Source organism: Candidatus Poriferisodalis sp. (assembly GCF_965208925.1).
GTDB lineage: Bacteria > Actinomycetota > Acidimicrobiia > Acidimicrobiales > Poriferisodalaceae > Poriferisodalis.
This window is the reverse complement of sequence record NZ_OZ242364.1, coordinates 402,454-633,139: the sequence shown is the minus strand read 5'-3', so window position 1 is coordinate 633,139 and position 230,686 is coordinate 402,454. Positions and strand designations below refer to the sequence as shown.

At 67.1% G+C, this 230,686-nt stretch carries 202 protein-coding genes and 1 pseudogene (2 of these 203 running past the window's edge); 100 read left to right on the top strand and 103 right to left on the bottom strand.

Going from position 1 to position 230,686, the window contains the following annotated elements; translation table 11 throughout:
- Positions 1-47, bottom strand: partial view of a hypothetical protein gene (locus ACOGI5_RS02645; protein ID WP_419862926.1) — the beginning only. 307 nt of this gene lie to the left of the window's left edge; the window shows 47 of its 354 coding nt (coding positions 1-47); it begins with the start codon at positions 45-47; its stop codon lies off the left edge, out of view.
- A gap of 48 nt (positions 48-95) precedes the next feature.
- Complete coding sequence (locus tag ACOGI5_RS02640; RefSeq protein ID WP_419862925.1) at positions 96-821, bottom strand: alkylhydroperoxidase-related (seleno)protein; 726 nt, start codon at positions 819-821, stop codon at positions 96-98.
- Positions 822-1,043: 222 nt separating this feature from the next.
- On the opposite strand from ACOGI5_RS02640, the gene ACOGI5_RS02635 reads away from it, so the two are divergent.
- Complete coding sequence (locus tag ACOGI5_RS02635; RefSeq protein WP_419862924.1) at positions 1,044-1,973, top strand: Dyp-type peroxidase; 930 nt, start codon at positions 1,044-1,046, stop codon at positions 1,971-1,973.
- A gap of 132 nt (positions 1,974-2,105) precedes the next feature.
- Here ACOGI5_RS02635 and ACOGI5_RS02630 read toward each other — a convergent pair whose 3' ends face one another.
- Positions 2,106-2,894, bottom strand: a complete 789-nt coding sequence (locus ACOGI5_RS02630; protein ID WP_419862923.1) for an enoyl-CoA hydratase/isomerase family protein — start codon at positions 2,892-2,894, stop codon at positions 2,106-2,108.
- Between the two features lie 91 nt (positions 2,895-2,985).
- Here ACOGI5_RS02630 and ACOGI5_RS02625 point away from each other — a divergent pair, with 91 nt between their 5' ends.
- Positions 2,986-4,173: a phytanoyl-CoA dioxygenase family protein gene (locus tag ACOGI5_RS02625; RefSeq protein WP_419862922.1), complete on the top strand. Its 1,188-nt coding sequence runs from the start codon at positions 2,986-2,988 to the stop codon at positions 4,171-4,173.
- A 21-nt stretch (positions 4,174-4,194) separates the two neighbouring features.
- On the opposite strand, the gene ACOGI5_RS02620 is transcribed toward ACOGI5_RS02625, so the two are convergent.
- Complete coding sequence (locus tag ACOGI5_RS02620; protein ID WP_419862921.1) at positions 4,195-5,091, bottom strand: LysR family transcriptional regulator; 897 nt, start codon at positions 5,089-5,091, stop codon at positions 4,195-4,197.
- A 95-nt stretch (positions 5,092-5,186) separates the two neighbouring features.
- On the opposite strand from ACOGI5_RS02620, the gene ACOGI5_RS02615 reads away from it, so the two are divergent.
- From ACOGI5_RS02615 to ACOGI5_RS02600, 4 genes are all read left to right on the top strand, one after another.
- Positions 5,187-6,497 (top strand): FAD-dependent oxidoreductase, encoded by a 1,311-nt coding sequence (locus ACOGI5_RS02615; protein ID WP_419862920.1) that lies wholly within the window; start codon positions 5,187-5,189, stop codon positions 6,495-6,497.
- Positions 6,498-6,510: 13 nt separating this feature from the next.
- On the top strand, positions 6,511-6,783 hold the full coding sequence (locus tag ACOGI5_RS02610) for a sarcosine oxidase subunit delta (protein ID WP_419862919.1): 273 nt from the start codon (positions 6,511-6,513) through the stop codon (positions 6,781-6,783).
- A 61-nt stretch (positions 6,784-6,844) separates the two neighbouring features.
- A complete protein-coding gene (locus ACOGI5_RS02605) occupies positions 6,845-9,694 on the top strand; it encodes a 2Fe-2S iron-sulfur cluster-binding protein (RefSeq protein WP_419862918.1) in 2,850 nt (949 codons plus the stop codon).
- Positions 9,687-10,277 (top strand): hypothetical protein, encoded by a 591-nt coding sequence (locus ACOGI5_RS02600; RefSeq protein ID WP_419862917.1) that lies wholly within the window; start codon positions 9,687-9,689, stop codon positions 10,275-10,277. Before ACOGI5_RS02605 ends, ACOGI5_RS02600 begins: the two co-directional genes overlap by 8 nt.
- A 54-nt stretch (positions 10,278-10,331) precedes the next feature.
- Here the strand turns inward: ACOGI5_RS02600 and ACOGI5_RS02595 are convergent, their stop codons facing one another.
- On the bottom strand, positions 10,332-11,342 hold the full coding sequence (locus tag ACOGI5_RS02595) for a L,D-transpeptidase family protein (protein WP_419862916.1): 1,011 nt from the start codon (positions 11,340-11,342) through the stop codon (positions 10,332-10,334).
- Positions 11,343-11,624: 282 nt separating this feature from the next.
- Here ACOGI5_RS02595 and ACOGI5_RS02590 point away from each other — a divergent pair, with 282 nt between their 5' ends.
- From ACOGI5_RS02590 to ACOGI5_RS02555, 8 genes are all read left to right on the top strand, one after another.
- Complete coding sequence (locus tag ACOGI5_RS02590; protein WP_419862915.1) at positions 11,625-13,025, top strand: glutamine synthetase family protein; 1,401 nt, start codon at positions 11,625-11,627, stop codon at positions 13,023-13,025.
- Between the two features lie 83 nt (positions 13,026-13,108).
- The gene (locus ACOGI5_RS02585) at positions 13,109-14,038 is read left to right on the top strand and encodes a glutamine amidotransferase (RefSeq protein ID WP_419862914.1); all 930 of its coding nucleotides are present in this window, start codon (positions 13,109-13,111) and stop codon (positions 14,036-14,038) included.
- Positions 14,026-14,820 carry a GXGXG motif-containing protein gene (locus tag ACOGI5_RS02580; RefSeq protein WP_419862913.1) on the top strand — a complete coding sequence of 265 codons (795 nt, stop codon included), beginning with the start codon at positions 14,026-14,028 and terminating at the stop codon, positions 14,818-14,820. The genes ACOGI5_RS02585 and ACOGI5_RS02580 overlap by 13 nt, the downstream gene beginning before the upstream one ends.
- A gap of 20 nt (positions 14,821-14,840) precedes the next feature.
- Positions 14,841-16,244: an FMN-binding glutamate synthase family protein gene (locus ACOGI5_RS02575; RefSeq protein WP_419862912.1), complete on the top strand. Its 1,404-nt coding sequence runs from the start codon at positions 14,841-14,843 to the stop codon at positions 16,242-16,244.
- Position 16,245: 1 nt separating this feature from the next.
- Entirely contained in the window at positions 16,246-16,701 is a 456-nt protein-coding gene (locus ACOGI5_RS02570) for a hypothetical protein (RefSeq protein ID WP_419862911.1), read from the top strand.
- A 54-nt stretch (positions 16,702-16,755) separates the two neighbouring features.
- Positions 16,756-18,087, top strand: a complete 1,332-nt coding sequence (locus ACOGI5_RS02565) for an NAD(P)/FAD-dependent oxidoreductase (protein ID WP_419862910.1) — start codon at positions 16,756-16,758, stop codon at positions 18,085-18,087.
- A 103-nt stretch (positions 18,088-18,190) separates the two neighbouring features.
- Entirely contained in the window at positions 18,191-18,463 is a 273-nt protein-coding gene (locus tag ACOGI5_RS02560; RefSeq protein WP_419862909.1) for a type II toxin-antitoxin system Phd/YefM family antitoxin, read from the top strand.
- 18 nt (positions 18,464-18,481) lie between these two features.
- Positions 18,482-18,724, top strand: a complete 243-nt coding sequence (locus ACOGI5_RS02555) for a type II toxin-antitoxin system RelE family toxin (RefSeq protein ID WP_419862908.1) — start codon at positions 18,482-18,484, stop codon at positions 18,722-18,724.
- A gap of 105 nt (positions 18,725-18,829) precedes the next feature.
- Here the strand turns inward: ACOGI5_RS02555 and ACOGI5_RS02550 are convergent, their stop codons facing one another.
- From ACOGI5_RS02550 to ACOGI5_RS02500, 11 genes are all read right to left on the bottom strand, one after another.
- Positions 18,830-20,032 carry an NAD(P)/FAD-dependent oxidoreductase gene (locus tag ACOGI5_RS02550; RefSeq protein WP_419862907.1) on the bottom strand — a complete coding sequence of 401 codons (1,203 nt, stop codon included), beginning with the start codon at positions 20,030-20,032 and terminating at the stop codon, positions 18,830-18,832.
- Between the two features lie 93 nt (positions 20,033-20,125).
- Positions 20,126-21,466, bottom strand: a complete 1,341-nt coding sequence (locus ACOGI5_RS02545; RefSeq protein ID WP_419862906.1) for a flavin-containing monooxygenase — start codon at positions 21,464-21,466, stop codon at positions 20,126-20,128.
- A 91-nt stretch (positions 21,467-21,557) separates the two neighbouring features.
- Positions 21,558-23,948 carry a DUF1989 domain-containing protein gene (locus ACOGI5_RS02540; protein ID WP_419862905.1) on the bottom strand — a complete coding sequence of 797 codons (2,391 nt, stop codon included), beginning with the start codon at positions 23,946-23,948 and terminating at the stop codon, positions 21,558-21,560.
- Positions 23,945-24,370, bottom strand: a complete 426-nt coding sequence (locus tag ACOGI5_RS02535) for a hypothetical protein (RefSeq protein ID WP_419862904.1) — start codon at positions 24,368-24,370, stop codon at positions 23,945-23,947. Before ACOGI5_RS02535 ends, ACOGI5_RS02540 begins: the two co-directional genes overlap by 4 nt.
- 99 nt (positions 24,371-24,469) lie before the next feature.
- Positions 24,470-24,598 (bottom strand): hypothetical protein, encoded by a 129-nt coding sequence (locus tag ACOGI5_RS02530; RefSeq protein ID WP_419862903.1) that lies wholly within the window; start codon positions 24,596-24,598, stop codon positions 24,470-24,472.
- Positions 24,599-24,613: 15 nt separating this feature from the next.
- Complete coding sequence (locus ACOGI5_RS02525; RefSeq protein ID WP_419862902.1) at positions 24,614-24,829, bottom strand: hypothetical protein; 216 nt, start codon at positions 24,827-24,829, stop codon at positions 24,614-24,616.
- 164 nt (positions 24,830-24,993) lie between these two features.
- Positions 24,994-26,382, bottom strand: a complete 1,389-nt coding sequence (locus ACOGI5_RS02520) for an ammonium transporter (RefSeq protein WP_419862901.1) — start codon at positions 26,380-26,382, stop codon at positions 24,994-24,996.
- Between the two features lie 224 nt (positions 26,383-26,606).
- On the bottom strand, positions 26,607-27,002 hold the full coding sequence (locus ACOGI5_RS02515; RefSeq protein WP_419862900.1) for a hypothetical protein: 396 nt from the start codon (positions 27,000-27,002) through the stop codon (positions 26,607-26,609).
- 23 nt (positions 27,003-27,025) lie between these two features.
- Positions 27,026-27,253 carry a hypothetical protein gene (locus tag ACOGI5_RS02510; protein ID WP_419862899.1) on the bottom strand — a complete coding sequence of 76 codons (228 nt, stop codon included), beginning with the start codon at positions 27,251-27,253 and terminating at the stop codon, positions 27,026-27,028.
- A 4-nt stretch (positions 27,254-27,257) separates the two neighbouring features.
- On the bottom strand, positions 27,258-27,950 hold the full coding sequence (locus ACOGI5_RS02505; protein WP_419862898.1) for a helix-turn-helix domain-containing protein: 693 nt from the start codon (positions 27,948-27,950) through the stop codon (positions 27,258-27,260).
- 50 nt (positions 27,951-28,000) lie between these two features.
- Positions 28,001-28,987, bottom strand: coding sequence for an LLM class flavin-dependent oxidoreductase (locus tag ACOGI5_RS02500; RefSeq protein ID WP_419862897.1), 987 nt, complete (start codon positions 28,985-28,987; stop codon positions 28,001-28,003).
- 81 nt (positions 28,988-29,068) lie between these two features.
- Here ACOGI5_RS02500 and ACOGI5_RS02495 point away from each other — a divergent pair, with 81 nt between their 5' ends.
- Positions 29,069-29,476 carry a PPOX class F420-dependent oxidoreductase gene (locus ACOGI5_RS02495; protein ID WP_419862896.1) on the top strand — a complete coding sequence of 136 codons (408 nt, stop codon included), beginning with the start codon at positions 29,069-29,071 and terminating at the stop codon, positions 29,474-29,476.
- A gap of 66 nt (positions 29,477-29,542) precedes the next feature.
- Here the strand turns inward: ACOGI5_RS02495 and ACOGI5_RS02490 are convergent, their stop codons facing one another.
- A complete protein-coding gene (locus ACOGI5_RS02490; protein WP_419862895.1) occupies positions 29,543-30,454 on the bottom strand; it encodes an MBL fold metallo-hydrolase in 912 nt (303 codons plus the stop codon).
- Between the two features lie 140 nt (positions 30,455-30,594).
- A complete protein-coding gene (locus ACOGI5_RS02485) occupies positions 30,595-31,419 on the bottom strand; it encodes a TIGR02391 family protein (RefSeq protein WP_419862894.1) in 825 nt (274 codons plus the stop codon).
- A 133-nt stretch (positions 31,420-31,552) separates the two neighbouring features.
- Between ACOGI5_RS02485 and ACOGI5_RS02480 the strand changes: the two genes are divergently transcribed.
- Entirely contained in the window at positions 31,553-32,551 is a 999-nt protein-coding gene (locus tag ACOGI5_RS02480; protein WP_419862893.1) for a hypothetical protein, read from the top strand.
- Between the two features lie 22 nt (positions 32,552-32,573).
- Here the strand turns inward: ACOGI5_RS02480 and ACOGI5_RS02475 are convergent, their stop codons facing one another.
- The 3 genes from ACOGI5_RS02475 to ACOGI5_RS02465 are packed head-to-tail and all read right to left on the bottom strand — an operon-like array spanning position 32,574 to position 38,499.
- A complete protein-coding gene (locus tag ACOGI5_RS02475; RefSeq protein WP_419862892.1) occupies positions 32,574-35,675 on the bottom strand; it encodes a type I restriction endonuclease subunit R in 3,102 nt (1,033 codons plus the stop codon).
- Entirely contained in the window at positions 35,672-36,415 is a 744-nt protein-coding gene (locus ACOGI5_RS02470) for a restriction endonuclease subunit S (RefSeq protein WP_419862891.1), read from the bottom strand. The genes ACOGI5_RS02475 and ACOGI5_RS02470 overlap by 4 nt, the downstream gene beginning before the upstream one ends.
- On the bottom strand, positions 36,412-38,499 hold the full coding sequence (locus tag ACOGI5_RS02465; protein ID WP_419862890.1) for a type I restriction-modification system subunit M: 2,088 nt from the start codon (positions 38,497-38,499) through the stop codon (positions 36,412-36,414). The genes ACOGI5_RS02470 and ACOGI5_RS02465 overlap by 4 nt, the downstream gene beginning before the upstream one ends.
- 179 nt (positions 38,500-38,678) lie before the next feature.
- On the opposite strand from ACOGI5_RS02465, the gene ACOGI5_RS02460 reads away from it, so the two are divergent.
- Together ACOGI5_RS02460 and ACOGI5_RS02455 are read left to right on the top strand one after the other, a co-directional pair.
- Positions 38,679-39,413, top strand: coding sequence for a DUF6338 family protein (locus tag ACOGI5_RS02460; protein WP_419862889.1), 735 nt, complete (start codon positions 38,679-38,681; stop codon positions 39,411-39,413).
- A gap of 1 nt (position 39,414) precedes the next feature.
- Entirely contained in the window at positions 39,415-39,579 is a 165-nt protein-coding gene (locus ACOGI5_RS02455; RefSeq protein WP_419862888.1) for a hypothetical protein, read from the top strand.
- A gap of 65 nt (positions 39,580-39,644) precedes the next feature.
- Here ACOGI5_RS02455 and ACOGI5_RS02450 read toward each other — a convergent pair whose 3' ends face one another.
- From ACOGI5_RS02450 to ACOGI5_RS02435, 4 genes are all read right to left on the bottom strand, one after another.
- Positions 39,645-40,265, bottom strand: coding sequence for a hypothetical protein (locus tag ACOGI5_RS02450; protein WP_419862887.1), 621 nt, complete (start codon positions 40,263-40,265; stop codon positions 39,645-39,647).
- A 695-nt stretch (positions 40,266-40,960) separates the two neighbouring features.
- The gene (locus ACOGI5_RS02445) at positions 40,961-42,436 is read right to left on the bottom strand and encodes a ThiF family adenylyltransferase (RefSeq protein ID WP_419862886.1); all 1,476 of its coding nucleotides are present in this window, start codon (positions 42,434-42,436) and stop codon (positions 40,961-40,963) included.
- A gap of 20 nt (positions 42,437-42,456) precedes the next feature.
- Positions 42,457-42,804, bottom strand: coding sequence for a hypothetical protein (locus tag ACOGI5_RS02440; RefSeq protein WP_419862885.1), 348 nt, complete (start codon positions 42,802-42,804; stop codon positions 42,457-42,459).
- Positions 42,804-43,064: a hypothetical protein gene (locus tag ACOGI5_RS02435; RefSeq protein ID WP_419862884.1), complete on the bottom strand. Its 261-nt coding sequence runs from the start codon at positions 43,062-43,064 to the stop codon at positions 42,804-42,806. The genes ACOGI5_RS02440 and ACOGI5_RS02435 overlap by 1 nt, the downstream gene beginning before the upstream one ends.
- Before the next feature lie 114 nt (positions 43,065-43,178).
- On the opposite strand from ACOGI5_RS02435, the gene ACOGI5_RS02430 reads away from it, so the two are divergent.
- Together ACOGI5_RS02430 and ACOGI5_RS02425 are read left to right on the top strand one after the other, a co-directional pair.
- Positions 43,179-43,844, top strand: coding sequence for a hypothetical protein (locus ACOGI5_RS02430; RefSeq protein WP_419862883.1), 666 nt, complete (start codon positions 43,179-43,181; stop codon positions 43,842-43,844).
- 34 nt (positions 43,845-43,878) lie between these two features.
- Complete coding sequence (locus ACOGI5_RS02425; RefSeq protein WP_419862882.1) at positions 43,879-44,970, top strand: hypothetical protein; 1,092 nt, start codon at positions 43,879-43,881, stop codon at positions 44,968-44,970.
- 32 nt (positions 44,971-45,002) lie between these two features.
- Here the strand turns inward: ACOGI5_RS02425 and ACOGI5_RS02420 are convergent, their stop codons facing one another.
- Complete coding sequence (locus tag ACOGI5_RS02420) at positions 45,003-45,461, bottom strand: Zn-ribbon domain-containing OB-fold protein (RefSeq protein ID WP_419862881.1); 459 nt, start codon at positions 45,459-45,461, stop codon at positions 45,003-45,005.
- Complete coding sequence (locus tag ACOGI5_RS02415; RefSeq protein WP_419862880.1) at positions 45,458-46,654, bottom strand: thiolase C-terminal domain-containing protein; 1,197 nt, start codon at positions 46,652-46,654, stop codon at positions 45,458-45,460. Before ACOGI5_RS02415 ends, ACOGI5_RS02420 begins: the two co-directional genes overlap by 4 nt.
- Positions 46,655-46,773: 119 nt before the next feature.
- On the opposite strand from ACOGI5_RS02415, the gene ACOGI5_RS02410 reads away from it, so the two are divergent.
- The gene (locus ACOGI5_RS02410) at positions 46,774-47,088 is read left to right on the top strand and encodes a chorismate mutase (RefSeq protein ID WP_419862879.1); all 315 of its coding nucleotides are present in this window, start codon (positions 46,774-46,776) and stop codon (positions 47,086-47,088) included.
- Positions 47,089-47,122: 34 nt separating this feature from the next.
- Here the strand turns inward: ACOGI5_RS02410 and ACOGI5_RS02405 are convergent, their stop codons facing one another.
- The 5 genes from ACOGI5_RS02405 to ACOGI5_RS02385 form a co-directional block, all read right to left on the bottom strand.
- On the bottom strand, positions 47,123-47,731 hold the full coding sequence (locus ACOGI5_RS02405) for an isochorismatase family protein (protein WP_419862878.1): 609 nt from the start codon (positions 47,729-47,731) through the stop codon (positions 47,123-47,125).
- A 96-nt stretch (positions 47,732-47,827) separates the two neighbouring features.
- On the bottom strand, positions 47,828-48,988 hold the full coding sequence (locus ACOGI5_RS02400; protein ID WP_419862877.1) for an amidohydrolase family protein: 1,161 nt from the start codon (positions 48,986-48,988) through the stop codon (positions 47,828-47,830).
- Between the two features lie 32 nt (positions 48,989-49,020).
- Positions 49,021-50,718 carry an N-acyl-D-amino-acid deacylase family protein gene (locus ACOGI5_RS02395; RefSeq protein ID WP_419862876.1) on the bottom strand — a complete coding sequence of 566 codons (1,698 nt, stop codon included), beginning with the start codon at positions 50,716-50,718 and terminating at the stop codon, positions 49,021-49,023.
- A complete protein-coding gene (locus tag ACOGI5_RS02390; RefSeq protein ID WP_419862875.1) occupies positions 50,715-51,143 on the bottom strand; it encodes a nuclear transport factor 2 family protein in 429 nt (142 codons plus the stop codon). Before ACOGI5_RS02390 ends, ACOGI5_RS02395 begins: the two co-directional genes overlap by 4 nt.
- A 30-nt stretch (positions 51,144-51,173) precedes the next feature.
- Entirely contained in the window at positions 51,174-52,394 is a 1,221-nt protein-coding gene (locus ACOGI5_RS02385; protein WP_419862874.1) for an aspartate aminotransferase family protein, read from the bottom strand.
- Between the two features lie 145 nt (positions 52,395-52,539).
- On the opposite strand from ACOGI5_RS02385, the gene ACOGI5_RS02380 reads away from it, so the two are divergent.
- The 4 genes from ACOGI5_RS02380 to ACOGI5_RS02365 all read left to right on the top strand — a co-directional run bounded on the left by ACOGI5_RS02380 (position 52,540) and on the right by ACOGI5_RS02365 (position 62,983).
- On the top strand, positions 52,540-53,766 hold the full coding sequence (locus ACOGI5_RS02380) for a pyridoxal-phosphate-dependent aminotransferase family protein (RefSeq protein ID WP_419862873.1): 1,227 nt from the start codon (positions 52,540-52,542) through the stop codon (positions 53,764-53,766).
- Positions 53,767-53,877: 111 nt separating this feature from the next.
- The gene (locus tag ACOGI5_RS02375; protein WP_419862872.1) at positions 53,878-57,303 is read left to right on the top strand and encodes a helicase-related protein; all 3,426 of its coding nucleotides are present in this window, start codon (positions 53,878-53,880) and stop codon (positions 57,301-57,303) included.
- Complete coding sequence (locus tag ACOGI5_RS02370) at positions 57,300-60,074, top strand: DUF1156 domain-containing protein (RefSeq protein ID WP_419862871.1); 2,775 nt, start codon at positions 57,300-57,302, stop codon at positions 60,072-60,074. The genes ACOGI5_RS02375 and ACOGI5_RS02370 overlap by 4 nt, the downstream gene beginning before the upstream one ends.
- Positions 60,071-62,983 carry a DUF499 domain-containing protein gene (locus ACOGI5_RS02365; protein ID WP_419862870.1) on the top strand — a complete coding sequence of 971 codons (2,913 nt, stop codon included), beginning with the start codon at positions 60,071-60,073 and terminating at the stop codon, positions 62,981-62,983. Before ACOGI5_RS02370 ends, ACOGI5_RS02365 begins: the two co-directional genes overlap by 4 nt.
- Positions 62,984-62,997: 14 nt before the next feature.
- Here ACOGI5_RS02365 and ACOGI5_RS02360 read toward each other — a convergent pair whose 3' ends face one another.
- The 4 genes from ACOGI5_RS02360 to ACOGI5_RS02345 form a co-directional block, all read right to left on the bottom strand.
- Positions 62,998-63,612: a hypothetical protein gene (locus tag ACOGI5_RS02360; protein WP_419862869.1), complete on the bottom strand. Its 615-nt coding sequence runs from the start codon at positions 63,610-63,612 to the stop codon at positions 62,998-63,000.
- 320 nt (positions 63,613-63,932) lie between these two features.
- Positions 63,933-64,655, bottom strand: coding sequence for a TSUP family transporter (locus ACOGI5_RS02355; protein WP_419862868.1), 723 nt, complete (start codon positions 64,653-64,655; stop codon positions 63,933-63,935).
- A gap of 73 nt (positions 64,656-64,728) precedes the next feature.
- Entirely contained in the window at positions 64,729-65,979 is a 1,251-nt protein-coding gene (locus ACOGI5_RS02350; RefSeq protein WP_419862867.1) for an acyl-CoA dehydrogenase family protein, read from the bottom strand.
- Between the two features lie 33 nt (positions 65,980-66,012).
- Positions 66,013-66,687 carry a nitroreductase family protein gene (locus ACOGI5_RS02345; RefSeq protein WP_419862866.1) on the bottom strand — a complete coding sequence of 225 codons (675 nt, stop codon included), beginning with the start codon at positions 66,685-66,687 and terminating at the stop codon, positions 66,013-66,015.
- 152 nt (positions 66,688-66,839) lie between these two features.
- Between ACOGI5_RS02345 and ACOGI5_RS02340 the strand changes: the two genes are divergently transcribed.
- Positions 66,840-70,307 carry a carboxyl transferase domain-containing protein gene (locus tag ACOGI5_RS02340; protein WP_419862865.1) on the top strand — a complete coding sequence of 1,156 codons (3,468 nt, stop codon included), beginning with the start codon at positions 66,840-66,842 and terminating at the stop codon, positions 70,305-70,307.
- Here ACOGI5_RS02340 and ACOGI5_RS02335 read toward each other — a convergent pair.
- From ACOGI5_RS02335 to ACOGI5_RS02325, 3 genes are all read right to left on the bottom strand, one after another.
- Positions 70,276-71,835, bottom strand: a complete 1,560-nt coding sequence (locus ACOGI5_RS02335) for an SDR family oxidoreductase (RefSeq protein WP_419862864.1) — start codon at positions 71,833-71,835, stop codon at positions 70,276-70,278. The genes ACOGI5_RS02340 and ACOGI5_RS02335 overlap by 32 nt on opposite strands.
- A complete protein-coding gene (locus ACOGI5_RS02330) occupies positions 71,817-72,800 on the bottom strand; it encodes a substrate-binding periplasmic protein (RefSeq protein ID WP_419862863.1) in 984 nt (327 codons plus the stop codon). Before ACOGI5_RS02330 ends, ACOGI5_RS02335 begins: the two co-directional genes overlap by 19 nt.
- 113 nt (positions 72,801-72,913) lie before the next feature.
- Positions 72,914-74,398, bottom strand: coding sequence for an MFS transporter (locus tag ACOGI5_RS02325; protein WP_419862862.1), 1,485 nt, complete (start codon positions 74,396-74,398; stop codon positions 72,914-72,916).
- A 237-nt stretch (positions 74,399-74,635) separates the two neighbouring features.
- Between ACOGI5_RS02325 and ACOGI5_RS02320 the strand changes: the two genes are divergently transcribed.
- A complete protein-coding gene (locus ACOGI5_RS02320; protein WP_419862861.1) occupies positions 74,636-75,454 on the top strand; it encodes an alpha/beta hydrolase family esterase in 819 nt (272 codons plus the stop codon).
- A gap of 43 nt (positions 75,455-75,497) precedes the next feature.
- Positions 75,498-76,562: a zinc-dependent alcohol dehydrogenase gene (locus ACOGI5_RS02315; RefSeq protein WP_419862860.1), complete on the top strand. Its 1,065-nt coding sequence runs from the start codon at positions 75,498-75,500 to the stop codon at positions 76,560-76,562.
- A gap of 36 nt (positions 76,563-76,598) precedes the next feature.
- Here the strand turns inward: ACOGI5_RS02315 and ACOGI5_RS02310 are convergent, their stop codons facing one another.
- Positions 76,599-77,888 (bottom strand): aspartate aminotransferase family protein, encoded by a 1,290-nt coding sequence (locus tag ACOGI5_RS02310; RefSeq protein WP_419862859.1) that lies wholly within the window; start codon positions 77,886-77,888, stop codon positions 76,599-76,601.
- A 24-nt stretch (positions 77,889-77,912) separates the two neighbouring features.
- On the opposite strand from ACOGI5_RS02310, the gene ACOGI5_RS02305 reads away from it, so the two are divergent.
- The 5 genes from ACOGI5_RS02305 (at position 77,913) to ACOGI5_RS02285 (ending at position 86,658) form a co-directional block, all read left to right on the top strand.
- Positions 77,913-79,151 carry an alpha-hydroxy acid oxidase gene (locus tag ACOGI5_RS02305; RefSeq protein WP_419862858.1) on the top strand — a complete coding sequence of 413 codons (1,239 nt, stop codon included), beginning with the start codon at positions 77,913-77,915 and terminating at the stop codon, positions 79,149-79,151.
- A 10-nt stretch (positions 79,152-79,161) separates the two neighbouring features.
- Positions 79,162-81,756, top strand: coding sequence for a GcvT family protein (locus tag ACOGI5_RS02300; protein WP_419862857.1), 2,595 nt, complete (start codon positions 79,162-79,164; stop codon positions 81,754-81,756).
- Positions 81,757-81,963: 207 nt separating this feature from the next.
- Complete coding sequence (locus ACOGI5_RS02295; protein ID WP_419862856.1) at positions 81,964-84,474, top strand: GcvT family protein; 2,511 nt, start codon at positions 81,964-81,966, stop codon at positions 84,472-84,474.
- A gap of 1 nt (position 84,475) precedes the next feature.
- A complete protein-coding gene (locus ACOGI5_RS02290; RefSeq protein WP_419862855.1) occupies positions 84,476-86,080 on the top strand; it encodes a trimethylamine methyltransferase family protein in 1,605 nt (534 codons plus the stop codon).
- Between the two features lie 56 nt (positions 86,081-86,136).
- Positions 86,137-86,658, top strand: a complete 522-nt coding sequence (locus ACOGI5_RS02285) for a shikimate kinase (RefSeq protein ID WP_419862854.1) — start codon at positions 86,137-86,139, stop codon at positions 86,656-86,658.
- A gap of 56 nt (positions 86,659-86,714) precedes the next feature.
- Here the strand turns inward: ACOGI5_RS02285 and ACOGI5_RS02280 are convergent, their stop codons facing one another.
- Both ACOGI5_RS02280 and ACOGI5_RS02275 read right to left on the bottom strand, forming a co-directional pair.
- Positions 86,715-87,938: a CaiB/BaiF CoA transferase family protein gene (locus tag ACOGI5_RS02280; RefSeq protein ID WP_419862853.1), complete on the bottom strand. Its 1,224-nt coding sequence runs from the start codon at positions 87,936-87,938 to the stop codon at positions 86,715-86,717.
- Positions 87,935-89,029 (bottom strand): sucrase ferredoxin, encoded by a 1,095-nt coding sequence (locus ACOGI5_RS02275; RefSeq protein WP_419862852.1) that lies wholly within the window; start codon positions 89,027-89,029, stop codon positions 87,935-87,937. Before ACOGI5_RS02275 ends, ACOGI5_RS02280 begins: the two co-directional genes overlap by 4 nt.
- Before the next feature lie 124 nt (positions 89,030-89,153).
- On the opposite strand from ACOGI5_RS02275, the gene ACOGI5_RS02270 reads away from it, so the two are divergent.
- The 5 genes from ACOGI5_RS02270 (at position 89,154) to ACOGI5_RS02250 (ending at position 94,720) form a co-directional block, all read left to right on the top strand.
- Complete coding sequence (locus ACOGI5_RS02270) at positions 89,154-90,737, top strand: FMN-binding glutamate synthase family protein (protein WP_419862851.1); 1,584 nt, start codon at positions 89,154-89,156, stop codon at positions 90,735-90,737.
- Between the two features lie 37 nt (positions 90,738-90,774).
- Positions 90,775-91,626 (top strand): phytanoyl-CoA dioxygenase family protein, encoded by an 852-nt coding sequence (locus ACOGI5_RS02265; RefSeq protein ID WP_419862850.1) that lies wholly within the window; start codon positions 90,775-90,777, stop codon positions 91,624-91,626.
- A 60-nt stretch (positions 91,627-91,686) separates the two neighbouring features.
- Complete coding sequence (locus ACOGI5_RS02260) at positions 91,687-92,271, top strand: DUF4389 domain-containing protein (RefSeq protein WP_419862849.1); 585 nt, start codon at positions 91,687-91,689, stop codon at positions 92,269-92,271.
- A 66-nt stretch (positions 92,272-92,337) separates the two neighbouring features.
- Positions 92,338-92,922: a DUF4389 domain-containing protein gene (locus ACOGI5_RS02255; protein ID WP_419862848.1), complete on the top strand. Its 585-nt coding sequence runs from the start codon at positions 92,338-92,340 to the stop codon at positions 92,920-92,922.
- A gap of 124 nt (positions 92,923-93,046) precedes the next feature.
- A complete protein-coding gene (locus ACOGI5_RS02250) occupies positions 93,047-94,720 on the top strand; it encodes a thiamine pyrophosphate-binding protein (RefSeq protein WP_419862847.1) in 1,674 nt (557 codons plus the stop codon).
- A 58-nt stretch (positions 94,721-94,778) separates the two neighbouring features.
- Here ACOGI5_RS02250 and ACOGI5_RS02245 read toward each other — a convergent pair whose 3' ends face one another.
- The 4 genes from ACOGI5_RS02245 to ACOGI5_RS02230 all read right to left on the bottom strand — a co-directional run bounded on the left by ACOGI5_RS02245 (position 94,779) and on the right by ACOGI5_RS02230 (position 98,761).
- A complete protein-coding gene (locus ACOGI5_RS02245; protein ID WP_419862846.1) occupies positions 94,779-95,945 on the bottom strand; it encodes an acyl-CoA dehydrogenase family protein in 1,167 nt (388 codons plus the stop codon).
- The gene (locus ACOGI5_RS02240) at positions 95,942-97,072 is read right to left on the bottom strand and encodes an Ldh family oxidoreductase (protein ID WP_419862845.1); all 1,131 of its coding nucleotides are present in this window, start codon (positions 97,070-97,072) and stop codon (positions 95,942-95,944) included. Before ACOGI5_RS02240 ends, ACOGI5_RS02245 begins: the two co-directional genes overlap by 4 nt.
- Positions 97,073-97,136: 64 nt before the next feature.
- The gene (locus tag ACOGI5_RS02235) at positions 97,137-98,192 is read right to left on the bottom strand and encodes an isocitrate/isopropylmalate dehydrogenase family protein (RefSeq protein WP_419862844.1); all 1,056 of its coding nucleotides are present in this window, start codon (positions 98,190-98,192) and stop codon (positions 97,137-97,139) included.
- 50 nt (positions 98,193-98,242) lie between these two features.
- Positions 98,243-98,761 carry a DUF2269 family protein gene (locus tag ACOGI5_RS02230; RefSeq protein WP_419862843.1) on the bottom strand — a complete coding sequence of 173 codons (519 nt, stop codon included), beginning with the start codon at positions 98,759-98,761 and terminating at the stop codon, positions 98,243-98,245.
- Between the two features lie 126 nt (positions 98,762-98,887).
- Between ACOGI5_RS02230 and ACOGI5_RS02225 the strand changes: the two genes are divergently transcribed.
- The 11 genes from ACOGI5_RS02225 to ACOGI5_RS02175 are packed head-to-tail and all read left to right on the top strand — an operon-like array spanning position 98,888 to position 105,940.
- The gene (locus ACOGI5_RS02225) at positions 98,888-99,130 is read left to right on the top strand and encodes a hypothetical protein (RefSeq protein ID WP_419862842.1); all 243 of its coding nucleotides are present in this window, start codon (positions 98,888-98,890) and stop codon (positions 99,128-99,130) included.
- Between the two features lie 15 nt (positions 99,131-99,145).
- The gene (locus tag ACOGI5_RS02220) at positions 99,146-100,018 is read left to right on the top strand and encodes an FAD binding domain-containing protein (RefSeq protein ID WP_419862841.1); all 873 of its coding nucleotides are present in this window, start codon (positions 99,146-99,148) and stop codon (positions 100,016-100,018) included.
- Position 100,019: 1 nt separating this feature from the next.
- The gene (locus tag ACOGI5_RS02215; RefSeq protein WP_419862840.1) at positions 100,020-100,574 is read left to right on the top strand and encodes a (2Fe-2S)-binding protein; all 555 of its coding nucleotides are present in this window, start codon (positions 100,020-100,022) and stop codon (positions 100,572-100,574) included.
- A 1-nt stretch (position 100,575) separates the two neighbouring features.
- Complete coding sequence (locus ACOGI5_RS02210) at positions 100,576-102,954, top strand: aerobic carbon-monoxide dehydrogenase large subunit (RefSeq protein WP_419862839.1); 2,379 nt, start codon at positions 100,576-100,578, stop codon at positions 102,952-102,954.
- Positions 102,954-103,913, top strand: a complete 960-nt coding sequence (locus ACOGI5_RS02205) for an XdhC family protein (protein ID WP_419862838.1) — start codon at positions 102,954-102,956, stop codon at positions 103,911-103,913. The genes ACOGI5_RS02210 and ACOGI5_RS02205 overlap by 1 nt, the downstream gene beginning before the upstream one ends.
- Positions 103,913-104,497 carry an SRPBCC family protein gene (locus tag ACOGI5_RS02200; RefSeq protein WP_419862837.1) on the top strand — a complete coding sequence of 195 codons (585 nt, stop codon included), beginning with the start codon at positions 103,913-103,915 and terminating at the stop codon, positions 104,495-104,497. Before ACOGI5_RS02205 ends, ACOGI5_RS02200 begins: the two co-directional genes overlap by 1 nt.
- Positions 104,498-104,507: 10 nt before the next feature.
- Positions 104,508-104,759: a hypothetical protein gene (locus ACOGI5_RS02195; RefSeq protein WP_419862836.1), complete on the top strand. Its 252-nt coding sequence runs from the start codon at positions 104,508-104,510 to the stop codon at positions 104,757-104,759.
- 11 nt (positions 104,760-104,770) lie between these two features.
- Complete coding sequence (locus ACOGI5_RS02190; protein WP_419862835.1) at positions 104,771-104,998, top strand: hypothetical protein; 228 nt, start codon at positions 104,771-104,773, stop codon at positions 104,996-104,998.
- A gap of 12 nt (positions 104,999-105,010) precedes the next feature.
- On the top strand, positions 105,011-105,289 hold the full coding sequence (locus ACOGI5_RS02185) for a hypothetical protein (RefSeq protein WP_419862834.1): 279 nt from the start codon (positions 105,011-105,013) through the stop codon (positions 105,287-105,289).
- Between the two features lies 1 nt (position 105,290).
- Positions 105,291-105,581: a hypothetical protein gene (locus tag ACOGI5_RS02180; protein WP_419862833.1), complete on the top strand. Its 291-nt coding sequence runs from the start codon at positions 105,291-105,293 to the stop codon at positions 105,579-105,581.
- Positions 105,578-105,940 (top strand): hypothetical protein, encoded by a 363-nt coding sequence (locus ACOGI5_RS02175; protein ID WP_419862832.1) that lies wholly within the window; start codon positions 105,578-105,580, stop codon positions 105,938-105,940. Before ACOGI5_RS02180 ends, ACOGI5_RS02175 begins: the two co-directional genes overlap by 4 nt.
- A gap of 90 nt (positions 105,941-106,030) precedes the next feature.
- Here ACOGI5_RS02175 and ACOGI5_RS02170 read toward each other — a convergent pair whose 3' ends face one another.
- Genes ACOGI5_RS02170 through ACOGI5_RS02145 form a run of 6 tightly spaced genes read right to left on the bottom strand, consistent with a single transcriptional unit; the run spans position 106,031 to position 109,988 of the window.
- Complete coding sequence (locus ACOGI5_RS02170; protein WP_419862831.1) at positions 106,031-106,501, bottom strand: hypothetical protein; 471 nt, start codon at positions 106,499-106,501, stop codon at positions 106,031-106,033.
- Positions 106,491-106,775, bottom strand: coding sequence for a hypothetical protein (locus tag ACOGI5_RS02165; RefSeq protein WP_419862830.1), 285 nt, complete (start codon positions 106,773-106,775; stop codon positions 106,491-106,493). Before ACOGI5_RS02165 ends, ACOGI5_RS02170 begins: the two co-directional genes overlap by 11 nt.
- A gap of 34 nt (positions 106,776-106,809) precedes the next feature.
- Entirely contained in the window at positions 106,810-107,976 is a 1,167-nt protein-coding gene (locus ACOGI5_RS02160) for a vWA domain-containing protein (protein WP_419862829.1), read from the bottom strand.
- Positions 107,969-108,862 carry an AAA family ATPase gene (locus ACOGI5_RS02155; protein WP_419862828.1) on the bottom strand — a complete coding sequence of 298 codons (894 nt, stop codon included), beginning with the start codon at positions 108,860-108,862 and terminating at the stop codon, positions 107,969-107,971. The genes ACOGI5_RS02160 and ACOGI5_RS02155 overlap by 8 nt, the downstream gene beginning before the upstream one ends.
- Before the next feature lie 26 nt (positions 108,863-108,888).
- Complete coding sequence (locus ACOGI5_RS02150; RefSeq protein ID WP_419862827.1) at positions 108,889-109,170, bottom strand: hypothetical protein; 282 nt, start codon at positions 109,168-109,170, stop codon at positions 108,889-108,891.
- A 44-nt stretch (positions 109,171-109,214) separates the two neighbouring features.
- Complete coding sequence (locus ACOGI5_RS02145; RefSeq protein ID WP_419862826.1) at positions 109,215-109,988, bottom strand: DUF429 domain-containing protein; 774 nt, start codon at positions 109,986-109,988, stop codon at positions 109,215-109,217.
- A gap of 158 nt (positions 109,989-110,146) precedes the next feature.
- Between ACOGI5_RS02145 and ACOGI5_RS02140 the strand changes: the two genes are divergently transcribed.
- The 5 genes from ACOGI5_RS02140 (at position 110,147) to ACOGI5_RS02120 (ending at position 117,342) form a co-directional block, all read left to right on the top strand.
- Positions 110,147-112,357, top strand: a complete 2,211-nt coding sequence (locus ACOGI5_RS02140) for a molybdopterin-dependent oxidoreductase (protein ID WP_419862825.1) — start codon at positions 110,147-110,149, stop codon at positions 112,355-112,357.
- On the top strand, positions 112,354-113,568 hold the full coding sequence (locus ACOGI5_RS02135; RefSeq protein ID WP_419862824.1) for an MFS transporter: 1,215 nt from the start codon (positions 112,354-112,356) through the stop codon (positions 113,566-113,568). The genes ACOGI5_RS02140 and ACOGI5_RS02135 overlap by 4 nt, the downstream gene beginning before the upstream one ends.
- Positions 113,569-113,662: 94 nt before the next feature.
- On the top strand, positions 113,663-114,754 hold the full coding sequence (locus ACOGI5_RS02130) for a Zn-dependent alcohol dehydrogenase (protein WP_419862823.1): 1,092 nt from the start codon (positions 113,663-113,665) through the stop codon (positions 114,752-114,754).
- A gap of 59 nt (positions 114,755-114,813) precedes the next feature.
- Positions 114,814-115,638 (top strand): SDR family NAD(P)-dependent oxidoreductase, encoded by an 825-nt coding sequence (locus ACOGI5_RS02125; RefSeq protein ID WP_419862822.1) that lies wholly within the window; start codon positions 114,814-114,816, stop codon positions 115,636-115,638.
- A 159-nt stretch (positions 115,639-115,797) separates the two neighbouring features.
- Positions 115,798-117,342, top strand: a complete 1,545-nt coding sequence (locus ACOGI5_RS02120) for an MFS transporter (RefSeq protein ID WP_419862821.1) — start codon at positions 115,798-115,800, stop codon at positions 117,340-117,342.
- Positions 117,343-117,431: 89 nt separating this feature from the next.
- On the opposite strand, the gene ACOGI5_RS02115 is transcribed toward ACOGI5_RS02120, so the two are convergent.
- Positions 117,432-118,451: an alpha/beta fold hydrolase gene (locus tag ACOGI5_RS02115; protein ID WP_419862820.1), complete on the bottom strand. Its 1,020-nt coding sequence runs from the start codon at positions 118,449-118,451 to the stop codon at positions 117,432-117,434.
- A gap of 85 nt (positions 118,452-118,536) precedes the next feature.
- Between ACOGI5_RS02115 and ACOGI5_RS02110 the strand changes: the two genes are divergently transcribed.
- Positions 118,537-119,319, top strand: a complete 783-nt coding sequence (locus ACOGI5_RS02110) for an enoyl-CoA hydratase/isomerase family protein (RefSeq protein ID WP_419862819.1) — start codon at positions 118,537-118,539, stop codon at positions 119,317-119,319.
- A gap of 38 nt (positions 119,320-119,357) precedes the next feature.
- Here the strand turns inward: ACOGI5_RS02110 and ACOGI5_RS02105 are convergent, their stop codons facing one another.
- Together ACOGI5_RS02105 and ACOGI5_RS02100 are read right to left on the bottom strand one after the other, a co-directional pair.
- The gene (locus ACOGI5_RS02105) at positions 119,358-120,188 is read right to left on the bottom strand and encodes a carboxymuconolactone decarboxylase family protein (RefSeq protein WP_419862818.1); all 831 of its coding nucleotides are present in this window, start codon (positions 120,186-120,188) and stop codon (positions 119,358-119,360) included.
- A gap of 21 nt (positions 120,189-120,209) precedes the next feature.
- Positions 120,210-120,974, bottom strand: coding sequence for a dodecin family protein (locus tag ACOGI5_RS02100; protein ID WP_419862817.1), 765 nt, complete (start codon positions 120,972-120,974; stop codon positions 120,210-120,212).
- Positions 120,975-121,142: 168 nt separating this feature from the next.
- On the opposite strand from ACOGI5_RS02100, the gene ACOGI5_RS02095 reads away from it, so the two are divergent.
- Together ACOGI5_RS02095 and ACOGI5_RS02090 are read left to right on the top strand one after the other, a co-directional pair.
- Positions 121,143-121,352 (top strand): dodecin family protein, encoded by a 210-nt coding sequence (locus ACOGI5_RS02095; protein ID WP_323672325.1) that lies wholly within the window; start codon positions 121,143-121,145, stop codon positions 121,350-121,352.
- 100 nt (positions 121,353-121,452) lie between these two features.
- Positions 121,453-123,888, top strand: coding sequence for a CaiB/BaiF CoA transferase family protein (locus ACOGI5_RS02090; protein WP_419862816.1), 2,436 nt, complete (start codon positions 121,453-121,455; stop codon positions 123,886-123,888).
- A 240-nt stretch (positions 123,889-124,128) separates the two neighbouring features.
- Here ACOGI5_RS02090 and ACOGI5_RS02085 read toward each other — a convergent pair whose 3' ends face one another.
- The 3 genes from ACOGI5_RS02085 to ACOGI5_RS02075 form a co-directional block, all read right to left on the bottom strand.
- Positions 124,129-127,719, bottom strand: a complete 3,591-nt coding sequence (locus ACOGI5_RS02085) for a fibronectin type III domain-containing protein (protein ID WP_419862815.1) — start codon at positions 127,717-127,719, stop codon at positions 124,129-124,131.
- A 487-nt stretch (positions 127,720-128,206) separates the two neighbouring features.
- The gene (locus ACOGI5_RS02080; protein WP_419862814.1) at positions 128,207-129,004 is read right to left on the bottom strand and encodes a VOC family protein; all 798 of its coding nucleotides are present in this window, start codon (positions 129,002-129,004) and stop codon (positions 128,207-128,209) included.
- A gap of 37 nt (positions 129,005-129,041) precedes the next feature.
- Positions 129,042-130,013: an alpha/beta hydrolase gene (locus ACOGI5_RS02075; protein ID WP_419862813.1), complete on the bottom strand. Its 972-nt coding sequence runs from the start codon at positions 130,011-130,013 to the stop codon at positions 129,042-129,044.
- Between the two features lie 137 nt (positions 130,014-130,150).
- On the opposite strand from ACOGI5_RS02075, the gene ACOGI5_RS02070 reads away from it, so the two are divergent.
- Both ACOGI5_RS02070 and ACOGI5_RS02065 read left to right on the top strand, forming a co-directional pair.
- Positions 130,151-131,869, top strand: coding sequence for an N-acyl-D-amino-acid deacylase family protein (locus ACOGI5_RS02070; RefSeq protein WP_419862812.1), 1,719 nt, complete (start codon positions 130,151-130,153; stop codon positions 131,867-131,869).
- Positions 131,870-132,123: 254 nt separating this feature from the next.
- Positions 132,124-133,815 carry a uracil-xanthine permease family protein gene (locus ACOGI5_RS02065; RefSeq protein ID WP_419862811.1) on the top strand — a complete coding sequence of 564 codons (1,692 nt, stop codon included), beginning with the start codon at positions 132,124-132,126 and terminating at the stop codon, positions 133,813-133,815.
- Here the strand turns inward: ACOGI5_RS02065 and ACOGI5_RS02060 are convergent.
- Positions 133,812-134,957 carry a hypothetical protein gene (locus ACOGI5_RS02060; RefSeq protein ID WP_419862810.1) on the bottom strand — a complete coding sequence of 382 codons (1,146 nt, stop codon included), beginning with the start codon at positions 134,955-134,957 and terminating at the stop codon, positions 133,812-133,814. The genes ACOGI5_RS02065 and ACOGI5_RS02060 overlap by 4 nt on opposite strands.
- A 112-nt stretch (positions 134,958-135,069) precedes the next feature.
- Between ACOGI5_RS02060 and ACOGI5_RS02055 the strand changes: the two genes are divergently transcribed.
- From ACOGI5_RS02055 to ACOGI5_RS02040, 4 genes are all read left to right on the top strand, one after another.
- Entirely contained in the window at positions 135,070-135,312 is a 243-nt protein-coding gene (locus ACOGI5_RS02055) for a hypothetical protein (protein WP_419862809.1), read from the top strand.
- Between the two features lie 170 nt (positions 135,313-135,482).
- Entirely contained in the window at positions 135,483-136,142 is a 660-nt protein-coding gene (locus tag ACOGI5_RS02050; protein WP_419862808.1) for an enoyl-CoA hydratase/isomerase family protein, read from the top strand.
- Between the two features lie 106 nt (positions 136,143-136,248).
- Positions 136,249-137,274: a CoA transferase gene (locus tag ACOGI5_RS02045; RefSeq protein WP_419862807.1), complete on the top strand. Its 1,026-nt coding sequence runs from the start codon at positions 136,249-136,251 to the stop codon at positions 137,272-137,274.
- Positions 137,267-137,989 (top strand): enoyl-CoA hydratase/isomerase family protein, encoded by a 723-nt coding sequence (locus tag ACOGI5_RS02040; RefSeq protein ID WP_419862806.1) that lies wholly within the window; start codon positions 137,267-137,269, stop codon positions 137,987-137,989. Before ACOGI5_RS02045 ends, ACOGI5_RS02040 begins: the two co-directional genes overlap by 8 nt.
- Here the strand turns inward: ACOGI5_RS02040 and ACOGI5_RS02035 are convergent.
- The 7 genes from ACOGI5_RS02035 to ACOGI5_RS02005 all read right to left on the bottom strand — a co-directional run bounded on the left by ACOGI5_RS02035 (position 137,986) and on the right by ACOGI5_RS02005 (position 146,441).
- Positions 137,986-138,396: a VOC family protein gene (locus ACOGI5_RS02035; RefSeq protein WP_419862805.1), complete on the bottom strand. Its 411-nt coding sequence runs from the start codon at positions 138,394-138,396 to the stop codon at positions 137,986-137,988. The two genes, ACOGI5_RS02040 and ACOGI5_RS02035, sit on opposite strands and share 4 nt — an antisense overlap.
- 11 nt (positions 138,397-138,407) lie before the next feature.
- Complete coding sequence (locus ACOGI5_RS02030; RefSeq protein ID WP_419862804.1) at positions 138,408-139,181, bottom strand: hypothetical protein; 774 nt, start codon at positions 139,179-139,181, stop codon at positions 138,408-138,410.
- Positions 139,178-140,383, bottom strand: coding sequence for an LLM class flavin-dependent oxidoreductase (locus ACOGI5_RS02025; protein WP_419862803.1), 1,206 nt, complete (start codon positions 140,381-140,383; stop codon positions 139,178-139,180). Before ACOGI5_RS02025 ends, ACOGI5_RS02030 begins: the two co-directional genes overlap by 4 nt.
- 67 nt (positions 140,384-140,450) lie before the next feature.
- Positions 140,451-141,623, bottom strand: a complete 1,173-nt coding sequence (locus tag ACOGI5_RS02020) for an amidohydrolase family protein (protein ID WP_419862802.1) — start codon at positions 141,621-141,623, stop codon at positions 140,451-140,453.
- A 25-nt stretch (positions 141,624-141,648) separates the two neighbouring features.
- Positions 141,649-142,239: a disulfide bond formation protein DsbA gene (locus ACOGI5_RS02015; RefSeq protein WP_419862801.1), complete on the bottom strand. Its 591-nt coding sequence runs from the start codon at positions 142,237-142,239 to the stop codon at positions 141,649-141,651.
- Between the two features lie 138 nt (positions 142,240-142,377).
- The gene (locus tag ACOGI5_RS02010) at positions 142,378-145,056 is read right to left on the bottom strand and encodes a CaiB/BaiF CoA transferase family protein (protein WP_419862800.1); all 2,679 of its coding nucleotides are present in this window, start codon (positions 145,054-145,056) and stop codon (positions 142,378-142,380) included.
- The gene (locus tag ACOGI5_RS02005; RefSeq protein WP_419862799.1) at positions 145,053-146,441 is read right to left on the bottom strand and encodes a serine hydrolase domain-containing protein; all 1,389 of its coding nucleotides are present in this window, start codon (positions 146,439-146,441) and stop codon (positions 145,053-145,055) included. Before ACOGI5_RS02005 ends, ACOGI5_RS02010 begins: the two co-directional genes overlap by 4 nt.
- Positions 146,442-146,511: 70 nt before the next feature.
- Between ACOGI5_RS02005 and ACOGI5_RS02000 the strand changes: the two genes are divergently transcribed.
- The 13 genes from ACOGI5_RS02000 (at position 146,512) to ACOGI5_RS01940 (ending at position 163,020) form a co-directional block, all read left to right on the top strand.
- On the top strand, positions 146,512-148,086 hold the full coding sequence (locus tag ACOGI5_RS02000; protein ID WP_419862798.1) for a class I adenylate-forming enzyme family protein: 1,575 nt from the start codon (positions 146,512-146,514) through the stop codon (positions 148,084-148,086).
- A gap of 58 nt (positions 148,087-148,144) precedes the next feature.
- Positions 148,145-149,377, top strand: coding sequence for an amidohydrolase family protein (locus ACOGI5_RS01995; RefSeq protein ID WP_419862797.1), 1,233 nt, complete (start codon positions 148,145-148,147; stop codon positions 149,375-149,377).
- A gap of 40 nt (positions 149,378-149,417) precedes the next feature.
- Complete coding sequence (locus ACOGI5_RS01990; RefSeq protein ID WP_419862796.1) at positions 149,418-150,614, top strand: CaiB/BaiF CoA transferase family protein; 1,197 nt, start codon at positions 149,418-149,420, stop codon at positions 150,612-150,614.
- A 132-nt stretch (positions 150,615-150,746) separates the two neighbouring features.
- A complete protein-coding gene (locus tag ACOGI5_RS01985) occupies positions 150,747-151,922 on the top strand; it encodes a DUF1015 family protein (RefSeq protein ID WP_419862795.1) in 1,176 nt (391 codons plus the stop codon).
- Positions 151,923-151,946: 24 nt separating this feature from the next.
- Positions 151,947-152,501: a bifunctional adenosylcobinamide kinase/adenosylcobinamide-phosphate guanylyltransferase gene (cobU, locus tag ACOGI5_RS01980; RefSeq protein WP_419862794.1), complete on the top strand. Its 555-nt coding sequence runs from the start codon at positions 151,947-151,949 to the stop codon at positions 152,499-152,501.
- A 73-nt stretch (positions 152,502-152,574) separates the two neighbouring features.
- A complete protein-coding gene (locus tag ACOGI5_RS01975; RefSeq protein ID WP_419862793.1) occupies positions 152,575-153,576 on the top strand; it encodes a nicotinate-nucleotide--dimethylbenzimidazole phosphoribosyltransferase in 1,002 nt (333 codons plus the stop codon).
- 25 nt (positions 153,577-153,601) lie between these two features.
- Positions 153,602-154,348 (top strand): adenosylcobinamide-GDP ribazoletransferase, encoded by a 747-nt coding sequence (gene cobS, locus ACOGI5_RS01970; protein WP_419862792.1) that lies wholly within the window; start codon positions 153,602-153,604, stop codon positions 154,346-154,348.
- Positions 154,349-154,397: 49 nt separating this feature from the next.
- Positions 154,398-154,520, top strand: a complete 123-nt coding sequence (locus tag ACOGI5_RS01965; RefSeq protein WP_419862791.1) for a hypothetical protein — start codon at positions 154,398-154,400, stop codon at positions 154,518-154,520.
- A 187-nt stretch (positions 154,521-154,707) separates the two neighbouring features.
- On the top strand, positions 154,708-155,976 hold the full coding sequence (locus ACOGI5_RS01960; protein WP_419862790.1) for an ABC transporter substrate-binding protein: 1,269 nt from the start codon (positions 154,708-154,710) through the stop codon (positions 155,974-155,976).
- A 121-nt stretch (positions 155,977-156,097) separates the two neighbouring features.
- Positions 156,098-158,839, top strand: coding sequence for an ABC transporter permease subunit (locus ACOGI5_RS01955; RefSeq protein WP_419862789.1), 2,742 nt, complete (start codon positions 156,098-156,100; stop codon positions 158,837-158,839).
- Positions 158,836-159,726 (top strand): ABC transporter ATP-binding protein, encoded by an 891-nt coding sequence (locus ACOGI5_RS01950; protein ID WP_419862788.1) that lies wholly within the window; start codon positions 158,836-158,838, stop codon positions 159,724-159,726. Before ACOGI5_RS01955 ends, ACOGI5_RS01950 begins: the two co-directional genes overlap by 4 nt.
- Before the next feature lie 5 nt (positions 159,727-159,731).
- A complete protein-coding gene (locus tag ACOGI5_RS01945) occupies positions 159,732-161,606 on the top strand; it encodes a DUF3556 domain-containing protein (protein WP_419862787.1) in 1,875 nt (624 codons plus the stop codon).
- A gap of 4 nt (positions 161,607-161,610) precedes the next feature.
- The gene (locus ACOGI5_RS01940) at positions 161,611-163,020 is read left to right on the top strand and encodes a phytoene desaturase family protein (RefSeq protein ID WP_419862786.1); all 1,410 of its coding nucleotides are present in this window, start codon (positions 161,611-161,613) and stop codon (positions 163,018-163,020) included.
- Between the two features lie 51 nt (positions 163,021-163,071).
- Here ACOGI5_RS01940 and ACOGI5_RS01935 read toward each other — a convergent pair whose 3' ends face one another.
- On the bottom strand, positions 163,072-164,286 hold the full coding sequence (locus tag ACOGI5_RS01935; RefSeq protein WP_419862785.1) for an amidohydrolase family protein: 1,215 nt from the start codon (positions 164,284-164,286) through the stop codon (positions 163,072-163,074).
- Between the two features lie 166 nt (positions 164,287-164,452).
- On the opposite strand from ACOGI5_RS01935, the gene ACOGI5_RS01930 reads away from it, so the two are divergent.
- Positions 164,453-165,340, top strand: a complete 888-nt coding sequence (locus ACOGI5_RS01930) for an SDR family NAD(P)-dependent oxidoreductase (RefSeq protein WP_419862784.1) — start codon at positions 164,453-164,455, stop codon at positions 165,338-165,340.
- Here the strand turns inward: ACOGI5_RS01930 and ACOGI5_RS01925 are convergent.
- Positions 165,337-166,635, bottom strand: coding sequence for an acetyl-CoA hydrolase/transferase family protein (locus ACOGI5_RS01925; RefSeq protein WP_419862783.1), 1,299 nt, complete (start codon positions 166,633-166,635; stop codon positions 165,337-165,339). The genes ACOGI5_RS01930 and ACOGI5_RS01925 overlap by 4 nt on opposite strands.
- Before the next feature lie 155 nt (positions 166,636-166,790).
- Here ACOGI5_RS01925 and ACOGI5_RS01920 point away from each other — a divergent pair, with 155 nt between their 5' ends.
- Positions 166,791-167,999, top strand: a complete 1,209-nt coding sequence (locus tag ACOGI5_RS01920; RefSeq protein WP_419862782.1) for an acyl-CoA dehydrogenase family protein — start codon at positions 166,791-166,793, stop codon at positions 167,997-167,999.
- A gap of 28 nt (positions 168,000-168,027) precedes the next feature.
- Here ACOGI5_RS01920 and ACOGI5_RS01915 read toward each other — a convergent pair whose 3' ends face one another.
- The 4 genes from ACOGI5_RS01915 to ACOGI5_RS01900 all read right to left on the bottom strand — a co-directional run bounded on the left by ACOGI5_RS01915 (position 168,028) and on the right by ACOGI5_RS01900 (position 176,760).
- Entirely contained in the window at positions 168,028-168,918 is an 891-nt protein-coding gene (locus ACOGI5_RS01915) for a LysR family transcriptional regulator (protein ID WP_419862781.1), read from the bottom strand.
- Between the two features lie 280 nt (positions 168,919-169,198).
- Positions 169,199-171,919, bottom strand: a complete 2,721-nt coding sequence (locus tag ACOGI5_RS01910) for a GcvT family protein (RefSeq protein WP_419862780.1) — start codon at positions 171,917-171,919, stop codon at positions 169,199-169,201.
- Between the two features lie 38 nt (positions 171,920-171,957).
- Positions 171,958-173,256, bottom strand: a complete 1,299-nt coding sequence (locus tag ACOGI5_RS01905; RefSeq protein WP_419862779.1) for an aromatic ring-hydroxylating oxygenase subunit alpha — start codon at positions 173,254-173,256, stop codon at positions 171,958-171,960.
- A gap of 78 nt (positions 173,257-173,334) precedes the next feature.
- Entirely contained in the window at positions 173,335-176,760 is a 3,426-nt protein-coding gene (locus tag ACOGI5_RS01900) for a pyruvate carboxylase (protein WP_419862778.1), read from the bottom strand.
- 388 nt (positions 176,761-177,148) lie between these two features.
- Here ACOGI5_RS01900 and ACOGI5_RS01895 point away from each other — a divergent pair, with 388 nt between their 5' ends.
- The 4 genes from ACOGI5_RS01895 (at position 177,149) to ACOGI5_RS01880 (ending at position 179,772) form a co-directional block, all read left to right on the top strand.
- A complete protein-coding gene (locus tag ACOGI5_RS01895; RefSeq protein WP_419862777.1) occupies positions 177,149-177,427 on the top strand; it encodes a DUF3467 domain-containing protein in 279 nt (92 codons plus the stop codon).
- On the top strand, positions 177,424-177,669 hold the full coding sequence (locus ACOGI5_RS01890; RefSeq protein WP_419862776.1) for a hypothetical protein: 246 nt from the start codon (positions 177,424-177,426) through the stop codon (positions 177,667-177,669). The genes ACOGI5_RS01895 and ACOGI5_RS01890 overlap by 4 nt, the downstream gene beginning before the upstream one ends.
- Positions 177,670-177,743: 74 nt before the next feature.
- Positions 177,744-178,919, top strand: a complete 1,176-nt coding sequence (locus ACOGI5_RS01885) for an aminotransferase class V-fold PLP-dependent enzyme (RefSeq protein WP_419862775.1) — start codon at positions 177,744-177,746, stop codon at positions 178,917-178,919.
- Positions 178,920-179,037: 118 nt separating this feature from the next.
- A complete protein-coding gene (locus ACOGI5_RS01880) occupies positions 179,038-179,772 on the top strand; it encodes an EthD domain-containing protein (protein ID WP_419862774.1) in 735 nt (244 codons plus the stop codon).
- Positions 179,773-179,794: 22 nt separating this feature from the next.
- On the opposite strand, the gene ACOGI5_RS01875 is transcribed toward ACOGI5_RS01880, so the two are convergent.
- From ACOGI5_RS01875 to ACOGI5_RS01865, 3 genes are read right to left on the bottom strand one after another with little or no spacing between them, the layout of a single operon-like run.
- The gene (locus ACOGI5_RS01875; RefSeq protein WP_419862773.1) at positions 179,795-180,295 is read right to left on the bottom strand and encodes an SRPBCC family protein; all 501 of its coding nucleotides are present in this window, start codon (positions 180,293-180,295) and stop codon (positions 179,795-179,797) included.
- A gap of 23 nt (positions 180,296-180,318) precedes the next feature.
- Positions 180,319-181,182, bottom strand: a complete 864-nt coding sequence (locus tag ACOGI5_RS01870; RefSeq protein WP_419862772.1) for an SCO6745 family protein — start codon at positions 181,180-181,182, stop codon at positions 180,319-180,321.
- Between the two features lie 28 nt (positions 181,183-181,210).
- A complete protein-coding gene (locus tag ACOGI5_RS01865; protein WP_419862771.1) occupies positions 181,211-181,720 on the bottom strand; it encodes a globin in 510 nt (169 codons plus the stop codon).
- 125 nt (positions 181,721-181,845) lie between these two features.
- Here ACOGI5_RS01865 and ACOGI5_RS01860 point away from each other — a divergent pair, with 125 nt between their 5' ends.
- From ACOGI5_RS01860 to ACOGI5_RS01840, 5 genes are all read left to right on the top strand, one after another.
- Positions 181,846-182,397, top strand: a complete 552-nt coding sequence (locus ACOGI5_RS01860; protein WP_419862770.1) for a hypothetical protein — start codon at positions 181,846-181,848, stop codon at positions 182,395-182,397.
- 63 nt (positions 182,398-182,460) lie between these two features.
- A complete protein-coding gene (locus ACOGI5_RS01855) occupies positions 182,461-182,796 on the top strand; it encodes a hypothetical protein (RefSeq protein ID WP_419862769.1) in 336 nt (111 codons plus the stop codon).
- A 57-nt stretch (positions 182,797-182,853) separates the two neighbouring features.
- The gene (locus ACOGI5_RS01850; RefSeq protein WP_419862768.1) at positions 182,854-183,837 is read left to right on the top strand and encodes an alpha/beta fold hydrolase; all 984 of its coding nucleotides are present in this window, start codon (positions 182,854-182,856) and stop codon (positions 183,835-183,837) included.
- 65 nt (positions 183,838-183,902) lie between these two features.
- Positions 183,903-184,100: a cold shock domain-containing protein gene (locus tag ACOGI5_RS01845; RefSeq protein WP_419862767.1), complete on the top strand. Its 198-nt coding sequence runs from the start codon at positions 183,903-183,905 to the stop codon at positions 184,098-184,100.
- A 108-nt stretch (positions 184,101-184,208) separates the two neighbouring features.
- The gene (locus ACOGI5_RS01840) at positions 184,209-185,453 is read left to right on the top strand and encodes a DEAD/DEAH box helicase (RefSeq protein ID WP_419862766.1); all 1,245 of its coding nucleotides are present in this window, start codon (positions 184,209-184,211) and stop codon (positions 185,451-185,453) included.
- Between the two features lie 6 nt (positions 185,454-185,459).
- Here ACOGI5_RS01840 and ACOGI5_RS01835 read toward each other — a convergent pair whose 3' ends face one another.
- The 7 genes from ACOGI5_RS01835 to ACOGI5_RS01805 all read right to left on the bottom strand — a co-directional run bounded on the left by ACOGI5_RS01835 (position 185,460) and on the right by ACOGI5_RS01805 (position 193,996).
- On the bottom strand, positions 185,460-185,786 hold the full coding sequence (locus ACOGI5_RS01835) for a DUF3467 domain-containing protein (RefSeq protein WP_419862765.1): 327 nt from the start codon (positions 185,784-185,786) through the stop codon (positions 185,460-185,462).
- Between the two features lie 2 nt (positions 185,787-185,788).
- On the bottom strand, positions 185,789-186,745 hold the full coding sequence (locus tag ACOGI5_RS01830; RefSeq protein ID WP_419862764.1) for an ABC transporter permease: 957 nt from the start codon (positions 186,743-186,745) through the stop codon (positions 185,789-185,791).
- A complete protein-coding gene (locus ACOGI5_RS01825; RefSeq protein WP_419862763.1) occupies positions 186,738-187,901 on the bottom strand; it encodes an ABC transporter permease in 1,164 nt (387 codons plus the stop codon). The genes ACOGI5_RS01830 and ACOGI5_RS01825 overlap by 8 nt, the downstream gene beginning before the upstream one ends.
- A gap of 64 nt (positions 187,902-187,965) precedes the next feature.
- A complete protein-coding gene (locus ACOGI5_RS01820) occupies positions 187,966-189,510 on the bottom strand; it encodes an ABC transporter ATP-binding protein (protein WP_419862762.1) in 1,545 nt (514 codons plus the stop codon).
- A gap of 28 nt (positions 189,511-189,538) precedes the next feature.
- Positions 189,539-190,633 carry a BMP family ABC transporter substrate-binding protein gene (locus tag ACOGI5_RS01815; RefSeq protein WP_419862761.1) on the bottom strand — a complete coding sequence of 365 codons (1,095 nt, stop codon included), beginning with the start codon at positions 190,631-190,633 and terminating at the stop codon, positions 189,539-189,541.
- 110 nt (positions 190,634-190,743) lie between these two features.
- The gene (locus ACOGI5_RS01810; protein ID WP_419862760.1) at positions 190,744-192,027 is read right to left on the bottom strand and encodes an acyl-CoA dehydrogenase family protein; all 1,284 of its coding nucleotides are present in this window, start codon (positions 192,025-192,027) and stop codon (positions 190,744-190,746) included.
- A gap of 25 nt (positions 192,028-192,052) precedes the next feature.
- The gene (locus tag ACOGI5_RS01805; protein ID WP_419862759.1) at positions 192,053-193,996 is read right to left on the bottom strand and encodes a primary-amine oxidase; all 1,944 of its coding nucleotides are present in this window, start codon (positions 193,994-193,996) and stop codon (positions 192,053-192,055) included.
- A 43-nt stretch (positions 193,997-194,039) separates the two neighbouring features.
- Between ACOGI5_RS01805 and ACOGI5_RS01800 the strand changes: the two genes are divergently transcribed.
- Both ACOGI5_RS01800 and ACOGI5_RS01795 read left to right on the top strand, forming a co-directional pair.
- Positions 194,040-195,932: an alpha-amylase family glycosyl hydrolase gene (locus ACOGI5_RS01800; RefSeq protein ID WP_419862758.1), complete on the top strand. Its 1,893-nt coding sequence runs from the start codon at positions 194,040-194,042 to the stop codon at positions 195,930-195,932.
- A 181-nt stretch (positions 195,933-196,113) separates the two neighbouring features.
- Positions 196,114-197,085, top strand: a complete 972-nt coding sequence (locus ACOGI5_RS01795) for a tyrosine-type recombinase/integrase (RefSeq protein ID WP_419862757.1) — start codon at positions 196,114-196,116, stop codon at positions 197,083-197,085.
- 740 nt (positions 197,086-197,825) lie between these two features.
- Here the strand turns inward: ACOGI5_RS01795 and ACOGI5_RS01790 are convergent.
- From ACOGI5_RS01790 to ACOGI5_RS01770, 5 genes are all read right to left on the bottom strand, one after another.
- On the bottom strand, positions 197,826-198,302 hold the full coding sequence (locus ACOGI5_RS01790; protein ID WP_419862756.1) for a hypothetical protein: 477 nt from the start codon (positions 198,300-198,302) through the stop codon (positions 197,826-197,828).
- 272 nt (positions 198,303-198,574) lie between these two features.
- Positions 198,575-198,706, bottom strand: coding sequence for a hypothetical protein (locus tag ACOGI5_RS01785; RefSeq protein ID WP_419862755.1), 132 nt, complete (start codon positions 198,704-198,706; stop codon positions 198,575-198,577).
- A gap of 43 nt (positions 198,707-198,749) precedes the next feature.
- The gene (locus tag ACOGI5_RS01780; protein ID WP_419862754.1) at positions 198,750-199,193 is read right to left on the bottom strand and encodes a TA system VapC family ribonuclease toxin; all 444 of its coding nucleotides are present in this window, start codon (positions 199,191-199,193) and stop codon (positions 198,750-198,752) included.
- A complete protein-coding gene (locus ACOGI5_RS01775; RefSeq protein ID WP_419862753.1) occupies positions 199,190-199,429 on the bottom strand; it encodes a CopG family transcriptional regulator in 240 nt (79 codons plus the stop codon). Before ACOGI5_RS01775 ends, ACOGI5_RS01780 begins: the two co-directional genes overlap by 4 nt.
- 78 nt (positions 199,430-199,507) lie before the next feature.
- A complete protein-coding gene (locus tag ACOGI5_RS01770) occupies positions 199,508-200,728 on the bottom strand; it encodes a glycosyl transferase (RefSeq protein WP_419862752.1) in 1,221 nt (406 codons plus the stop codon).
- 84 nt (positions 200,729-200,812) lie between these two features.
- Between ACOGI5_RS01770 and guaB the strand changes: the two genes are divergently transcribed.
- Positions 200,813-202,324, top strand: coding sequence for an IMP dehydrogenase (guaB, locus tag ACOGI5_RS01765; protein ID WP_419862751.1), 1,512 nt, complete (start codon positions 200,813-200,815; stop codon positions 202,322-202,324).
- A 2-nt stretch (positions 202,325-202,326) separates the two neighbouring features.
- Here the strand turns inward: guaB and ACOGI5_RS01760 are convergent.
- Together ACOGI5_RS01760 and ACOGI5_RS01755 are read right to left on the bottom strand one after the other, a co-directional pair.
- Positions 202,327-204,414 (bottom strand): annotated as a pseudogene (locus ACOGI5_RS01760) (DEAD/DEAH box helicase); the annotation flags it as partial.
- A gap of 48 nt (positions 204,415-204,462) precedes the next feature.
- Positions 204,463-205,479, bottom strand: a complete 1,017-nt coding sequence (locus tag ACOGI5_RS01755; protein ID WP_419862750.1) for an NAD(P)-dependent oxidoreductase — start codon at positions 205,477-205,479, stop codon at positions 204,463-204,465.
- Positions 205,480-205,571: 92 nt separating this feature from the next.
- Between ACOGI5_RS01755 and ACOGI5_RS01750 the strand changes: the two genes are divergently transcribed.
- Positions 205,572-206,864 carry a cytochrome P450 gene (locus tag ACOGI5_RS01750; RefSeq protein WP_419862749.1) on the top strand — a complete coding sequence of 431 codons (1,293 nt, stop codon included), beginning with the start codon at positions 205,572-205,574 and terminating at the stop codon, positions 206,862-206,864.
- 39 nt (positions 206,865-206,903) lie between these two features.
- On the opposite strand, the gene ACOGI5_RS01745 is transcribed toward ACOGI5_RS01750, so the two are convergent.
- The 4 genes from ACOGI5_RS01745 to ACOGI5_RS01730 form a co-directional block, all read right to left on the bottom strand.
- Positions 206,904-207,533, bottom strand: a complete 630-nt coding sequence (locus tag ACOGI5_RS01745; RefSeq protein ID WP_419865418.1) for a response regulator transcription factor — start codon at positions 207,531-207,533, stop codon at positions 206,904-206,906.
- Positions 207,534-207,545: 12 nt separating this feature from the next.
- Positions 207,546-208,664: an ATP-binding protein gene (locus ACOGI5_RS01740; protein WP_419862748.1), complete on the bottom strand. Its 1,119-nt coding sequence runs from the start codon at positions 208,662-208,664 to the stop codon at positions 207,546-207,548.
- On the bottom strand, positions 208,610-209,257 hold the full coding sequence (locus ACOGI5_RS01735) for a GAF domain-containing protein (RefSeq protein WP_419862747.1): 648 nt from the start codon (positions 209,255-209,257) through the stop codon (positions 208,610-208,612). The genes ACOGI5_RS01740 and ACOGI5_RS01735 overlap by 55 nt, the downstream gene beginning before the upstream one ends.
- A gap of 152 nt (positions 209,258-209,409) precedes the next feature.
- Positions 209,410-214,701 carry a SwmB domain-containing protein gene (locus tag ACOGI5_RS01730; RefSeq protein WP_419862746.1) on the bottom strand — a complete coding sequence of 1,764 codons (5,292 nt, stop codon included), beginning with the start codon at positions 214,699-214,701 and terminating at the stop codon, positions 209,410-209,412.
- Between the two features lie 447 nt (positions 214,702-215,148).
- Here ACOGI5_RS01730 and ACOGI5_RS01725 point away from each other — a divergent pair, with 447 nt between their 5' ends.
- Complete coding sequence (locus tag ACOGI5_RS01725) at positions 215,149-215,991, top strand: SMP-30/gluconolactonase/LRE family protein (protein WP_419862745.1); 843 nt, start codon at positions 215,149-215,151, stop codon at positions 215,989-215,991.
- Here the strand turns inward: ACOGI5_RS01725 and ACOGI5_RS01720 are convergent.
- From ACOGI5_RS01720 to nthB, 7 genes are all read right to left on the bottom strand, one after another.
- On the bottom strand, positions 215,988-216,992 hold the full coding sequence (locus ACOGI5_RS01720) for an acyl-CoA dehydrogenase family protein (protein ID WP_419862744.1): 1,005 nt from the start codon (positions 216,990-216,992) through the stop codon (positions 215,988-215,990). The genes ACOGI5_RS01725 and ACOGI5_RS01720 overlap by 4 nt on opposite strands.
- On the bottom strand, positions 216,974-217,453 hold the full coding sequence (locus ACOGI5_RS01715) for a MaoC family dehydratase (RefSeq protein WP_419862743.1): 480 nt from the start codon (positions 217,451-217,453) through the stop codon (positions 216,974-216,976). Before ACOGI5_RS01715 ends, ACOGI5_RS01720 begins: the two co-directional genes overlap by 19 nt.
- Positions 217,453-218,577, bottom strand: a complete 1,125-nt coding sequence (locus ACOGI5_RS01710) for a hypothetical protein (protein WP_419862742.1) — start codon at positions 218,575-218,577, stop codon at positions 217,453-217,455. The genes ACOGI5_RS01715 and ACOGI5_RS01710 overlap by 1 nt, the downstream gene beginning before the upstream one ends.
- A 22-nt stretch (positions 218,578-218,599) precedes the next feature.
- Entirely contained in the window at positions 218,600-219,139 is a 540-nt protein-coding gene (locus tag ACOGI5_RS01705; RefSeq protein WP_419862741.1) for a UGSC family (seleno)protein, read from the bottom strand.
- A 117-nt stretch (positions 219,140-219,256) separates the two neighbouring features.
- Positions 219,257-219,598 carry a nitrile hydratase accessory protein gene (locus ACOGI5_RS01700; RefSeq protein ID WP_419862740.1) on the bottom strand — a complete coding sequence of 114 codons (342 nt, stop codon included), beginning with the start codon at positions 219,596-219,598 and terminating at the stop codon, positions 219,257-219,259.
- 10 nt (positions 219,599-219,608) lie between these two features.
- Positions 219,609-220,241, bottom strand: a complete 633-nt coding sequence (gene nthA, locus ACOGI5_RS01695) for a nitrile hydratase subunit alpha (RefSeq protein WP_419862739.1) — start codon at positions 220,239-220,241, stop codon at positions 219,609-219,611.
- Positions 220,242-220,263: 22 nt separating this feature from the next.
- Entirely contained in the window at positions 220,264-221,031 is a 768-nt protein-coding gene (nthB, locus tag ACOGI5_RS01690) for a nitrile hydratase subunit beta (protein WP_419862738.1), read from the bottom strand.
- A 134-nt stretch (positions 221,032-221,165) separates the two neighbouring features.
- Here nthB and ACOGI5_RS01685 point away from each other — a divergent pair, with 134 nt between their 5' ends.
- Together ACOGI5_RS01685 and ACOGI5_RS01680 are read left to right on the top strand one after the other, a co-directional pair.
- Positions 221,166-221,816, top strand: a complete 651-nt coding sequence (locus ACOGI5_RS01685; RefSeq protein ID WP_419862737.1) for a 5' nucleotidase, NT5C type — start codon at positions 221,166-221,168, stop codon at positions 221,814-221,816.
- Between the two features lie 9 nt (positions 221,817-221,825).
- Positions 221,826-222,641 carry an NUDIX hydrolase gene (locus ACOGI5_RS01680; RefSeq protein WP_419862736.1) on the top strand — a complete coding sequence of 272 codons (816 nt, stop codon included), beginning with the start codon at positions 221,826-221,828 and terminating at the stop codon, positions 222,639-222,641.
- 6 nt (positions 222,642-222,647) lie between these two features.
- On the opposite strand, the gene ACOGI5_RS01675 is transcribed toward ACOGI5_RS01680, so the two are convergent.
- From ACOGI5_RS01675 to ACOGI5_RS01665, 3 genes are all read right to left on the bottom strand, one after another.
- Positions 222,648-223,169: a hypothetical protein gene (locus ACOGI5_RS01675; RefSeq protein WP_419862735.1), complete on the bottom strand. Its 522-nt coding sequence runs from the start codon at positions 223,167-223,169 to the stop codon at positions 222,648-222,650.
- Between the two features lie 115 nt (positions 223,170-223,284).
- The gene (locus tag ACOGI5_RS01670; protein WP_419862734.1) at positions 223,285-224,442 is read right to left on the bottom strand and encodes a hypothetical protein; all 1,158 of its coding nucleotides are present in this window, start codon (positions 224,440-224,442) and stop codon (positions 223,285-223,287) included.
- A 48-nt stretch (positions 224,443-224,490) separates the two neighbouring features.
- Complete coding sequence (locus ACOGI5_RS01665; RefSeq protein ID WP_419862733.1) at positions 224,491-225,669, bottom strand: hypothetical protein; 1,179 nt, start codon at positions 225,667-225,669, stop codon at positions 224,491-224,493.
- 32 nt (positions 225,670-225,701) lie between these two features.
- Here ACOGI5_RS01665 and cysS point away from each other — a divergent pair, with 32 nt between their 5' ends.
- The 6 genes from cysS to mutM all read left to right on the top strand — a co-directional run.
- Positions 225,702-226,904 carry a cysteine--tRNA ligase gene (cysS, locus tag ACOGI5_RS01660; RefSeq protein ID WP_419865417.1) on the top strand — a complete coding sequence of 401 codons (1,203 nt, stop codon included), beginning with the start codon at positions 225,702-225,704 and terminating at the stop codon, positions 226,902-226,904.
- A 36-nt stretch (positions 226,905-226,940) separates the two neighbouring features.
- Entirely contained in the window at positions 226,941-227,711 is a 771-nt protein-coding gene (locus ACOGI5_RS01655) for a ParA family protein (RefSeq protein ID WP_419862732.1), read from the top strand.
- A gap of 46 nt (positions 227,712-227,757) precedes the next feature.
- Positions 227,758-228,054, top strand: a complete 297-nt coding sequence (locus tag ACOGI5_RS01650) for a hypothetical protein (protein ID WP_419862731.1) — start codon at positions 227,758-227,760, stop codon at positions 228,052-228,054.
- A gap of 45 nt (positions 228,055-228,099) precedes the next feature.
- The gene (locus ACOGI5_RS01645; protein ID WP_419862730.1) at positions 228,100-228,957 is read left to right on the top strand and encodes a RecB family exonuclease; all 858 of its coding nucleotides are present in this window, start codon (positions 228,100-228,102) and stop codon (positions 228,955-228,957) included.
- 173 nt (positions 228,958-229,130) lie between these two features.
- On the top strand, positions 229,131-229,943 hold the full coding sequence (locus ACOGI5_RS01640; protein ID WP_419862729.1) for an enoyl-CoA hydratase/isomerase family protein: 813 nt from the start codon (positions 229,131-229,133) through the stop codon (positions 229,941-229,943).
- Between the two features lie 58 nt (positions 229,944-230,001).
- Positions 230,002-230,686 carry the 5' portion of a bifunctional DNA-formamidopyrimidine glycosylase/DNA-(apurinic or apyrimidinic site) lyase gene (gene mutM, locus ACOGI5_RS01635; RefSeq protein WP_419862728.1) on the top strand. It continues 185 nt past the right edge of the window, so the window shows 685 of its 870 coding nt (coding positions 1-685); the start codon lies at positions 230,002-230,004; its stop codon lies beyond the right edge, outside the window.

The window sequence follows — 230,686 nt, the reverse complement described above, 5'->3', positions numbered from 1 at the left end:
CCGTCACCGTCGCTGGATCCGTTGACGGTCTCGTAGCTGACGTCCATGTCCTTTTGCTGGCCGCTCAGACCGAGCAGCAACGCATGTGCAGACGTTCAGTAGAAGCACTCGTTGAGCTTGGACGTGCGCGCCGCGAGCACTTCGATCTGCGGGCGAGTCAGCGAGTTGCGGTCGGCCACCACATCGCCGCGCACCCGCTCCATCGGCACGTACTGGGCATCGGACAGGATGAACAGTGCCTCGTTCTCCGCCGGCACGGCGCTGAGCGCCTTGATGACATTGGGCATCTTGAGATCGGCCGTGGGAACCCAGTGGTACTTGACCGCCGCGGGTGCTCCTTCCCTGCCAGGCGGGCCGTCGGCAGGCTCGTTGAGTTCGATCCGGGGCAGCTCCAATGCGTCGGCGAAGCGGTCGACGCAGTTGGACTGCGCCACGAGGCCCACCAGCTCCACGTAGGCCAGCGGATCGACGCCGCGGTCGATGATCGACTGGTACCAGTCCTCGGTGAGCGTGCCGGGGTGATTGGTGATGCGCCAAATGGCGTCGACGGCTGCGGCGGGCAGCGGGCCATCGGGATCGACGAGGCCGTCGATGCTGCTGGGCTGCACCCAGGGCGGCAGCGCGCCGCCGTCGTCGGTGCGATGGTCGCGTGCTGCACGCACCTGGCGGACGATCTCGGCACGCTGGGCCCCAGTCCACCAGGTCCCCGGCCGCGACCAGCGCGCGGCGATCTCGCCGTGGGCTGCCGCCAGATCGTCCCTGATGGGCAGCGCGGCGTCATACGGGCGGGCCGGTGTGGCCGCTGCAGTTGCGATGCTCATGGGCGCTTCTCCGCTGGTCGTGGCCGTCGGGTGCGACGGCCGATTGCATCATGCTGGCACAGCGTGAGCAACCATTCAGCAGTCGGGCAGCAGCGGCAGAAGCGAGGGTGCGCGTGGCGCGTCGGTTGGCCTACGATCAGCCACGGCAGTCACGCCTTGGCGCCCCGCGGCGTCCGGCGCGGCCGCTTCACGTCGCACCAATCACACCCTCAAGGAGCAACGATGCCGACGCCGCAGAAGGCCATCTTCAACGAGATGGGCGCCAACCAGTGGTATGTCCACCTGAGTCGCGTCGAGGGCGCTGACCTCGGTGTCATCAAGTCCGTCATCGCGGCCACCAGGGCTGCCGCAGACGAACAGGGCATCAACCTGACCGTCGGCATCGGTCCCGGCCTGCTGCCGGATCTGACCGACGACGTGCCCGAGGACTTCCAGGAGTACGTGACCGTCAAGTCCGAGGATGGCTCCGGGCGCGAGGCCAAGGGCACGCAGGAAGAGCTGCTGCTGTGGCTGAACCACGACGACAAGGACAAGGTGTGGAAGGTGCAGTACGACGCCCGCACCGCGCTGGCCGGCCACATGGCCGTGGCTCGTGAGACGCCGACGTTCATCTACGGCGATTCGCTCGACATGACCGGCTTCAAGGACGGCACCGGCAACCCCGCCGACGAAGACCAGCCCGCCGTGGCCATCGTGCCCGACGGCGATCCGGGTGCGGGCGGCAGCCACATCATCGCCCAGCGCTGGGTGCACGACCTCGACGGCTGGAACGCCCTGTCGGACGATCAGCAGGAGAAGAACTTCGGGCGCAAGAAGTACCCCGAAACCGACAAGACCGACAGCCAGGAGCCTTACAGCCACCTCAGTCACGTCGAGCTGCGTGCCGACGGCAACCACGGCAACGAGGGCAGCGACAAGATCAACGAGATCGCCCGCCGCTCCACGCCGTACGCGTTCCACGACGGCACCGTGGGGCTGTACTTCATGGCCTTCTGCAAGGATCAGGCTCCGCTGCGGCGTCGTCTGCGGCGGATGTACGGGCTCGATGACGCGAATGGCGTGCGCGACGCGATCACCGACTTCTCGAACCCGGCGTCGGGCTCGTTCTACTTCGCTCCCAGCGAAGAGACGCTCGACGCCATCACCGGCTGACAGGCCAAACGCATAGGTACGCCCGCTGCGAAGGCGGCAGCGCCCTCTGCTCCGGGAATCCGGCAGGTTCCAACCTCGCAGAGTCCACTGCCGCCTCCGCAGCTATGGCATCTGTTCCATCCGCCAGTGCACTCAGGACTCTTCGGGCGTTTGGTCGCGGAACCACTCGCGGGCTGACATCGAGGCGATTGCTTCTAGGGCGAGGCCGGTGTGCAGGTCGTCGGCCATGGCGCGCCGCAGCGGGCGCACCAAGGCGTGCCGTGTGTTGCGCAGCAGGATCGGGTTGAGCTGGGCTAGGTCCGCAGCAATCTCTTGGGCGCGGGCCATCAGGCCGCCGACGGGCAGCACTTCGCCGACTATGCCCAGCTCGTGGGCTTCGGTCGCGCCGATCTGCTGGCCGGTCAGCAGGAAGTAGCGGCCCCTGTTGGGTCCGAGCAGCAGCGGCCAGACGATCTGCATGCTGTCGCCGGGCACGAGCCCGCCGGGGAAGTGCGGCGCATCCTGGAAGTAGGCGCCCTCGGCGGCCAGCACGATGTCGCAGAGGACCGCCAGCTCGGAGTGCACGGTCACCGGGCCGTTCACCGCCGCGATCATCGGCACCTCGATGTCGAGCATCTGGTCGACCAGCCGGTTGCCTTCCCAGATGATGCGGTCCCACACGGTTGCGTTGGCGCGCCCTTCGGCGAGCGCATTGACCTCATCGGGCAGCTCGATGAACGACTCGCCGGTGCCGGTGAGGATGACCACCTTGATGTCACGGTCGGAGGCGAGCGCCATGAACAGTTCGGGCAGCTCGCGGTGGGGGCGGCCGCCCCACTGCAGCGGGCCGTCGCGGGTGTGCATGCGCACGGTCACCACGCCGGCGTCGTCGCGGGTCACCTCGGCGGTGCGGTATCGGTCTGCGTACTCGTGAAACTCCATGGGCTCATGCTCGCAGAGCCGAGCCGTGCACGAGAGAGCCTGCGAGTTGCCCGATTACCATCGTCGCGACAGGCACTGTTGGGGGAATGCGATGACAGACGTTGCGGATCCGGTACGGACGGCTGACACGCCGACGAGAGCCGAGCATCTCGCTGAGATGGCCGACTACCTCGCCGAGGGAGTGCAGCGCGCGCACGACACCGGCAACCGGGGGCCGGTCCGGTTCGGCCCCGACGGCAAGCTGCACCCCGACATCCTGGACGACTTCTGGAAGCACGGCTTCTATGTGTTCACCGGCGTGGTCGATGCCGACGAGATCGCCGAGCTGCGAGCCGACGTGGCCGAGGTGATCGAGCGCGCGCCGGTGCGCAAGGGCGCCGACGTGGACAAGCACGGCCGCCCTGCGCTGGGGCGGGACTGCGCCGTCGAGCCCTACATCCACGTCGCGCCGCTGTCGGACCCGTGGGGCGGCACCAGCGCGCTGGCGGGCCGCCACCAGGTGCAGATGGACCAGCCCATGCCCGATGCCGATGCCCCGCCCGACGTGGTGTACCTGATCTTCGGCATGTGCCAGTCGATGCCCTCGGCGCTGCGCCTGTACGGGCACCCGGACCTGATGTCGATCGCCGAGAGCATCAACGGCCCCGACTTCGTCCCCTACAACGACGCGATCTTCGTGAAGGAGCCCGGGCTCGGCGGCTCGGTGTCGTGGCATCAGGACGGTGTGACCCACTGGGACAACCCCGACTGGGACATGGGCATCCACGGCTTCAACTTCCAAGTGCAGCTGTATGAGACCACGGCGGCGAATGCCCTGTGGGTCGTGCCGGGCTCGCACACTGCGGGGCGCATCGACCTGCGAGCCAAGGTGGCTGACAACGGCGGCAGCGTGATGCTGCCCGATGCCATCCCGCTGCTGTGCGAGCCGGGCGATGCGACGGTGGTGAACCGTCACATGATCCACGGCTCGTACGCCAACACGTCGGCAGATCCGCGGATCTCGATCACGTTCGGCTTCCACCGGCGCAGCTCGGTGCTGGGCGTGGCCGGCCAGCTTCGGGTGCACGAGCGCGACGCAGCGATCGTCTACGACGAGGAGCGGGTGTTCAAGCGGTCATCGGTGATTGCCGTGGCTATCGACGCCCGGGCCCAGCACCGTCCCGACGAGCGCCGCTATACCTATGCGCCCTTCGTCGGCCTCGAGGACGACTTCCGTTTCAACGACGAGACCTTCGAGCGCGTCATCCGCGACTACAACCTCAACGACCTCGCCATCTGAACCGCAGTCGAGATTGACGACTCAGGCCGCCGACGCCGGACCGTAGAGCTCGGCCACGACGTCGAGGGCTTGGGCCACGAGCGGCAGCGGCTCGCCTGAGCGGGTGAGCAGCAGCAGGGGGACCGAGGCCGCGGCGTCGCTGATGGGTGCGTAGTAGAGGCCAGGCGGTCGGAACGTCTGCACGCTTGCGGGCACGATGGCGACGCCCTCGCCCGCCGCCACGAATCCGAGGATGGTGGTGTATTCCGTCGCTTCGATCGTCGGGTCATAGGCGACGCCTTGGGCGCTGAGCATCCCGGCGAGCACAGCGTGCAGGCTGGGGGACACATTGCGGTCGAATCCGATGATCGGCTCACCGGCAAGCTCGCCCAGGTACGCGGCACCGGATGCGGCGAGGCGGTGGGACGCGCTGGCTGCCAGCAGCAGCCGCTCGTGCATCACGAGTGTTGCCTCCACGCCGTCGGCATCGGCAGCGGCCCTGCCGATGCCCAGATCGATCCCTCCGGCCCGCAGGGCCTTGACCTGCTCGTCGGAGCTCAGCGTGTGCAGCTCGAAGTCGACCTTGGGCCGGCGCCGGCGGTACTCGGCCAGCACGCGCGGCATTACCTCATACGCCGCGGAGTCGACGAATCCCACCCGCAGCGTGCCCGCCTGGCCGTGCCTGCGCTGTTCCATGAGGCGCTCGACGCCGTCTGCGGCAGCCAGCAGGCGGACAGCTTCGGGGTACAGGAACGTTCCGGCGTCAGTGAGGGTGACCCGTCGCGTGCTGCGGTCGAACAGGGTGGTGTCCAGCTCGTGCTCGAGCAGGCGGATCTGCTGGCTGAGCGGAGGCTGGGACATGTGCAGGCGATCGGCGGCCCGTCCGAAGTGGAGTTCTTCGGCCACGGCGGCGAAGTAGCGCAGACGTTGGAGGTTCACGGTGTTGCACCTGCTGCAAATAATATGGGTTAGCTCTTAATCAATCCTAGATTGATACTTTTCGTCACCGAGAACCCTGCCTAACCTGCACGGTGATGAGGGGGAACGGCCGGCTCGGACGGAAGCGTCCGCCCAAGTATTCGGCTGCAGCGCTGGCCTGGAAGGGCTTCCGGGGCGAATCGTGGCCTCGCGTGTGGCGCGATTGCGACCTGAAGCAGTCCTACGACGCCGTGGTGATCGGCGGCGGCGTGCACGGCCTGGCAACCGCCTACTACCTGGCCCGCAACCACGGCATGACCGATGTAGCGGTGCTGGACAAGGCCTACTTGGGCAGCGGCGGCTCGGGACGCAATACCGCCATCGTGCGCTCCAACTACCTCACCCCTGAAGGGGTGGCCTTCTACGACCGATCGGTGCACCTCTATGAGCAGATGGCCGTCGAGCTGAACATCAACGTGATGTTCAGCCAGCGCGGCCACCTCACGCTGGCCCACTCCGACGCCTCGCTGCGCACCATGCACTGGCGTGCCGAGGTCAACAAGCTGGGCGGCGTCAACTCCAGCGTGATCGGCCCTGACGAGATCTCCAAGGAGTGTCCGAGCCTCGACACCTCCGACCATCCGCGCTACCCGATCCTGGGCGCCCTGTATCACCCTCCCGGCGGCGTCGTCCGCCACGACGCGGTGGTGTGGGGCTACGCCCGGGCGGCGGACCACATGGGCGTCGAGATGCACCAGAAGACGGAGGTCACCGACATTCTCTGCGAAGGCGGTGACGGTCGCGACGGCAAGGGCGCCGGGGGCCGGGTCACCGGCGTGCGCACGAACCGGGGCGATATCTCCACGCCGATCGTGATCAACTGCACCGCTGGCTGGGCGTCGCTCATCTCGACCATGGCCGGCGTGCGTTTGCCCATCACCACCCACCCGCTGCAGGCCGCCGTCACCGAGCCGGTGAAGATGTTCCTGCCGACAGTGGTGGTGTCGGGCTCGCTGCATGTGTACGTGAGCCAGACCGACCGGGGCGAGCTGGTGTTCGGCGCTTCAGTCGACCCCTACGCCAACTACTCGGTGCGCGGCTCGCTGGAGTTCACCGAGGGACTCGCCGGCCACGTGCTCGAGCTGATGCCCGGCGTCTCCCGCATGCGCATCCTGCGCCAGTGGTCCGGGCTGTGCGACATGACGCCCGACTACTCGCCGGTGATGGGCTTCACACCTGTCGACGGCTTTCTGGTGGATGTGGGCTGGGGCACGTATGGCTTCAAGGCGGCCCCGGTCTCGGGAGAGCAGATGGCCGAAGCCGCAGCCACGGGCCGCACGCCCAAGCTGATCGAGGCCTTCGCCCTCAGCCGTTTCGACAATGGCGAGCTGGTGGGCGAAAAGGGCGCAGCGTCGGTGGGCCACTGATGGGAAGTCACTGATGCTGCTCGTCCCGTGCCCCAACTGCGGCCCACGCAACTCGACCGACCTCCGGTACGGCGGCGAGTCGCACGCCCGTCCCGACCCCAACATCGCCTCGCCTGCGGAGTGGCGGGCGTACCTGTACCTGCGCGACAACCCAGCGGGCTGGCTGCGCGAAAACTGGTACTGCGCGTCGGGCTGCCGCCGCTGGTTCTCGATCGAACGCAACACCGCCACCAACGAATTCCGCGACCCGCCCCTGCCCGGCGACAAGAGAGGCGGTGCGGCATGAGTGCGTGTGTGCCCGGTGCTGTCCGGGGACTCCAGCCCGACGGCAGGAAGGGCAGCGCGGCATGACGATGAGCCGGCAGGGCGTGCAGCCCAACGAGGTCATCGACCGCTCCACCAAGCTGCGCTTCCGCTGGAACGGCAAGCGGTTCAGCGGATTCGAGGGCGACACGATTGCCTCTGCTCTGGCCGCGTCAGGGGAGCAGGTCTTCTCCCGTTCCATGAAGTACCACCGGCCCCGGGGGATCCTCACGGCCGACTACTGGGATCCCAACCTGATGGTCCAGGTGGGCGACGACCCCAATGTGCGAGCGGGCCACCGTTTGCTGGAGAGCGGCATGGACGTCCGCGCGCAGAACGCGTGGCCGTCGCTGAACCGTGACATCAAGGCGGCGAACCGCCTCCTGGGGCGCTTCCTGACAGCCGGCTTCTACTACAAGACCTTCATGCGGCCGCAGTGGCTGTGGCCCACCTACGAGCGGGTGCTCGCCACGTTCGCCCCGGGCGGCAAGATCGATCTCGACACCCCGCACGCTTACCACGACAAGCGCTACACCCACCCTGATGTGGTGGTGGCCGGCGCAGGGCCGGCTGGCATCGAAGCTGCGCTGGCGGCGAGCAACGCAGGCGCCAGCGTGCTGCTCGTTGAACACGAGCACGCAGTGGGCGGCCACCTGCGCTACTCGAGCGACGCAGCCGATCAGGCGGCCCTCGCAGAACTGCGTGCGGCGCTGGAGGCTTCCGACATCGAGGTGCTCACCAACTCCACCGTGACGGGTCGCTATGAGGACAACTGGCTCGGCATCGTCCAGCGCGATCATCCAGTTGCGGTCGAGCGGCTCATCAAGGCGCGCGCCAAGACGCTGGTGGTGGCGCCGGGCCTGATCGAGCGTCCCTACGTGTTCGAGGGCAACGACCGGCCGGGCGTCATCACCCCGGGAGCTGCCCGGCGCTTGATCAACCTGTGGGGCATCAAGCCGGGCGAGCGGGCGGTGGTGTTCAGCGCCAACGCCGAGGGCGATGCGGCCGTCGCCGACCTGGAGCGGGTCGGCACCGAGATCGCCGCCGTCATCGACGGCCGCACCGGCGGCCGGATCAGTTCGACAGCGGGCTCGTCCCGGGCCGTTGAGGCCGTCATTGCCGACGGCGAGCGCATCGACGCCGACGTGTTGGTCGTGGCCGCTGGCTGGACGGCCCCGACCTCATTGCTCAACATGGCAGGCGACCGTCCGGTCTATGACCTGGCCGCTGCCAGGTTTTTTCCGTCAGACCCCCCCAGCAATGTGCTGGCGACGGGCGGGCTTGCCGGCGACGGCGATCTTGATCGGTTGCGTCAGCACGGCGCCGAGACAGGTCGCCTCGCTGCAGCCCGTGCCGCAGCTGTTCGCCATCGCCTGCGGGCCCGGACCGCCCGGGCGCTGCCGGTCGATGGCGACGAGCCTGCTTGGGCACCCGACGAGCGAGCAGCGCTGGGCCGCGATCCCCATCCCGAGCTCTACCGCGCTGACACTCACGGCATGGTCGACATGTCCGAAGACATCAGCTCCAAGGACTTGGTGGCCGCCGCGCACGAGGGGTACGACTCGGTGGAGCTGGCCAAGCGCTACACCACCGCCACCATGGGACCGTCGCAGGGCAAGCTCGAGACGGTCAACACGGTGGCCGCCATCGCAGAGGCGCGGGGCGAGACGATCAGCCAGGTCGGCACGACCGTCTGGCGCCCGCCCTATGCGCCGATCACGCTGGGCGCGCTCGCCGGCCGGATGTTCGAGCCAGTGCGGGTGTCGTCGATTCACCCGTGGCATGAGGCCAACAACGTCTCGGTGATCCAGGCGGGCCAGTGGCTGCGTCCCGACCACTACGGCGACCCCCAAGCCGAGGTGCGCAACGTCCGCGAGAACGTCGGGCTCATCGACGTCACCCCGCTGGGCAAGCTCGACCTGCGCGGCCCCGACGTGCCCAAGCTGCTCAGCCTGCTGTACGTCAACAAGTGGATGAAGCTGGGCATCGGCCGCGTTCGTTACGGGATGATGTGCGCCGAGGACGGGGTGGTGCTCGACGACGGCGTCACCGGCCGGCTGGGCGAAGACCACTACATGATGTCCACCACCAGCTCGGGTGCCGGCGGCGTGTGGGAATGGGTGGAGAACTGGCTGCAGACTGAGCGCCCGGACTGGCAGGTGCACGTCACCCCCGTCACCACCGCATACGCCAGCATCAACGTGGCCGGGCCCAAATCGCGGGAGCTCATGAGCAGGGTCTGCGAGGGCGTCGACCTCGACGCCGAGGCATTCCCCTACATGACGGTCCGAGAAGCCATGGTGGCCGGCGTGGAGGGTTGCTTCATGTGGCGCATCGGCTTCACCGGCGAGCTGTCGTTCGAGCTGCACGTGCCCGCAGGCCACGGTTGCCATGTCTGGGAGACGCTCATGGACGCCGGCAGCGATCTCGGTGTCGGCCCCTTCGGTCTCGAAGGCCAGCGCATCATGCGTCTCGAGAAGGGCCACTTCATCGTGGGCCAGGACACCGACGGCCTGACGCTGGGCCCCAGCACTGGCTTGGGATCGCTGATCAAGCTCGACAAGGACGACTTCGCCGGCAAGCCCGAGCTGGCATGGGCCGCGGACCGGCCGCTGCCGCTGGTCGTGGCCATCCAGCCCGACGATCCCGACGTGGTTCCCGAAGAGGCTGCGCAGATCGTGAGGGGTGACACCAACGAGATCCTGGGCAGGATCACCTCGTCGCGGTACTCGCCGACGCTGAACCGCTCGATCTGCCTCGGGCAGGTGGAACCCGACTTGGCGGCCGGCGGCACCAAGCTGACGGTGCTGCTCGAATCGGGCGAGCGCATCAGCGCCACCGTCATCGACCATCACGCCCACTTCGACCCGGCCGGGGAGCGTCTCCGTGGCTGACACTGCTTCCCCTCGAGGCCTGGCATTCGAGAGCCCGGTCGTGCGGGACTACCCGACTTCGGAAGGCGGCGACCTCACGCTGACCGACGCGAGCGCCACCACCAAGTGGCTCGTGCGAGCCGGCGCCGATGGGCCCACCGCAGACCGGCTCGGTGCTCGCTTCGGGTCGTCGCAGGTCGCACCCGGTGGCGCACTCGTGCTGGGCTCCCGGCCCGGCGAGTGGATCATCGTGGGCACGCCCGACGAGGTGGCTGCTGCGGTCGCCGACCTCGACGGGCTCGAAGCGCAGGAGTTCATGACGGCGCTGGACTGGACCCACAGCCGGGCGATGTTCCGGGTGACCGGCGCTGATGCGACAAGCATGCTGGAGAAGGTGTGCGGCATCGACTGGGGCGACCACATGACGCCCGACGGAGCGGTGCTCTCGGCATCGGTGGCCCTGACCACCTGCGACCTTGCCCGAAACGACCGCAACGGCACGCCGTCATACCTGGTCTTCTGCGACCGGTCCTTCGGCCAATACCTCTTCGACGCCCTGATCGACGCCGGCAACGAATTCGGCCTCGCCGTCTCGGCGGGCTGAGCTCGGTAGGCCGCCCGCTCTGGGCCGCCTAAGCCAACGCAGCGGCGGCAGCGCTCAGGCGAGCACGACCACCGGGGTGCCGATGGACGCCCAGTTGAACAGGCGCTCCGCCTTGTCGTCTCGCTGACGGATGCAGCCCAGCGACAGGGAGTCGCCGAGTTGGGCTTCGGTCTGCACGGGCGTGTCCCGCCAGCCTCGAGGGATGGAATGGAAGCCGATCGAGTCTCCCTCGACGTCGGTCGTGAACCGCACCATGTGCTCCATGGTGAGCAGCCAGTTGTAGGAAATGGCTTCTTCGGACTTCGAGGTGACCTTGTAGCGGCCCGGCACGGGCGACTCGGCATTCCCGCTGACCGGATAGTTGTCGACGACGCTCCCGTCAGTGTCGACCAGCCAGACCCACTGCTTGCCCCGGTCGTAGATGATGTGGCGGGAGCCGGTCAGGCCGACATCGGGCACCGTGTGCCCGCCACGCCACAACACCTGTCCCTCCGGCGCGGTCACGGTCAAGGCACCGCTGTCGTCGAGTTGCAGCACGGCGCCGGAACGACTGCGGGTACCGGTGCTCCATAGCTCTGCCGCCTTGCGACCCGATGTTGCAGCCCCGAAGTCGGGATGCGAGGCGTCATAGAGGGCCAGGTCGCCGTCGGCGTGCATCAGCAGCAGCGGCATCGCCGACACGGCAGGCCCGCTCGACCACAGGGTGGCGTCAACACCCGGCGCTGCGTCGTTGACGCGCAACTCGAGCTGACCCTGTGGTTGGAGCGTCAGCCGGTACCAGCCGTTCGGCGAGGTGACCGACTGGCCTACGGACAGGTACTCGCCGGGCTTGAGGACGACGGCCGATGGCAGCTCTGGCGGCGTTGCGTCGGCAAGGTCGACGACACCGATGAGGCGGTCGAGCGGCCAAGACGCGTCGAACTCGGAGTGCCACAGCTGGCTCGGCTCGGCGCCCAGATCTGAGATCGGGAAGGCGGCCGACGCTGGACCGACAGGCAGCACAGCGAGCATCGCGGCCACGCCGAGTGCAACGGCCATCCGCAGCGGCGTCCTCGAAACGAGCACGCATGACGAGAGTACGGCAGAGGTCGCGAATTCTGCAATGCCTGCCGGCCGGCAGCGCTGCTGAGGTGCCGAAGCGGATGGCGGGGCTGCACGCGGGCCATCACGCCCGAAATGGTTGCTCTACTGTGAGGAAAGAGCCGCTACTCACGTTAGACATCGCTTCGGATTCTGTGCTACGTTTCGGCGTGGCTTGGACACGTCCGGAAGCGGGGGTGCTGAGGCGCGAAGCTCAGGGCGTTACGGTTCGCATGAACTTGCCAGCCATGCCGATTAGGGGGAGCAATGGCCACAGATCTTGAGATGTTCGTCGAAGCCGACGGACGCGAGGAACAGATTGCAGAAGTCGAGCGCCGCATCGAGGCCGACGGCATCCAGTACCTGTACTGCCAGTTCGTGTCGGTGACCGGCCGCATCATGGGCAAGGGCATCCCGGCCAAGCACTTCGGGATGATCGCACGCAAGGGCTTCCAGCTGGTCTACGGCTCCACCGCCAACCTGTTCATCGACCGCCACGGCAACTACATCGGCTACGGCCCCGAGGCCCGTGAGCTGGTGGGCATCGGCGAACCCGAGACGTTCATGCCGCTGCCGTGGGATCCCAAGACCGCACGAGTCTGGTGCACCCTGTTCCGGGGCCGTGAAGAAGAAGTGGAGGGCGGTGCCTTCCTCACCTCGGACTGCCGGGGCAACCTGAAGCGGCTCCACGCCGAGTTCGAGGCCAAGCACGGGCTGCACCTGCGGGCCGGCTGCGAGCCCGAGATGATGTGGCTCAAGGCCGATGCCGACGGCAAGCCCACCGTCGAGGGCATGACCAAGCCGAACTGCTACCACATCGACCAGTTCGCCGAGCTGCAGCCGCTCATCCACAAGGTGGTGGAGTACTGCGAGGCCATGGGCCTCGAGATGATCCAGGGCGACCACGAGGACGCTCCCGGCCAGCTCGAGCTGAACTTCCAATTCGACCGGGCCGAGCTCACCGCCGACCGGCTCACCACCTACCGGCAGGTATGCAAGCAGGTGGGGCGCGAGCTGGGTGCCTTCCCGTGCTTCATGCCCAAGCCGTTCATGGGCGTCTCGGCCAACGGCTGCCACCACAACATCTCGCTGTGGGATGCCGACGGCAACAACAAGTTCCTGCCCGAGGGCGACAACCCGCAGCTTCCCGGCCCTGTCGGCATGAAGGCCATCGGCGGAATCCTCGAGCACGTGCGGGCGCTGACGTGTCTGTCGTCGCCGACGGTCAACTCCTACCGCCGGCTGTGGGACACCGGCTTCTGGGCGCCGGTCTTCGCGGACTGGGGCTTCCAGAACCGCACCACCGCCCTGCGGGTGAGCGCGCCGGGCCGGTTCGAGTACCGCTCGGCTGACAGCTCGGTCAACCCGCACCTGTCGTTCGCCGGGCTGCTCATGGCCATGGACGACGGCCTCGACCGCAATCTCGACCCGGGCGAGCCCGAGGAGCGCAACATCTACGAGGCCATGGAGGCGGGCAAGAGCGTGGAGAAGATCCCGCTCACGCTTGGCGAGGCTCTCGAGGCGCTCCGCAACGACGAGTGCGTCATGCGGTCGCTGCCCGGCGAGATGGAGAAGGTGTTCTTCCACTACAAGACCGACGAGTGGGAGCGCTTCCTGCACACCGTTTCCGACTGGGACGTGGAGGAGTACCTCGACGTCCTGCCATGACCGCCCGCCGCCGGGCCCTGCGCACGGTCGGCACCTGACACACACCGAGACAGAAATCACGCACCCACGAAGGGGGGAGCACCATGTGCGGCATAGCCGGAGTGATCCACCGCGACGGAACCGCCGACATCGGAGCAGAGCTCACCGCAATGCTCCAATCGATGAAGCACCGGGGGCCGGACTCCACCGGCTACGCGGTGTACGGACCGGCCGACGACTTGGTCGTGATCCGGTTCGTGCTGGCCGAGCCCAACAAGAGCACCGGCATCGGCATGGCCGAACGCCTCGAACGCAACCGGGCCGAGGTCGAGAGCCGCTTGGCCAAGATCGGCGCCGAGGTGGCCACGGTCACCAGCGAGACGGGCTACGCCTTCCGGGCCACCATCCGCTACGGCGGCGATCTCAAGGCCCTGGCCGACTACCTCGAAGACGTGCCGGGCTGCGAGGTGCTGTCGCTGGGCAGCTCGCTGGAGATCATCAAGGACCTCGGCGATGCCGCGACGGTGAGCGATCAGTACAACTTGGGATCGTTCCAGGGCACCCATGGCATCGGCCATGTGCGCATGGCCACCGAGTCCGAGGTGGACCTCGCCAGCGCACACCCCTACTGGGCCTACCCGTTCGCCGACGTGGCCGTAGTGCACAACGGCCAGCTCACCAACTATCACCAGTGGCGTCGCCGGCTCGAGCAGCACGGCCACCGGTTCCAGAGCGAGTGCGACTCCGAGATCATCGCTGTGTACCTCGCCGAATACATGTCCCGGGGGTTGACGCTCGAGACGTCTATGAAGCACAGCCTCGATGATCTCGACGGCGTGTTCACCTACGTCTGCGTCACCGGCAACCAGTTGGGCGTTGCCAAGGACGAGATGGCGGCCAAGCCGCTGGTGCTTTTCGAGTCGGACCCGCTGGTGGCAGTTGCCACCGAGGAAGTGGCCATTCGGTCATTGGTGAAGCGCGAAGTGGTGACTCGGGATCCCTACGAGCGGGAGGTGCTGGTGTGGCAGGTGTAGGTTCCCGCAGCGGCGTCTCCTACGACGCCCGGGGGTTGGTCGAGCCCACTGCCGACATGCCCGACAACATCGAAGTCGAGGGCGGCCGGGCCCGCTTCGATGCGGCCGATCTGACGATCCGCCAGATCAATATGGCGATGCGCAAGCTCATCTACGACGACGGCATCACCGACGTGACCATTCTGAACCCGGCGTCGAAGCACTCGCTGGCAGTTGGCATCCTGAAGCGCTGCCGCATTCACTTCGAGGGCAGCCCCGGCTGGTTCGCCTGCGGGCTCATCGACGGTCCCGAGGTGACGATCAACGGTCGTGTGGGCTGGTCGGTGGCCGAGAACATGATGTCGGGCGTCGTCACCATCGAGCGCAGTGCCGGGTCGCTGACCGGCGCCGCCATCCGGGGCGGCGACCTGATCGTGAAGGGCGACGTGGGTGCCCGCACCGGCATCGACCAGAAGGGCGGCACGATCATCGTGCTCGGCGACGTCGGCATCAACACCGGCTTCATGATGCAGCGCGGCCGGCAGATCATCTGCGGCAACGCGGGCATGAACCTGGGCGACTCGATGTACGACGGCGAGATCTACGTGGCCGGCACAGTGGCCTCGCTCGGGGTCGACTGCGTGCCCGGCGAGTGGAACGACGCCGACACCGAGCTGATCGAGCGCAAGTTCCGCATCCACGGGCTCGGCAACCCACCCGAGTTCCAGAAGTTCGTCTGCGGCAAGGTGCTGCACAACTACGACCAGCTTGAGCCGTCCGAGCGCAAGCTCGTCATTCACTAGAGGCAGGGGGAAGAACAGTCATGGCTGACGAAAACGAGGTGAATGCGAGCACCGACGTGCTCGGCAAGAGCCGGATCTTCACCCGCGAGGTCATCAACGACATCCACGTGAAGGCCGAGCTGGGCCGCTACCGCATGCGGGGCTTCTCGATCTTCAAGAAGATCCCGCACTGGGACGAGCTGGTGTTCCTGCCGGGCACGCTCACCCGGTTCGTGATCGAGGGCTACCGCGAGAAATGCGAGACCAAAACGGTCATCGGCTCACGCTTCGCCGAGAAACCGCTGGAGCTGGACATCCCGGTGTACATCACCGGCATGAGCTTCGGCGCGCTGTCGCTGGAAGCCAAGATGGCGCTCGCCAAGGGCGCCTCGATGGCCGGCACCGCCACCTGCTCGGGCGAGGGCGGCATGATCCCGCCCGAACGGGACCTGTCGACCAAGTGGTACTACCAGATCATCCAAAGCCGCTACGGCTTCAACCCTCACCACCTGATGCTGGCCGATGCGGTCGAGTTCTTCATCGGCCAAGGCTGCAAGGTGGGCCTGGGCGGGCATCTGATGGGCCAGAAGGTCACCGAGCAGGTGGCCGAGATGCGCTCGCTGCCGGCAGGCATCGACCAGCGCTCCCCGGCGCGTCATCCGGACTGGCTGGGTCCCGACGATCTGTCGCTGAAGATCCAGGAAATCCGCGAGGCCACCGACTACCAGATCCCCATCCAGCTCAAGCTGGGATCAGCCCGGGTGTACGACGACGTACGCATGGCCGCCAAGTGCGGCCCCGACGTCATCTACCTCGACGGCGCCGAGGGCGGCACCGGTGCTGGGCCCCACCTGGCCACCGAGGAGACCGGCATCCCGCTGATGGCGGCCATTCCCGAGGCCCGCCGAGCGCTGGAAGATGTCGGTCTCGCCGACGACATCGATCTTGTCGTGGCGGGCGGCATCCGCAATGGCGGCGACGTGGCCAAGTGCCTGGCGTTGGGCGCCGATGCAATTGCGCTCGGCACGGCGGCGCTGATGGCGCTCAACTGCAACAAGGAGATTCCCGGCGTCACCGACTATGAGGGCACGATCGGCGTTCCCGCCGGCGAGTGCTACCACTGCCACACCGGCCGGTGTCCCGTCGGCGTGGCCACCCAGGACGTGGAGCTGCGCAAGCGCCTCGACGTCGACGAGGCGGCCCTGCGGGTATACAACTTCCTGATCACCCTGACCATGGAAGTGCAGATGCTGGCCCGGGCGTGCGGCAAGACCGACATCCACTCACTGGAGCCCGAGGACCTCGCAGCGCTGACGCACGAGGCGGCCGCCATGGCCAAGGTGCCAATCGCCGGCACCAACTACATCCCGGGCGTCACCGAGGAGCGGACTCTGGCCGAGATCCGTGATCTCTTCGACAAGCACGTGATCGACGGAGGACTCTGAGATGAGCAATGCAGCGAGCACGGGCGAGAGCACCCGCGAGACCCGCACGGTGGCCATCGACGCGGAGGTGCTGGCGGGCAAGCGATTCCCGTACCAGGAGGACATGTCGTTGGTGGAAGACATCGACCTGTTGGAGCTCACGCCGGGGCCCGACATCAACTGGCTCGAGGACATCACGCTGCTCGAGGAGGACGGCATCCCCGCGGTGTTCGATCGGTACTCCAATTCGTTCCTGAAGATCTACTTCGACATCCCCGAGGGCCGCGAGGACGAGATCGCCCGCAAGGTGCTGATGAAGCACCTCACCGAGGGCAACAGCTACGGCATCACGCTGAAAGACATCCACTGCAAGTTCCCGCAGGTGGAGCTGGGGCCGTGGGTGGAGGATTCCAGAATTGTCGGCACCGACTGGCGTGCGCCGGTGCTGGAGGGCTGGGAGGCCCCGGCTGGCCACTGAGCCCGCACGCTCGACACGTCACACAAGAGGACCATTCTCAAGAAGGCATCGGCAATGGCACTACCGACCAGCGCTCGCTACGTCATCATCGGCAGCGGCATTCACGGCTTGTCCACGGCGTGGAACCTCGCCCGTGACCTGAGGTCGTCGGGTCGGGGCTCTGGAGCCGACATCGTCGTCATCGACAAGTCCGGCGTCGGCGCGGGGGCCTCGGGCATTGCCTGCGGTGTGATCCGCAACAACTACTTCCAGCCGGCCATGCGCGAACTGATGGCGCACTCGGTGAGCGTGTGGGACAGCGACCCTGAAGCGTTCTCCTACCACCCCGTGGGCTACATGCAGATCAGCCACGAGGCGATGCGCGACGACGTGGCCTCCATCGCAGCCCAGCAGGCGGCCATCGGATATTCCTCGACGTTCGTCGAGGGCGCTGCGGCCTCGGATAGCTACATGAAGGGCATCTTCGACGACTGGCAGGCCCAGGGCATCACCAGCGTCCTGCACGAGCATCGCGGCGGTTACGCCAACAACATGGCTTCGCTGAAGGGGCTGCTGGGCAAGGTCGAGGCCGAAGACGTCAACGTGGTCGGCGGCGTGACCGTCACCGGGTTCGACCAGGACACGTCCGGGGCAGTCACCGCCGTGCTCACCGATCAGGGCTCGGTCCGGTGCGACCACGTCATCGTGGCGGTGGGGCCGTGGGTTCAGAAGATCTGGGCGATGCTTGACCTGCCGACGACTACCGACATCCTCGGCGGCGACGGCGAGCTGCACAACGTGCCTACGTGGACCTACATGTGCCTGCAGGAAGGCACGCTCACGGTCGACCCCGGATATCTCACCGACAACGACGGCAACATGCCGCCGGTCGTGCACATCGACACCGACGCCCCGCTCTACGACGCAGACGGCTTGGTGACCGAGGGCCCGTGGGGCATCTACTACAAACCTGACTTCAACTTCGGCGGCGTGCAGGGCGGCTACATGCCCTACGTGGTCGACAAGCCCTCCGACGAGGTGGCTGTGGACCCCTACGGGCCAGACTCGCCCGATTTCGTGGTGGGGGGCGACTTCTACCGCACCTGGACCGCCGCTCTCGCGCACTGCCACAAGCGCTTCGAGGGCAAGAACCACCTGATCAGCGACGAGCCCTCAGGCGGCATCGGCAGCTTCTCGCCCGACAACTTTCCGGTATTCGACACCTTCTGCGACAACGCCTACTTCATCGCCGACTCCAACCACGGCTACAAGATGATCGGCGTGGGCGCCCTGGTGGCCAAGGAACTGCTCGGCGAGCCGCAGGCCCTGCTCGAGCCGTTCCGCTACTCGCGTTACGCCCAAGGCAAGCTGCACCCCGTCAGCAACTCGCCCTACCCCTGGAGCTAAGCGCGGGCGCTTAGGCCGCAGAAAAGGCGCATCAAGCTGCCCTCGGCGAGGTGCGAGGGATGCAGCGCGCTGATCTCTGTACGGAATTCTGTACAGTGTCGTCGTGTCATCACAGCTCGAACAGGTCCCATCGACCGCACCGCTGACCGAGGTCCGCAACAATCTCAGCGAGATCGTCGACGAGATCGACCGCACCGGCAGTCAGTGCGTCATCACCAAGCACGGACGACCGGTGGCCGTCATCCTGTCGAGCGACGAGTACGAGTCGCTGGTGGAGACCATGAACATCTTGGGCGACCAAGACACCATGGCGGCCATCGCGCAGGGCGAAGCCGAGTTCGCCGCCGGCGAATTCGTTCGACTCGACGAGATCTGACGGCGCATGATCTGAGCCGTGCCCGAACTTTCTCGTAGCGCCGCCAAGTCGCTGAGAGGACTGTCTGAGGGGCAACGCAGACGGGCAATGGAGATCATCAGGCGCCTCGACCACAACCCGGCGCTCGGCAAGAAGCTGCAAGGCCGCCTGAACGGCTACCGATCGGTTCGACTCGGCAGAAGCCACCGCATCATCTACCGAGTCTCATCGGACGTGATCCGCGTCACCGCGATCACCCCCCGCAAAGATGCCTACCGCTGAAGCGCGCGTCAGCGATAGCCGTGCTGCGCCTCGCGTAGTGCCGAAGGCATGCTGCACCCCGTCAGCAACCCGCCTTGCCCTTGGAGCTGAGGTTCCCGGCGCCGGCTAGGCGCGGGCGCTGGGACCGTACGACAGGTGCATCACGTCGCCGTCGGCGAAGCGTGAGGGACGCAGCGCGCTGATGTCGATGGGGGGTGCGTCGCCCACCTGGTCGACGCCCAGCACACGTGCAGCAACGATCTCGCCGAGGGCTGGTGACAGCTTGAGCCCGTGGCCGGAGAGCCCAACCGCCAGGTACAGGCCGCCCACCGGAGCAATCTCCGAGGCCCAGCCCAGGATGGGGTGGTAGTCGGGTGCAACGTCGTAGGCCCCGGCGGTGGTGCTCACGGTCGCTGCCACCGTGAGGCTCGGAAGCCGCTCCGAAATGGCCACCCGCAGACGCACGTCGTGGGCTGCGTGGTCGGCGTCGGACGCGTCGGCGAGCGGGTCGTCGACTTCTGGCATCTCCGGGGGGTAGGCCACCGCCACGATGTGACGGCCCATGTCGGGACGGATCACCAGGTTGGAGTTGCCGTCGGTGATGCAGGTTCCCAACGCCCGGGCGCCGGCGTGCTGTTCCAGCACTGCCATTTCCAACCGTCGCCGCTCGATGGGCACCTCCACGCCCAACGGATCCAGCAGATCGCGGGCCCATGCGCCGGTGGCGGCGATCACCACTGGGGCAGCGATCTCGCCGATCGCGGTGTTCACGCCGGTCACAGCACCGCCTGCGGTCACGATCTCCTCTACGGCGACAGGCGCGAGCACATCGGCGCCAGCAGCGCTCGCCGCGGTGAGCCAGCTCAGCACCATCTTGGTGACGTCGATATAGCCGCCCTCGGGCTCGTAGGCGCCGCCGGCCAGTCCCTCGGCGTTCACCAACGGCTCGATCTCGCTGATCTCGTTGCCGACCACGAAGCGGGTGTCCACGCCGAGCCCCTGGCCGAGCTCGATGTTGTACCGGAGGCCGTCGAGCTGGTCGGCGACCACGAGCAGCATGTAGCCGAAGCGGGCATAGCCGGGGTCGCCGAAGCCCACCACTGAATCCCAGTTCTGGATGCAGTGGAAGCCTCGCTGCGCAATGCGCACCATCAGCTCGTTCGAGTAGTGCTGGCGGATCTGGCCGAACGTGCGGCCCGAGATGCCCCCGACCGGTGCCCTGGCATCGATGATGACCACGCGCAGATCCGAGTGCCGGGCGAGCTGGTAGCCGATGCTGGCGCCGGTCACCCCGGCGCCGATCACGACGACGTCTGCTTCGCTAGGCACGCCGGCGACGCTTACCGGGCCAGCTGCACCCCCGACAGCTGCCTCGGTGGGCGATGCGGCCATGACGTGAGCGGGGGCCCGGACCGGGGTCGATCAGCCGTCGGCCAGGTACGACTCCAGCGAGTCGTCGAGGGCGTCCTCCCACGACGTGTGGTGTACCGGTGCCAGCGTGCCCGTCACCGGCGAGGTGTGGCCGTGGTCGCGGTAGCCGATGATCGACTGCTTCTTGTGGCCCTTCCAGTCCTTGAACATCTTGTTGATGAGCTGCGTGTTGGGGTCGGGGCAATCGGTCTGGTCCAGCAAGTCCTGGGTGTAGTCGCCCTGGAAGTCGATGGACCCGTAGTCGTCGGCCACGGCGTCCTCAGCCGCTTGGAAGTCGTCGATCCAGCGGGCCTGCTCGTCAGCACTGGGCAGCTCGATTCGACCCAGGATCACGTCACGGGCGTACCAGGCCTGGGCGTCGAACATGTTGAACGTGTACCACTGGTCCTGCATGCCCAGGTAGAGGATTCGGTTCTCGGGCTGGAACACGACGCCCCGGTACAGCATGGACGAGGCCAGACGGTTGGCAGTCACCAGCCGCAGCTCGTCGTCCATGAACGGGAAGTGGTGCAGGTAGCCGGTGCACGACACGATGGCGTCCACGTCTGCGGTGGTGCCGTCTTCGAAGTGCACGGTGCGCCCGTCGACGTGGGTGAGAATCGGCTTCTCGCTGATGCCTGCCGGCCAGTCGAACCCCATGGGTCCGCTGCGCGATGAGCAGATCACCTCCGAAGCCCCGTACTTCCAGAGCTGCGACGCGATGTCCTCGGCCGAGTAGCTCGAACCGATCACCATTACCGTCTGGCCCTCGAACTGCACGGCGTCGCGGAAGTCGTGCGCGTGCAGCAGCGTGCCGCCGAACGTCTCGTAGCCGGGGTAGTGGGGCATGTTGGGCGTCGAGAAGTGCCCCGTCGACACGACCACCCAGTCGAAGTCCTCGCTGAGGCTGGCGTCGGCGGCGTGATCGTGCGACGTCACTGTGAAGCCGTCGCCGGAGGCGGACCGGCTCACCCGCCGCACGGCGTGGTTGAAGCGAATGTGGTCACGGATGCCGCTGCGCTCGGCCCGGCCGATGATGTAGTCGTAGAGCACCTCCCGGGGCGGGAACGACGCCACCGGCTTGCCGAAATGCTCCTCGAAGCCGTAGTCGGCGAATTCCAGGCACTCCTTGGGGCCGTTGGACCACAGGTAGCGGTACATGGAGCCGTGGCAGGGCTCGCCGTGCTCATCGAGGCCCGTGCGCCATGTGTAGTTCCACAGGCCGCCCCAGTCCTCCTGCTTCTCGAAGCAGACAAGTTCGACGCCAGCGGCCTCTGCCGAGCCGTCGCTGGCGAACGAGTGCAGCTGCGAAAGCCCGCACGGTCCCGCACCGATGATGGCTACCCGTGTCATGTCCGGATCCCCCCTGTGAGTAGATGTTTATGCAATCAGAGTAGAACGTCGCCCAGTCTTGCACCCGCGTGCAAGCGCCCGGGACACGGGGCTAGGCGCGGACTCGGGACTTGTCGGGGTCGTAGAAGGGGTAGCGCACCACCTCGGCGGCGATCCGCTTCTCGTGGCCGTCCAGCTTGCCCACCTCGACGGCCGTGCCGATCTCGTTGTAGGGCAGCGTCATGCGGCACAGGGCGATGTTCTTGCGCAGGATGGGGGAGACGGTACCGCTGGTGATCTCGCCGACGTGGTTGCGCCCCACGTACACGCCGTCGCCGAGCGTCGCCGCCTCGCCCCCTTCGAGCTCCAGGCCCACCAGGCGCCGCTGGGGGTTGTCGCGCCGGTCGAACAGGGCGTCGCGCCCGATGAAGTCGTCTTCCTTGGTCTTGAGCGGGACCGTGAAGCCGATGCCCGCCTCGTAGGGATCGGTCTGGTCGCAGAATTCGTGGCCGGCGAAGACCAGCCCGGCCTCGATGCGAAGCATGTCGAGCGCCGACAGTCCCATGGGCACGAGGCCGTGAGCGGCACCCGCCTCGAAGATCGCATCCCACACCGCCGGGGCGTCGGAAGGGTGGCAGAACACCTCGTAGCCGAGCTCGCCGGTGTAGCCGGTGCGAGAGAGCACCAGCGGGATGCCGTCGTAATCGCCGATGCGGGCGATCGCGAACCGGAACCAGCCCAGTTCTTCGACCGTGGGCTGGTCGGGCCGGGTCCAGATGACCTCGGAGAGCAGCTGGCGGCTGTTGGGGCCCTGCACCTGCAGGTTGTGGAGCTGTTCGGTGGAGTTGCGCACCCACACGTTCAATCCCAGCCGCTCAGCCTGCTCGCGCAGCCAGATGCCGCTGTAGCCGAGCTGGCCGCCGATCCAGCGGAAGTTCTCGCGCGCGATGCGGAACACGGTGCCGTCGTCGATCATGCCGCCGGTGGGATGGCACATGGCGGTGTACACCACCTGCCCGTCGGCGAGCTTGCGCACGTTGCGGGTGACGCAGGTCTGCATCAGCAGTTCGGCGTCGGGGCCGGTCACCTCGTACTTGCGCAGCGGTGACAGGTCGATGGCTGCTGCGGCCTGCCGGCACGCCCAGTACTCCTCGACGGCGCCGTGCGCCGTGTAGTGGTCGGCCAGCCAGTAGCCGCAGTACTCGCTGAAGCTGCGCGTCAGCGCCGAGGTGCGCGGGTGGAATCCGGTCTCTTTGGTGAGCTGAGCTTCGGAGTCCGCAGTCATTCTGATCGCCGTCGCTTTCTTGAACATGTTGGCTGCGGGGTACACCCTGACCGCAATGTCGGTGGGGTTCCAGCCGTTGGCCGCGTCGACGTCGCACGGGCATGCAGTGCTGACGCACACCAAGTCCTCCAGCGCCCGCAGCAGCACGTAGTCGCCGGGGCGCGACCACGGCTCGTCGAAGTAGATCTGGTTCGCGTCGTCCACCTGGGTGTTGTAGAAGAAATTGATCGCCTCCCAGCCGCGCCGCGGCGTGACGTCGAAGGGATCGAGCACTCCGTTGATGTTGTCGGTGCAGTTGACGTGGCCGGGGTAGCCCATCTCCTCGTAGTAACGGGCGGTGCAGGCCGTGTTGAAGGTGTCGTGGCGGCCCACCGTGTCCTGCACCACCTCCACGAGCGGCTGCATTCTGGCGTTGAAGAACTTCGAGTACAGGCCGGGGGCGGGGCAGCTCGCGCCCATGAGCGAGCGGGTGATGGTGGCGTCGAGGCAGAGCTCGGCGCCGGCTTCGAGGTCGGCCACGGCGAAGCATTGGAAATCCGAGCACTGCCGTCCCTCGGCGTCCACTACCTGGAACCAGTCGCCCTTGGACACCTGGTAGGCGCGAGCGGTGCTGGCGAGGATGATGAAGTCCTGGCTGGGGTCGGCCAGCGGCGTCGGCAGCAGAGGCTCGGCATCGGTGCTGGCCGGATCGTGGCGGTGGACATACGCGATGAGGTCGGTCGGCGGGGTGCCCCCATGCGCCGACATGGCGGGCCCTGGCGCCGTGATCACACAAGCGAGATCGTCGAGCGCGGTCACCCGGGCGGAGCTGTTCGCCGCCGTGTCGCCGTCGAGGAGCCGGAGCGGCGTCGCTGCTTGGATGTCGGACATGCCGATGCCGGCGCGCTCGAGGCCGGCCCGCACGCGGCGGGCGTCGTGCAGCGGCGCTGAGAGGATGCCGACTGCGGCCGGATCGGACCCGGCGGCTGTTCGGGTGCTTCCGCCGGAGCCCTCGAGCCCCGCGACTTCGAGCAGCGCTGGGTCCGACTGCCCGCTGGTGTCGAACGCCACCAGCTCGCACGGCTGGCGGCCCTCCGGATCGACGATCTCCAGCTCGTCGCCGGCATCGAGGGCCAGCACCGTTGCGCCGCCGCCGGTGACCCGGTAGCGCTCCACCCCGGGTCCGAGCATCATCAGTCCGGGTACCACCACCGATTCGTCGGGCAGCAGCAGAGTCATCGCCGTCGGCCGAGCGGGCCAGAGAAGAACCAGCGCGGCGGTTCGCCGGGGTCGCGACCCTCACCCGCGGCAACACCGGCGAACATGTTCCACCCCAGCAGCACGACAGCCGCTGCACATGCAATGAAGGCGATCTGGGGGCCCAAGCCCGGGTCGGGATTGCCGACGCCCGAAGGGCTGACGAGTTCGCGGATCGCAATGGCGCCTGCGAACCCGGCGCCGATCCAAGCAGGGCGCCAGCGGAGCTGCACCAGCACCACGGTCACGATGCAGATCACCAGGAGAATCCGACCGATGCCCGTGGAGACCCCACGCACGGTCTGGTTGCCGCCCAGTCCGGCATTGACGTGCCAAGGCAGGAACATCGCCGCGCCTGCCACCGCCACGCACACCTGGGCGATCCACTTGCGGGCGGCGCTCACAGCTTGAGGCTAAGTCTTTCGCGCGAGGGCAGACGCCACGCCGTCCCGGGGGACGGCGCAGCGCCTGCCACGTTGAACAATGTCAAACCGCGTTCAGCGTCAGCCGACGACCTGAACTGCGATGATGGCAAAGACGATGCAGGCGATGGTGAACAGCACCACGCCCATCTCGACCGCCTTGTTGTGCCCATGCAGGCCCTGGAACTGGATCTGCTTTCTGCGTGCCATGTCAGTCCTCCTGGGCTAGCTGTACTTGTCGGTCAGCCGGTCGGCCGCGTGGTTCAGCAGACGGTCCTCCCGGATCGTCACTAGGAATCCCGAGACCACCGAAACGGCGATCCCGATGATGGCTAGGACGATCGAGGCGGTGTTGCCACCGGGACCCCAGGTGAAGTACCCGGTGGTGCCGTCGGCTGCTTCGAGAGCGGCTTCCCAACTGTCGTATGGGAAGGTGTTCATTCAGTCCTCCTTAGTCCTGAACGAGGTCAGTGTTCCTGTCGACCGTGTCCTGCCTGCTCTTGCTGCGCCCGCTTCCGCTTGCCCCAGAACCCGGCGGCCATCACCAGCAGGTACATAAAGGCAAGAGCGAAAACGAGTTGCAGCCATGAGCCGGACACGATGCGCTAGCGATTGGCGGCGAGGTCGGCCCGCAGAGTCTCCTCTGCAGACCCCTCTGACCCGTCGGCGTGGATGATGGGCTCGGCAGCCCGGCCGAACTCCGGATAGAAGTCCGTCTCGAACTCGGCCATGTCGAGGCCCTCGACCTCCACTTCGGGTGGCACCCGCAGCAGGTTGAACTGCTTGAGTATCCAAGATCCGACGTAACCCGTGACGAACGACAGTGCGAAGATCGCCGCTGCACCCACGAGCTGGCCCAGGAAGGTGGTGGTCACCCCGGCGGGCCCTGTCGGGTAGCCGCCGGCGAAGATGCCTATGAGCATCACACCCCAGAATCCCATGACGCCGTGCACTGACACCGCACCGACGGCATCGTCGATGCGAGCCTTCTGCTCGATCCAGTTGCCCACGTGGTAGGCGAGACCAGCCGAGAAGAACGCCAGGATCAGCACCAGGTTCGGGCTGTAGATGTCGGCGCCTGCCGACACTGCCACGACACCGGCCAGACCACCGGAGATGGTCCAGAACGGATCGCCCTTGGCGAAGATGTAGCCGCCTGCGAAGCCGCCTGCGAAGCCCATCGTGATGGTGTACGTGATCGCCGACAGCGTCGCCGGGTTGAAGTAGATGTTCGCCCAGCCTGGCGTGGTGTCTGCCGTGATGGCGAGGCACGCCGCGTAGAACGCATAGAACGCCGTGAAGATGATCATCAGGCCCATCAACGTGAGATGGAGGTTGTGGGGCTTGAAGGCCCGTGTCCCGCCATTCGCGTCGTAGCGCCCGATTCTCGGCCCGAGGTTGAAGAGCACCCCGAGGGCGAAGATGCCGGCGACGCCGTGCACCACGCCCGATGCGGCGAAGTCGTGGTAACCGAAGTGGGTCACCAGCCAGCCGCCGTAGCTCCAGCCCCAGGCGGCCGCGACCACCCAGACGATGCCGCCCATGAGAGCGGTGAGCCAGAGGTACGCCGAGATTCGGATTCGCTCCAGTACCGAACCGGACATGATCGAGCCGGTCGTCCAGGAGAACAGCACGAAGGCTGCCCAGAAGACGCCGGTGATGTTGTCACCTAGGTTCGGTCCTGCGGAGCCGTCCCACGGCAAGCCGTATTGGTCGCCGCAGAAGTACAGTCCGTCGAGTCCTGCCGGGCTGTTGCCATTGGCACTCCCGGTGAACTTCAGGCCTTCCTGCATGCAGAAGTACACGTACCAACCGACGTAATAGAACGTCGGCGTCACGACGGCAATCGTCATGATGTTCTTCATCGCCGTCGACATGATGTTCTTGCGACGACTGACGCCGGCCTCATAGGTCATGAAGCCGACGTGCAATAGCCACATGATGGCGACGGTGAAGAAGTAGTACGCCTCTGTGAACACTATGGAAGTGTCCATCGCGCCTCCCCCCGTTGTTGTTTTGCGCTTGGATCCCCAGCAACCCAGGGCCAGACCAAGTTGGGGGAGACCGTAACACGTTTGCAATGAACGGCGGAACATCATCCGCCCGATGGGTTGATATTGAACGTCGTGGGCGATTTGCGGGCGAGACCGGCTGGTCACGCGCGCGCGATGCTCGGCCGATCGGTGTGTCCCGGGCGCGGCCGATCACGCCGCGCCGGTCAGCCGTCGTCTGGTTGGCCGACGTTGATCTGGCGCAGCTCCCCGGTTCCGGCGTGCACCCAAACCGCAGCATGCTGCAGGAACTGCTCCGAGTCTCCTTCGGGGTCCGGAACCGTGAACACGACGACCCACATGGGTGTGGGCGGGAAACCCTGGCGGAGCAGTTTGGCTTCGGTGTTCTCCGGGACGAAAGCCTCGGGATGCTCGTCGAGGGCTGCTCGAGCCGTGACGATGGCCTGATTCTGCTCGATCTCGACGCCCGAGCAGCCTCCCCGCAGGAACAGGACCACCAGGATCAGCCCGACTGCCACGAGCAAGAGGGGGCGTCCCGGCGCCACCCTGAGCCGCTCGAAGAATCCCCTGGGGTAGTCCGGCGTCGCGGAGTCGTCTGACATATCGGCGTCCAAACTTGTCGAGATCAGGCGTCGCGCGGCGGGCGCACGACGAAGCGCAGGATGACGTAGCCCACCACATGCGTGATGGCCACGAATGACACCCACCACAGCAGGACGGTCTGCCGGTAGCCGCGCTCGCGGCATTCCCAGTAGGCGAGGCCGACCGCTGCGGCCAGCAGGATCCACAGCAGCAGGCTGCGACGCGCGAAGCCGGTGTCGCTGATCCAGTCGGCTACGAACATCAAGCCCATCGGCTCATCCCCCTGCCGCTCCGCGCGATTCACTGGCGGGGTACACCTTGATGGAGATGAACCGGACTGGCAACTCGACTAGCTCCACCGGGCCGTGGGCCACCTCGCCGTGGATCTGCATGGTGTCGCCCGTGTTGAGCAGATAGGACTTGCCGCCGTAGCCGTAGTTGAGCGACCCCTCGAGCACGTGGAGGAATTCCACGCCGGGGTGCTGGTAGAGCGGGAAGACGCCGCCCGGCTCGGTGATGGTGGTGATCATCGGCTCGATGACCCGATTCGGTCCTCGCAGGGTGCCGAGATCCTGGTACAGCCGGTCGGGTCCGCCGCGATCGTGGTGGATCTCGTGGCCTTCGCCCGCGCGCACGATGACCAGGTCGTGCTCCTCGTCGAGGCCTCGGAACAGCGCGGTCACGGGCACTCTCGCCGTTCCGGCCAGACGCGCGAGCGTGGAGAGGCTGGGTGCGCTCTGGCCGTGCTCGATCTTGGAGAGCATCCCCAGCGAGATGCCGGCGTCGTTGGCGAACGCTGACATGGTCATGTTCAACGCTTGGCGCAGTTCGCGGACCCGGCTGCCGACGACGCGGCAGAGCTCGGCGGTGGTCAACGGTGAGTCAATCGCCGAACCCGCAAGGCTCAGCAAGTCAGGGTCGTCGACATCTGCGCGCTCGATGGCGTCATCCCGCTGGGCCGGGTTCATCGCCCTGATGTTGCCAGATGGCGGTTGCCGGCCGGTGCGCCCGCGGCGGTTCAGCTGCAGAGGCCAGCGGCTGCGGCGAAGGTTCGGAGCTCGCGTTCTATGTCACCCATGGGCTGGAAGGCGACCTCGGTGATGCCGGCGGCGGCGAGTCGTTCCATGCGTTCGGGGACCTCGGCGGCGTGGCATACGAAGGGGGCGATGCGCAGCGACTCGGGTGTGAGCACTTGGCGGTCGATGGCGTTGAGCTGGGTGAGGTGGCCTTCGTGGAGCGAGAGGTGGAGGGTGTCGGGATCCATGTCGCCGGTGATCTGGGCGAAGCGATCGGCGTTGGGGAACGAGTCCAGCCGGGCGTCGCGCTGCTCGAGGAATGCGTGGTACGCGACGCTGACGCCTGGTCCGGCGGTGTCGAGCACCCGCGGCGAGTCGATCGTCTCGTGGTCGTCGAGGATCGTGCCGAAGCCGAGCAGGATGACGTCGTCGATGCCGGCGTAGTCGGCGTCGGGGCGGGGCCGAGAGGTGAACACGCCGCAGCCCATCTCCGCCGCTGCAGCGAGGCCTCGTGGGCCGTTCACGGCGACGATCCACGGCACCTCGATGGGCCGCTCGACGGCTTGGCCCGGCCAATGCAGCATGCGCGCCGCCCTGCCGTCGACTTCGACGATCTCGCCTCGCAGCAGCGCTTGGGTGTCGGCGATCATCTGCGGGAAGTCGGCCCAGCGCAGCGGCTTCTGGCCCATCGCTCGGCGGCCGGTGAAGCCGGTGCCTGCGCCGATGATGACTCGTTCGGGCCCGACGAGCCCGACCAGCGTGGCGATGGCTGAAGCCGTCGTCATCGGGTGGCGCAGCGAGGGGATCAGCACGCCCGGACCCAGCCGGATGCGATCCGTGCGGACGCCGGCCAGCGCGAGCGTCATCCAGACGTCGAGCTGCAGCGCCGGGGTGTCGTACACCCAGGCGGTCTCGTAGCCCAGCTCCTCGGCCAGCACGATGTGGTCTGGCGTCTCGGGTACGGGCGGGAAAGCGGCAGAGATCTTCATGGCGGCAGTCTCGCGAAACTCGCCGAGCTGCACCCGAGTGCCGCTCCGGCTTCACGGGGCCGTGTATGCGAGGCTGCCGTAATGGAGATTTCCCAGGGCCTCGACTATGTCCGCAACAACGACCAGGCTGTGCTGGCCACCAAAGCTCCCGATGGCAGCCCGCAGCTGTCGCCCGTGACGCTGGCCGTTGTGGACGACGCGGTGGTCATGAGCACCCGGGAGACGGCATTCAAGACCAAGAACCTGCGCCGTGATCCGCAGTCGTGGCTCTGTGTGTTTCCCCGGAAGTGGCTGGGCCGCTGGGTCCAGCTCGAGTGCCAGGCCGAGATCATCTCCGGCGAGTCGGCGCTCGATCCGCTGGTCGAGTACTACCGGACTCTGCAGGGCGAGCACCCCGACTGGGACGACTACCGCCGCGCAATGGTGGAGGACCAGCGCTGCCTCGTCCGTTTCCACATCACCAAGGCCGGCCCCGACCAGCACGGCTGAGCCGGCGGGCGCGGCGAGGTGCTGCGCTGACGCAGAGCGTTGGCTGGCAATCCTGAGCTGCGGTGCTCACTCCCAGTTGAAGGCGGCGTCGGGCCGTCGCGCCCACCCGGCTTGGCCGACTTGGCGCATGTCGGCGCCCAGGCGAGCCATCTGTGCGGCGTAGAGCTCGGCGCCGACTTGGTGCCACATGCCATGACCCGGGAACACCCACTCGGCGCGCAACGCGGACAAACGGTCCATCGAGTCGGCGAGGGCGGCCCATGAGTAGAAGGTCTGCTCAGGCGTGACATCGAGTTCGCCCCGGCGGTGGTTCCAGTGCAGCGTGTCGCCGGTGAACAGCCACCGGTTGTCGATGTGGAAGACGACCGAGCCTTCGGTGTGGCCAGGCACCTGTATGGCGGCGGCGCCCGGCGACACCTGGGTGGGACCCGTGCCCTCCAAAACGACTGTGGCGTAGGGCGCCGCGTCGGCATCGGCTGCGTGGATCCACACCTGCGCGCCATAGCGCTCGGCCCACTTGTCGGCATCGGCCACATCGTCTCGATGGCTGAGCAGCACATGCCCGATGCCGCCGAAGTCGTCGATCCGCTCGGCGAGGCTGCGCAGGTAGCGGGGCGAGTCCACCATGAGGTTCCCGTCGGGTCGTTCGACAAGGTACGAGTGCGCCCCGAACGAGGACCGGGCGTTGTGGCCCAGCGCCCAGACGCCTGGTGTCATCTGGTGGGGGAACGATGGCTCACGCGGTCGGCGGATCTCCATGTTGCCGATCGACTGAGTAGGGCACGCCTCGGCAGCCCGCCACAGCGCAGCAGATTCCTCAGGGCCGTTCGGCTGGCGGGCCAGGTATGAGCGCCCGTCGCTGTCCATCTCGATGAGCCCCGGCGCCCAGTGCCGGGCCACGTCGCAGCCAATGCAGCGGGTGTCGACGAACCACGGGCCTTCGACGTTGTCGGGATGCGCGGAATCGAGACGTGCCATCGCATCCACTCCCTGGTGCCGCTCGACCGAATGCTAGGTCCCGCCAGCGACGTGTCACGCTCTCGACAGGCGCGGCCGCCTTGAGTCTCAGCGGATGGGCCCGAAGTCGGCTCTTCGCCTGCAGTAGCGCCAGGGTGGTGTCAGGAGGCTTGCGCGACCGTCGCGTCGTCGAGCCTTCGATGCACCATGGAGATCGCCGTTAGTGCCTCGAGCAGTTCGTCGTCGTCTACCTTGCGGCGCAGCCTTGTCTCGTGAGATGTCGGGTTGCGGTAGAGGCTCAACAGCCCGATCGCGTAGTTCGCGAGGCCTGATTGCTCGCTGCGATCCGACGGCGTGCGCCCCGCATTGATGGCGACCACGGGACCGCTGGATGGAGTGAGCGTTGCATTGATCAAGTCCGCGCCATCGTCTACGCGACCCGTGAGCACCCGAAGACGGTCTGGGATGCTCTTCGCCGCCTCGTGCACTGCGTGGAAGTTGTCCCGTTGCAGGAGTTCATCAGTGCAGTAGCGCAGGACATCGGGATGGGTGCCGCGTCGACGCAGCTCGGTACGTAGCTTGCCCGCTCGCCGAGCCGCCTCGTCGAGCGTCGTCGCAGCGCCTTCTCGTAGGCGCGCCACTTGGCCATCGTCCTTGACCCGCAACCCCGTGTGTATGAGTACCTCGTTGAGGTCGTCTTGCCTACGGCTACGTAGAGCGGGGTCATTCCGGTACTTGACCGGCGACATCGCTTCCCGAATGAATGCCACGACGCAGTTGCCAGCGCCGTCTTGAGCCTGTCTGGCCGCAAGGGCCTCCCGTAGCCGATGGCGCTTGGTGATGGTGGGGCTCACGTCGGGAATGCGTACCGCAGCGAGAGTGCGGGCAATCTCGCTTCCAGTCAGTCCGTACTGCGTCTCGCCCAAGACGTCGGCGATGCCTTCGACGATTGCTGGCTCGAAGGGCGGGATGAGGTTGGTGGCCATGCTCGGAGGGTAGGGACCGATTCGAAGTGCCCACTTGGCTCTAGTGGCCGGCTGACCTGCTGCGTTCGAGCGGCCCCAGCGCTGCAGCCCGGTTGTAGGTTCGGCGTTGGAGTTCGAGAACACGGGTAGACCGATGGCACAACTTGATCGCCGTGCCGAGGAGATCGCCGCGCTCGACGCGATTTGTCAGGTCGAGGAAATCTCTCGCCACGAGTGGTTGCCTGAAACGAATGGGCGAACTCCGGACCTCCGGTTGGAACTGGCGGATGGCCGAACGGTGTTCGCAGAGGTGACGCTGGCCACCAGACGAGCGGACCGGGAATTGCGTGGAGCCGCCAAGAAGATGCAGCCCTACCGAGACGCGAGGTTGAGGTTCGAGTGGCAGGTGGCCATCGCTGACGAGCATTCGGATGAGCGGGCGCGCCGCGGTCGCCGGCTCAAGGCCCTGGTCGCTGCACTTTCAATGGCGCTCGCTCGCGTCGAGAGTCAGGGCGGATCACCTGAGATGATGATGCGCCGCGCGTTCGCAGTCCTCGATCCCGCGCCGTATCACCCCCATTTGAGCTCGTCTGGCGGCCCGATGCGCCAGTGGGCGTTGGAGTGTCCGAGGGACAAGTCCTTGGAGGAGTGGCTTCGGCACGACTACATGCCGGTTTGTGACTATTGGTACCCGCCCGACATCGAAGATCTTCTGCTGCATGACCTGGAACCGCGCGAGGCACGAGTGCTGAGCCCGCCAGCGACTCCCCGGGAGGGCACCATCGGCGGGATCTACGTGCACACAATGACGACCGAGTCAGGCTTCATGGCTGGTGGGGCGGATCACTTGGTGCCTGTCATTCGGAACGCAATCGAGAAGAAGCAAGATTGGGGACAGCTCAGGAACGTCGACGGAGATCGGTGGCTTGTTGTCGTTCTGGATGTTCTCAACGCTCTCGGACAGTTGGAAGAGGCATGCGAACCCGATATGCCCAGCTCGGCACCGGAACTGGGTGGGGTTGAGTTCTCAGAGGTCGACGAGGTCTGGGCACTCGGCAAGACGTTTCACGGTGAACGCCTCACTATCGCTCGCTTCGCGAACTCGGGCTCTCAACCCGAGCTGCTGACTGTGCCGAATCTTCGCCGTCGATGAGTGCTCTGGAGAACAGCGAGAATCAGTCGCCACCACTCGATGTGGACGACGTGGCCTGCACGGCGTCGAAGATGCTCTGCAGGATGCCGGTGATGACGAATTCGCCGAATTCCTCGTCGCTGAGACACTTGTCGACGATGGAGTCGTTCCCGGCGAGACGAGCAATCAGCAGTTGCTTGACGCGATCGAACGCTCCGAGGCGGAACTTGTCGAAGTCGTTTGCGCGAGCCGTTTCTCGGATGGCCTCCTCGCAGAGTCCATCTTCCTGAATCTGCTGCAGGAACAACCGGTCGCTCTCGGTGAAATCGGTGCTGAAGCGGTCGTTGAGCAGTTCGATGATCTCCGACAGCGGCGCCGTGTCGTCTTCGGCCAGTTCCGTGCCGACGTCCGTCGGGCTGGCGACCGATGCGTCAACCTCGTCGTTCAGGCTGATCGCACCCGAGGACATGCGCTGGAGCCGGTAGTACTCGAGGTCAACGTCGCCATCTAGATGGATTGGCGTGAAGTCTCCGCCTACGTGTAAGTGCGGCAGCAGCTTTCGGCCGTACGAATAGAGCCGCTCAAGCTCGCAGTCGGCGTAGGGGATGATCTGGCTCAAGAAGGCGTAGAGGCTCACGTATGCGTTGAGCCGGTCTCTGAAGACGACCTGTGATTCCGCGTCGAGGTCAGCGAAGCGATCAACTGCAGGCTGCAACGCGGTCTCGATCCGGGCGTGATCGCTCGGCCGCTGCTTGTTCAGTGGCAGGTAGAACACCTGAGCGAACTCGGCAATCTCGGTCTCGTAGTACACCTGCATTTCGTTGAGGTCGTGCTTCAGCTTCTCCAGGTGGTACGGGTCCGAGGCTTCCCGCAGCTGAGTCACATCGAAGTACGGAGCGAATGCAGCCGCAATGTCGGCGTGGCTGTTGACGAAATCGAGCACGAACGGCGCCTGCTTGCCGGAGGCGACTCGGTTGAGCCGCGACAGGGTTTGCACCGCGTGGACGCCGCTCAGACGCTTATCGACGTACATGGCCTGCAACAGAGGCTGGTCGAAACCCGTCTGGTACTTCTCAGCGACGATGAGAATCTGGTAGTCCGGCGAGGCGAATCTCTCAGGCAACGCAGACTCGCTGATTGGCTTGCCGGTGATGACATCGATGTTCATCTTGGGTTCGGTGTATTCGGCGTCGAGCCCGGGAACCGAGACAGCGCCACTGAAGGCCACGAGCGGTCTCACATCCTCGTAGCCCTGCTCATCGATGTACTTCGTGAACGTCTCCATGTACCGCACGGCATGCAGGCGGGACGATGCGACCACCATCGCTTTCCCCCTGCCGCCCATGCATGGCCGTACATGTTCTCGAAAATGCTCGATGATGACTGACGTCTGTTGCTCCAGCCGATGGGCATGTAGCTGCGAGAACCTCGCGAGCTTCTTCGCCGCTTCACGCCGAGGGAACTGGGGATCCTCCTCGGCGGTCTTGACCAGCCGGTAGAAGGTGTCGTAGTCGGTGTAGTTCCCCAGAACGTCGAGGATGAAGCCTTCCTCTATGGCCTGGCGCATGCTGTAGCTGTGGAAAGGCTCCGGCTTGCCGTCTGACCCAGGCCGACCAAAGAGCTCGATCGTCTTTCCCTTCGGCGTGGCGGTGAACGCGAAGAAGCTCAGGTTCGGCTGCCGGCCGCGTGAAGCCACGACAGCGTTGAGGCCGTCCTCCCAGTCTTCCGGAGCTTCGTCGCCGGTCGCGCCTGCGGCACCGAGCAGCGACTTCATGTCGTGGGCGCTCTCACCGGTCTGGCTCGAATGTGCTTCGTCGACGATGATCGCGTACTTCCGTGAGGCCAGCTTCTTGGCCCACTCGGCCGCTTGGGCATGCTCGCTCGCATCGGGCGTCTCGCCTGAATCCGCACCGGCGAGCCGGAGCAGCTGGCGCATGACAAACGGAAACTTCTGCAATGTGGTGATGACGATTTTCGTGTTATCCACCAGGGCCTGGGCGAGCTGCTGGGAATCCTGGTCAATCGCCTGCACGACGCCTTGTGCGTGCTCTATCTGATAGATCGCCTGCTGCAGTTGCGCGTCAAGCACACGTCGATCAGTGATGACCAAGACGCAGTTGAAGACCTTTTCGTCCTTGGTGCTGTGCAGGCTGGACAGGTGATGGGCGAGCCATGAGATCGAGTTGGTCTTGCCGCTGCCTGCGGAGTGCTGAATGAGGTAGTTGTGACCGGGTCCCTCTGCCCGTGCAGTCTCGACGAGCGCTTCGACGGCATGCAACTGGTGGAAGCGAGGAAAGACCAGCGTCTCGCGTGGGGCGGTGCGCGTGCCCGTGTGGTCCGAGACCGCTTCGTCGCGACGCTCGAGGAACATGTAGGAGCCGATGACCTCCAAGAAGCGTTCGCGCTCGAGCACTTCCTGCCAGAGGTAGCCGGTCCGATACCCGGATGGGTGCTGGGGGTTGCCGGCTCCGCATGTCACTTCACCCGGATGGCTGCCGCGATTGAACGGCAAGAAACGCGTCGAGGCCTTCGCAAGGCGCGTCGTCATGTGGACCTGCTCGGTATCAGCAGCGAAGTGCACGAGGGCCCGCTTGCGGAACCTGAACAGCGGTGCATTGGGGTCGCGGTCCTCGCGGTACTGCCGCACGGCGTCGCGCCAATGCTGATTCGATGACGGATTCTTCAGTTCGCAGGTGGCCACTGGCACTCCATTGAGCGCCATGACCAGATCCACTGTGTCGGCTTCACCCGGGTGGCACCGCACTTGGCGGGTGACGGACAACTCGTTGCTGGCAAATTGCTGCACCGCTTCAGGGTTGAGGCTGTGCGCTGGCTTGAACCACGCGAGTCGATGTGTCTTGCCGTAGAACTTGAATCCGTGGCGAAGGACATCGAGCGTGCCCTTCTTGTCGAGTTCGCGTGCCAACGTCGCGATAATCCTGTCCTCTAGGTCGCCGCCATGTAGCGCAGCCATCTCTGCCCAGAGTTCCGGCTGGGCAGATTGCAGGAATGCCACGACGCGGGCTGGGAACAGTGCCAAATCGACGTCCCACTCAGCGCGGTCGCCCTCGGCCCACCCCACGTCAGTCAGCATCGACACGATTGTCGATTCGAGTGCCGCCTCATCGGCTTGTTCTGACTTCACGCTGCGTCCTCGGACCCTTCCGCCACTACATCCCGAACATCGATCTTCCCAGTCACCGCAGCTGCGATGATGGCGGTTCGGTACTCCTGAAGCCGCTCTATCAGCGCACCTACCGCGCCCGTTGCTTGGTCGCCTCGATCCTTGAAGCCGGTTCGCTGAACAAGCTCATCGATGCGAGCGGACACATAGTCGAGGTGCGCGCCGATCTGCTTCTGTTCTTCCAAGGGCGGTACAGGGATGGCGAGATACTTGAGTTCCTTGCTGTAGATGTGCATCACAGTGACACCGCGACCCATGCACGACTTCTGGTGGCGAGATGGGGCGCAGTCTGCGGCGTAGCCCAAGTAGGTGGCGTCGATGTCAACCTCGGGACGAAAGATGACGACGTCGCCGCCACAGAAGGCTGGCTCACGAAGGAGATTCACGGCGGACTTGCCGATTTCTTCCAGCGTCTCGCCCGATCCGGCAAGCAGTAGGTCTCCGTGCTGCAGCTTCGTGTATGCAGCGGCGCGCTCTGGGCTGATGCGCGAGCGACTTTCCCTGATGTGAAAGTCGTGACGGGTGTAGAGGTCGCCGTACCGGACGCAGGGGTATCCCTCCTCCGCCTCGTCTTCCTTCGTCCCGCCGCCGCCCTTGAAGAACGAACCGACGCGGCAGAGGTCCGTGATGCTCCAGTGCGTCGGGATCTCTCCGATCCAGCTGTTACCTGAGTTGCGGTAGTTTGGATAAGGCTGCTTCACGTAGTGACCTCAGTGAGCAACTGGGCGATCTCGGCCTCGAGCATCTTGAGATCGGCTTCGATTGCTTGGAGCGGTCGAGGCGGTTCGTAGACGGAGAAGTGACGGTTGAACGGGATCTCGTACCCGATCTTGGTCTTGCTGTGATCCACCCACGCGTCGGGCACGTGTGGCAGCACCTCCCGCCGCATGTACTCGTCGGCGTCCTCTGTGAGCGGGACCGTCTCGGTATCGCGTAGCCGGGGGTCAGGCACGTGCCCGTGCTTGTCATGGCAGGGTTCAGCACTCGGATCGCGTTCGCCCAATGCCGCAACCACAGCTCGCCGCTCAGCTGCTGTCAAACGCATCTGCTGGCTCTCCTCGACAAGCCGCAACCGTGCGAGGAACTCATCGCGATCAGCAATGAGTTGTCCAGCAGTTCTGTCAGCGAGCGCGTCGAGAAGGTCGCGCAGCTGCTGCTGGCGCAGTTCGCCCTTGACAATCTCGGCATCGTGCGCTGGACCCGGGTTCTTCTTGCTCGTTGCGAGCTTCATAAACGCGGGCTCAGTTTCGATGCGCCCGATGCGCTCAGCGGTCGCCAGGAAACTCAGGCGCAGCGGACGCTCGACAGTGATCTTGCGGTACCCGAAGTCTTCGTTGGCGAACACCTTGCTGACAACACGGGGCTGGGTCCGAGGCTGATGATTGACTGGGTCTTCGTCGGTGATGTCGCATGTCTCGCCATCGGCGAAGTTGCCGAGAATGCTCGTGAGATCGTCGATTTGGACTGGCGACAGCTCATTGCGCTTGTTGCCGAGGCTGCGGCGCATCTTTTCGAAGAACTGCCGACCATCGATGAGCTGCACCTTGCCGCGTCGCCGATCTTCCTTGCGGTTCGTGAGCACCCAGACATACGTAGAGATACCGGTGTTGTAAAACAGTTGGTCGGGCAGCGCAACGATTGCCTCGAGCCAATCGTTCTCGATGATCCAGCGCCGAATGTTGCTCTCGCCGCTTCCGGCATCGCCGGTGAACAATGGAGATCCACTGAACACGATGGCGATTCGGCTGCCGCCGGAGCCGTCCGGTTCCACCGGCTGCCGTTTCCGCAGCATGTGCTGCAGGAACAGCAGCGCGCCGTCGTTGACGCGCGGCAGGCCGGCTTCAAATCGTCCGTTGGCGCCTTGCGTGTCGCGTTCGTTCTCGATGAACCACCGCTGTTGCTTCCACTCGACGCCGAACGGCGGATTGGCGAGCATGTAGTCGAAGGTCCAGCCTGAGTAGCCATCCGCAGTGAACGAATCGCCCAAGATGATGCGGTCGGCGTCGTGGTTCTTGATCAGCATGTCCGAGCGGCACACGGACCAAGCGTCGTCGTTCCAGTCTTGGCCGAATAGCCGCGGATTGGCGTCCTCGTTGTGCCCGCGAAGGAACGATTCGGCCTCCGAGAGCATCCCGCCGCTGCCGCAGGCGGGGTCGTAGACCGTCTTGACGACGTAAGGCTTGGCGAGATCTGATTCCGACGTCAGCAAGAGGCTGACCATTAGGCGGATCACTTCGCGGGGCGTGAAATGCTCCCCGGCTTCCTCGTTGGCTTGCTCCGCACCGAGTCTGATCAGCTCCTCAAACACGTACCCCATCTGCGAGCTGTCCATACGCGCTGGAGAGAGGTCGAGGCTTGAGAAGCTGCGGACGACTTGGAACAGCAGGTTCTTCTCGTCCATACGGGCGATCTGGGCACCGAAATCGAAGCGTTCCATGATCTCGCGGACGTTGGGCGAGAAGCCTGCGATGTAGGCGTTGAGATTCTGGGCGATCAGATTCGGGTCATCGAGTAGGAGCTGAAAGTCCAGGCGTGACGTGTTATAGAAGGTCTGCTCGGCGGCTCGCTTGAGCATCTCGTGGCGAAGGCTCTCGCTCTGCTTGGCGTACTTTCCGTAGGCATCGAGCACGGCCTGTTTGGTAGGGGCGAGCACGCAGTCGAAGCGACGCAGAACCGTCAGTGGGAGAATCACCTTGCGGTACTCGTTGCGCTTGTACGGACCGCGCAGCAGGTTGCAGATGCTCCAGATGAAGTCGACCATCTCGCCGTGAGTCCGCGCGTTCACTCAACCCTCCGACCCGTCGTGGGTGCCATCTTGCAGCTATCACGCTGCTCCGCGCGCGGCCTCTGGAAAATGTGGAGGCCGCGTTCGCTGCGAGATGGTATTCGTATCGGCTTCACGCGGTGCCCGTCGTCTGACGGCGACATGTCGTGGTGGGCAGAGAGGTTGAGGAGAGTGAAACTGTGAGTACCGGCTACGACGCTGCCCTGTTGCTCTTGGTTGTGCTCCTGCCAGGCGCCTTCGCAGCTTGGGGCTTCGAGCGTCACGTCCAGAGATACGGGCGGCGGCTCAAGGACTGGCTGCTGCGTCTCGCCGGGCTCTCCGCCGTCTGTCTCGCTGTTGGCGCATGGCCGTTGCACTGGGTGGTCTCGTCCTACTGGGACGACTTCACCGATGGGAATGCGCTTCCGTGGTTTGTCTACCTCGCACCCGTCGCGTACCTCGCCGTGCCGGCTGCAGTTGGTTGGTGGCTCGGGTTACTAATGCGATCCCGCAACTCGATGGAGCATGTACGTCGAAAGCCATTCCGCGTCCGGCTCAGGTCAGCGCTTCGCCGACCGATCCTGCAGCGGGTTGTGTCCAAGCTGCCCGGGCCCAACCGCGCCCCGACAGCGTGGGATGCGCTGTTCGAAGCACGCGAGCCGGGATTCATCCGGTGCAGGCTTCGATCCGGGCGCTGGGTCGGCGGTCTCTATGCCAGAGCATCGCCTGTTTCCTCCTACGTGGGCCCAGAAGGACCCGATCAAGACATCTACATCGCTTACGCGGTCGAGTTCGACCAAGACACGGGCGAGCCCGCGTTCGGAGAAGATGAAGACGAATTCGTTTGGCTCAACGGCGGCATCCTCCTCAAATGGGCCGACATTGAGTCACTAGAATTCATGCCGCTAGCGGCTTCGGGCCGGAAGGGTGCATGAGATGTCCAAGGATGAGCAGAAGGGCGATCCGCCAGCCGAAGTGGCGCAACGCCTCCCCTTGGGCGTCTATACCCCCAAAGCCGGTGTCGGCCCTGCGGATGTGCCCACGAACGCGTTCCGGCCGCGTCCCAAGCCCAACAAACCGCAGGACGCCAGCGAGGAGTAGGGCTCGCCGGCGTAGCTGGCGCTCGCGTCAGGAGGTGACACTCGCCGTCGCGGAGCCCGACAGAGCTACTCTGCGGCGAACTGCGATCCGGGGTCGTTGCCCGTCTCCTTCTCGAGCCATCGTCGGCGCTCGTCAGGACTCATTCCCTTGGACTCTGCGACAGCCCGAACGAGGCGGCAAAGCTCTTCGCGCTCATCGTGATCGTAGAACCACTCCACGAACTGGCGATGCGGTGGCAGCGCCCGGAAGATGCCTCCGCCGCATGTTGCGTCGGGCGAATTGAAATCAGTCGGTAGCACGATTACGCCGTCGAAGAACGCGGCAGTCATGATCTCGTTTCCGTCTTCAAGGTCGAGCATGAGTTCTTGCGCAACGTCCTTGTCGATTCGAATGCAAACGGAGAGGTCGGGATCGCTCGTGTGGACACCTGCCATCGAGGGCCCGACGATCACTTGGTCGCCGCTGTACTTTCCGTCGCCTCGTATCAACTCCAATTGTTGTACGCCATACGGAAGAGGCTCCACGGGAACGTGCCGCGCAAGAAGCGTGGATACCCCTCGCTGTCGAGCTTCATCGATCTCGCGGAGCAACTCGTTGTGCATGCGTGAGACCGCAAACGACTGGTGCCTTTGGAAATAGCGGTTGTACAAGTCGGCAATGTACGGATTTGCGTCTTCATCGTCCATGTCTCGGGTCCCCTCGCTGACGAGCGGGGGCAGAAGCTAGCGAATAGCGCGGCATGAGTGACGGAAACCTGCCTATGGACGAGCGTCCGGAACTGGTGGCGACGAGCGCAGCGTGCCAAGTCGGCTCAACCACCAGCTTTGATGCACTGGAGCGCTGTACCAGGCACAAGAGATCGGATGGTGCCGACCGCGCGTCGCGTGTCAGTATCGATACCGACTGGGACGGCGGCGCCGTCTCCTTCGGCGCCTCGGCGCTCGAGCTCGATGGGCGCTGTTCTCGTCGTCGTCTCCCGCGAACAGGCACCACATCAGCCAGATGAGTGCCAACACAGCGCAAACGATGAGGAACAGGCTCACGGCGGCCGAGAGTGCCGAAGCTGTCAGCGTGACCCCTCTCCACACTCCCTCGACACGATCGCGCCAGGACCAAGCGACGAGTGCGGTCGCAATCCCGATGGCTGTGGTGAGCAGATTGAGCCATCCGGGATAGGGCCAATCGAGCCACGTCAAGACCAACGACCACCAGCCGCCGATCGCGAGACGAGCACCGGTTAGCAAGGCAAGAACCGTGGCGCATGCCAACCACACGAGAGTCAGTCGTTGGCTGGGCGTCAGCCCCGCTCGGCCCCCTTCTTCGCTTTCTGCCGCAGGGCATTGTGTCGTAGCTGTCGGCAGGTATCCCATCTTGTTGCTCCCTATCGTCGGTCAATCCAGTTGGTAAGTGCTTGCAGCCGGTTGTCGGCCCACCGCAGCACCCGTGTACGTCGGTCGACAGCGGCCGCCATCTGACGCTGCTCCTCAGCCATCGGATGTTCACCCGAGAGATCGGGACGGAGGTCGCCGACGGCTTCGCTGGGCTCCACGGGGCAGTGCGGCCGAATGGCGTCATCTCGATGATCGAGGAAGTGACTGCTGAGGCTGTACTGGATGGGGCCGGGGTCTCCGATGCCCCCTGGTGCGACGCTGAAGCTGACGTATTGGGCGAGAAGACCCGCAGAAACGCTTGCTGACAATGCCGACACGTTCTGACCATCGTCTTCAGGGGCGATGCCGGCGCCTTCGATATAGCTCGGGTCGTCAAGGTTTCCCTGCCGATCCGGCGTCACCAAGCCCAGATCGAGCTGTCGATTGCAAGCGAGACAGGGTCGCCCTGGGCGGACTACGTGGCTGCGCCATGTGGCGTTGAGCATCTGGCCGCGGCTGTTTGTGTCGATGGCGATGCCACCGTCGATCACCGGGATCAGGTCGCTGTACGCCAGACCGTTGAGCACGGCACGTGGCCAAGGCCGATCGACGCATGAGAAGATCAGGTCGTGATCGAGGGCCAAGCTCAACCCCTCTGGCTCACAGATTGAGCGGCTCGAGAACTCGAACTGTCGACGCTCAGCAGTTGAAGAAGCGAGCGCGAGACGGTTCGCTACGTGGATCTTTGGCCTGCGCAGCCTTACATCACGCTGCGCGGCGCCGATGAGGCGATCCAGGTTCTTCTCCTCGACGACGTCAAAATCCATGACGGTGAGTCGTTGAACGCCCGAAGCAGCCAGTCGGACAATGACATCCATTCCGACGCTTCCAGCCCCCACCACGAGAATGCGGCGACGAACGAGGTCAGACTGGCACTTGTCGCCCCATGCGCTGACCGTGCGCTCTTGTTTTGTTGACGCGAACGGAGAAGGGCGCATTTGTTCGTTCCACGACACACGCAGCTGCTCGCCGATGACACGTACGTTCTCGGCGTGAGTGCAGTCGACTCCCGTGCCAGCACCGATGTCCCAACGCCTCGCGGACCAGGCTTCATCGCTTGTCGCCAGTGTCATGCCCACCAGTGGCAGACCCGTGATCTCGCGAACGAGGTTGGCATAGCTGGCCTCAGCCTCTCGGTCGGGGCCGCTCATCGGCTGCCAATCCGAGGCCCCGGGATGGCTGTGAGCGAACATCAGGCCGCAGCCGTCGTCGCGGGCTCGCTCTGCCCCGCGCAGCATGTATTCGCCGAACACCGTCGCATTGCCGTGGACGGCCCGATCAGTGTCAGCAGGCGGCACGACCGAAGCCAGCAGTGCCGTGGTGCGCTGCTCGCCGGTTGACGGATGATATAGCGCAAGGCAGACATCTTCTTGGCGGTCATCTCGAGCGAGCACGGCACGAAGCGCGTGATGGGTACCGGCTGTCATGGCGACAGAGAACGACCTGCTCATCCGACTGCCTCACCAAGCACGGCCTGAAGGTGGGCATGCCAGCACACGGCCGCTGGCGCGTCACCCCAGCCAGCGTGATTGCGGCTGTGGCGCAGCCAGCCCGGCTTCGAAGATGCCTCGCTGTTGGTGGCGCGAAATTGGACTTGTGCTGGCAGGTGGATCCAGTGCGGGGGTGCAGTAGGCCAGTTGTTGACTTCGTCGACCGCAACGCCGAGCGACAGCGAGTTGCCGGCGCGGGCGCCTGCCACCGGGACAACATCACACACGACGAGCTCGGCCTCTACCCGAGGGCAGAGGCCGAGCCCGTCCATGTCATCGAGGAAGGCTTGTAGGGGACCCGCCATCAGGCAACCGGAGCGGACTGCCGAATCGAGACGAATCGAGCGTCCTTGCGGATCTCGACGATCTCGTCATCGCGGAACTTCTTGGTCCGGGGCCGATCCTTGCCCTCGATCTCTCCGAGGTCGAACGCAGCCGGATCACGGCCGGCGAGTTTCAGCAGGTCAGCGGCTCGCTGGCTCAGATCAGCCGTTTGGTATTCTTCGCCGTCAATGGTGAACGGGATGAGCCGCCCCAGATCTACGACGTTGGGTTGGTCAGACATCGGCATGCTCCTTCGGGTCACCGAGTGCTTCTGACCACTTGTCGGGGGCGTGACCCGAGTCGAAAGTGGATCCCGCGCTTTCGATGTCGCATCCGTTTCCGACAATAGAGAGACATGTCGTCGAGTAGCCAAGCCAGGGACACCGAGCATCCCCTCCTGCGCGATCGCGCTCGTCTTGACAATGTGCTGGACGTCATGTACGCCGCGATACAGAAGGTCTTCTTCAAGAACCGCAGGCCGGTGCCCCGCAACTCAGCCTCCGAGCGGGTGATCATCGGCGGCGCGAGTGCAGATGATGTCCTGCAGGAGGCAACGTTGGCGCTGCTGACCCATCCTGATGCCGAGGCTGTGGAGGACTGGTGCGCGCTCGGCACAGTCGTTGCCAAGAACAAAGCGATGGATGCTTTGGACGCGGCGCGGAAGCACCTGTCGCCGACTGACCACCGGGTCGAGCTCTACGTCGTATCAGGGGATGCTGAATCACCGTCGCCGGATGGAGCGGTCACCACGAGCGTGCTTCAGACCTTCCCTGATCGAAACCTCAACCCCGAAGAAGAAGTGCTCGCGATCCAGAGTGCGCTCAGCCTGCGTGATCTCGCACGCGAGATCCTCGGCGGCCGAGAGAAGAAGATCTTCTTGGAGATCAAGTTCTTGCAGCGTTCCCGCAAGCAACTCGGCGACGAACTAGGCCTGACCCCGCAGCGCGTAGGCCAGCTGTACGAAGAGGCGTCGCGACGTCTCGAAGCCCATCCCCGATACCCCTACAGAATCACGGAATGAGACAATTCCCTAGAGAGCGAGAGAAGGTGCAACGATGAGTTCGCAGCACGACGGTCTCTCGATGTTCCGAGCTGCGTATCTCGATTTCCTCGAGGGCGAACGCGACCAAGCGCCGTCGCTCGAGGGCCTGAACGACACGGATCGGAAGACCGCCGAAGCATTCATCGAATCCACACAGGACGCTGCAGGTATCGACCCGTACGCTTCCCGGCCATCCATCGAGCAATTGCTCGGTCACATCTACAGCGAGAGCTCCCCGACAAGCGGCGAGCGTCGAACCCCGTCGGCGACGCCAGTAGCCCGCCTGGATGAACTTCGCGAGAAGCGACTTCAAGAGGCATTTCCGCTGAAAGAAGCCATCGAGAGGGGTTGGCTTCCGCATGCTGGCGCTGAGACCCCCGAAGCTGCCATACGTGAGTTCTTCGGCATCACGAGCAAGGATGTGCCGCCGCCAATTTCCTATGCAGCCCGGCGACTCAGCGGGCCAGCCGACCCAGAGCTAAAGCAGCAGGCGTGGCTGATGCGAATCCGACATATCGCGAGTCGCCAAGAGGTCGAAGAGTTTGACCTTGAGAAGCTCGCGGATATCGCTCAGCGCTTGCCCAGGGTGTTGCGGCACGGCCCGCGATCCATCCCTCGGGCGGTGGAGCTCTTGGCGACATGCGGCGTGCGAGTCGTCTTCTGCCGCGAACTTCGCAACACGCGGCTGGCAGGCGCCACGACGTTCCTGCCAGATGGCCGTCCTGTGATCGGCTTGACCGTATGCAGAGACCGCTTCGACAGTGTCGTCTTCACTCTGTTGCATGAATGTGCCCACTTGACCAAGGGCCACATCACCGTTGAGTCGGCATCATCGATCCTGGATGACATTCAGGACACGTCGCGGACGCTTGATCCGACTGAAGTGGAAGCCAATGAGCAGGTCTCACAGTGGTTGTTCCCGGATGGATTCAACAAGGAGAAGGCGCTCCGGCACATCGAGGCAACTGCCGAGAAGTTCTCGGTGCATCCGAGCTGCGTGGCAGGCCGCATTCAGCATGACTCCAAGAAGACTTGGACGATCCTGACGGAACACATCTGCAAGACCAGGGATGAAATATCGGAGGCAGGCCTCTTCGTGGAGTGAAGCTGGCCACCTCTCGCTCCCGGAGCGCTAGCTCAGGCGGTAGCGACTTGCCATTGGACGAGCGTGAACGGCGGGCTGCCGTCGTCGTGGTCTTCGAAGACTGCCTCGACGCTGCTGCCGATGGCAATGTCTTGCATCGGATCGCCGAGCAGGTTGCCGAGCATGCGCAGATTGTCGGCGTGGGGCAGTTCGACGAGCACAACGATGTAGGGACCATGGTCGGCCAGTGCCGGATGCACCGGGTGGTGCACGCGCTGCCAGGAATAGATGCGGGCCGTGGGCTCGACGGTCACCCACTCGACATTGAGCGACTGGCAGGCGTGGCACATCCAGTCCGGCCCCCACTGGTGGGTGCCGCAGTCGGCGCATCGCTGCACCCGCAGCTCGTGGTTGCGCGTGCCCTCCCAATAGGGCGCATCCAGCCCGTCACGCAGCGGTGCGGGTTGCGTCAGGCCCTTCGGCAGGTAGGTGCCCTCGGCGAGCGCGCTCATCCCAGCGCCTCGGCGGTGCCGTAGATCGCTGTTGACGCAATCTCCACCATCGGGCCGGCATTCGACAGCGACACGTTGACGTTCGGCACCTGGTTGGTCGAGTCGCCCCGCACCTGTCGGACTGCTTCGATCTGCATGCCGAGCCCGTGCATATAGCACTCGGCCAGGTTGCCGCCGCTGGTGTTCAGCGGGATCGAGCCGCCGTCGGCCCGCAGGTTCTCGAACGTGAGCACCTCGTTGGCGTTCTCGTAGGTGCACAGGCCGTGCTCGATCAGGCTCATCACCACGGCGCCAGTGAAGTTCTCGTAGCTCTGCACCACGTCGACGTCGTCGGGTGTCACGCCGGCCTGCTCATACAGGTGCTGCGCCCCGAGCTTGAAGCTGGAGGTCGCGTAGTCGGTCGGGTTGTGCACCCACGCCCCGGAGCGGTGGCCGCCGCTCTGCTGGGCCGCCAGCACCAGCACCGGTGTGTCGCTGAGATCGGCGGCTCGCTCGGCTGAGGTGACGACCATGGCGGCGCCGCCGTCGTTCTCCAGGCAGCAGTCGTACAGCCGGAACGGCTCAGTGATCCAGCGGGACGTGTCGTAGGTCTCGGCGTCCAGCGGGCGGCCGTACATCACTGCTCGGGGATTGTTCTGCGCGTGGTGGTAGGCGGCCAGAGCGACCGCCCGCATGGTGGACCGGTCGATGTCGTGCTCGTGCATCAACCGGGTGGTGCGCATGGCGTACATCTGGGCCGGGCTCATCACGCCGTAGGGAAGCGTGTAGGCGAACTCGCCCCGTACGGCCGGGCGGCGCCCGCCCTGGCCGAAGCGGCCGAACTGGCCTTGGGCCAGCCCCCGGTAGGCCACCACGACGTTGGCCGATCCGGCGTGCACTGCACTGGCGGCGTTCTGCACGACGGCTGCAGCGCCGCCGCCCCCGCCGCCCCACTGCATGTTCGAGTAGCGCAGCTCTTCGAGGCCGAGGGCGTTGGCCAGCCGGGCCGGCGTGTTGCGGTCGTTGCTGTACGAGCAGAACCCGTCGATCTCTCGTGGGTTGATGCCGGCGTCCTCGCACGCCGTCATGATCGCCCTGAGCACGAGCACGAACTCCGGGTCCGGCGACTGGCCGCGCTTGTAGTACGTCGTCTCGCCGACGCCGGCGACAGCCGTGCGGCCGCGCAGGCCGTCGTTCGCACCCGATTGGCTCACGGCCGCAAACCGTAGCCAAGGCGTGGCCGGTGCCGCCCACGCCCGCTGGACCCCGCCGCGCAACTTCACGACTGCCTTGCCGGTGCCTGCGGCGACTCAACGGGCTAGAAACAGGACCGATGACCGACGACGAGCTCGCCGCCCATCGCAGCAGCATCGACGAAGTCGACGCAGCGCTCGTGCGGTTGCTGGCCGAGCGCTTCCGCATCACCCACGACATCGGCGTCTACAAAGCCAACAACGACCTGCCGCCGGTGGACCTGGTTCGTCAGCACCAGCAGGTGGACGGACTGCGCCAGATCGCTCTGGCCGAGGGCCTGGACCCCGACTTCTGCGAGCGGTTCCTGCACTTCGTAATGGACGAGGTCATCCGCAACCACCGGCGGATCGCCGAGGCCGCCAGCGAGTTCATGATCGAGCAGGAGACCCTCTAAAGCGTCGAGACCGCTGGCCGGCTGAACGCGCAGTTCAGCGAGAGGCGATGACGTCGATGCCAGCGCCGGCGAGCTGGGAACGTGCTGCAGCCTCGGTCTCGGGCGCCACTGAGGCGGAGAGTCCGTCGATCACTGTGGTCGCGTAGCCGTTCGCGGCAGCGTCCATCGCGGTAGCGCGCACGCAATGGTCGAACGCGATCCCGACCACGTCGACTTCGTGCACACCTGCAGCGCTCAGGACGTCGTTGAGGGTGCGGCCGTCGTTGTCGACGCCTTCGAAGCCCGAATAGGCGGCAGCGTGCATGCCCTTGCGCACGCCCGCGTCGATGCGGTCGGCGACAGCGCCGAGTGCGGGATGCAGCTCGGCCTCGGCCGTGCCGGCCACGCCGTGGGGCGGCCAGGTGTCGACGAAGTCGGGCTGATCGCTGAAATGGTCGCCCGGGTCGATGTGCCAGTCCTGGGTGGTCACCACTAGGTCGTAGCCGTGCTCGCCGGCAAGCAGGTCCGCCACTCGCGACGCCACGGCGTTGCCGCCCTCGACCGGCAGAGCCCCGCCTTCGCAGAAGGTGGGCTGCACGTCCACGACGAGCAGGGCCGTGCGGGGCTGCCGGCCTTCGGATTGCTGATCGGGGTTCTCAGCCATGTCTGCTCTCCTGCGCCGCGACACGGGCCGCCGGGCGCGGCCATCGCAGCGCTGCGACGCCAAATCTACCGTCGGCCCAAGCGGGCCCCAGCAGCGCTAGACGCCGAGCAGGAACGAGGCGTTGCCGGCCCAGAACGGCGCGGTCGCGCCCTCGCTCAGGCCAGCCGCAGTGAACGACGCCTGGAACTCCGCTATGGGGTCACGGCCGCCTTCGGGGTGCGGCCAGTCCGACGAGAACAGGAACAGCTCGGGCCCGCTGTTCGACACCAGCCAGCCCACGTCCTCGAAGTGCCAGGGCGTGAAACGCACCTGGCGGCGGATGTAGTCCGAGGGGGCCATGGTCAGCTTCGCCAGCTCAGGCTCGTGACGTCCGAATGCCTTGACGCTGTTGTCCAGCGAGCGCAGCAGGTTCGGCACCCAGCCCGCGCCCAGCTCGATCAGCCCGCACCGCAGTTCGGGGAACTTCTCGAAGATGCCGTCGAGCACCATGCACGCGAGCAGGTTCTCCGCGTCGTGGTACAGGTTCAGGAAGTCCTTCGAGCGCATGTTCTCGCCGCCGCCAACGAAGTCCTTGCCAGGGATGCGCCCGTTGTTGTGGTACGTCTTCGGCAGCTGGTTGCCACCGTTGGGCCCGAGATGCATGAGCACCGGCACGCCGGCTTCGGACAGCAGCGCCCACAGCGGGTCGAAGTCGGGATGCGTGGGGCTCAGCTCGGTCGGTACGCCGTGGGGGATCCATGCGGCCTTGCATCCCACCTCGATGGCCTCGCGTGCGCACTCGACGGTGCGCTGCGGGTCTTCCAGCGGCACAAACGCCACGCCCAGCAACCGCGGATCCACCGAGCAGAAGTCGGCGATGCCGCGGTTGTGGGCCGCTGCGCCCCCATAGGCCAGGTCGACATCGCCTCGGGCATGGAACTGCGTGTGAGCGAACGTCGTGAACACCAGTTGGCTGGCGAAACCCAGCTGGTCGAGCGCACCGACGCGCTCGTTGGCATCCATGGAGCCGTAGGCGAAGTACCCCTTCGGCCCGCCCACCACGTCGGCGGCCAGCTTGGCCGTCTCTTCGGGGTCGTCGCGGCGTGCCCAGCACTGCTCCACCAGCTCGAACGTGGCCGCATCGCCGCCCCCGGCCAGGCTCAGGTTCCGGAGCTTGACGGCTACCGAACTGTCGGCATAGCTCGCCAGCCAGTCCACCGGCTCCATCAGGTGGCTGTCGGTGTCGTGAATCAGCCGCTCACCCGCATACGTGGTCATGATGTCCCCCAGGTTGTCGATGAGGTGTGCGGCTAGCCGCCGTGGCGGAGGAGCTGGCCGCTGTAGGTCTCGGTCTGGGTGTCCTCGGAGATGGTCTCCTGGCCGTTCACGATGACGCTGCGGTAGCCGCTGGCCTTCTGAATGCGGCGCCATTCGCCGCCCGGCAGGTCGTGCACCACTTCGTTCGGCCCGACCGCCAGGTTCTCGGGGTCGTACACCACCACATCGGCAGGGCCGTCATGGCGGATCAGACCGCGATCGCGGAATCCGGCGAGCTGTGCCGGCAGCGCTGACAGGCGCCGGTGAGCTTCCTCGTAGGTGACCCACTGGTTCTCGCGGACCTGCTCGGAGAGCGTCTCGGTGGGGTACCGGCCGGCCGTGAGGAACTTGGTGTGCGCCCCGCCGTCGGACACGCCGAACAGCATGTGCGGGTACTGCACCACGTCGCGCAGCAGCTCTGAGTTGCCCTGCGGCGGCGCCACAAAGAACAAGGTGTCCAGCCCGTCTGTCACGGCAACGTCGAGCATCAGGTCGACCGGATGCTTACCGGCGAGCTCGGCTGCCTGGCCCACGGACATCTCCCGGTACTGCTCGGTCGACTCGCTGCGAGGGGACAGGATGGTCACGGTCTCGATCCCCGCAGTGGCGGTGCGCGGCATGGTGTCCTTGAGCGCTTGGCGCCGGCCGGGATCGGCCATCTTGGCCAAGCGCTCCTCCTTGTCGCCCATACAGGCTTCCATCCAGGCCTCTGAGTCGTCGTAGAGATTCCAGTCTTCGAGGGTGAAGGTGAAACCGGCATCGCTGGTCACGCCCTGGCCGTACACCGGGACGCCCTGCTCGCGGCAGCGCTCCAGCCACTCGATCTGACGGCGGTGGATGTTGGGCTTGTCCTCGAACGCCTGCACCACGTTGTGCAGCAGCGGCCGGCCGCTGATCGATGCGATCTCTTCGAGGTGGGCCATGTCGTGCGCGACGTTGCCGCTGGTGAGCGTCATCTGCACGACGCCCTCGTTGCGCTCGGCCAGCACGCGGGCCAGTACCCGGGCGGTCTCGTCGTTCATCATGTCGGTCGGCATCGGGGTGCCGTCCCAGTCGCGCTGCACTGCAGCGGGGCCCGTCGGTGGCAGCCGCTGGGCAGACCAGCCGCAGCCGCCCGCATCCATGGCCTCATGCACCAGCTTGGCCAGCATCTCGTGCTCGCCTTCGGTGGGCAGCCGCCCAGACTTCGCGTCATCGAGGCCGAGCACCATCACCAGCATCGGGCCGATCGGCACATACGGCAGGATGTTCAGCGCCTTGGGCGTGCGTTCGAGACTGTCCAGATACTCCGGGAAGGTCACCCAGTCCCAGGGCATGCCCTGGCGCATCGACTCGTAGGGAATGGCCTCGACGCGGGTCATCGAGCGCATCGCGTACTCGCGCATGTCGGGATCCACGGGGGCGAAGCCGAAGCCGCAGTTGCCGATGGCGACGGAGGTGATGCCGTGCCAGCCCGACAGCGTGCAGTAGGGGTCCCAGAAGACCTGCGCGTCGTAGTGGGTGTGCAGGTCGACGAATCCGGGAGCGATGTGCATGCCGGAGGCGTCGATGACCTTGCCGCCCTCCCGGGCATCGACCCGGCCGACAGCGGCGATGCGTCCGCCGGCGATGCCGATGTCGCCGCGCACCCTCGGTGCCCCGGTGCCGTCGAAGATCATCCCGTCCTTGATGACGATGTCGTAGGTGCTCATGTGACGTCCCATCCCATCCGCTGAGCTGCGTAGAGCGTGTCGGTGTATTCCTCCATGTGGGCGATCAGGCCGTCGCGGCAGTCGTACACCCAGCAGTACTGGTTGTCGTAGTCGCGGCCGGTGGCCTTGGCAGTGGCTGTCAGCCGCTGCTGCACCACGGCGGTACTGCCGTCAACAATCATCCTGCGGACCTCGAGGCTGATCGGCTGGGAGATGTCGAAGGTTTGCCGCACGACACGGCCCCCCAGAGCCTCCACCACCTCTCTTGCGCCCGTCATCGTGTCGACTGCGTTGCCTTGGGCGGCCGTTTCGGGCAGCACCCAAGTGACCTCCGGGTCGAGACACGCCAGCATGGTGTCTCGGTCTGCGGTGGTCAGCGCTGCGTAGTAGCGCTCCATCAACGCCCGCGTCTCGGCACTCTCCATGGTCGTCATTCCTTTCCGTCGCGAAGCGACCTAGGGCGCCGTGGCGCGCAGCGCGTCGTCGAGCCGGTCGAACATCTGCCCGATCTCGTCATCGGTGATGATGAGCGGCGGGCAGAAACCGAGTGCGTTGCCGATGGGACGCGAGATCACGCCCCGCTTCATGAACGCCTCACGAGCCTCGGTGGCATCGCGGCCCAGATCGCACGCCCAGATGCCGCCGAGGCCCCGGTAGCTGTCGATCATGCCGTCGCCTTGGAGCGCCAGGAAGCCCTCTTCCATCCGGTCGCCGATGTGGTTGGCCCGCTCCACCAGCCCTTCGGATTCGATGACGCCGATGTTGGCGACACCGGCCGCACACGCCGTGGGGTGGCCCGAATAGGTGTAGCCGTGCATGAACTTGTTCTCGTCGGCTTCGAGCGCGTCCGCGATCTCGCGTGACACCACCACGCCCGACAGCGGGATGTAGCCCGACGTCACGCCCTTCGCGAACGTGAACATGTCGGGGACGACCCCGAAGGTCTGGCCGCCGAACCAGCTTCCCGTACGGCCGAAGCCGCAGATCACCTCGTCGAAGATGAGCAGCGCGCCGTGCTCGTCGCACAGCCGGCGCAACCCTTCGAAGTAACCCGGTGGGGGCGGGATCACGCCGCCCGCACCCTGGATCGGCTCGGTGATGACCGCCGCGATGCGCTCGCCGTGCTCTGCGAACAGCTGCGCCGCCGGCTCGACGTCGTCGTTGGGGATCTCGACGACATGGGGCAGCAGGTCACCCCAGCCGTCCCGGATCGGCTCGAGGCCCTGCACGCTGGTGCCGCCGACATTCACGCCGTGATAGCCGCCGGTGCGCCGCACGATGATCTGGCGGTCCTCGTGGCCGCGCAGCCGGTGGACGCGGCGGGCGAACTTCAGGACTGTGTCGACGGCCTCCGAGCCTGAGCAGCCCAGGAACACCCGGCCATCGGGGTGCTGCGAGCGCGCCCGGATCATCTCGGCTACTTCGGTGGCGGGTCCATTGGAGAAGGGCTCGAACGTGTTGTACGTCTGCAGCAGCTCCAGCTGCGCGTTGATCGCATCGATGACGGTGCGATTGCCGTGCCCGATCTGGCACAGCCACAGGCTGGCGAGCGCGTCGATGTACTCGTTGCCGGCGGCGTCGCGCAGCATGACGCCTTCTCCGGAAACGATCTCGATGAACTCGTTCTCATCGCGGCTGAGGACCGAGAACGGATGGATGAGTGCGTTGCTGCTCACCGTGGAATCTCCCTGTGTGGGCTGGCGTATCGAGGACACGAACCTGAGCGCAGCCTACGCGTGCGCTCCGGCCTGGGGCTCAGCCTCCTTAGGCTGATGGCGTTTGGCAGGGCGCTGGCAGGTGCGGCTGCCGGAGGGAGCTGTGATGTCGCTGCGATACGGCCGGCCGCTGGTCATGATTCCCGGCCCGTCGGTCATCCCTGATCGGGTGCTGAACGCGATGCGCCGGCCGATCCCCAATATCTACGAGGGCGAAGTGGTGGACCTCACCTACTCGCTGCTGGAGCGGCTGCCTGCCGTTGCTCGGACTGAGAACCGCGCCTACATCGCCATCTCCAACGGCCACGGTGCCTGGGAGATGGCCATCACCAACACGCTGTCGCGCGGCGACAAGGTGCTCGTGCTGGAAGTGGGCCACTTCGCCACGAACTGGGCCGAGATGGCCGCGATGAGCGGTGTCAAGTTCGAAGTGCTGCACGCTGCCGATCGAGCGGCCATCGCGCCAAAGGCCGTCACCGAGCGGCTGCTGGCCGATGTCGGGCGGGAATTCGCCGCCGTGCTCGTTGCGCAGACCGACACAGCGTCATCGGTGCGAAACGACATCGCTGCGATTCGCCGAGCGATGGACGATGCCGACCACCCCGCGCTGCTGATGGCCGATTGCGTTGCCTCGCTGGGGTGCGAGCCGTTCGAGATGGACGCGTGGGGGGTGGACGTCACCGTGGCCGGCAGCCAGAAGGGTCTGATGGTGCCGCCGGGCCTCGGCATGGTCTGGGTCGGTCCCAAGGCGTGGGAAGCGCATCAGCGAGCTGATCTGCGCACCGCCTATTGGGACTGGACGAGGCGCACCGATCCCGATGCTCACTACTGGATCTTCTGCGGCACGCCGCCCGTCCAGCACCTGTGGGGTCTGGCGGAAGCACTCGACATGATCGACGAGGAAGGCCTCGAGAACGTCTGGGAGCGCCATCGCGTGATGGCGAGCGCCATCCACGCAGCCGTCGACGCCTGGTCGGCTCCCGGCGGGCTCGAGCTGAACGTGGTGGATCCCGCGCATCGGTCGAACTCGGTCACGATGATCCGCACCGGCGGGGTGTCCGCCCAGCAGCTGCGCGCCACATGCGAATCCGAAGCGGGTCTCACGCTCGGGCTCAGCATTACCGGCAACGCCGACGCCGAGTTCCGCATCGGTCACATGGGCCACCTGAATCCGCCGATGCTGCTCGGCACGCTCGGCACCATCGAAGCCACCCTGGCAGCCATCAACGCCCCAGTTGGCGGTTCCGGCGCGGCCGCCGCCGCTCAGGTCATCGCCGAGGCAACGACGCCAGCACCTCGGCCGCCCGCCGGACCCGAGGATCCCTGGTCCTGACCGTCGTATGAGTTAGATCGCGCAGCTTCCTTGGGTGCCCGGGCGGCACCACGTGATGCTGAGGTCAGTCGATCGCCGGATGCCGAAGATCCCTCGTCCTAGTCTGTCGCCGTGACGTTCGAGGTTGGCCAGCACATACGACTGCGGGGCGAGTCTCAGATCGTGACGGTGAGCGGAGCAGTACCGCAACCGGATGGCGCACCAGGCCTACGTCTATTCGTCACTGATTCGGACGGCTCTCTTCGTCAACTAGATCTGACAGCCGAAGATGCTGAGCGAGTGGAGGTGCTCAAAGCCGATGCCTCCGCGTCGCCGGCTGAGGTCTTGGCTGGCATGTGGGCGGCGTGGATGCGTCACACGTGCGGTTCCCCGTATCCCTCCGTGCTGGCGAGCAGCCCCCTGCGGCCGTATGCCCATCAGAGCGAGGCCGTGTACGGGAATATGCTTCGCCAGCCGATGCTGCGGTTCCTGCTGGCTGATGAACCAGGCACCGGAAAGACCATCATGGGCGGGCTGTGGCTGCGGGAGGCGCAGCGCCTCGGCCACGTTCGGCGGGCACTGGTCGTGTGTCCGGCCCACCTCGTTAGCAAGTGGCAGCTTGACTTCGAACGATTCCTGGGTGGCGGCCTGCGCCGCATCACCGCGGCGACAGCGCGTGAGGGTGCGCTCAGCGGCCAACACGATCTTTGGGTGGTGTCGCTGGAGCTGGCGGCGGTCAATCCAGCGGTCTACGAGGCGATCCACCCGAACAACGCAGGTTGGGATGCAGTGGTCATCGACGAGGCGCACCGCATGACACCCACTGCGCAGACACTCTGGAGTGTCGGCCAGATGCTGTGCCACAACACGCTGCGAGCGGTGCTGATGACTGCCACACCGCATCGCGGAAACGAGCTGCTGTTCCGCTCGCTGATGCATCTCGTCGACCCTGCCGTGTACCCCGTCGTCAGCGACGTGAACGACAACCAGCCGGTGAACAAGCTGAAGCCCGGCGCCATGCACTTCCTGCGCCGTATGAAGGAAGAACTCGTCGGTTTCGACGGCGAACAGCTCTTCAAGGCTCGCCGGGCCGACAACGTGAGAGTTCCGCTGAACGCCGCCGAGCGGGCCTACTACGACGAGGCCCTCTCGCTCGTCGATCGCTACTTCCCAGTGGCTGCCCGGTCGCTGGCGCGCATGGTGTATGGCAAGCGGGCGGCGTCATCGCTGTACGCATTGGCGGAGACGCTGCGTCGCCGCGTTGTTCGCATCGGTTACCAGAGTCCGGCCGATGCGGCTCGCGAGGCCGACCCCGAAGGCGAGGACGAAGAGGCGGCATCGGAGGCCCGTGTCGTCAATGAGAATTCCACCGATGCGAAGGCAGAGCGGGGGGACATTGCAAAGCTGCTGAGCCGGCTGGACGACGATCTCGGCCGAGCGGCAGGAGTGCATGATTCAGCAGTGGACGTAGCGGGGACGATGACGAACGGATTGGCCGCGTCGAAGTGGCCGCGCATGATCGACGAGTGCCTGACGCCGAACGGCATCACTGCTGGCTCGGGTGAACAGGTAGTCATCTTCACGGAATACGCCGACACTGCACATTGGCTGCGAGAACGGTTCGTGGCGGCAGGTTTTACGGCGCGGACGTATTCGGGTCGCGACTCACACGCAATTCGCGACGAAACCCGAGCACAGTTCTCCGCTGGTGCATTCGAGGTTCTGGTCTCTACCGACGCCGGCAACGAAGGCATCGACCTACAGAGCGCCCATGTGCTGGTCAACTGGGACATCCCGTGGTCGCTCGTGCGGCTCGAGCAGCGCATGGGTCGCATTCATCGGATCGGCCAAGGCCGTGATGTTCGCCTCTACAACATCGTGGCCACCGACACCCGCGAGGGCGAGGCGATGGCCCGGCTGCTCGACAACTTGGTTGCGGCAGCCAATGAGCTCGACGGCAAGATCTTCGACAGTCTGCGCCTGATAGCGGAGCAAGCCTTCGACGAAGCCAGCGTGACGGATCTGGCCAAGCTGCTTGGCAGGTGCTTCGACGATGGCGACGCCGCCTCGTCTGCGCTGGAAGCCGTCAGCCGGATTACCTCGGAGCGGCTCCGGCAGCTTCATGAGCGCCAGCGCAGCGCCGAGCGGCACTTGGCCAGCGGGGTCGAACTGGGCGCCGCGCATCAGGTGCTGCACGATGACCGGCTGGAGCGGATCAATCCTCACATCGTGGAGCGATTTGCGTCAGTTGCAGCCGAGGCCGACGCGATCACGTTCGAACCATCGGCCGCTGCGGACTCGGGCTTCTGGCTGCTTGGCGGCAGGAACATGGCCTTGCCCGCCTCGCTGCTACCAGCGGGCGACGAGGCAGCACGTCTGGTGGCAACAAGTGCATCCGCGATGCAGCGGGCGGAATCGGCGGGTGTCACTGTGACCACCGACGCAATCGTGCTCGGGCCAGGTGAGGATGCGTTCGTGGAGTTGGCGGAAGCCGTCGGCGAGCACGTGGCGTCGGCGTTGCTGCGAGGTGCTGTGCTGGCTGATCCGAATCAAGCCGACGACTACGAGCTGCATGTGTACGAAGGCCAGATTGCCGAAGGCAGAGCTGCACCACGCCGACGCTGCTATGCCGTCAAGACGACACCTGCGGGGGCTCGTCCAGCGCCGTGGGCCGTGCTGGCGAATCTGACGACCGACGTGCCCGCAGCGTCGTCGGATCCCAGTGAAGTCCCGACGGTGCCTGGTCAGGAGCACCCTTCCGAACGGGGGGGGGGGGGGGGGGGGGTACCCAGAGAGGTACCTGCCGCCCCGCTGCTCCCGCCCGAAGTCGAAGCCAGCGCTGCGGATGCTGCGGCACGCGAACGCAACCGCGAGCTCAGTCGCCGGCAGAGGCGCCTCGATGATTGGCTAGGCGGCGCAGCGCGCCAGCTGCGCGATCTCCCCAACCAGCTCACCGACGAGATCGCTGATCGCGATGAGCGGCGGGCACTGCGCAGCCAGCTTGAAGAGGTCACGAGCGAGCGCATCAAGGCACTGCATGAGGCGAGCCGGGTACGCGTGCCGGGCGAGATGCGGCGACTCGGGTGGACTCGAGTGGTCGGGCGTGGACCGGCCGCATCGCCCGACGCAAGCGACAGCGAGTCGATCGCCATCGCCTACGTCGTCAACCGCCTCAGCAGCGAAGGCTTCGCCGTCACCGATGTCCAGACCGAGGGTCAGGGTTACGACCTGCACGCTCGGCGTGGCAGCGAGCAGCGGATGGTTGAGGTCAAGGGCATCGCAGGCAGCGCCGCGAGCACCGGCATCACGCTGACCGGCGGTGAATGGGTGAAAGCAGCGCTTCAAGGCGATGCCTACTGGCTGTACGTCGTCGACGACTGCGACAACGGCGGCCGGTTGTTCGGTGAGTACCGCGACCCGGCGACTCTCTTTGCTTCCGATGCGGTCGAGATCACGAACGTGCGCATTCGGGGCTCCGACTTGGCTGCCGCTCGTGCGGGGTCCACGCATGCCGGGTCAGCCGAACACACAGAAGGCGACAGCGAGGCGGCCGCATGACCCGCATGATCGAACGCTGGTTCCCGTGCGCGGAGGTCACCGCCAACTCCAAAAAAGGCTGGGGTTCGGGCCGGACCGAGAAGACTCTGTTTCCCTGGTTCGCAGCTCGACCCTCGGCGCAGGCCAAGGCAGCGGTGACCTGCTCGCTGTTGCCGTGGCCTGATGACGAGGACGAACAGGAACGGCTGTGCGACTTGGTGCGCGCTTCGATGACTGGCCACGACGCGATGCACGACGAGATGGTGGCCGAGCTCTCCGAGCACTATCCCGACGGAGCGTCGGTTCTTGACCCGTTCTCGGGCAGGGCGATGATTCCGCTTGAGGCAGCTCGGCTCGGTATCAAGGCTTACGGCACCGACTACTCGCCCGTGGCGACGCTGGCGGGCAAGCTGCTCGCCGACTACCCGCTGCGGGACTGGTCGAACGAACCGCCGCTGCCATTCGACGGCTACCCCGAACACGCGATGCGCTACCCCGAACCGCACCTGCGCCTGCTGTGCGATGTCGAGTTCCTGGTGAAATCGATCGGTGACCGCCACGAAGCAGAGACGGACGACTTCTATCCCAAGGTCAACGGCAAACGCCCTTGGGCGTACCTGTGGGCAGTGACGATCCCTTGCAATGACTGCGGTCGGGAATTCCCGTTGACAGCCGATCTTCAATTGCGAAAGCCCAACTCGCGCAAAGGCGACCCCGGCCAGTCGTATGAACTGATTGCTGACTCAGCAACTGGCTCGATTGAAGTGGTGGTGCACGACGGCGAACCGCGGAGTCCGGCCACTCTCGTCAAGTCCGATGGCAGCGGTCGGGGCAGAGCCGCGGTCTGCCCGTTCTGCGGCTATACCCACTCGCACGCGGAGCACTCTCGAGTTAGAGAAGCTGGCCAGGCGAGCGACGCGATGCTGGTCGTCGCTGACTTGGACTCGAAGTGGAGGCGGCGCTACCGAGAACCGATCATCCGAGAGCACGAGGTATCCCGTGCCGCGAAAGCTGTACTCGCAGTCTGCGAACCGTTTGCTCCTGATCTGCCCGCGGTGCCGGACGAGCGAGCACTGGGTTCGACAGGCCCGCGATGGTACGCCCGATATGGCTACCGGTCATTCGGTGACTTCTGCAACGCACGCCAGACGCTGGCGCTGGTGAACCTCGCCGCCGTCATCGACGATGTCGCCCGAGTGCTGGCAGGTACAGCGCCAAGCACAGCTAGCTGTGTCAGTTCGAGGGGTGCCGTCAGTGCGGAGTACGCCCGCGCGTTGGTCGGCTATTGCGCCTCCGTGTTTGCTCGGTTGCTCAAGTTTCGAACCCGTGGGGCATCTCTTCAACTGCCTGAACAAGCTGTCAAGCACGTGTTTGCAGACGGTGCGATCACCCCCTTCGGCAACGATTACTTGGAGGCTGGTTGCTCTGAAGGCCCGGCGACTTGGCGGTCAATCGCCAAGTGGTCGATATCGGCACTACGTCGCCAAGTCAGCGGCGTGAATGGAACCCCGTCCACCATCGATCGTGGCACCGCCGCTTCTCTCAATCTCGGCTCACAGACGCTGTGGGCGGTCGTGACCGACCCGCCATATGACGCCATGGTCGAGTACTCGGATTCGTCCGACTTCTTCTATGTATGGCTGAAGCGGGCGCTGACGACGTCACATCCTGAATTCCGGATCACGGCCAACCCCGCAGGAACTCAGGAAAAGCTTGAGGAGGCCGTCGTCAAGATGACGCATGAGCGCAGCGGAGATCATCGGACTCCGCAGCACTACGACCGATGCATCACAGCGGCGTTTAGCGAAGCCTGCCGGGTTGTCGAGCACTCCGGTGTCGTAACGATCATGTTTGGGCACGACGACCCTGAGGTCTGGCAGCGGCTCTTGACGGCGATCAATGCTGCTGGGCTGATCCTGACGGGTTCTTGGCCTGCCCGAACCGAACACGGCAGCCAGATGGGTAAGGCGAATATCGAGACGACGCTCACCCTGGCGTGTCGACCCGCGGAGCCTGACCGGCCCGAGGGTCGGCTCGCGGAAGTCGAGGCGGAGATCCGCCGCGAGATCACCGCGCGATTGCCGCTGTGGGAAGGCGCCGGGCTGGCTGCACTGCGCGACCAGCGGATGGCTGCGTACGGGCCAGCGATGGAAGCGGCAGGCAGATACAGCGCGGTCCTGGATCACCGGGGGCGTCCTGTCGAGGCCGATCACTTCCTCACGCTCGCGCGCCGTCTCGTCGGTGAGATCGCCGACCTGCGCATCGGGTCGTTCCCGCTGGAGACGTTCGACAAACGCACCCAGTTCGCGCTGTCGTGGACGCGCCAGTATCAGCGCAACCCCGCAGCAGGGTCGGAGCCCCGGTGGGAACGACTCACCCACGACATGGAGGAATCGGACACTCGCGGTCTGCTCCACAAGGTCAAGTCGACCTACAAGTTCGCGACCGCGGCACAAAGCGGCATCGCCAAGGCAGAACTGGTCCCTGGGCTCGCGGCCATTGACACAGCGTTCGCTGTCGCGGCGGCGGGCAAGTCGGTTAGCGCCGTCGCTGAAGTGTTGGCTGCCACCGACAGCGCCAGCGACGAACTGCTGTGGGCGGTCGTGGCGCAGCTCGCAGCTGACCTCGGCGACACCGACAGCGATGGTGACGTGTGGACCTGGGTGACGCGCAACCGCACGGCGATCCTCACCGGCACGGCGGTGATCGCCGAGGACGAGCGCAAGGCCAAACAACGCCAGCGAGATGAGGGTGAACAACTCACGCTGCACGCAGGAGGAGAACCGTTGTGAACACATCCGCGCCTACGCCGTGGTGGCACACCGTCAAGCTGCGTCCCGAAGTCGAGGCCGCGCACGGGAACATCGACGACGTGCAGGCGTCGCTGCACGATGCCGTGTTCGGGGGCTCGTCGGGGAAATCGCACTACGCCGACCCGGGCTACTACGGGCAGATCACCTATCCGACGGGCAGCCTCGTCGACCTCATGGCCAAGGTCGCCGCCCGGCTCGGAGCCGCCGGCGAGCCTGCCAAACGCGCGAGGGCGTTGTGGCGGCTCGATCAGGCGATGGGTGGTGGCAAATCGCACGGACTCATCGGCTTGTGGCACTTGGCCAGCAACGCTGCTGAATTCGCCATGACTGATGTCGGCGCAGCAGTACTGGTCCAAGCCAAGGAGATTGCCGGAAACGACACCTTGACATCGGACCTCGGCAGCCCCCGGTGCGTCGTGCTCGACTGCGACAACCCCGCACCTCGTGAACCGCACGATGGCCCAGCGCAGTCGCTCGGCGAACGCTTCTTGTGGCGACTGTTCGAGGGGGCCTACAAGAAGTACGAGCAGTACAAAGCGCAGCTTCCCAACAAAGAGGCCATCGACGCGGCGCTCGCCGACGTCGGGAGACCGGTGCTGATCCTGATCGACGAGATCATGGACTACATCCGCTGGGTGTCGAACCAGTCCGAACAACGCGCGCTCGAGGACATGGCGTTCTTGCGGGCGCTGCTCGACGCGGTCAACGATGTCGACAACTGCGCAGCGGTGCTGGTGATGATCGCCTCGGAGAAAGACCGCATCGCCCTGAACGAGACCGGTGCGAAGTGCCGTGCCGAATTGGAGGATCTGCTCATCCGCAACGGCGAGGCGACCACTGTGACGAGCGGCGGGGACTTTGCCGACATCATCCGACGACGCTTGCTGGATGGTGCACCGCCGCGCGAGGTCACCGATCGTTGCGCAGCGTGGATTGCATCAGAGATGCGGGGTGGGTGGGCCGAGCATGTCTTCGACAAACTGCCGTCTGCCTCGCATGCCGGCTCAGGGGCCGACTTCGCAGAGGCGGTCGGGCGCTGCTACCCGTTCCATCCTTCGCTGATCGAATTGGCGGAGAACGAATGGTCAAGCCACGCCGGGTTCCAGCGGGTGCGCTCGACGCTGCAGGTTTTCGCCGCGACCGTCTATGAGCAGCATCGACGCGGTCAAGCGGGCGAGTGGGCACCGGCGCTGATCGGACCCGGCGACCTGCCGATGTCGTCTCGCGCCGTGCGCGACGCCTTGCTGGACTCGGGGCTGGTCAGCGATCAGCGCACGCAGTCGAGCCTGCGCGAAATCTGTGCGGGCGACATCGTCGACCCCGACCACCTCGACCGCGGCACCGCACGACTGACTGACTTGAGGCGATCAGACACCGGCTGGGAGCAGCTCAACCCTCGTGCGGCCGAACGCATGGCCACCGCGCTGTTCACCTACACCCTGAGCCCGCGTCCTCAAGGCCGCCGTGGTGCGACCGAGCCCGAGCTGCTGGCTGCGTCCTTTGTGCCGTCGAATGCGTTCGGGCATGGTGACGCCGAAGTTGTCTGGCAGGAGCTGTGTCATCCGACCGACGGGCTCGCGGCAGTCGACTCCACGGCGGGATCGGGCAAACAGCCGAAGCGGTGGCACATCGAGACGCGCCAGACGCTGAACATGCTCGTGCGCCGAGAGCGCGAGGCGGTCACCGAAGCGGAGCGCGACGAGCGCGTCACCCGGGCAGCGTTCGACGCGGTCAGCAGCGGCCCATTCGACACCGTGGTGCACGTTGAGGGCGACTTCGACGCTGCACCCACACTGGCCGAGCTGGGTGCACTGTTAGGTGGCGCAGGCATCGATCAGGCACGCAAGTGCCGTCTCGTCGTGCTGGACTCGCGCTGGTTCAGCCTGCTCAATGGCGCCGACGCAGGCACGCGAGCGTCGGTTGAAGCGGCGATGGGTATCGGTTCCGACGCGCTGCCGATGACTTGGGCGTCCTCAGCCGCATTTGCTGTCATCAACACCCAGAGCCGCCGCCAAGCACGAAACGCAGCGGCCGAGACGATCGCGTGGGAGCGGACGCAGGCCCTGACGTCGGTTCGCGAGGACGACGAGATGAACAAGCGGGCACGCGCCGAGGGCCGTGAGGTTCGGCGACGCTTCGAGGGTTTGGTGAAGCGCGCCTACGCACATGTGCTGTACCTGGCCGAGGGATCTGACGGGCGTGAGATGCGTGATGTTCGATTCCAGTCTGACAATCAGTCAGCGCTGGACGGTTCGGTCGTGTGGTCGGCATTGCAGGACGCCGGAAAGTCGTTCGCTCCGCATGACCTCGATCGGCAGGCGTTGATGCACAACCTGCGGCCCAATGACTGGAACCGTCCGCTGTGCGAGATACGCGACGATTTCTGGAAGGCGCCCCGCCTGCCTTTGCTGCCCGGTGGCGAAGGAGACCTGCGTCGTGCTCTCTTCGATGCCGTGGCGAGTGGCGAGATCGAGATTGTCGGTGCCGACGACCAGACGCGCCAGGTGGTCAACGAAGGCCACATCAATCTCGGCTCTACCGAACTGCGCATCCGCCGGCCGGAGCTGGACTCGCCAGTAGGCCCGGGGCCCGACGACCCCCCGCTGATCATCGATCCGCCCATCGGACCCGACGAACCGGTAGGGCCGCAGCCGTCCAAGAAGGTTGCCGAGTACCGGGTCAGCGCATCGTCTACGCAGTCGTTGCGCGACGACGACAGTCCTCGGGAGGCGCTCCGGCAGTTCTTTCAGGCCGTGGCCAACGCCGTGGATGACGATGCGGCCCACGTTCAGGTCAGCCTCACCGTCACCTCAGGCGCAGCCACTAAGGACAAGCTGGTCGCCGCCGCGCACGCTGCCGACATCCACTTCGACGCCGCTGAGTTGTAGGCGCGTCTCGACGGTCAGGAGCTTGGCTGACCGCCCGCTGCGCGGCGGTACCGGGTGCGCTCCCCGACATCGTGCGCCTTGCGAAGTTCGGTGACCCGGTAGTCGTCGCCGTCTAGCAGTTCGCCTACGAGCGTTGTCATCTCGGCCAGGTCGATCGAGCGCGCTTCGAACATCTCGCCGATGTCGAACCAGTCCTTTGGCCGGTCGAAGAACACCTTGAATAGGGCGAGGTCTGAGCAGCACAGGAATGGCATCTGCTCGCCTAGGAACGGCCGCCGGACGATTCGCGTCGCCACTTCACTGTGAAACGGATCGTTCGTCAAGAAGACGTCGACCGGAATCGTGTCCCACATCAGACGCGTTTGACCTCGCTCCCTCAGTTCGGACTGTTCGGCATCGGTCGCGACGATGTCGGATGGAAGCGCAGCAAGTGCAACCGCGGCCGATTCGGCCTCGACGAAGATGTTGAGGTCCACATCTCTCGTGGTGCGCGGCTCAGGAATGCACCACGCCAACGCCAGCGCTCCTCCAAACGCATACGGCAGCCCGGATCGCTCAAGCGAATCATGCAGGCGCCTGATGAGACTCAGAATGTCAGGAGCGAGAGCTTCAGACGCCGGGTCGCTCACGCCGACTCCTGAAGACGGGGTACTCCAGTTCGGGAGAACTGTTCCGCGGCAGATGCATCGCGAGCCGAAGCAAACTTGCCAGTTCGTCGCCGCGTTCCACATCGGTCATGGGCCGAGGCGGGTACTCCCTCAGCAGCAGCTTTGGATGCTCAGCCGCCGACATGGGGCCAGTGTGCCCGATCCGAGCGTCGGCAACAGCAATACGGTTCAGCCCCATCAGTACGGAGCCGCTCTCGAGAGCCGGGTACGCCCGGCACCGTTGTTGACGCAGTTGTGCAGATGCGTTCCAGCACTCTCCACGTCACTGAACCGTTCGTACATCAGGCGTTGACGAGTTGGCGGACGAGCACGACCGTCGCGCTGGTGGCGGCAACCGACAGCACGATCATGCGAAATCGGTGTCCGGCCAGGCGCGGCCGCAGCCACCACCCGAGCGGCAGCCCCAGGGCAACCGCAGGCAGCAGGCCCAGCCCGATCCACAGCTGACGCAGGCCGAAGCCGCCGATCAGCGCCTGGACGCCGATGATCACCGGGGCCACCACCAGCATGTAGGTCGCCATCGTGGACCGCATTTGCGATGGTCTCCAGTGGTTAGCGAAGATCGCATACACCGGTCCCGGGATGGCGGCCACCGAAGACGAGAACGCAGTGCCGGCCCCAGCGGCGTAATCGGCCAGGGTTCCCTCGGGCGGCCGGACGCCGGCGGCTTGCACGCCCACGGCGAGCAGCACGAACAGGCTCACGGCGATTGCCAGGGCGCGCTCGTCCATCGCCCACCACAGCGTGATGCCTGCCGCCATACCGATCGGCGCAGTCATCAGCTGCCGACCCAGCGGGCCCGTACGAAGGGCGGGACGGTCGATGACGGCATTTCGCAGGTTGATGCCCGAAGCGATGATCAGCATCGACCCCGGCACGGCCGTCGGTTCGATGGTCACCAGCACCGGCCCTGCAATCAGCCCCATGCCCAGGCCGATGCACGCCTGGATGCTCGCGCCCGCGGCGATGAACAGCGCAGCGACGATGTACTCCCAGACGCTCATCGGGCGACCTTCGCCGAGTTCACGGAGCGACTCCGGGGCCGCTCATCGAGAGATTCGCCGTTCGCGCATCTCCTCACACCGGCAGGTTGCCGGTCGCGGCCGCGGTGCTGCCCGTGTCGGTGTAAGCAGCGATGGTGCGCTGGGCGATGCGCATCTGGTGCACCTCGTCGGCGCCGTCGGCGAAGCGGGCCCAGCGGGCGTGCTGGTACATGTGCGCCAGCGGGGTGTCGGTGGAGTAGCCGAGCGCCCCGTGCACCTGGATGGAGCGATCGATGACCCGGCCGAGCATGTTGGCCACGAAGTGCTTCGCCATCGACACCTCGGCCTTGAAATCCTCGCCGGTGCCGGCTTGGGCCCGGTCGATCTTGTAGGCGGCGTGCAGCACCATCAGCTTCGCCTGATACAGCTCCATGGTGCTGTCGGCGATCATCCATTGGATGCCCTGCTTCTCGGCCAGCAGCGAGCCGTGGGCGAACCGGTTGAGCGACCGGTCGACCATCATGTCGAGTGCCGTCTGGGCCTGGGCGATCCAGCGCATGCAGTGCGCCAGGCGGGCTGGCCCCAGCCGGTACTGGCCCAGCAGGTGCCCCTGGCCCCGGCCGCCCAGCATCTGGCCGGCGCCGACTCGCAGATCCTCGATCAGGATCTCGCTGTGGCCGGTCGAGCCATGCATGGTCTCGATCTGGCGCACCTCGGTCCATCCGTCGGCCGGCAGGTCCACGATGAACGCCGAGTTGCCGGCCTGTGGAATGTCGGGATTGTCCTCGGTGCGGGCGATGAGGATGGCGAACTTGGACCGGTGCGCATTCGAGATGAACCACTTGTGGCCGTTCAGCACCCACTCGTCGCCGTCGGGATAACCCTTGGTCTGGATGAGGGTCGGATCTGAGCCGGCCACTTCGGGTTCGGTCATCGCGAAGCACGACTCGGCCCGGCCCTCGCACAGCGGCGCCAGGTAGCGCTGCTTCTGCTCGTCGGTGCCCCAGTGCAGCAGGGTGTGCATATTGCCTTCGTTGGGCGCTTGGCAGTTGAGCACCCACGGGCCGAACCGGGTCTTGGCCGCCTCGGCCTGCACCATGGCCATCTCGACGTGGCCCAGCCCCATGCCGCCCCACTCGGCAGGCATGTGCGGCAGCCAGAGCTGCTCGTCGCGTGCCCGCTTGCGCATGCCCAGCAGTGCGGTCACGTACGCGTCGCGGTCAGTCTCCTCGAGCCGTTCGTCGTCGATGCGGCCTTCGATCGGTCGCACCTCGACATCGATGAACGCGGCGATCCGCTTGCGCAGCTCCTCGAGTTCCGGGCTCAAGCTGAAGTCGATGGCCATCGGGCGTCCTCCTCCGACGGTGCGGCGCGCTTGCTAGATCGTGAAGGGCTCCCCGTCGCCCCGTTCGCGCACCGCAATCTCCTCCACCGGCTTTCTGCTCAGCTTGGTGAGCTGCTTGGTGGGCTTGCCGATGGGGAGCAGCGCGCAGACGGCCTCCCAGTCCTCGAGACCGAGAAGCTCCTTGGCTGCGGGTTCCTTGGCCGAGAGCAGCGTCGTCATCGCACCGCCCAAGCCCTCGTTGCGGGCGCCGAGCAGGATGTTCCAGGCAAACGGGTAGACCGAGGCACCGCTGACCACGCCGATGCGGTCTTGCTCCTTGTCGATCGAAGCGACCACGCGCAGGTCCACGGTGATCACGAGCACGACCGGCACCTGATCCATCTGCTCGAACATCGGGATCCACACCGGAATCGACTCGTCGACCATGGCTTCTTCGATGTTCACCGATGACGGGCTGTAGCTCTGCCAGTAGACCTCGCCGGCCTTGACCTGCGCGGCGGCGACGCGCATCGCTGGCAGGCACAGATCCCCGAGCTGCTTCTTGCGTGCCGGATCGCGCACCACGATGACCTTGTGGCCCTGGCGGTTGCCGCCGCTCGCGGCGAAGCGGGCATTGTCGAAGATGCGGTACAGCACCTCGTCGGTGACTTCGTCGTCGGTGAAGTCCCGAGCGGCGAACGTGGTGCGCATGACGTCGTAAATCTCCATCGCGACAGTCAACCATCGCCGCCGTATCAACGCTGCGGGCGGGCGGCACGCCTGGGGTGCGGCCCGTGCGCGACCTGTGGCTGTGCGCCACAATCCCGGTGTCGAGAACCAACGGGCAAGAGCCGCTGGGCCGAAACCGACGGGGTAGTGCCGTGCCGCTGAATCGAGTCCTGATCGCCAATCGCGGCGAGATCGCCATCCGGATCGCCAAGGCAGCGCACGCGCTCGGCATCGACTCGGTGGCGGTGCATGCGGCGGTCGACGGCCGTTCCCTGCACCTGACCGCTGCCGACGAAGCCGCAGAGCTGCCCGGAACTGATCCTGTCGCCTCCTATCTCGACATCGACGCACTGATCGACGTCGCGCGCCGGCACGGCTGCGACAGTGTCCATCCGGGCTACGGCTTCCTCGCTGAGAACGCTGCGTTCGCACACGCGTGCGCGGACGCCGGGCTGATCTTCGTGGGTCCGCCGCCTGCTGCGCTGGAGCTGTTCGGCGACAAGGTGCGGGCGCGGGAGCTGGCCACCTCGTTGGAGATCCCGGTCGTCGCCGGTTCGGACTGTTCGGTGGCCGATGCGGCGGCTGCGCTGGCCGCAGCGGAAGCAGTCGGTTTTCCGGTGATGCTGAAGGCTGCCGCGGGAGGCGGCGGTCGGGGGATGCGCGCCGTGGAGAGCGCAGACGGCATGGCCGAGGCGTTCGACCGCTGTCGCAGCGAGGCCGCTGCGGCATTCGGCAACGGTGCTGTGTTCGTCGAGCGGCTCGTCGCTCGACCCCGGCACATCGAGGTGCAGATCCTCGCTGACAGTCAGGGGAACGTCGCCCACCTGTGGGAGCGTGACTGCTCGGTCCAGCAGCGCAACCAGAAGGTGATCGAGATCGCGCCGGCACCGGGACTCGATTCCGCATTGCGAGAGCGCCTCCATGCCGATGCAGTCCGGCTCGCGGCCGAAGCCGGCTTGGTGAACGCTGCCACCGTGGAGTTCCTGGTCTCGCCGGAGACCGGTGAGCACTTCTTCATCGAGACCAACCCCCGGATCCAGGTTGAGCACACGGTCACCGAGCAGGTGATCGGCACCGACTTGGTCGAAGCCCAGTTCCGCATCGCCGACGGGGCGACGCTGGAGTCGATCGGCATCGTTCCCGCCAACGTCGACCGGAGCCAGATCGCAGCTGCGTTCGCAGCTGCGAGCCAGCTCATGGCCGCGCCGCGCGGCTATGCCGTGCAAGCACGTGTCGTGGCGACGGGCCCGGGCACGATCTCGACCTATCAGGAGCCGTCGGGTGCCGGGATCAGGGTCGACGCCGCAGGCTACGCCGGCTATTGTCCGCCGCCGAACTTCGATCCGCTGCTGGCGAAGGTGATCGGCTCGGCGGCCAGCTTGCACGGCGCCGTCAGCCGCACAGCGCGTGCCCTGGCGGACTTCCACGTTGGCGATCTGCCGACCAACATCGGCCAGCTGCGGGCAATCCTCGAGCATCCCGACGTGTCTGGGGGAGACGTCCGAACGACGCTGCTGTCGGAGAACCCGGCGCTGACGGCCGAAGCGTCGGGCGGGACGAACGGGTTCGCCCCTCCGCAGCAGTCGAAGCTCTCAGCACTGCTCGAGCCCGCATCGACGTCCGGCGCCGGCGGCGGCGCAGCCACGACGCAGTGGCCAGACCGGGCGCTGAGCCCGGGGGAAGTGGGCATTGCCAGCCCCGTGGGCGCCAGCATCGTCGAGGTTCGAGTCGCCGAGAGCGACGCGGTCACGGCCGGCCAGACGCTCGTGGTGCTGTCCGCGATGAAGATGGAGACAGAGGTCGTCGCCCCGGCTGCAGGAACCGTCGCAGCGTTACGGCCGATGCAGCCTGGCGACACCGTGGCTGCCGCCGATGTGCTCGCAGTGATCGCAGCAGACGTCGCCGGCGAAGCTGCCGGGGCGACCGGTGTCCCGACGGTCGAGGCGGACCGCGACGAAGGCTGGCTGCCGCAGCTCGACGATGTGCGCACGCTGCAGCAGCTCGCAGAGGATCGCCTCAGTCCCGAAAGCGAAGAACTGGGCGTCGTGCGGCAGCGGAACCGGGGAAAGCTGCACTGCCGCGACCGCATCCGCCTGCTGCTCGACGACGGCAGCTTCCGCGAGGTCGGCAGCCTTGCAGGCTTCGCTTCCTACGACGACGAGGGCGAGATCGCGGCATTCACGCCTGCCAACCACGTGGGCGGCACCGGCAAGATCGACGGCCGGGGCGTGATCCTCTGTGCCGATGACTTCACCTCCCGTGGCGGTCACGCCGACGGCGCCATCGGTGCCAAGAGCTTCCATTTGGACTTGCTGTCGATGGAGCTGGGCGTGCCGTCGATCCGCCTGCTGGACGGCTCGTCGGGCGGCGGCAGCGTCGCCTCCATGGTTCCCGAGCAGAAGCGGGACGGGGAGAGCACCGCCAAGGAGAGCTCGGGCGCGATCCGCTCAGGTCGCCCCCGGGTGTCGGGCGGCGGCGGGTCGTTCCTGCCCTCTCACCTGGGCAGCACCGAGTACGCGGAGCAGCTCGCGACGGTGCCGGTGGTGAACATGCTGCTCGGCAGCGTGGTCGGCATCGGCGCAGCCAAGGCCGTGCTGGGCCATTTCGCGGTCATGGTGCGTGACATCGCACAGCTCTTCGTGGCCGGACCGCCGGTCGTCTCTCACGCCATGGGTTACGACATCTCCAAGGAAGACCTCGGCGACTGGCGCATCCACTGCACCAACGGCTCGGTGGACAACCTGGCAGACACCGAGGAGGAAGCCGCAGCGCTGGTGCGGCGGTTCCTGTCGTACCTGCCGTCGTCGGTGTACGAAGCACCGCCGGTGCTGGCCCCCGATCCCACCGATCCGGCTGACCGCTGCGAGGAGGAGCTGCTCACGCTGATCCCCCGCAAGCGCACCACCACCTTCGACATTCGCCGCGGGATCGAGCTGATCTGCGACCGCGGCTCGTTCTTCGAGATCGGGCCGCTGTGGGGGACCGATCAGGTCGTCGGCTTTGCCCGCATGAACGGGCACCCGGTCGGCGTGCTGGCGTCGGACAGCCGCCATCGGAACGGGGGTGCCCTGACCGCGGACGGCTGCGACAAGCTCAGCCGCCACATCGACCTGTGCGACATGTTCCACGTGCCGATCCTGAACCTGGTCGACAACCCCGGCTTCGCCGTCGGCAAGGAGCACGAGATCACCGGCACCATCCGCAAGGGCGCCACTTGGATGACTGCCTTCGCGCAGGCTTCGGTGCCGATCTACACCGTGCTGATGCGCCGCAGCTTCGGCGTGGCCGGCAACAACTACGCCACGCCGCGGCGCCAGCACAGCGCCAGGGTGGCATGGCCGGCCGCCGATGTGGGCGGCATCCCGCCCGAAGGCGGCATCGAGGCTGCCTACAAGCGACAGCTGGCTGAGGCGGAGGATCCGGTTGCGCTAAGGGCCGAGCTGGAGGCCCGCATCGAGGCCGCCCGTGGCCCCATCGGCCCGCTGAACCGCTTCCAAGTCGAGGAGATGATCGACCCACGCGAGACCAGGCCGCTGATCTGCGAGTGGATCGAGGGCGCGTACGACATCGTCCGTCGCCCCGTGCGGCTCACCCAGCGCCCGATTGCCTACCGCCCCTAGCGGCCCGGGAGCGAGCCTCTTGCGCGAGGCGTGCGACCAACCCGCGAAAGATCACCGTGTGCACGGGAATCAGCGCCCACCAATACAGGCGGCCCAGCAGCCCTTTGGGGCGGAATCGGGCGCGCTGGCGCAGTTTCGCGCCGCCGGGAACCTCGCTGAGCCGCCATTCGAGCCACGCATCGCCGGGCAGGCGCATCTCGGCCCGGAGGCGCAGCAGGTGCGGTGGTTCGCATGCCTCCACGCGGAAGAAGTCGACGGCGTCGCCGACGCGCAGCTCGTCGGGATGCCGGCGGCCGCGTCTCATGCCGACGCCCCCGATGAGATTGTCGAATGCGCCGCGCAGCTCCCACAGCGTCTGGCCCGAGTACCAGCCGCGGTCCCCACCGACGCCTGACACGGCAGCGAAGACGTCTGCGATCGGTGCATCCACCACCTCGACTCGCTCGTCCGAGTACACGGTCCCTCCGGCCCACTGGGGATCCTGGGGCATCGGCGATGCCGGGGTGCGCTGCGGGGCGCTGTCCATCCAGCTCGTGCTGACGTCGAGATCGTCGATGTGGCGCAGCGCATTCGCCAAGGCGTCGTCGAGCGACAGTGGTGCATGATCGATGACGGTGCGGATGTCCCGTGCGGGCGTGACGACCACGTCATTGACGAGGCTGTCCACCAGCGGGCGCGCGAGTCCGTAGGGCAGGGGCGTCACCAGCTTCACCCAGTGCGACGACAGCCGGGGTGTCAGCACGGGTGCTGGCATCACGGCACGTCCGCGCAATCCGGCGCAGCGGGCGTACGCGCTCATCATGTCCCGGTACGAGACCACCTCAGGCCCACCGATCTCGAGGATCCGGTGATCGCCCGCGGGAAGGTCGAGCACGGCGGTGAGCCAGTGCAGCACGTCGGCGATGGCGACCGGCTGGCAGCGAGTCGCGGTGACCCACCGTGGGCAGATCATCACCGGCAGCACCTCGACGAGGTGGCGCAGCATCTCGAATGAGGCGCTGCCCGAGCCGATGATGACCGCAGCCCGCAGTTCGGTGACCGGCACGTCGCCCGAGGCCAGCAGGCGTCCAACCTCGTGGCGGCTGGACAGGTGTGGTGACAGCGTCCTGGCTTCGTTGCCGCCGAGCCCGCCCAGATAGATGATGTGCTTGACCCCGGCGGCGGCTGCGGCTTTGGCGGTGTTGCGTGCGCCGGCACGGTCGGCGTCGGCGAAGTTGTCGCTTGTGCCCATCGCGTGCACGAGGTAGTAGACGGTCTCGCAGCCGTCGAGTGCGGCCGCCAGTCCGCCGGGGTCGAGCACGTCGCCGCGCCTGACCGAGACATCTCCCGACCACGGAAGGCCAGCGACTCGTTCCGGCTGGCGGGAAACGCACACGACGTCGTGCCCGCGTTCGACCAAGTGCGGGACCAGCCGGCCGCCGACGTAGCCGGTAGCTCCGAGCACCGCGAGCTGCACGACCACATCTTCGTTGCTTCCAGCGGCCGAGCGGTATCGCGAGCCGATCTCGATCAGCCGTTCCCGTCCCACTCCGCTGCGCGTGTATGGAACACGTCAGGATCGGCCAGCCAGTCGGCGAAGCCGATCCGGCCGTTGTCGGTCAGCCACGCCACGGCCCGGTTCATGCGATCCAGCAGGTCGGTGTCGTCGATGTCGACCGTGCAGCCGCCGCGCTCCTGCAGCATGTCGGTTGCTGCGACGGCGAACTCTCCTGCCGAAGCGGTCGCGGCTTCGGCATTGCCGACTGAGCCACGTGCGACTGCGTCGACGTGACCCGTGCGCAGTGCATCGGTGAGCGCTGCTTCGCCCAATGGCGAGCCTTCGGTGTCGCCTAGGTAGAGCACCTGCGGATTCCCGAGACCCGCGGGAATGAGCCGACGCCGAGACGCCAGCTGGGGCGAGGCGCTGGCAGCGTCGATCCTGAGCTCGCCGTCGGCGTGTGCCAACACTCGACCGGCATCGGTTTCGACCGTCGTGCCGGCCGCCAAGCCACCGTTGTCATCAGCCACGCCGATGATCTGCAGGAATCGAGCTTCTCCCGTGGTGCCCCGCAGCACGCCCACGACATCACCTGCACCGAGGCCGTCGTAGGTGGCCAGGCGCTCGGCGTCCTCAGATCTCACCAGCAGCGACTGACGGAAATCGATATGGCCGTCAGTGAATGCCACCGCCGGCCGACCGTCGGCACCCGAGGTTCGTGCTTCGAGAATCGTGATGCCGCCGCATGCCAAGTGGGCCTCATCGGATGCAGCCAGCAGCCAGATGTCATCCCAGTGAGCCACACCCCTGCGCTCGAAGTCGAGTCCGATGCCGTCCATGGATTCCACGCCGCTGAGCAGATCGGCTTCGTAGCCGCGATGTTCGTCGAACCCGTCCGATGACACATCGGGATCAGCCGAGTAGCTCACAGGCTCGAAGTACCCGTAGAACGCGACCGCAACGGTGCGTTGCGTCTGACTTTCGGGTGTGCCTGAGCAGCCTGCGCCGACTGCCATCCCGGCGAAAGCAAGAGCTGCGAGCAGACGGCTCGCCGTCTGCCTTGGCCCGCGCGGTTGACAGCCGTCCATTGACATCGGGAGGCGAGCCCTCATGGCGCTCCCTCTGCCGCTCAGGCGGGTTCGACCGACCAGACTTCCGGAGCGGCGCGGCCGCGGGTCTGCTCGGTCTCGCCGAGTTCGGGCATGTCTTCGAGGGCGCCATTGATGCCGTTGCCGGTGAGCACTGGCCGGTCCGCTCCCTTCGGGAGTTCGCGGGAGATGGTCAGCACGGGAGTCGGCGTCGGCCGCGAGGATCGGGGCCGAATCGGAGCCGCCCACTCAGATTCGGGCAGTGGAGCCGTGAGGTAGTCGCGAGTGGGATTGCCGGCGAAGCTGTAGACGATCAGGCCCACCACGGCAATCGCCGCCAAGGTGAAGAACGCCGAGCGGTAGCTGTAGGCATCGTGCAGGACCCCGGCGATGAACGGGCCTCCCGCTAGGCCCGACACCATGAGCAGCGAGCCGAATCCGTAGATGCGCGGGTAGTCCTTCACACCGAACGCGTCGGCCAGGATCAGCGGGTGCAGCATCAGCAGGTTGCCCATGGCGCTTCCCAGCACTAGCACGCCCACCACGATGGTGAGCTCGTCGCCGGCAACGGCCAGCACGCACAGACCGACTACCTGCACCACCATCAACGCCATCGTGAGCCAGCGCAACGACAGCTTCAGCGCTGCGACGCCCCCGCAGATCCTGGCAACCACGCTGGTGCCAGCCAGCAGCTGCACAGCGCCTGCCCCGGCGGCTTCCAGCCCCAGCCGGTCGCCGGTGAGTTTGTAGATGTGGTGGATCGCGCCGACTTGGCTGCTCATCACGAGCACGAATCCGATAGCGGTGAAGATGAAGAACTGTGTCCGAATGGCCTGCCCGTACAACGTTCCGGGTGGCGGGCCGACGGGAGTCCGGCCCGAGTGGTCAGTCGGGCGAGCCCCATCGGGCCCCAGTCCCACATCTGCGGGCCACGCACGGATGAAGCCCCAGGTCGAGATCAGCAGCAGGGCGCAGTACACCACCGCGAATCGGGGCGCCCAATAGACCAACGAAATACTCTCGATTCGTTGGATGAGTTGGGGAAGCAGGATGATGCCGCCGAGCGACAATCCGGTTGACGCGATTGCCATCGCCACCGAGCGACGCCGCTCGAACCAGCGGGTCACCAACGTGGTAGTCGGCACCAGGCCGCAGAGTCCGAAGCCGATACCGAACAAGATCATCACGGCAAACATCTGCCAGCCGTTACGGATCTCGGCCAGCAGAGCCATGCCGGCCGTGCTGACGGCGGTGCCCGCCGTGATCACCCATCGCGCATCGAACCGGTTGACCAGCTTGCCCGTGTAGTACCCGCACACTCCTGAGGCCAGCAAGAAGACACTCACGCCCCCGCTGGCGAGACCGGTGCTGAAGCCCTGCTCGTCGACGAAGGCATCCAGGAAGGCACCGAGGGCATAGAAGACCATGCCCGAGGTGATCATCATCACCCCGAACACGCCCGCGAGCACCACCCAACCCCGAATGAACGGCTGGCTGCGCTCGGCGCTGGCAACCGGCACATTCACGCCGGACAGCCTGCCAGCTAACTTGCCCCGATGCGCCCGCCGCGCCATGGCAGAAGTGGCCGATCGCGGTCGGTCGCCTGTGTGTCGGCACTGTTCGTGCTCGTCGCCGGGGCGTGCACGTCGACGGATCAGGCGGTGGAAACGCCCACAGGTTGCGTGCCCGATGCCGAGCTTGCTGGAACGCAGAGTCGCCATCGCCTGACATCGGGAGGCAATGAGTACAGGTATCTGTTGTACGTGCCTGCAGCAGCCCCTTCCCATGCGCCGCTGGTCTTGAACTTCCATGGCTTGGGCGGCGACGGGGCCTCTCAGGCGGCGTACACGAGGTACACCGACTTGGCCGAGACAGAGGGTTTCGTGACGGTGCATCCCTCGGGGCTGTTGGTCGAGACGAACGAATGGGGCGCCACCCGCAACTGGGAGGGCATCGGGGAAGACAACCCAGGGCGAGACGACGTGCAGTTCGTCAGCGACCTCATCGACCAGGTCGCCGCCCAGGGGTGCATCGACCCGAAGCGCGTGTACGCAACTGGTTTCTCCAACGGCGGGTACTTCAGTGCCCAACTCGTCTGCCGACTGGCGGACCGGATCGCTGCGACATTCTCCGTCGGCGGCATCAGCCGCCCCGACGGCTGCCAACCTTCCCGCCCGGTGGCCATGGGAGCCATCCACGGGACCGCCGACGAGGTTGTGCCCTTCGATGACAGCAGCACCTCAGTGCTGCTCAAAGGTGCAGACATCGATGACGACAAGGCTCAGGAATTGGATGCGTTCTTCGCGGAGATCATTCCCGACGAAGTCGCCGAATTCGCCGCTGGGTTCAACTGCACGACGATGGCCGAGAACATGTTCGACGCTGTGACCACCCTCACGAGCTACACCGACTGCGACGGCGATGTGGCGCTGCGCTTCTATGCGATGGAGGGTGCCGGGCACATCTGGCCGGGCTCGCATTGGGACAAGGGCACTGGCAAGTACCCCGCCGCCGAAGCGTCCGGCCTCGACGCAACCGCGGACGGCTGGGCGTTCATGAGCCAATATTCGCTGGACGAGTGAGCAGATTCAGCCGTCGCTCGGCGCGTGAGGAGTGAGCAGGCAGATGGAACTGATGAAAGCCGGCCGCATGGTCGACGTCGGGCGCATGGAGTGCGAAGAGATTCCCGTGCCGCCGCTCGACGAGGCCTCCTCGGACGCCGCCCCGGCGTCCCGGCCGGACGCCGCGCTGGGTATGACGGCGGTGAACTACGACGTGCTCATCCGGTCGGAGATGGCGTCGATCTGCGGCAGCGACCTGCACATGGTGATGATGGGTGCCGGCCTTGCCCACCGTCCTCCGTGCCCGCATGGGTTCCCGGGTCACGAAGGCATCGGCATGGTGGTGGAGAGCCGGGCGCCGGGCCTGCCCGAGGGCACGCACGTGCTGACGTTCCCGAACCCGCCGGTGGGCGAGTGCTTCAACGCCTTCCAGCGGATCAACTCCGGCTACTGCGTGCCGCTGCCGGCCGGCGATGTGCCGCGCTCGCATCTGCTGATGGGCCAGCAGCTCGGCACTGTCATTTATGCCATGCGCCAGCATCCACGTGACGTTGCCGGCGAGACCGTGATGGTCATGGGCCAGGGCTCGGCGGGGCTGTTCTTCACCTACTTGCTGAAACGAGCCGGCGCCGAGCGGGTCATCGTCTCGGACCTGTCGCCGACCCGCTTGGCGGTGGCTGAGGCCTACGGCGCGGACGAATGCCTGAATGCCGCTGAGCTCGGCAACGCCGGGGTCATCGAGGCAGTCAAGGACATGACCGACGGCCGCGGTGCCGACTACGTCGTGGAGGCAGTGGGGCGTTCGGACACCTTTTTGGACTCGGTCGAGCTGGTGCGCATGGACGGGCAGCTCCTGTGGTTCGGGCTGCCGTCGACCGACGACAACATCCATGTGCGCTTCCAGAAGTTCTTCCGCAAGCGGCTGTCGGCCGCAAGCACCTACGGGGCGCAGGACGAGCCAGGCGCCATGTCATTCCGCCAGGCGCTGCAGCTCATCGCCTCCGGCGACATCGACGTGTCCCCGCTGCTCAGCCACGTGTTCGACGTGAGCGACATTGGCGACGCCTTCCGGCTCGCCCACGAACCCCACGACGCCGGAGCCCTCAAAGTCTCCGTCAGCTTCGATTGACGAATGGCTACCGCAGCATCGACTGAAGTCTGCCGCTCAGTCGAGCGCTTCGAGGATCCCCACCAATACGTCGAGTCCCTCGTTCAGCTCCGCCTCGGTCACGTTGAGCATGGGTGTGATGCGGATGACGTTGCCGTAGAGGCCGCCCTTGCCCACGAGCAGACCGCGGTCCTTGGCGGATTCCAGCACCGCAGCCGTGGTTGCCGCGTCGGGTTCGATGCTGCCTGCGTGGCAGAACTCGATGCCCTGCATCAACCCCTTGCCGCGCAGCTCGGCCACATGCGGCGATGCATCGCACACGGGCGCCAGGCGCTCGTGCATCTGCTCCCCGCGGGCGGCGGCGTTGGCCTGCAGGTCGTTCTCGAGCAGGTAGCGCAGGGTGGCCCTGCCCGCTGCGGTCGACAGCGGGTTCCCGCCGAAGGTAGTGATCGAATTGCGCGTCAGGCAATTCATGAGGTCGGCCCGGGCGACGATGCCGGCCAGGGTGATGCCGTTGCCGACGCCCTTGGCGAAGGTGATCGCATCGGGCGTGATGCCGTGGGCCTCGTAGCCCCAGAAGTGCTCGCCGGTGCGGCCCCAGCCCGACTGCACCTCGTCGGAGATGAACAGGATGCCCTCCGAGTGCAGCACCTTGCCCATCGCCCCGAAAAAGCCGTCGGGCGGCGTGGCAAAGCCGCCCACGCCCTGGATGGGCTCGGCAATCAGCGCCGAGAACCCCCCCGAGTCGGTCATGTCGATGAGCTGGACGAGATCCTCCACGCAGGCATTGGTGAAGGCGTCGTCGTCGAGGTGCCTGAACGGGCTGCGCAGCCGGTAGCCGCCTTGCACGAACTGGACGTCGAGCCCGCTGTAGCTGCTGGTGGACCAGGCTCGGTGGCTGGTGATCGCCTGGGCGGTGAGCGAGCGGCCGTGGTAGCTGTTGCGCATCGCCAGCACCTGGTTGCTGTTGCGGTAGTTGGTCGCCAGCAGGATCGCGGTGTCGTTGGCCTCGCTGCCTGAGGTGGTGAACAGCACTCTCGGATCGGGGATGCCCGAGACGGCGGCCACCTCCTCGGCGAACGAGATCATCTCCTCGTTCAGGTACAGCGTGGAGGTGTGCATCACCTTGGCTGCCTGGGCCTGCACGGCCTCCACTACGACTGGATTGGCGTGCCCGATCATGGTGGTGAGGATCCCGCCGAAGAAGTCGAGGTAGCGGGTGCCTTCGCTGTCGAATACGTAGCTCCCCTCGCCGCGGTCGATGGACACCGGCCGCTCGTACAGCGGGCTGATGAAGCTGGGCAATATTGCGCGGTAACGCTCTGCCAGTTCGGCGTTTGTGGCCATTGCGACATCGTAGAGTTCGCAATCATGGCGGGGTTGACGAGCTGGGTGTCGCAGGCCTACGAAACGGCCCGCAGCGTCATGCAGTTCGGCGAGTTCGAGCACGATGCCGACAAGCGACACCTGATCCGGGCAGCCGACGTCTCCGACTTGCGCCGAATGGCGAAGCGACGCATGCCGGGCGGCTGCTTCGACTACATCGACGGGGCGGCCGAGGACGAGGTCAGCGCTGAGCGCAGCGTGTCGGCCTATCACCGCTGGCAATTCCGGCCGCGTGTGCTGCGCGACGTGAGCGAGGTGGACATCTCGGGCAAGGTGCTGGGCACCGAAGTGCCGATCCCGCTGGTAATCGCTCCGACGGGTTTCGACCGCATCGCCCATTCCCAAGGCGAGCTGGCCGTGGCGCGTGCCGCTGAACGGGCCGGCATCCCGTACTCGCTTTCGACCATGGGCACACGCTCGGTCGAAGAGGTGGCAGAGGCGTGCGCAGGGCGAAAGTTCTTCCAGGTGTATGTCTGGCGCGACCGCGAGCTGATGGCTGACCTGCTCGAGCGCTCGGCCGCATCGGGCTACGAAGCGATCATGATCACGGTGGACACTGCCGTGCTGGGACGCCGTGAGCGCGACGTGCGGCACGGCTTCAGCCTTCCCCCCAAGCTCGGGCCCGACACGATCATCGACGGGCTGCTGCACCCGCGCTGGCTGCTGGACTTCCTCAGCAACGAGCCGATCAAGTTCTCGAATTGCGAGGGGGCGGCCGGCGGCGACGGCGGCGACGCCGTGGCGCTGGCCGACTACATCAACAGCCAGTTCGACCCGTCGCTGTCGTGGGACGACATCGAGTGGTTCCGCGAGCGCTGGGACGGCCCCGTGATGCTCAAGGGTGTGCTGTCGCCGGATGACGCCAAAATCGCGGCGGACATGGAGCTCGACGCCGTGATCGTGTCCAATCACGGCGGCCGCCAGCTCGACGGTGCCCCCGCGCCGGTGGAGTGCGTGCCGGCCATCCGCGAGGCGGTCGGCGATCGCTGCGAGGTGATCTGCGACGGCGGCATCCGGCGCGGCAGCGACATCGTGAAGGCGCTGGCGCTAGGAGCCGACTCGGCCATGATCGGCCGGGCGTACCTGTATGCCCTCGGTGCGGCCGGCGAGACCGGCGTGGACTGGGTGCTCAACTACTTCGTCGAGGGGATGACCCGCACGATGCGCCTCAACGGTGTTCGTTCGACCGCGGATCTGACCCCCGACCTGCTCGAACGCGTCTGAGGCGGCATTGATGGCAGAACAGACCTCACCCGGGCGCGCCCTGCGCGACCGCACCCTTCCCGAGCGCGCGGGGTCTCAGCGCACGATCCCAGATCGTGCCGAAGTGGTCGTGGTGGGGGGCGGCGTCGTGGGCTGCGCCGTTGCGTACCACTTGGTGCGGCGCGGCATCACCGATGTGCTGCTGCTCGAGCAGAACCAGCTCACCTCGGGCACTACCTGGCACGCGGCCGGGCTGGCGGCGCAGCTCAAGGCGACCTACAGCCTGACCAAGCTGGCTACCTACACGGTGCGCCTGTTCGAGGCGTTGGAGGACGAGACGGGTCAAGCGACTGGATTCCGGGCGCCGGGCTCGATCTCGGTGGCCTCCGACGCCGAGCGCTGGGAGGAGATCCTGCGCGGTGCGTCGATGGGCCGATCCGTCGGCGTGGAATCCCGACAGCTCGACATGGACGAGCTGTCGGAGATGTGGCCGCTGATGCGCACCGACGACCTGGTGGGCGCGCTGTACCTGCCCGACGACGGGATGGTGTCACCGGTGGACGTCACGATGGCGCTGGCCAAGGGTGCGCGCTCCCGCGGATGCCGCATTGTCGAGGGCGTTGCCGTCACCGGGCTCGAGACCCGCAACGGCGCCATCAGCGGTGTCCGGACTGAGCTCATGCCCGGCACCGCAAGCGCCGCCGGTGAAGCCGCCGGGGGAGACCACCTGATCGAGACCGACACGGTGGTGCTGGCCACCGGCATGTGGACCCGCCACCTGGCCGCGCAGATCGGGGTGAACGTCCCGCTGCAAGCCTGCGAGCACTTCTACGTGGTCACCGAGCCGCTCGAGGGGCTCGACACCTCCACGCCCATCGTGCGCGACCCCACCAACTTCACGTACTTCAAGGAAGAGACCGGCAAGCTGATGGTCGGCTTCTTCGAGCCGGCCGCCAAGGTGTGGCGGCTGGGCGGCATCCCGCGCGACTTCAAGTTCGGGACGCTGGACGAGGACTGGGACCATGTCGGCCCGGTTTACGAGCGTTCGTGCCACCGCATTCCGGTGCTGGCCGACTGCGGGGTGCAGCTGTTCTTCAACGGCCCCGAGTCGTTCACGCCCGACGGCACCTACTACCTGGGCGAGGCCCCCGAGGTCGACGGCTGCTTCATCGCCGCAGGCTTCAACTCGGTGGGCATCCAGTCAGCGGGCGGAGCGGGCTGGGTGCTGGCCGACTGGATCGCCGACCGGCACCCGCCGATGGACCTGTGCGCAGTGGACATCCGGCGGGCCATGCCGTTCCAGGCCGATGAGACGTACCTCGGCGAGCGCATCAGCGAGAGCCTCGGGCTGCTCTACGCCATGCACTGGCCGTTCTTCCAGTACACGAGCGCACGCGACCAGCGCCGCTCCGCGCTGCACGATGCCATGGACACTGCGGGCGCGGTGTTCGGCGAGACGGCCGGCTGGGAGCGGGCCAACTGGTTCGCCGAGCCGGGCCAGGAGCGCGAGTACCGCTACAGCTACGGCAAGCAGAACTGGTTCGACAACTCCGGCAGCGAGTGCGATGCGGTTCGCAACGGTGTGGCGGTGTTCGACCAGTCGTCGTTCGTCAAGTTCACCGTGCGCGGCCCCGATGCGCTCGAGGTGCTCGACACGCTGAGCGTCGCCGATGTCGACGTGCCGGCCGGCCGGGCCGTCTACACGCAGTGGTGCAATGAGCGGGGAGGCATCGAGGCCGACCTGACGGTCACCCGGCTGGGCGACGACGACTTCTGGGTGGTCACCTCGGCTGCGTGCCAGACCCGGGACTGGGCCTGGCTGCGCCGTCACTGCCGAGGCAAGGATGTCGAGATTGCGGACGTGACCGACGACTGGGCGGTGCTCGGGCTGATGGGGCCGCGTTCACGGGAGCTGCTCGGCTTGGTGACCGGCGCCCCGCTCGACAACGAGTCGTTCGGCTTCGGCAGTGCTTGCCACATTGACATCGCGTCATCGGGGGGCCCGAAGACTGTCCTGGCGATTCGCATGAGCTATGTGGGCGAGCTCGGCTGGGAGCTCTACGTCCCCAATGCGGATGCGGTCGCGGTGTACGAGGCGCTCAGGGACGCCGCCGCGGCCGACGAGTCGCTGGAGCTGGGCCACGCCGGCTACCACGCCATGAACACGCTGCGCCTCGAATGCGGCTACCGCCACTGGGGCCACGACATCAGCGATGAGGACTCGCCGCTCGAGGCAGGGCTGGGCTTCGCCATTGCGTGGGACAAGCAGCGGGACTTCATCGGCCGCGCCGCGCTGGAGGAGCAGCGCCTGCTGCCACGAACGCGGCGTCTGATCCAATTCCGGCTCGAGGACCCCGACGTGCTCGCCTACCACGATGAACCCATCCGCCGCGATGGCGAGCTTGTCGGCCGCGTCACGTCGGCAATGTGGAGCTACACCGAAGATCGCTGCCTGGCGATGGGCTACGTGACCCATCCGACGGCGGACGGCCCGGAGCCGCAGGCAGTCACCAAGTCATGGCTCGACGTCGGCAGCTTCGACATCGAGATCGCCGACCGCCGCATCGAGGCCACGCCTTCGATCCGCAGCTTCTACGACCCCACCAACCAGCGCGTCCGCATGTAACCCGTCGCATAACTGCACAATCTGCAAGTCCAACTTTCAGGTTGTGCAACCAGATGCCCACAAACGCGCAGACATGCGCGGAGTGAGTGATAATTTGCGCGCACCGCATCGGCATGCCATGGGGTCGGCACCCGGGGGGCCCGGCCCGAACATGGCCCGGACAACTGGGGACCTGTCTATGAGTGAGCAGGCCCGGCATGGCTGAGCATGCCTGAACAAGCGCGCTGCGTCATCATCGGCGGCGGGGCGATGGGGGCCGGTCTGCTGTATGCCCTCGCGCACGAGGGCTGGACCGACACGATCCTGGTCGAGAAGGGCGAGCTGACCTCTGGGTCGACCTGGCACGCGGCCGGCCTGATCCCGAACTTCATCGGCGATCTCAACATGGCCAAGGTCCATCAGGAGGCCATCGCGCTCTACCCGCAGCTGGAGGCCGAGACCGGGCTGTCTGCGGGCTGGCATGGCTGCGGCGCCATCCGTTTGGCGCGCACGGCCGATGAAGCCGACTGGCACCACTACGTCCACGCCATGCTCACCCAGATCGGTGTCGAGTCGCATCTCATCGGGCCCGATGAGATCGCCGAACGGCACCCGCTGCTGACCGATCTTGACGACGTACGGCTCGGCTTCTTCACGCCCAACGACGGCTGGACCGATCCGTCGAGCTGCACCAACGCCATGGCGAAGGGTGCCCGCGATCTCGGCTGCCGGATCATGCGCCACACGTTGGTGACCGGCATGTCGCAGCGTCCCGACGGCAGCTGGGATGTCACCATCGTGCGTGGCGGTGCCGATCCGGGTCGGCGCCGCAACGGCACAGCAATCGAGTCTGGCGGCGACGACGAGCAGGACACGATCCACTGCGAGCACGTGGTGAACGCCGCGGGGCACTACGCGCCGCAGCTCGGCGCCATGATCGGGCTCGACGTGCCGATCGTGTCGGTCATCCACCAGTACCTGGTGACCGAGACCGTGCCCGAGGTGGAGGCGCTCGACTTCGAACTGCCGGTCGTGCGTGACCCGCGAGCCTCCTGCTACTACCGCCAGGAGATCGACGGCCTGCTCATCGGACCGTACGAGATGTCCGGGTCGCGGCCGTACGGCGTGGACGGCATCGACTGGGACCTGCACTTTCACCTGCCCGGCGAGGACCTCGACGTGCTCGAGGAATGTCTGGACTTCGCACAGCAACGCATCGGCGTGCTGTCGGAGGCCGGGATCAAGCAGGTCGTGTCGGGACCGATCACCCACACCCCCGACTCGGGCTATCTCATGGGGCCTGCACCGGGGGTGCGCAACTACTGGCACTGCAACGGCGCGTCCATCGGGATCACTCAGGGCCCAGGCGCCGGGAGGTTCCTGGCGCAGTGGATGGTCCACGGGCAGACCGAGATCAACGTGCGCGGCATGGATCCGCGGCGCTTCGGCGATCACACCGGGCCCAAGTCGCAGTTCGCGCTGGAGAAGGCGCTGGACGAGTACCACGAGATGTACCAAGTGCGGCTGCCGGGCGAGCAGCGCGACGCCGGTCGACCGGTCAAGACGACACCGCTGTGGGGGCGCTTCGACGCGCTGGGCGCGCAGTGGCAGGAGATCTACGGCTGGGAGCGACCGCAGTACTTCTCGCCCGAGGGCACACCTGAAGCGCACTCGTTCCGCCGCTCCAACGCTCATGACATCGTCGGCGCCGAAGTGCGCGGCGTGCGCGAACGGGTGGGCGTGGCCGACCTCAGCGCATTTGCCAAGTTCGAGGTGAGCGGGCGCGACGCCGCGGCACTGCTGGATCGGTTGTCGGCCAACCGCCTGCCGGGACGCGACGGCGGCATCCGACTCACCCACATGCTGACGACGCTCGGCGGCATCGAGTGCGAGATGACGATCGCCCGCCTGGCATCGGACCGGTTCTGGCTGGCCTCGGCGATCATGGGCCAGAGCCACGACCTGGACTGGCTGCGCGACCACATCGAATCAGGTGAGCAGGTCGAGGTGCGGGACGCCACCGACAGCACCGCCATCCTTGGCGTCACGGGGCCACGAGCGCGCGACGTGCTCGCGCCGCTGACCGACGCCGACCTCGGCAATGACGCGTTCAGCTGGCTCACCGCCCAGGAGGTCACGGTGGCCGGCGTTGCGACCAAGGCGCTGCGGGTGTCCTATGTCGGCGAGCTGGGGTGGGAGCTGCACTGCGGCATGGACGAACTGGACCGGCTGTACGACGCGGTCGTCGAGGCCGGTGGTCCTCATGGCCTCGTGCACTTCGGCAGCTACGCCATGAACGTGATGCGTATTGAGAAGGCCTACAAGGCGTGGGGCAGCGAGCTGACCACCGAGATCACGCCGATCGAAGCCCGCCTCGGACGATTCGTGGACTACAGCCGCCCGTTCATCGGCCGCGATTCGGCCGTAGCGCGTTGCGAAGCTGAAGAGAACGGCGAGCCGCTGTCGATGGTGCTCGTGTACTGCGAGGTGGACGCAGGCGACAACGACGTGCGCGGCAACGAGCCCGCATTCGCGCCCGGCAGCGACGAGCCCATGGGCATCGGCACCAGCGGAGCTTGGGGCCACTCCGTGGGCCGCAGCCTGGCGTTCGTCTATGTCGATCCCCGCTTCGAGGCCCCCGGCAGCATGTTCGAGTTGGACCTGCTCGGCGAGCGGCGCACAGCCACCGTGCTGGCTGAGGCCGCCTACGACCCCCGCAACGCGGCACTGCGAGCCTGAGATGAACTTGAGCGACAGCGACTCATCGTCGACCGAGGCCCCGGAAGCTCCGCGCCGACGCCGCGGCGGTGGCCGAGCCGGCCGCATCGCCGTGCGCGAAGCGGCTCCCGAACGCGACCGACGACCGGTCCGTCCAGGCTTGCCTGCGGGACGATTCAAACCGCTGACCGAGAGCGATATGCAGCAGGTGTACGACACCGCGCTCGGGCTGCTCGAAGACGTCGGCATGGGCGACCCCCTCGACGAGTTCGTCGAAGCGGCGACGCCTGTCGGCGGGTGGGTCGACGACAACGGACGCATCCACCTGCCTCGCGGCGTCGTCGAGCGCGCCATAGAGACTGCGGCCAAGGAGTGGATCTGGCACGGCTTCGACGACGACCAATCGGTGCACGTGGGCGGCGAGCACGTCTATTTCGGCACGTCAGGCGCTGCGGTGATGATGTACGACCACGAGACCGGCACGTTCCGCGATTCGCTTGCGCAGGACGTGTACGACTGCGGCCGGCTGGTGGACACGCTCGACAACCTGCACTTCTACGTGCGCACGGTGGTGGCCCGTGACATGGTCGAGACCCGTGACCTCGACATGACCACGGCATACGCCGTGATGTGCAGCACTACGAAGCCGGGCGGATCGTCGTGGTTCGAGCCCGAGTGGGTGCACGAGTCGGTCGAGATGTTCGACCTCGTGCTCGGCGGCGAGGGCGAGTTCGCGAAGCGCCCGTTCATCGCGGCGAACAACACCTTCGTGGTCCCACCGCTGCGCTTCGCGTACGACTCGGCGAGATGCCTGGTCGCACAGGTGCGTACAGGCATGCCCATCAACCTGCTGTCGGCCCTGCAGGCCGGCGCGACTGCGCCCGCAGCGCTCGCCGGTGCTCTGGCGCAGGCGGTGGCGGAGTGCCTCGGCGGACTGACCTTCGTGAACCTGCTGTCGCCCGGGCATCCCTGCCTGCTGGGCTTGTGGCCGTTTGTCTCCGACCTGCGCACGGGTGCCATGAGCGGGGGATCGGGTGAGGAAGGCATCCTCAACGCCGCCGCGGCCGAAGTCGGCCATTGGCTCGGGCTGCCCACCGGCGTCGCGGCGGGTATGACGGATTCCAAGGTGAATGACGCCCAGGCCGGCTACGAGAAGGGCCTGAACGTCGGGCTCGCCGGTCATGCCGGAGCGAACATCGTCTACGAGTCAGCGGGGATGCTGGCGAGCCTGTTGGCCTGCTCGTACGAGGCGCTGGTGATCGACAACGACATGCTGGGTGCCATCAACCGCACCGTGCGCGGCATCGAGGTCAATGCCGACACCTTGTCAGCCGAGCTCATCGGCGAGGTCATTGCCGGGCCGGGTCACTTCCTGGGCTCACCGCAGACGCTCGAGCTCATGGAGACCGAGTACCTGTACCCGCTGGTGTCCAACCGGGATACTCCTGAGGACTGGACCGAGGCGGGCAGTCGGGCTGCGCACGATGTGGCCCACGACCATGTGGTGGCCACCTTGGAGAGCCATTGGCCGTCGCACATCAGCCCCGCTGTCGACGCAGCCATCCGGGACGCCTTCCCGATCGGTCTGGCACCCCAAGGCCCAGCATTCGAGGCTGCCGCGTCCTAGCTTCGGCGCGCTCGCAGGCCGCTCGGGTCCGAGGCTCGGCCTCGTAGCGTGAAGCCGTGACCCGAGTCGCTGAACGGAACGTGGTGCTGACGGGCTTCATGGGCTCGGGCAAGACCACCGTGGGCCGGCTCATCGCGCGCGAGCTGGGCTGGACGTTCGTGGACACCGATGACGTGATCGTGGCCCGGCACGGACCGATCGACGCCATCTTCGCCGAGCAGGGCGAGGATGCTTTCCGAGCGTTCGAGCGAGAGGTGGCTGCTGAGGTCGCCCGGAGCCAGCATCACGTCATCGCCACCGGCGGCCGGATGCTGCTCGACCCGGCAAATGCAGCTGTGTTGACCGCCGCGGGCCGCGTCTTCTGCCTGATTGCCAATGCTGAGGAGATCATCGGCCGCCTGCAGGCCGATGTCGACGGCCCGGTGCGGCCGCTGCTGTCCGGCGACGACCCGGCTGCCGCTGTTGCCCGCCTGCTCGACGAGCGGGCGGCCGGTTACGGGCAGTTCGAGCAGGTCCGTACTGACGGCGGCACTCCGCACGACGTAGCGACGGACATCATCAAACGCCTCGAAGCCTGAATCGCATCAGCACAGGTCTGGCGGCGGTCGAACGGAGGCGGATCGTCGGGCGGCGTTCAGTCGGAAGCGACGATGCCGCGTTCGGCTAGGTCGGCAATCTCGCTCTCGTCGAGGCCGAGCAGGTCGCCCAGCACGGCGACGGTGTGCTCACCGGCGCGCGGGGCCGGGCCGCGCACGCCTACATCGGGCGAGTTGTGCATGCGGAATGGGGCAGCGATCGTGTCGAAATCGCCGACCTCGGGGTGGTGGATGGTCTCGAACGCTCCGGTGGCGCGCACCTGCGGATCCTGCGCTGCCTGTGCGGTGTCGTTGATCGGCGCCCAGATGCAGCGGTGCTCGTCGAGCCGCGGCATCCAGTAGTCGGATGGCTGCGACTTGAGGGTGTCGTCGATGTCGGCCAGCAGTGCGCGCATGGCCCGAAAACGCTGCCGGCCCGTCTGGTAGTCGGGGTTGTCCAGCAGGTCCTCGCGCTCGATGGCCTTGCAGAAGCGCTGCCACGCGTCGCCGGTGTCGGGCATGGTGAAGTGCAGCCACCGACCGTCTCCGCACTCGAAGGCTTCGAGCATCGGCGACAGGCCGCTCTCACGAGGTCGCTCGGTGTTGGGACGGCCGTCCACCAGCGACGTGGCCATGTCGATGGCGATGGTCCAGGTTGCCGTGCGCAGCAGCGAGGACTCCACGATCTGCCCTTCGCCCGTCACGTCCCGGGCGCGCAGCCCGGCCATGATCGCGCCGAAGAACGCCAGGCTCGTGGTGTGATCTCCCTGGCCGGGTCGGGCGTGCGGCGGGGCGCCTCCGGGAGGCGTCGAGGCGCCGTACAAGCCTGACCGGGAGAAGAAGGCCGTCACGTCGTAGCCCGGCCGGTCGATCTCGTCTCCCACTTCGCCGTAACCCGACAGCACGCCGATCACCAGGTCGGGTTTCAGCGACAGCAGGTCGTCGGTGCCCAAGCCGAAGCGATCACGGCGCTCGGGCAGCAGGTTCATGACCACGACATCAGAGGCCGCAACGAGGCGCCGTGCAATCGCTGAGCCGTCGGGGTCCTCCAGATTGAGCTGGATTGATTGCTTGCCCCGATTGATGAACTGGAACGCCACGTCAGGATTGTGCGCGCCCTCGGGCAGCTTGGCCTGCTTCATCAGCCCGCGGATCGGGTCTCCGCCGATGGCCTCCACCTTGATCACCTCAGCCCCGAGGTCGGCCATGATCGCCACCGCAGACGGTGCCGCAGCGAAATTCGCGAACTCGACGACGCGGATGCCCTCCAGCGGTGATGTCATCTCGATGTCTCCCAGATCTCGGTGACTCTGAATTCTGTCGCGGGTTTCGCCGGAAGACCGCCGAGCGCTCGGCACGCAATGGTCGGCACGGTCCGCCCGGCCTCCACGGACACCGTCCATGCCCGTCCGGCCTCAGCCGCGACGATCTCGACGTCCCAGCCGTCCCCGGAGGGCCGGAAGCGGACCTGGCGGGCCATGTCTTCGAGGGGCCAGCCGATCCGCGCGAACACGGCACGCTCGGCAACCTGCGCCGGCCCGGTCGGCGCCCCCCACCAGCCCCTGCAGCGCGATGCCATCGCGGCCGCATCGGCAGTCCGGTCCAAGATCGTGGCGACCTCGCCTGCTTCGATGCCGGCCCACATGCGGCCGTCAGGCAGCGTCATCGCCGTCGGGGCGAAGCGGTGGCCTCCGGTGTGACTGACGCGATACACGGTGACCCGCCCGCCAGCGGTCGGCGCGCCGGCATAGGGCTCGTCGACATCGGCAGCCCGGTACGCGCGCAGCACCGCTTCGAAATCGGCGGCGAGGCGCGTGCCTTCGCTGCCGCAGCACACGTCATGGCTGCCTTGGGTGCAGACGAGAACAGCCCGTTCGTTCGCGGCGTACCCGACAGAAGCGAAGCCCGCTCCCTGCGGTACGGGGTCTGCGGGCGAGTGATAGGCGAGGTGGGCGAACAGCCCACGGAGTCCCTCGGGGCCGTCGGCTTCGAAGTAGGCCGACTGGGTGCCCACCCCGACGCGCCAGTGCAGCACGACAGGGATCCGGCTGTGCTGGTCGCGTTCGTCGGGCGGCACGGCGGCGAGCACCCGGGTGGAACCTACGTGAAGACCCATCATGGGCTTGAAGCCCTCGAGCACGCCGTTCGCGAAGACCGGTTTCGACCATGGCAGCGGCACCTCCACCAGTGCCACGGCGTCGGCGGCGATCGAGGTGCCGCCCGGGTCGGTACCGATGCCGGAGGCGTGAGCTGAGCAGCGCGGCGCCTCGTCGGCCGCCGGCAGAAGCGCGAGCACATCTGGTTCGAGCGGCGGCGGATTCCGCAACGTCGGCCGCGCCGGTCGAGGCGCTGTGCCGTCCGGATCCGCTGCCATCGGGCCAGCATAGGAAGCCATGCCCAGACAGGCCGGGTGAACTCTGCCCTGAGCGACTGCGCCCCAGGACGTCCCAAAGGTGCTGCGGCTACGGCGCCAGGTGGGCTCGCGGTAGGTTCGGGTCGTGCCGTGGTGGCTGTGGGGGCTGATCATCATCGGGGTCTTCCTGCTGCTCGTGTTCATCCACGACAGCGTCCAGAAGCGCCACTCGATCCTGCGCACCTACCCGGTCATCGGCCATCTCCGCTTCCTGCTGGAGAAGATCGGCCCGGAGCTGCGCCAGTACATCGTCGCCCACAACGAGGAAGAGCGGCCCTTCAACCGGGACGAGCGGCGCTGGGTGTACTCCACCGCCAAGCAGCAGAACACCTACTTCGGCTTCGGCACCGACGACGAGATCGACAAGCCCGGCCACATCACGTTCCGCCACAGCCCGTTCCCGCTCGGCCGCACCGTGCCAGACGATGCGCCTCTGGCGTGCGGCAAGATCATGGGCGCCTGGCGAGAGCGCGAGAAGGCCTTCCGGCCGGCGTCGATCGTGAACGTGTCGGCCATGAGCTTCGGGTCGTTGTCGGGAACGGCAATCGAGGCGCTCAACCGCGGCGCGAAGCTGGCTGGCTGCATGCACAACACCGGCGAGGGCGGTGTCTCGAAGTACCACCGCAGCGGTGGCGACCTGGTGTTCCAGATGGGGACGGGCTACTTCGGGTGCCGGAACCCGGACGGCACGTTCTCGATGGACCGTCTGCTGGAAACCGTCGACGGGGCGCCGGTGCGATCCATCGAGGTGAAGCTGTCCCAAGGGGCGAAGCCCGGTGTCGGCGGTCTGCTGCCCGGGGCAAAGGTGAGCCCTGAGATCGCCGAGGCGCGCGGCGTGCCTGTCGGCAGAGACGTGGTGAGCCCCAGCCGCCATTCGGCGTTCGGCAGCGTGGCTGAGCTGGTGAACTTCGTGGAAGAGGTAGCCGGGGCGACCGGTCTGCCAGTCGGCATCAAGTCGGCGGTAGGCCAAGAAGCGTTCTGGACCGAGCTGGCCGAGCACATGGCCGAAACACGCCGCGGACCCGACTTCGTGACGGTGGACGGTGCAGAGGGAGGCACCGGCGCGGGACCGCTGGTGTTCACCGATCACGTCGCACTGCCGTTCTGGCGGGCGTTCGGCATCGTGCACCGGGCCTTCGGCGAGGCCGGCCTCACCGACCAGATCGTGATGATCGGCTCCGCCAAGCTGGGCTTTCCCGCCCCCGCAGCCCTGGCATTCAACATCGGGGTCGACATGATCGGCGTGGCTCGCGAGCCGATGATGGCAATCGGCTGCATCCAGGCGCAGCGCTGCCATACCGACCACTGCCCGACCGGCGTGGCGACGCAGAACAAGTGGCTCTCGCGTGGCCTCGACCCCACGCTCAAGAGCGTGCGGCTGGCCAACTACGTCATCGGGTTGCGCAAGGAGCTGTTCCGGCTGGCCGATGCCTGCGGCGTCGAGCACCCGGGTCTCATCGGAGGCGACAACGTCAACGTGGTCAGCCCGTTCGGCGATCTCATTCCTGCCCACCACGCCTTCGGCGTGACCCCGCAGCGCACCCACAGCCCAGCCCGCATCGCAGGCCTGCTGGAGGCGGTGAGCGCCCGTACGGCTGAGGACGCGCAAACCGACGCCGGAGCGCTGGCAGACTCTCTCGCATCGGAATCGTCAGCGGACGCCGCCTAGCCGCAGCCAACTGCGGCGTTCTCGTCGAGGAGGAGCCATGAGCCGTCCCTACGGCCACCCGATCCAGGCCAGCTCGCATGCCGCCGAGCGCATCACCGACGAGCACAAGGCGGTGTTCGCAGCAGACGGTGTGGTGAAGGTGACCCATGCGGTGTCGGACGAGTGGGTCGATCGGGTGCTCGGCGTGGCCGACCAGCAGCTGCGCGAGCCTGGCAAGTGGGTGTCGGACACGAATCCAGGAGCGCCGGAGAATCGGCTGTTCACTAGCCGGTACCGGTGGGAGATCGATCCGGTCATCGGCGATTTCGTGTTCAACTCGGGAATGGCGCAGATGGCCGCGGCGTTGATGGGTTCGGGTACGGCACGCTTCTACTTCGATCACCTGCTCATCAAGGAGCCGCGGACGGCCAACCCGACGCCGTGGCACCAGGACATCCCCTACTGGCCCTTTCTGGGCAAGCAGATCTGCTCGGCGTGGGTGGCGATGACGCCGGTGACGGTGGCGGAGAGCTCGCTCGAGTTCGTGCGCGGCTCGCATGGCTGGGACGCCTACTACGCGCCGGAGTCCTTCGACGGCAAGAAGGGCTTCATGGCCGACTTCGAAGGCGAGAAGATGCCCGATGTCGAGGCCGACCGAGCCGCCTACGACATCATCGGGTTCGACGTCGAGCCAGGCGATGCGCTGTTCTTCTCGTCGTGGATCATCCACGGCTCGCCGGGCAATGCGGGCGACCACCGTCGGGTGGCGCTGTCCACCCGCTGGCTGGGAGACGACGCGGTGTGGTATCCCCACCCCGGCTGCGATCCCATCGTGTCGGACGACGACACCACGTCAGTGCCCGGCGAATACCCCGCCGACGACCACAAGTTCCCGCTCGTCGCCGCATAGCGCAGCGGTCGCCCCCGGACGGGTCCCAAGCGACGGTGTAGGGGCGAGTAGTTTTGCCGTATGGACTACCCAGTTTCGGTTTCCGTCGACGCCCCGGATCGCGTAGCGAATTGGCGACCGCTTGTTCACTGGATCTTGCTGATCCCGCATTTCGTGATCCTCGCCGTGTTCCACGTGGTGGCCTGGCTGCTCGCGATCTTGACCATGCTCGCGGTTCTCATCACCGGCAAGCTTCCGGCAGGTATCGCGAACTTCCAGACGATGTACATCCGCTACTACCCGCGCGTGCTGTCGTACGTGCACATCATCCATCACCAGTACCCGCCGTTTGAGTTCTCTTCCTCGGCAGAAGATCCGGGCGGTTCGCCGGTGGCGGTGAATGTCGAAGTGGCGCCGGGGAACCGCAATCGTCTGGCAGCGCTGTTCCGTCCGATCTACGGGCTGCCACAGATCGTTTTCGTCACCGTCTACTCCTATCTCGTTGTCGTGGTGGTGACGATCGCGTACCTCATCATTCTGATCACGGGACGCTGGCCCACCGGCATGCGCAACTTCGTGACCGGGTTCTACCGGGCCCATGCGCGCTACCTGGCCTTCATCTACATGCTCACTGACAGGTACCCGCCGCTCAGCACCGCCGCATAAGACCAGTTCCCGCCTGCCGCTGGGCGATGCCCCGGCTGTTCTGAGCCTCCAAGTAGGTTCGGCGGCATGGCTTACCCGGCTTCCGTCACCGTCGAATCACCGGAGCGGATCGCCAACTGGCGACCCTTGGTCCACTGGCTGCTGCTGATCCCTCACCTCATCCTCTTCGAGATCCTGCAGCACATTGCCTGGCTGCTCAACCTGTTCGGTTGGCTCGCCATCGTGTTCACCGGCAAGCTGCCCAAGGGTTTGGCGGACTTCCAGTCCATGTACCTCCGCTACAGCATCCGGCTGTACGCCTACTTCGACTTCCTGCACGAGCGGTACCCGCCGTTCGAGTTCGACATGTCGGCGCCAGAACCCGGCGACACGCCGGTCGCGGTCGACTTCGAGCCTCAGCTCACCGACCGCAACCGCCTCACGGTGCTGTTCCGTCTGATTCTGGTGATCCCGGCCTTCGTGTTCACCGCGATCACCGGTCTCATCACCGCTGTACTGGTAGTGCTCGGCTTCTTTGCTGTGCTGTTCACCGGCCGCTGGCCCGACGGCATGCGCGGGTGGGTCGTCTCGTGGTTCGGGGTGAACCTGCGAATGAACGCCTACCTGCATCTGCTGACAGATCAGTACCCGCCGTTCAGCCTCGACGCCTGAACCGCCGGCAGCGCGGCTGCCGGCGACAGCGGACCGTCTTGCCTCGGCGTGTCGTTGCGGGCGATCTGCGGTGCCGCAGGGCTACCGTGCGGGCGATGAGCGAGGCCCGAGGTGAGTGACTGCCATGAGTGAGATGACCGGCGGCGAGGCCGTCGCGGCGACGCTGGCGCGCCTGGGCGTGCGGCACGTGTTCGGCATCGTCAGCGTTCACAACCTGCCGATCTACGAGGCGCTGTCGACCCATGACGACATCGAGGTGGTCAAGGTCCGCCACGAGCAGGCCGCCGCGCATGCCGCCGATGCCTACTACCGCGCAACGGGCGAGATGGGCGTGCTGCTGACCTCGACGGGGCCTGGTGCCGCCAATGCCGTGCCGGGCCTCTATGAGGCGGCGTTCACCAGCTCGGCCGTGCTCATGGTCACCGGTCAGACCGAGTCGCGCTTCTACGGCAAGGGCAAGGGCTTCCTCCACGAGAATGACCAGCAGGTCGAGATGCTGCGGTCGGTGTGCCGCAGCGTGGCATCGGTGCGCCATCCGAGCGAGATCTCGGCCGAGATTGCCCGCGTCGCCGACGACATTCGCACCGGCCGGCCGCAGCCCGGCGCCGTGGAGGTCCCGATCGACTTCCAGTACGCCAAGGTCGGCGAGGCGCCGATCGCAGGCTCTGCCGCGGTGCCACGTCTGCGACCTGATGATGCACTGCTTGACGATGCAGCCGAGCGTCTGGCGGCAGCGCAGCGGCCGCTCATCTGGGCTGGAGGCGGTGTTGTCAGCGCTGATGCCTCTCCGGAGCTCACGGCGCTGGCCGAGCGGCTCGGCGCCCCGGTAGTCACCACCATCGAGGGCCGCAGCGCTCTGAGCGAGCTGCACCCGTTGTCGCTGGGCTTCCGCTCGGACCGGCCTCAGATGGCCGACGTGTTCGCCGAGGCTGATCTGCTGCTGGCCGTGGGTACCCGATTCCAGAACTACGCAACCCGGGTGTGGGCGTTGGGCCTGCCCGACGAACTGATCCACCTCGACGCCGATCCTGGCGTGATCGGTCTCAACTACCCGGCGTCGCTGGCCGTCGTGGGCGACGCCAAGCTCAGCCTGGCCGGACTGCTCGAACGGCTGGGCGACGGAGCGCCCACCATCGACGACGGCTACGTGGAGCGGGCCCGCAAGCATCGCTCGTCGGACATGGAGGCGATGCGGGACGAGATCGGACCAGACCACGCGGCGATCTGCGATGCGATCCGCCGGATGCTGCCCGATGAGGCCCGCATCGTGCGTGACACCACGGTCCCTGGCTACATGTGGGGAAACCGCCTGCTGCCGATCGTGGCGCCGCGCACATCGATCCGGGCGGCCAACGCCGCTATCGGCCCCGGCGTGCCGATGGCTGTTGGCGCCGCGCTGGCCACCGGCCAGCCGACCGTGGTGATCCAGGGCGACGGCGGCTTGATGCTGTCGATCGGCGAGATCTCGACCCTGGCAGAGCATGGCCTGCCGGTCATCGTCTGCGTCTTCAACGACGGCGGCTACGGCGTGCTGCGCATCATCCAAGACGCGCTGTGGGACGAACACCACGGCACCGAGATCGGCGGCATCGATTTCGTCGGCGTGGCCGAGGCGATGGGTGTTCCCGGCAAGCGAGTCAGCAGCGTCGCCGAGTTCGAATCTGCCTTCGGCGAAGCGGTGGTTCGGGCCAGCGGCGACGCCGGCCCGGTCGGGCCGTCGCTGATCGACATCGATCTCACTGCGCTGATCCCGATCACGTTCCCGCTCCCAGCCCACCAGCGCCGCCGCGAGAGCTGAGCGGTACTCGTGCCGTCGCCATCGAGCGGCAATATGCCGCTCCTGCAGTAGCTGCCGGCTAGAGGCCGGAGGTGTCGGCTTCGGGGTCGAAGTAAGTGCGGCCGGCCAATTCCATGACCGGCATGGCCACCATGAAGTGAGCCGAAGCAGTCTGGGCGTCGCGCAGATGGCGCTGCAGCGGTGATGCTTCGAAGACGGCGGTGCCGCCGACGGCGGCGTTCATGGACTGCGTGACGCGCAGACTCGTCTGCATCGCATGGGTCGTCGCGGTGCGCAGGTCACGCCGCAGTTCCAGATCCGACAGACCGTGCTGCGCCCGCTCCCACGCAGCGTCAATGGATGCATACAACAGATTCCGCGCAGCGCGCACTTCGGTGTCTGCGACCGCCACTGCCGAATGCAGCGACGGCCGTTGGCCCAGCGTGCGCCGCGAACCCTGGGGCACCTTCGACTTGGCGACGTCGATGACTTCATCGACACAGGCGCGGGCCATGCCGAGCGCGATCGCGCCGATCGGCAGCGCCAGCAGGCCGAACAGCGGCATGCGGTACAGCGGTTCAGCGGCGTATGAGGACTTCAGGATGGTGCGCTCGTAGGCGATGCGGGAGGCGGGAAGCCAGACGTCGTGAGCTTCGAATGTGCTCGATCCGGAGCCTCGCAGCCCGCTCGTATACCAGTCGTCGTGCAACTCGATGTCGTCGGGCCGGAAGAACGCCCTGCCCAGCGCCGGCCGGGGGCCGTCGCCGCTGTCGATCTGCACGCCCCCCGAGATCCATTCCGAGTTGTGGGAGCCCGATGCCCACGCCCAGCGGCCCTGCACCCGGTAGCCGTCGGCACCGTCGGGCCCCGGCGCGGCGGTCGCCGTCCCTGAATGAGCGAACACGCCGGCGGTGATGACATCGGGGTTCTCCAGGATCTCGGCGAGCTGGGGCGCCTCGAGCGCAGCGAACATGATCTGTGAGGTCGATCCGATGAACGTGCACCACGCTGCAGATGCGTTGCCCATCGCCAGCACCTCGCTGATGTTGGCCACGACCGCGGGCGACAGGCCCATCCCGCCGAGCGCCGGCGGGACGAGCGTGCGGTAGAAGCCATCAGCGGCCAGCGCATCGGCCAGGTCCTGCGGCAGCTGCCGCAGCGTGTCGATCTCAGCGCTGCGCTCCCGCAACGTTGAGCCCCACTCTGCGGCCAGCGCCAGCATCTTGTCGCTGGTGACGCCGCTCATGACGCCGCCGCCGGTGTGCAGTCGAACGGCACGCCCAGCTCGTCGCCGACGCGGCTCAGCGAGCGGACCACCGATGCGGGATAGCTGACCGTGCCGGCAGCACTGCGCCGGTCCATCTCGAGTTGCTCCAGCTCGCCCGGCAGGTACACGGTCTGGCCAGGCAGCACGTCCTCTTCGCCTGCAGCCCGAATCTGGCCGACCATGTCCTCGATGTCGTCGTAGTAGCCCTCACGGTCACGGAATACGCCCGGGTCCATCAGCAGGAAGAACTGCCCTCGCCAGCCGACCGCCACGTCACCGGTATGGGCTGATCCGGCCAGGATCCCCGCAGCGATGTTCGACGCCGTGATCATGCCGATGCCCTTGTAACCGCCGATTGCCGGCACGATGCCGCGCATCGCCACATCGGGATCGACCGTGGGGTTGCCGTCCCGGTCCAGGAAGCCCCACTCCACCGGGATCTCCGCGCCCTCGGAGCGAGCCCGCAGCACCTTGCCCAGCGCAACCGGCGTGATCGCCATGTCCAGCACGATGGGCGGCTGGTCGCGGCGGGGGAACGTCCACACGATCGGGTTGTTGCCGAACAGCTTGCGACGGCTGCCAAAGGGCGCCAGGTTGGGCACCGACGTCGTGGTGCCGTAGCACACGAAGCCGGCCTCGGCCGCGTGGTACGGATAGTTCGCCCCGCATCCCCAGTCGTTGGAGTTGCGGATGACCCCCACAACGAGCCCGCTCTCTTTGGCCGCTTCGATGAGCTGCTCCATGAAGCGGGTGATCACCAGCTGGCCGAGACCATGATGCCCGTCGGCCACCAATACCGACGGTGTCCTGGTGACGATCTCGCATTGGGCAGCCGGGTCGGTGGTGCCGTCACGGAACCAGTTGACATACCAGCTGACCCGCTGGAAGCCGTGGGTGTCGACACCGCGCCGGTCCGACCAGAGCTGATTGTCGACCACGGTTGCTGCATCGTCGGCAGCCATGCCAGCCGCCACGTAGGCAGCGATGCCCCACGGTCGTAGCTCGTCGAGGCGGAACGACACGGGCGCGCTGTCGTCGCCCTCCGCAGGCCGGTCGTCGGGAATCCCCCGGGGCAGTGTCTCGCTGGGCGTGCCTGATTCGGTCATGTCGGTCGCTCACCCTCCGCCGGGTTCGATGCGTGTTTCTACTCGCAGACGCGCCGGACGGCGGCTACAGCGCTTCGATGACGGCCGTGGCGAAGCCGTCTGTGTTGCCGTTGCCGCCCTGGTCCGGCGTCAGATGCTCGCCCGCCTCGTACACCTGCGCCAGCGCCCAGTCCAGCCGGTCCGCCGGTGCCTCGAGCCCGAGATGGCGCAGCATCATCTCGGCTGACTCCAGCGTGGCCGTCGGGTTGATGATGCCCTGTCCGGCGATGTCCGGGGCGGTGCCGTGGGCCGATTCGAAGTACGCCCAGTCGTCGCCGTAGCAGCCCGACGGCGCCAGGCCCATGCCCCCGATCGTGCCAGCGCCCTGATCGGACAGGATGTCGCCGTACAGGTTGGGCAGCAGCAGCACGTCGAGGTCGTGCGGCCGCACCACCAGCCGGTGGGCCATGTCGTCGATGATGAACTGCTCGTACTCCAGTCCCGGGTATTCCTGCGCCACCTCGCGGGCGATGTCGCAGAACCACCTGTCGGTCGCCGGGAGCATGTTCGTCTTGGCCGAGACGGTCAGCTTGCCGCCGCGGCTCAGCGCCAGCTCAGCGGCGAAGCGGGTGACCTGCTCGGTGCCGGGACGAGTGATGATCTTCGCCGCGAAGCGCCCGTTGGCGGCATCGGGCGGGACTCGGGAACGGCCCTCGGTCAGTCCGGCGTCCAGCAGCGCCTTGGCGGGGCCCATGACGCCGACGTACATGTCCTCGAGGTTCTCGCGGACGATCACGTAGTCGATCCCCTCGGGTCGGGCCAGCGGCGAGGCATAGCCGGGACGCCAGCGCACCGGCCGCACGTTGGCGTACGTGCGCTTGCCCCAGCGCATGAAGCCCGCTCCCGGGGTGGTGCCGTTCGACGAGCCGAACAGCACCGTGTCGGCAGCGTCGATGTGCCCACCGACCAGCGCTTCCCGCTCGTCGGGCGTCAGCGCTGCCAGATCGTCGCCCACCGGTACGTGGTCCCAGTCGATGGGCAGGTCCAACGCATCCAGCACGCGCAGCGAGGCGGCCATCGCTTCGGGCGCGGCGTCGTCGCCCGGGATCACGCACACCCGGTGTCGCCGTTGGTCGGTCATGGGCGCCGACGCTACGTGGCAGGGCAGGTAGCCGCGCTGCCCGGGGGCGACTACCAGCTGGGCTTGGTGACCATCACCACGATCGCGGCAACGATGACCAGATTGCTCACCGCACTCCACAGCTCAGCCCGTCGCCGCAGTCGCTCAGCGTCGCCCGCTGGTTCGGGGCTGCCGGGCTGGGCTGCGGCTTCCAGTGCGGCGGCGAGCCTGGCGCCCGTCGGACGCACGGCACCGTGTGCGATGGCCAACCAGGCGAAATAGAGGACGAACGCAATCGTCACCCAGTCCTGCCGGAAGTTCCAGGGTCCGACGATCACGGCGACAACGCCGGCGATGCCGGCGAGGTAGGCAGCCATGTCGATGAGACGGTTGGAGGCGAATTCGAACGAGCGCCGGACGGCCGCCGCCGCGTCCGGTCCTTCGGCCCAGGCACGCCGCAGCATGACGGTGCCCACGGCGCTGCCGCCGAAGCCCACCACTGCGCTGGCCAGATGCACCACCAGCACCGCCTGATACCAACCCGAATCCACTCCCAAACCGAGAAGCGACCCACCGAAGCCAACAGCCATGTCCGCGAGTATCGCCGCCAGACGCACTGACGCCATATCGGGTGCAGTTCGAAGGGTCCGGATGGGCAGTGGTAAGTTCGCTGTGCCGCACAGACACGGCCGGATCTCCAGGGGGAAGGGGAGTCCATGCCGATCGAGTCATCAGGCCACAGCGCTGGCAACCCGAGGCTGTACGAGGTCATCGAGGGTGCGCCCAAGGAAGGCGCCAGCCCGACGATCTGGGCTTGGCCGCAGATCATCGACTATCTCAAAGTTGCCGGGCAGCCAGTCCAGGGGCCGTGGCCGCCACACCAGGAACGCCGTCCCGATCCAGACGCCGAAGGCATGCCGAGGGCGGTCCCCGACCCCGGCGGCCCGGGCGCGCCCTAGACGAGGAGCGGTCGCATGTACCCATCCCGATTCCGCTACGAGGCGCCCTCGACCGTCGCTGAAGCAGTCGCCCTGCTCGCCGCGAACGGCGACGCGAAGATCCTGGCAGGAGGCCAGAGCCTCATCCCCATGATGAAGCTGCGGTTCGCCGCGCCGACGATGCTGGTGGACATCAACGGCATCGCCGGCCTCGACTACCACCGCCCCGACGGCGACGGCACCTACCGGATCGGGGCGCTGTGCCGTCACGCCGATCTCGAGAAGTCGGCAACGCTCGCCGACCACCAGCCCACCATTGCGGCCGCAGCTCCTGTCGTAGCCGACCCGCTCGTGCGCACCCGGGGCACGCTCGTCGGCTCGCTGTGTCACGCCGACCCCCAAGGCGACTGGGCCTCGGTGATGGTGTCGCTGGGCGGATCCATCGTTGCCGAAGGCCCGAATGGGCGCCGGGCGATCCCCGTCGACGACCTCATCGACGGCCCGTTCCAGACGGTGCTGGCCGACGACGAGATCGCCGTCGAGGCCGTGGTGCCGGCGGCGATCGGGACGAGAGCCGGCGGCTACCTCAAACTCGAGCGGCGAGTCGGCGACTTCGCCACCGTGGGCGTGGCCGTGTCCGCCGAGATGTCGGGAGACACCGTCTCCCGGGCAGGCATCGGGCTCACCGGCGTCGGGCCGGCGACCATCAACGCCTCCGAGGCGGCTGGCGCTCTCGTCGGCACTGCACTCGATGCAGACGCCGTCGATGTGGCAGCCCAGCTGGCCGCCGAGGCGGCGCAGCCACGCTCCGACCATCGGGGGAGCGCCGACTACAAGCGCCACGTCGTCGCCACCTTCGTGAGGCGCATCGGGGCGCAGATCCGGCGATCCCAACAAGAGGCGGCCTGACATGAGCACGTTGTTCGAAGAGGTCCCGCCGAGTTTCGGTGATGACGTTCCGGTTCGCCGGGTGGAGCTGACCGTGAACGGCGAACGGCGCGCGGCCGACGTCGAGCCGCGGCTGCTGCTGGCGCACCTGCTGCGCAACGGATTCCGGCTGACGGGAACCCACACCGGTTGCGATACCACCAACTGCGGCGCCTGCACCGTGCTGTACGACGGCGTGCCCGTCAAGAGCTGCACGATGTTCGCCGTCCAAGCCGACGGTCATGACGTGCTCACCGTCGAAGGCCTGGCGACGGCGAGCGAGCTGCATCCGATCCAGGAGGGATTCAAGGACGAGCACGGCCTGCAGTGCGGCTTCTGCACCCCGGGGATGATGCTCTGCGCCAAGGCCCTGCTGGACGACAACCCGAACCCCAGCGAGGACGAGATCCGCTGGGCGCTGTCTGGGAATCTGTGCCGCTGCACCGGCTACCAGAACATCGTCAAGGCGGTGATGTGGGCCGCAGAGAAACTGGGCGGCGCCGCTCCTGACGGCGACGAGAGCGGAGAGGAGGGCTGAGATGGCGCTCGACGAGATCAAGATCGGCGGCCTCGGCGCCAGCCGGCGCCGGGTGGAGGACAACCGTTTCATCCGCGGCAAGGGCAACTACATCGACGACATCGCCCTGCCCGGAATGCTGCACATGGAGATCCTGCGCAGCCCGCTGGCTCACGCCCGTATCCGCTCCATTGACGTCAGCGCCGCGTGGGCCATTCCCGGCGTTCGCATGGTGCTCACCGGCGACATGCTGGCCGCCCGCAATCTGGCGTGGATGCCGACGTTGTCGTACGACACGCAAGCCGTCCTCGCCACCGACAAGGTCCGGTTCCAGGGCCAGGAAGTGGCCTGCGTGGTCGCCGACGACCCCTACATCGCCAAGGACGGCTGCGAGGCCATCGTGGTCGAATACGAACCGCTGCCGCCCATCGTCAACCCGACGCAGGCGCTCGCCCCCGATGCCCCGCTGATCCGCGACGACAAGACGGGCCAAGACTCCAACGTCGTTTTCGACTGGGAGGTCGGCGACCGCGAGGGCACCGATCGGGCCTTCGCGCAGGCCGATGTGGTCTCGTCCATCGAGATGCACTACCCCCGCTCGCACCCGTCGCCCATCGAGGCGTGCGGCTCGATCGCCGATTTCGACCGGGCGACCTCAAAGCTCACCGTGTACATGACCACTCAGGCACCGCACATCATCCGGGCTGCCGTGGCCCTGGTCGCCGAGCTGCCCGAGCACATGATCCGCATCGTGTCCCCCGACCTCGGCGGCGGATTCGGGAACAAGGTGCCGGTGTATCCGGGCTACGTCGTGTCGATTCTGGCGTCGATCCTGTTGGAGTGCCCGGTCAAGTGGATCGAGGACAAGAGCGGGAACCTCATCTCGACGGGTTTCGGCCGCGACATCTACCTCAAGGGCGAGATGGCGCTGCGCAACGACGGCCGCATCCTCGGCGTGCGCATGCACACCGACTCCGACCACGGTGCCTTCTTCTCCGACGCGCAGCCGAGCAAGTTCAAGATCGGCCTGATGCACTCGGCCTTCAGCTGCTACGACATCGGGGCCGCCCACCTCACCGCTCAGGGCGTCTACACCAACAAGGCTCCGGGCGGCGTCGCCTACCGGTGCTCGTTCCGCGTCACCGAGGCTATGTACTTCCAGGAGCGCATGGTGCAGGCCGCCGCCAGCGACCTCGGCATGGACCAGGCCGAGTTCCGCCGGATCAACCTGGTGCGCGACGACGACTTCCCGCACCGCACGCCGTGGGGATTCCTGACCGACTCCGGCCAGTACGCGAAGTGCCTCGACCTCGGACTCGAGGCGATCGGCTATGAGGACTTCCTGCGCCAGAAGGAAGAAGCCCGCCAGCGCGGCCGGCTGCTGGGCATCGGCATCTCGACCATGACCGAGCCCCTCGGGGCCGGCAACAGCCGCGAGTACGACATCTTGGGCATCAAGATGTTCGACTCCGCCGAGCTGAAGGTGCACATGACCGGCAAGGCGCTGCTGCGGACTGGCGCCAAGACCCAAGGCCAGGGCCACGAGACCACCTGGGCGCAGATCGTGGCCCACGAGCTGGGCATACCCGCCGAGGACGTTCTGGTGGAAGAGGGCGATACCGATACGGCCCCGTTCGGCATGGGCACCTACGCGTCACGCAGCACGCCGGTGGCCGGGGCGGCGGTGGCCATGGTGTCGCGCAAGATCCGCGCCAAGGCTCGCCAGATCGCCGCGCACCTGCTCGAGGTGTCCGAAGAGGACATCGAGTGGGAGCTCGGCAGGTTCTCGGTGCGCGGTGCACCCGACCGGGGCGTGACGATCCAGGAATGCGCCATCGCCGCCTACAGCAACATGCCCGACGGCATGGAGCCCGGCCTGGAGAACAACGCCTACTACGACCCGCCGAATCTGACCTGGCCGTTCGCCTGCTACATCGCGACGGTCGAGGTCGATCCCGAGACCGGTGTGTGGGATGTCCTGCGGGTAGTAGCCGTCGACGACTGCGGCGTGCGCATCAACCCGATGATCGTGGAAGGACAGATCATGGGCGGCCTCACCGAGGCCTACGCCATGGCCAACATGCAGTTCATCACCTTCGATGAGGACGGCAACTGCATCGGCTCCAACTACATGGACTACCTGCTGCCGACCGCATGGGAGACGCCCGGATTCGAGCTGCATGAAGTGGTGACGCCCTGCCCGCACCACCCCATCGGGGCCAAGGGCATCGGGGAGTGCGCCACCGTCGGCGGCCCGGCAGCGTTCGTCAATGCGGTGATCGACGCCATCGGCGACACCGGCGTGCGCAATATCGATATGCCGCTGCTGCCCGACCGGGTGTATGAGGCCATCACCGGCGGCCACGATGTCTCCGGCGCACCGCCGGTGAAGACCGAGTGATGCACAGCAGCAGCGCCGCCGGGCCCGGTATCGGAGGGCACAGGGCCGTCGAGGGCTGGGGCGTGCTCGAACGCGCCACCGAGCTGGCGCGCAGCGGGGAGGCATTCGTGCTGGCCACCGTCGTCTGGCGGGAGGGTCCCACGTCGGGGCAGCAGGGATCTCGTGCCGTCTACACGGCCTCCGGCGAGATCTACGGCTGGATCGGCGGCGCGTGCGCCGAGCCGGTGTTCATCCGCGAGGCCATCGCAACGCTCGAAGCCGGCACACCGCGCTTGCTGGCCCTGGGCGCGAGCGACCGATTCGGCGATCTCCCGCAAGGCACGACAGCAGTGCCCATGTCGTGCCAGAGCGAAGGCGCCCTGCAGATCTACTTGGAGCCCGTCGTGGCCGTACCTCATCTGGTGATCGTCGGAAGCTCGCCGATGGCAACCACCCTGTCGGTGCTCGCAGCCCAGCTCGACTGGCGTGTCGAGCTCGTCGACCGTGCCGAGTTCAGCGAGGGGCTGCTCACGCCGCAGTCGATGGTCGTGGTTGCCACCCAGGGGCACGGGGACGAGGACGTGCTGGCTGCTGCGTTCAAGGCCGATCCCGCCTACGTGGGCTTGGTTTCCTCCGCTCGACGAGGGCGCAGCGTGCGTGCTCTGCTTGAGGCCCAAGGTGTCGAATCGGCCCAGCTCGATGCGCTGCGCGCTCCTGCCGGCCTCGATCTCGGCAGCACCTCGCACAAGGAAGTAGCGGTGTCGATCCTGGCCGAGCTGGTGCAGCTGCGGGCACAGGGCACATTCGCTGCCCCGGTTACAGCGCCGGCGTCGACGACAGGGACCGCTGTCGATCCTGTCTGCGGCATGACGGTCCAGATCGATGCGGGGACTGCGTCGCTGGAAGTGGGAGACGAGGTCTTCTACTTCTGCTGTGCGGGGTGCCGGACCGCTTTCGCACGTGAGCAGGGAGTCGCCTGATGCAGATCGCCAACCAGTTCGAGGTCGCTCAGCCGACCGAGGCCGTGTGGGATTTCTTCGGCAATGTGCCGCAGGTTGCGGCGTGCCTGCCCGGCGCGGAGCTGAGCACCGATCTGGGCGATGACCGCTACGGCGGCACGGTGTCCATCGGACTTGGCCCCATCAAGCTCGACTTCGACGGCAGCGCCGAGATCACCGACCGCGACCCCGACGCCCGCACCATTTCGGTCAGCGCCAGCGGCACCGATCGCAAGGGCCGGGGCCAGGCCACGCTTGCTCTCGACGCGAGCCTTGCCCCGACCGCAGGGGGCACCGCAGTAGACGTCGCGATGGATCTGCAGCTCTCCGGGCCGGCCGCACAGTACGGCCGAGGCTTGGTGGGTGACATCACAGCTGTCTTGCTGGAGGACTTCGCCGCCAATGTGCAGAACCGGCTTGCAGCGATCGCCGAGGGGCGCGATCCCGACGAAGTCGAACAGGTGCAAGCCGCCGGTGGCCTTGCGATCGGTGTGCGCGCCGCGGGCATGGGCCTCGCCCGCGTCGTGCGCCGGCTTGCCCTGCCATACCGCCCTGAGGCCGTCTGAGGAGGCGCTTGTGCTCTGGTGGATAGGAAACCTGATACTGCTCGTGGTGGTCGTGCCAGTGGCGCTCGCACTGCTGAACCGGGTACTTGCTGCGATCGAGCGCATTCGCAAGGCCAGCGACGACATCCTGGCCGGCGGCGTGGGGATCATCGGCGAGCTCGACACCACGCAGGACTTGCTCGCAACCACCGACGAGACGATCGAAGAGGTAGCGGACGGTGCGGTCCGCTACGCAGGTTCGGTCGGGAAGCTCCTGGGCTGAAAGGAAATGTGATGCCTGTTGTCGCCTGGGTCACCGTCATCGTCAGCGCCCTGATCATCTTGGCCGCAGCCGTCGGGCTGCTGCGTGTGGTGCTCCACCTGAGAGCGGTCCACAGCACGCTCGCCCAAGTCGCCGGGGGTGTTGCAGTCATCGCCGAGCAGACCTCGACGGTGCCCACCGTGCTGCCGTCGGTCAATTCGACGCTGATGCCAGTCCACGACTTCTGCGAATCGATCTGAGGGAGGGCTGCCATGCTGCATCTGCTCGCCCAGAGTTCGGACGCCGGGTCCACCACCGGATGGGTGATCGGCATCGTCATCGGCATCGTCGTGGTGATCGCCGTGGTCGCCCTCGTGGTGCCGATTCTGATTCTGGCCCGCTCGATCGGCAATCGAGCCACCGAGATCAACGATGGACTGGAAGATGCCGTCACCAACACGGCGGCGCTGTCCAATCTGAACACGACGATCGCAGCGGCGAAGGTGATCGTCGCCGGACTCAAGCGCGGCCGCAACCGGTTAGGAGGCTGAGATGGGTTTGCTGGCTCTGACCGACACGCAGGAGAACCTGTGGTGGGGCGTGATCATCGGCGGCTTCGTCGTGATCGTGGCGGTGGTTGTCCTGCTCACCATGCTGGTGCTGCTCGTGCGCACGATCGAGCGTCGCGTGGAGGTCATCAAGGACACGCTCGAGCGTGCCGCCGCGAACACCGGTGACACGGCTCTCATTGCGGAGACCGCCGACCAAGTCGATGCGGTCCTGACCGAAGGCCTCGAACACCACCTGTTCCTGGGCCGTGTGCTCGACAAGGTGCGCTCATGACGACGCTCGTGGTCCTCTCCGTCATCCTGATCGGCCTGTTCATCGCCGGGCTGGCCTTCTACCTGTTCGTGGTGGGCAGCCAGCTCACCCGGATCGCCGGGCTGCTCGAGGAGTGCTCGCAGATCGTGTGGAAGATCAAGTCCGACGCTGAAGCCGTTGAGCCGGGCGTCGAGCGCATCAACAACACAGCGGGCGTCATCGCTGGTGCGCTGCCGCTGCTGTACGGCATGGCCGAGGGCATCGTGACCGGTGCCACCTACGAGCCCGATCCTGAGCCTCGTGCGCCGTCGTCGGCCCGGCCTGCGATGGGTACGCGCCGCAGCCGATTCCACGAGGCTGTCGGCTACCACCCCGAATAGAACCGCGCGACCGCTGCGGAGGCGGCGCGAGGCTCTGCTCCCGCGATCCAGCAGGTCGCAACGTCGCAGAGCCTCGCGCCGCCTCCGCAGCTATGACGTCTGCTCTGTGCCGCCGGGGTCGCGGGTGGTGGTGAGGGGGCCGGCGGTGGGGGCTCGGTAGCTGCCGATCCATTCGTCTTCCCATTTCTGGTCGTACTGGTCGGGCGCGCAGCCGGGCCGGTAGATGGCGATCAGTTCCTGGGTGATCTGCTCACGGTGCGACGGCAGGCCGCCCGGCACCTCGTAGGTGCAGATGTGGAGGTTCCACTTGTTGCCGGCGCGCCGTTCCCAGCACTTGGCGCGGGGGTGGCCGAACGGCAGCCCGGCCGCAGCCAGGTTGTCGGCGTGGTCGACGTCGATGACCGCGTAGTCGTGCGGCTTGCCGTCGGGGTCGGCCCGGTACAGGATCGCAAACACGGCTGCACTTGCGGGCGGCGTCCATCCGCCGAGTACCCGTGGTCCCTCGAAGGGGTATCCGGCGAGCGAGCCGAGCCTGATCATCTGGGTCCGGTCACTCGTCAAACTCCGGCTCGTCCTCGCCGATCACTTCCGCACGGGTCATCGGCCACGCGGGAAGATCTGCTGTCTCGACGGCTGCGGCGAATGCTGCCATGGCCGTCTCGACAGCCTGGTCGGCGCTCTCAGCCTCCACGACGATCTGGGCGCCGTAGGCCATTGCTCCGACGCCGGATGCGATGCCTTCGAGCGGCGCGACTGCGTCGGCCAGCGCGACCACCTCATCCAGTTCGACGGGGCGGTCGCCCTCGGCTTGGATGGAAACGCTCCAGCGGCTCACTGCTTCCCTTCCAGCGGCACGCATCTCATCGGGATCAGTCGATCTGAGCCAGCTCGGCAGCAAAGGACTCCAGGCTCGCCAAATCGTGGCCCGATTCGAGGCTGTCGATGAACGGACCGGCGGCCAGCATGCCCAGCGTGCTCGGCGGCGTATCGGCGTTGTGGCCGACGAGCGGGTTCATCCAGATGATGCGGTGGCAGAGCCGGCTGAGACGTTCCATTGCGTCAGCCAGAACGACGGGGCTGCCGCGGTCAAGCCCGTCCGAGCAGATGACGACAGTGGCTCCGCGGCTGAGCCCTTTGCGACCCCACTTGCGGATGAAGGTGGTCAACGACTCGCCGATCTGGGTGCCGCCGTCCCAGTCGAGTACTCGAGCAGCGGCGAGCTTCATGGCGTCGTCGGGGTTGCGCCGGTCGAGTGCCGGCGTGATGCGCGTCAGCCGGGTGCCGAAGCAGAACACCTCCACCTTCTGCGCCGCCCGGCGCATCGAGTACGCGAACTGCAGCAGGTTTCGGGAGTGGTCAGCCATCGATCCTGAAACGTCGAGGATCAGCACCAGCGGCCGGGCCCGCTCCGCTCGCGTCAGGCGATGCAGGACAGGGGCCGCATGGCTGAGCCGCATGGCCTCGCGCGCCATCCGGCGAATGTCCAGGCGCGCCCCCATCGGATCGCTGCGCCGCCGCCGGGTGCGACGCCGGGGCGGTTCGAGCCGGACTTGTGCGATGATCCGCCGCAGCGCGGCCAGCTCATCGGGCGTGCAGTCGGCGAAGCGTTTGTCGCGCTGTATCTCGACCCCGGAGGCCTGCCGCCCGAGCACCATCGGCCGATTGTCTCCCGATTCGGCACCGGGCTCGCTGTCGGGCACGTTCAGGGTGCCACTGAGACCCTGCGCGATCGGGTCAGTCGCGGAGGGTTCTGGGCCGGCAGGGGCCGCGTGTCCTAGGAAGTACCGGCGGAACACCTCGTCGTAGACCGGCAGGTGGTCCCGGCGATGGACCAGAGTTGTCCGGCCGCTCCAGTAGACGTCTTCGAGATCGCTCGGCGTGAGCTCTGAGACCGCAGAGCAGAACGTGACGACATCGTCGGTGCCCACCGGAACGTCCGCGTCCCGCAGCGCATGGCCGAAGCCGACGAGCCTCGCCACGAACTCCGCCGGATCTGGGCCAACGTCGTCTCCGAGCGCGGGCGTTCGCTCAGGCATCGGCGACAACACGATCGAGCTCGGCTTCGACGAGTTCGAGGTCGTCACGGTCCTTGATGACGGCACCGATGGTGTCTGCTGCGGCTGCGGCATCGAGATCGTCGGTGCCCAGCACGCCCAGCGCGTCCACCCAGTCCAGCGTCTCGGCGACACCCGGCGGCTTGACGAGGTCCATGTCGCGCAGGCGCTGTACTGCGACGACGACCTTGTGTGTCAGCGTCTCGACGGCATCTGGCGCACGCAGGCGCACGATCTCGATCTCCTCGTCGAGGCTGGGGTAGCCGATCCAGTGGTAGAGGCATCGCCGCTTGAGGGCGTCGTGCAGTTCCCGTGTGCGATTCGAGGTCAGCACCACCATCGGTCGGCTGGACGCGGCGATGGTGCCGATCTCGGGGATCGTGATCTGGAAATCCGACAGCAGCTCCAGCAGGAACGCCTCGAATTCGTCGTCGGCACGGTCGATCTCGTCGATGAGCAGTACTGCACTGCTGCCGGCCTTGATCGCCGACAGCAGCGGCCGCTCGATGAGGAACTCAGGCCCGTACAGCCCGCTGACGGCCTCGACGTCGGTCAGCTCGCTCTCCGACAGCGCTCGGACGTGCAGCATCTGCCGTGCGTAGTCCCACTCGTAGAGCGCCTGGTAGGTGTCGATGCCCTCATAGCACTGCAGGCGGATCAGCTCCCGCCCGCCGATCTCTGCAAGGCACTTGGCCATCTCGGTCTTGCCGACGCCGACCTCGCCTTCGAGCAGGATCGACCGGCCCAACCGCATCCCGATGAGCGTTGCAGTGGCCAAACCCCGGCTGGCCAGGTAGCCGGCTGAGCGGAGCTGCGCCTGGAGGTCGGCAACGCTCGCCGGCGTCTCGTTGCGGTGCGGGTCGCTCACCGTTCGAGCCCGGGACGCCGCCGGCCTCAGTCGCCTGATGTGGGACCGAGGACCAGGTCGCGCAGCGAGGTGCCGTCAGCAGACGCCTTGCCTTCGCGCTCCAGCAGCTTCCGCCACGACGTCGCGATGTCCTCGTCGCCTTCGGCAAAGCCGTCGAAGGTGAAGTGGCGCGCATTGCGGCAGATCTTGACGTTGCTCTGCTCAGCGTCGAAGCCGACGCCCTCGTCTCCCTGCCAGACATCTGTCAGCACGGGCCGCTGTTCGGCGCCGGCGCTTGCCTGCGCGGGCACCGGATCGGTCGATGTCACGACCCCGATAGTAGCCCCAGGTGCCTTCGGGCCTTCTCTGTTGGCTAGACGACGATGGTGAGTGGGTAGCCGGCCCTGTCGAGGTCAATCTTGCCGTTGACAGCCCCGAGGTGTGCCGCTTGGGCGGTGGCGATGCGGCGGGCAGTCCACGCGGCGGCCGCGGCGTCAAGAACGTCGTCGAGCGCAGCATGCGGCGGGCCCACCAGCGGCGTCAGCGCCGATGCGAGGATTTCTTCGAAGCGCGCTGCGAGCAGTGCGAGCCGTTCCGCGATGCCGGCTTGGAATCGCTTCGGATGCTGGAGAGGTGCTGCGAACGGCATCGACTCCCCATCTCGGTGATGAACCTCGGCTTGACCCGGCGATCCAGCCATGACCGCGAAGCTGAGTTCGGGGTGCACCTCGGCCGCCCGCGGCGTCGCCTCGGAGCCAAAATCGGACGGCTGCAGCGCAGAACGAACCTCGCGGATCTTCGGCAAGAGGTTGTAGGCCTGCTTGGCGAGCCCCATGCCGAGGTGCTCGCGCGATGCGCGATTGGCCTGGTCGTACTCGGCTGCGTCCAATGCAGCAATAGGCGGCGACCAGAACAGAGACGAGCGGCGAGGGCCAAGCAGCTCGCGAGCGTCTATGTCGGCTTGGCGTTTGGCACTGGACGGCAATCCGACCGGCATGTCGATGCCCACCGCCACCAGACCGAGCTGGCGGGCCACTGTCCAGAGTTCAGCGAACGACTCGAACAGGGAGAATTCCACCGGTGTGCCGTCCCGCGCACCGGTCACCGCCATCACCCACCCGCCGGCCGCGCCGTCTACGCCTGCCACGCGCCTCGTGTCGGCTCTACGGCGGTCAGGGATCATCGGCGTCCGTCTTCCTGTCACGGGTTCGCCGGCAGCTTCGCATTCGACGACCAAAGCAGGCTGGCGTGCTGGCGAGCGTCGTAATCTCTGACACTTCACCGCATGTTGCAAGAAGGACTCGCATGACCGATCGCCAGATCCATATCCGAAGCTGCTCACTGTGCGAGGCGATGTGTGGACTGGAGGTGCATCACGCCGACGGCGAAGTGAAGCTGATCAGGCCGAACCGCAACGATGTCTGGTCCAAGGGGTACATCTGCCCCAAGGGCACCGTGCTCGGGCACATGTACGCCGATCCCGATCGAGTGCGCAAGCCCCTGGTCCGCGACGCGTCCGGTGACTTTGTCGAGGCCAGCTGGGATGCTGCGTTCGAGCGCTGTGCCGAGCTTCTCGGAGATGTCCGCGACAAGTACGGCGTCGAGGCGATCACCGCGTATCTCGGCAACGCCACCGGCTTCAACTACTCGATCAGCCGCTACGCGGGGATGTTCCTGCAGCTCGCCGGAATACCCACGGTGTATTCGTCTGGCACCGTCGACACGTGGTCCAAGAACGTGTGCTGCCAGCTGATGTACGGGCACTCGTGGCGCATCCCGGTGCCCGACATCGATCGCACCGACTTCATGGTGGTGCAGGGCGCCAACCCGGGCGCGAGCCAAGGCAGCTTCATGGGCTGCCCCGACGTTCCGGGTTCTCTGGACGGTGTACGTGACCGGGGCAAGGTGGTCGTGATCGATCCGCGCCGCAGCGAGACCTGCGCCCATGCCGACCAGTGGCTGCCGGTACGACCCGGCACCGATGCGCTGCTGCAGCTCGCGGTGGTGAACGTGCTGTTCGACGAGGGTCTCGTGCGGCTCGGACACTTGGCCGACCGGCTCAAGGGGGTGGAGGAGGTGCGGGCGATCGCCGCTAAGTATCCGCCCGAGCGGGTTGCCGAAGCGTGCGGCGCGGATGCCGAGGCGATCCGCACCCTGGCCCGCGAGTTCGCCGCGGCGGAGCGGGCAGCGTGGTACGCCCGCATCGGAACCTGCAACCAAGAGTTCGGCACGCTGGCGTCATGGCTGCCTGACGTGATCTGCGCGCTCACCGGCAACCTGGACACGGTCGGCGGCATGATGTGGGCGAAGCCCGTGGCGTGGTCGATGCTGCAGCAGGACTGGGGCTTCGAGGGCGGGTTTGACCGCTGGCGGAGCAGGGTGCGCGACATTCCCGAGGTACTGGGGCAGTTCCCGATGGGATGCCTCGCCGAGGAGATCGACACACCCGGCGAGGGGCAGCTCAAAGCGCTGATCGTGGTGGGCGGCAACCCGGTGCTGTCGGCCCCCAATTCTGAGCGCCTCGACAACGCCTTGCCGCTGCTGGAGGCGATGATCTCGGTGGACAATGCGCTCAACGAGACATCCCGCCACGCCCACGTCGTGTTGCCCGGGCTGGCAGCGCTGGAGCAGCACTTCTACTCCGAGATGCTGTGGGGCTGGGCCAAGCGCTCGGCGGCGAAATATGCGCCCCCGCTGTTCGAGCCCGAGCAGGGTCGGCCTGACGAGTGGGAGATCCTCACCCGGCTCGGCGCGATGTGCGCAGGCCTGGGAGACGTGAACGTCGCCGAGTTCGACGACCTGTACTTCTCGGCGCTTGCCGAGTTGGCTGGTGTGGACCCCGCGGTGGCGCTGGATGCGTCGCCCGAGCCCGGCCCCGAGCGGCTGAATGACCTGGCCATCCGCACCGGTCCGTGGGGCGACCGCTACGGCGAGGAGCCCGACGGCCTCAACCTCGACAAGCTGAAGGAGCTGCCCGACGGGCTGGACATGGGTCCGATGGTCCCGCAGGTCGACGACATCGTGGTGAGCCCCGACGGGAAGATCGACCTGGCGCCCGAGCGCATCACCTCCGATGTCGAGCGCCTCGAAGCGCGCCTCGCCCGCTCCGATTCCTCGCTCGTGCTCATCAGCCGGCGTCATGTGCGCTCCAACAACTCCTGGATGCACAACGTGGAGGTGCTGGTGCGAGGCAAGGATCGCTGCACGCTGCTCATTCACCCTGACGACGCAGCCGAAGCGGGCGTGGCCGACGGTGAGCTGGCCAGCGTCTCGTCGTCCAGCGGCAGCGTCGAAGTGGCAGTGGAGGTCAGCGACCAGATGTACCCGGGAGTCGTGTCGTTGCCGCATGGCTGGGGGCACGACAAGCCCGGCACCCGCCGATCGGTGGCGAGTCGGTACGCCGGGGTCAACTACAACGTGCTCGTCCCGCCCGAGTTCGTGGACGTCCCGTCGGGCAACGCCGCCGTCAACGGCGTCCCGGTGACTGTGGCACCGGTATCTGGCGTTCCCGCTTGACCGACCGTCGAGGTCCTTTCTCGGCCAAGGGCTTCCTGCCGCTCTGGCTGAGCGGACTGTGCTGGCACTGGAGTCGCTGGGCCATCGCGTTCCTGGCCGGGTACCACGTCAACGTGGTCACCGGTTCGCCGCGACTGGTGCAGCTCACGGGCACCGTCATGTGGGCGCCGCTGCTGCTGGGCGGTGCCTTGGGCGGCGTCATCTCCGACCGATTCGACCGGCGCCGCACGGTGCGCTGGCAGACGGCGCTGCTGATCCCGCTTGCCGTCATCGTCGGACTCGCTGAGCGTGCGGGGCAGCTCGGCCTGTGGCTGCTGTACCCGTTCCTGCTGTTCGCAGGCGTCGGCTGGGTGGTCGACATGACGAGCCGGCGAGCGCTGCTGCTGGACATCGTCGGGCAGCAGCGGATCGGCGGAGCCATGGCGTGGGAGACGATGGCGCTCGCGTCGGGTTTGGCTGCGGGCCAACTGCTCGGAGGCGTCATTACCGGCCGAGCAGGTGTGGGGACCGCGTTCTTGGGCATCGGCGGGGTGCTGTGCGTCGCCTTGGTGCTGCTGATGTGGGTGCCGAAGGTGCCCCGGGTAACGGCCGAGGAGTCGCGCTCGTCGGTCGGCGCCGAGATGCGGGCGGGTCTGCGATTGGCACGGACCAATCGCGGGCTGCTCAGCATCCTGGGCGTCACCGTGATGGCCAATTTCTTCATGTTCGCCTACTTCCCAGCGGTGCAGCTCATCGGCAAGGAGGTCGACGCGACGGCATCACAGATCGGGCTGATCGGTTCGATGACGGGCTTCGGCATGATCACCAGCTCGTTCATCACCTCGGTGGCCAGCGCCCGCCGCTGGGGGATTCTCTACGTCAGCGGCGTCTTCGTCACGATGGCGATGCTCATCGTCTGGGCCCTGTCGCCCAATGTGCCCTTCGCCGTCGTGACGCTGTATCTCGCCAGCTGCGGCAGCGGCCTGTTCGCGGCCACCCAATCCACGCTGGTGCTCACGGTGGTGCCCGAGCAGATGCGCGGGCGGGCCATGGGCCTGCTGTCGATGGCCATCGGGGCATTGCCGATCGGCACGTACCTCCTCGGCGAGGTCGCGCAGGCCCTCGGGCCGCGCACGGCGGTCATCGTCATGGCGTCGCTGGGATTTGTGGCGCTCACGCTCTGGCTGGTCTGCCGGCCCGAGGTGGTGCGACGCGGGCATCCGGCCCGCTGAGCCTGCAACGGCAGCGGTCCGAGCGGCCTGTGGCGGGTTCGCTACGCTGCGGCGAAGTCAGGCGCCGATGCGCGTGACGGGAGGGGAGCCGATCATGAAGGCTGCAGTGCTCAACGAGATTCCGGGCGAACTCGACATCGAGGACATCTCGGTCGATGCGCCCGCTCCCGACGAGGTCCTGTTGCGGGTGGTGCACGCGGGCCTGTGCCACAGCGACCTGCACTTCATGGATGCCCACTGGCCGTACCAGCTCCCCGCTGTGATGGGTCATGAGAGTGCCGGCGTGGTCGAAGCAGTCGGCGACAACGTGTCGTACGTGAAGCCGGGCGACCACGTCATCAGCTGCCTGTCGGTCTTCTGCGGCCACTGCGAGCGCTGCCTGACCGGTCGCCCGAACATCTGCGCCAATCCCGCTGCCGTCGCTCGGCCGACCGGTGCCTCACCACGGCTGGCTAAGCCAGACGGCACCGAGGTGGGCCAGTTCGCCCGTCTCGGCGGATTCGCCGAGGAGATGCTGATCCACCAGAACGCTGTCGTGAAGATCCGCGACGACATGCCGCTCGACCGTGCGGCACTCATCGGCTGCGGTGTGACTACGGGACTGGGTGCAGTATTCAAGACGGCTCGCATCGAGCCCGGCGCGACTGTGGCCGTGTACGGCGCCGGTGGCATCGGCCTGTCGGCTGTGCAGGGTGCACGCATTGCCGGGGCCGGCCGGGTCATCTCGGTGGATGTCGAGGACTCCAAGCTGGAAACGGCCCGCCAGGTGGGTGCCACCGACACGGTCAACGCTTCTGAAGGCGATCCGGTCGAGGCCATCAAGGAGCTGACCGGCGGCGGCGTGGACTACGCCTTCGAGTGCATCGGGCTGAAGCAGACCTGCGAGCAGGCGTGGTCGTCGTCGCGGCCCGGCGGCACCACGGTCATCGTGGGCATGATGCCGTTCGGCGAGAAGATCGAGATCACGGGCTACGAGGTGTTCATGCTCGAGAAGCGGCTGCAGGGCTCGATGATGGGCTCGAACGCCTTCCGGGTGGACATGCCCCGCTACGTCGACATGTATCTCGACGGCCGCTTGATGCTCGACGAGATGATCTCGGCGCATATGCCGCTGGAGGACATCAACGTCGGCTACGAGCAGATGCGTCAGCGCGTCGGCACTCGCACCGTCATCGACTTCGACTAACCGGTCCGCGTCTCAGGCGCTCCGGTCGAAAAAAGCCAACAACCAGCAAGTGAGGGGCCATGGAAGTCGAGGGCAGAGTCGCCGTGGTGACAGGCGCAGCGAGCGGCATGGGCCGTGCCATGGCAGACACGTTCGCCGCGGCGGGCATGAAAGTGGTGCTGGCCGACATCGAGGAAGCGCCGCTGAACGACGCCGCAGCGGAGGTGCGTGCGACCGGCGCGGAAGCCATCGCGGTACGCACCGACGTATCGCAACTGGCGCAGATCGAGGCGCTCGCCGAGGCTGCCGTGGCGCAGTTCGGAAGCGTGCACGTGCTGTGCAACAACGCCGGCGTCGGCATTCCCGGTCCGGTAGGCGACATGTCGCTCGAGGACTGGCGCTGGACGCTCGACATCAACCTGTGGGGGCCGATCTACGGCTGCCACGTATTCCTGCCGATCATCGAGGCGACTGGCGAGGGCCACATCAACTCGACTGCGTCGGTGGCCGGGCTGTACGGCGGCGCCTCGCTGGGTGCGTACAACGTGTCCAAGCACGGTGTCGTGGCGCTGATGGCCACGCTGGAGCGAGATCTGCGGCTGCGCAACTCGCCGGTGCATGCCTCGGTGCTGTGCCCGGGGCCGATCAACACCAACATCGTGTACAGCCAGCGCAATCGTGACCCCGAAGATGCTGCGCACCACGTGCGTACCGATCAGGGCGAAAAGTTCTGGGACATGCTCAAGGGCTATCTGGCCGAGGGCATGGACCCCGCCGACGTGGGGCCGATGGTGCTGGATGCTGTCCGCACCGATCGCTTCTGGGTGCTGACCCATCCCGAGATGGGCAAGATCGCCCGCTACCAGGCCGATGCCATGCTCGACGACGGGCACCTCACCCGCTGAGCTCTCGTGCACGTCGCCGCCAGGTGTGGCGACGCTGAGGCAAACGGAGCAAGAGGGCGTTTACTGAGCCCGTGACTCCGACCGCGACACCACGAGCGGAACGCTCGCCCGAAGCGCCGCCCCGTCGGTCTTGAGCACGTGAAGCCCGCAGGACGGAGCGTGCGCGCGCAAGCGCGGCTGACTGCAAGGCGGCCATCGGTCTTCACGGTCGTCCCGCAGATTCTCGATGCGGCCGGCCGGCCACTCGCCGCATCGGTGGCACACCTCGCCCCGCGCCCGCCGCTGCCCCCCGCAGCGCCGCCGACAGCAGATGTCGGGCCGCCGCAGGGGACTCGCTACCGGTGGATCTTGCTGGTAGTCATCGGTTTCGCCGTTCTCGGCTTCGGTTCGCTGATGACGCTGGTCAGCGCGGCGCTGGGAACCATCGCGGAAGACTTGGACACGAGCGTCCCGACGGCTGGCTGGGTGATGACCGGCCTGATGCTGGCGATGGCCGTGTCGACACCTGCGGGCGGCAAGCTCGGCGACATCTACGGCCATCGCCGGATGTTCATGATCGGCATGATCGGCATGACGGCCATGATGATCGTCAACTACTGGGTGCCCGATATCGGCACGTTCATCGCTGTGCGAGTCGTGTTCGGGTTGTGCGGCGGGATGCTGATGCCGTCGGGGATGGCGCTGCTGATGCATGCGTTCGGTCCGGCCGAGCGCGCCCGTGCCGTGGGCTGGTTCCAATTCGCCATGACCGGTGCGCCCACGATCGGTGTCGTTGCCGGCGGACCGATGCTCAACGTCTTCGGCTGGCGCGGCATCTTCCTGCTCTTCGGCCTCATCGGGCTGCTGGGCACCGTGATGGCTGTGTTCATCGTGAAGCCGATCCCGCGAGGCGCCCGAGTCTCCATCGACGTGCTCGGCGCCCTGCTGCTGGGCGGAGGCACGCTGCTGGTCCTGTGGGCGATCACCCGGATACCCACGCTGACCCGGTCTGGTATGTCGCTGCTCAGCGACCAGACGCTGATGCTGATGGTCGGCGGCGCGGTGGCGTGCTTCGTGCTGTTCGCGCTCTGGGAGCGCCGTGCTGCGTCGCCGTTGCTTGATCTGCGACTGTTCCGGCGCCCCAGCTTCACGCTGCCGCTCGTGTCCGCAGCGTGCAACCAGTTCGCCTACATGGGGGCGTTCATCATCGTGCCGACGTTCTTGCTTCAGGACGGGTACGGGTACTCCGTCGGTGTGGCAGCGCTGCTGATGGTTCCCCGGCCGGGAGCCTTCGCCCTGGCGTCACCGTTCGGCGGCACGCTCGTGACCAAGATCGGCGCCCGGGTTCCGATGCTATTCGGCACCTCGGCGATGATCGGCTCGATGGTGGCGTTTGCCATCGGTGCCGACCCAGCGGGTTGGGGGCTCGCGCTGGTGATGGTGGGGTTGGTGCTCTCCGGCGTTTCCGCCGGCTTCGGCTCGCCGGCGTATCAGGTGCTGGTCGCGAACTCTGTGGACGACAAGGACCTGGGCGTCGCGAACGGCATGAACCAGACCGTCATGTGGATCGGCATCATCACCGGCATCCAGTCGATGCTGGCATTCGCGGGAGACAGCCCGTCGATCAGCCGCCTGCAGACGACGTTCCTCTTCGGAGCGGTCGTGGCGGCATTCGGGTACATGGCGCCGCTGTTTGCCACCCGCCGCGCCACCCGCGCCGGCTAGCTGCGACGGGTTCGGGTTCTTCGAGCGGCAGTTCGCCGAGCGGCGTGCTGCCCGCGCCGGCTGGCTGCGGCGGGTGTCGCGGCGACGCGCTAGAGCGCTCTGAGGAAATCCAGCAGTTCCGCGTTGAACTCGTCGGCTGCTTCCTGCTGGACCCAGTGGCCGATGCCGCCCAGGATCACCGACTTGGCCAGGTTGGGCATGGTCTCGGGAAACTTGGCGATCGACCCTGCGCCCCACACCGTCGGCCCGTCGACCTCGCCGCCCACGAACAGGCTGGGTTGTGTGATGGCTGCGTTATCGAACGCTGCCATGTCCTCCCAGTCGCGGTCCACGTTGCGGTAGCGGTTCAGCCCGCCTGACATGCCGGTGCGGGTGAACTCCGAGGTGTAGTAGGCAAAATCGGCCTCGGACATCCAGTGGGGCCAGGTGCCTTCTTCAGGCCAGATGAAGTTGTCCGACAGCTTGCCGCCGGGTGCCACGCCGAAGCCTCCGCCCGATGAGTCACCCGATGCTTGCCGGGCCCGCACACCGTCGCCGGCGGCGGAGAAGTACATGCCCAGCAGCCAGTGGGGAAGGTCGACCTCCATCTCGGCTTCGGCGCGTCCGGGCTCCTGGAAGTACTCGATGTAGAACTCCTTGTCGCCGCCCATCATGCGGAAAGCGGCGCTGGGCTTGAAGTCGCTGCGGGCGTTGTACGGAACGCTGACGAGGGCGAGCGCAGTGAAGATGCTGGGCCGCAGCAGCGCTGAGCTCCAGGCGATCGGCGCGCCCCAGTCGTGGCCGACGATGATCGCAGAGTTCTCACCGAGAGCCCGCACCACGCCGACGTTGTCGGCGACGTGGCGCACCATGCGGTAGTCGTCGACGGCGGTGGGCGCAGCGGAACGGCCGTAGCCGCGCACGTCGATGGCAACGGCGCGGTACCCGGCCTCGGCGACGGCGGGGAGCTGGTAGCGCCACGAGTACCACGACTCGGGAAATCCGTGGACGAACAGCACCAACGGCCCCTCGCCCAGCTCGGCCACATGAATCCGCGTCCCCAGCGCATCCACGTCGTGGTGCTTCACGCCAGATAGGTCAGGTGTAGTAGTGCCACTGCTGTCGCTCATGGCCGACATTCTGGCCCGCGAATGTCGCTGCTGGCCGAGCTTGCATTCGATGCGGCAGGATCGGCCGTGGGCAAGGATGGGTGGCATGAGCTTGTTGTCGTTTGAGCTGCCTTCGTTGGAGACGATTGAGCTGGAGCCTGATGGGGAGACGCTTCGGGTGTGGCTGAACCGGCCTGAGTCCCGCAATGCGCACAACCAGTTGATGATCCGTGAGGTGGGGGACTTGTTCTCGGCACTGAACGGGCAAACCCAGTTCCGGGTGGCGGTGTTGGGCGGGCGGGGGAAGTCGTTCTGTGCCGGCGCGGACCGCAAGGAAGGCCCGCCCGCTGCGGCGAATGACCGCGAGGCCCGCTATATCAACCAGCTCGGCCGCAGGGCGGCGCGCGCCATCGAGGACTGCGAGGCGGTCACCATTGCGCGGGTGCACGGCCACGCCATCGGCGGCGGGAACTGCTTCGCCACGAGCTGCGACTTCAGGGTCACCACCGCGGACGCGCTCTGGTACGTGCCCGAGGTGGAGCTGGGCGTGCCGCTGCCGTGGGGCGCGACGCCCCGGCTGATTGCCGAGATGGGCATGTCGCGCGCCCGCCAGTTCGTCATGACCAGCGAACGCGTCAACGGGCACACCGCCGTCGAATGGGGTCTGGCGCACGAGGTGTGCGAAGGCGAAGAGGAACTGGATGCGGCCGTCGAGCGCTGGGTGGCGCGCCTGCTCGACCTGCCGTCGCTGTCGGTGCAGATGGCCAAGCACCAGCTGCGCGGCTACGCGCAGCTCACCCGGCTCGGCGATCTGTCGGAGTTCGACGGCGACGCGTCAGCCCGGTCCATCACCAGCGAGGACGCCCAAGCCCGCTTCGGTACCTTCTAGAGCTGGCGTCCGTTGCGGGCGTCCATCTCGCCGCGGTGTCAGCCGCGGGCATCAATCTTCGTGAAGGCCCTCTTCATGGCTTGGTAGCCCTCGACGGCGCGGGGGATGCCGCCGTAGATGGTCATCTGCACCATGATCTCTTCGATCTCGGTGCGGGACAGGCCGTGGTTGAGGCCTGCCGGCACGTGGAAGGCCAGCTCGTCGACACGGCTCAGCACGGTCAGGATGGCGATGACCACGATGCTGCGATCGCGCCGCGAGAGCTCTTCCCGAGACCACAGGTCGCCGAACGCCCAGTGGTAGGCGATGCGCCCGACCTCGCCCAGATGCTCGACCAGGCGCTCCATGTCCTCGGACGGATCGCTGGATGCACGGCCGGCGGTGAGCGTTCCACGCACCTCAGCGGCGCGTCGCTCCCGCTCGTCATCGTCGAGTTCGGCGGCGCCCGAACGCTCGCCTAGCCGATCCACCCCATCGAGCGTGCGGAACCGCTCGTCCACCACCCGGGACGCAGCCATCGCCATCGGGAACCCGGCGTAGGCGGCCACCTGGATCAGGATCTCTTCGATCTCGGTGCGTGTCAGCCCGTGGTTCAGCCCGACCTCGGTGTGCAGCGACAGCTCCTCGGTCGAGCCGATGGTGGCCAGCACGGTGATCACGATCAGGCTGCGATCCCGCCGCGACAGCTGCGGCCGCGACCACACGTCGCCCATCACCACGTCGAAGGCGAACGTGCCCAGCGCCCCGTGGCGCCTGATCATCCCTCGACGCCCGCGCTCCGGGTCGATCTGTCCGTTGGTGAAGCGTTCGAACACCTCGAGTGCGGCGGCCTGCCGCTCGGCGTGCGTGCGTGATCCAGTTTCTGCCATGTCTCCCCCCTGGCAACGCGACTACAGCTCGCCGGGCTCCTTGCCGGGCAGGTACGTGACCGGCAGCCGTGTCAGGCGGCGCACCCGCGACGGCAGGTCGGCACCCACCAGACGTGAGGCCCCGGCGGGCAGGGTCGACAGGATGATGCCGTCGAAGCTGGAACGCGACAGCACCGCCTGGATCGCCCGCAGGGGATCAGGGTCGCCGAGTTCCCCCGTCGCGGCGTACGACGCCGCGGCGATCTTCGCGAGCTGGGCGTCGAGCCGCTTCTGGGCCTGCTCCATGCCGAGCGTGTCGGGTCCCAGATAGTCGGCCGCGGGCACATGCTCTGACGGGATGCCCGTCACCGGGTCTGCCGCAAGCATCGAGAGCCGGCGTGCCCGTGCGTAGCTCTTCGAATGCGTCATCGGCACCAGCAGGTGGAACTCGCACGGACCGTGGGAGTTCAGCCGATCGATCTCGGCGACCACCTCACCAGTGCCCAAGGTCTGGTTCGCCACGATGAGCCAGCGCGTGACCTCCACATCTGGCGCACCCGGCGTCAGGCCGGGCCGCATCCGGTCCACCCGGAAGGCCACGCGCAGCTTGATGCGGTAGAGGGCGATCTCGCCGTCCACGATCATCACATCGCGCTCTTCGACGTGCGCCACCGACAGATCGCGGATGGTCTTGGTTGCCTCGGCGACTCCTCGACGCGCCGCGTCCTCCCAAGAAATCCGACTCGCCGCGACCAGCGTGATGACCTTCTCGACAGCGTTTCGGTTGCGCTGAGGTGATTCGTTCAAGATGCGGACCTGTTCGGTGTGCGGCTCGTTCCTGCGAGCGGGAAGCGGTGTGCTCCGGTGGGGCAGACTGTAGGGCACACCGCGTTCGTGCGGCACACTGCGCGCCGCCGGAGGCACCGAATCGGCGACGGTGCAGTGCGCCCCGCGAATTCCTCAAGGAGAATCCCAATGAGCAGCGTCTACAACGTGATCGAGCTGATCGGCACCAGCGAGGAATCGTGGGAGAAGGCGACGCAGAATGCGATTACTGAGGCCTCCAAGACCTTGCGGGACCTTCGGGTGGCCGAGGTGATCGAGCAGGACGTCGTGATCGAGGGCGGCGCGATCGCCGCCTTCCGTACGAAGGTGCGGCTGTCGTTCAAGCACGAGTCGCCTTGAATCGTCGCAGCTCTGCCAGAGCCAGCGGATGGCGCCGCGGCGCTTACGCGCGCGGGTCAGGCGCCCCTAGGCACCGAATCTGCGAAGGCCGCACGCTTCGATGACCGCGCGCGGTCTCGACGGCATCCGTGTCGTCGAGCTGGGACGGATGGTGGCGGCTCCGTGGACAGCCAAGCTGCTCGCCGACCTCGGCGCCGATGTCATCAAGGTCGAGCCGCCGGAGGGCGACACAGCGCGCCGTCGCGGACCGTTCGCTGTTGACGCTGGTCGTTCCGACCCCGAAGCCGGCTCGGGGCTGGTGGGCGGCCTGTTCGCTGCCATCAACACGAACAAGCGCGGCGTCGTGGCCGATCTCGCCCAACCGGACGGCCGCGCCACGCTGCAGGAACTGCTCGCAGACGCGGACCTGTTCATCCACGATCTGGCCCCGCGAACCGCAGCGGCGCACGGCCTGACGGCAGAGTCGCTACGGGCGCAACACCCGTCGCTGGTGACGACGTCGATCACGCCATTCGGGCAGACCGGCCCCTACGCCGACTGGCGGGCCACCGAGCTGCAGGTCATCCACGGCGGCGGCTGGGGCTGGCTCACCCCTGGCTGCGTGCAGGACGCAGAGCTGCCCCCGCTGAAGCCGCACGGCCACCAAGCTGCCTTCCAGTCGGGTTTCGCCGCGGCGTGCGCCTCGCTCGCCGCTGTCGACCGGGCACAGCGCACCGGCCACGGCGAGCACATCGACTTCGCCCAGATGTCCTACGTGGTGGGGATGCTGGAAGCGGCGTTCATCAGCTGGTCGTACCGGGGCGAGAACCCCAGCCGCCTGGGTGCGCGCATCCTCAACCCGTGGGGCATCTTCCCGGCCAGCGACGGGCACATCTTCCTGGTGTGCGTCGAGGCCGATCAGTGGGAGCGGCTGAAGGACTTCATGGGCCGGCCGGAGTGGGCCGACATGGACATCTTCGCCACGCTCGAGGGTCGCTTCGAGAACGAGGACCTGCTGCGTATGTGGCTCGGCGAGTGGATCGCCGCGCAGCCCGTGACCGAGCTGTTCCATCGAGGCCAAGCAGAGCGGCTGGCGTTCGCCCCGGTGAACACGGTGGCGCAGATGGCAGCCGACCCGCACCTGGCCGCACGCGACTTCCTGGTCACCTACGACCAGCCAGGACTGGGCAGCGTCACCGTTCCCGGTGCGCCGTCACGGCTTGCGAACCGGTGGTGGTCCATCCGCCGGCCCGCTCCCGCATTGGGCGAGCACAACGGAACGGGTTTCGGCGACGCGGCGGAAGCAGCACCAGCGCAGCCGCCCCCTGCCGCACCCATGACACGGCCGTCCGACCGCCCGCTCGACGGCGTCACGGTGGCGGACTTCACCTGGGTCTGGGCCGGTCCGTACTGCACACTGCACCTAGCGCATCTGGGCGCGACGGTCGTCAAGATCGAATCAGCGGCCCGGCCGGATCTGGGCCGTCGACTGCCGACACAATCAGGCCGCCACACCCCGACGCTCGACACCAACGGCTACTTCAACCAGTACGGCCAGGGCAAGCAGAGCATCACCGTCGACATGGGCACCGCCGAGGGCCGTGGGCTGGCGAAGCGTCTGGCGCTGGCGTGCGACCTGGTGGTGTCCAACTACGCCACCGGCGTGATGGACGGGTGGGGTCTCGGCTACGAGGCCTTGGCTGCAGAGCGTCCCGACGTGATCGTTGGCGCCATCAGCGGCTACGGCCACCACGGGCCGTACAAGTCGTACATGGGCTACGGGCCCACCACCGGGCCGCTGTCAGGCCTCGCGTCCATGACTGGCTACCCCGGAACGGACGCAGACGAGCTCGGCGTATCCCTCGGCGACCCGGCGGCCGGCATCGCGACGGCGTACGCACTGGTCGCCGCGCTGGTGGCCCGGCGGCGCACCGGCGAAGGCCAGTTCATCGACACGTCCATGTGGGAGGCCACCACGGCGTGCACCCCCGAGGGCTGGATGGAATGGGTGCTGAAGGGCACACAGCCCGATCCGATGGGCAATCTGGACCCCCTCTGGTCGCCGCACAACCTGTATCGCTGCGCCGGCAACGACGACTGGATCGCAATCTGCTGTGTCGACGAGGCCGAGTGGTCGGCGCTGGCGGGCATCACCGGCATCGACCCCGCCGACGAGCGGTTCGCCACGGCCGCTGACCGCAAGGCGAATGAGGCCGAGCTCGACAAGCTGATCGGGGCCTGGACCCGTGAGCGCGACCAGTGGGACGTCACCGAGCTGCTGCAGGCCGCCGGCGTGCCTGCGTTCCCGTCGCTCAGCGCACGCACGCTCGAGGTCAACCCGCACCTCGTCGAGCGAGGGCTGATCGAACGCCTGGATCACCCTGTCGTGGGCCAGATGAGCCACGTCGGCATCCCGTGGCTGCTGACCGACGGCACTAACGGCGTGCGCGCACCTGCGCCCACGCTGGGCCAGCACACCCATGACGTGCTTGCCGACGTGCTGGGCCTGAATCCCGCCGAGATCGCCGCCCTCGAAGCAGCCGGAGCCCTGCGCTAGATGATTGGTTCCAAGGGGTGGGGTCCGCTGGGGCCGTGGTTCCCCTATGTGCCCGGCCATTTGGGGTTCAACAAGCGGCTGCACCGTGCAGCGCGGATGATCAGCCACCTCATAGGGGCCTCGGCCCGGGAGTGCCCCAGCTGGCACAACCAGACCACCCACCGGCCCGGCCCCGCTCGCTCACTCGCCGCCTACGGCCACCAACCCACGGAACCAATCATCCAGTCGTCGAGTCGGCGGCTAGTTCCTGGTGAAACCGACTGTGAAGGCTTCGGACCAGTTGCGGAGCAGGTCCTGAAGATGGTTCTCGTTCGCGGACAAGTACTCGACGTGAGTCGCGTAGGACGGGATGTTCTTGAACGTCAGCGTGAGTTGCGATCCGCTGATCGAGACATTGGTCGCCGGCCCGAGCCGTTCGTATCCCCTGACGCCCCGCCGCAGCAGCTCGAACCGGCTGGGTTCCGGCACGAAAGCGGGGTTCAGCGGCTCGTTGAGGTTGACGACCACCGTCGTCTGACCGCTGGTGTGGACGGCGCTGACGGGGACGGGACCGATCGTGTCGCGCGGGCCGGGACGCACCACCGACGCGTACCACGGGCTCCAGCCATTGGCGTTGCGGGCGCGGAGCTCCACTTCGTAGGGCAGGTCCGCAATCAGACCGGTGATCTCGTGCCGCCTGGGATTGAAGCAGTCAAAGGAATGCCGACCAGTGCACATCAGGGTCATGGGGCGCGGGGCGAGAATGCCGCTCGTGGTCCAGGCGGAAGCCACCTGCGCCCGGTGACGCACTTGGTAGGCGATCGGGATCGAGCCCCGGTCGAGCAGCGCCCACTCGACGGTCAGCTTGCGGTTGCCCGGAGTGACCGTGATCGGCGAGGGCAGGGCCGTCTGGGTGTGGGACGCGTCGACCGTGACGGTGACGACCTCGGAGGTGATCCCGTGTCGCTGGACAACCCGATTCGGGGTATTTGGATTGTCGTCGTGGTCCTCGGTGTTGTCGGTACGGGAGCGAACGCGTACCTGGTATGTCCCGTCCTCAAGACCGGAGATAGTGCGGAAGCGCTCATTCAGGTTCGTGTCTTCGGTCCAGGTGGTCGACCAGGTCGGCCAGCTGCCGTCGGCCTTCTGCTTGCGGTGTTGGATTCCGTAGCCCGCGATAGCTCCGGGAGAGCTGCCTCTTTGGCCGACGCTCGAATAGATGACGATCCTGCCCTCGTGGGTGGCGGGGTTGCTATCGGATTTGGCCGCGCCGCCGGACGCACGGACGGCCTGGGGCGGCGGGGGACCGTCGGCCGGGCCTTCGTGCGGGACTGTGGTGCTCCGGGACTCGCTGCCGAGGGTGGCGGTGGCACCAATTCCGGAGATCTGACCGGACGTAGGCAGGCTGACCAGGGAAAGCGGCGGGCAGTTGATTGTGCCCGAACCGTTGCCGGTGCTGTTCAGACGACAGATACCGCTGGCGTTACCTTTGTTGGTGTTGATCGTCATGAACGTGCGGCCGATCGGAGAGGGATGTGGAGAGTCATCGACGAACCAAACCTGCATCGGTTCAAAGAAGGCATTCACGGCAGGCACCCAGACCGACCAGGCGTCGGTGGCGGCCGAGGCCGGTTGGCCGCTCGCGTGGGTGCGGGCGGCGACGCGTGCGGTGTAGTAGGTGCCGCTGGTCAACCCCGTGATGATGTTGTGGCCGGTGTCGGTCGCGCCCTTGGTCGCGCTCTGCACCGTGCCGGTGCAGCCATTCGGGTAATTGGGGTTGGGGCAGGCCTTCCACTGCACGACGATATTGGTCAGCGTCCGGCCGGCCGTTGCAGTGAACGCGTCCCAGCGGATGCTGATCTGGCCATTGTTGTTGGTCACGATGTGCAGCCCGGTGGGGCTGTTCGCGTCGGCGGTCTGCGAGGGGTCCTGGGCGGTGATGGTGACGCTCTGGGCGTCGGTCTGGTACCTGACGTCGGAGGCGTCGTATGCGGAGATGCGGAACTCGTGGGGTACGTGAGGATCGATGCCATAGAAGATGAAGTGAGGCAGGCTGGGATCGCTCTGCCTGCTGATGGCCGACCAAGGCAACGCGCTGTAGCGCCGCCAGTTTTCGTACCCGGCGCGCCTGAGTTCGAGGTCGAACGTCTGGCGGGCCGCGCAGCCGCTGCCGTTGATGCTGGTAATCCGGCCGCTGACCGCGTTGCGGGAATAGGGCTTGACGGCGAGCGTGATGCAGGTATCGGGCACGGTGGTCGAGAAGGCGGTCTTGAGCTCCTCGGGCGGGGCCGCGGCGTACTCGACGCGGACAGAGAAGACATGGTCGCCGGCGGTCAGGCCGCGGAATGTGTGCGAACGCGCCTCGGGGTCGGCGATCGGGGACGTGATGCTGGCATTGACCGACTCATTGACGGCGGTGACGACAAAGCCGGCGACCTCGCAGGTCTCGGAGAGATCGTCGGGCAGGGTCCAGGAGACGACGGCGCCCTGGCCGATGGCGAGGGCCGAGACAGAAGAGGGCGCGACCGGCTCGCAGGCGTGCGACTGCTGCCAGTCGACCCGGTGGCCGGCGTCGTGGGCGAGTCCGATGTGTGCCAGGTTGGCGTCGGCCCCGGAGGCGGAGGATCTGATCGTGCCGCCGCTGAGCCTGAGCGTGTCGGCGAGCACGGCGATGCCCTGGGTGGAGATGTTGGGTTCGACGACGGTGTGGGCGAAGACGATGCTGCTGCCGCCGCTGCCGCTCTGGTAGGCGGCCCACTTGGTCCCCCACTCGGCGGGATCCATGTCGATCGCCAGTTGAGGCGATCCGCTGACCGTGACGGCCTCGCTGAAGGTGAGCGTGACTTCGATCACGTCGTCACTGGAGTAGGTATCGTCGGTGCCGGGGTCGGAGGTGATCGCGACGCCGGTGAGGGTCGGCGCAGCCTCCCGCCAGTCCACCTTGTGGTCGGCGTCGTGGGCGAGGCCCGAGTGGGAGCGCTGGACATCGGTGTTCGAGGAGACGGAGCGGATCGTGCCGCCGTTGAGCCTGAGCGTGTCGGCGAGCACGGCGATGCCCTGGGTGGAGATGTTGGGTTCGACGACGGTGTGGGCGAAGACGATGCTGCTGCCGCCGCTGCCGCTCTGGTAGGCGGCCCACTTGGTCCCCCACTCGGCGGGATCCATGTCGATCGCCAGTTGAGGCGATCCGCTGACCGTGACGGCCTCGCTGAAGGTGAGCGTGACTTCGATCACGTCGTCACTGGAGTAGGTATCGTCGGCGCCGGGGTCGGAGGTGATCGCGACGCCAGTCACGGTGGGCGCGATCACCCGCCAGTTGACCTTGTGGTCGGCGTCGTGGCCGAGCCCGGAGTGGGACAGCGCGACGGGCGTCCCGGAGGACGCGGCGGTGATCGAGCCGCCGTTCAGGGTCAGCGAGTCGGCGAGCACGGCGATGCCCTGGGTGGAGATGTTGGGCTCGACGACGGTGTGGGCAAAGGTCAGCTCGGTCGAGCCGTTGCCGCGCAGGTAGTCGGCCGACTTGGTACCCCAGTCGGCCGGGTCCATATCGATGGAGACTTGCGGCGTCCCGGAGACGTTGACGGCCTCGCTGAAGGTCAGGGCGACGCGGATTCTCTGTCCGAGGGCGTAGGTCTGGTCGGGGCCGGCGCTGGAGCTGATGGCGACGGCGGTGACGGTCGGCGCGGTCTGGGCCTGCGCCATGCTGGAGTCGGAGCGAAGCAGGACGAGGGCGATCGCGGCGACAGTGATCAGGGTGAGCAGCAGACCGGTCCGCCAAGCGGGAGCGGCTGAGACTCGGCCAGTGGGTTTCGCGTGCTCGCGTTGGAACGTCGAACGTGAAACAGATGTCACGGGCACTCTCCCTCAGAAGCTCATCGCCATGCCGTTGCCGCGAACGGCCGATCCTTCGAACCCTCACCTGCCGTAGCTCGATCTGAGGGATTACTTATCTAAGGGATCATTGTACGGAAGTCCCTACACATAGTCCACTTCTCGTCCTCTGCGTCTGCAAACGCGATGCAATTCTCGTCCAATTCACGCTCCCCGAGAGCTCGATGATTGGTTCCGTGGGTCGGTGGCCGTAGACGGCGAGTGAGCGAGCGGGGCCGGGCCGGTGGGTGGTCTGGTTGTGCCAGCTGGGGCACTCCCGGGCCGAGGCCCCTATGACGTGGCTGATCATCCGCGCTGAACGGTGCAGCCGCTTGTTGAACCCCAAATGGCCGGGCACATAGGGGAACCACGGCCCCAGCGGACCCCACCCCTTGGAACCAATCATCTAGGTGCCGCAATCAGTTCGTGACCCCAGTGAGCAACCTTGCTCGCTGGCGTGCCTCGAGCGTCAGTTCGGCCAGTCGGTGAGGGTGACGAGGTCGAACATCGCTCCGGCGGGGTCGGAGACGGTTGCGGCGCGTCCCGGTCCGAAGTCGAACGGCGGCATGATCACGCTGCCGCCGTTGGAGGCTGCGGTACCGCACGCGACATCGACGTCGGACACCCCGAAGCTCACCCGCCAGTGGGGCGGCACGCCGTCAGGCAACGGTGCCATTGAGGTGCTGGCAACCGGCTCTCCGCCCAGTGTGAACACCACGGGCCCATCGGGTGCTTCCTCCATCGTGCCGGTCTCCCAGCCGAACAGCTCGCAATAGAACGCCGCCGCCGCATCATCGTCGTGCGTGGCGACCTCGGCCCAGGTGAACGCACCCGGAGCGTTGACGATGCCCGCACCGATGGCGGTGATTGGCGCCCACGTGCAGAACACGGCGCCGGTGGGATCAGCGGCGATGACCATCCGGCCTGCGGCGTCGGGACCCGGCTCGGGCACGTCGATGGCGGGCCGCATGACGGCGCCTCCGGCCGCCACGACCCGGCCCGCGAACTCGTCTGCGTCGTCCACGGTGACGTAGACGTTCCAGCACGGCGGGACACCTTCGCTGAGCATCTCGGGCGGCATGTCGAACACCCCTGCTGCGGGGTGCCCGTCCACCACTGCCATGACGTAGTTGATCTCGCCGGTGGGGTCGCGCTCGAAGTCCCACCCGAGCACGGCTGCGTAGAAGCCGAGAGCACCTTCGACGTCGGTCGTCGCCAAGTCGACCCACGACGGTGTTCCCGGTGCATGGCTCTGTCGTATCGGCATACCGGTGCTTCTCCTTGCGCTCGGCGGGGAGGCTTGTCTAGTCCGAGGGTGCGAGCGTGCGGCGCAGGACGCCGGCGGTGAGCTCCTGGGCTTCCTTGGCCTGATCAAGGAAACGGGTCATGCTGAAGAACCCGTGGAACTGACCGGGGTACTCGACAAGCGTCGTGGGCACCTTGGCATCGGCCAGCATCTGGGCGTATTCGACGCCTTCGTCGCGCAGTGGATCGTGCCCAGCCACGATGACGAAAGCGGGCGCCGCGCCGGCGGGATCCTTCTCGGCGAGCGGGGCTGCGTACGGGTTGCTGCGCTCCGACGGGGGGCAGTAGTGATCGTCGAACCAGACCATGGTGGAGCGGGTCAGCAGGTAGCCCTCGGCGTTGGCGATCATCGAATGGGTGTCGCGGTCGAAATCGGTAACCGGGTAGATGAGCACCTGCAGCGCCGGTTGACCGCATGCGTCGCCGTTCGCCGCGCCGTCACGGCACATGAGCGCTACTGCTGCCGCCAGGTTGCCGCCGGCGCTGTCACCGCCGATCGCCACCCGTGCGGGGTCGATGCCCAGCTCGGCGGCGTTGTCCATCGCCCACTGGGTCGCAGCGCAGCAGTCGTCGGCCGCCGCCGGGAATGGGTGCTCGGGAGCGAGTCGATAGTCGACCGACACGGTGACGACGCCGGCCAACATCGTCAGCGAGCGGCACACCCAATCGTGGGTATTGATGCTGCCGACCACCCAGCCGCCGCCGTGGAAGTAGACGAGACAGCCCAGCGCCCCAGCCGCATCGGCGGTCGCCGCGCCGTCGCCGGGCCGGTAGATCCGCACGGCGATGTCATTGCCGTCGGGTCCCGGAATCGTCCGGTCCTCGATTCCTGCGACCTCCACGAATACGCCGGGGTTGGGACGCTCCTCCCACCCGGCGCGAGCTCGCTCGGGGCCGACCTGCTCGAACGTCGGCATGTTCAGCGCGTTGATCTGGTCGATGAGGCGGGATGCTTCGGCTTCGAGGGTCACGGCGGGCAGCATATGTGCGGCGCGAGCGGCGGTGCAGCGGTCGGGACGGCACGTCGGCGGGTGCGCTGTGCTCGGCTGCCGTACGCTGAGACGGGCACTCACGCCGAGGGCGGTGGTTGCGATAACGGGGGCACGACATGGGTGATCTGCTGATCTCTGGCGGAACGTTGATCGACGGCACGGGTTCGGAGCCGCGCCGGGCCGACGTGCTCATTTCCGATGGCGTCGTGGCTGAGATCGGCGAGTCGCCCGGCGATCTCGCAGGTCGCCGGGTCGACCGCACCATCGACGCCGAGGGCCACGTCGTGACACCCGGGTTCATCGACGTGCACACCCACATGGATGCCCAGATCGCTTGGGATCCGATGGGCGAGAGCTCGTGCTTCCACGGCGTGACCACCGCCGTGATGGGCAACTGCGGCTTCACGTTGGCCCCTGCCCGACCCGACGCCCGCCATCTCGTCGTGCGCAACCTCGAGCGGGCCGAGGACATCTCCGCCGAGGCCATGGCGGCGGGCATCGAGTGGACGTGGGAGACCTTCCCCGAATACCTCGACTTCGTGGAGGCCACGCCCAAGGGCATCAACTACGCCGGCTACCTGGGGCACTCCGCGCTGCGGACCTGGGCGATGGGAGAGGCCGCGTTCGACCGCGGGGCCAACGACGAGGAACTGGCGCTGATGCTGCAGCAGTTGCGCGACTCGCTGCGAGCCGGTGCCATCGGCTTCACCACCTCCATCTCGTACAACCACGAGACCGCCGACGACCGTCCGGTTGCTTCACGCTTGGCGGAATGGTCCGAGATCGATGCGCTCGTCAGCGAGATGGGCAAGATGGGTGCCGGCATCTTCGAGCTGGCCAATCACGGCGACTTGCGCTCCCGCGACGCCGAACGCAACGACGCCTATGTCGCCAAGGTCGTCGAGCTAGGTGCTCGCACACGCGTCCCGATCACCTACGGCATGCTCGCCCCCTCCAGCCAAGACCACCACTGGAAGCCGGTGCTCAAGCTGCTCGACGGCATCAACGCGGCCGGCGGTGTCTCGTGGGGTCAGGCGCACACTCGCTGCCTGGGCACCCTGCTGTCATTCAAGACCTCGCTGCCCTTCGACGGGCTGCCGCTGTGGCGCGAGATGCGGGCGGACTCACGGGGCGAGCAGTGGGCTGCGCTGCGCGACCCCGACATCCGGCGGCGCCTCATCGACGAAGCCGACAACGGTGACTACGGCAGGGCTCTCGGCCCGGAGGCTCGCAAGCCCGTCTGGGAGCACATCTACCCGCTGACACGGCCGCTGCCGCCGTTCCGCACGATGGACGTCATCGCAGCCGAGCGTGGCACGACGCCGATGGAGGCGTTCGTAGACCTGGCCGTGGACAGCGACTTGGAGATGTTCTTCGTGCAGGCGCTCGCCAACCAGGACCAGGACCTGGTGCTGCACCTGCTGAGGCACCCCCGTGCCATCCCGACCTTCTCCGACAGCGGTGCCCACGTCACCCAGATCATGGACTCGTCGCTGCAGACGCATCTGCTGGGCCATTGGGTGCGCGACCGCCAGGAGTTCACGCTGGAAGACGCGGTGCATCGCATCACCCAGTTGCCGGCGCAGGCATGGGGTTTCGACGATCGGGGCGTGCTGGCGGTCGGCAAGGCCGCCGACGTGAACGTGTTCGACCCCGAGACGGTGTCGCCGGACATGCCCAAGCTGGTGCACGACCTGCCCGCTGGAGCGCCGCGCCTGCGCCAGACAGCCACCGGCTTCGCCGCCACCATCGTCAACGGCGAAGTGATCACCGAGCACGGCAAGGTGACCGGTGCCGTGCCAGGCCAGCTGCTGCGCGGCCCGCTGGCGCGCTAGCCGGTTGCCGAGGAGTCGGTTCTGATCGCCCGTCCGGCGCTCTGACGGGCGGCTGCAGCTCCACAGATCCGTGATTTGAGGGCCCGTTTCACGACCTGAAACGTGTATCGGGTAACCACTACTGTGCGATGCTGTATGTGGATATACAGATATCCCGAGCCGCAGCGCATCACGCCACTGGGAACCAGATTAGCGGCGTGACGGTACCCCCCCCCCCCCGGAGTATCGACGCCGACGAGCCTTGTCCTGCGCAGTTGAGCCTTGCGGTCGGTGCGCAGGGTGTCTTGCTGGTCATCGGCCCGATGGTGGTGTTGGCATCGATTCCGTCCCACGCGACCCAGCAGAGCTCCAGCTATATCTCCTGGACGGTGTTCGTGGCGCTGCTCGCGTGCGGTGTCCTGACGGCACTTCAGGCACTGCGCATGGGACCGTTCGGCGCGGGCCTGCTCTTCATCGTCGGCGTTTCACCGGCTTTTGTGGCGGTGTCGGCACTGGCTCTGGCCGAGGGTGGCCCCGTCCTGCTCGCGAGCCTGACTGTGGTGTCAGCGTTCTCCTACTTCTTGCTGGCGGCGTGGTTGCCGCGACTCCGCAAGGTCATCACGCCGCTGGTCGCGGGGATCGTGTTGATGCTGATTGGATTCTCGCTGTTGCCGGTCGCATTCGGCCAGATCAGCAGTGTCCCTGCGGGCAAGGGGGAGATGACCGGTCTGATCACAGCGCTGGTGACGGTGGCCACGGCCGTGGTGCTCGCGCTGCTGTCTGACGGCGCTTGGAGAATCTGGTCGCCGCTCATCACGATCAGCGCGGGCTGTGCAGCCGCTCTTCTGTTCGGCATATTGGACACCGGCGGCGTCGCCGATGCGCCGTGGCTGGGGCTGCCGACCGCTGGATTTCATGGCTTCGCGTTCGAGTTCGGCGCGAGTTTCTGGACGCTGCTGCCGGTCTTCGCGCTGGTTGCACTCGTGGACGCCATCAAGAGCATCGGCGACGGCATCCTCATGCAGCAGCAGTCGTGGCGGCTGCCGAGGGTGACGGACTATCGCCGCATCCAGGGATCCATCAATGCCACTGGTGCGGGTTTCGCTCTCGCGGCAGCCATGGGTTCGGCTCCATTGAGCAGCTACGGGTCCTACAGCGCTGCTCTCAGCGGCACGACACAGGTCGCGTCGCGCCGCGTGGGTGTCTACTTGGGCAGCGTGCTGGTGCTCGTGGCCCTGATGCCCAAATTGATGGCCGTGCTGCTCGCCGTGCCTGGTCCGGTGGCAGGCGCCTACCTGCTGACCATCGCCGGGCTGCTCTTCGTGAGCGGAGTCAGGAACGCAAGCCAAGGCGGCCTCAGTGCTCGCGACACGGTGATATTGAGCAGTGCATTCGCTCTCGGTGCCGGTATCGAGCATGACGTGGTCGTCGCCGAGTTGGTCGGCGACGTTTGGGAGCCGCTGGCGAGCAACGGTTTGCTCGTCGGAGCATTCGTCGCAATCGCTATGAATCTCCTGACAGAGCTCGTCGGTGCGCGCAAGCGCCATCGCTTCGACCTGTCATTGAGCCGTGACTCGTTGCCAGAGCTGGACGGCTGTCTCGTGTCGATGGCCGAGCGAGTTGGTTGGAGCAGCCAGGCTGCGCAGCGATTGCGCGCCACCGGCGAGGAAACGCTGTTGTGCCTGCTGGACATGAACGAGCAACAGTCCGACGGCGAGACTCGGCGGCTGGTGCTGCTGGCTCGCCCGGGGCCGACGGCCGTGCATCTCGAGTTCATCGCCATCGCTGTTGACGAGAACCTCGAAGACCGCCTTGCTTGTCTCAGCGAGGAGATCGAGGGTTCAGTGGAGACAACTGACCCAGGCGTCCTGTCGCTGAGATTGCTGCAGCACTACACGTCCGGCCTGCAGCATCAGAAGTACTTGGGAATGGACATCGTCAATCTGCAGGTCAGCAAGGTGGGCTAGGAGTCGGCTGCGTTCAGACTCTGCCGTTTCTCGGTGACGCCCGGGTTGGGGCGGTTGCCCACGTAGGCACTGCCGTAGTTGGGCTCGCTGGTCCAGTCGAGGTTCTGGAGGGTCGCCTCGAATCCCTGCCGGGCGTCTTTCCAAGCACTCACCAGCCGGTCCTCGGTGTCGTAGTCGAACGGGTCGCCCAGCCGCTGCTCGAGCGGTCCGCCGCGTTCGAGCGGGTGTTCCGCCAGCCAGCGCGCAGCAGCCCGCCAGGCATCGACCGGCGCCAGCACGTCGCAGTAGCCGAGATCTCGCATCGTGGGCCCGATGTCGAGCACCCGGTGGGTGGTGGACCAGCTGCCCACCAGGGGCCGGGCGGGCGCCGCGAGGTCATAGGGCAGCGATACCAGCTCCCAGTTGTGGCCCAGCTCGTCGGCAATGACCTCGGCGATCTGCGCTAGCGAAAGTGTCGACGAATCAGCCACGTTGTAGATGCCGCCCAGCGCCGCAGCGGGCGCATCGCACGCCAGCAGCGTGGCGTGAGCTGCGTTGCCGATCCAACCCTGGCTCTTGACCGTCAAGCCGGCGTCGGCCACCACCAGGTGGGGCCGGCGGTCGAGCGCACGTCGCACCAGCGGCCATTCGCGGGGCAGTGGCTGACGCGGCCCGTACAGCTGCGGGTAGCGCAGGTGAATGGCCTGCGGGTGATGCTCGAACACGGATTCCTCAGTGACCCGGATCATCCGAAGCTTGCGGAAATCCTCCCCGTCGCCCACCAGCGGCGCACCGTGCGGCAACGGCACCGTCATGCCGAGCGGGAACAGATCGTCGGGGCTGCCGAAGCCCCGGTACACACCGACCCCGCCGATCGACACGAAGTGACTGCAACGACGGGCCAGCAGCGACGCCAGTACCCGCAACCGCCCGTACATCACGACAGCTAGATCGAACGACTCACTGCCGAGAGCATCCGCGGTGGCCTCGCCGTCGAACGGGTCGGTGTGGATGTGACGGACCTCGGGGCCGATGAGCTCGGATTCGTGCCGCCCCGTATGCAGGATGGTCACGTCGAAGTCGCGTGCGACCAGTCCGTTGACAACCAGCGGTCCCGTCGGACCGGTCCCGCCGATCACCAGTGCAGTTCGCGGTGCCGCCACGGGGTCATTGTGGCGCGAGAACACTCGACCGCCATGAGGTAATGCAAGAGCGCGGCGTGTAGCTTCATACGGACCACATTCCGGATTGACACGATGAGACCAGGGGGATGCTGTGGCGACCAAGGCTGGAGAGCGTCTGGATTTTGACGGTGGTGTGCAAGTCATCGTCACCAAGGGCGGCGACGCCGACATTTCCGCTGCGGCCGGCGGCGAGGGCCTGAAGGTAGGCAAGCGCTACCAGGACGAGGATTCCGGCATCGAGGTGCTTGTCACCAAGCCGGGCGCGGTGACCTTGCAGTGTGACGGCAAGGACATGGCGCTGCAGGAACCGAAGAAGACCAAGTCGGCCGACTGAGGCCGATCATTGGACACTGGGCCGATTAGGCCGATCAAGCCAGCGCTGGGCCGACTGAGGCCGATCAGCCGGCACGGGGCCGACGAGGCCTCATCGAGCTATCGGCGCCGGCCACCCAAGGGGGTGGTGGCACCCTGAACCGCATCGAGCATCTCCTGAGCGGCGGCGAGATGGACCGCGCTGCCGCGCGTGCGCTGGTCGAGCTGTGCGTGGACGTGCGGGAGACGCGCGAACCGGCAGTTGTGGTTCTGCGCAATGCGCCCGGCACCGACTTCTGCTCGGGCATCAGCTTCGATCCGCTCGAACTCCAGCCTGATCCGGCGTCTGCTCTGGCAACGGTGCGGGGTCCGGTGGTGTGTGCGATCAGCGGCGAATGCTCGGGCCCCGGCCTTGAGATCGCACTGGCGTGCGATATCCGCCTGTGTGACGCAAGCGCTCGCTTCGCCCTGCGGGATGCGCTGGAAGGCCGGCTCCCGGCCTGGGGCGGCACCCAGCGCTTGCCACGCGCCGTCGGCGCCTCCCGCGCAAGCACGATGCTGCTCTTGGGAGCGGAGGCGGATGCCGCTACCGCGCTTGAGTGGGGACTGACACACGCTGTCGAGGCGGACCTTGACGAGGCTGTTGACCGATGGTTGGACGACTTGGCCAGCGCGGGGCCGCTGGCGCTTGAGTTCGCCAAGGAAGCGGTGCACCGGGGCTCGGAGCTCACCCTTGCTGACGGCTTGCGCCTGGAGGGCGACTTGAACCACCAGCTCGCCGCCACCGACGACCGCGCCGAAGGTCTCGCCGCCTTCTTCGACAAACGGCCGCCGGACTTCGCAGGGCGTTAGCCATGCGAAGCATCAGACACAGCGCAGGGCGTTAGCCATGCGAAGCATCAGACACAGCGCAGGGCGTTAGCCATGCGAAGCATCAGACACAGCGCAGGGCGCTGAGGTGAGCGACTGGCTGCCGCCGGGCCTGTTCGACTATGGCGCCGAGCTGGCTGCCGAGGTTGCTCGGCGGTTGGGCGCGGGTGTGGTCGGCGATGCCGCGTGCTGGATCGACATGCCGCGCCGTCTGAAGCTCGCCGACGTGGTCTCTGAGCCCGTCCGCTGGGGCACCGGTGCGCTGTGCGTGGATCTCGGACCTGACGATGGCGAGACCTGGGAGCGCTTTGCTGAGGTGCACCAGGGCGAGTCCGACACCGAGGCCGTGGCTGCGAGCGCGCAGGAATGGCGCCTGCCGGTCACTCCGTACCGCCGGATGTCGGAGGCGGCTGTCGTGACGGCCGCGCCGGAATCGAACTGCGAGCCAATGGACCCGGCATCTTTCGACGGCGAGGTCCTCGACGGAAAGCAGATCGTGGACCTGACCTCGATGTGGGCTGGCCCGCTGTGTACCGAGCTGTTGGGCCGTGCCGGCGCCGAGGTCCGCAAGGTGAGCTCGACGGCTCGGCCCGACGGTTTGGCAGGCACGGTGATGTACGCGGAGCTGAATGCCCATAAGACAGCCGTCGAACTCGATCCCCGGTTCGGCGCGGGCCGCGACGCTCTCGAGAGACTGCTGGCGACAGCAGACCTGCTCGTCACCTCGCTCTCGCCCAGGGCATTGGCCAATCTCGAACTGCTGCCCGAGCAGCTCTGTGTCCGTCACCCGCGGCTGCACACGCTGGCGGTCACCGCCTTCGAGCCGGATTCGCCGGAGTGCGACTGGATCGCGTACGGCACTGGCGTGCACGCCGCCGCTGGCCTGGGCTGGATGGGAGATGAGCCTCAGGCACCGGCGTACTCCTATCCCGATCCGCTTGCGGGGCTGCGGGCCGCGCGTGTCGCGGTGGACCAGCTCGCTGGCGTTGCGCACCAGCACCGACGCGTGTCGATGGCGGGCGTCGTGGCACCGCTGGTCGGCTCGATGGCATGCAGCCGCGGAGACGGCACTCCGACATCCGCTGCCGGATCCGGCGGTGATCGGCATGGCTGAGCGGGTCCGGCTGGTCTTCGGTCATGACGGCGTTGCGACGATCACGCTGTGCCATCCGCCGCTCAATATCTACGACCTCGAAATGCGCGACGGTCTCATCGAGGCGATCACGGCCGTGCGCGACGTGCCCGATGTGCGGTGCGTGGTGCTCGCCGCCGAGGGCAAGCACTTCAGCGCCGGCGCCGACCTGTCCGAGTTCGGCACCGCCGAGTCGATCTTCGACGCCCGGCGTATCCGGTGGGACCGCGATCCGTGGCTCCCGCTGGCGAATCTGCCGGTGCCCACCCTGTGTGCTCTGCACGGCTATGCACTGGGCTCGGGACTGGAGATGTCGCTGCTGTGCGACCTGCGCATCGCCAGCGACGACGCGGTGCTGGGCCTGCCCGAGACCAAGCTCGGCATGCTGCCCGCGGCCGGCGGAACGCAGAGCCTCACCGCGGCCATCGGGCCGGTGGCGGCCTTGCCGCTGGTGCTGAGCGGCCGCAATATCGACGCGGCCGAGGCCCGCCGGCTCGGCATCATCGCCGAGGTCGTGCCGACCGGTGATCTCGTCAGCCGCACGGCGGAGCTGGCCGGTCAGCTCGCCCGCATCGATCAGCCAGTGGCGCGGGCACTGCGCCGCTGCCTGCGCGCCGCGCACGACCTGCCGCTCAGCGACGGCCTCGCCGTCGAGCGCCGCTGGGCTGGCATCGCAGCGGCTGGTTCAGCCGCTTAGCGGGAGACGACGCAGAACTCTGAGCCCTCGGGGTCGGCCATGACTGTGGCCCGGAAGCCCAGGTGACCGGCGGTCTCGGTGGCGGCGGGCACCAGAACGGTCGCGCCGAGCGCAACCAGCCGTGCGACCTCGCTGTCCATGTCGCGGGTGAACAGATCGAGGTGGGCGCGCAGCTTCGCCGTCTTGGCCTCGGGCACTCGCTGGATCGTCAGGTGGTTCAGCATCCGGCCGCCGTCCGCTTCGGACAGCGTGATGTACGGGCGGCCGTTGCCGACCCGCGTGCTGAACCCGATGGCCGCCTGCCAGAAGTCGGCGATCCGCGCCGGGTCGGCGCAGTCGATCGTCACCCCCACGGCCCGCAGCTGCGGACCCTGGTCACCGGCTGTCGTCCCGGTCGAATCGTCCATGGCCGCGGACGCTACTGCACCCGTTCGGTTCCCTCCGCGGCGGGCTTGGCAGGATCGCACACGAACCGGATCGGCGGGATCTCGATGTCCTCCAGCGACACCGAGCAGCTCACGACCCAGTACGGATCCAGCAGCGGCTGTCCCCAGGCGGCTGCGTCGAACGCGTCGATCCGGGCCGCCAGGCGCTCGACGCGCGACGGTTCGTGATGCGTCTCGACCTGGACGAGCCGGAGCCCCAGCGGGGTGTGCGCCAGGTTCATCGAGCCGACGTGCTGGAGATCGCCGACCGAGAGCGGATCGGGGTCGAGGGCACTCAGCTCGAGCATCGTCCCGGCGCCGTCTTGAGCCACTGCGCCGTTGCCGGTTTCGCTGGCCGGGGCGACGGTCAGATCGACGCCGTCGTAGTGACGGCGCAGCTTCACCTGGGTTCGCTGCACAGGAAAGCCGAGCTGCGACCGCAAGCCTGCAACCGCGTCGTCGGTGGAAGCGGCTGCGCCGGTGCAGAACGTCCGGGCGCGGGCACCACTGCGGCAGACCACGCGGACGTATGCGGCGCTGAACGCTCCCCACGGGCTCGCAGACACATCCCACGCCAGCAGCGACATCGCAGGCGGCACGATCGGGTGCAGTCCTGGCGGCAGCACCGCTTCACGCGCCGGACGCCGCAGCTCGGCGACCAATGACAGGCCCGTCACCCCGCTCAGGCGGATCGGCTCGCCGCCGAACTCTGCGATCTCGGGCGCGCCGGCGGCCAACTCGTCAACCGATGCCGTTCCTGAGATCATCGGCTGGCCCCGGCCGGCGTCGTCGAGGGCGCAGGTGCGCCAGAAGCGCTGACGTCGGGAACGCTGGTCGGTGCCTGCACCCGAGCAGCCCGCTCCTCCGGGGTCTGGAACTGCGGGATGACCTCGGTGGCGAACAGCCGCAGGCTGTCGAGCACTTGCTGCTGGGGGATCATCTCCATCGCGTTGAGCAGGAAGTTGATGCCGGTCACGCCGACGTCCTCCCACTTGCGGATAGTCCGCACGAGATGATCGGGGTCGCCGATGCCGACGCCTTCGGGCAAGCCCTTGGCCGCGCTCGGATCATCGGCAGGCGCGCTGCCATTCGGGGTTCCGCGGCTGCGCAGTGCAGCGCCCGCGTTGCCGAGCGTCTGGTATGCCCGTGTCGGGTACGCCTCGCGGGTGAAGTACAGGTGCGCGTTCGACATGCTGAATGCGCCGACCATCGGCAGACCCAACGCTGCCGCCTGGCGGTAGTCCTCGTGGCAGTAGAGGAAGTTGAGCGTGTGGACCTGGTCGTTCACGAAGCTGCCCACCGGATCGCAGTCGGCCACCCGCCGGTAGTACTCCTTGGTACGGCGCTCCTGCTCGGCGAACGGGGCGGCGCTCACGCCCAAGCAACCCAACCCACGCTCGGCAGCGTCCAGCTCGGTGCCCGGCGTGGTCACCGTCACCCACATCGGCGGGTGCGGTTCCTGAAATGGCTTGGGGATGACATTTCGAGCCGGCATGTCAAATCGGGCACCCTCCCAGCCGAAGTCGTCCTCGGTCCACATCTGCGGGATTACCCGCACGAACTCGTCCCACGTCTTCTTCGTGTCGTCGGGATCAGCGCAGAACCCGCCGAGCTCGGTCCAGGTGCTTGATCGGGCCGTGCCCAGCTCCAGCCGTCCGTTCGAGATGATGTCGAGCGCGGCCGCCCGCTCCGCGACCCGGATCGGGTTGTTCATCTCCGGCACGCACACCACGGCTCCATGGCCCACGCGGATGCGGTGGGTCTGCGCGGCCACCGCGGCCAGGAACACCTCGGGTGCGGGGCAGTGCGAGTACTCCTCGAGGAAGTGGTGCTCCACAGCCCACACGTGATCGAAACCCACCTCGTCGGCCACCCGGCACTGTTCCAGCGCGTTGTGGTAGGTCAGCCACTCGTTGGCCCGGCTGAAGGGCCGCGGCACCGACAGCTCGTAGAAGATCCCGAACTTCATTGCGCTGTTCTAGCCCAGCAGGGTCAGTCGCCGTCGGGACGGCGACTGATCACCGGGCTGAGCCGTGTCAGATGTCGATGTGGTACAGCTCGGCCGCATTGAGCGACATGATGCGCTCGACATCGTCGCGAGGGATCCCTTCGAGCGCCCTGGCCAAGTCGTGATCGTCACGCGGATACAGGCAGGTGGGGTGCGGGAAGTCGGTCTCGAACATCAGCGACTGCGCGCCCAGGTACTCGATGGTCGGCCGCACGGTGGACCGCTCGAACCAGAAGCAGCCGTAGAACTGCCTCCGGAAGTAGTCCGACGGCAGCATCGACAGCTCCGCCAGTTCGTTCGGTGCAGTTTCGTGCATCTGGTGGTCGAGCACTTCCAGAAAGAACGGCAGCCAGCCCACGCCGCTTTCCACCGAGACGAACTTGAGCTCGGGAAAGCGCTCGGGCACGCCGGAATAGATCATGTTGCCCACGACCCGGGCGTTGCCCATGAACAGGTTCGCCGAGCCCACCGCCAGCTGACGCTCGAGCCCGAACGACGGCCACGGCGCCTTGCCGTAGTAGTCGAGGTTGCCCTTCGACGAGCCGATGTGGAAGTTGACCGGCATCGCGAGATCGGAGCACACCTGCCACACCGGATCCCAGTGCGGCGTCGCCATATCGGGCAGACCGGCTTCCTCGGGGTTGGAGCAGGTCACGATGCCCCGCAACCCGTCGGCGTGGCAGCGCTCGATCTCGCGCACGGCGGCGTCGAGGTCCCACCACGGCAGCAGGGCCATGCCGAACACTCGCTGGCCGCTCGCCTCCTGGAACTCGGCGAGCGCGTCGTTGTAGATCTCGACCGAGATGAGCCGCAGTGCGTCATCGGGCGACTTCAGGAAGTTCTGGTTCCCGAAGCCGGCCACGTTGGGATACATGATCTGCGCCTCGAGGCCGAGCTGGTCGAGCATCTCCACCCGGGCCTCGGCGTCGTAGCTGGCGCGGTGCACCATCTCGTTGTCGAAGTCGAAGAAGACCGTGCCGGTGACCTTCTCGCCGTCAGGGTCCACCACCGACGAGGCAATGGGCAGCCCGATCGGGATGGCGTCATCGAACCACCAGCGGCGCTTGCCGGCTCTCGTCTCCATGCGCGGCACACGGTCGCGGTACTTCGCGGGCGCCCGCGACGTCCACAGGTCGTACGGCTCCGACCAGTGACTGTCGGTGTCGATGATCTTGAGGTCGTCGAGAATCGTGCCGCTCATCGACTCACTGCCGCTCTCGGGAACGTCAGCCCACCGGCGGGACGGTGACCGGTCGCTCGCCGAACTCGGGCCGCTCGGTGCGGGTTTTCTTCAGCTCCCAGAAGCCGTCGATGTCCATCATGGCGACCATGCCGTCCCACAGCTTCAGGGCGTCGTCGCCCTTGGGCGCCCGGGTGATCACCGGGCCGAAGATGCCGACGCGCTCCCCGTCGGCGCGGTCGAGGGCGATGATCGGCGTGCCGACGTCGGTGCCCACGAGGGCCAGGCCCTCGTCCATGCGGGACCGGATCTCGGCATCCCACTTCTCGTCGGTGGCTGCCTTGGCGTGTTCGGGATCGATGCCGAGCTCTTCGAGCGCCTTCGCGATGTCGAAATCGCGGTCGCCGTCGTGGTGGATGCGGCTCGCAAAGTCCCAGTACACGCCGAACACGGCGTCATCGCCCTCCGCGGCGCGGATTGACTCCATGACCCGCAGCTGCCCGTGCGTGCCGACCACCGCGTCGTAGTACGGGCTGTCCGTGGGGGGCTCATTCTTGAAGAGCAGGCTGATCGGCTGCCACTTCACCTTCAGGTTGCGCTCGGAAGCGACTTCATCGACGACCCACCTGGCCGTCACCCAGCACCAAGGTCAGATGGGGTCGACCCAGAACTCGATCTCGGTGTCAGTGCCCGTGTCAGTTGCCATGCGGGCAATCTACCCGTGACGGGCAGCGGCCATCCGGGCAGCCGCGCTGCGCCCGCTGGCTGCCCCGGGCTACATCGAGGTGCCGTCGGGGTTCAGGTAATCGCGGCTGATGTGCCCCTCGTCGCACAGCGCCTGCCACTCGGCGTCGTCGAGGCCCAGCAGCTCGCGGTACACGTACTCGTTGGCATCGCCGAGGATGCCGATGGGCCGCCACGGCATCTCAGGGCCGTCCCAGCGCCACTGGCGTCCGGGGAAGCTGTGCCAGCCCTGCTCGACCGATCCGTTCTGGCGGAACCAGCAGCGATCGCCCATCTGCGGGTCGGCGCGAAGCTGTGACTCACGCAGCACCGGCCCGGCGGGCACCCCCGCTTGCTGGCACTGGTGGAACACCTCGGCTGAGGTGCGCTGCTGGGTCCAGGCGCTGATCCGCTCGTCGATCTCGTCGTGGTGGGCCTGGCGCCCTGCCAGCGTGGCCAAGCGCTCGTCGTCGCCCATCATCGGCGTCCCGTCGGGCCGGTTGCGGTCCAGCAGGCCGGCCAACGCTGCCCAGTCGGCGTCGTCCTCGCACGCGATCACCGCCCATTCGTCGTTGTGACCGGGCCGCGCGGGATCGGTCGCACAGCGGTAGCAGCCCTGCGGAGCCCGGGCCACGGAGCGATTGCCCAACGGCCGGTGACGGGTGCCGCTGGCGGCCGCGTCGATGAAGTACTCGCCGATGTGCTGCATCACGTTCTCCGACTGGGAGAACTCGATGAGCTCGCCGACGCCGGTCCCTCCGGAGCCGTCGATGCCGTCGCGCCGTCCCAGCACGGCCAGCACCGCGAAGGCAGCAGTGGCGGCGCTGGCGGGATCCATGTGGAAGACCGAGGTCAGGCTGGTGGGGTCGTCGTCGGCGTAGCCCCGCAGACCCGTCAGCCCGCACAGTGCCTCGAAGTTGGCGCCGAAACCGACCCAGTCCGAGTACGGACCCGCGAGGCCCATCGGCGGCATGCGCAGCACGATCGTGCGCGGATTGACGGCGTGCACGGTGTCCCAGTCGAGCCCCAGCTTCGGCAGCACGCCGAGGGAGTTGTTCTCGACGATCACATCGGTCTGCTGCACGAGCCGGTGCAGCGTCGAGCGCCCGAGCTCGGTGCGCGGGTCGAGCGTGCAGCTCAGCTTCCCGCGGGCATGAGCACTGAACAGGTTCTGGCGGTTCCACGGGCGTCGTCCCGGATCGTGATCCGGATATCCCGACAGCGGCCCCAATTCGGGATTGATCTCCCGCGGCGGGCGAGGCATCAGACCCCGGGTCGCCGTCGGGAACACGTAGGGGTTGTCCACCCGGATCACCTCGGCGCCGAGATCGCCCAGGTACATGGTGCAGGCCGGTCCGGCCCACACGACCGTCAGGTCCAGCACCCGGATGCCACTGAGGGGCAACCGCGTGGATTCGCGGCGTGCCGGTGCGATGTCCGGTGAGCGAGGATTGCCGGCCCCGCTCGTCGCCGCGACGCCGGGTGCTGCGAGGCCAGCACGGACCTCGGCGTCGTGCTCGCCCAGCAATGGCGCATGCCGCGGTGTCGTCGATGCCTGATCGGATGCATCGCGCGGGTTGACGCTATGGAGGCGAAACGGCGCACCGAGCTGCCGGACCGTTCCCGCCGCCGGATGCTCGACGGGCACGAAGAAGCCTCGTGCCGCAAAGTGCGGATCATCCAGCAGATCGGCTGGAGCGTTCAGCGGGGTCACGCCCCACTTGTTGACTTGTGCTGCAGCGCCGACCGTGCTTTGGGTGTGGCCTGCCAGCCACACAAACAGCGCGGTCTCGACCATGTCGGGAAGATCGGGATCTGCCAGCCACGCAGGACTTGCAAACCGTTCGGCCAGCGAGTCGCCGTCGCCGCTGTCGCCGCCGAGGCCTGCGCTGGTGAGCGTCTGCACCATGCGGGGGGCCCACGACGGCAAGGTGAACACCAGCGCCCACCCGTCGGCAGTGGGGTAAAAGCCGACCGGCGACGCTCGTTGCGGCTGGCGCGCGTCTCTCCCGACGTCGGTGCCGGTCCACGCCTCGTACAGCAGGTAGGAGGCTCGGCGGTCGATGGTGCCCGCCTGCGCCTCGAACGCTGACACATCAATGTGAAACGAGCGGCCGCTGCGCTGGCTCATCTGGTATGCCGCCAAGGTCGGCACGGCCGCCAAGTTGCCCACCTGATACGAGGTGACGTCCCCGCTGAGCTTGACGGGTTCGCGCTCGTCGATTCCGGTGCCCCACATCGGTCCGCCCATGGCGTAGGTCACGATGTCGCTGCCCCGGTAGCCCGCCTGCGCGTACGGGCCGGACTGCCCGAACGGCGTGATCGAGGTGAGCACGATGCCGGGCCTCAGACTGCACAGGGTCTCGTACCCAAGGCCGATGCGGTCCAGATGGCCCGGCGGGAACGCCTCGATGACGATGTCTGAGGTCGCTGCCAGCGACCGGATGAACCCGAGGTCGGCCGCGCTGGGCTCGGCGGTACCGATGTCGGCGACCACGCTGCGCTTGTTGGTGTTGAGATGCAGGAACAGCGGTGAGTGCTCCCAGTTGCCGGTGCTGCCGACCCGTGCATCCGCATCGCCCCACGGCCCGTGGCGTCGGGCGGGATCGCCGCCAAGCGGCTCCACCTTGATGACATCGGCGCCGTGGTCGGCGAAGAGCTTCCCTAGGTACGGACCTGAGATCCCCGTTGCGAGCTCCAGCACCCGGATGCCAGCCAACAATCGGCTCACTGCTGCCCCCTTGTCGCCAGGATCGGGGCGAGCGATTCGAGCAGGCCCCCGACGTCATCGGGGCCCTCGAGGCCCAGCAGGTTGGTCGTCAGGGCGACGCCGAGATCAAGTGCCGGCGCGTAGGCCGCAATGGTGCGGAAGCCCGGAACGCCGCCGCCGTGGGTGTAGATCGTCACACCCAGAATCTCGTCGGTTGAGATGCCCAGGCCGTAGCTGCTCTCGGGAGTCGGGTGACCTGTCGTCATGAGAGCGATCTGCTCCTCATCGAGGATGTCGGTCGCGAACAGACCTCGGATCAGCACCGCCACATCGCCGATCTGTGCCTCGATGCCGCCGCCGGTCCACCCCGCCGAGCGGGCGAAGTCCTCAGGGCCGCTCCCGATGTCCACATAGATGCCGTCGTTGTGGGTGATCTGGTTGTCGCTGGTGAGCCCCAAGAGCGGAACCATCAGGTAACCGAGGGTGCCCCCGACGTACCCGTTCGCCGTCGGCTCGGGCGGGAACTCCTCGGGCGTCAGGTAGGTGTGCTGCAGGCCCAGCGGCTCGAACACACGAGACCGCAGTTCCGCGGCCGCTGTGTTGCCCGTGATCTCTTCGATCAACAACCCCGCAGCGAGATAGCCGGTGGTGTTGTAGTGGCGTTCGGTGCCCAGCTCGGCCACGGGGCCATACTCCGCGGCAAACTGCAGGATCTCTTCGGGTGAGATCTGCTCGGCAAGCCGGGGCGCTGCGAGTTGGTAGAACTGCACGTCGAACGCGTACTCGACAAAGCCCGAGGTGTGCCCGAGCAGGTCACGCACCGTGACCGCAGCGGCGTGCTCGTACCCCGGTGCCCAGTCGTCGCCCAGGTACTGCGCCACCGGTGCGTCGAGCTCGACGAGGCCTTCGGCGACGAGTTGCAGCACCACAGCGGCGGTGACCGGCTTGGTGACCGAGCCGATGCGCACGTGATGATCGACCGTCATAGGAGTACCGGTGGCGATGTCGCTGAGGCCCCACGCGAAGGCTGCGGGCTCGGCGCCGCCCTGAGCGACAGCCAGCACGAGGCCAGGTGCCCCGGTGCGCTCCATCCACTCAGCGACTGCGGCGCCGAGCGGATCCGCCGGTTCGGCGCCGGTCTGGGATCCCTCACTGGACTCACTGCGGGATTCGGCTTCGGCCTCGTACTGTGGTGCAGCCGTGGTCGCCGGCGCTGCGGTGGTCGCCGGTGCCTCCGTGGTTGCCGGCATTGCCGCAGTCGTGGAGGGCGCTGCGGTGGCTGCCGGTGCTGGAGCCTCGGCAATCACCGGAGATGTCGCAGCAGTCGTCGACGCTGTGTCGTCTGCGCCGCTGCAGGCGGCCGTCAGCAGGCCGAAACTCAGCAGTGCAGCCGCGAGTCGCTTCATGCGCGCAGCGTAGGGCTCGTCCGGCAGACTGTGTCGCCGGCCGCAAGGCCGCAGCGCAGAGGGGATCGACGTGAATCTGGGAATGCTGCTCTTCATGCCAGCCACCATTGCTGGCGAACAAGTCATCCTGATCGACACCTCGACGGAAGCCGGCGGCGGCACGGCTCGCGAGGTGACCTACCAGGAGCTGCTCGACAACGTGAGCCGCACTGCCGGCATGCTGACCATGCTCGGCGTGGGCGTCGGCGACCGGGTCGGCATCTTCGCCACCAACAGCGTGGAGTGCGTGGAGGCCATCTTCGGCGGTGCGTTCGTCGGCGCCACTGTCGTGCCGATGAACTTCCGCGCCGGTGCGGAAGAGACCGCTCACCTGCTCAGCGACAGCGGCATCAGCGTCCTGTTCACCGAGTCTCGCTACAGCGACCTGATCGCCGAGAACAAGCCTGACGACCTCGAGCACGTCCTGGTGCTCGACGATCCGTCGTCGTATGCCGCCGCCCGCGACGAGGCGTTCGAGCTGCCCGTGCCCGAGGACGTCGACCCCGATGGGCTGTGCGCGTTGCTGTATACCAGCGGCACCACGGCCATGCCCAAGGGTGTGAAGCTCACCAACGGCGCCATCACGGGTTATGTCATGGGCACCAACGACGCCGCGACCGGCGAGGACATGGGCCGCATGGCGGTCGCGGCGCCGCTGTACCACATCGCCGGGCTCACCTCGATGCTGAACGCCCTCTACAGCGGGCGCGTGGTGGTGCTGCTGCCGCAGTTCGAAGCGTCGTCGTGGATCGAGTGCGTGCAAGCGCACTCGGTGACGCACGCCTTCTTGGTGCCCACCATGCTCGCTCGGGTGCTCGAAGCCCCCAACTTCGGCCATGAGGCGTTCAGCGGCCTCGACGCCATCACCTACGGCGCGGCGCCGATGCCGCCGTCGGTCATCCGCCGGGCCATCGACATGTTCCCAGCAAACGTGGCCTTCGCCGGCGCCTACGGCCAGACCGAGACGACGTCCACGGTGGCCGTTCTGGATCCCGACGACCATCGCATCGACGGAACCGACGAAGAGAAGGAACGCAAGCTGCACCGGCTCTCCTCGGTGGGCCAGGTGCTCGAGGACGTGCAGGTGCGCGTCGTGGACGCCGACAGTGGCGAGGTCGTGGCGCCCGGCGTGATCGGCGAGGTGCAGCTGCAGACGTTCCGCGCCATGGACGGCTACTGGGGCAACGACGAGAAGACCCGTGTGACCATCGACGACGAGGGCTGGGTGCACACGGGCGATCTCGGCTACCTCGACGACGACGATTACCTGTTCCTGGCCGGTCGCACCGGCGACATGATCATCCGCGGAGGCGAGAACGTGCTGCCCGACGAGGTGGAGGGCGTGCTGTATGACCACCCGTCGGTGCTCGAAGCAGCAGTCGTGGGCCTGCCCAGCGAGGAATGGGGCGAACGTGTGGCGGCGGCGGCCGTCGTGCGGCCTGGCAGCGGCACGTCGGGCGACGATCTGGTTGCGCACGCCCGCGAGCGTCTTGCACCTTTCAAGCGTCCCGAGTTCGTGCACCTGATGTACGAGCTGCCACGTACTTCCACCGGCAAGCTGCTGCGTCGCGATCTCATCCCGATGCTCGACGAGCTGGGCATCTGAGGCCGGTACCAGGGCTCGCCGCGGCGCTGCTGGGCTCGCCAGGGCCGCGAGCGCAGCCGTGAGCACCGCCCCGGCGCAGGGGTATCGGGACGATCACCTGCACCTGCTGGCGTGCGCCGCTGCACGCCGATCAACCGATGTCCAGGCTGCGGCGTCGGTGGGGGAACTGCTGGACATCGTCGGGCATGCCGCACGCAGCTCCGCCGTGCCGACGATGCTGCACGGCCGTCAGCCCCGCGCCGAACGCGACCGGGGCGATTCGCGTCGGTGGCTGCGGGCTTGGGGTTACGACGATGCGCTGCTCGCTGAGCGTCGCCACCCGACCGCCGCCGAGCTTGACGCCGTCACGCATGATGTTCCGACCGTGCTGCATCACGTCACCGGTCATGTGGCGGTGGTGAATACGGCCGCCGGCCACGCCTTGGGGCTGACGTCAGGCGATGTGCTCGTCGAGCGTCATGACCTGCTGGCAACGGTGCCGCAAGTCGATCGCAGTGCGACAGTGGCAGGCGTTGCCGAGGTGCTGGCCGACATGGCTGCGGCGGGCATCACTGCCTGTACCGACGCCACCCATACCAACGACCTCGGCGCACTGGAACTGCTCGCCGAAGCGGCCGACAGGGTGCCTTCGGTGGACGTCACGGCGATGGTGGGCGCCGACCGACTCGACGCGCTGGGAGACCTTGCGTTCGGCGAGAGGCTGCCATCGCCTGGAGCAGCGGCAGGTGCTGCCGGGGTGCGAGTGGGACACGCGAAGGTCATGCCGCCTCACGACGACGACGGCGCGATCGCCGATCTGGTAGCGGCGGCGCGCGCTCATGGATTCCCGGTCGCCGTCCATGTCATGGACATCGACACGCTGCAAGCAACCTTGGATGCCGTGGAGGCCCATCCGCCGATGCCCGCCGGAATGGCGACGAGCGACGATCGCCGCCTCGGGCCCGGCCGACTTGCGCCCGACCGCATAGAGCACTGTGCGCTCGCGCTGCCCGAACAACTCGACCGCGTCGCCCGGCTCGGCGTCGCGGTGGTGACCCAGCCCAGCTTCGTGACCCGGCGTGCGCAGAAGTACCGAGAACAGCTCTCGCTCACCGAACAGGCGTGGCTCTGGCCGCTGGCAAGCCTGCTGCGCCGCGGTATCCGCGTCACCCTGTCCTCCGATGCTCCGACGGTTCCCGCCGATCCCGGCGAGTGGATAGCAGCCGCCACCGGTCGGGATCTCGCACCCGCTGAACGCATCGACGCTGAGACCGCTCGCCGCCTGTGCATGGGAGGCGGCGCAGGCTGTTGAGTACCCTGCCACATCGCCGCTGCGAGCAGGGAGAAGGTCCATGGCCGGGCCGATGGAGGGCATCCGCGTCGTCGAGTTGGGCGTGTGGATCGCGGGACCCGCCTGCGGCGGGATCCTGGCTGACTGGGGCGCCGATGTCCTCAAGGTGGAAACGCCTGACGGCGACCCGTTCCGCTCGCTCGAGTGGCTGTTTCAGGGCGACGGCAACCCGCCCTTCGATCTCGACAACCGCGGCAAGCGCAGCATCGCGCTCGACTTGCGGCAGCCTGAGGGCCTCGCTGCCCTGCATGCCCTCCTGGCCGATGCCGATGTGTTCTTGTCCAATATCCGCCCTGGTGGGCTCGAGCGCATGGGTCTGGACTATCCGTCGCTGGCCCAGCGCTACCCGCGCTTGATCTACGCCAGCGTCACGGGCCTCTCGCTGCGGGGCGACGAACGGGATCGCCAGACCTATGACGTGGGTGCGTTCTGGTCCCGGGCGGGGATCGTCCGGTCGCTGACCCCCGATGATGCCGACCTGCCGTACCAGCGTGGCGGCATGGGCGACCACATGACCGGGCTGGCGGCGGCGGCCGGGGTCGCGGCCGCCCTGTTCCACCGCACCAGCACCGGCAAGGGCCAACTGGTGGAGTCTTCGCTGTTGCGCCTGGGCACCTACCTGCTGGGCTGGGATCACAACATCACGGCGATGACGGGCGACGAAACCGAGGCCTGGGGACGCGACAGCCCGCCCAACCCGCTCATCAACTGCTACCGCTGCCGCGACGGCGCATGGCTGTGGATGCTGGGTCTCGAGGGCGACCGCCATTGGCCTCATGTGGTGCGCGCACTGGATCGGCCCGATTGGGAGGACGACCCCCGCTTTGCCGACATCGTGCTCCGCCTCGAGAACACAGCTGCCCTCACTGCGGAGATGGACGCCGTCATGGCCACGCGCACACGTGCCGAGTGGGGCGAGATCTTCGATGTCAATGACGTGTGGTGGTCGCCCGTGCAGTCCACGCTGGAGATGCGGTCCGACCCGCAGGCCCATGCTGCGGGCTGCTGGGTGAAGGTGCCGTCGCCTGATGGAGGTACGACCGAGATGGTCGCGACTCCAGTGGATTTCTCCGAGAGTGCATGGGCTCCCGGCGGGCCGCCGCCCGAGCTCGGCCAGCACACCGAGCTGATCCTGCTCGAGCACGGCTACGACTGGGATGACATCGAGCAGTTGAAGCAGGCGGGCGTGATCCCCTGAGCGGTCGCGCGTCGAACCTGCTGCTGGGCGTGAGATAACTTCGATCCGCTGCGTCGGCGTGCGCTCGGAGCTCATCACAGTGGGGCTCGATTACCCGGGCGCGCGAGATGAGGCGGCGGGGAGGGAGAGCGGATGATCGAGCCGGTCAGCGCTCAAGTGCTGACGCCTGAATGGGCGCCGACGGTGATCCCCGCGCCGTATGACTCGCTCACCCCCGACGAGCACGCGCAGCACCTTGCCGACAATCCCGACTCCTTTGCCCATGTGGCCGGACTGCCGCCAGAGAGCTTCGGCCACCCCAGCGAGCACCGGCAGCACGCCACACGCAGCACGCGGGCACTCGACCGGCTCATCAGTCTGGGCGTCTTCGGCGCCGCCCGGGAGCCAGGCCTGTACGTGCAGTGCGTGGAGGCTGACGGCCACGCGCAGCACGCGTTGCTGGGCGGCGTGCGCCTCGGCTCCCATGAACTGCGCCCTCACGAGGACACCCAGCCCGGCCGGGTGCACGGACTGGCTGTGCACTTCACCGAAGTCGGCCGCATGTCGAGCCCCGTGGTCGTCACCGCACCTCGGTTGACCATGGTCTCTGACGTCATCGAGGCCACCCTTGCCGCAGCCGGGGCGTCCGCACCGCTGGAACCGCTGCTCGACACCAAGACCGCCGACGGTGCGCGGGTCACGCTGTGGCCGGCCATCGTCGGGGACCGCGAGGGCGCCAGCGTCGGCCTCGACGGCCCGTTGTACATCGTGGACGGGCACCATCGCGTCGCAGCTGCCAAGCAGGCCGGCTTCTCACACGTGCTCGTGGCGTGCGCACCCACCGATGAACTGCACCTCGGCAGCTTCGACCGTGAACTGAGCGAGCTTGACATGATGCCGCGGCGCGTCATGGAGATGATGAGGTCTCGGTGCGTCGTCGAAGAGGTGTCCGACGCCGTCGCAGCCCGCCCGGCGGCGCCGGGATGGGTCGGCATCGGCGTGGCAGGCCACTGGTTCCGTGCACGCCTGCGCCACGCTGGACCTGCTGACGACCCGTCGCCGATCCAAAATCCGGCGACCCGGCTGGATGCGGCGTTCGTTCACGACTTCATACTCGGCGAGATCTTCGGCGTGGAGAGCGCTTCGGATCCGAGGCTCACCTACCGTCCCACAACCGTCGCCGCCGCCCCAGCGCCGGTCACGATCCTGCTGGCGCCAGTGGCGCTCGATTCAGTGTTCGAAGTTGCAGACTTCGGCGGTGTCATGCCGCCGAAGACCACGTACTTCCTGCCCAAGGCTCGCTCCGGATTGCTGCTGGTTCGCTGCTGATCCGCCGCTGGTGCTGTCTCGCTCATGCTGATCGCGTTCACCGGGGGAGCTCGCAGCGGGAAGTCCGCAGCGGCGCTGCGCGCAGCGACGTCGGACGGCGCACCGGTGACGTTCATTGCCACGGCCGAGGCCGGCGACGACGAGATGGCCGCACGCATCGAGCGGCATCGGGCCGATCGGCCTGCGGCGTGGACGACGATCGAGGCCCCGATCCACCTGGCTCTCGCTGTGGAGCAAGTCGATGCCGAGGCGACGATCGTCATCGATTGCCTGTCTATGTGGGTCTCGAACCGGATGCTGGAAGGCGGCGCCGGTGCGGGGAGCGTCGATGCGGCACATGCGGGCGAGATCACGGCCGAGGCCCGGGAGCTGGTCGCTTGCCTGCATGGACGCGAGGGCGTCTCGATCGTGGTCACCAACGAGGTCGGCTCGGGGGTGGTGCCTGCCACCCCGCTCGGGCGGGCGTACCGCGACGTGTTGGGATCGGTGAATCAGATCGTCGTGGGAGCTGCAGATCGGGCGTACCTCGTGGTGGCGGGCAAGCGGCTGGAGCTCTCCGGGCCTGAGGGCGGTGCCTGAGGCCGTGCCGGAGTGTGCGTCGGAGACAGCGTCTGGGGCAGGTCTGACGGATCGGCCCTCGTTGCTGTCCCAGATGCTTGCGGAACTGCCGGTGCCCGATGAAGCCGCCCGGCGCGCCGTGGCCGAACGGGCGTCGCAGGTGCTGCGACCGGCGGGTGCGTTCGAGCGGCTGGATCAGGTGGCCATGTGGCTTGCCGGCTGGCAGCGTTCGACGCAGCCGGCGGTTGAGCGGCCGGTTGTGCTGGTGTTCGCAGCCGACCACGGTGTCGCCGAAGAGGGTGTGAGCGCGTATCCCGCCGAGGTGACCGCAGCCATGGTGTCCGCTGTCGACAGCGGTGTCGCCACCGTGACGGCGGTCGCACGCCAGGTCGGGGCGGTGGTGCGGTGTGACGATGTCGGCGTGGGCATGCCGACGGGCAACATCCGCACGCATGATGCGATGAGCGCCGACGAGTTCGACGCGGCCGTCGACGCCGGCGCTCTCGCTGTCGAACGCGCCGTCGAGGCCGACCGGCCCGACCTGCTGGTGCTGGGAGAACTCGGGATCGGCAACACCACCGCCGCGGCTGCTGTGTGCGGGTTGCTCTTTGCCGACCAGGCAACCTCGTCCGCTGAGGCCGCGGTCCGTTGGACGGGACCGGGCACCGGGGTTCAGTCAGCGGCGCTCGATCACAAGCGGACGGTCGTGGGCGATGTGCTCGAACGGGTGGGCCGCGTCGAGCCGCTGGATGTGCTGCGCCGGGCAGGGGGGCGTGAGCTGGCAGCCATCGCCGGAGCGGCGGCGGCGGCGCGGCAACGCTCGATTCCCGTGGTGCTCGACGGCTTCATCGGCACGGCTGCCGCGGCGCCGCTGGCACTGGCCGCGTCGGGCAGCCTCGACCACTGCATTGCCGGGCATTGCTCGGCCGAGCCGGGCCATCGAGAGCTGCTGGCCGAGCTCGGGCTGGAACCGCTGGTGCGCCTGGATCTGCGACTGGGGGAGGGCACTGGCGCACTCATCGCCGTGCCGCTCGTTCGGATCGCCGCGGCGGCCGTGACTGACGTTGCCACCTTCGCCGAGTGGGGCCTGGCGTGAGCCTGCGAAGCGTCGGGGGCACAGCGTGAGCCTGCGGTATGCGTGGGCGTTCCTGACGCGGCTCCCGGGCGGGGCGCATCCGCCGACCGACCGCGACCTGGGGCGCAGCGTGCCGTGGTTCCCGCTGGTCGGGGCCATCGTCGGCGCCCTGAGCGGAGCAGTGTTCTGGGCCGTCTGGCAGCCGCTGGGCGCCCCACTCGCTGCCATCCTGGCCATCGCCACGGGCGTCGTCGTCACCGGCGCCTTCCACGAGGACGGCCTGGCCGACACCGCAGACGCCCTCGGCGGCACGACGCCCGAGCGGCGCCGCGAGATCATGAAGGACTCCCGCCTGGGAACATTCGGGACGCTGGCGCTGGTGCTGGTGACGCTGGTGCAGGTCTTCGCCGTCATGCCGCTGGCGTCGCGTGACGCCGTGATCGCCCTGGTCCTCGCGCATGGTGTCGGTCGGGCGCTCGCCGTTGCGGTGATGGCCTTGGCACGGGCTGCGCCTGGTGCGGGTCTTGGCCACTCCTACACGGCCCACCTGCGCGGATTGCCCTGCGCGCTCTCGTTGCTGATCAGCTACGGCGCCGCATTCGCACTCGGGCCGGTGGGCGTGTTCGCCGTCGGCGCGGCGACCGGCGCAGCGCTGGTGGTGGGGCTGATTGCTCGCCGCACGTTCGGCGGTTTGACCGGTGACGTCCTGGGTGCCACCGCTCAGGTCAGCCAGATGGCGGCGCTGGCAGCGGTGTCACGCCTGCTGGACGACTTCGGCTGGTTCTGGAACTAGAGTCCCGAACCTGACATCCCGCCCTCCAGTTCGAATGAGCCCACTGCGGATGCGCACACCGAACGACCCCTCAGCGCCGGACAGAACGAGAAGCGACGGATTTGCGGCGATGGCCATCTTGGCGCTGTCCATCGCGTTCATCGTGGCCATCATCGTGTTCGCAATTGCGTAATCCGACACGACGCGCGCACAGGCGCTAGAAACTCACGAGCACCCAACAGTGGTGCTCCGAAGTTTGAGAGGCAGGCGGCGGTCAAACGGCTGGCCATCGCGTCTGTCTTGTCCCTAGGGAGGGGAACTACATGACGACCAGCGAACGTGCTGTGCAGCGCCATTCCGGGCGACGAGCGTGGCGGACGGTGGCAGCGCTTCTGGCTGTCTTCGCCCTGATTGCCGCTGCATGCGGCAGCGATGATGGCGACGACGACGCTGCCGAGGCGCCTGCGGCTACTGAAGCGGCGCCGGCCCCGACCACCGAGGCCGCACCCGCTCCCACAACAGAAGCGGCACCGAGCGGTGAGCCCATCAAGGTCATGACGGTCACCACGCTCAACGCGGCGGGTCCGACGTACCACAACATCGCGAACACCGCCAATGCGTACGCCGACTACATCAATGCCCGGGGCGGCATCGGCGGCAGGCCGCTCGAGGTGACGGTCTGCGACGAGATGTTCGACCCCGCCGTGGCCGCGGCGTGCGCCCGCGAGGCTGTCGAGGAGAACATGGTGGCCGTCGTCGGCTCGTTCACGTTCTTCGCCGAGAGCATCGTGCCGGTGATCGCCGAGTCCGACATCACTTGGTTCGGCCCCTGCTGCCCGATCACGCCGTCTGAGCTGACCAGCCCGCACTCGTTCCCCATCGGCAACCAGCCGATGTATGCGGTGGGCATCATCAAGCGAGCCATCGACGACGGGTGCCAGGCGATCAACGCCGTGATCATCGACGGCGCCCAGATCTTCCTGCCGCCGATGGAGAACGCGATCGCAGCCCTCGGCCAGAGCTTCGGCGACATCATCATCCTGCCGCCGACCGCGCAGGACTACTCCTCAGAGGTGGCCCAGGCGACCACCGACGCCGACTGCGTCATCGGCATCGTCTCGGAGACGCCGTACATCACCTGGAACACGGCATGGACCCAGTCGGGCACCGACGCGCGCCAGTACGGCCCGCAGGGCAACCTGAACGAGATCTCCGCCGCCGGCAACGAGGAGTCGACCGACGGCGACATCATCGGCGGCATGTACCCCGACATCTCCACGGCGCCGTGGGACGAGTACCGGCTGGCGCTTGAAGAGGGCGGCTGGGACACCACCGAGCACGACTACAACAGCCTGGGCGGCATGGGCACATGGGCGGCGTTTGCGGCCTTCAGGCAGATCGCCGAGACCATCGAGGGCGAGATCAACGCCTCCTCGTTCTTCCAGGCCGCATCGGCCACCGACCACCTCGATCTCGGCGGCATGGTGCCGGTGCTGGACTTCACCCAGGAGTGGACCGATGGCCTGCCGGGCTTCCAGCGCCTGTTCAACCGCAGCGTCGTGTTCAGCAAGCTGGAGAACGGCAAGGTCGTGCCGCTGACCACCGAGTTCGAAGACGTCGGCGACTTGGCCACCGGCAACGCCGGCTGACCGTCATCTGAGCACCGTCATCTCAGTTCTGGCGCTCGCGCCGGGGTGGCCTGAGTGAGCGATCACTCGCCATCCCGGCGCAGGTGCAAGCCGGCCTAGCGCCGCTGCCACGGGGGAACCATTGGACGAGGTCATTCGCTTCGCTCTGCTGGGTTTCGGGGTCGGTGCCTTGTATGCGCTGGCCTCCCAAGGCCTGATCGTGGTGTACCGCGGCACCGGCGTCCTGAACTTCTCCCTTGGCGCAACCGCAATAGCGGGCGTCTTCCTGCAGTGGGAGCTGCAACATCGGGCTGGCTGGCCGTTCCTGCTGGCGGCGCTGACCGGCGTCGCGCTGTCCGCGCTGCTCGGCGCCCTCACGCACTGGGTGATCATGCGGCCGCTGCGTCGCGCCAGCACGCTGATCCGCGTCATCGCCACCTTGGGCGTGCTCATCTTGATCCAGGCCGGCGTGGTCATCCGCTATGGCTCCAACGCTCGCCAGGTGGCGAGTTGGCTGCCCACCAACCGGGTGACGCTGTGGGGCGAGGTGGCCATCACCGTCGACCGGCTGATCCTGTTCGGAGTGGCATGCGTGTTCGCCGTGGTGCTATGGGCGATGTATCGACGGAGCCATTTCGGCCTTGCCACCGAGGCAGTGTCGGAGAGCGAGCGAGCCGCTTCGGCCATCGGCTTGTCGCCGAATGCGATCGCCATCCAGAACTGGGCGCTGGGCTCGGCCATCGCCGCGGTTGCGGGCATCTTGGTGGTGCCCATCATCACGCTGCAGGTCACGGCCATGACCTCGCTGGTGCTCGCAGCCTTGGCCGCGGCGCTGGTGGGCGACTTCCGGTCGTTCCCCATCGCCACCGCCACTGGCCTGGCGCTGGGCATCGGTCAGACACTTGTGGGCCGCTACGTCGACCAGCAAGGGCTGGGGCAGTCGCTGCCCTTCCTGGTGATTGTGGCCGTGCTGGTGTTCAAGGGTCGGTCGCTGCCGAGTCGGGACTACTTCTTGCGCGAGCTGCCGATGATCGGCAACGGACGCATGTCGTGGGACTGGACGATCTTCGGCATCGGCACGGTGGCGTTCCTGATGCTCACCAAGCAGGCCAAGTGGATCGACGCCCTCACCGTCACCATGGGCGTTTCGATCGTGCTGCTGTCGATCGTGCTGCTGACCGGCTACGCGGGCCAGCTGTCGCTGGCGCAGTACACCATCGCGGGGTTCGGCGCGTACGTGTCAGGACGCCTCGTTGCGGTGTTCGACATCCCGTTCCTGCTGGCGCTAGTGATCGGCGTCGCCGCCGCCGTGCCGCTGGGATTCATCTTCGCCTTGCCGGCAGCGCGAACGCGCGGCATCAATCTGGCAATTGTCACGTTGGGACTCGGCACGACCATCGAGCTGATGCTGTTCCGCAACCGCCAATACACCGGCGGCGTGCAAGGCACCCAGGTGGGCAGCCCCGAGCTGTTCGGCCTCGACATCGGCTCCATTCGCTACCCGGAGCGCTACGGCATGTTCGTGCTGGCGATGGCGCTGTTGGCGGTGTGGGTGGTGTCGAACGTGCGTCGCGGGCGCAGCGGGCGGCGCCTGCTCGCCATTAGAACCAACGAACGCGCCGCGACCGCGCTCGGCATCGACGTGCCCAAGGCGAAGCTGTTCGCCTTCTCGCTCAGCTCGGCAATCGCGGCGCTGGGCGGGATCGTGCTGGCATTCCGGCTGACCTCGGTCAGCTATACCTCGTTCACCAACCTCACTTCGATTCTGTTCGTGGGGTTGGCCATCGTGGGCGGCGTCGGTCACCTGCTCGGTGCGTTCGTGGGCGCCACCATGGCCACCGCGGCCTTCAGCCAGGAAGTGCTCGAATCGACGTGGGACGGGGTGGGCCGCTGGACCCAGCTCATCAGCGGCATCGCCATCTTGCTCATGGTGTTGGGCTACAAGGACGGTGTCGCCGCCGAGTGGGTGAAGATCTTCAGGCTGGTGAAGCGAGCCCGCAAGTGGGGCCGCTCCTACTTCATCGAGCTGGAAGACGTCTCCGATCCGAGCGCCGCTGGGAGCGAACGGTCGAAGGTTCCGGCTCGCGTGCTGAGCATCGAGAACATGACCGTGCGCTACGGGGCCGTCGTAGCGGTCAACGATGTCAGCTTCAACCTCACGCCGGGCACCATCACGGGGCTGATCGGCCCGAACGGCGCCGGCAAGACGTCGCTGATTGACGCCGTGTGCGGTTTCACACCGGCCGAGGGTCGAGTGGTGCTCGACGGCGAGGACATCTCGCGCATGGCGCCCTCCAAGCGTGCCCGCGACGGCATTGCTCGTTCGTTCCAGACGCTCGAGCTGTTCGAGGACGCGACGGTGTTCGAGAACATCAGCGTTGCCGCCGACCCTCAGGACATGCGGTCGTACCTGCGCGATCTGGTGGCGCCGTCGAGCCCTCCGTTCCCGCCCGAGGTCGTGCGGGCGATCATCGAGTTCCAGCTCGACGGCGACCTGCACCGCGACGTGAAGGACCTCTCCTACGGAAAGCACCGTCTGCTGGCGATTGCCCGGGCGGTCGCGATGCACCCGAGCGTGCTGCTCCTCGACGAGCCGGCCGCCGGCCTGAGCACCGCCGAGAGCGAGGAGCTGGCCGAGGTGGTTCGGCGCCTGGCCCAGGACTGGGGCATGGCAGTGCTGGTGGTCGAGCACGACATGAACTTCGTCAACGAGGTGTGCGACGAGGTGGTGGTGCTGGACTTCGGCAACAAGATCGCCGTCGGCACCCCCGAGGAAATCCGTCTCGACCCAGCCGTGGTAGCCGCATATCTGGGAACTGAGGCCGACGATGGTGTTGTGGCCGCCGCGCCGCAGCCACAGCCGGCATCCGGGGGTGGCGCATGAGGCCGTTGCTGCAAACGCGAAGCCTCAAGTGCGGTTACCTCAATCGGGCGGTCGTCCAAGGAGTGAACCTGAAGGTCCACCAGGGCGAGGTGGTCTGCCTGCTCGGACCGAATGGCGCCGGAAAGACCACCACGCTGCTGACCATCGCCGGTGAGCTGACGCCTGTCGACGGCATCGTGATGTTCGGCAACACGCCGACGTTCACGCCCATGTACCAGCGCATCCGGCGCGGGGGAATCGGGCTGGTGACCGAGGAGCGCCTGGTGTTCACCAAGCTGTCGGCTCGCGACAATCTGCGAGTGGGCGGCGGTTCGGTGGAAGCAGCGCTGGAACTGTTCCCCGAGCTTGAGCCCCGGCTGGGGGTACGCGGCGGCATGCTGTCGGGCGGCGAGCAGCAGATGCTTGCGCTGGCACGGGCGCTCAGCCGTCAACCGTCGATTCTGCTGGCCGACGAGCTGTCGCTCGGGCTGGCGCCGATCGTTGTCGATCGGCTGCTGGGAGCGGTCCGCAAGGTGGCCGACACCACGGGCACCGGCGCGCTGATCGTCGAGCAGCACGCACGCAAGGCGCTGGCTGTCTCTGACCGGATGTACCTGATGGCACGCGGCCAGATCCTGCTGGAACTGCCCGCTGCCGAAGCCCTCAGCCGCCTCGACGAGATCGAGGAGACGTACCTGACTGGCACGTCGGAGACCGAGGAAGACCACATCGAGCGCCTGCGGCGCAAGAACAAGAGGAAGGCGTGGCGGCGCCTGCGGGTGCGCGAGCGCGAGCTGACACGGCTGTCCGGCAAGCTTGCCTCCACCCGCACCGCCGCCGAGGACGACTTCTACTTCGAACGTGAACGACAACGACGACACGCGGCGATGGTCCGCCGAAAGAGGTAATCACCATGGGGTATCGCACCGCTGAGCTGCCCGATGTCGATCTCGACGAGTTTGCGAAGATCCCGTTCTTCGAGCGGATGAAGCTGCTGCAGCTGCACTGGGTCGAGCACGGATTCGGAACGCCCAAGCAGACCGGCACGTTCTATGCGTGGAAGATCTTCCTGTACGCGCTGTTCGGGCTGATCGTGGCCGGCGCGTTCACCGCCGGGCTCGAATTCAACGACATCGGCGGCTGGTGGGACGAGCCGATCCTCTACCAGAAGCTGATGATCTGGACGATCCTGCTCGAGATCACGGGACTGGCGGCCACCTGCGGCCCGCTGGCCTTCCACTTCGACCCGCCCATCGGGGGAATCCTCTACTGGTGGCAGAACGACACCCTGCGAGTGCCGCCGTACCCCAACCATGTGCCGTTCACCAAGGGCAATCGCCGCACGCCCTGGGACACCGGGCTGTACAAGCTGATCCTGGCCAGCCTGATCCTGCTGCTGGTGCTGTCACCCGAGCAGGTGGACGGGCTGCCCGACGGCCGCACCGGCATCTTGCCGCAGTGGGCGACGCTGATCTACTGCGGCTTGATCCTGCTGATGGCCATGCGCGACAAGATCATCTTCCTGTCGTCGCGGGCCGAGCAGTACGTGCCCACGCTGCTGTGCTTCTCGCTGTTCAGCAACTTCGTCGACATGATCATCGCCGCCAAGGTCTTCATCGTCATCATCTGGATGGGCGCCGGTTTCTCGAAGCTGCAGCACGGGTTCTCTTCGACGGTGTCGATCATGGTGCAGAACACGCCGTGGGTGGTGTGGGACCGATTCCGCAAAGCGACGGTCAAGGACTATCCCCGCGACATCCGGCCGGCTCGAACGACGCACTTGCTGGCCCATATCGGCGGAACCACCTGCGAGCTCATCATGCCGTTGGTGCTGCTGTTCTCTCCGTGGGGATGGGCGACGTGGATTGCCATCGTGTCCATCTGGATGCTGCACACCTTCATCATCTCGACGTTCCCGCTGGCGGTTCCGCTCGAGTGGAACGTGTTCTTCATCTTCTGCGTCGCGTTCCTGTTTGCGAACTTCCACACCGGGAACGGCTACGCGGTATGGGACATGGAGCCGGTGCTGCTGGTCGTGGTGCTGGTTGCGGCGCTGTCGCCCATCGTGCTCGGCGCCTTCCGCCCGCAGTACGTGAGCTTCCTGGTGGGCATGAAGCAGTACGCCGGCAACTGGGCGGCGGCGACGTTCTCGCTGCGCAACAAAGAGATTGAAGATCGGATCAACGACAAGATCGTGAAGTCCGCCGACAACCAGATCGACCAGCTCGAGCCGCTGTTCGGCCCTGAGATCTCGGAGATCTTCATTCAGAAGGCGGTGGCGTTCCGCATGATGCACCCGATGGGCCGCATGCACATCTCGGGCCTGATGTGCCACGTCGACGACCTGGACAAGCGCATCCAGCGCGAGGGCGAGTTCTTGAGCAACGTGCTGACGGGGTGGAACTTCGGCGACGGGCACTGCCTTGACGAGCGGCTGATCGCGGCGTGGCAGGAGCGGTGCCAGTACGAGCCCGGCGATGTGATAGCGGTGTTCACCGAGTCGCGGCCGGCGTACACCAACAGGGTGCAGTACCGGGTGATCGACGCAGCCTTGGGGACCGTCGAGAAGGGCTGGTACCGCCACGACGACGCCTACAACTCCCAGCCATGGCTGCCCGACGGCCCGATCCCCCACACGGTGACGTGGCGGAAGGAGGGCTACGAGCCCCAGGGCGTGCCGCATCCCGGCAATGCCCGCACAGTGCCGTCCATCGACCACGACGGAACCTGGCTGATCCCCCGCCAGACGGCCGACGGCATCGTGATGCCCCCAGCCGACACCGGCTGACCCGGTGACGACGGCGACGGTCGTCGGCAGCGGGCCGAATGGGCTGGCCGCTGCGGTCCACCTGGCGCGTGCAGGCGTGGACGTGACCGTGCTGGAGGCGGCGGACACCATCGGAGGAGGCACGCGCAGCGCCGAGGCCATCGTGCCGGGCCTGATCCACGACCAGTGCTCCGCTGTGCACCCGGTAGCTGCGGCGTCACCGTTTCTGCGCGGGCTCGACCTCGAAGCGCTCGGCTTGCGGTGGTGTGCGCCAGTCGTTGACTGCGCGCATCCGCTCGACGACGGCTCGGCCGGCCTGCTGTACCAGTCCATCGACCAAACAGCAGCGGGGCTCGGCGGCGACGGTGCTCGTTGGCGCCGACTCTTCGAGGCGCTGACGGCTGATCTCGATGCGCTGTTCGAGGACATCACGCAGCCGCTGCTGCGGGTGCCACGCCATCCGCTGCTGACCGCCCGGTTCGGGGCTGTGTCCGCGACGCCCGCCACCGTTGTGGGCCGCTTCTGGCGCAGCGAGCAAGCTCGGGCGCTGTGGGCAGGCGTTGCTGCACACGCGTTCTGGCGTTTGGACAGCCCCATGTCCAGCGCGGTCGGCCTGATGATCCTGGCCGCAGGACACCAGTACGGCTGGGTCGTCGCTGAGGGCGGCTCGCAGGCGATCGCGGACGCGCTGGTAGCCGACGTGACAGCACACGGGGGGCGGGTCGAGACCGGGGTTCGGGTCGGCTCGGCCGCCGAGCTGGCGCCGGCTGACTTGCTGCTGCTCGATGTGTCGCCGTCGATCGCCGCCGACATCTTGGGCGACCGGCTGCCGCGCCGAGTCGCCCGTGCCTACCGGCGGTTCCGTCACGGCCCTGGGGCGTTCAAGGTGGACTTCGCGATCGAGGGCGATGTGCCGTGGCGGGCGCTGGCCGCCCGCGACGCCGGCACCGTGCATCTCGGCGGGGATGCGCGCGAGGTGTTCGACGGCGAACTGGCAGTCCATCGCGGCCGGATGCCTGAGCGGCCGTTCGTGCTGGTCGGCCAGCAGTACCTGGCCGACCCTTCCCGCTCGGTCGGCAACGTCCACCCGCTGTGGACCTACGCCCACGTCCCGCACGGCTACACCGGCGACGCCACCGAGGCGATCATCGCCCAGATCGAGCGCTTCGCTCCCGGGTTCTCGGAGCGGGTGGTGGGAACCGCGGTGCGCTCGGCGACCGAGATGTCGGTCTACAACCCGAATTTCGTCGGCGGCGACATACTGAGCGGCGCTTCCTCGCCCCTCCAGCTGCTGTTCCGCCCCCGAGTTGTCCGCGATCCCTACTTCACCGGCATCCCGGGCACCTACCTGTGCTCAGCGTCGACGCCACCCGGAGCGGGCGCACACGGCCTGTGCGGCGTCAATGCCGCCACCCGAGCGCTGGCCGCGCTCTGATCGCTGCCGGCCCCGCCGTCTCGACTGCGGGCGCACCTGCCCGCGCAGCTCCTACAGGTCGAAGACTTGGCGGGCGTTGTCGCCGATGAAGGCCCGCCGCCACTCGGCGGGGAACATGTCGACGAGCTCGTCGAGATCGAGCACGTACTCGGGCGTGTGGTCGGCGTGGGGGAAGTCGCTGGCCCACATGAACCGGTCGTGCCCGTAACGCTTCGCCAAGGCCGGTATGGAGCGCTCGTCGGGATCGCACGAGATCCACACCTGTCGCATGAAGTACTCGCTGGGCTTCATCTCGAGCGGCACCCGGGTGCCGGTATAGGTGTGCCCGAACACCGCATCGATGCGGTCGAGGCAGTAGCCGAGCCAGCCGCCGCCCGATTCGAGCACCAGCACCTTCAGATGGGGAAACCGCTCGAACACGCCGTAGTCGAACAGCGACACGAACTGGTGCCGCACCCCGTCCGATGCCGTCATCGACGCCGTCAGACGCAGCTCGCGCACGTGCTCCCAGGTGCCCATGCGGGTGCCCTTGGTCCACTGAGGCTCGAACGTGGGATGGATGGCGAACGGCACGCCAAGATCTTGCGCCGCCTCGTACACCGGGTCGTGGTCGGGGTGACCGAGCGGGCGGGTGCTGTGCGTGAACGGTGCCACGAAGCATCCGCGTGCGCCGTCGGCCACCGAGCGCCGCAGCTCGGCCGCAGCGGCCACCGGGTCGGTCATCGAGATGTGGGCGACGGGAATGAGCCGGTCGGAGTGGTCCCGGCAGAACTCGCAGATCCAGCGGTTGTAGGCGCGCGTATAGGCCTGGCTCAGCTCGGCATCTTCGAGCTCGGCTTCCCACAGCAGACCCACCGTCGGCAGCAACACCGCGATGTCGAGGCCTTCAGCATCGAGCAGCTCGATCCGCTGGTGGGGATCCATGGCACCGAAGGGGATCTCGCCGACGTAGGTGCGATCCGGGTTGAACATGATGTCGGGCAGATCGGGAGCGCCCATGGCGCCCAGCGTCGAGACCATGCCGGGGCGGGCCAGCTTGCTGCGCTGATTGTCGATCATGAGCACTTCGAGACCGCGCTCGGGCTCGATCTCGATGCGCAGCGCCCGGTCCTTGTAGCGGTCCTCGAGGTACTCCTCCCACAGGTCGGGGGGCTCGAGGATGTGGCCGTCGGCGTCCACTGCGCCGGCATGGGCGATCTTGTGCACCTCGTGCATGTGACGCTGCCCGCCGTCGCTGGCGAGCTGTCGCTGAACGGTCGTAGTCATGATTCCCCCCGGTGAACCTTGGTGCCCGTTCGGATTCTCTCACGTCGCGGCTCTCGCGTCAGCGGAAGGGCGCCGCACCGCAGCTGCGCGGCGATGTCGGGGCGCGGCAACGTCACATAGGCGACAATCGCGGCGTCACATTTCGACAGCACGGGAGGACAGCACGATGAGTGAGAGCAGTGGCAGCTCCGGGGGACGGCTCGCTGGCAAGGCTGCGGTGATTACCGGCGGGGCGAGCGGCATGGGACGGTCGACGGTCGAGCTATTCCTGGCAGAAGGCGCCTCGGTCGTGATCGGCGACCTCAACATCGACGCTGGGCATGCATTCATGGACGAGCTGACCGGCGCAGGCTTGGGCGATCGCGCTCGATTCACGCGCACCGATGTGGCGGTGGAGGATGACGTGGCCGCGATGACCGAGCTGGCAGTCGAGGCCTTCGGCCAGCTGGACGTGGTGTTCAACAACGCGGGCATCGGCGGGGCGTTCGGCCCGATCACCGAGCTGGACGCCGATGCTTGGGACGAGACCTTCGCCATCCTGGTGCGCTCGGTGATGCTGGGCACCAAGCACGCGGCGCGGGTCATGATCCCGCAGGGCACCGGCGGCTCCATCATCAACACCGCATCGATCGCCGGGGTCGGCGGCGGTGCCGGGCCGCAGGCGTATTCGGCGGCCAAGGCGGCGGTGATCAGCCTGGCGCAGACCACCGGACTGGAACTGGCGCCCCACCGCATTCGCGTCAACGCCATCTGCCCGGGTCTCATCTTCACGCCGTTGATGCACAGCGGAAACGAAGCCCAAGCTGAGGAGGTCATGTCGGAGATGCAGCCGTGGCCGGATCGGGGCGAGGGCACCGACATCGCGTCCATGGCGCTGTTCCTGGCCAGCGACGAGAGCAAGTTCGTGAGCGGCCAGCAACTCGTGGTCGACGGCGCCATGCTCGCTGCTGGACCGCGCATCCATGGGCGCATGCACAACACCCGGAACCTGCACCGCATGGCGGGCATGGCGTACGGCACCACTGGCCAGGCCGCGACTGTTCGTCGCCTTTAGGTCTGCCGGCTGAGGTCGTTGCGGAAGTCTGGGTGGGCTATCGAGGTGAGCAGGTTCGCCCGTTCTTCTAGCGAGCGGCCGCGTAGTTCTACGGCGCCGTACTCGGTGGCGACTATGTCGGCTGTGTAGGCCGGGAGTGTCGTGGGGGCTCCTGGCTCGAGCTGGGCCACGATGCGCGAGATGCGTCCGCTGGCTGCGGTGGACGGCATGGCGACGATGGACCGGCCGCCGGTCGCTACGCAGGCGCCGAATGCGAAGTCGGGCGCCCCGCCGGGACCAGAGATGTAGCGGCCCGCGATCATTTCGGAGTTGGCGGAGCCGTCTAGGGCCATCTGCACGGTCGACTGCAGTGCCACGAAGTTGCGGATTTGGGCGATGCCCTCGATGCCGTGGCTCAACGCGCCGTTCACGAGCTGCACCGCCGGATTGTCGTCGACCCAGTCGTAGAGGCGGCGCGTGCCCATCACCTCTGCGGCGACGCTCACGCCGTCGCCGACCGGTCCCTTGTGACGGTTGTCCACTGCGCCGCTGTCGATGAGTTCGATGCAGGCGTCGTTGATCATGCCGCCGTGCAGGCCGAGATGCCGGCGGTCGGTCAGGCTGGAGAGCACCGCATCGGGGATGGAGCCGATCCCGAACTGCAGCGTCGCCCCGTCGCCGATGAATTGGCCGACGTGGGCCGCAATAGCCGCCGCGGTCTCATCGACCACGGCGGGTGCCAGCTCGGGCAGCGGTTCGTCGATCTCGACGAGACCGTCAAAGTCTGTGCGATGGCATTCCCCCTCGCCGTGCACGTAGGGCATCTGAGGGTTCACCTGCGCGATCACCAGCGGAGTGGATCGCAGGAGGTCGACGTGACCGCCGATGCCCGTGCCGAGACTCATGCGGCCGTCTGCGTCAGGCGGGCTGGCCTGGCAGAGCAGAATGTGGGCCTCCAGGCCGCCGCCGGGTCCAACGAGGCCGGTGATGTCCGAGTAGCGGGCTGGGACCACGCCGAAATGGGGGCTGTCGAGGGCGTCGCGGAGAGCTCCGCTGGGCTGGAGCGACGTCCAGCGGAACGGGTTGCCGAGATGGTCCAGCGGTGCGGGCCGATCCAGCAGGAAAGCGCTGACGAACTCGAGCTCCGCGAAGCGATCGTGTGCGGCGTCGATCGCCGCCAGTAAGCCGAATGGCGTGGCTGAGCCCTGCGCCACATAGACACGAGCCCTGCGGCCGATGCGTTCGATTGCTTCGTCGATGCCGAGTTGGACGCCGGCACGATTGCCGTTGCCCCTGCGGGGGCGCTCTGGACTCATCTCGGCAGCCCTTCTCGGCATTCGGTGGCCCGGTCGCCGATGGTTGGCGAACTGTACGGCGACCCGGCCTGGCGCCGCTGACCGCCGGCCCCGCCTGACAGGTCGCACCGCCCGCTCCGGGATGTGCGGGGCGTGCGAATGGCAAGATTCGGGCCATGACCTCTGCCGCGATCGACTTTGACGCCATGCCCCCGACGGAGCTGGCACACGAACTGATGCCCGAGGTGGTCGACGCTGCGGTGAGCGCGCCGGACCAGGCGGTGGTGGATCGGGCGGCGGCATGGGCCAGCTCGGCGGTTGCGCCGCACGCCGAATCCTGGGAGCGTGAACGCCGCTTCGCGGCTGAGGCGTTTGCGAGCGCCGGCGACGAGCGATTGTGCGGGTTGCTCGTGCCGGTTGCCGACGGCGGCTCGGGGCTGAGCCAAGTCGGGTTGGCACGGGTGCTCGAAGAGGTGGCCGCGGCCGATTTCGCCATCGCATTCGTGCTCGTCTGCCACAACAATCTGGCGGGCGCGGTGAGCAGGCGCGCCCCTGCGCAGATGCGGGAGCGGGCACTGGGGCCGTTGGTCTCCGGCGAACGGCTCGGCGCTTTCCTGCTGACCGAGCCGGGCGTCGGCAGCGATGCCGCCAAGATCACCACGGCGGCACGTCGAGACGGCGACGAGTGGGTCATCGACGGCCGCAAGGCGTGGGTCAGCAACGGCACGGCGGCCGACGTGATGTCGGTATACGCGCAGGCCGATCCCGCAGCGGGACACCGGGGCATCATGACGTTTCTCGTCGACGGCAGCACCGACGGCATCGAGCGGACCGACGGCTACGAGCTCATCGGCGCCCACGGCATCGGCACCAATGAGATCCGCTTCAACGAGTGCCGGGTGTCCGACGCCGATGTCATGGTGCCGCTCGGCGAAGGGTTTGTTGCCGCCATGGAGGGCATCGACATCGCCCGGGTACTGGTAGCGGCAATGTGCTGCGGCATGATGCGCACCGGTCTCGCCACCGCCATCGACTACGTCCGCAAGCGGCAGGCATTCGGCGGGCGCATCGCCGACCTGCAAGGCGTGCGCTTCAGGCTGGCTGATGTGGCGACCGATCTGGAGGCTGCCCGCCTGCTCGCCTACCGGGCGGCGCTGGCGGTGGCCGAAGGCCGCCCCGCGGCAGTCCACGCAGCGCACGCCAAGAAGTTCGCCACCCGCGTTGCCGAGCGAGGCTTGGCGGACTGCATGCAGGTGATGGGTGCGGTGGGCGGCCGGCGCGACCATCCACTGCCACGGCACCTTGCCGCCTCTCGCTTGACGCACTACGTCGACGGGGCCACCGAGATCCAGGACGTTGTGATCAGCAGGTCGCTGCTCGACTGAGCTTGGCGGTCAGTCTGACCGGCTTGGCTCAGCTGTTGCTCAAGTCGCCGAGCCAATCGACGATGGCATCGGCGACCTGCCGCTCAGGTGCGTCGTCGTCTGTCTCGACACGCGTGAGGGCCGACCACTCCAGGTCAAGTCCGGAACGACCGCAGCGCACAGCGACGAGCCGCCCGGAGTCGATCCATGGTGACATCGCCCACCGGCTGAGAATGGATACTCCAAAGTCAGCTGCGATCATCTCGGCGATTGCGCCGGTCTGCTCGAGCACGGTAATCGTTCGAGGCGACAGGCCCGCAGGGCGCACGAAGCGCTCGTACTCGAAGCCAGGTGACGGCTGCCGGTTGTAGGTGAAGTAATTCTCTTCGGCAATCGCTTCGGGCCCGATCCAGGTCCGGCTGGCGAGACGGTGCTCGGGGTGTGTGATCAGCACCAGCTCATCGGTGAACAGGTGGATTGCGTCACGCGCTCCCGGTGCCGGTCCGGGAGCGAGCACGAGGTCGGCCGTCCCGTCGGCGAGTCGCGGCACTGGCATGTCGCCCACGACCACCAGTTCGAGGAGCAGTCCTTCCAGCCGGTCGCTGCACGCCGCCGCAAATGGCGCCAGCCAGTGGTAACAGTCGTATGAGCCGACGCCGATCCGGACTGTGGCGGTCGTCCCGCCGACGCTGCGCATGAAGTCCTGTTCGGCCCGTGCCAGATCCGGCATCGCGCGGTGAGCGGCTTGGCACAGCGCCAGCGCCGCAGGCGTGGGCTGCATGCCGCGAGACGGTCGGCGCTCGAACAGGCGTCCACCGAGACGTCGCTCGGCCTCGGCCAAGCGATGGCTCACCGCAGACTGGCTGACATGAAGTCGGCCGGCTGCTGCGGTCACTGAGCCGGTTTCCGACACCGCCACGATGGTCTCGTAATGATGCATTTCCAAACGCGAGGACATAACTACGACATCGCCGACATTTGATCTATATCTCTTCCCGATGTTTACAAGAAGTGGAAAGGAGCAAGCGTACTTCCTCGGGAGGTCAATCAATCCGATTGGCTCATGAAATACCGTCGGTTATCACCAAATTTATGCGGTGTATTTCTCAATATACTTCGCCATACTATTGAGAAATATTCATACAATTATCGACTTAATTGCACGTCCTCCAGCCCCTGGAATCGTGTGCATCTGGGCAGGAATGTGCGATGAGCTGGGCTCAGCGGCGCATGGCCTCGCCGGCTGGATCCCAGAGGCAGTCATCGATGAGGCGGGCTGCGCGCCGTTCGCCCACGATTTCGATCCCAAAGTCCACATCGTTGTGTGCGAATTCGACGGGTACATAGCCCATAGCGACGGACACATTGCTGTGGTGAGCGAATCCGCCCGAGGTCACCCAACCGAGCGGTTCTCCATCGCAGTAGACGGGCTCGTCACCAGCCGCATCGAATCCTGATTCGTTGATCGGCCCGTCGAAGGTCCATGTGCACAGCGACATCGCTCCGCCGCGGACACCTCCGCCGCTGCCCGATGCTCCGCCAGGCCCGTACTTGTCAATGAGGGCTGCCCGACCGACAAAGTCGGAACCGTCGTCGTCGGCTCTCGTGAAGCGGACGAAGCGACCCAGGGCAGCTTCGAATGGATCGTAGGTAGGCCGGTACTCGCGTGCCCAGCTGCCGAAGCTCTTGTCCAGTCGAAGCGAGTTCAAGGCCGCCAAGCCGAACAGCCGCAGCCCGTGAGCGCGGCCATGCGTCATGAGCAGATCGAAGACGTGATGCAGATAGCTGGCATCGGTCCACAACTCGTACCCGAGATCTCCGGTGTAACTCAGCCGGCCGCACCAGGCCCGTGCCCAGCCCACATCGAGAGCGGTGAAGCTGCCGAAACGCATCGCCTCATCGGAGACATCAGCGTCGGTCACCTCTGACAGGAGATCTCTCGACTTCGGCCCCGCAATGGCCACGCCGCACAGTTCGGCGCCGAGCGTTCTGTACCAGACGGGTGCGCGAGACGCCGTGTCTGATGACGTCGCTCCATGCGGCGCTGTGTCTGATGACGTCGCTCCATGCGGCGCTGTGTCTGATGACGTCGCTCCATGCGGCGCTGTGCTCTTCCATCGAGCCAGGTCCGCTTCGAACCAACGCTCGTAGTAGCGCTCAGCGATGCCCGAGCCGAAAACGATGAATCGTTCGCTGGTCGCGGCGTTGCCGGTGGCGCCGCCGGTCACCGCCTGCACTGGGCCGTCAGGCGTGCCAGTGGCCGGCGGCAGGCAGGCGACGGTGAGATCGCCCGTGAGGTTGCCTGCCTCGTTGCACATCGGCGCGAGCGCGATCCGGCCTGGCCGCGGCAGCCTGCCCGCCAGCAGATGCTTGAGCCATGCACGGGCACCTGGCCCTTCCACCAGGAACTTGGCGAATCCCGATGTCTCCATGAGCCCGACGTCATTGCGGACAGCGCGGACTTCCTCGCGCACGTGGGGCCAGGCATTGGATCGCCCGAACGTGACGTCCTCGACCGCCCCGGCCTCAGGAGCGAACCACAGCGGCACTTCCAAGCCGTAGACATCGCCGAAGACGGCCCCGGCCGCACGCTGCGGTTCGTAGATGGAGGTGGTCGCCAGCGGGCGCCCCTCGGGAAGGAATTCGTTCGGGAAGGCGATGCTGAAGCGTCGCCGGTAGTTCTCGCGCACTTTGGCGGCGGTGTAGGGCCGGGTGGCCCAATCGCCGAATCGGGCGAGATCCATCGCCCAGACGTCGAATCCGGGATCGCCGGTCGTCATCCAGTTGGACAGCGCGAGGCCCACACCTCCGCCTTGGCAAAGCCCGGCAAGCACGCCGCAGGCCGACCAAAAGTTCGGCAAGCCCCGGATGGGTCCGACGAGCGGATTCCCGTCGGGCGAGAAGGTGAACGGGCCGTTGACCACTCGGGCGATGCCGGCATCGCCCAGCACGGGGAAGTGCCTGAACGCAGTGTCCAGCGACGGTGCGATCCGCTCGAGATCGGGCGTCAGCAGGCGCCGCTCGAAGTCCCACGGCGTCTGGCGGCGCTGCCATGCCACCGCCGCCTGGTCGTAGGTGCCGACCAGCAGGCCTTGACCCTCCTGGCGCGTGTAGATCTCACCGCCGAAGTCGATGGAACCCATGAGCTCTTCGCCGGTGCGTTCGTTGTGGGAGATCACGTCGTCGAGAGGTTCGGTGATCACGTAGGAGTGCTCCATCGCGAGCACCGGCAACTCCACGCCCACCATGCGGCCTACTTCGCGCGCCCAGAGCCCACCGGCGTTCACCACGTGGGTTGCCTCGATCCAGTCGTCGCAGCCGTCGTCGCCCTCAGCCTGTGCAGCGCCGGCCAGGTCGCCGCGTGACGTGTCGTACAGCCCGATGCGCCACGCACCGTCAGGCGTTTGCTCGATGCGACGAGCCCAGGTGTGACGGCGGATCACCGCGCCGGCTGCCGTCGCGGCCCTGGCGTATGCATAGGTCACGCCGCTGGGATCGACGTGACCGTGCTCGGCGTCGAGCATCGCGCCCACGAACTGGTCTGGGTCGATGATCGGCAGGAGCCGGGCGGCTTCGTCGACCGGGATCATCTCGGAGTCGATGCCGAGGTACTTGCCTCGCGCGTCGGTCATCTGCAGCCAGTCGAGACGTTCGGGCGTGTCTGCCAGGAAGATCGCACCGGTCATGTGGATGCCGCAGTCCTGACCGGATTCAGCCTCGATCTCGCGGTACAGCTCGATGGTGTACTTCTGCAGCTTTGCGACGGTCGGGTCGGCATTGATGGGATGAATGCCGCCGGCTGCATGCCAGGTCGAACCCGCAGTCAGGTCGGCGCGTTCGAGCAGCACGAGATCGGTCCAGCCCGCGCGGGTCAGGTGATACAGCACTGAGGCGCCTACGACGCCGCCGCCGATGACGACGGCCTGCACTCGATCGGTCACGGCTGTGCAGTCTCGCAGGCTGGCGCAGCTTGCATCGACTAGGTCACAGCGTCGCGTTCTACAGCTGGCGGCAGGGGATTCGGCTTGCTGCCGAAGAGGTCGACGCCTCCGGGACGGTCGCCTGCCGGCACCGTCAAGTCGGCAGCGGAGGGGAGCGTCATGAGGTCGGCAGTCATCTTGTGGAAGCGGTTGAGCGGTTCCTCGAAGCGGGGGGCCAGCGGTCCGGGAGGTGCGCCGCCCAGCGAGATGCCGCGCTGAGCCCGCTCGCAGATGTCGATGTCCTCGTCGTTCACCTCGATCCAGAAGCGGCGCGTGATCTCGAACGACGTGTGCAGCTCAGCCGACGGCTTGCCGGCAGTCATCGGGCCAGGCGGGAACAGGAAGGTGCAGTGTTCGAGGGTGCGATTCGCGGCAAGCGGCTGAAGCACCATCAGGAACATGTGGCTCGGCAGCACTGCGAGCGTCACGTTGGGGAACAGCGCCACGAACCTGCCGCTTGCGGCATCGGAATCGTCGAGTCCGGCTGCGGACGGCAGCGTCAGCCAGTCGTCGCGCTCATCGCCCGACACGGGGGTAGTGGTCTGGCCGCAGTACATGCCCGGACCCTGGTAGCGGTAGTGGTCGGGGACCCGCGACACCTTGGCCAGTTCCGGGTGCACCCAGGGAAGGTGGTAGTACTCCGCGAAGTTCTCAACGATGAGCTTCCAGTTGGCCGCCACGTCAAACGTTCGCGCGACCCCGTCGAGCCCGCCCGAGCGCCACTCGGAGAACCCGTAGGCAGCGAACCTGTCGGGCAGATCGCCGAGCCACGTCTCGAGCGGCGGAGTGTCGTCATCGAGACAGACAAACACCAGCGGGCCCCAGACCTCGGTGCGCACCCGGATCAGCCCGTAGTCGGCCAGATCAAAGTCGTCTCGGGGCACTTCGTCGAACAGCGGCGCGGCGACGAGCTGCCCGTCAGCGCCGTAGTGCCATCGGTGGTACGGGCAGCGGATCGTGTTCGCGATGTCGCAATCGTGTTCGGCCAGCTCGGTGCCGCGGTGACGGCAGGAATTCAGAAAGCCGCGCAGCCCAGCGTCGGATCGGGTCAGCAGAATCGAACGTCCGCCCACCGAGCGCACGAGCAGTCGTCCCGGCCGCGCCACCTCTTCAGCAAGGGCCACCGCAACCCACGCTCGGCCGAACAGACGTTCTTGCTCGGCCGCGAAGAAGCCTTCATCGGCGTACACCGCCGGCTGCATGGCGAAGGATGCGTGGACTGCGCTGCGTTGGGGAGCCCAGAACCGAGCCTCCGGCTGTGTCCAGTCAGCTGCCGGCTGTGTCCTGTCTGCCGCCATGTCGCCGTTCTACCCCTTGGGCTCCTGCTCCGAACACTAGTGCGCGGACACTGAGCCGAATTCCTCAGCGTGGAGCGGTCAGGTGTTGTGTTCGGTCTCGGGGCTTCCAGAACGCCCGGCGGGCCGGATCTCCGCAATGAGGTCACCGGGTTCGAGCAGCGCGCCCGACGCAGCGGTGATCGAGATGACGGTGCCCGTCACCGGTGCCGAGATCGACGATTCCATCTTCATGGCCTCGATCACCGCAATCGTCTCGCCGGCAGCCACCTGATCGCCCTCGACCACCGACACATTCACCGAGCCCCGGAAGGGCGCTGCGACGTGACCGGGAATGCTGGGATCTGCCCGGGCGTGCTCCGGCCGATCTGCGGCCACCGTGCGATCGAGCGTGTCGATGTCCCGGGGCTGGCCGTTGACCCGGAAGCTCACCAGGCGAATGCCCTCGTCGTTGGGCTCGCCGATGGACCGAAGGCCCAGCAGCAGGCGCACGCCTGGGCCGAGCACCACCGCGGTGTCGTCGTCGTGAGCGTCCAGCCCGTACCAGAACAGCAGCGAGGGCAGCACCGACAGGTCGCCGTAGCGATGCGTGTTCTCGTCCTGAGCGGCCGACTGGGTGGGGAACAGCAAGCGGTTCAGCGTGGCGGCGCGATCAGTCGCCAAGCCCGCCGTGTCATCGTCGCTGAGCTCCTTGGTCTTGGGCACCCACTCGCGGCCCTCGGTCGCTTGGGCGCGGAACGGCTCCGGGAAGCCCCCGGGCGGTGTGCCGAGCTCGCCGTGAAGGAAGCCGATGACGCTGTCGGGCAGATCGGCCGATGCGGGATCGGCAGCCAGCTCATCGGGCGTGACGCCCGAGGCCACCAGGTGCAGTGCCAGGTCGCCGACCACCTTGGACGACGGTGTCACCTTGATGGGACGGCCCAGCAGCTCGTTGCACGCGGCATAGAGCTGCTCGACTTCCTCGAACCGGTGCCCGAGGCCGAGCGCAGTGGCCTGGGTGCGCAGGTTGGAGAGCTGCCCGCCGGGAATCTCGTGGCGGTAGACGGTGCCGGTCGGCGACGGCAAGCCGGCCTCGAATGGTGCGTAGACGCCGCGCACCGCTTCCCAATAGGGCTCCATGTCGCCGATGGCGTCGAGGCTGAGGCCCGTCGCCCGTTCGGTGTCGTCGGTCATGGCCACGATCGAGGCGATCGACGGCTGCGAGGTCATGCCCGACAGCGGCGGGGCGGCGCCGTCGATGGCGTCCACACCGGCATCGATGGCAGCGAGGTAGGCAGCGAGCTGCCCGCCGCCCGTGTCGTGGGTGTGCAGGTGCACCGGCTGGGGAAAACGGTCGCGCAGAGCGCTGACCAGCGTCGCAGCGGCAGGCGGCCGCAGCAGGCCCGCCATGTCCTTGATGCACAGGATGTGCGCTCCCGCCCGGTCGAGCTGCTCGGCGACGCCCAGGTAGTAGTCGAGCGTGTAGAGACGCTCGTCGGGGCTCGTGAGGTTGCCCGAATAGCAGATGGTGCCCTCGGCGACCGCCCCTGCGGCGATCACGGCCTCGATGGCGGGTCGCATCTGATCGATGGAGTTGAACGCGTCGAACACACGGAAGACGTCCATCCCGCACTCGGCGGCCTCGGCCACGAACTCGTGCGCAACCGTGTCGGGGTAGGGCGAGTATCCGACGGTGTTGCGGCCCCGCAGCAGCATCTGCGTGCAGATGTTGGGTGCCGCGCGCCGAATCCGCCGCAGCCGCTGCCAGGGATCCTCGTGCAGGAACCGCAGCGCCACGTCGAACGTGGCGCCGCCCCAGCACTCCATGCTGAGCAGTTGCGGCGTGAAGTGGGCCATCTGGCGGGCACCGGCGACCAGATCGATGGTGCGCAGCCGGGTGGCCAGGATGGACTGGTGGGCATCGCGCAGCGTGGTGTCGGTGACCGCCACGCCGGTCGATGCACGCAGATCGGCCGCGAAACTCGACGGGCCGAGCTGGTCGAGACGCTGCTTCGATCCCGCAGGCGGCGTGCCGGCGGTGGCCCGCAGCTTGGAGGCCGGATCGGTGCGCGTCGGCGCGGCACCGTGGGGCTGGTGGACGGTCACGTCGGCCAGGTAGCGCAGCAGCCGGGTGGCGCGATCGGCACCCACCGAGGCAGCCGTCAGCTCCGGCCGGTCGTCGATGAATGTGGTGGTGATCGGCCCGGCCCGGAATTGCGTGTCGGCCAGGATTGCCTGCAGGTACGGCTGGTTGGTCGACACCCCCCGCACCCGGTACTCGGCCAGCGTACGCTGCATGCGACGCACCACCGTGTCGAAGTCGGGCCCCCGGCAGGTGATCTTCTCGATCATCGAGTCGAAGTGCGGCGTGATCTCGACGCCTTGGTACACGCAGCCGTCCAACCGCACCCCCGCCCCGCTGGCAGGCCGGTAGGCGACGATGCGCCCGGTGTCGGGCCGGAAGTCGTTGGCCGGATTCTCCGCAGTCACCCGGCACTGCATGGCGACACCGCGCAGGCTGATGCGGTCCTGGCTGAGCATGAGATCGTCGAGCGTCGCGCCGGCGGCGATGCGCAGCTGCGACTCCACCAAGTCCACATCGGTCACTTCCTCGGTCACCGTGTGCTCCACCTGGATGCGCGGGTTCATCTCGATGAAGACATGACGCTCGCCCGCCTCGACGAGGAATTCCACGGTGCCCGCATTGACGTAGCCGATGGCCTCGGCGAATTGCACGGCGTCGGCCAGCAGTCTCTGGCGCACTGAGGGGTCAAGCATGCGTGCGGGGGCCATCTCGACCACCTTCTGGAAGCGCCGCTGCACCGAGCAGTCCCGCTCGAATAGGTGCACCACGTTGCCGCCGGCATCCGCCAGCACCTGCGCCTCGATATGGCGCACATCGGTCATGGCCTCTTCCAGGAACACCGTGCCGTCGCCGAAGGCGCTGTGGGCCTCGCGGCGGGCGGCCTCGATCGCTTCGGCCAGGCCGTCGGGGCGTTCCACGCGCCGCATGCCCCGGCCGCCGCCGCCCGATGCCGCCTTCACGAACAGCGGGTAGCCGATCGCCGACGCCGCGCCGGTGATGTCGGCATCAGCAGCGTCGTCGTCGATCGGCGCCGACTGTGCCAGCACGGGCAGGCCGGCGGCTTCGGCGGCCTCACGTGCCCGCATCTTGTTGCCGGTCAGCCGCAGCACCTCAGCGCTGGGCCCCACGAAGGTCACGCCCGCTGCGGCACACGCGTCGGCGAGGTCCGGGCTCTCGGACAGGAATCCGTAGCCGGGGTAGATGGCGTCGGCGCCGACCTCGACTGCCTTGGCCACGATGACTTCATGATCGAGGTAGGCACGCACGGGTCGGCCCTCTTCGCCGATGACGTAGGCCTCGTCGGCCTTGATGCGGTGCAGCGCGCCGCTGCGCTCTTCCTCGACGGGCAGGATCGCGACCGTCCGGATGCCGAGCTGGGTTGCCGCCCGGAAGGCCCGGATAGCGATCTCGCCCCGGTTCGCTACCAGCAGCTTCTTCATCATGATCTCCGGTTTGATGACACCGTCGGCAGGAGGTCTCCCCGGAAAGCTCCGGGCGTGCGTACGCCGGCGCCGCCGTTGGTGATCACCTTAGATTCGCCGTGTCGAGAGCGAGGTCGACTGGGGCATGCGCAGCCTGGGTGTCAGCCGATGAGTGCGGAAGGCGCCCACACTTTCGTTGCGTGTACCAGTCGGAAGCGATATCGGCCGGCACCTGGCTTGCAGTTGCGCGACCTTGATCGTCCGGTGGTCGGGCACAACCATGCCTTCGTGTTCGCCCATCCGGCGACGCCCTCCTCAGGTTTGCTCTTGCCCGCTGCGTTTTCTGTGACAGTGACGATCATTGAAATTGATTGAAAAATACTGGCGATGCTGATCTATCGTGCCCCGCATGGCAGCTGAGCCCGACTTCGTATTCGATGAGCACGTGCCGAGTGGCGGCGTCTATGCCAACGACGCGCGGGTCTGGCATACGCGCCACGAGTTCACCGTGGACTTTCTGGCACCTTGGCTTCACCCGATTCCTGACACCGAATCGCAGCTCATCGTCGCCCGCGTCAGGATTCCATCCACAGCAATGTTCGGTATTGTCCAGACGATGTCGAATGGAGTCGGCGACTACGAGGTGGAGCACCGTCGGCTCACACCTCCGCCGATGGAGGCGTCATGACCACCGATTCCGGCGAGCCGAGGCACCCCCGGCGCGTGGCCGGCAGAAGGGCCCCGCGCCACTTCACCGTGCCTGCTTCGGAATTCACGCCTGCGGACCAGAAGCCGCCTACCCGCGAAGAGTGGGATGCCCTCTGGCAGGAGATCGAGGAACGGGCTGACCGGTACGAGCGGTATGAACGCGAGCGTCTTCGTGCGCTTGAACGCGAGCGCCGAGAACAAGACCGCCGCGAGACGGCGTAGCTGCGTCTTCAAGAATCTCCGAAGGATCGGGACTTCCCTCCTCAAGCGTCCAATCGCGCCGTAGCGTGCCCTCCGTGACTGCGTGGCTCCTGGACCCTGAGGCGATCCATCTCAATCACGGCTCGTTCGGCGCTACTCCTGCGTCTGTGCTTGAGGCACAGCAGGCCATCCGCAGCCGCATCGAGGCCAACCCGACCCGCTTCTTCTTGGAGGGCGAGTACCAGGCGTCACTCGACGAGGTCCGACGAGTCGTCGCGCGCTTCGTCGGTGCCGACGAGGCGGGGCTGGTGTTCGTGACCAACGCCACGGCTGGGGTCAACGCGGTGCTGCGCTCGCTGGAGCCGAGCCTCTCGCCTGACGATGAGATTCTGGTGACTGATCACGAGTACAACGCCTGCGCCAACGCGGCAGTGGTCTCGGCATCGCGGGCGGGTGCTGTCGTGACGACTGCACCGGTGCCGTTTCCGCTCGAAGACTGCGGCGAGGTGGTCGATGCGGTGCTCGGCGCTGTCACCGACCGCACGCGTGTTCTGCTGATCGACGCGGTGACCTCCGCAACGGGTCTGGTCATGCCGATCGCCGAGCTCGCAGCGCAGCTTGAACCCGACGTTCGGGTGCTGGTCGACGCGGCCCACGCTCCCGGCATGATCGACTTCGACGTGACGCAGCTGGGCGTCTCCTACGTCACCGCGAACTGCCACAAGTGGATGTGCTCCGCCAAGGGCGCTGCATTCCTGTGGGTACGGCCGGACCGGCGCGATGGCATGCACCACTCGGTCATCAGCCATGGGTACAACGGCGGCTGGCCGTCCGGCGGCGGCCATCTGCATGCTCAGTTCGATTGGACGGGCACCCATGACCCCAGCTCTTGGCTGACCGTGCCTGATGCATTGGCCGCCGTCGAGGCGATGCATCCCGAAGGCTGGTCCGGCGTCAAGACGACGATCCGCGAGCTGTGCCTGGAGGGCCGACGCAAGCTCATCGAGGCGCTCGAGATCGAGGCTCCCGCGCCTGACGACATGATCGGCGCCATTGCCAGCGTGCCGCTGCCTGCCGCGGACAACTCGGGTTCCGCCATCTTCGATCCGCTCATGGCGGCGCTGCGCGATCACCACGGCATCGAAGTGCCGGTGTTCACTTGGCCGGCGCCGCCCGAACGCGTGCTGCGGATCTCGGCCCACCTCTACAACCGCCCCGAGGACTACGACCTGCTTGCGAAAGCGCTCGTGGGGGAGTTGCGCGCGGGATAGCCCAGCACGCCGGCTAGCCGGCTGCGGTGGGTCGGCTCAGCAGCGTCGGGGTCGGAGTGGCAGGATCGTGGGGCGTACGGCGTACGCAAGCCGTGCGGAATTCCCTGAGGAGGCATCGATGACGAGCGAGATCACGGCTACGCCGGGCGCAAAGATGATCTTCCTGATCAGACGCCGGCCCGAAGCCACGCGTGACGAGCTGGTGGCCAACTGGTTCAAGAACCACATGCCCGCCGTGATCGCCGGCCAGGAGCGCGCAGCCGCCGACGGCAAGGTCCATGCCACGAAGTACATAGCGACGCTGTTCGATCAGCGTCACGGCAAAGACGTCCCCTGGGACGGCATGGCGCAGCTGTGGTTCGACCGCGCCATCCCGAATCCGCCCGAGCCGCACGGCACCGTACCCAGAGACACGTTCCAGCAGAAGGCCGAGCCGTACGTGGGGTGGGCAACCACGGAGTACGTGGTGATCGACGGCGAGCTGCCCTTGGTGCCCAACACGCTGAACGAGCCGTTCCCGGCGACACGGTCGGGCTTCTTCAAGGTGACATTCCTGGTGCCGGCCCGGGACGGCATCGACTACGACGCTGCGTTCCGGCACTGGCTGGAGGCGCACGCGCCCAACGTGCGCGGCGTCATGAACCAGATCGGCGGCCTGCGCTACGTGGTCAACCACAGCCACGACCCCGCCAACGAGTCCTACTTGGGCATGGCCGAGCTGTACTTCCGCGATCCGCAGGGCTGGGACGACTACCGGGCCACGATCACCGAGGACGGCTTCAGCGAGTATGTCGACTTCAGCCGCCTCGTGAACATGCACGCGACCGCCCAGATGGTGGGCATCCCCGGCTGACGGGTTGCCCTATTGCAGGGCGCTAGGCCTCTGCGGCCGCCTTCATCGCCGCCAGCGTGGCGCGGATGCCCGCGCGGGCGTTGCCGGCCCGGTATTCGAGCTCGGGCTGCCCGAACTCGACCATGCGCGGGGACAGCTGGCGCAGCGTCCAGGTCTCGGTCAGCGTTGTGCCGGAGCCACTGGGCGCGAGCTGGTAGCGCCACAGCACGATGTTGTATTCCAGGCCGCCCGTCACGAAGGCAAAGTCCTCATTCTCGACGCGGCGGATGATCTCCACCGGAGCCTTCCACTCCTCGCCGTCGAGCCGGTTGATGCCGACGAACATGTCGCCCACCTGCCCGGTGCCGGGCACGCCGTCTGGCCTCTTGCGCCAGTACCCGCCCGTATTCTCGTTGCTCCACTCGCCGTAGCGGTCGAGCGCCGTCACCATCTCCCACACCGCCTGAGGCGGGGCGTCGATGTCGATCGACTCGCTGTGTGACATCACCGGATCGTCGACGTGTCCAGGCAGTTGCTCGCTCATGGGCCGCAGCCTTGCAGACGCGGTCAGTCGTTGGCGGGGTACAGCTCTCGCCAGTCGAGCTGGTCGTCTTTGGGCAGCACGGCGTTGATCGGTGCCATGTCCGCGAGCAGAGCGTCGGCAGCTTCGTCGCCGATGGCGGACCAGTGGAAGCTGTCCAGCCGATCGGTCATGGCCTCGACCTCGGCGCGCCCGGCGACACCTGCTGCGGTGGCCAGCCCATCGTTATCTGTCCAGCCGCGGGCTCGCAGGCGCTCGTATGCCGCCGCGGCCTCAGCCTCGGTCCAGCCGGCCTCTTCCTGAATCCACTCGTGGGGCGCTTCGTCTACGGCGACCTGGGACACCACCGACTCGCAGCCGTCGAGGCCGGCCGCCGCCAGCGCGATCAGGTGGCAGCCGCTGCGGTACTCGCGGAGCAGCGTGCAGCCATGCCACAACGCCAAGTGCGGCTCGTGTGGCCAGTCCAATGATGACCAGCCGGCAAAGAGCACCCGCCCGACCGGGTCGGCGGCATTGCAGGCTGCCCGCACGATCTCGGCGCACCGGCCGACAGCCTCGCTGCTCGCCAGTTCGCCCAGCTCTCGCTGCAGTGCCTGGTCCATGGCGTCGTAGCGAGCTGCCAGCACCCGTTCAGGTGTCGAGAACGTCCACGCGTCCGGGATGGCGCGCCGCACGCGGGCGGGGGCGTAGTAGAAGAACAGCGACTCCACGACGCTTGCAGGCACCGGTCCCAGCGGCGCCACGCGCGTGGCGAAGTAGTTCATCCAGAATCCCCGCAGCCCCGCCGCTGCGCCCGAATCGCGCACTTCGGGCGCCCAGTAGCAGAGCTGGTGATACCGCTCCACGCATTCCCACATCTGACGCGCTCGGCGCCGGGTCGTTTCAGCCATCGGCCGCTGTTCTAGCGCTTTCAGCCGGTCAGCCGGGCTGGTTGATGAGGTGAGTGGCGGCGTTGTCGAAGTGGGCGAACATGGCCTGCGCAATGTCAGGGTCGAGCGGCGACCCGTCGGGCAGGCTGGCCGCCTCGAGCGACGCGAGCATGTGGCGCATCCAGGCGTTGCGCTCGGCGACGCCGATGGCGAACGGCATATGCCGCATGCGCAGCCGGGGGTGGCCGCGCTCGGCGCTGTAGTCGGCGGGTCCGCCCCAGTACTGCGCCAGGAAGCCAGCCAGCCGATGTCGGGACGGCACGAGATCTGCCGGATACATCGGCCGCAGCAACTCGTCGCTCTCAACGGCTTCGTAGAAGCGGTCCACCAGCTCGTCGAAGAACTGCTGCCCGCCGACAGCCGCGTACACCGTCGGCGGCTGCTCGACGGCATCGGCCAGGCTGCCGCCCAGCGTCAGCCCTCCAGCACCCCACGCGGACCCATCACCGCTTGATGCGGTCGTGTCCGCTCCGGCGGCGTCGGCGCCAGCGTCGCTCATAGCGCTCAGGCTAAGGAGCTGCGCGAGTAGGTGCGCTCGCTGTAGAGGCGACACTCGAGCCCCACCCGGCATCCGGTCGAGACCGGCGCGTACAGTCTTGGGGCGCGACCACCAGGAGAACCACGATGGCGTTGACAGAGCGGACCCAGCGAGGGACGAACGGGCGGAAGTCAGATGGGCGGCGCGCCCACCGTTCGTACCTGAGCTATATCGACAAGTCGCGTGAGTACTACGCCGCGCACGGCTACCCGCAGCCGTACCAGTGGGCGTACAGCCACGAGGTTGCCTTCACGCCGCTGCCGAAGCCGCTGTCGGAGTGCACCGTTGGACTCGTCACCACCTCGTTCTTCGAGAAGGGACGCGAGCCTGCAGGCGTGCCCGTCTCTCGGCCGAAGCAGCCCTACGCCGCCCGCTGCGACGACGCCCTCGACGGCCTCTACAACAGCGATCTCTTCTGGGACAAGGACAACACCCACACCGAGGATCTCGACACCTACCTGCCGATCAACCGGTTGCGCGAGTTCGAGGCCGAGGGTCGCATCGGTGCGCTGTCGGAGCGCTTCTACGGGATCCCCACCGACTACAGCCACCGCCGGACACAGCGCAACGATTCGCCCCGCATCGAAGAGTGGATGCGCGAAGACGGCGTGGATGTCGCCTTTCTGGTGCCGCTCTGACCGGTCTGCCACCAGACGATCGGTCTGATCGCACGTCACCTGGAAGAAGCCGGCATCCCGACCGTGGTTGCGGGCAGCGCTCGCGACATCGTCGAGGAATGCGGTGTTGCGCGATTCGTGTTCACCGACTTCCCGCTGGGCAACCCGACCGGCAAGCCCGGCGACGCCGACATGCAACGCGCCATCGTGAGCACCGGGCTGGACCTGCTCACCCACGCCTGGATGCCGCGCACCACGGTGCAAACGCCGTTCGTGTGGGATGCGGACGACAACGACGGCTGGCGTGACCACTTCATGCGGGTCGACGACTCGAACCGAGCGGCGCTGGCCGCAGCCGGCGAAGCGCGCCGACGTGACCAGGCTGCGGCCAAGGCCGACGGCCGCGCCCGGACGAGCTGAGCAACCCGGCTCCCGCCGGGTGCGCGAGCCAGCTTCGACGCGAACGAGAGGCTTCCCATGAGCGACCAACAGCGCAAGCCGCTGTTCGATCCCGCCGACGCCGACGCGCCCGACTTCGTCCCGTCGGAGCCGGCGGGCGCGGATGTCTATTCCCACCCCTCCGAGCACGGCGAGCGCATCACCGACACGCTCATTCCCGATGTGATGATCGACGCGTCGGGAGGCGTGAAGGTCGCCGCGGACGTCTATGGCGACGACGGCCCGCTGGTGCTGCTGCAGCACGGCGGCGGCCAGACCCGCCATGCCTGGAAGGGAGCTGGCCAAGCCCTCGCCGACGGCGGCTACCGGGCCGTGTGCCTCGACGCCCGCGGCCACGGCGACTCGGACTGGGCGCCCGACGGCGACTACACGACCGAGGCATCGGTGGCTGACCTGGTGGCGATCGTGGAGTACTTCGGCGAGCGGCCCGTGCTGGTGGGGGCCTCAATGGGCGGGGGGACCTCGCTGACCGCGGTCGGCGAGGGTGCCGTGGATGCGCTCGCGCTCGTGCTGGTCGACACGGCACCGCAGATCGAAGCGGCCGGCGTGCGCAAGATTCGCGAATTCATGGCCCAGGGCGCGGACGGGTTCGCATCGCTGGAAGAGGTCGCCGAGGCCATCGCCAACTACCAGCCGCACCGCAAGCGGCCCCGCAACCTCGACGGGCTCGCCAAGAACGTTCGCCTCTGGCCCGACGGCCGCTACCGCTGGCACTGGGACCCAGCGTTCATGCACCGGCCGCGCAGCTTCGCCGAGCGCATCCCGCGTCAGCAGGCGGCGGCCGAGAAGCTGACGCTGCCCACATTGCTGGTCCGTGGCGGTCTCAGCGACGTACTCTCCGAGGAAGGCGCCCAGTCATTCCTGGAGACGGTGCCCCATGCGCACTACGCCAATGTGGGCGGCGCGGCGCACATGGTGGCCGGCGACCGCAATGACATCTTCGTCGAGGCGACCCTCACGTTCCTGGCCGAATTCGTGCCCGGTGCGCGGGCGCGGGCCTGATCGCGGCCTTCGCGCCGTAGCCTTGCCGCCCGTGGCCGGCCCGGCCGAGCTTCGAGAGGCACGACATGCGCGGAACAGTCAAGTTCTTCAACAACGAGAAGGGCTACGGCTTTATCTCCCGTGACGGAGCCGATGACGTCTTCGTCCACTTCTCCAACATCGTCGGTGAGAACTACCGAACGCTGGAGGCGGGGCAGGAAGTCGAGTTCGACATCGGACCCGGCCGCAAGGGCGACGAAGCCCAAAACGTCAAGCCCCTCTGAACTCATACGCCGCTGAGCACCGCTGGCCGCAGCGGCCAGCGACGTCATCTGCGGCTTGAGACGACGCCAATAGCGTCAATTGCCGGCGTGCAGTCGGCGAGGAGACACATGCCCCCCACCTTCGCCCAGCTGGGCGTCCCCGACTTCATCGTTGGCGCGCTCGCACAGCGCAACATCACTCGGCCATTCGACATCCAGATGGCCACGGTCGCCGATGCTCTCGACGGGCGAGATGTGTGCGGCCGCGCCCCTACCGGGTCCGGCAAAACGCTCGCCTTTGGGATCCCGCTCGTCGCTCTCGCGGGAGGCTCGCAGCCCCACAGGCCCCAGGGGCTGGTGCTCGTGCCGACTCGCGAGCTCGCGGATCAAATCACGAAGGAGCTGCGCTCGTTCGCCGGCAAGCGTCGCATCGGGGTCGCCTATGGCGGCGTGGGCTACGGCCCGCAGCTCGCGTCCCTGCGACGCGGTGTGGACATCTTGGTGGCGTGCCCAGGACGCCTCGAGGATCTGATCTCCCAAGGGGCGGTGGATCTGTCCGCAGTGGACCGGGTTGTGCTCGACGAAGCCGACCGCATGGCTGACATGGGGTTCATCCCGGTTGTCCGGCGACTTCTTGACCAGACCGCCACCCAGCGCCAGACGCTGCTGTTCTCGGCGACCCTCGATGGCGACGTGGCATCGCTGACGCGCGACTATCAGCGTGATCCGGTTCGTCACGAGGTCGGCGACGAAACCCCGGATGTGACAGGCGCCGACCACATCTTCTGGAAGGTCGCCAGGACCGACCGGGTCGACGTCTGCGCAGAGGCGATCGATGCTGCGGGGACGACGGTGGTGTTCTGCCGAACTCGCCATGGCTGTGATCGTGTCGCTCGGCAGCTCGGCCGCCGGGGGATCGCAACGGCGGCCATCCATGGTGGCCGCAGCCAGAGCCAGCGAACCAGGGCCCTGGACGACTTCGCAACTGGCAAAGTGCAGGCGCTGATTGCAACTGACGTGGCTGCGCGCGGCATTCATGTCCCCGGAGTCGACGCTGTCGTCCACTACGACGTTGCGGTCGATCACAAGACGTACCTGCACCGATCAGGGCGTACCGCCCGAGCTGGCAAGGGCGGGGTAGTCGTCTCGCTTGTCGAGCCCGAAAAGGTCAAAGAACTTGCCTCGATGCAGCGAGAGCTCGGCTTTCGGACCTCGACTACGGAGGTCGACGTGGCCGAGATCCGGCAGCCCTCGCGATCACGGACGCGACGTCGCACGCTCGAACACTCGGCGGCCAAGAGTCAATCCGGACGCCGTCGAGGCAGCAAGAACCGCTCCGGGTCCAGGGGTCGCCAGCGCGCGTCGCACCGCTGAGAGTGCTCAGGCGTCGGGGCTGTCGTTCGGATCGTTCAGGGTCTCGAGGCTGGACGGCGCGAGGTTCGAAGCGAACTTGGACATGTTGTCGGACAGAGCGCTGATGAGTTGCTCCACGAACTGCGGCGACATGTTGATGCGTTGCACGACAACGCCTCGTCGTGGCGACTGCTTGCCGCTGAAGTCCAGCCGGATGAAGTCCAGCGTGAACTCATAGGGCGAGTGGCGCACGACGGCGAAGTTTGACCACACACCGGCCTCGAGTTCTGGCGGCAGCCGGATTTGCAGTTTCGTGCCGTCAGGCAGGGATTCGTGGGCGTTGCCGTCTGTCATCGTCAGCGTTCCTCTCGGCGGTAGGGCAGGGTCAGTGCTGCGGGTGCCGGGCTTGGCCGGTGGCGTGCGCGGAAGCTGATTGCGATGAGCACCACGACGGTCAGCAGGAACGGCAGGATGCCGAGCAGAGCCGGCGAGATCGTGTTGACCTCCAGGCCGAAGATGTTCAGGTCGAAGGTCTGAACCCGGGGCTGCAAGGCCAGCGTGAAGCCGAACAGCAGCGAACCTGCGGCCAGGCGTCCGGGCCGCCACGCCCCGAAGATGACCAGCGCCACAGCGATCCAACCGCGGCCGGCGATGAGGCCCTCGGTCCAGCCCGCTGCCATGTAGAGCGACAGGAAGGCACCGGCAGCGCCGGCGAAGGCGCCGCCGATCAGCACTGCTCCCGAGCGCAGGAGGGTCACCGAATGGCCCACCGAGTCCGTGGTGGAAGCTGACTCGCCGACCGCCCGCAACGCCAGGCCCAGCCGGGTTCGATTCAGCACGAACCAGGCTGCGACGCCCAGGAGGCCCGCGAGGTAGACGACCGGAGGCTGGTTGAACAGGATCGGGCCGACCCAGCGGATGTCGGCGAGCCCGGCGATGCCGAGATCGGTGAACACGGCATCGGCACGCTCACGGACCGCGTCCTGGCCGATGAATGCAGCGAATCCGAGCCCGCCGATCGTGATCGCAAGACCCGACACTACTTGACCGGCGCCCATCACCACGCTCACCAGTGCGTGAATGCCCGCGACCGCCATGCCCACGAGGGCAGCGAATGCGAAGCCGATCCAGGGCCGGCCGGTGGCCAGCGCCATCATGAACCCGCTGACGGCCCCCATGGCCATCATTCCCTCGACACCGAGGTTCAGCACACCGGATCGCTCGGCGATGAGCTCGCCCAGACCGGCCAAGTACACCAGCGTGGCGAACTGGACGGTCGCTACGAGCAGCCCGACGACGGCGGCTTCAGACACCAGTTGCCTCTGCGTCGTGGCCGACGGGCCGCACCCACCGGATGCGGTAGTTGAGCAGCACCGCGGCGACCAGCGCGCCGATGAGGATCATGGCCTGAAGGATCGTCGCGATAGAACTCGTGACACCGAGCGTCTGGATGGATTGACCGCCCACCTGCACTGCGCCGAAGACGAAGGCGACTGCCGCCACGCCCGATGGCCGCATCAACGCCAGAGCTGCCACGATGATCCCGGCGAAGCCGTACCCGTTGGACAGGCCGGGATCGAGCCGCGTCGCAGTGCCGGTGAGCTCGACGGCACCCGCCAGTCCTGCCAAGGCGCCCGACAGCACGAGTGCGGTCAGCACCTTGCGCTGCAGCGAAATGCCCGCATACCGCGCTGTCGCCGGGGATGAACCGGCCATCCGTAGCTCGTAGCCCCACGCCGTTCTCGACACCGCCAGCCAGAACGCCACCAGCAGCGCAATCGCGATCAGCACACCGATGTGTGCACGTCCGAACAGACCAGGCAGCGAGGCCTGATCGGGCAGCGGCTCGATCAGAGCGAAGCCCTGCGATTCGGGGTCTTTCCATGGCCCGGTTTCGAGCCATTCGACTACCCGGATGGAGACCTCGACGAGCATCAAGGTGGTGATGATCTCGCTGACGCCCAGATATGCCCGGGCAAGCGCCGGACCCGCCATGAGCACGACACCGCCCACCGCACCGGCGCCGATCATCAGCACGATCAACACGGGACCCGGCAGATCTCCCGCCGTCATGGCCAAGCCGGCCGCAACCGTGGCACCCGCCATCATCTGACCCTCGGCACCGATATTCCACAGGCCCATCGAGCCGGCAACGGCCACCGCCAAACCGGCCAGGGCCAGCGGTGTCGCCCGCAGCAGCGTTCGTGAGATCGAATTGATGCCGCCCAACGACGAGTCGAGCATGCGGCCGTACACCTGGGCCGGGTCGTTGCCGGCTGCCAGCAGCAGCAGGGCTCCCGCGACCAGGGCCACGGCAATGCCGATGACGAAGGCAATGGCCTGGGCAGCCGGCACAACATCGGAGCGCCGCTGCAGCACGGGCCGGATCAGGCCGCGATGCCAGCGAGCTCGCCCGCGTGACACGGTGTGCAGCGGAGCGTGCGTGGGTTCAGGCATGGGGTCGGTCATGTGCCGCCGCCCCTGAGTTGCGGCTGCGCCATTGGGTCGGCGGCGAATGCAGGCGTGGGGTCGGTCATGTGCCGCCGCCTCCGGCCATCGCGGCGCCCACCTCGGCTCGTGTCGTGTTTCTGGGATCGAGGCGGGCGGCAATGCGCCCCTCATACATGACAACCAGGCGATCGGACAGCGCGAGCAGCTCGTCGAGATCCTCAGAGATCAGCAAGACCCCGACGCCGGCAGCCCGCTGGGCGACGATCTGCTCCTGAATGGCTGCGATGCCCACCACGTCGAGCCCGCGCGTCGGCTGGGCCGCCAGCAGCACCTTGGGCTCGCCGGTCAGCTCACGTCCGAGCAGCAGTCGCTGGAGGTTGCCGCCCGACAGCACGCCCACTGAGTCGTGCACCCGTCCCACCTGCACGCCGAAACGCTCGATGAGGCGGCGGCAGAAGTCCTCGCAACGACGCAGATCCAGCATCATCCTGCGACGCATCGACCGGTATGACCGCACCACCGCGTTGTCGACCACCGACATGGTGGGCGCCAGGCCCACACCCAGCCGATCCTCGGGGACATAGGCCAGCCCGGCGCGGGATCGAGCCCGGGGGGACGTGCCGGTGACGTCCGTGCCCGCCAGCCGCATCGCTCCCGCCGTGGTGGGGCGCAGACCGGCGATGGCCTCGGCCAGCTCCCGCTGTCCATTTCCCGAGACGCCTGCGACTCCCACGATCTCGCCTGCCCGTATGTCGATGTCGACCGAATGCAGCGCCGGCAGCCCCCGGTCGCTCATCGCCGAGATGCCCTCCAGATCGAGCACGATGTCGCCGCTGGGCTGATCGGTGGGCCGCTGAATCTGTGCCGCCGCCTCGCCCACCATCATCTCGGCCAGATCCGACCGATCGATGCCCGCGAGACTGCGCGGCTGCGCCACTGTCACCCCGTTGCGCAGCACGGTGGCCTCATCGCACACCGCCAGCACCTCGTCGAGCTTGTGGCTGATGTAGATGACCGAGCGGCCCCGATCAGCCATGGAGCGCAAGGTGAGCCCCAGGTCGGCCGCCTCGGCCGGAGTCAGCACAGCGGTCGGCTCGTCCAGCACCATCACGTCGGCGTCGCGCCACAGCGCCTTCAAGATCTCCACGCGCTGGCGCTCGCCCACCGAGAGCTGCCACACCGGTCGGGACGGGTCGGTCTGCAGCGAATAGGTGGCCGCCAGGTGGGCGACACGCTCGACGATCTGGCCCATGTCCAGGTAGCGAGGTGCCGAGCCCAGCACCACGTTCTCGAACACCGTGAGCGAAGGCACCAGGCGGAACTCCTGGTGGACCATGCCGATCCCAGCGGCGATCGCATCTGCGGGCGAGTGGAACTGTTGCTGGGTGCCGTGCACCCAGATCTCGCCGGCGTCGGGCAGGTAGACGCCGCCCAGCACATTGACCAGCGAGGTCTTGCCGGCACCGTTCTCACCGAGCAGCGCATGGATGGTGCCCGCCCGGACGGTGAGGTTCGCGCCGTCGCAGGCGACGACGCCGGGGAACTCCTTGCGGATGCCGCGCAGGTCGACGACTACGGGACCGTCACCGGAGCCGGGGGATACAGCAGGGTCCCCCGGCTCCGGCATCGGTGTGAGTTCGGTTCGATCAGTCGGATCAGGGGCTGGCGTCACCCACGACGCCTTCGACGAACCAGTCCATGCCCAGCATCGGGCCGTCGTCCATGGTCTCGCCTGCGGCAACCATCACGTTGCCGTCCTGGTCGCGGATCTCACCGGTGAACACGTCCCATTCGCCTTCACGGATCTGCTCGGCGACATCGCTGATCTGGCTGGCGACGTCAGAGGGCACGTCGTCGGCCAGCGGCGCCAAGTCGACGATGCCGTCGTCCATGCCGCCCCAGTAAGCGCCCGGTGCGTAGGTGCCGCCAGCGACCGCCTCGATGATCGCTGCGTAGCGCGGGCCCCAGTTCCACACCGGTGCGGTGATGAACGCGTCGGGTGCGAAGTCGCGCATGTCGGAGTTGTAGGCAACCCAGCGGGCGCCGGCATCCTGCGCGGCCACGCCTGCGGCCGTCGAGTCCTGGTGCATGGCGATCACGTCCGCGCCGGCTTCCAGCAGCGCCTTGGCCGAGTCGCCCTCGACCGCCGGGTCGAACCAGGTGAAGGTCCAGATGACGTGCACCTCAGCCGACGGGTTGGTCTCGCGCACACCGAGGGTGAAGGCGTTGATGCCGCGGATCACCTCGGGGATCGGGAACGCAGCGACATAGCCGAGCTGCCCGCTCTCGGTCATCGCGCCTGCCGCCATGCCCGACAGGTAGCGCGGCTGGTACATGCGGCCGAAGAAGTTGCCGAAGTTGGTGTCGTTCATCTTGAAGCCCGAGGCGTGCTCGAACACCACGTCGGGGTATTCGTCAGCCAGCTCGAGCATCGGGTCCATGTAGCCGAACGAGGTGCCGAAGATGATGTCGGCGTCCTCGTTCTCGATGAAGTCGACAGCCACCGCCTTGAAGTCCTCGGCGTTCTCCGGGACGCTCTCCACGAACAGCGTTGTGGCCCCAGTCTGGTTCTCCGCATACTGGCGGCCCTGGTCGTGCGCCCAGTTCCAGCCGGCGTCGCCGACTGGTCCCACCAGCACGAATGCCGCGGTGACGTCCTCAGGGTCGTCGCTGTCGCCGCCGCAGGCTGCTCCCAGCAGCGCCACGCCGGCTAGGGCAATGGCAAGTCGTGTCAGAGTCCTCGAACGCATGATCTCCCTCTCCGTCCGCGCCCGCGAGGCAACCTCGGGGCGGTCGTCATCGAGCCTAATCTTGCCCATCTGCGCCCGCAGCCACCGACCGCAGGGCACCCCTGGCCAGTTCAGAACGGGTTGAGTTCGAGTCCCAGGAGGTGGCGGCCGAGCTGGTGGGTCACGCGGTCTTGGTGCACATTGATGTGCACCGGCATGGCCCGGAAGTCGCGGTAGCGGCGGTCGAAGGCGCCGCCCTCGCGCAGCGCGGTGCCGCCTTGGGTGCGGTGCAGCAGCGACATTGCCTCATCGAGCTGCTCGACGGCCATGGTCGTCACCGCCATCTGGCGCAGGTAATCGGCTTCGTCGGGGACGACACCGGCAGCGATGCGGCGGTCGACGTCATTGCAGGCGGCTTCTGTTGCCGCGGCAGCGGCCGCCAGCAGGGATGCCGCCCGACCGAAGTTGACCTGCACGGTGGGCCGATCGACCATCTTGCCGCCGATGATCACCCGACGGCCGCCGGCCGCATCAGCAGCCTCGGCGAGCGCGCGGCGCACCAGGCCCACCGCCATGAACGAGAGCCACAGGTCGGAGATGCCCACCCAGTCCTCGCGGTAGCGGTGATGCACCACTGGCACCGTGCGCAGCGACTCTGCCCGGTTGGCGCCGAACCAGGCCACGCAGTCGCGGAGGTTCACCGGCACGTCGGTGTAGTGGACGTCGTCGGTGGCCGAGGCCCGCAGCCCGGCGCCGTCCCACGACGGATCGATCTTCATGCCCTCGGTGGTGGTGGGCAGGATGGTGAAGCGGATGTCCATGGGCCGCACCGGCTTGCCGTCGTCGCCGGTGATGGCGAATGCCACCCCGCAGTAGTCGGCGTAGCGGGCACCGGTGCCCCAGCGGCCGGTGCCGTTCAGGATGGCCTGGTCGCCCTCGACGCGGCCGTACACCGAACTGCGGGCGCCGCCGGGGAACGACACCCACTGGCCGTTGGTGACGACGTGGGTGAGAAAGTCCTGCTGCTCGGGGCCTACCGAGCCGACGAACAGGTGGAACACGCAGAGGTGGTTCCACAGGCACCACGCCAGGCTCGGGCAGCGGGCTGCCACCGCCTCGAGCTCTCGGCCCATGTGCAGCATGGTCTCCTCGACGCCGCCGATGTTGCGAGTGGCCGACATGCGCATGAAGTCGGTGCCGCGGATGGCCTCGATGACCTCCGACGAGACGGACCGGGTCCGGTCCGCGGTCTCTGCTTGTGCCTCGATGGCATCCAGGAACGGGGCGATCCGCAGGCCCTCGGTTGGCGCAGGGGCGAAGTGCTCGACCAGCTCGAGGCCCGAAAGCAGGGCGTCAGCAGACCCAGCGCTGGCAGCCGTCAGGCTTGGCTCGTCGGCTTCGGGTGCTCCTGCCATGCGGCCACAGTAGGCGGCTGCGATCTCAGGCGCAGTGGCCGTTGGGCGAGGGCGGCACGTCCAGCATCGGGTTGCGGTCGAAGAAGCCGTCGGGCACCAGCCCGAAGCCGGCGTACTCGGTGGGCATCACGGGGAAGTCCTCGGGCCGGGCGTCGTGGGTGATGCCGAACGTGTGCCACACGGTGATGTCGGTGTCGACCACCGGCCGGTCGCCCGCCGTGTAGCGCTCCAGACCGTCGCCGGCGTTGCGCTGGGTCGGGAAACGGCCGGCGCCGTACCGCTCGTCAGGCCGGGTCGGCGACACCCACAGGTTGTGGCGGGCGAAGGTGGCACGCTCGGAATGCGGGCTGTCGTGCGCCGCGAACATCGTGGCCGTCGGCGGCGGCAGCAGCCGGTACGCCGTCGGATGCCCGAGCCGGTTGATGTGGTCTGCGCTCTGGATCTTCCAGTACCGGCTGGATGCCGAGTTGGTGTTGCGCCGGGCCGCCAACTCGCTCTCCAGCACCGTTTCACGGGCGGCGAACGCAGTGCCGTACGGGTTGTCCGGCCCCGGCGGCAGCGCTTCGGTGTTCACCTCCACGACGCTGTTGGCGTTGCCGTCGACGGCCATGTCCAGCCGCACGCAGAAGATGTGCTGGTGGATCGGGGCCGACACGTGCGGCGCCACCTGGCGGGCGAACGTCAGGTCGTCGCCGTCCCGGTGCGACCGGGTGGTCAGGATGCCGGTCAGCTTCACCTCGTAGCGGATCGTGCCGTCCAGGTAGAAGTACCAGAAGAAGCCGTACTCGTAGTTCCCGACGGTGTGGATGGCGCTCACGACCAAGCGGCGGGAGCGGCGCACTTCGGTGGTGTCGGCGTGCCAGTCGAAGTGCTTCCAGCCGATGCCGAAGTCCTCCTCGTGGATGCAGATGGCGTTGGGCGTCGTGACGACCGATCCGTCGTCGAAGACCTGCGTCGAGTCGAGGTAAGCGATCTCGCCCAGACAGTCGCAGCCCAATTGCAGCGAGTTGTTCATCAGACCCAGGCCGAACTCGCCCGAGTCGAGCGCGTGCTTGAACGTCTGCGACGGGCGGGTGTCGCCGTAGGGCACCACCATCTCGGCCAGCGATGCCCGGTCGATGATGGGCCGCACCCGGCCGCCGTCGTCATAGGCGATCCGGTGCAGCACCAAGCCCTCGGTGTCGTCCATGACCACGCGCATCGACCACTTCTGCCAGCACAGCTCATTGTCGTCCAGGGTGAAGCTGGTGCCCTCGGGCTGGGTGATCTCGATGGGACGCAGGTCAGTCCGCATCGGGCCGAAGTCCTCGGTGACCGCGTCGACGTCGTAGTTGCCGCGCTCAGACGCCACCGGCCACTGGTCGAAGTCGGTGACGCGCAGCACTTCGAGCGTGTCCACGTCGATGTGCACCATCAGCCCGTCGAGCGGGTATGCGTAGCCATTGTCGGTGGGATTCGGGCGCCAGAAGGCAATGCAGCGCTGCACGCGCCGGCCGATCTCGAAGTCGAAGTCGTAATCGCCGGTGGGCCACGGGTCAATCTGCACCTGCGATGGGTCGGTGATGCCGCGCTTGGCCAGCGCGGCCGCGAAGCCCGGGTCTTTCCGGCAGGCGTCCATCACGGCGAACAGTTCCGCCATGCCGACGCGGGGTACCACGCCGGGATGGTGAGTCCACGAGTCCACCTCGCCGCGTGTCACCGACACCACGGCGATGTGCACCTCGCCGTTCTCGTGAATCACCACCTCAAAACGGCGGTCGGTATCGGTGCCGGGCGTCCAGGCGGCGACTTCGGCCTTCGGCGGCTCGGCGATGCAGAAGCCGTGGAAGCGGGCGCCGTCGCCGATGCGTCCGCTGCGGCGCAGCACCTCGATGGCGGCGTGGGCCTCCGCTTCGGTCATCATCGACAGCGGGTGAACCGGGGGAGCGTCGGCCCCCTCGACGGGTGTTTCCAGCAGGGTTTCGGCCATGTGTTCACGCTACGCGGTCGGCTGCAGATACGCAGCCGGGACGATGAGCGTCACTAATCTCGCTGAGTACGGTGCCGCACTCGAGAACAGGTCTGGCGATGGGGGTCCGCACGTCGTGACCGAGGGGGATCTCCGCAGCCGGGTCGAGCAGCACCTCCAGTTCATCTACCCGGCGTTGAGCGGCGATGGCCTCGTCGACGACGTGCTCTCCACGCTCGGGCTCGACGGCACTGAGGCCGTTGCAGCGGGCGGCCCGCGGTGGGATGAGCACGACGTGGCGGTGATTACCTACGCCGACTCGATCACCGAGGCCGGCAAGGTGCCGATGCAAACCATGCATGAGCTGCTCGACGACCTGACCGGCGATGTGGTGTCGGTCGTGCATGTGCTGCCCTTCTACCCGGCGAGTTCCGACGGGGGCTTCGCCATCACCGACCACCGTGCGGTGGACGCACGGCTCGGCAGCTGGGACGACATCGTCGACCTCAGCGAGACCTACACGGTCATGGCCGACCTCGTCGTGAACCACGTCAGCGCCGATCATCCGTGGATGGAGCAGTTCTGCAGCGGGGAAGAACCGGGCAGCCGATACCTGCTCACCGCCGAGCCCTCCGACGACCTGTCGAGCGTGGTGCGCCCCCGCACGACGCCGCTGCTGCGCGAGGTCGAAACGCCCGAAGGCCCACGGCTGCTGTGGTGCACCTTCAGCTACGACCAGATCGATCTGGACTTCGCCGAGCCCGAGGTGCTGCTGGACCTGCTGCGCACCGTGGCCCGCCTGGTCGACGCGGGGGTGCGGTGGTTCCGGCTGGACGCCATCGCCTACCTGTGGAAGGAGCTCGGCACGTCGTGCGTGAACCTGCCGCAGACACACGAGTTCGTGAAGCTGCTGCGGACGCTGCTGGACGCACGCTGTCCCGACTCGGTCATCATCACCGAGACCAACGTGCCCCATGACCAGAACGTGGCCTATTGGGGCGACGGCGACGAAGCCCACCTCGTCTACAACTTCAGCTTGCCGCCGCTCGTTGCCCACACGATGCTGTCGGGCTCATCGGCGGCGATGCAGCAGTGGCTGGCGCAGTTGGAGACGCCTCCTGCGGGAACGTCGTTCTTCAACTTCATCGCCAGCCACGACGGCATCGGGCTTCGCCCGGTGGAGGGGCTGCTGAGCGGGGCCGAGATCAGCCGGCTCACCGCCGCGGCGCACAGTGCCGGCGGCACGCACTCAGAGTTCGACACGCCTGCGGGCCCCAAGGCGTACGAGCTGAACGTCTCGCTGTGGGACCTCTTCGCCGGTGACGGCGATCCGTTGGGCGTGGCGCAGTTCCTTGCCGCGCACACCGTCATGCTGAGCCTCGCCGGCGTCCCCGCGCTGTATGTGCATGCACTGCTGGGCACCCCCAGTTACTGGACGCCGATCAGCGAGCCGCCCCGCATCGTCACCGAGCACGGCTTGCCGCCGGTCGAGCAGAACAAGCGCACCATCAACCGACGCAAGGTCACCTTGGACGAGGCGGTGGACCTGCTCGGCGCGCAGGACGGGATCAGGCGCAGAACCCTGGTCGAGCTCGTCCACCGCATGCTCATCCGTCGTGCGCAGCCCGCATTCCATCCCGACAGCCCGCAGGTCGCGCTGGACCTAGGTACGCAGGCACTGGGCGTGGTACGAGGCAGTGCTGAGTGGGGCCAGACGGTGGTGTCGGTGACCAACGTCAGCCATACCCATCTCACCGTCGATCTCGAGGTGCTGTCGTCGCTCTGCCCCGAGGGCAGCGCAGGCACGCAATTCGCCCAGATCGGCTGCGTGGACCTGCTTGACGGTGCACTGCACGGTCCGACCGACCGCATGGACCTGGCGGCGGGGCAGACGATGTGGCTCTGCCTGGAATCCGAGCGCCGCGAACCCGCACTGCCACACAGAACATCTGCGTAGCGGCATCGCGACGATCCTCTCGCCCAAACCGCCTGTGGCCGCCGCGATCCCGAGAGCCCCCTTAGCGCGCCTGGTGCCGCAGATGCATGAGGATTCGGATCCACTTGCATACATGTATGTAGGGAGTTATATTTCCGGTAATGGCATCTACCGGAAGTTATACTCCGTCTTAGGAGATCGGATGAGCGGTGTGTCGGCCATCGCGCCGACTTCCGGTGCGTTGGCGATCCTCGAAGGGTCGCATGGTGGGATGCTCTCTGCCGCCGGTGCCGCCGCCGCCGAACTTGCTATTAGCGGCGAAACGCGTCGGGCCTACGGCCGGGCACTGCGGCAGGTGACCGAGCAGCTCGCAGGGAGGCCGATGGACGACGAGGGTCTCAGCGAGGCACTGTCCGAGTTGGCTGTAGGCGGAGCAGGGCGAGCGAAGCTGGGCCAGATCGTCGCCGCGGTGCGGTTCGGCGCTCGTCTCGCCGGCCGACCCGATCCTGTTGGATCTTCGTGCGACGTCGTCCTGAGGGCGCATCGGCGTGCAACGTCGCCATCCCGGCAGGTCGCCGCTGTCGACTGGGATCAAGCGGATGCTGCAGCTTCGGCGGTCGCCTCCGCCGGTGATCTCAGCGGGCTGCGCAGCGCCGCAATCATCGCCACGATGAGCGACGCCCTGCTGCGCGTGAGCGAGGTCGCTGCGCTTCAGGTGGGCGACGTCGAGCCCCGCAGCGACGGCGCCTCGACACTGACCGTCCGGCGCAGCAAGACCGATCAAAATGGTGACGGAGCCACCTTGTACCTCGGCGGCCCGACGACCCGCCGCATCGATGCCTGGAAGGAAGCTGCCGGTCTGGCTGGGGCCGACATGACCAGCGGCCCGCTGTTCCGGCGCATTCTCCGAGGACAGCACGTATCGGCACAGCCGCTGTCACCTCGCAGCATTCGAGAGATAGTTCGCAGCGCTGCTGCAGCTGTCGGCATCGAGGGGGCGTCTGGTCACAGCCTGCGCATCGGCAGCGCGATGTCGCTCGTACGCGCCGGTGCGTCGCTGGTCGAAACACAGCAGGCAGGACGCTGGGCTAGCCCCTCGATGCCAGCGCACTATGCGCGCAACGAGATCGTGGCACGAGGCGCCGTCGCCAGACTGCGCTACACCGCCGTTTGAAGCGCGAGGCGTAGCCATCGCTGCTGTGCCTACGAACTACACAGGCGAAGGCTCTCCGGTCCGGGCTGCGGCCCGCCGAACCGAGCGCCGCCATGTCAGCCAAAGCGACGAAAACACCAGCGCCAGAGCGGCGAACGCAAGAGCGCGTGTTCCACTCGACCAGTCCGTGCCAACCGTGCGGACGGAGACCCCCACGAACGCGAAGGCAATCACGTTGCCGACTAGCAGCCAGCCACCGTGAGGCACCACGCGCTCCGCAATGGGACGTTGGTCGGGCTTCGTCACATCATGGGGTGAAGACCACATCGCTGATTGGTCACTTTTCTACAGACTTGTCTTCGAGCCAACGGGATGTCGCTGGGTGCGGCGACGGTGTCGGAACCAGAACACTTCGGCTGTGACGAACGCAGCGGTCATGAGCACCCACCAGACGGAGTGCGTGCGCACCAGCAGCGTCGAGACCACGAGCAACGCGGTGACGCGTAGTTCCAACTGACGCCAAGGAGTCGTGAAGTAGGAACGCAGCCGTTCACCGGTGATCGCGTGTCTCGTCTCCCAAGGAGAGGACTGCATAGCTCAAGCTTCAATATCGAACGGGCCGCGTTCTGCGGCTTCACGGGCGAGCCGGCGATGAGAGCGTTTCTCAGCAACCCATCTCCACGCTCCACGCATCAGCCAGAACGGGATCGATGCCCAGGCCGCGACATCAGATACATTGCGCGCAGTGGCGCGGGGCCGCCTCATGAATTGCGGCACCAGTAGTCATGCGCTGCACTCACGACGCGTTCCTTCACTGGCTCCCAATAGTAACCCGTTATGACTTGCACGGGCGAGGCGTTTGGGTCGGGAATGTTGGTGCCCGGCAGCATTGCCTGCACGGTTGTGTAGATCGGGCGTTTGATCATGCGGACGATGAACGACACCACTTCGATCAGTTTCCATGAACAGGTTGGGGGCAACTCGGGTGGAGGGTCGTACGGACTTGAACATGTGTCGGGCGGCGTGTTGCCCGCAGGGGCGGTGCCAGCGACGCAGCGCTTGCCCCTCTGGCTCGACTCTTCCGCCTGATTCGGCTGTTCCGCTTGGTTCGACTGTTCCTCAAGCAGCCGCTCCGCGATTTGCCGCATATCCGGTTCTGCGGCGGCCGGGGCAGCAGCTACGCCGACCGTCAACGCGGCGACGACGACTAGGGCGGCGATCTTGACTAGAGCCTTCATCAGGCACTCCTTCCACAATGGCTGTGTGAGATCGACTGGCAAAGCGCGCTGGGATAGCTGCCGGTAGATGCCATTAGCGGCGGTTCGTGAACCGGTCTCCGCGACGGCAGGTCGCCGTCGGCATCACTCGTCGGATGTGCTCAGCTAGATCGACTGAGCCGCGTGGAGATGGTTCGCTGAGTCAGGGCGCGCGAAGAGGCGCAATGAGGCCAGACGATGTGGCTGTGCCTAGAGGCCGAGCGCCGGGAGCCCGGACTGCGCGACCGGCGAGGTCAGGCGTTGTCGAGTTCGACGGCGTCGCAGAGCTGGCCGAGGATGTCGGGCACGGCGCTTTGCCCCCTCGACCAGTTCGGGATGAACGGCGTGCCCATCGGGTCGTTCAGGAACTCGTCGCCGGCTTCCATGATCGCCGAGGCGAACAGCTCTACTGCGGTGCGATGTCGCGGTCTATGCGGTGGCGCTTCGTTGGGGATCGAACCATCGCAGGCCCTCGAATCGGGCGAAGCCGGCATCGGCGGTCGCGAGCCGGGCGCCGACTGAGACCGCCAGCGCGGCGAGCCACGCGTCGGGCACCAGGTTGCCGGCAATGCGGGAATCGGATTCGGCGAATCTCGCGAACTCGCGCCATGTCGCGTCGGTTGCCAGCACGGCGCGGGCTGCAGGCGCTGAGCGCACCCGGTCGACGAAGGACAGCGCTGCTTGGATCGGCGAGGGGTTGGCAAAGATCCTCCGGTTGGTCACCACCCGTATGAAGCCGGTGAGAACGACGTCCGCTGCGCCGAATGGCTCCGGTCCGCCGAGCGCCTTCGACAGCCACGGCCGGTAGGTCTCGTGCTGGTCGAGGTCAGCGCGGTAGGCATAGACCAACACGTTGACGTCGGGGAGGATCACTTCCAGCCGTCGCCGTCGAGAGCCTGCCAGACGGCTTCGCGATCCTCGATGTCCACGAGCACCAGATCGCCCTTCTGGCCCCAGGTGGGCAGCGGTGTTCGCGTCGCAGGAGCGGCTTGCTGCAAAACCAGCAGCAACCCTTCGGCGATCAGGGTGGTGAAGGTGCAGCCTCGTTCCGCGGCGCGTTGTTTGGCTTGCTCGACCAGACCGTCGGGGAGGTTGATGGTGGTCTTCATACAGATAACTGTATTCGCCGATATGGCCATATGGCGACGTCGCCATCCGCGCCCATCGAGTCCGCAGCCTCAGAGGGTTCAGGCGTTGTCGAGCTCGACGGCGTCGTAGAGCTGCTCGAGCACGTCGGGCACGGCGCTTTGCACCCGCGACCAGTTCGGGATGAACGGCGTGTTCATCGGGTCGTTCAAGAAGTCGTGGCCCGCTTCCATGATCGCAGCAGAGAACACTTCGACCGCAGTTTCTTCCGCGTGCAGGTCGAAGTCGAAGCCGTTGAAGGTGGCGTCGTTGCGGTAATGACTGACGAGGTCGAGTGCATTGCGGTAGTACACGGCCTTGACGGTGCGGAATGTCTCCGCAGTCAGCGTCATGCCGTCGATGGCGAGTTTTCGATAGATCGCCTTGGCGATGTCGCGGCTCATCTTGTGGAGTCCTGCCTGGGGATCAGCCACCGACAGGTTCTGGTGCTTGTGGTCATACCGGTCGCAGATGTCTACTTGACAGATCCGGCGTCCTTGGTAGATGCGGTACACCTCCGACAGCACTCCGATTTCGAGTCCCCAGTCGCTGGGAATGCGGATGCTTCGGGTCATGTCGAGCTGCATTGCGAACTCGCCGGCCAGCGGGTAGCGAAACGCCGCCAGATAGCGCAGATAGTCGTGGTCTCCCAGCGTCGTGCGAAGCGCTCCCAGCAGCGGAGCAACCAGCAGACGCACGACCCGTCCGTTGATGTTCGCAGTGGGGCCTTCGCCGGCGCGGAAGTAATAGCCCTTCGAGAACGAGTAGCCGAAGGTCGGGTGCAGGATCGGGTAGAGCAGCCGAGCCAGTATCCCCTGGTCGTAGGTCACGATGTCGGCGTCGTGCAGAGCCAGCGTCTCGCAGCGGCCCGATGCCAGGAAATAGCCCAGGCAGTACCAGACGTTGCGCCCCTTGCCCGGCTCGGACGGTGCGAGCACCCGGTCAGCAAGCGTTTCGTCGATGCTGCGCATGCGAGGTCCGTCGTTCCACAGCAGCCGGGTTCGCTGCGGCAGCCGATCGAAGAAACGCTTGGCCTCGGCGAACTCCTGCTCTGAGGCCTGATCGATCCCGACGATGACTTCGTTCAGGTAGCTGATGCGGCTGATCTCATCGACGATGCGGTCGAGGGCCGGCCCGGCGAGCTCGCTGAACAGCGCAGGAATGATGAGCGCTATCGGTCGCCGCTGGGAGTACTCGACGAGTTCGGCGGCGAGGCTGTCGACCGGCCGGTCCGAGAGCCGATGCAGCGTTGCGATCGGTTCGTGCTGTTGGAAATCCGCCACGTCAACCTGCTTTGCGCGGGACATCAGTGAAGCTACTGCGGTCGGGTTCACTGGCTTGCTGGAGGGCGCGCGGTAGGGTGCGCCATGGCCCAGTCACAACCCCCTGCCAAGGGCCGATTTCCCTCTCTGGACAGCAAGTTCACCACCGACGGGCTGACGTTCGACGACGTGCTGCTCGTGCCGGACGCGTCCGACGTGCTGCCTGATGCGGTCGACACATCGACGCGGTTCACACGCGGCATCACGCTCGCCGTTCCGCTGGTGAGCGCAGCCATGGACACGGTCACCGAGGCGCGTCTCGCCATCGCGATGGCCCGTCACGGCGGCATCGGCGTGATCCACCGCAACCTGTCGGTCGCCGATCAGGCGGCCGAGGTGGACAAGGTGAAGCGCTCCGAGTCGGGCATGATCAACGAGCCCTTCACGCTCGGTCCCGACAACCTGGTGTCCGAAGCCGAGGAGCTGATGGCTCGCTTCAAGATCAGCGGTGTGCCGATCACCGACCCGACAGGGCGGCTGGTGGGAATACTCACGAACCGCGACCTGCGTTTCGAGACTGATTGGAGCCGTCCGATCCACGAGGTGATGACCTCGGAAGGGCTCGTGACTGCGAGCGCCCCGACCACGTTGGAGGAGGCCCAGGTGGTGCTGGCCCGCCACCGCATCGAGAAGCTGCCGATTGTCGACGACAGTTTCCGGCTTGTGGGCCTGATCACGGTGAAGGACATCCAGAAGCGCATCCAGTTCCCCAACGCTTCGAAAGACGAGCAGGGTCGGCTGCTGGTCGCCGCCGCAGTCGGCACCGGCCCTGACACGATGGAGCGGGCGGCGGCGCTGGTGGAGCGCGATGTGGACGCCATCGTGGTGGACACGGCTCACGGCCACAGTCGTGATGTCATCGAGACGGTCGCGAAGATCAAGGCGAACCATTCCGCCGAGGTGGTGGCGGGCAATGTGGCCACGGCGGATGCGGCGCGGGCGCTGGTCGAGGCCGGTGCCGACGCGATCAAGGTCGGGATCGGCCCGGGTTCGATCTGCACCACCCGGGTGGTGGCCGGCGTGGGCGTGCCGCAGATCTCGGCGGTATTCGACTGCGCGTCAGAGGCCGCCGCGGCCGGTGTGCCGGTGATCGCGGACGGCGGCATGCAGTTCTCGGGCGATCTCGCCAAGGCAATTGCCGCCGGGGCGCACAGCGCCATGGTGGGCAGCCTGCTGGCAGGCACCGACGAGTCGCCCGGCGAGGTGGTGCTGTACCAGGGCGAGCGTTTCAAGGAGTACCGGGGCATGGGCTCGGTGGGTGCCATGAAGGGCCGCAGCTACTCCAAGGATCGTTACTTCCAGGACGGACGCGAGGTGGAGGAACTGGTGCCCGAGGGCATCGAGGGGCGGGTGGCCTACAAGGGGCCGCTGGCGGGTGTGCTGCACCAACTCGTCGGCGGGCTGCGCCAGGCAATGGGCTACTGCGGCGCGGCGAGCATCGATGACATGCGGCTGGGCACCAGGTTCGTGCGCGTCACGGCGGCCGCTCTGCGTGAGAGCCACCCCCACGACATCATGATCACCAAAGAGGCGCCCAACTATCGCGCGCCTAGTTGATCCAGCCTCTCCCACTCGTCGATGAGGCTGCTGTCGGTGGTGCGCACGGTCTCGCCCAGCCAGCGGGTGAGCTCGAGGATCTCGTCGGTGCGACGGTCCTCGGGCACGTTGCGCACGAGCGCCTTGTAGGCATCGCTGAGGTAGCGCAGCAGCACCCCTTCGGATCCCTTGATGCCGTAGTGGTTCACGTATTCGCGAAACGTCATCGCTCGTTCGTTCATGTCCCGCGCCACTGATTTTGGCCGCACGTTGTCATTCCTCAACCACGGATGGTGGGTCGACCAGGCGTTGAAGCTGTCATACAGCCAGTCACGCAGCGGCTTGGGCCACTCCACCTCTTCGAGCCGCTCCATGCGTTCTTCGTACTCCACGCCCTCGGCTTTCATTTCGGCCAGCAGGTCAGTGCGTGCCATGTCCCGCTGGCGTTCCAGCACCACGGTGGGGTTCTCGAGCGTGGCTTCGAGCACGCTGAGCACGTCGAGGGGGTAGGCGGGCTCGTCGGGGTCGAGGAATTCGATGGCGTCGAGCGCGAACGGCGACAGCGGCTGGGTCAGGTCGAATTCGGCCTGCAGGTCCACGTTCACCCGTACCAGCCGGTCCAGCTCGTCGGGCTCGTCGAGGCGTTCCACCACCTGCGTCTCGACCAGCGAGCGGTAGATGGCAATGGCCCGGCGGATGTGGGTGCGGTTGGCGGCACGGGTCTCGTGGTTGTCGGTGAGCAGCCGGCGCATGGCCGCGCAGCCGTCGCCGGGCCGGTCCAGCACGCTCATCAGCATCGAGTGCGACACGTCGAACTGCGAGCGGAGCAGCTCGGGCTGTCCCGATGCCAGCCGGTCGAACGTGTCGGCATTCCAGGGCGCGTAGCCCCGCTTGGGCGGCGACGGGCGGCGCACCTTGCGCAGCTTGGCCGGATCGTCGCCGAACTTCTCGCGGGCCTTCTCCAGCGCCATCGCGTACTCCACCTCGTGCTCGGGCGCTTGGCACCACACGAAGCCCTCGTGGTCGAAGCCCCGGCGCCCGGCCCGGCCGGCGATCTGCTGGAAGTCGCGCACCGACAGCACCCGGGTGTCGCGGCCGTCGTACTTGCAAAGCTGGGTGAACGCCACAGTGCGGATGGGCACGTTCACGCCGACGCCGAGCGTGTCGGTGCCGCAGATGAGCTTGAGCAGGCCCGCCCCCGCCAGCCGCTCGACGAGCAGCCGGTACTTGGGCAGCATCCCGGCGTGATGCACGCCGATGCCGGTCTTGACGAAGCGCTGGATGTCGCGCCCGAACGGCGAGTCGAACCGGAACGTCGCGATCTCGGCGGCCACCTGCGCCTTCTCGTCCTTCGACAGGACATTGAGGCTGGTGAGGGCCTGCGCCCGCTCAGTGGCGGCCTTCTGGGTGAAGTGGACGATGTATGCGGGAACGCGGCGCAGCTCCAGCAGCTCCTCGAGCGATTGGTGCAGCGTGGTTTCCCGGTAGGTGAAGGTGAGCGGCACCGGCCGTTCCACCCCGGTCACGGTGGCGACCTCGCGGCCGCTGCGACGTCGCAGGTCGTCGGCGAAGCGCTGGGTGGGTCCGAGGGTGGCACTCATCAGGATCATCTGGGTGCGGGTCAGCTCCAGCAGCGGCACCTGCCATGCCCATCCCCGGTCGCGGTCGGCGTAGAAGTGGAACTCGTCCATGACGACGCTGTCGATGGGCGCGTCAGCACCGTTGCGCAGCGCCAGGTTGGCCAGGATCTCCTGCGTGCAGCAGACCACCGGCGCGTCAGGGTTGACGGCGCCGTCGCCGGTCACCATCCCGACGTTCGCTGCGCCGAGTTCATCGCAGAGAGCGAAGAACTTCTCCGACACGAGCGCCTTGACCGGGGCCGTGTAGTAGCTGCGCTGACCTCGCGCCACCGCCTCGAAGTGCGCCGCGAGGCCCACCAGCGATTTGCCCGAGCCGGTCGGCGTGGTGATGATGACGTGGTTGCCGCCGAAGATCTCCAGCACGGCGTCTTCCTGCGCCTCATAGAGCTCGAGGCCTATTTCGGCGGTGTACGCCAGGAACCCGTCGAGCAGCGAGTCGGCATCTGGGTCGCCGGGCAGGAACGCCGTCAGCCGTCCCGGCGCCGCAGCGGTGAGGCTCACGTCATGTGCCTGGGGCGATCAGGCGTTGCGGCCGGGCCAGGCCTGCGGGTTGAGCATGTTGGGCGGCTGGGTGCCGTCGAGCGCCGTCATGACCTCGGCGACGGCATGGGTGAAGATGCGACGGCGGCCGGCCACGGTGGCCGAGGCCACGTGCGGTGTGACCACCACGTCGGGGCGACCCAGCAACGGATGGCCTGGCGGCAGCGGTTCAGGTTCGGTCACGTCCAACCCGGCGCCGCGTACCTTGCCCGCGTCCAGAGCTGCCAGCAGGGCGTCCTGGTCGACGAGGCCGCCGCGCGACGTGTTCACGAGATAGACGCCGTCGCGCATCGCGGCCAGCAAGTCGCGGTCCACGAGATGTTGTGTGGCCTCGCTGAGCGGCGCATGCACCGACACGACATGCGCGTGGGCAACCGCTTCGCCGGGCGTCGCCGCTCGCTGGGCGCCCAGCTCCGCGAAGCGCTCGTCGGCTGCATACGGGTCGTACGCCACGATGTCCATGCCCACAGCTGACATCACCCGGGCCACGTAGCCGCCGATGCGTCCGAGCCCCAGCAAGGCGAGGGTCGATCCGGCCAGCTCGAGGTGCCCGTGGCGCGCCCAGTAGTCGCCTTCGGCGGCTTCGAGCCGGAGGGCCGATTCCTTCAATCCCTTGGTGACGGCGAAGATGAGGGCAACGGCCTGTTCAGCGGTCGAGGTCGTCGGTCCGTCGGGCGTGTTGCAGGCAGCGATGCCGAACTCGGTGGCGTCGTCGAGATCGAGATTGTCGAAACCGATCCCCGCACGGGCGATGACCCGCATCTTCGGTGCCTGCTCGTACACGGTGCGGTCGTAGCGGATGGCGGCGCCCACGATGGCGCCCTCGGCTCGATCGATGCCCTCCAGTGGATCGTCTCCTCGCACATCGACTATCTGCGCTCGGCCCTCGAGCAGCTCGCGCTGCAGACGACCGGCGGGCCGGTCGAACCAGACAACTGGCAGCCCGGCTTCCGCGTTGGCGTCTGGGGAATCTGCGTGAGTCGCACCGGTGCTCATGCCGTCAGTATTGCGCCGCAGCTCTGCGACACGGCGAGGCACACCACTACCGTTGGCCCGACAGTGGCCAGCCCGAGCAGGAGCGCAGTTTGATGCAGGTCGACGAGGCGGTGATCCACGACACGGAGCGGTACGCCGCAGACGGGTACCCGTGGGCCGAGTGGGACCTGCTGCGCGAGGAGGCCCCCGTCTACTGGTACGTGCGCGACAACATCGTGCCGTTCTGGGCCGTCACCCGCTACGAGGACGTGAAGTGGATCTCGGGCCAGAACAAGACCTTCATCAACGGCGGCGGCCGCCTGCGTCTGGCCGATGCCGACCGGGATGCTCGCTTCTGGAACAGGTACCGCCAGCGAGCCATCGAGATCGGCTGGGATCCCGACGAGCCGCCGGACTTCATCTTCAAGGACCGTCCCGACCACTGGGACCTGCGCCGGCTGGTGGTGCCGGAGTTCACCCCGAAAGCGATGCGCAGCAGGTCCGAATCGCTTGAGCGGCACGCCCAGCGCTTCGCGGACGAATTCGTGGCCAAGGTTGCCGAGACCGGCACCGCCGACGTGGTCGAGGACCTGGCGGTGAAGCTGCCGCTGGCGGCGATCTGCGAGATGGTCGGCGTATCGGCCGATGACTGGGAACAGGTGCACGAGTGGACGTCGGCGCTGTTCGACGATCCCGACCTGGAGCGATTCTGCCGGCCGGGCGAGTCCCGTGACGAGATGCGGCGGCGCATGATCCGCGAGTTCGACGCGTGGATCGGCGAGCTGATCCGCCAGCGTCGGCGTGAGGGGACCGACGGCCGCGACCTCGTCAGCATCCTGCTGCGGTCCGAGATCGAGTCGGGCCCGCTCACGCCCCAGCAGCTCGTGGGCTACCTGCGCCTGATGATCGCCGCGGGCAACGAGACCACCCGCAACGCCGCGAGCGGAGGGGTGATCGCCCTGCTCGAACACCGCGACCAGCTCGGCCTGCTGAATGAGCGCATCGACGACCCTGAAGCCGTTGAAACTGCCGTCGAGGAGATCCTGCGCTGGACCTCGCCGGTGATCCAGTTCGCCCGCACGTGCACACGAGACACCGAGCTGCGAGGCCAGACGATCAAGGCAGGCGAGCACGTCGGCATCTGGTACCCCTCAGCCAACCGGGACGAGCGCCAATTCCCCGATCCGTACCGCTTCGACATCCAGCGCACGCCCAACGACCACCTTGCCTTCGGTCACGGCGCCCACTTCTGCCTGGGCGTGCACCTGGCGCGCTGGGAGCTGCGCGCCTTCTTCCGGGTGGTGGCGCCCCTGCTGGACGGCCTGCAGCTCGACGGTGAGCAGTCGCGCATAGCGCACCTGCACGTCGGACCGATCAAGCACCAGATGGTCGCAGCTCGCGCCTAGCCAGCACCGGCGGCGTGGTGTCGGGGGGCGAGTGCTCGCTTAGGGGACGGCGGCGCGGTAGCCGACGCTCGGCACCGTGAGGATGTAGGTGGGCCTGCGAGCGTCGTCGCCCAGCTTGGCCCGCAGGTCCTTGACGAAGGTCCGCACACGCTGGGCGTCGCCGCTGGCACCGTCCCCCCAGACTGCCTCCAGCAGCTGCTCGTAGCTGAGGTCGCGGCCGGCGTTGGTGCACAGCTCTGAGAGCAGCTTGTACTCGGTGGGTGTGAGGCTCACGACCCGGCCTGCGACGGTGACCGTGTGCGTCATGTAGTCGACCGTCAGGTCGGCCATTCGGTAAGGCTCCGTGTGCTGCGACTGCGCTCGCCTTCGCAGCGCAGCCGCGATGCGCGCCAGCAGCTCGGTGGGCGAGAACGGCTTGACGATGTAGTCGGCCGCTCCCAGCTCGAAGGCCTTGGCGACGAGCTGGTCGTCACCCCGTCCTGACACGATGATGACCGGCACCTCGAGCACCTTGGGGCTGCGCCTGATGAGCTCGAAGGCGTCGGTGCCCGGCAGCACTAGGTCCAGCACTGCGAGATGAGGCATCTCGGTCGCCAGGAGATGCTCAAGCTCGTTCGGGTCGCTGGTGACGATCGGGGTGTAGCCGGCCCGTACGAGCGTGTTGCGGATGTAGCGCAGCGCTCAGGGGTCGTCTTCAACGACGAGGATGCGCTCCACCTTCGCGGGTGCGCGGGCCACGGTTCCAAATCCGGGATCCGCCGGCGCAACAACGGCAGCCGGTTCGTCCAGCGCAGGAATGGTGAAGGTGAACTGGGCGCCCTGGTTCTGCCCGGCGCTGTGGGCCCAGATGCGGCCGCCGTGGGCTTCCACGATTCCCTTGCAGATCGCAAGGCCCAGGCCGTAGCCGGTCCCCGCGGGCTGTTCGTGCTCGTGGTGGGTTCGCGAGAACTTGGTGAACAGCAGCGGCAGCCGCTCTGGTGCGATGCCGGCGCCCTCGTCGGTGACCGAGACCGCCACATGGGTGTCGTCCAGCGACTCTTCCACGGTGATCGTGGACCATTCGTGGGAGTTGGCAGCGGCGTTGGAGAACAGGTTGTGGAGGACCTGCGCGATCCGCTGGCGGTCCGCCCACACCCGCGGCAGGTTCGGCATCGAGTCGATCTTGACCTGATGCTGATGGCCGGCGCCGAGGAATGAGTTCTTGGCATTGTCGATGATCGAAGCCATGTCTGCCGGCTCGGTGGTCACCGACAGCGTGCCCGCCTCGATGCGGGTCATGTCCAGCAGATCGTTGATGAGGTCCCGCATGTGGTCGGCTCGTTCTTCGACGATGTGGAAGAACTGACGCACCTCAGCAGGATCCGGGGTCGTCAGCGAGCCGAGCACCGTGGCCGCAGAGCCCTTGATCGCGGTCAGCGGCGACCGGAGCTCATGGCTCACCACCGCCAGGAACTCAGCCCGCAGTCGCTCCAGATCCTCCAGCGGCGATATGTCCTGAATGGTCGCGATCACCGTCATCAGCCGTCCGTCGTCTGACCGGAGCGACGAGGCGTTGATCAGCGTCGCCACCTCGCTGCCGTCAGGACGCACGATCACCAGTTCTTCGGCCTGCACCATCTCGTCGGCGTGCAGTGCCCGCTCAAACGGCAGATCTTCGATGGCAGTCTGGGATCCGTCCATCCGCTTGTATCTCAGCGGTTCGAGGCTCGCGACCGGGAAGCCCCCCTGGTCGGGCCCGATCCCGATCAGGCGGCGCGCCTCCCGGTTCGCCATGACGACCTCCTCAGAGGCAGCGTCCACCACCAGCACCCCACCGGGGAGGTGCTGACCAGCGCCTGCAGATCGGCCATGGCGCGCTGCTCGTCGCCATAGCGGCGGGCGTTGGTGAGCGCCATCGCCGCTTGGCTGGCGAACATCTCCACGGCCTCCTCGTCCGCGTGGGTGAATTCCGAGCCGTCGTGCTTCTCGCCGACGAAGATCGCGCCCACCTGACGATCCCGCACCCTGATCTGGGCCCCGAGGAACGAACCCATGTGCGGCTGGAATCCATCGAATCCCACCGACTCCAAGTGGGCAACGAAGTCGCTGGTGCGCAGCGGCTCGTCCATCCCGCTGAGATAGCGGAACAGTTCCATGCCGCGCTCGTACCCCACCACCATCTGCTCGTCTTCGGGCGACAGGCCCGAGAACAGCACGTCTTGCAGTTCTCCTGCACCGTCGAGCGTGGTGATGGCGCCGTAGCGAGCGCCGGTGAGCATTCGTGCCCCGTCCACCACCTCCTGCAGCACTACGTCAAGGTCCAAGTCCTCGCTGATGCGCAGGATTGCGTCTGTCAGCCCCGACAGACGCGAGCGAAGCATCTCGTTCTCTGCACTCAAGCGTTCGATATCCACCAACTCAGCACCCTTCGAGATCATCCGCCTTCGTCCCGTCGTGCAAATGCGCACCGGACGAGTCCGATAATGCAGCATATGACACTGCACGCTCAGCGAATCTCTGCGAGCGCGTACGGCTGCGAGGCAGTTCGCTGCTCGGCCAGTGGGAGTCAGTCCCGCTGCGTGGTCGTGAGAGTGGTGGTGAAGGCGACGATGGCGGTGCCGTCAGTGTCGGTGAGGCCGCCGTAGTAGGCGACGGTGGCGTTGTCGCCGGCGGTGATGGCGGTGCCGAGGGTGAGGGTGAGCGTGTTGCCGCTGACGGCGACCGAGCTGGGCGATTGGCTATTGACGGGGGTGCCGTTGCGGTCGCGGGCGCCGTCGACGAGGAACACGTAGCGCAGCGATGGGGCTGTCGCGGCGTCGATCGCTGCGAGGTCGCGGTTGAAGGTGAGTGTGAGCTCGTTGCCGCTGACGGCTGCGCAGGTCGGCGTCATGGGGCCGTCGGGGTCTGGGGTGCAGACCGGCTCGGCGGCCTCAGGCGATTCCTCGGCTTCAGCCGACCCATCGAGTGCGTCGAGCTTCTTCGGTGTCACAGGCAGGTCAGGTGCCGGGGTGTTATTGGTCACCGCTTGGTCGTCGAACGCTGCCGCCATGGAGTCCTCGCCGGGCGTGTAGCTGACGGCGACGATCTGGCCTGCCGCCACTGGCGAGGCGAGGGTCAGCACGATCTCGGTGTTGCTGACCGACACGGCATCGGCGGCCGCGAGGGCCACGGTGCTGCCGTCTGCTTCGACTTCGAACTCGTCTGCGGTGGGCTGCCGGAATGTGAAGGGCAGCGTCCCGTCGTCGGCGAGTGTGAGCGTCAGCGTGGAACCGTCCACTGCGGCCGACGACAGCGTGGGGCATGCGAACTCTGTGGGATTGGTGCGGAACGTGGCGGTCGCGGACACCGATGCCCCGTCGGGGTCGGTGGCGGTCAGGGTGATCACCGTGTCGTGCTTGCCGCTGGCCGGCGGATCGAGCGCTGCGAGGGCGCAGGCGGTCTTGGCGCGGAACCAGATGCGGCCGTAGCCCTCGATGTAGCCGTAGCCGTCGGTCACCGCCACGTCGTCGCGGCTGGCTGACAGCGTGAACGTCAGGGGGTCGCCGTCGGGGTCGGAGAAGTCGTCCTTGGACACCGTGTCGCTCACCAGGAAGCCGGGCAGTGCATTGTCGTGGGTGACCGACTCACCGCTGAAGACCGGTGCCCGGTTGCCGTTCGGGTCGGGCGGCGACAGGCGCCAGTTCACCTTGTGGTCGGGGTCGTGGCCGAGACCGCTGTGGGCCAGCTCGGCGTCGGCCTCGCCGGCTGCAGCCTGGATGGCGCCGCCGTTCAGCGCCAGCGTGTCGCCCAGAACGGCGATGCCCCGGCTCGAGTAGTTGGGCTCGATCACCGTGTGGGCGAACGTGAGCTCGGCGGTGCCGCTGCCACCGGCGTAGACCGCATCCTTGCGACCCCAGTGGGCGGGATCCATGTCAATGCCCAGGGTCGGCGTGCCGGTGACGTTCACCGCAGCACTGAACGTCACCCGGAACTGCAGGATCTCGCCCATGGCGTAGGTGTCGTCGTCGCCGGCATCGGAGATCACCTCGACGCCCGTCACGGTCGGCGCCGCGCCGGGCACCACAGTCTGTGCCGAGAACGGCGCGATCTGGTTGCCGTCGGCATCCCACAGCCCGGCGTTGGAGCGAGGCTGTCGGTAGTTCACCGTCACCTGCTCACCGGCATCGAGACGTCGGCTCAGAGCCATTTGCAACTGCCTGCCATCGGGCGAGAACTCGATGCTCTCGACGCCGACAGGCGCCGCAGGGGCACCCCCGGGCGTCCGCGACCTCACGCTGAAGCCATCTGGGCTCGGCGCGCGCCGACGGTTCATCGACCGATCGAAACCCAGGTTCAACCTGTCGGCTCCGCTATTCCCACGGGGGCCGCTCATCGGTGTTGCCGAGACGCTTGTGCGACCGCACCGGTGGACCCACTGGTTTGTCACCGCCTGCGGCGAGAACGAATCTGCCTCGGTACCCCACACGTTGCGCAATGCGTTCTCGCTGGGCTTGGTGTAGCTCACGGTGTAGCCAAACCCGCAGGCGTGGAACCCGGGAGTGACGCTCAGCTCCACTTTCGAGCCGCGCACCGTGACATGGCGGATGCTCATGCTGAGGCGGTTGCCGTTCCTCGGATCTGTGCCCCCGATCGTGAACGCCTCCGTCCCGGGAACCTTCGTCGGATCGAGCGCCTGGTCGAAGGTGAGCCTCAGCACAAGCTGATCCGCCACTGCTCGCGACGTAGCCGCGAGCGACGGCTTGCCCGGGTCGGTCGACCCGGCGTTGGTCACCGTCCGGGCGCTGGTGTCGGTAGGGGCGCTGTTGCCCGCAAGGTCCCGGATCGGGCTCGTCGCGGGCTGGGTGTAGGTAACGGTGACCGTGTCGCTGTCGGCCGGAGCGGATCCCAGCGTGAGGGTGACGGCGTCGTCGCTCATCGTGACGTCGCTCACCATCACGGCACTGCCGGCCACGGTCACGCTGAAGGCGCTCGCCGCCGGCTCCGAGCCGGTGTCCAGCTTCTCGCTGAAGTACAGACTGAGGGATGTCCCGGCGACCACGCTGTCGACCACTGTCGGCGCAGTCCGGTCGAGCGTCTTGACCCGCGGCCCCCAGATGTCCCCCACCTTCGGCCCCGAGGAAGCCGCCCGCAGCGGGTTGGTTTCGGCGCCCTGCCGATACCAGATGTAGGCGGGCTCGCTTTGGGCCACCGCGGAGGCCAGCGTGACTGTCACCGCCTTGCCGCTGACGGTCGCCGTGCCCGTGCCCGCGATGGACCGGGGTGTGCCGTAGAAGTCGACCGGGCCGGCCGACACGCGGAAGCGGCTCCCAGACGGAGCCGATGTGCTGTCCAGGTCGGAGTCGAAGGTCAGCGTCAGCTCCGTGCCCGCCACTTCTCCCGACACCAGCAACGGCGCAGCAGTGCCTTGCGTGGTATTGGTCACCGCGTAGCCCGACACGCTCGGCACTCGGGTGTTGTCGCCGGCGTCGAGCAGGCCTGCATCGAGGAACCTTGCGACCGATGACCGGTACGACACCGTGACCTGCTTGCCCGGGATGACAGTGGTGCCGTGGCCCGAGCCGAAGGTCAGCGTGACGGTGTCGCCGCTGACTGCCACCGATTGGGGCGACACGTTGCGCAGGGGGACGCCGCCTCCGTCATCGGAGTCCCAGTACACGCCGCTGGCCGCGAAGGCCTTGGCGAGATCTCCCAGCGAACCGCCGCTCTCCACCGCCACATTCCTGTTGAAGGTGAGCGTCAGTGTGCTGCCGTTCATCGTGGCGGCCGTCGGCGCGGTGTCGAGCACATTGACGACCCGCTGGTCGACCGAGCTGCGCAACTGCTTTTGCGGCGGCTGGTAGCTCGCGGTGACGGCCTGGTTGCGAGTCACCGCCGTCGCCAACGTGAGCGTCAGCGTCTTCCCGCTGACCGCGGGCTTGGCATTCGCCAGCGTCGCCACGGTGCCGTCCACCTTCACTTCGAAGTGATCGCGTGACAAGGCGCTGAACCATGTGCCGGTCCTCGGCAGAGTCTTGTCGTAGGTCAGCGTCAGCGCGGTCCCGTTCACCGTGGCGCTGACCAACTCACGGCATGCCACCGACGTGAAGAGCGTCGTAGTCGCGGTGACGCTCGCGCCGTCCGGGTCGAATGCCGTGATCTTGAGCTTCTGCTCCAAAAGACCGTCGGCATTCAACGGCAGCGTGGGCACGAGATCGGCGAGGTCGCAGCTCTCCTTCGCTGCCACGAAGAGCCACCCATCAGCGGGGCCGGTCCCGAACTCCACCTGCGAGTATACGTCCCGGCGCGGCAAGCTCGTTGTGAAGCGCAGGTTGTCCATGTGCTGGTCGCTGAACTTCTGCTGGACCTCTCTGATCGAGACGAGGGTGCCCGGAACTGCGTGGAAGGTTCCGAAATCTGTCTGGGAGTTGGCAGTGTCAGGATCGGTGTCGACCGTCGGCGGGGTGTTCATCGCTGCTGGGCTGCTGGAACCCTTCACCCGGTGGCCCGCTTGCGCGCCGAGCCCCGTGTGGGTCAGCCCGGCGTTGCGTTCCTCGGCGTCGGTTCCCACGGCGCCCTTGAGCTTCGCGCCGCTGTGCCTGATCACCTTCATCGTATTGTCGCTGCCACTGCTGGCGTGCCTGACGGCTACGCCGTCAGTGTCGGTGTCGCCGTTCGCAACCGTGTAGCTGAACCACAGCGTTGAAGCGGTACCGCTCTTGGTGCCGTCGGTCACCAGCTCTGCTGTCCTGGTGTTGGTCCCGATCTGCAGACGCACCCGCAGCTGAGAATCGTCGGCGGCAGTCAAATCCCACGACACGGCGCCGTTCCAGGTCACGGCCACGACGATCGGTTGACCGGTGAAGTAGTGCGCCTGGGTTTCCGCCTGGGGGGTGCCCGGGTTGATGGTCACGACGTTGCGTGGCTTGGACACGATCTTGATGCTCGATATCACTGGCGCGGTGCTGTTGGTCACGTGCTGATCGGCAAACGTCTCCACGTCGACGCCGGCGGCGTTCTCTAGGGGATTGCTGGATGGCTTCGTGTAGCGCACCAGCACCGTCTGGCCGACCGTCACAGCAGACGCCAGCGTCAACGTCACCTTGTCGTCGGCAATCGCCACGCCGCTGGAGGCCACATTGCGGCGGCTGCCGGCCACCGTGACGTGGAAATCACCCGGTGCCGGCACCGACGATGTGCTGAGAGCATCGCTGAACGCAATCGACAGCTTGGTGCTGTTCACCTCCGCTGACACAAACGTCGGCGCGATCAGCGTGCCCCTGACGGCAACCCTGGCCGAGGCCGCTTCTGTGCGCCAGGTGCTCTGCTGGCCCGACTCGGAGGCCCTGACCAACCTGTCGTCGCCGACGGTCCAGCCGGCTGCGCCAGTCCCAGTGTCCTCATTGTCGGAGTTTGTGGTGGGAATGCTCCGCCTGGCGCCCTTGACTCCCTCGTGGATCATCACCCAGTAGGTGGTGTTGGCGGCGAGCACGACTCCGGCTGGCGCGGTAAAGGTATTGGTGCCAGCAGAGATGCTGGACGGGTTGGCGAACCTCGCCACCAGGTCGCCTGCGCAGTTGTTGATATTGGTCGGACAGCCGCTGGTCGTGTTCTCGCGCAGCGCCACCGATGCCGAGCCTGAATGGTCCTGCAGCACCACCTGGATGTCTGAGACCATGGAACGCCCGGCGCCCGTCGTGAAGCTCTGGGCCGTGAACGGGGCGCCAGCCGTTGAGCTGCTTTGATCCAGGTTCGACACCAGCGTTGACGGAGTGGACTGTGCCTGCGCCGGTGCGGTCGCGATCAGCGGCAGCGCAGCCACGGCTAACGCCGCTGCGAGGAGCACGGCCGTGAACCTGCGCGATCCCGTGGACCCGCTCATCGAAACCGACGGACGGAATCCCGGGGGGGGGGGGGTCATGGACACGGCCGACACCTCATATCGACACCACAGAGGCCACCTGCTCAAACGCAGATGGCCTCACGCGCGAAATAGTTGACGTCGAAGTATGCCAGATAATCGACGCCCGCCAAATGCTCAAAGACACATTTATGGCCCTATGAGTGGATAAATACTCATGATCACGGTGAGCGAGTTCTCATCCTTCACGCCGCATGCCATAGGTGCGCGGTGGGGCCAGACGCGACGGTGCGGTGCCTCGCTCGGACAATCGCAGATTCAGGGCAGGTCCACAGGATCGGCTGCGACACTGACGTCGCGGCGACCCGCCAGCCAACCGGGACGAGTGCCGATTCCCCGATGCGTGCGGCGTCGACGTCCAGCGCACTCATCGCCGCATTCGCAGGCACACAGCTAGCGTCGGCGGCCATGACAACGACTGACGTGTTGGTGACGGGGCTGCGATTCGGGGAAGGGCCGCGCTGGCGCGGCGACCGGCTCTGGTACTCGGACTTCTACCGGCACGGCATCTTCACGGTGACTCCCGACGGCCATGAAGAACTTGTGCACACGGTGCCGACGCAGCCGTCAGGGCTGGGGTGGCTGCCTGACGGGGACCTGCTGTTCGTCTCGATGCTGGACCGGCAGCTTCGCCGGCTGGATGCCGACGGCAACGAGTCGCTGCACGCCGACCTGTCCGGCATTGCCGGCGGACCGTGCAACGACATGGTGGTGGCCGCCGACGGCACTGCCTATGTCGGCAACTTCGGGTTCGACGACAGCGTGGGGGAGACGTTCGCCCAGGCGACGCTCGCGATCGTGAGCCCCGACGGCACCGCACGGCCGGGTCCCGACGGATTCGACTTCCCCAACGGCACGGTCATCGATCCCAGCGGGCGCCACATGGTCATCGCGGAGAGCTACGGCCGCCGGATGACGGCGTTCGACATCGAATCCGACGGCTCGCTGAGCGGCCGGAGGATCTTCGCAGACCTGGGCGAGCGAGTGCCCGACGGCATCTGCCTGGACGAAGCCGGCGGCATCTGGGTGGCCGACCCGCTCAACGCAAGCTGCTTCCGAGTCGTCGACGGCGGCGAGGTGACCGACGTGATCGAGCTGGAGCTGAACTGCTTCGCCTGCATGCTCGGCGACGACGATCGCCGCACGCTGTACATGGTCACCGCTCCCACGTCCCGGCCTCCGGCCGACTCACCCGCACTCGGCCGGATCGAGACAGTCCGGGTGGACGTCCCCGGCGCAGGCTTGCCCTAGGACTGGCTTTCGGTGGCGCCGAGGCGCCGGAGGTGGCCTGACCGGATGTCGGCGGTCTGGCCCTGCACGAGCAGGAAGAGCGCTTCACGGGCAAGACGCTGTGCGTGGTGGGCGAGCGTGATCGCCCGCCCGCCGACGGATGACACGAGAGCGCTGGTTGCCCGAACGCCGATGTAGCCCACTTGGGCCCGGCGATCGGGCATCTCTTCCACCTCGGCGGCTTGCAGCGCAGTGCGTGCCGCATCCAGCTCGGTGTCGAGCGGGGACGGGCCGAGCAGCTTGAGCGCCCGCCCAGCCACGCCGAGCATCAGGGCCCCGTTGGTGCGCAACCCGGTCCGGTAGAACGACAGCCAGTCCTCGTAGTCGATGACTTCCACGACATCGTCGTCGCCCACGACGTGGCCGTCGAAGTGCAGCTCGACGGTGACCGATGAGTCCACCGCCGCGAGGCGCAGCCGCTGTGAGGTCAGCGTCGGAGCTTCGTCCGCGGGCAGCAGCATCCAGACCAGGCGGTCCGCCTCATGGGCGGCCACCAGCACTGCGTCGATGTGGCCCCACCCGGTCACGAACGGCGCCACGCCGCGCAGCACCCAGCCGTCGCCGGAGCGCTCGGCGAACAGGCACGGCTCGGGCCGCAGGATGTGTGCGAAGGCCACCCCGCTGCGAGCCTGGCCGGTTGCAAGCGCTCGGGCCCAGCGCGCATGCAGCGGCGATCCGGACGGCATCCGTGCCGCATTGGCAGAGCCGCCGCCGTGTTGCGCCCACACGAATGCAGTGGTGAGACAGCCGCCCGCCAGCGTTTCGAGAATCGGGAGCCGCTCGAGCTCGTCGAACCCGCAGCCGCCTACCTCGCGGGGCGTCCACAGGCCGTAGAAGCCGGCGTCGCGGAACAGATCCAGGTTGCCGGCCGGCACCTCGCCGGAGGCATCCACGTCGAGCGCGCGCTCGAACAGCACGCCGTCGGCGAGCTGCTGCGCAGCGCTCAGGAACTCGGCGTGCACCACATCAGCGCGTTGCGGCGCATGATGGCCACCAGCGTGTCGGCTTGGTTGTAGGCGCGGTGCTCGAACAGCACGATGCCCTGGTCGGGCTTGCTCTTCGAGGCGCGGGCCGAGATCACTTCGCTCTCGACTCGCAGCGTGTCGCCGTGGAACACGGGCGCAGGAAAGTCCATGCGCTCGAAGCCCAAGTTGGCCACCGTGGTGCCGTGGGTGGTCTCGTGCACCGAGATTCCCACCACGACCGCGGCGGTGAACATCGAATTCACCAGCGGCTTGCCGAACTGGGTCTCGGTGCGCGCGTACTCGAAGTCGAGGTGGAGGGCCGCCGGGTTCATGGTCATGGTGGTGAACATGACATTGTCGGCTTCGGTGATGGTGCGCCGCAGCCGGTGGTGGATCACCAGGCCCGGCGTCAGCTCTTCGAACCACAGCCCTCCGTGCGGCCGGGGCACTTCGCTCATCAGGCTGTTCCTCCTGCAACCTCGGCGGTGTCTGATTGGCCGAGGCCAAGCGCCTCGGCCCAGGGCACCTCGCACGCTTGGTCGAGATCAATCTCGGCGTGGACGACAGGGTTCTGGTGAGGGCCGGCGCACCACGACGGCATCACCATCGTGTACAGGCCCGAGCCGCCCGCCTGGAACACCACGATCCGGCTGGGGTCCTTCAGGATCGGGATCAGCTCATCAGGCGGGCCGTCCCGGTTGAGGTAGAAGGCCGACCCGACATGGGCGAGCGTGGCTGCCGTGTTGGTTGCACGGGCAGCCAACTCTGCCTGGATGTCCTCGCGGGTGAGCCCCGCTCGAGCCAGCACCGTCGTGTGGTCTGGATTCATGATCACCGTGACTGCGCCGTGCCGCAGGTGCGCGTTGTTGCTGCCCGGGTTGGCCATCACGGCGGCGATCACATTCAGCAGCCTGCTGGCTGATTCGGGATCGTCGGCGTCGCCGGTGAAGATCGTCGAGTGCGGTGCCTCGGCCCCGACGACCACCACGGCGCTGTCGTCTTCGGCGTACCCGTACGTCGTGTGCAGCGGCGGGAACGGGCTGTTCTCGGTGTCCTCGGCGAGGCAGTAGGTGAACTTGCCGGGATGCCCGTGCAGCGCCATGTCGGACACGCCGGGGCGAGCGCCGCCGATGTTCATCATCGCCAGCCGCAGCGCCCGGCCGATCGTGGCATTGGCCCGATGACCGGGCCCGAGCGCCCCGAAACCGGATGCCACCTCGCCGCAGTGGTGCCGGGCCGGCCCGCACACCACGATGAGCGGCGCGGTGCAGTGGGTAGTGCTCTGCATCTCGGTGAGATCGAACTCGGGCTTGCACACCGCCCGGACAGCGGCGACTACCACGGGCATGTGATCCGGCAGGCAACCGGCCATCACCGCAGCGGTGGCGACCTTCTCCACGCTCGCCACGCCGTGTGCGGGCCCCATCACGCCCAGCTCGAGGTCGGGGTCGAGGCCGGTGGCCAGCGCCATCATGGCTACCCGCTCAGCCGTGGGGACGACGACGGGCAGACCGTCGGTGAGTCCGAGCGCGTGCAGCTGCTCGAGCGCGTCGGCCTCGCTGCGGGCCTCCAGCAGGGTCACGGCCTATTCGGAATGAACACAGCTAGTTGGCAGCCGCGCCGGTCAGGATCGAGACGATCTGCGGCGCGATGTCGGCGGCCACCTTGGCCATGGCGTCCTCGCCGCTGCCCGCCACCGGGTGGGGCAGGCGGATGCGGGGGACCGACGGCATGCCGGTGGCGGCGGCCACGAAGTCGCCCTGGGGCCAGAACGCATCGGTGACGAGTGCGATGGACGGGATGCCCTTGCGAGCGGTGGTGATGCTGTCACGCACGGTGCCAGATGTGCAGCTGCCTCAATGGCCATATGCGGCGATCACCGCGCCGCACTCGGAGCTGATGTCGTCGAGCATCGCCTCGCTGACGACCGACGACGCGTCGCCCTTGTCGTAACGGTTGAACGACGCGGCCGGCAGCCGTTCGGCCAGGGCCTTCTCGACGTAATCGAGGAAGCGGACGCTGTCAGGAAAGCCATTGGCGACCAGGCCGATCGTGATCGGCTTGTCGAGCTGCGTGCTGAGCGCGTACGGCTCGGGCGCAGTCTTGGCCTCACCTCGCGGATCGTGAAAGGTGACGGTGCTCATAGGCACAGTCTGACACCCGCACGGAGCAGGCGCGTGCTGGCAGGCGCCGACCGGTGCGGACAGATACCGGCGGACTTGGACAATTGCCGGCGGACTGGGGCAGGTTCGGCAGCAGATTCAGTGGTCGTGGCCAGCGGGGCGGGAGGCGTACACGGCCGCGTGATCGGCAACCGCGTCACCGCTGACCAGTTCTCGCTCGGCCACTGCGTGCTCGAGAGCAGTCAGCCAACAGCGGTAGTAGTCCCATGGCTCGGCCACGTCGCCGCCGTCGGATGCCGTCTCCCAACGTGAGATGGCCTCGATGAGATGCACGCGAAATTCGTCCCAGGCGAAGCAACCGCCGTCGACCAGGTCGGCTGCCAGGCCGAATGCCCGGGCCTGCCACGGCTCGGAGAAGATCAACTCGCCGTTGTCGCGCGGCGGCGCGGCCGGAGTGCCTTCCAGCAGGTCGATGCTCATGAGCGCCGCTTCACTGACCGTTGGGTTCGGCGGCCCGGGCCACGCCGATCATCGAGTCACGTGTGACCAGCTCGGCCAAGCGATCCACGGGCCAACCCTCGGTGCCCGCGGGACGTTCGGGCAGCACCAAGAAGCGCGTCTCTGAGCTGGAATCCCAGACGCGCAGCTCGGTGTCAGGTCCGAGCTCCAAGCCCATCTCGGACAGCACTGCCCGTGGCTCACGCACCATGCGTGCCCGGTACTCGGGGCTCTTGTACCAATTCGGCGGCAAGCCCAGCAGCGCCCACGGATAGCACGAGCACAGCGTGCAGACCACGACGTTGTGAACCCCGGGCCCGTTGGCCTTGATCTCGATGTGCTCGATCTCCGCGCCGCGCACGCCCAGCTCGGCCACGACGGTGTCGGCATCGTCGAGCAGACGAGTCCGCAGGCCGGCGTCGGCCCAGGCTCGGGCAACCAATTCGGCACCGATCATCGGGCCGATGTCGTGCTCGAAGCGCTCGATGGTCGCGTCGATCCGTCCCCGGTCGGCGATTCCTCGTTCCACCAAGAGGTCTTCCAGCGCCTCAATGCGGATCTGCGGCGATGACGCGTCGTAGTCGTCGTGGGGATGGCTGTGGCCGTGTCCGTGGTCGTCGTGCATCCGTTCCTCCGTCGCCGTCAGCTCAGTCGTCCGCCGGTCTCAGGTAGCACTCGTAGAGGTCGACGTGAATGGTGGTGTTCGGCTCAGCCTCATCGCCCCACAGCGTCTGGGCGTCGTAGCCCACGCAATAGACGTGCTGGGGCCGCTCACCCCTGTTGTGCGCTGTGCTGTCGGGCAGCACCTCCGCGGGGTGGAGCTTCACGACGATGCCGAGCTTGTTCTCTGCATAACCCGGCAGCCGTGTGTGGCCAGGTTGCGCAGGCGCTGCAGCGACGACGTGATCGCCGACGTCGAATCGGGGCGGATCAGCGAGTTCGCGCCGAACCGTGCGACGTTGCGGCGTCGGAGTCGGTCGGTCGGGCGGCAGCGATGCCGGATTGCGGTCAGCGACGGGGGCGACCCGCCGTGCCGGCGTCGCCTGAGAGGTCGCGGTGGGGATCAGGTCTCTGCGTCCGGCCTCCAGCAAAGCCACATCTCTCAGCTCGGCCATCCGGAGGGCCAGATCGCTGCGACTGACTACGCCGTACTCGTCAAGCAGTACCTCGAAACCGGCGAGCCAGCGCCCGAAGTAGCCGTTCTTGAAATAGTCGTCGGGATGCAGGCGCTCCAAGGCGTATCGGAATTCGCCGGGCCGGCGAGCGGTCGCGGAGGTGACCGCGCCTAGCAGGCCGAACACGCGCTTCTCCCAGTCGGCGTGGAACGGCGGCTCCGCCGGATCGTGCGGCACCGGCCCGTATCCGGTCACGCCGCCGAGGTCGTGAACGCTGCGCTCTCCGGCATCGGTCTGCATCCGCCACAGCTTCGCACCCGGCGGCGGGTGACGCCGCCGGGTGCGCGAGCGGCGGAAACGGCGGCGACCGCGCCGGTGCAGGAACCACGGCAATGCGCCCGAGCGAACACAGGCCGCGTTGTTAGGTTGCAGAGATGCCTGCGTTCGTATTGGCAGTGGACCTCGACGGCGTGTGCGGGATGCACACCGAGGCCTTCCGTCGCGTGGTGGCGGCCGAGCGCGGGGTCCCGGAGGACTCGCTGCCGCTCGTGCGTGGCTGGAATTTCAGCGAGTGGGGTCTCACCGACGGCGAATTCGAAGAGCTCCATCGCATCGCCGTCATCGACTACCGCATGTTCCGTGAGATGGAGCCGATGGCGGGGTGCTCCGAGGCGCTGTGGCGGCTGTCTGACGCAGGGGTGTGGATTCGGATCGTCACCCACCGCCTGTATGTGAGCTGGGGCCACCGCGTGACGGTGAGCGACACGGTGGAGTGGCTCGACCGCGAGCGCATTCCCTATCGCGACATCTGTTTTGTGGCTGACAAGGCGATGGTGAACGCCGACGCCTATATCGAAGACGCTCCGCACAACGTGATCGACATCCGTGCCGCGGGCGGGCACGCGATCACGTTCGACCAGCCCTACAACGCTCAGGTGGACGGACCACGGGCGCATGACTGGGCCGAAGTCGAGGAGATGGTGGTGGAGCTGCTGGCGCAGCACAGCGGCTACGTCTCGCGCCCGCTGCCCGGCATGGACGCCGGCTCCGATCGCTTGGAGTTGCGAACCCGGGATACCGCGTAGGCCGGCCGCATGACTGATGCCCCCGCAGCGCCGCCCGCGCCGATCGACGCGGCGACCGTCGTGGTGCTGCGCGACGGCACACCTGCGGCTGCGCCGGGTCACGGTTTCGACGCCGCGGCGAGCGACGCAGGAGCGCACATCGAGGTGCTCATGCTCCAGCGAAACTCACGAGGGTTCTTCGGCGGTATGTGGGTGTTTCCCGGCGGCCGAGTGGACCCGCCCGATCGTGACACCCCCGGCGATGTGGTGGCGGCGTGCGACCCTCGCACCGCTGGCGCAAATGGCCTGCATGACGGCGACCGGCGCGGCTTTCGAACAGCAGCAGTGCGGGAGGCGCACGAAGAAGCCGGCATCGACTTGTCTCGCGCCGAGCTGACTCACTTCGCCCACTGGCTGCCGCCGCCGATCCGCCCCAAGCGGTTCTCGACGCACTTCTTCATCTGCGAGGCGCCAGCCGACCTCGAGGCGGTGCGCGTCGACGGAAGCGAGATCCTCGACCATGCTTGGGTGTCACCGGCGGCCGCGTTGGAGCGGCGCGCAGCCGCCGAGATCGAATTCGTTACGCCCACGTTCGTGACGCTCACCTGGCTGTCAGGATTCACCCGCACTGCCGATGTGCTGGCCTCGATCAAGGGCCACACGTGCTTCCACACGCAGATCATCCCGTCGCCGGATACCGATCCGGGCCACATTGCCGTCTATGTCGGCGATTCGGCCTTTCCCGACGGCGATCTGGATGCCCCCGGCCCGCGCCGCCGCTGCATCATGGTCCGCTCAGGCTGGCGCTGGGAAGAACACGACGGTGCAGACACCGCCGTGGCTTGAGCAGCCTCAACTGCTCGGGCGCAGCTGTCTGGCTTCGGGGACGAGGCGAGCGATCTGGCGTTCCTGGGGAGGACCGTCGGGACCTCCGCCGGGACGGGCTGCCCGGAAGTCGACAGCAGCGATAGCCGGGTCGGCGCCGAAGGCCACCATTGTCAGGATCCCGATCACCGCCGTGCGAGCCATGCCGGCACCGCAATGCACGAGGACGCTGTCGCCGCGGTCGAGCGCTGCGACGACTGCCTCTACGAGTTCGAGCACCGGCCCGTCCGTCGTCACGCCGCCGTCGGGCGTGGGCAGCCAGAGTGCCCGGGGGCTGCCGGCGGTGTCGCTGTGAGTGGCGAGCCACTCGCCGTAGTCGGGATAGCGCAGCTCGATCTCGTGCGGCGTCAGCATGCACGCCACGACCGATACGCCCACGCGATCCAGCGCGCCGCTCGGGTCCGGCCCGACCGCGGAAAAGTTGGTCACGAACAGGCGGCCCGTCCCCCCAGCGGCCCGAAGCGGGATCTCGTCGATGCGGTGCAGCACGGTGTTCGCTACTGGTCGTCCTCAGAGGCTGAGCCGACAGGCGAAGCCGTGGCCCGAGCGGCCCGTGAGCGACAGCGAACAAGAGCGGGAAGCATCGGGTGCGACAACGAGGGGTTCATCTGTCCGCGCCCCTCTCACGGAACCGTGCGAAACGCCGCTTCGGCTCCTCGGGCGGCTCTGGCAGGGGCGGCCAGGCTCCTGACAGCTCCTGCTGGCCGGAACGGCGCACCTCGTCGAGCTCGTCGCGTGTGTAGGGCTCCGGACGGGGATCGAGTGCCCGGTAGCGGGCCTCGGCACTCGCGAAGTTCTCGTCGGTGATCAGGTCATCGATCAGCGCGCACGGTTCCCAATCGGCTCGCGGCCCCAGATAGACGTAGCCGTCGGCCACCTCGCGCAGTCGCAGCGAGGTATCGGCTCCGTCGAGGGAACCATGCACCTCCGTCATCGCGACGCTGCCGAGCGTTGACGCTGCCAAGTCCAGGCCGAAGCGGATGTCGGTGCCGCCTCGCCCTTCGGGCGAGCGTGAGATCAGCTCCTCGACCCGTTCGGTGGCGGCAGTGTCGGCCACAGTGCCGTGGAACACGACTCGCCGGCATCCGTCGCTCATCCAGCGCCACAGGAGGTTGCCTGCGGACGTTGTCGGTGAGCCGTCGACCCACTCGACGAGGCCGGTGGTGGTGGCGGCGACGCTCATGTACACGAGCGCACGCTCTCCCCGGCGGAGCACCTCGGTGGTGAGCACGCTCGCAGCGTGAAACGCAGACATGTCCCGGTAGTGCCCGCCGAGCGACCAGTTCCGCAGCCCCAGCTCGCCGGCAGAGCGGCCGTCGAGCAGGTCGGGGTCTTCCACGTAGGTGGGCAGGCCCAGTGCGATCACACGGATGGGCCGCCGGTCGGCGTCCCGGCGGCGCTCGGCTTCGTTGTGCCTCCAGACCGCGTGCAGAACTTCGGCGTACTCCTCGTAGCCGAATCCGGCACCGAGCAGATCGACGAAGAGATCGGCGCAGGCTCGGCTGTCCCACACCGGCGCGTTGATGAGGGCATCAAGCTCGGCCTGACTGCGCGAGTTGGTGAATTCCCAGGCGAGATTCTCCACGCCGTTGTCGGCTAGCTCGGTGAGCGTGCCCGCCAGGAAACCCAGGTGCTGACGGACCCCCACCTGATCGCCGAGCAGGACGATCTGGTGGCGACCGCAGAGATCGCCCAAGTACTCCTCAGGGGACTGGAGCGCGGACACGGGCCGCTCATCGTCGGTGGTGGTTTCGGGCGGCACCGCCTATGAGTCTGCCGCTGGCGGCCCGGAATCTGACAGCGCGCGGATCTACAGCACCTGTGTCCAGGCCAGCTCTGCTGCCGCTGCCGATTCGGACACGGCCGCCGCAAAGTCGCCGGGGGTCGACTTCTCGTCTCGCAGCGCCGGATCGAGGGCGTACCGCCTGGCGTGTTCCACGTACACCGCAGGTACCGGCTCGGGCAGCGGCGTCGGCGCCCGGCGCTCGTAGTCGGGTTCGAGGTAGATCCAGCCGGTAGCAAGGCTTCCGAGCGGCGCGCGATCGAGGCTCGTCGTGCAGCCGAGCCGGGCTGCGGGCCCCTGATCGACGTCGAAGGCGAGCGGCACGGCCAGGTCGTCGTGCATGGCAAACGCTGCGTCGAGCACGCCGTCGGCAACCAGCGCATAGTCGCAGAGCTCGCCGTCGGCTGGCAGAGGTTCGTGGATCAGCACGGTGACGGCGCGATCGGCGACTACCTCGTACACACGGTTCGCTGCGCCCACGACGTGACCGCCCACGATCTCTGCGTCGATCGCATCCCACACCCGGTGGGGCAGCCGTCTCGCCCGGGTAAGCGCGTGAGCTGTGCGGGCAAGCACGAGCGCGCGATGACCCGGCTCGATGACCTCGGCAAGCAGCACATCGCACATGTGTGCCGACACCGGGCCGCGGCTGCGCAGGTGCGGCCACGCGTACGAGGTGCGCAGGTCGGCCGTGTCGGTGACGGCATCGAGGTCCAAGTCGTAGTCGAGCGCCAGGACGCGCATGTGCGGCCCGCCGCCGGCGAAGCGACGGTTCACCTCCCAGACCGCGCTCAGCACGTTGAGGTATTCGCGGTAAACAAAGTTGTGGCGTATGCCCCAGCGGAGCAATGCGTCTCGCGCGAGCTGCTCGTCGAACGTCGAGCCGGTGACCACCGCGTCAAGCCGAGCCTGGTCATCGACGCACGCGTACTCCATCGCCACGATGCCTACGCCTGACCGGTAGGCCGCTGCCACGAGATCCTGCAGGAACAGCCCGGCGCGGCGTGTGGGGGTGTGGTGGCCGACGAAGACGACTTGGTGGCGCTCGAAGAGATCGCACACGTAGGTGAGGGGGTCGGAGCCGTGGCTTCTCAGCCATTCGGCAAGCTCATCGATGAGCGCGGGTTGGAGCGGCGGCAGCTCCCGGCGATGCCGGTACAGGGCAATCCGCTCAAGCAGCGCACGATCGCCGCCACGCTTGTCCACCCGCTCCGACAGTACCGTGTCGGGCCGTGGGAATGCGCATCTACGACACCGCGCAGCGCTCCGTCGTCGAGATGGAGCTCGGCGATCACGTCGGCATGTATGTGTGCGGCATCACGCCCTATGACGCCACCCACCTGGGGCACGCCGCCACCTATCTGGCCTACGACCTGCTGATCCGCCGGCTCGAAGACATGGGCCACACGGTCACGCTGGTGCGCAACTACACCGATGTCGACGACAGCATCCTGCCCAAGGCGGCTGAGTTGGGCGAGCACTACCTGTCGTTGGCCGAACGAGAGATTGATCGCTTCGAAGCCGACATGGCGGCACTTCGAACACGGCCTGCGGCACACGAGCCGCGGGCCACCCGGTCTATCGACGCCATGATCGCCATGATCTCCCGACTGCTCGATGCCGGGCATGCCTACATCTCCGCAGATCGAGTCTTCTTTGACGTCACCACGTTCCCAGAATTCGGGAAGCTGTCCGGCTACAGCGCCGACCGCATGACCGAGCTGGCCGCCGAGCGCGGCGGCACACCCGACGATCCCCGGCAGCGCAACCCGCTCGATTTTGTGCTGTGGCAGGCCAGCACAGACGGCGAGCCATCGTGGCCGTCGCCGTTCGGCCCGGGACGGCCAGGCTGGCACATCGAGTGCTCGGCGATGGGCTACGCGGCGCTTGGCAAGACCATCGACATTCATGGCGGGGGTGGCGATCTGGTGTTCCCCCACCACGAGTGCGAGATCGCGCAAAGCGAGGCCGTGCACGGCGCTCCGCTGGCCCGCTACTGGGTGCATGCGGGACTCGTGTCCTACCAAGGGCACAAGATGTCGAAGTCGCTCGGCAACCTGGTCTTCATCTCCGATCTGCGTGCCCGCGTCGACCCCAGGGCCATCCGGCTGGCGCTCATGGCGCACCACTACCGCACCGAATGGGAGTGGTTCGATTCGGAGGGCCTCACGGCCCAGCGCGAGCTGGACACGCTGGTGGCAGCCGCCGCCGGCGCTTCGCCTGCCGCCGGATCGGGCGACGGGTCATCGGGCCTGCTCGCCGAGGTGCAGGCTGTGCTGGATGACGACCTCAATGCGCCGCTGGCTCGCACTGCGATGCTCGCCGCCGCCGCTGCCGTCGAGCGAGGGGCCGCCGGTGCCACGCTGCGGGGCGAGCTGGTGGCCGCGGCGGCCCTCTGCGGCATCGACTTGTCCTCGCCGCTGGCGGCCGCAGCGCCGTGATGCGATGCTCGCTCAGGCCCGACTGAGGCACTCGCGATGACGACGCTGGCAGTGGTCAATCAGAAGGGCGGCGTGGGCAAGACCACGGTCGCACTCGGCATTGCTGAGGCAGCGTGCGCTTCAGGGCTGAACGTGCTCGTCGTGGATCTCGACCCGCAGTCCAATGCGTCGGCTGGCCTCGGTGTGTGGAGCGGCTCGCCGAACGTCGATGACGCACTCGCCGATCCGACCCCGGGCGCTGCGCTCGCGGCGGCCACCGACGCTCGCTGGCCGTCCGACGGGCCGTGCCCGCAACTCGTCCCGGGCAGCTATGCGCTCGCGAGCCGGGAACCGCAGATGGCTGCTGACCTGGTGGGTGCGCAGGATCGGCTGCGCATCGCGCTCGCCGGCGCGAACCATGATCTCCTTCTCATCGACTGCCCGCCGTCATTGGGCCTGCTTTGCATCAACGGGCTGTTCGCAGCCGACCGTGCGCTGGTGGTGACCGAACCAGCCGCCTGGGCAGCCGATGGCGTCGATCTCATGCGGTCCACCGTCAGTCGAGTCGCGCAACGCCAGGGCACGCCCACGATTGCGGGCGTCGTGCTGAATCGTGTGGGGCGCACGCGTGACAACGCCTATTGGGCCCAGCAGCTCGCTGAGCGCTTCGGCGCCGAGTTGTTGCCGCCCATCCCGCAGCGGGCCGCCATCGCCGAGGCCTCCGGGCAGTCGCTGCCGCTGCGGGCGCTCGGTCGCAGGCCCGGCGCACCCGAAGCGGTGCAGGCCTTTGATGGGCTGTGGGCCGACTTGCAGAGCCGATTGGCCTGACGGGTCGGCGGTACGCTCGGATTGCTCGCCGCTGCAGGGCTTGAATATGGCCAACTACGACCCGAACCGACCACGGCCGAGTGTCGACGGCACGGCCGCGCTCCCGGGCGATCTGCCCGCAGCTGAGTCCGCCGAAACAACAGCCGCTCCGACCGCCGCAGGCGTGCCGGTTGCCGACACCGATGCCGATCCGGCTCCCGCGCCTGCATCGCACCTGCTGCCGCGTCAAGCCGAGCCGGTCGACCGGCGCCTGCTCGCAGCGTTCGGCGGGGCCGTCGCCGTCGGATGGCTGATTGCCGCGGTCGTGGCGTGGTGGCTGTGGCGGCGCTGGCGCAACCGCTGAGAAACCATCCACGCGCCCGATGAGCAGATGGGCCACGCTGTGAACGTGGAACCCCGCATCGGCAGCGCGGCAGTCGACTATGCGCAAGAGGTCGAGCTTCCGCGGAGCCTGAGTCCTTCAGGCGCGTCGACGTTCCGGCAGTGCGCGAGGCGCTGGAAGTTCCGCTATGTCGACAAGCTGCCGGACCCTCCCGGAGAGCCGGCGCTGCGCGGCACGTTCGTGCATCACGTGCTGGAGGAGCTGCTCGCGGTCGCGCCCGCACAGCGCACGCTCGAACGAGCTCGTGCCATCTGCCGGGATCTGTGGCCACAGCTCGCCGGGAACCCCGACTTTGTGGCGTTGGAGCTGCCTGAAGCCCAACAACGGGCCTTTCGATGGAACGCTTGGACCGACATCGAGGGGTACTTCCAGCTGGTGGATCCCGCGGCCGTCGACGTGGTGGATCGCGAGCGCGACATCCACACGTCGCTGGACGGCGTGCCGTTCCGGGGCATCGTGGATCTCGTCGACCGGGTGCCCGAGGGTCTGCGAATCACCGACTACAAGACCGGCCGCCCGCCCTCGCAGCGCTTCCTCGACAGCCGCCTGTCGCAGGTCTGGCTGTATGCGGCCGCGCTGGAGTCGGTCGGCGACGACGTCAGCGACGTGCGGCTGCTGTACCTGGGCGAGACAGGCGCGGGCCGCGACGACCGCCGGCCCACCGAGATCGCACGGCCATTCGACGCCGACGCCGTCGCGGCGGCGGTCGACGAGCATTGCGACACGTGGGGTCGGATCACGGAGGCCGCTGCCACCGGCTGCTTCGAACCCACGCCGGGCCCGCTGTGCAGCTGGTGTCCCTACCGCGACGACTGTCCCGAAGGCCAGCTCGAGCACCGGCGGAGGACCGGGCTGGCTGCCTGACCCCGATTGCGGAGGGCGGACTCGCCCCCTGCTCCAGTGATCCAGCAGGTCCCAACGTCGCAGAGGGCAAGTCCGCCCTCCGCAATCTCGACGTGCGCCCCTGGCTGCGTGAGCGCCGCTGCGCGCACAGCGGCCATGCTGTAGCCCGATCCTGCGAACTTGGGAGCATCGACATGAGCGAGTTTGTGTACGAGCAGATCACTGTGACCGACAGCGACGACGTGCGGGTGCTGACACTGAACCGGCCGGAGAAGCTGAACGCGTGGACGCCGCGCATGCATGCCGAGCTGACGCACGCGGTGCGGGCTGGCAACGACGATCCGTCGATCGGGGCGTTCGTCATCACTGGTGCGGGCCGCGGTTTCTGCGCCGGCGCCGACATCGCCGAGGTCTTCGCGGCCCGCATCGATGCGGCCGATGAGGCGGGCAGCAGCGTGGGCGAAGCGGCGGCTCACGATGACTCGGCTGCAGACGACTGGGTCGAGCTTGTGCGCGGCTCCAAGCCCATGGTGGCGGCAATCAACGGCGCTTCGATCGGCGTCGGCCTCACCATGATCCTGTCGATGGACTTCCTCATCGCCCACAGCGAGGCCAAGCTGTCGTGCCGCTTCGTGAAGATGGGCGTCACGCCGGAACTGGCGTCATCGCACATCCTCATCCAGCGCTGCGGCTGGGGCGCGGCGTCGGACCTTGCGTTGTCCGGCCGGATTGTCACCGGCGCCGAAGCGGGTGAGATGGGCCTCGTCGACGACGTCACCGATGGAGACGTGCTGGAAGCGGCCCTCGCACGGGCGAGAAGCTACGCAGAGAACCCGCCCACCATGCTGCAGCTCACCAAGCAGTTGCTGTCCGTCAACGGTTCTGACACCGATCTGGCTGCGGTGCAACGCCGAGAGCTGGAGGCGCTGAATGTCGCTCGTGCATCCGACGATCACCGTGAGGCAGTGGCTGCGTTCCTGGAGAAGCGCCCGCCGAAGTTCCGCTGATCCGGACGTGACACCGATCGCTCCGGCACCCGAACCGAGGCCTGTTTCCTGAGCCGCCATGCCTGAGCTTCCCGAGGTGGAGGTCGTCCGGCGCCAGCTGGAAGGACCGCTCACCGGTTGCCGGATCGTCGAGGCGTGGGCCCACCCATCGCGCAAATTCGCTTCGGGCACCGATGCCGTCGGCAGCGAGATCGAGACGGTGCGCCGGCGCGGCAAGTATCTGATCGCCGAACTGGACTGCGGGCGTGACCTGATCGTGCATCTCGGCATGACCGGGCGGCTGTGCTTCGCCGATGTGCCCGAGGCTCATGAAATGTTGTCACGCCCCGTCGACGGGCCGGCAGCCGAGGTGATGGCACAGAACGCAGTGAGCGCTGGTGACCCGTATGTGCGGGCGTGGTGGCGTCTCGACAACGGCGAGACCCTCTGCTTTCACGATGTGCGCCGCTTCGGCCGCATCGCCGTCTGCGACCGGGGCGACTACCGGGATCTGCCCACGCTGGCTGCCATGGGTCCCGAGCCGCTCGAGGGCGGCCTGGAGGCTGCTGCGTTCTGGCAGGCGAGCCGACGGTCCAGCCAGCGCATCAAGACCCAACTGCTGAACCAGCGGCTGGTCGCCGGTGTCGGCAACATCTATGCCGACGAGGCGCTGTTCCTGGCACGCATCAACCCGTCAGCCCGAGCGATCTCGAAGCCGAGAGCCGAACGGCTGCTGGAAGCGCTGCGAGATGTGCTGCGAGCGA

Coding starts and splice junctions, on each gene's coding strand:
- ACOGI5_RS02640 (WP_419862925.1), bottom strand. CDS start 821: ATGAGCATCGCAACTGCAGCGGCCACACCGGCCCGCCCGTATGACGCC.
- ACOGI5_RS02635 (WP_419862924.1), top strand. CDS start 1,044: ATGCCGACGCCGCAGAAGGCCATCTTCAACGAGATGGGCGCCAACCAG.
- ACOGI5_RS02630 (WP_419862923.1), bottom strand. CDS start 2,894: ATGGAGTTTCACGAGTACGCAGACCGATACCGCACCGCCGAGGTGACC.
- ACOGI5_RS02625 (WP_419862922.1), top strand. CDS start 2,986: ATGACAGACGTTGCGGATCCGGTACGGACGGCTGACACGCCGACGAGA.
- ACOGI5_RS02615 (WP_419862920.1), top strand. CDS start 5,187: ATGAGGGGGAACGGCCGGCTCGGACGGAAGCGTCCGCCCAAGTATTCG.
- ACOGI5_RS02610 (WP_419862919.1), top strand. CDS start 6,511: ATGCTGCTCGTCCCGTGCCCCAACTGCGGCCCACGCAACTCGACCGAC.
- ACOGI5_RS02605 (WP_419862918.1), top strand. CDS start 6,845: ATGACGATGAGCCGGCAGGGCGTGCAGCCCAACGAGGTCATCGACCGC.
- ACOGI5_RS02590 (WP_419862915.1), top strand. CDS start 11,625: ATGGCCACAGATCTTGAGATGTTCGTCGAAGCCGACGGACGCGAGGAA.
- ACOGI5_RS02585 (WP_419862914.1), top strand. CDS start 13,109: ATGTGCGGCATAGCCGGAGTGATCCACCGCGACGGAACCGCCGACATC.
- ACOGI5_RS02575 (WP_419862912.1), top strand. CDS start 14,841: ATGGCTGACGAAAACGAGGTGAATGCGAGCACCGACGTGCTCGGCAAG.
- ACOGI5_RS02570 (WP_419862911.1), top strand. CDS start 16,246: ATGAGCAATGCAGCGAGCACGGGCGAGAGCACCCGCGAGACCCGCACG.
- ACOGI5_RS02565 (WP_419862910.1), top strand. CDS start 16,756: ATGGCACTACCGACCAGCGCTCGCTACGTCATCATCGGCAGCGGCATT.
- ACOGI5_RS02545 (WP_419862906.1), bottom strand. CDS start 21,466: ATGACACGGGTAGCCATCATCGGTGCGGGACCGTGCGGGCTTTCGCAG.
- ACOGI5_RS02540 (WP_419862905.1), bottom strand. CDS start 23,948: ATGACTCTGCTGCTGCCCGACGAATCGGTGGTGGTACCCGGACTGATG.
- ACOGI5_RS02530 (WP_419862903.1), bottom strand. CDS start 24,598: ATGGCACGCAGAAAGCAGATCCAGTTCCAGGGCCTGCATGGGCACAAC.
- ACOGI5_RS02525 (WP_419862902.1), bottom strand. CDS start 24,829: ATGAACACCTTCCCATACGACAGTTGGGAAGCCGCTCTCGAAGCAGCC.
- ACOGI5_RS02520 (WP_419862901.1), bottom strand. CDS start 26,382: ATGGACACTTCCATAGTGTTCACAGAGGCGTACTACTTCTTCACCGTC.
- ACOGI5_RS02515 (WP_419862900.1), bottom strand. CDS start 27,002: ATGTCAGACGACTCCGCGACGCCGGACTACCCCAGGGGATTCTTCGAG.
- ACOGI5_RS02510 (WP_419862899.1), bottom strand. CDS start 27,253: ATGGGCTTGATGTTCGTAGCCGACTGGATCAGCGACACCGGCTTCGCG.
- ACOGI5_RS02505 (WP_419862898.1), bottom strand. CDS start 27,950: ATGAACCCGGCCCAGCGGGATGACGCCATCGAGCGCGCAGATGTCGAC.
- ACOGI5_RS02500 (WP_419862897.1), bottom strand. CDS start 28,987: ATGAAGATCTCTGCCGCTTTCCCGCCCGTACCCGAGACGCCAGACCAC.
- ACOGI5_RS02495 (WP_419862896.1), top strand. CDS start 29,069: ATGGAGATTTCCCAGGGCCTCGACTATGTCCGCAACAACGACCAGGCT.
- ACOGI5_RS02490 (WP_419862895.1), bottom strand. CDS start 30,454: ATGGCACGTCTCGATTCCGCGCATCCCGACAACGTCGAAGGCCCGTGG.
- ACOGI5_RS02485 (WP_419862894.1), bottom strand. CDS start 31,419: ATGGCCACCAACCTCATCCCGCCCTTCGAGCCAGCAATCGTCGAAGGC.
- ACOGI5_RS02480 (WP_419862893.1), top strand. CDS start 31,553: ATGGCACAACTTGATCGCCGTGCCGAGGAGATCGCCGCGCTCGACGCG.
- ACOGI5_RS02455 (WP_419862888.1), top strand. CDS start 39,415: ATGTCCAAGGATGAGCAGAAGGGCGATCCGCCAGCCGAAGTGGCGCAA.
- ACOGI5_RS02450 (WP_419862887.1), bottom strand. CDS start 40,265: ATGGACGATGAAGACGCAAATCCGTACATTGCCGACTTGTACAACCGC.
- ACOGI5_RS02445 (WP_419862886.1), bottom strand. CDS start 42,436: ATGACAGCCGGTACCCATCACGCGCTTCGTGCCGTGCTCGCTCGAGAT.
- ACOGI5_RS02440 (WP_419862885.1), bottom strand. CDS start 42,804: ATGGCGGGTCCCCTACAAGCCTTCCTCGATGACATGGACGGGCTCGGC.
- ACOGI5_RS02435 (WP_419862884.1), bottom strand. CDS start 43,064: ATGTCTGACCAACCCAACGTCGTAGATCTGGGGCGGCTCATCCCGTTC.
- ACOGI5_RS02430 (WP_419862883.1), top strand. CDS start 43,179: ATGTCGTCGAGTAGCCAAGCCAGGGACACCGAGCATCCCCTCCTGCGC.
- ACOGI5_RS02425 (WP_419862882.1), top strand. CDS start 43,879: ATGAGTTCGCAGCACGACGGTCTCTCGATGTTCCGAGCTGCGTATCTC.
- ACOGI5_RS02420 (WP_419862881.1), bottom strand. CDS start 45,461: ATGAGCGCGCTCGCCGAGGGCACCTACCTGCCGAAGGGCCTGACGCAA.
- ACOGI5_RS02410 (WP_419862879.1), top strand. CDS start 46,774: ATGACCGACGACGAGCTCGCCGCCCATCGCAGCAGCATCGACGAAGTC.
- ACOGI5_RS02405 (WP_419862878.1), bottom strand. CDS start 47,731: ATGGCTGAGAACCCCGATCAGCAATCCGAAGGCCGGCAGCCCCGCACG.
- ACOGI5_RS02400 (WP_419862877.1), bottom strand. CDS start 48,988: ATGACCACGTATGCGGGTGAGCGGCTGATTCACGACACCGACAGCCAC.
- ACOGI5_RS02395 (WP_419862876.1), bottom strand. CDS start 50,718: ATGAGCACCTACGACATCGTCATCAAGGACGGGATGATCTTCGACGGC.
- ACOGI5_RS02390 (WP_419862875.1), bottom strand. CDS start 51,143: ATGGAGAGTGCCGAGACGCGGGCGTTGATGGAGCGCTACTACGCAGCG.
- ACOGI5_RS02380 (WP_419862873.1), top strand. CDS start 52,540: ATGTCGCTGCGATACGGCCGGCCGCTGGTCATGATTCCCGGCCCGTCG.
- ACOGI5_RS02370 (WP_419862871.1), top strand. CDS start 57,300: ATGACCCGCATGATCGAACGCTGGTTCCCGTGCGCGGAGGTCACCGCC.
- ACOGI5_RS02355 (WP_419862868.1), bottom strand. CDS start 64,655: ATGAGCGTCTGGGAGTACATCGTCGCTGCGCTGTTCATCGCCGCGGGC.
- ACOGI5_RS02350 (WP_419862867.1), bottom strand. CDS start 65,979: ATGGCCATCGACTTCAGCTTGAGCCCGGAACTCGAGGAGCTGCGCAAG.
- ACOGI5_RS02345 (WP_419862866.1), bottom strand. CDS start 66,687: ATGGAGATTTACGACGTCATGCGCACCACGTTCGCCGCTCGGGACTTC.
- ACOGI5_RS02330 (WP_419862863.1), bottom strand. CDS start 72,800: ATGGCAGTCGGCGCAGGCTGCTCAGGCACACCCGAAAGTCAGACGCAA.
- ACOGI5_RS02315 (WP_419862860.1), top strand. CDS start 75,498: ATGGAACTGATGAAAGCCGGCCGCATGGTCGACGTCGGGCGCATGGAG.
- ACOGI5_RS02310 (WP_419862859.1), bottom strand. CDS start 77,888: ATGGCCACAAACGCCGAACTGGCAGAGCGTTACCGCGCAATATTGCCC.
- ACOGI5_RS02305 (WP_419862858.1), top strand. CDS start 77,913: ATGGCGGGGTTGACGAGCTGGGTGTCGCAGGCCTACGAAACGGCCCGC.
- ACOGI5_RS02300 (WP_419862857.1), top strand. CDS start 79,162: ATGGCAGAACAGACCTCACCCGGGCGCGCCCTGCGCGACCGCACCCTT.
- ACOGI5_RS02295 (WP_419862856.1), top strand. CDS start 81,964: ATGCCTGAACAAGCGCGCTGCGTCATCATCGGCGGCGGGGCGATGGGG.
- ACOGI5_RS02290 (WP_419862855.1), top strand. CDS start 84,476: ATGAACTTGAGCGACAGCGACTCATCGTCGACCGAGGCCCCGGAAGCT.
- ACOGI5_RS02280 (WP_419862853.1), bottom strand. CDS start 87,938: ATGACATCACCGCTGGAGGGCATCCGCGTCGTCGAGTTCGCGAATTTC.
- ACOGI5_RS02275 (WP_419862852.1), bottom strand. CDS start 89,029: ATGGCAGCGGATCCGGACGGCACAGCGCCTCGACCGGCGCGGCCGACG.
- ACOGI5_RS02265 (WP_419862850.1), top strand. CDS start 90,775: ATGAGCCGTCCCTACGGCCACCCGATCCAGGCCAGCTCGCATGCCGCC.
- ACOGI5_RS02260 (WP_419862849.1), top strand. CDS start 91,687: ATGGACTACCCAGTTTCGGTTTCCGTCGACGCCCCGGATCGCGTAGCG.
- ACOGI5_RS02255 (WP_419862848.1), top strand. CDS start 92,338: ATGGCTTACCCGGCTTCCGTCACCGTCGAATCACCGGAGCGGATCGCC.
- ACOGI5_RS02250 (WP_419862847.1), top strand. CDS start 93,047: ATGAGTGAGATGACCGGCGGCGAGGCCGTCGCGGCGACGCTGGCGCGC.
- ACOGI5_RS02245 (WP_419862846.1), bottom strand. CDS start 95,945: ATGAGCGGCGTCACCAGCGACAAGATGCTGGCGCTGGCCGCAGAGTGG.
- ACOGI5_RS02240 (WP_419862845.1), bottom strand. CDS start 97,072: ATGACCGAATCAGGCACGCCCAGCGAGACACTGCCCCGGGGGATTCCC.
- ACOGI5_RS02235 (WP_419862844.1), bottom strand. CDS start 98,192: ATGACCGACCAACGGCGACACCGGGTGTGCGTGATCCCGGGCGACGAC.
- ACOGI5_RS02230 (WP_419862843.1), bottom strand. CDS start 98,761: ATGGCTGTTGGCTTCGGTGGGTCGCTTCTCGGTTTGGGAGTGGATTCG.
- ACOGI5_RS02225 (WP_419862842.1), top strand. CDS start 98,888: ATGCCGATCGAGTCATCAGGCCACAGCGCTGGCAACCCGAGGCTGTAC.
- ACOGI5_RS02220 (WP_419862841.1), top strand. CDS start 99,146: ATGTACCCATCCCGATTCCGCTACGAGGCGCCCTCGACCGTCGCTGAA.
- ACOGI5_RS02215 (WP_419862840.1), top strand. CDS start 100,020: ATGAGCACGTTGTTCGAAGAGGTCCCGCCGAGTTTCGGTGATGACGTT.
- ACOGI5_RS02210 (WP_419862839.1), top strand. CDS start 100,576: ATGGCGCTCGACGAGATCAAGATCGGCGGCCTCGGCGCCAGCCGGCGC.
- ACOGI5_RS02205 (WP_419862838.1), top strand. CDS start 102,954: ATGCACAGCAGCAGCGCCGCCGGGCCCGGTATCGGAGGGCACAGGGCC.
- ACOGI5_RS02200 (WP_419862837.1), top strand. CDS start 103,913: ATGCAGATCGCCAACCAGTTCGAGGTCGCTCAGCCGACCGAGGCCGTG.
- ACOGI5_RS02190 (WP_419862835.1), top strand. CDS start 104,771: ATGCCTGTTGTCGCCTGGGTCACCGTCATCGTCAGCGCCCTGATCATC.
- ACOGI5_RS02185 (WP_419862834.1), top strand. CDS start 105,011: ATGCTGCATCTGCTCGCCCAGAGTTCGGACGCCGGGTCCACCACCGGA.
- ACOGI5_RS02180 (WP_419862833.1), top strand. CDS start 105,291: ATGGGTTTGCTGGCTCTGACCGACACGCAGGAGAACCTGTGGTGGGGC.
- ACOGI5_RS02175 (WP_419862832.1), top strand. CDS start 105,578: ATGACGACGCTCGTGGTCCTCTCCGTCATCCTGATCGGCCTGTTCATC.
- ACOGI5_RS02160 (WP_419862829.1), bottom strand. CDS start 107,976: ATGCCTGAGCGAACGCCCGCGCTCGGAGACGACGTTGGCCCAGATCCG.
- ACOGI5_RS02140 (WP_419862825.1), top strand. CDS start 110,147: ATGACCGATCGCCAGATCCATATCCGAAGCTGCTCACTGTGCGAGGCG.
- ACOGI5_RS02130 (WP_419862823.1), top strand. CDS start 113,663: ATGAAGGCTGCAGTGCTCAACGAGATTCCGGGCGAACTCGACATCGAG.
- ACOGI5_RS02125 (WP_419862822.1), top strand. CDS start 114,814: ATGGAAGTCGAGGGCAGAGTCGCCGTGGTGACAGGCGCAGCGAGCGGC.
- ACOGI5_RS02115 (WP_419862820.1), bottom strand. CDS start 118,451: ATGAGCGACAGCAGTGGCACTACTACACCTGACCTATCTGGCGTGAAG.
- ACOGI5_RS02110 (WP_419862819.1), top strand. CDS start 118,537: ATGAGCTTGTTGTCGTTTGAGCTGCCTTCGTTGGAGACGATTGAGCTG.
- ACOGI5_RS02105 (WP_419862818.1), bottom strand. CDS start 120,188: ATGGCAGAAACTGGATCACGCACGCACGCCGAGCGGCAGGCCGCCGCA.
- ACOGI5_RS02095 (WP_323672325.1), top strand. CDS start 121,143: ATGAGCAGCGTCTACAACGTGATCGAGCTGATCGGCACCAGCGAGGAA.
- ACOGI5_RS02090 (WP_419862816.1), top strand. CDS start 121,453: ATGACCGCGCGCGGTCTCGACGGCATCCGTGTCGTCGAGCTGGGACGG.
- ACOGI5_RS02080 (WP_419862814.1), bottom strand. CDS start 129,004: ATGCCGATACGACAGAGCCATGCACCGGGAACACCGTCGTGGGTCGAC.
- ACOGI5_RS02070 (WP_419862812.1), top strand. CDS start 130,151: ATGGGTGATCTGCTGATCTCTGGCGGAACGTTGATCGACGGCACGGGT.
- ACOGI5_RS02050 (WP_419862808.1), top strand. CDS start 135,483: ATGGACCGCGCTGCCGCGCGTGCGCTGGTCGAGCTGTGCGTGGACGTG.
- ACOGI5_RS02040 (WP_419862806.1), top strand. CDS start 137,267: ATGGCTGAGCGGGTCCGGCTGGTCTTCGGTCATGACGGCGTTGCGACG.
- ACOGI5_RS02035 (WP_419862805.1), bottom strand. CDS start 138,396: ATGGACGATTCGACCGGGACGACAGCCGGTGACCAGGGTCCGCAGCTG.
- ACOGI5_RS02030 (WP_419862804.1), bottom strand. CDS start 139,181: ATGATCTCAGGAACGGCATCGGTTGACGAGTTGGCCGCCGGCGCGCCC.
- ACOGI5_RS02025 (WP_419862803.1), bottom strand. CDS start 140,383: ATGAAGTTCGGGATCTTCTACGAGCTGTCGGTGCCGCGGCCCTTCAGC.
- ACOGI5_RS02020 (WP_419862802.1), bottom strand. CDS start 141,623: ATGAGCGGCACGATTCTCGACGACCTCAAGATCATCGACACCGACAGT.
- ACOGI5_RS02005 (WP_419862799.1), bottom strand. CDS start 146,441: ATGAAGCGACTCGCGGCTGCACTGCTGAGTTTCGGCCTGCTGACGGCC.
- ACOGI5_RS01990 (WP_419862796.1), top strand. CDS start 149,418: ATGGCCGGGCCGATGGAGGGCATCCGCGTCGTCGAGTTGGGCGTGTGG.
- ACOGI5_RS01985 (WP_419862795.1), top strand. CDS start 150,747: ATGATCGAGCCGGTCAGCGCTCAAGTGCTGACGCCTGAATGGGCGCCG.
- cobU (WP_419862794.1), top strand. CDS start 151,947: ATGCTGATCGCGTTCACCGGGGGAGCTCGCAGCGGGAAGTCCGCAGCG.
- ACOGI5_RS01975 (WP_419862793.1), top strand. CDS start 152,575: ATGCTTGCGGAACTGCCGGTGCCCGATGAAGCCGCCCGGCGCGCCGTG.
- ACOGI5_RS01965 (WP_419862791.1), top strand. CDS start 154,398: ATGCGCACACCGAACGACCCCTCAGCGCCGGACAGAACGAGAAGCGAC.
- ACOGI5_RS01950 (WP_419862788.1), top strand. CDS start 158,836: ATGAGGCCGTTGCTGCAAACGCGAAGCCTCAAGTGCGGTTACCTCAAT.
- ACOGI5_RS01945 (WP_419862787.1), top strand. CDS start 159,732: ATGGGGTATCGCACCGCTGAGCTGCCCGATGTCGATCTCGACGAGTTT.
- ACOGI5_RS01935 (WP_419862785.1), bottom strand. CDS start 164,286: ATGACTACGACCGTTCAGCGACAGCTCGCCAGCGACGGCGGGCAGCGT.
- ACOGI5_RS01930 (WP_419862784.1), top strand. CDS start 164,453: ATGAGTGAGAGCAGTGGCAGCTCCGGGGGACGGCTCGCTGGCAAGGCT.
- ACOGI5_RS01925 (WP_419862783.1), bottom strand. CDS start 166,635: ATGAGTCCAGAGCGCCCCCGCAGGGGCAACGGCAATCGTGCCGGCGTC.
- ACOGI5_RS01920 (WP_419862782.1), top strand. CDS start 166,791: ATGACCTCTGCCGCGATCGACTTTGACGCCATGCCCCCGACGGAGCTG.
- ACOGI5_RS01915 (WP_419862781.1), bottom strand. CDS start 168,918: ATGCATCATTACGAGACCATCGTGGCGGTGTCGGAAACCGGCTCAGTG.
- ACOGI5_RS01905 (WP_419862779.1), bottom strand. CDS start 173,256: ATGGCGGCAGACAGGACACAGCCGGCAGCTGACTGGACACAGCCGGAG.
- ACOGI5_RS01900 (WP_419862778.1), bottom strand. CDS start 176,760: ATGATGAAGAAGCTGCTGGTAGCGAACCGGGGCGAGATCGCTATCCGG.
- ACOGI5_RS01895 (WP_419862777.1), top strand. CDS start 177,149: ATGGCAGCTGAGCCCGACTTCGTATTCGATGAGCACGTGCCGAGTGGC.
- ACOGI5_RS01890 (WP_419862776.1), top strand. CDS start 177,424: ATGACCACCGATTCCGGCGAGCCGAGGCACCCCCGGCGCGTGGCCGGC.
- ACOGI5_RS01880 (WP_419862774.1), top strand. CDS start 179,038: ATGACGAGCGAGATCACGGCTACGCCGGGCGCAAAGATGATCTTCCTG.
- ACOGI5_RS01875 (WP_419862773.1), bottom strand. CDS start 180,295: ATGAGCGAGCAACTGCCTGGACACGTCGACGATCCGGTGATGTCACAC.
- ACOGI5_RS01870 (WP_419862772.1), bottom strand. CDS start 181,182: ATGGCTGAAACGACCCGGCGCCGAGCGCGTCAGATGTGGGAATGCGTG.
- ACOGI5_RS01865 (WP_419862771.1), bottom strand. CDS start 181,720: ATGAGCGACGCTGGCGCCGACGCCGCCGGAGCGGACACGACCGCATCA.
- ACOGI5_RS01860 (WP_419862770.1), top strand. CDS start 181,846: ATGGCGTTGACAGAGCGGACCCAGCGAGGGACGAACGGGCGGAAGTCA.
- ACOGI5_RS01850 (WP_419862768.1), top strand. CDS start 182,854: ATGAGCGACCAACAGCGCAAGCCGCTGTTCGATCCCGCCGACGCCGAC.
- ACOGI5_RS01845 (WP_419862767.1), top strand. CDS start 183,903: ATGCGCGGAACAGTCAAGTTCTTCAACAACGAGAAGGGCTACGGCTTT.
- ACOGI5_RS01840 (WP_419862766.1), top strand. CDS start 184,209: ATGCCCCCCACCTTCGCCCAGCTGGGCGTCCCCGACTTCATCGTTGGC.
- ACOGI5_RS01835 (WP_419862765.1), bottom strand. CDS start 185,786: ATGACAGACGGCAACGCCCACGAATCCCTGCCTGACGGCACGAAACTG.
- ACOGI5_RS01825 (WP_419862763.1), bottom strand. CDS start 187,901: ATGACCGACCCCATGCCTGAACCCACGCACGCTCCGCTGCACACCGTG.
- ACOGI5_RS01820 (WP_419862762.1), bottom strand. CDS start 189,510: ATGCCGGAGCCGGGGGACCCTGCTGTATCCCCCGGCTCCGGTGACGGT.
- ACOGI5_RS01815 (WP_419862761.1), bottom strand. CDS start 190,633: ATGCGTTCGAGGACTCTGACACGACTTGCCATTGCCCTAGCCGGCGTG.
- ACOGI5_RS01810 (WP_419862760.1), bottom strand. CDS start 192,027: ATGGCAGGAGCACCCGAAGCCGACGAGCCAAGCCTGACGGCTGCCAGC.
- ACOGI5_RS01805 (WP_419862759.1), bottom strand. CDS start 193,996: ATGGCCGAAACCCTGCTGGAAACACCCGTCGAGGGGGCCGACGCTCCC.
- ACOGI5_RS01800 (WP_419862758.1), top strand. CDS start 194,040: ATGAGCGTCACTAATCTCGCTGAGTACGGTGCCGCACTCGAGAACAGG.
- ACOGI5_RS01795 (WP_419862757.1), top strand. CDS start 196,114: ATGAGCGGTGTGTCGGCCATCGCGCCGACTTCCGGTGCGTTGGCGATC.
- ACOGI5_RS01790 (WP_419862756.1), bottom strand. CDS start 198,302: ATGAAGGCTCTAGTCAAGATCGCCGCCCTAGTCGTCGTCGCCGCGTTG.
- ACOGI5_RS01785 (WP_419862755.1), bottom strand. CDS start 198,706: ATGGAAGCCGGCGACGAGTTCCTGAACGACCCGATGGGCACGCCGTTC.
- ACOGI5_RS01775 (WP_419862753.1), bottom strand. CDS start 199,429: ATGAAGACCACCATCAACCTCCCCGACGGTCTGGTCGAGCAAGCCAAA.
- guaB (WP_419862751.1), top strand. CDS start 200,813: ATGGCCCAGTCACAACCCCCTGCCAAGGGCCGATTTCCCTCTCTGGAC.
- ACOGI5_RS01755 (WP_419862750.1), bottom strand. CDS start 205,479: ATGAGCACCGGTGCGACTCACGCAGATTCCCCAGACGCCAACGCGGAA.
- ACOGI5_RS01750 (WP_419862749.1), top strand. CDS start 205,572: ATGCAGGTCGACGAGGCGGTGATCCACGACACGGAGCGGTACGCCGCA.
- ACOGI5_RS01730 (WP_419862746.1), bottom strand. CDS start 214,701: ATGAGCGGGTCCACGGGATCGCGCAGGTTCACGGCCGTGCTCCTCGCA.
- ACOGI5_RS01725 (WP_419862745.1), top strand. CDS start 215,149: ATGACAACGACTGACGTGTTGGTGACGGGGCTGCGATTCGGGGAAGGG.
- ACOGI5_RS01715 (WP_419862743.1), bottom strand. CDS start 217,453: ATGAGCGAAGTGCCCCGGCCGCACGGAGGGCTGTGGTTCGAAGAGCTG.
- ACOGI5_RS01700 (WP_419862740.1), bottom strand. CDS start 219,598: ATGAGCATCGACCTGCTGGAAGGCACTCCGGCCGCGCCGCCGCGCGAC.
- nthA (WP_419862739.1), bottom strand. CDS start 220,241: ATGCACGACGACCACGGACACGGCCACAGCCATCCCCACGACGACTAC.
- nthB (WP_419862738.1), bottom strand. CDS start 221,031: ATGCAGACCGATGCCGGAGAGCGCAGCGTTCACGACCTCGGCGGCGTG.
- ACOGI5_RS01685 (WP_419862737.1), top strand. CDS start 221,166: ATGCCTGCGTTCGTATTGGCAGTGGACCTCGACGGCGTGTGCGGGATG.
- ACOGI5_RS01680 (WP_419862736.1), top strand. CDS start 221,826: ATGACTGATGCCCCCGCAGCGCCGCCCGCGCCGATCGACGCGGCGACC.
- cysS (WP_419865417.1), top strand. CDS start 225,702: ATGCGCATCTACGACACCGCGCAGCGCTCCGTCGTCGAGATGGAGCTC.
- ACOGI5_RS01655 (WP_419862732.1), top strand. CDS start 226,941: ATGACGACGCTGGCAGTGGTCAATCAGAAGGGCGGCGTGGGCAAGACC.
- ACOGI5_RS01650 (WP_419862731.1), top strand. CDS start 227,758: ATGGCCAACTACGACCCGAACCGACCACGGCCGAGTGTCGACGGCACG.
- ACOGI5_RS01640 (WP_419862729.1), top strand. CDS start 229,131: ATGAGCGAGTTTGTGTACGAGCAGATCACTGTGACCGACAGCGACGAC.